Origin of the sequence: Bordetella genomosp. 8, assembly GCF_002119685.1 — a bacterium.
GTDB lineage: Bacteria > Pseudomonadota > Gammaproteobacteria > Burkholderiales > Burkholderiaceae_B > Bordetella_C.
On record NZ_CP021108.1, the window covers coordinates 2734326 to 2961554 of the forward strand.

200 protein-coding genes (2 of these 200 running past the window's edge) are annotated in these 227229 nt (G+C 67.2%); 101 read left to right on the forward strand and 99 right to left on the reverse strand.

Features of this window, described 5'->3' with window-relative positions:
* A protein-coding gene (locus tag CAL12_RS12500) for a metal-dependent hydrolase family protein (RefSeq protein ID WP_086064732.1) crosses the window boundary here: on the reverse strand, positions 1 to 699 show its 5' portion. Its footprint begins 582 nt before the window's first position; 699 of the gene's 1281 nt are visible here — the first part of the coding sequence; the start codon lies at positions 697 to 699; its stop codon lies beyond the left edge, outside the window.
* 47 nt (positions 700 to 746) lie between these two features.
* Positions 747 to 1535 (reverse strand): alpha/beta fold hydrolase, encoded by a 789-nt coding sequence (locus CAL12_RS12505; RefSeq protein WP_086064733.1) that lies wholly within the window; start codon positions 1533 to 1535, stop codon positions 747 to 749.
* 243 nt (positions 1536 to 1778) lie between these two features.
* Between CAL12_RS12505 and CAL12_RS12510 the strand changes: the two genes are divergently transcribed.
* Both CAL12_RS12510 and CAL12_RS12515 read left to right on the forward strand, forming a co-directional pair.
* The gene (locus tag CAL12_RS12510; RefSeq protein ID WP_086064734.1) at positions 1779 to 2495 is read left to right on the forward strand and encodes a TetR/AcrR family transcriptional regulator; all 717 of its coding nucleotides are present in this window, start codon (positions 1779 to 1781) and stop codon (positions 2493 to 2495) included.
* A 78-nt stretch (positions 2496 to 2573) separates the two neighbouring features.
* A complete protein-coding gene (locus tag CAL12_RS12515; RefSeq protein ID WP_086064735.1) occupies positions 2574 to 3362 on the forward strand; it encodes an SDR family NAD(P)-dependent oxidoreductase in 789 nt (262 codons plus the stop codon).
* Positions 3363 to 3390: 28 nt separating this feature from the next.
* Here the strand turns inward: CAL12_RS12515 and CAL12_RS12520 are convergent, their stop codons facing one another.
* Entirely contained in the window at positions 3391 to 3891 is a 501-nt protein-coding gene (locus tag CAL12_RS12520; protein ID WP_086064736.1) for a hypothetical protein, read from the reverse strand.
* Between the two features lie 138 nt (positions 3892 to 4029).
* Between CAL12_RS12520 and CAL12_RS12525 the strand changes: the two genes are divergently transcribed.
* On the forward strand, positions 4030 to 6867 hold the full coding sequence (locus CAL12_RS12525) for a hypothetical protein (protein WP_157792968.1): 2838 nt from the start codon (positions 4030 to 4032) through the stop codon (positions 6865 to 6867).
* On the opposite strand, the gene CAL12_RS12530 is transcribed toward CAL12_RS12525, so the two are convergent.
* Positions 6838 to 8490, reverse strand: coding sequence for an NEL-type E3 ubiquitin ligase domain-containing protein (locus CAL12_RS12530; protein WP_157792969.1), 1653 nt, complete (start codon positions 8488 to 8490; stop codon positions 6838 to 6840). The two genes, CAL12_RS12525 and CAL12_RS12530, sit on opposite strands and share 30 nt — an antisense overlap.
* Positions 8491 to 8724: 234 nt before the next feature.
* Here CAL12_RS12530 and CAL12_RS12535 point away from each other — a divergent pair, with 234 nt between their 5' ends.
* Positions 8725 to 11589, forward strand: coding sequence for a hypothetical protein (locus CAL12_RS12535; RefSeq protein WP_086064739.1), 2865 nt, complete (start codon positions 8725 to 8727; stop codon positions 11587 to 11589).
* A gap of 10 nt (positions 11590 to 11599) precedes the next feature.
* Here CAL12_RS12535 and CAL12_RS12540 read toward each other — a convergent pair whose 3' ends face one another.
* Positions 11600 to 13069, reverse strand: coding sequence for an NAD-dependent succinate-semialdehyde dehydrogenase (locus CAL12_RS12540; RefSeq protein WP_086064740.1), 1470 nt, complete (start codon positions 13067 to 13069; stop codon positions 11600 to 11602).
* A gap of 268 nt (positions 13070 to 13337) precedes the next feature.
* Here CAL12_RS12540 and CAL12_RS12545 point away from each other — a divergent pair, with 268 nt between their 5' ends.
* The 4 genes from CAL12_RS12545 (at position 13338) to CAL12_RS12560 (ending at position 18249) form a co-directional block, all read left to right on the forward strand.
* Complete coding sequence (locus CAL12_RS12545; RefSeq protein WP_086064741.1) at positions 13338 to 14291, forward strand: tripartite tricarboxylate transporter substrate binding protein; 954 nt, start codon at positions 13338 to 13340, stop codon at positions 14289 to 14291.
* Between the two features lie 77 nt (positions 14292 to 14368).
* Positions 14369 to 15424 (forward strand): isocitrate/isopropylmalate dehydrogenase family protein, encoded by a 1056-nt coding sequence (locus CAL12_RS12550; RefSeq protein WP_086064742.1) that lies wholly within the window; start codon positions 14369 to 14371, stop codon positions 15422 to 15424.
* A 179-nt stretch (positions 15425 to 15603) separates the two neighbouring features.
* The gene (locus CAL12_RS12555; RefSeq protein WP_086064743.1) at positions 15604 to 16476 is read left to right on the forward strand and encodes an isocitrate lyase/PEP mutase family protein; all 873 of its coding nucleotides are present in this window, start codon (positions 15604 to 15606) and stop codon (positions 16474 to 16476) included.
* Positions 16477 to 16677: 201 nt separating this feature from the next.
* Positions 16678 to 18249, forward strand: a complete 1572-nt coding sequence (locus CAL12_RS12560) for an FAD-dependent monooxygenase (protein WP_086064744.1) — start codon at positions 16678 to 16680, stop codon at positions 18247 to 18249.
* Here CAL12_RS12560 and CAL12_RS12565 read toward each other — a convergent pair.
* From CAL12_RS12565 to CAL12_RS12575, 3 genes are read right to left on the reverse strand one after another with little or no spacing between them, the layout of a single operon-like run.
* Complete coding sequence (locus tag CAL12_RS12565; RefSeq protein WP_086064745.1) at positions 18229 to 19758, reverse strand: efflux transporter outer membrane subunit; 1530 nt, start codon at positions 19756 to 19758, stop codon at positions 18229 to 18231. The two genes, CAL12_RS12560 and CAL12_RS12565, sit on opposite strands and share 21 nt — an antisense overlap.
* Positions 19755 to 21026, reverse strand: coding sequence for an efflux RND transporter periplasmic adaptor subunit (locus tag CAL12_RS12570; RefSeq protein WP_086064746.1), 1272 nt, complete (start codon positions 21024 to 21026; stop codon positions 19755 to 19757). The genes CAL12_RS12565 and CAL12_RS12570 overlap by 4 nt, the downstream gene beginning before the upstream one ends.
* A 2-nt stretch (positions 21027 to 21028) precedes the next feature.
* Positions 21029 to 24244: an efflux RND transporter permease subunit gene (locus tag CAL12_RS12575; RefSeq protein WP_086064747.1), complete on the reverse strand. Its 3216-nt coding sequence runs from the start codon at positions 24242 to 24244 to the stop codon at positions 21029 to 21031.
* 235 nt (positions 24245 to 24479) lie between these two features.
* Here CAL12_RS12575 and CAL12_RS12580 point away from each other — a divergent pair, with 235 nt between their 5' ends.
* Entirely contained in the window at positions 24480 to 25673 is a 1194-nt protein-coding gene (locus CAL12_RS12580; protein ID WP_086064748.1) for an alpha-hydroxy acid oxidase, read from the forward strand.
* Here CAL12_RS12580 and CAL12_RS12585 read toward each other — a convergent pair.
* Positions 25651 to 26538, reverse strand: coding sequence for a LysR family transcriptional regulator (locus tag CAL12_RS12585; RefSeq protein ID WP_086064749.1), 888 nt, complete (start codon positions 26536 to 26538; stop codon positions 25651 to 25653). The genes CAL12_RS12580 and CAL12_RS12585 overlap by 23 nt on opposite strands.
* 135 nt (positions 26539 to 26673) lie before the next feature.
* On the opposite strand from CAL12_RS12585, the gene CAL12_RS12590 reads away from it, so the two are divergent.
* Genes CAL12_RS12590 through CAL12_RS12600 form a run of 3 tightly spaced genes read left to right on the forward strand, consistent with a single transcriptional unit; the run spans position 26674 to position 30563 of the window.
* The gene (locus tag CAL12_RS12590) at positions 26674 to 28092 is read left to right on the forward strand and encodes an MmgE/PrpD family protein (RefSeq protein ID WP_086064750.1); all 1419 of its coding nucleotides are present in this window, start codon (positions 26674 to 26676) and stop codon (positions 28090 to 28092) included.
* A 27-nt stretch (positions 28093 to 28119) separates the two neighbouring features.
* Positions 28120 to 29148 (forward strand): tripartite tricarboxylate transporter substrate binding protein, encoded by a 1029-nt coding sequence (locus CAL12_RS12595; RefSeq protein ID WP_086064751.1) that lies wholly within the window; start codon positions 28120 to 28122, stop codon positions 29146 to 29148.
* Between the two features lie 44 nt (positions 29149 to 29192).
* Positions 29193 to 30563, forward strand: a complete 1371-nt coding sequence (locus tag CAL12_RS12600) for an MmgE/PrpD family protein (RefSeq protein WP_086064752.1) — start codon at positions 29193 to 29195, stop codon at positions 30561 to 30563.
* An 88-nt stretch (positions 30564 to 30651) separates the two neighbouring features.
* Here the strand turns inward: CAL12_RS12600 and CAL12_RS12605 are convergent, their stop codons facing one another.
* A complete protein-coding gene (locus CAL12_RS12605) occupies positions 30652 to 30951 on the reverse strand; it encodes a SelT/SelW/SelH family protein (protein ID WP_086064753.1) in 300 nt (99 codons plus the stop codon).
* Positions 30948 to 31847, reverse strand: coding sequence for a LysR substrate-binding domain-containing protein (locus CAL12_RS12610; RefSeq protein ID WP_086067848.1), 900 nt, complete (start codon positions 31845 to 31847; stop codon positions 30948 to 30950). The genes CAL12_RS12605 and CAL12_RS12610 overlap by 4 nt, the downstream gene beginning before the upstream one ends.
* Positions 31848 to 32038: 191 nt before the next feature.
* Between CAL12_RS12610 and CAL12_RS12615 the strand changes: the two genes are divergently transcribed.
* From CAL12_RS12615 to CAL12_RS12630, 4 genes are all read left to right on the forward strand, one after another.
* Positions 32039 to 32800 carry a sulfite exporter TauE/SafE family protein gene (locus CAL12_RS12615; protein WP_086067849.1) on the forward strand — a complete coding sequence of 254 codons (762 nt, stop codon included), beginning with the start codon at positions 32039 to 32041 and terminating at the stop codon, positions 32798 to 32800.
* 79 nt (positions 32801 to 32879) lie between these two features.
* A complete protein-coding gene (locus CAL12_RS12620) occupies positions 32880 to 34379 on the forward strand; it encodes an NAD(P)H-hydrate dehydratase (RefSeq protein WP_086064754.1) in 1500 nt (499 codons plus the stop codon).
* Between the two features lie 55 nt (positions 34380 to 34434).
* Positions 34435 to 35403, forward strand: coding sequence for an NAD(P)H-dependent flavin oxidoreductase (locus tag CAL12_RS12625; protein WP_086064755.1), 969 nt, complete (start codon positions 34435 to 34437; stop codon positions 35401 to 35403).
* Positions 35404 to 35477: 74 nt separating this feature from the next.
* Positions 35478 to 36308, forward strand: a complete 831-nt coding sequence (locus tag CAL12_RS12630) for an enoyl-CoA hydratase (protein WP_232464790.1) — start codon at positions 35478 to 35480, stop codon at positions 36306 to 36308.
* A gap of 13 nt (positions 36309 to 36321) precedes the next feature.
* On the opposite strand, the gene CAL12_RS12635 is transcribed toward CAL12_RS12630, so the two are convergent.
* Positions 36322 to 37449: an alpha/beta hydrolase gene (locus CAL12_RS12635; RefSeq protein WP_198298436.1), complete on the reverse strand. Its 1128-nt coding sequence runs from the start codon at positions 37447 to 37449 to the stop codon at positions 36322 to 36324.
* A 192-nt stretch (positions 37450 to 37641) separates the two neighbouring features.
* On the opposite strand from CAL12_RS12635, the gene modA reads away from it, so the two are divergent.
* The 5 genes from modA to CAL12_RS12660 all read left to right on the forward strand — a co-directional run bounded on the left by modA (position 37642) and on the right by CAL12_RS12660 (position 41785).
* Positions 37642 to 38397, forward strand: a complete 756-nt coding sequence (modA, locus tag CAL12_RS12640; RefSeq protein WP_086064756.1) for a molybdate ABC transporter substrate-binding protein — start codon at positions 37642 to 37644, stop codon at positions 38395 to 38397.
* 12 nt (positions 38398 to 38409) lie between these two features.
* Complete coding sequence (gene modB / locus CAL12_RS12645; RefSeq protein ID WP_086064757.1) at positions 38410 to 39087, forward strand: molybdate ABC transporter permease subunit; 678 nt, start codon at positions 38410 to 38412, stop codon at positions 39085 to 39087.
* Positions 39088 to 39155: 68 nt separating this feature from the next.
* On the forward strand, positions 39156 to 40259 hold the full coding sequence (modC, locus tag CAL12_RS12650; protein ID WP_086067852.1) for a molybdenum ABC transporter ATP-binding protein: 1104 nt from the start codon (positions 39156 to 39158) through the stop codon (positions 40257 to 40259).
* A 54-nt stretch (positions 40260 to 40313) separates the two neighbouring features.
* Positions 40314 to 41294 (forward strand): glycosyltransferase, encoded by a 981-nt coding sequence (locus tag CAL12_RS12655; protein WP_198298437.1) that lies wholly within the window; start codon positions 40314 to 40316, stop codon positions 41292 to 41294.
* Between the two features lie 38 nt (positions 41295 to 41332).
* Complete coding sequence (locus tag CAL12_RS12660; protein WP_086064758.1) at positions 41333 to 41785, forward strand: winged helix-turn-helix domain-containing protein; 453 nt, start codon at positions 41333 to 41335, stop codon at positions 41783 to 41785.
* Between the two features lie 45 nt (positions 41786 to 41830).
* Here CAL12_RS12660 and CAL12_RS12665 read toward each other — a convergent pair whose 3' ends face one another.
* A complete protein-coding gene (locus CAL12_RS12665; protein ID WP_086064759.1) occupies positions 41831 to 42766 on the reverse strand; it encodes a LysR family transcriptional regulator in 936 nt (311 codons plus the stop codon).
* A 95-nt stretch (positions 42767 to 42861) separates the two neighbouring features.
* On the opposite strand from CAL12_RS12665, the gene CAL12_RS12670 reads away from it, so the two are divergent.
* The 3 genes from CAL12_RS12670 (at position 42862) to CAL12_RS12680 (ending at position 45948) form a co-directional block, all read left to right on the forward strand.
* Positions 42862 to 44172 (forward strand): 3-isopropylmalate dehydratase large subunit, encoded by a 1311-nt coding sequence (locus tag CAL12_RS12670; protein WP_086064760.1) that lies wholly within the window; start codon positions 42862 to 42864, stop codon positions 44170 to 44172.
* On the forward strand, positions 44165 to 44713 hold the full coding sequence (locus tag CAL12_RS12675; protein WP_086064761.1) for a hypothetical protein: 549 nt from the start codon (positions 44165 to 44167) through the stop codon (positions 44711 to 44713). Before CAL12_RS12670 ends, CAL12_RS12675 begins: the two co-directional genes overlap by 8 nt.
* A gap of 251 nt (positions 44714 to 44964) precedes the next feature.
* On the forward strand, positions 44965 to 45948 hold the full coding sequence (locus tag CAL12_RS12680) for a Bug family tripartite tricarboxylate transporter substrate binding protein (RefSeq protein WP_086064762.1): 984 nt from the start codon (positions 44965 to 44967) through the stop codon (positions 45946 to 45948).
* A 54-nt stretch (positions 45949 to 46002) separates the two neighbouring features.
* On the opposite strand, the gene CAL12_RS12685 is transcribed toward CAL12_RS12680, so the two are convergent.
* The 3 genes from CAL12_RS12685 to CAL12_RS12695 all read right to left on the reverse strand — a co-directional run bounded on the left by CAL12_RS12685 (position 46003) and on the right by CAL12_RS12695 (position 48080).
* On the reverse strand, positions 46003 to 46287 hold the full coding sequence (locus CAL12_RS12685; RefSeq protein WP_086064763.1) for a hypothetical protein: 285 nt from the start codon (positions 46285 to 46287) through the stop codon (positions 46003 to 46005).
* 21 nt (positions 46288 to 46308) lie between these two features.
* Entirely contained in the window at positions 46309 to 46782 is a 474-nt protein-coding gene (locus CAL12_RS12690; RefSeq protein WP_157792970.1) for a Spy/CpxP family protein refolding chaperone, read from the reverse strand.
* A 284-nt stretch (positions 46783 to 47066) separates the two neighbouring features.
* Positions 47067 to 48080, reverse strand: coding sequence for a LysR substrate-binding domain-containing protein (locus tag CAL12_RS12695; RefSeq protein ID WP_232464791.1), 1014 nt, complete (start codon positions 48078 to 48080; stop codon positions 47067 to 47069).
* Positions 48081 to 48177: 97 nt separating this feature from the next.
* Between CAL12_RS12695 and CAL12_RS12700 the strand changes: the two genes are divergently transcribed.
* The 3 genes from CAL12_RS12700 (at position 48178) to CAL12_RS12710 (ending at position 51614) form a co-directional block, all read left to right on the forward strand.
* The gene (locus CAL12_RS12700; protein ID WP_086064765.1) at positions 48178 to 50016 is read left to right on the forward strand and encodes a gamma-glutamyltransferase family protein; all 1839 of its coding nucleotides are present in this window, start codon (positions 48178 to 48180) and stop codon (positions 50014 to 50016) included.
* Positions 50017 to 50118: 102 nt separating this feature from the next.
* Positions 50119 to 51090, forward strand: coding sequence for a Bug family tripartite tricarboxylate transporter substrate binding protein (locus tag CAL12_RS12705; protein ID WP_086064766.1), 972 nt, complete (start codon positions 50119 to 50121; stop codon positions 51088 to 51090).
* Positions 51090 to 51614, forward strand: coding sequence for a GAF domain-containing protein (locus CAL12_RS12710; protein ID WP_086064767.1), 525 nt, complete (start codon positions 51090 to 51092; stop codon positions 51612 to 51614). Before CAL12_RS12705 ends, CAL12_RS12710 begins: the two co-directional genes overlap by 1 nt.
* Before the next feature lie 4 nt (positions 51615 to 51618).
* On the opposite strand, the gene CAL12_RS12715 is transcribed toward CAL12_RS12710, so the two are convergent.
* On the reverse strand, positions 51619 to 52095 hold the full coding sequence (locus CAL12_RS12715) for a VOC family protein (protein ID WP_086064768.1): 477 nt from the start codon (positions 52093 to 52095) through the stop codon (positions 51619 to 51621).
* Positions 52096 to 52249: 154 nt separating this feature from the next.
* On the opposite strand from CAL12_RS12715, the gene CAL12_RS12720 reads away from it, so the two are divergent.
* The 4 genes from CAL12_RS12720 (at position 52250) to tcuB (ending at position 56388) form a co-directional block, all read left to right on the forward strand.
* A complete protein-coding gene (locus CAL12_RS12720) occupies positions 52250 to 52732 on the forward strand; it encodes a secondary thiamine-phosphate synthase enzyme YjbQ (protein WP_420042773.1) in 483 nt (160 codons plus the stop codon).
* A 7-nt stretch (positions 52733 to 52739) separates the two neighbouring features.
* Positions 52740 to 53660 carry a LysR family transcriptional regulator gene (locus CAL12_RS12725; RefSeq protein WP_086064770.1) on the forward strand — a complete coding sequence of 307 codons (921 nt, stop codon included), beginning with the start codon at positions 52740 to 52742 and terminating at the stop codon, positions 53658 to 53660.
* Between the two features lie 81 nt (positions 53661 to 53741).
* On the forward strand, positions 53742 to 55157 hold the full coding sequence (tcuA, locus tag CAL12_RS12730; protein ID WP_086064771.1) for an FAD-dependent tricarballylate dehydrogenase TcuA: 1416 nt from the start codon (positions 53742 to 53744) through the stop codon (positions 55155 to 55157).
* The gene (gene tcuB / locus CAL12_RS12735) at positions 55144 to 56388 is read left to right on the forward strand and encodes a tricarballylate utilization 4Fe-4S protein TcuB (protein ID WP_420042774.1); all 1245 of its coding nucleotides are present in this window, start codon (positions 55144 to 55146) and stop codon (positions 56386 to 56388) included. Before tcuA ends, tcuB begins: the two co-directional genes overlap by 14 nt.
* A gap of 50 nt (positions 56389 to 56438) precedes the next feature.
* Here tcuB and CAL12_RS12740 read toward each other — a convergent pair whose 3' ends face one another.
* Both CAL12_RS12740 and CAL12_RS12745 read right to left on the reverse strand, forming a co-directional pair.
* A complete protein-coding gene (locus tag CAL12_RS12740; RefSeq protein ID WP_086064773.1) occupies positions 56439 to 57749 on the reverse strand; it encodes a cation:proton antiporter in 1311 nt (436 codons plus the stop codon).
* A 104-nt stretch (positions 57750 to 57853) separates the two neighbouring features.
* Positions 57854 to 58462 carry a TetR/AcrR family transcriptional regulator gene (locus CAL12_RS12745; RefSeq protein WP_086064774.1) on the reverse strand — a complete coding sequence of 203 codons (609 nt, stop codon included), beginning with the start codon at positions 58460 to 58462 and terminating at the stop codon, positions 57854 to 57856.
* Positions 58463 to 58593: 131 nt separating this feature from the next.
* Between CAL12_RS12745 and CAL12_RS12750 the strand changes: the two genes are divergently transcribed.
* Complete coding sequence (locus CAL12_RS12750; protein WP_086064775.1) at positions 58594 to 59283, forward strand: SDR family oxidoreductase; 690 nt, start codon at positions 58594 to 58596, stop codon at positions 59281 to 59283.
* Between the two features lie 66 nt (positions 59284 to 59349).
* Here CAL12_RS12750 and CAL12_RS12755 read toward each other — a convergent pair whose 3' ends face one another.
* Positions 59350 to 60144, reverse strand: coding sequence for a hypothetical protein (locus CAL12_RS12755; RefSeq protein ID WP_086064776.1), 795 nt, complete (start codon positions 60142 to 60144; stop codon positions 59350 to 59352).
* 104 nt (positions 60145 to 60248) lie between these two features.
* Between CAL12_RS12755 and CAL12_RS12760 the strand changes: the two genes are divergently transcribed.
* Positions 60249 to 61004: an IclR family transcriptional regulator gene (locus CAL12_RS12760; RefSeq protein WP_086064777.1), complete on the forward strand. Its 756-nt coding sequence runs from the start codon at positions 60249 to 60251 to the stop codon at positions 61002 to 61004.
* A gap of 123 nt (positions 61005 to 61127) precedes the next feature.
* Here CAL12_RS12760 and CAL12_RS12765 read toward each other — a convergent pair whose 3' ends face one another.
* The gene (locus CAL12_RS12765; protein WP_086064778.1) at positions 61128 to 62138 is read right to left on the reverse strand and encodes a TauD/TfdA family dioxygenase; all 1011 of its coding nucleotides are present in this window, start codon (positions 62136 to 62138) and stop codon (positions 61128 to 61130) included.
* Positions 62139 to 62318: 180 nt separating this feature from the next.
* On the opposite strand from CAL12_RS12765, the gene CAL12_RS12770 reads away from it, so the two are divergent.
* Positions 62319 to 63272 (forward strand): LysR family transcriptional regulator, encoded by a 954-nt coding sequence (locus CAL12_RS12770; RefSeq protein WP_198298438.1) that lies wholly within the window; start codon positions 62319 to 62321, stop codon positions 63270 to 63272.
* On the opposite strand, the gene CAL12_RS12775 is transcribed toward CAL12_RS12770, so the two are convergent.
* From CAL12_RS12775 to CAL12_RS12800, 6 genes are all read right to left on the reverse strand, one after another.
* Positions 63214 to 64203: a tripartite tricarboxylate transporter substrate binding protein gene (locus tag CAL12_RS12775; RefSeq protein ID WP_086064780.1), complete on the reverse strand. Its 990-nt coding sequence runs from the start codon at positions 64201 to 64203 to the stop codon at positions 63214 to 63216. The two genes, CAL12_RS12770 and CAL12_RS12775, sit on opposite strands and share 59 nt — an antisense overlap.
* Positions 64204 to 64279: 76 nt before the next feature.
* A complete protein-coding gene (locus tag CAL12_RS12780; RefSeq protein WP_232464792.1) occupies positions 64280 to 65863 on the reverse strand; it encodes a class I adenylate-forming enzyme family protein in 1584 nt (527 codons plus the stop codon).
* A gap of 28 nt (positions 65864 to 65891) precedes the next feature.
* The gene (locus CAL12_RS12785; protein ID WP_086064781.1) at positions 65892 to 66626 is read right to left on the reverse strand and encodes a CoA-transferase subunit beta; all 735 of its coding nucleotides are present in this window, start codon (positions 66624 to 66626) and stop codon (positions 65892 to 65894) included.
* The gene (locus tag CAL12_RS12790) at positions 66619 to 67452 is read right to left on the reverse strand and encodes a CoA transferase subunit A (protein WP_086064782.1); all 834 of its coding nucleotides are present in this window, start codon (positions 67450 to 67452) and stop codon (positions 66619 to 66621) included. The genes CAL12_RS12785 and CAL12_RS12790 overlap by 8 nt, the downstream gene beginning before the upstream one ends.
* A gap of 69 nt (positions 67453 to 67521) precedes the next feature.
* Positions 67522 to 68265 (reverse strand): enoyl-CoA hydratase/isomerase family protein, encoded by a 744-nt coding sequence (locus CAL12_RS12795; RefSeq protein WP_086064783.1) that lies wholly within the window; start codon positions 68263 to 68265, stop codon positions 67522 to 67524.
* Positions 68262 to 69443, reverse strand: a complete 1182-nt coding sequence (locus tag CAL12_RS12800; protein WP_232464793.1) for a CaiB/BaiF CoA transferase family protein — start codon at positions 69441 to 69443, stop codon at positions 68262 to 68264. Before CAL12_RS12800 ends, CAL12_RS12795 begins: the two co-directional genes overlap by 4 nt.
* A 187-nt stretch (positions 69444 to 69630) precedes the next feature.
* On the opposite strand from CAL12_RS12800, the gene CAL12_RS12805 reads away from it, so the two are divergent.
* From CAL12_RS12805 to CAL12_RS12835, 7 genes are all read left to right on the forward strand, one after another.
* A complete protein-coding gene (locus CAL12_RS12805) occupies positions 69631 to 70932 on the forward strand; it encodes a M20/M25/M40 family metallo-hydrolase (protein WP_086064784.1) in 1302 nt (433 codons plus the stop codon).
* Positions 70933 to 71086: 154 nt separating this feature from the next.
* Positions 71087 to 71554: a MarR family winged helix-turn-helix transcriptional regulator gene (locus CAL12_RS12810; RefSeq protein WP_232464888.1), complete on the forward strand. Its 468-nt coding sequence runs from the start codon at positions 71087 to 71089 to the stop codon at positions 71552 to 71554.
* 154 nt (positions 71555 to 71708) lie between these two features.
* Entirely contained in the window at positions 71709 to 72671 is a 963-nt protein-coding gene (locus tag CAL12_RS12815) for an amidohydrolase family protein (RefSeq protein WP_086064786.1), read from the forward strand.
* 14 nt (positions 72672 to 72685) lie between these two features.
* Positions 72686 to 73438 carry a maleate cis-trans isomerase family protein gene (locus tag CAL12_RS12820; protein ID WP_086064787.1) on the forward strand — a complete coding sequence of 251 codons (753 nt, stop codon included), beginning with the start codon at positions 72686 to 72688 and terminating at the stop codon, positions 73436 to 73438.
* 27 nt (positions 73439 to 73465) lie between these two features.
* Positions 73466 to 74323 carry an alpha/beta fold hydrolase gene (locus CAL12_RS12825; protein WP_086064788.1) on the forward strand — a complete coding sequence of 286 codons (858 nt, stop codon included), beginning with the start codon at positions 73466 to 73468 and terminating at the stop codon, positions 74321 to 74323.
* Positions 74324 to 74388: 65 nt separating this feature from the next.
* On the forward strand, positions 74389 to 75426 hold the full coding sequence (locus CAL12_RS12830; protein ID WP_086064789.1) for a 2,5-dihydroxypyridine 5,6-dioxygenase: 1038 nt from the start codon (positions 74389 to 74391) through the stop codon (positions 75424 to 75426).
* A gap of 16 nt (positions 75427 to 75442) precedes the next feature.
* Positions 75443 to 76066, forward strand: coding sequence for an N-carbamoylsarcosine amidohydrolase (locus tag CAL12_RS12835; RefSeq protein WP_086064790.1), 624 nt, complete (start codon positions 75443 to 75445; stop codon positions 76064 to 76066).
* On the opposite strand, the gene CAL12_RS12840 is transcribed toward CAL12_RS12835, so the two are convergent.
* From CAL12_RS12840 to CAL12_RS12855, 4 genes are read right to left on the reverse strand one after another with little or no spacing between them, the layout of a single operon-like run.
* Positions 76063 to 76578 carry an aromatic-ring-hydroxylating dioxygenase subunit beta gene (locus tag CAL12_RS12840; RefSeq protein WP_086064791.1) on the reverse strand — a complete coding sequence of 172 codons (516 nt, stop codon included), beginning with the start codon at positions 76576 to 76578 and terminating at the stop codon, positions 76063 to 76065. The genes CAL12_RS12835 and CAL12_RS12840 overlap by 4 nt on opposite strands.
* Before the next feature lie 23 nt (positions 76579 to 76601).
* Positions 76602 to 77891, reverse strand: coding sequence for an aromatic ring-hydroxylating dioxygenase subunit alpha (locus tag CAL12_RS12845; RefSeq protein WP_086064792.1), 1290 nt, complete (start codon positions 77889 to 77891; stop codon positions 76602 to 76604).
* Between the two features lie 36 nt (positions 77892 to 77927).
* Positions 77928 to 79208: an NAD(P)/FAD-dependent oxidoreductase gene (locus tag CAL12_RS12850; RefSeq protein ID WP_086064793.1), complete on the reverse strand. Its 1281-nt coding sequence runs from the start codon at positions 79206 to 79208 to the stop codon at positions 77928 to 77930.
* A gap of 4 nt (positions 79209 to 79212) precedes the next feature.
* The gene (locus tag CAL12_RS12855; protein WP_086064794.1) at positions 79213 to 79524 is read right to left on the reverse strand and encodes a non-heme iron oxygenase ferredoxin subunit; all 312 of its coding nucleotides are present in this window, start codon (positions 79522 to 79524) and stop codon (positions 79213 to 79215) included.
* Positions 79525 to 79912: 388 nt separating this feature from the next.
* On the opposite strand from CAL12_RS12855, the gene CAL12_RS12860 reads away from it, so the two are divergent.
* From CAL12_RS12860 to CAL12_RS12935, 16 genes are all read left to right on the forward strand, one after another.
* The gene (locus CAL12_RS12860; protein WP_086064795.1) at positions 79913 to 81016 is read left to right on the forward strand and encodes a TRAP transporter substrate-binding protein; all 1104 of its coding nucleotides are present in this window, start codon (positions 79913 to 79915) and stop codon (positions 81014 to 81016) included.
* A 28-nt stretch (positions 81017 to 81044) separates the two neighbouring features.
* Positions 81045 to 83441: a xanthine dehydrogenase family protein molybdopterin-binding subunit gene (locus tag CAL12_RS12865; RefSeq protein WP_086064796.1), complete on the forward strand. Its 2397-nt coding sequence runs from the start codon at positions 81045 to 81047 to the stop codon at positions 83439 to 83441.
* Positions 83442 to 83448: 7 nt separating this feature from the next.
* Positions 83449 to 84291, forward strand: a complete 843-nt coding sequence (locus tag CAL12_RS12870; protein WP_086064797.1) for an FAD binding domain-containing protein — start codon at positions 83449 to 83451, stop codon at positions 84289 to 84291.
* Positions 84288 to 85469 carry a xanthine dehydrogenase family Fe-S subunit gene (locus tag CAL12_RS12875; protein WP_086064798.1) on the forward strand — a complete coding sequence of 394 codons (1182 nt, stop codon included), beginning with the start codon at positions 84288 to 84290 and terminating at the stop codon, positions 85467 to 85469. The genes CAL12_RS12870 and CAL12_RS12875 overlap by 4 nt, the downstream gene beginning before the upstream one ends.
* 115 nt (positions 85470 to 85584) lie before the next feature.
* Entirely contained in the window at positions 85585 to 86619 is a 1035-nt protein-coding gene (locus CAL12_RS12880) for an ABC transporter substrate-binding protein (RefSeq protein ID WP_086064799.1), read from the forward strand.
* Positions 86616 to 87401: an ABC transporter ATP-binding protein gene (locus CAL12_RS12885; protein WP_086064800.1), complete on the forward strand. Its 786-nt coding sequence runs from the start codon at positions 86616 to 86618 to the stop codon at positions 87399 to 87401. The genes CAL12_RS12880 and CAL12_RS12885 overlap by 4 nt, the downstream gene beginning before the upstream one ends.
* Positions 87398 to 88171, forward strand: a complete 774-nt coding sequence (locus tag CAL12_RS12890) for an ABC transporter permease (protein ID WP_086064801.1) — start codon at positions 87398 to 87400, stop codon at positions 88169 to 88171. The genes CAL12_RS12885 and CAL12_RS12890 overlap by 4 nt, the downstream gene beginning before the upstream one ends.
* Before the next feature lie 44 nt (positions 88172 to 88215).
* The gene (locus CAL12_RS12895; protein WP_086064802.1) at positions 88216 to 88851 is read left to right on the forward strand and encodes a TRAP transporter small permease subunit; all 636 of its coding nucleotides are present in this window, start codon (positions 88216 to 88218) and stop codon (positions 88849 to 88851) included.
* Between the two features lies 1 nt (position 88852).
* A complete protein-coding gene (locus CAL12_RS12900) occupies positions 88853 to 90520 on the forward strand; it encodes a TRAP transporter large permease (RefSeq protein WP_086063273.1) in 1668 nt (555 codons plus the stop codon).
* A gap of 195 nt (positions 90521 to 90715) precedes the next feature.
* Positions 90716 to 93640, forward strand: coding sequence for a molybdopterin oxidoreductase family protein (locus CAL12_RS12905; RefSeq protein WP_086064803.1), 2925 nt, complete (start codon positions 90716 to 90718; stop codon positions 93638 to 93640).
* Positions 93641 to 93653: 13 nt separating this feature from the next.
* Positions 93654 to 94400: a 4Fe-4S dicluster domain-containing protein gene (locus CAL12_RS12910; protein ID WP_086064804.1), complete on the forward strand. Its 747-nt coding sequence runs from the start codon at positions 93654 to 93656 to the stop codon at positions 94398 to 94400.
* Positions 94401 to 94447: 47 nt separating this feature from the next.
* Positions 94448 to 95389 carry a dimethyl sulfoxide reductase anchor subunit family protein gene (locus CAL12_RS12915; RefSeq protein ID WP_086064805.1) on the forward strand — a complete coding sequence of 314 codons (942 nt, stop codon included), beginning with the start codon at positions 94448 to 94450 and terminating at the stop codon, positions 95387 to 95389.
* 43 nt (positions 95390 to 95432) lie between these two features.
* Entirely contained in the window at positions 95433 to 96395 is a 963-nt protein-coding gene (locus CAL12_RS12920) for an NADP-dependent oxidoreductase (protein WP_086064806.1), read from the forward strand.
* A 137-nt stretch (positions 96396 to 96532) separates the two neighbouring features.
* Entirely contained in the window at positions 96533 to 97441 is a 909-nt protein-coding gene (locus CAL12_RS12925) for a helix-turn-helix transcriptional regulator (protein WP_086064807.1), read from the forward strand.
* A 42-nt stretch (positions 97442 to 97483) separates the two neighbouring features.
* Complete coding sequence (locus CAL12_RS12930) at positions 97484 to 98614, forward strand: aminotransferase class I/II-fold pyridoxal phosphate-dependent enzyme (protein ID WP_086064808.1); 1131 nt, start codon at positions 97484 to 97486, stop codon at positions 98612 to 98614.
* A 139-nt stretch (positions 98615 to 98753) separates the two neighbouring features.
* Positions 98754 to 100310, forward strand: coding sequence for an argininosuccinate lyase (locus tag CAL12_RS12935; RefSeq protein ID WP_086064809.1), 1557 nt, complete (start codon positions 98754 to 98756; stop codon positions 100308 to 100310).
* A 19-nt stretch (positions 100311 to 100329) separates the two neighbouring features.
* Here the strand turns inward: CAL12_RS12935 and CAL12_RS12940 are convergent, their stop codons facing one another.
* On the reverse strand, positions 100330 to 101226 hold the full coding sequence (locus CAL12_RS12940; RefSeq protein ID WP_086064810.1) for a LysR family transcriptional regulator: 897 nt from the start codon (positions 101224 to 101226) through the stop codon (positions 100330 to 100332).
* A 96-nt stretch (positions 101227 to 101322) separates the two neighbouring features.
* Between CAL12_RS12940 and CAL12_RS12945 the strand changes: the two genes are divergently transcribed.
* A complete protein-coding gene (locus CAL12_RS12945) occupies positions 101323 to 102144 on the forward strand; it encodes an NAD(P)H-dependent oxidoreductase (protein ID WP_086064811.1) in 822 nt (273 codons plus the stop codon).
* On the opposite strand, the gene CAL12_RS12950 is transcribed toward CAL12_RS12945, so the two are convergent.
* From CAL12_RS12950 to CAL12_RS13005, 12 genes are all read right to left on the reverse strand, one after another.
* A complete protein-coding gene (locus tag CAL12_RS12950; RefSeq protein ID WP_086064812.1) occupies positions 102096 to 102878 on the reverse strand; it encodes an ABC transporter permease in 783 nt (260 codons plus the stop codon). The two genes, CAL12_RS12945 and CAL12_RS12950, sit on opposite strands and share 49 nt — an antisense overlap.
* Positions 102879 to 102904: 26 nt before the next feature.
* Positions 102905 to 103696, reverse strand: a complete 792-nt coding sequence (locus tag CAL12_RS12955) for an ABC transporter ATP-binding protein (RefSeq protein WP_086064813.1) — start codon at positions 103694 to 103696, stop codon at positions 102905 to 102907.
* Positions 103693 to 105024, reverse strand: coding sequence for an acyl-CoA thioesterase/bile acid-CoA:amino acid N-acyltransferase family protein (locus tag CAL12_RS12960; RefSeq protein ID WP_086064814.1), 1332 nt, complete (start codon positions 105022 to 105024; stop codon positions 103693 to 103695). Before CAL12_RS12960 ends, CAL12_RS12955 begins: the two co-directional genes overlap by 4 nt.
* Positions 105021 to 106094, reverse strand: coding sequence for an ABC transporter substrate-binding protein (locus CAL12_RS12965; RefSeq protein ID WP_086064815.1), 1074 nt, complete (start codon positions 106092 to 106094; stop codon positions 105021 to 105023). Before CAL12_RS12965 ends, CAL12_RS12960 begins: the two co-directional genes overlap by 4 nt.
* Before the next feature lie 15 nt (positions 106095 to 106109).
* Positions 106110 to 107627: a class I adenylate-forming enzyme family protein gene (locus tag CAL12_RS12970; RefSeq protein WP_086064816.1), complete on the reverse strand. Its 1518-nt coding sequence runs from the start codon at positions 107625 to 107627 to the stop codon at positions 106110 to 106112.
* Positions 107628 to 107761: 134 nt separating this feature from the next.
* On the reverse strand, positions 107762 to 108181 hold the full coding sequence (locus tag CAL12_RS12975) for a PaaI family thioesterase (RefSeq protein WP_086064817.1): 420 nt from the start codon (positions 108179 to 108181) through the stop codon (positions 107762 to 107764).
* Between the two features lie 74 nt (positions 108182 to 108255).
* Positions 108256 to 109260 carry a zinc-binding dehydrogenase gene (locus tag CAL12_RS12980; protein WP_198298485.1) on the reverse strand — a complete coding sequence of 335 codons (1005 nt, stop codon included), beginning with the start codon at positions 109258 to 109260 and terminating at the stop codon, positions 108256 to 108258.
* A 57-nt stretch (positions 109261 to 109317) separates the two neighbouring features.
* Positions 109318 to 110307, reverse strand: a complete 990-nt coding sequence (locus tag CAL12_RS12985) for an ABC transporter substrate-binding protein (protein WP_086064819.1) — start codon at positions 110305 to 110307, stop codon at positions 109318 to 109320.
* Between the two features lie 56 nt (positions 110308 to 110363).
* Positions 110364 to 111257, reverse strand: a complete 894-nt coding sequence (locus CAL12_RS12990; RefSeq protein ID WP_086064820.1) for an ABC transporter permease — start codon at positions 111255 to 111257, stop codon at positions 110364 to 110366.
* Positions 111254 to 111997, reverse strand: a complete 744-nt coding sequence (locus CAL12_RS12995) for an ABC transporter ATP-binding protein (RefSeq protein ID WP_086064821.1) — start codon at positions 111995 to 111997, stop codon at positions 111254 to 111256. Before CAL12_RS12995 ends, CAL12_RS12990 begins: the two co-directional genes overlap by 4 nt.
* Positions 111994 to 112740 (reverse strand): GntR family transcriptional regulator, encoded by a 747-nt coding sequence (locus CAL12_RS13000; RefSeq protein ID WP_086064822.1) that lies wholly within the window; start codon positions 112738 to 112740, stop codon positions 111994 to 111996. The genes CAL12_RS12995 and CAL12_RS13000 overlap by 4 nt, the downstream gene beginning before the upstream one ends.
* Positions 112741 to 112999: 259 nt before the next feature.
* Entirely contained in the window at positions 113000 to 113758 is a 759-nt protein-coding gene (locus CAL12_RS13005) for an SDR family oxidoreductase (protein WP_086064823.1), read from the reverse strand.
* A gap of 118 nt (positions 113759 to 113876) precedes the next feature.
* Between CAL12_RS13005 and CAL12_RS13010 the strand changes: the two genes are divergently transcribed.
* Positions 113877 to 115460: a winged helix-turn-helix domain-containing tetratricopeptide repeat protein gene (locus tag CAL12_RS13010; protein WP_086064824.1), complete on the forward strand. Its 1584-nt coding sequence runs from the start codon at positions 113877 to 113879 to the stop codon at positions 115458 to 115460.
* Positions 115461 to 115543: 83 nt separating this feature from the next.
* Here the strand turns inward: CAL12_RS13010 and CAL12_RS13015 are convergent, their stop codons facing one another.
* The 4 genes from CAL12_RS13015 to CAL12_RS13030 form a co-directional block, all read right to left on the reverse strand.
* The gene (locus CAL12_RS13015; RefSeq protein ID WP_086064825.1) at positions 115544 to 116647 is read right to left on the reverse strand and encodes a DUF1615 domain-containing protein; all 1104 of its coding nucleotides are present in this window, start codon (positions 116645 to 116647) and stop codon (positions 115544 to 115546) included.
* Between the two features lie 186 nt (positions 116648 to 116833).
* Entirely contained in the window at positions 116834 to 118360 is a 1527-nt protein-coding gene (locus CAL12_RS13020; protein WP_232464794.1) for an efflux transporter outer membrane subunit, read from the reverse strand.
* 5 nt (positions 118361 to 118365) lie between these two features.
* Positions 118366 to 119946: an MDR family MFS transporter gene (locus CAL12_RS13025; RefSeq protein ID WP_086064826.1), complete on the reverse strand. Its 1581-nt coding sequence runs from the start codon at positions 119944 to 119946 to the stop codon at positions 118366 to 118368.
* Positions 119939 to 121171 (reverse strand): HlyD family secretion protein, encoded by a 1233-nt coding sequence (locus tag CAL12_RS13030; protein WP_086064827.1) that lies wholly within the window; start codon positions 121169 to 121171, stop codon positions 119939 to 119941. Before CAL12_RS13030 ends, CAL12_RS13025 begins: the two co-directional genes overlap by 8 nt.
* Positions 121172 to 121320: 149 nt before the next feature.
* On the opposite strand from CAL12_RS13030, the gene CAL12_RS13035 reads away from it, so the two are divergent.
* A complete protein-coding gene (locus CAL12_RS13035; protein WP_086064828.1) occupies positions 121321 to 122058 on the forward strand; it encodes a CerR family C-terminal domain-containing protein in 738 nt (245 codons plus the stop codon).
* A gap of 42 nt (positions 122059 to 122100) precedes the next feature.
* On the opposite strand, the gene phrB is transcribed toward CAL12_RS13035, so the two are convergent.
* Both phrB and CAL12_RS13045 read right to left on the reverse strand, forming a co-directional pair.
* Positions 122101 to 123537 (reverse strand): deoxyribodipyrimidine photo-lyase, encoded by a 1437-nt coding sequence (phrB, locus tag CAL12_RS13040; RefSeq protein ID WP_086064829.1) that lies wholly within the window; start codon positions 123535 to 123537, stop codon positions 122101 to 122103.
* A 30-nt stretch (positions 123538 to 123567) separates the two neighbouring features.
* A complete protein-coding gene (locus CAL12_RS13045; protein ID WP_086064830.1) occupies positions 123568 to 124518 on the reverse strand; it encodes a 2-dehydropantoate 2-reductase in 951 nt (316 codons plus the stop codon).
* 254 nt (positions 124519 to 124772) lie between these two features.
* Here CAL12_RS13045 and CAL12_RS13050 point away from each other — a divergent pair, with 254 nt between their 5' ends.
* The gene (locus CAL12_RS13050) at positions 124773 to 125357 is read left to right on the forward strand and encodes a biliverdin-producing heme oxygenase (protein ID WP_086064831.1); all 585 of its coding nucleotides are present in this window, start codon (positions 124773 to 124775) and stop codon (positions 125355 to 125357) included.
* Here the strand turns inward: CAL12_RS13050 and CAL12_RS13055 are convergent, their stop codons facing one another.
* The 3 genes from CAL12_RS13055 to CAL12_RS13065 are packed head-to-tail and all read right to left on the reverse strand — an operon-like array spanning position 125358 to position 130580.
* Positions 125358 to 127850: a response regulator gene (locus CAL12_RS13055; RefSeq protein ID WP_086064832.1), complete on the reverse strand. Its 2493-nt coding sequence runs from the start codon at positions 127848 to 127850 to the stop codon at positions 125358 to 125360. It abuts the gene before it with no gap.
* Positions 127847 to 128326 carry a response regulator gene (locus tag CAL12_RS13060; protein ID WP_086064833.1) on the reverse strand — a complete coding sequence of 160 codons (480 nt, stop codon included), beginning with the start codon at positions 128324 to 128326 and terminating at the stop codon, positions 127847 to 127849. Before CAL12_RS13060 ends, CAL12_RS13055 begins: the two co-directional genes overlap by 4 nt.
* A 25-nt stretch (positions 128327 to 128351) precedes the next feature.
* Positions 128352 to 130580: an ATP-binding protein gene (locus tag CAL12_RS13065; RefSeq protein WP_086064834.1), complete on the reverse strand. Its 2229-nt coding sequence runs from the start codon at positions 130578 to 130580 to the stop codon at positions 128352 to 128354.
* Between the two features lie 190 nt (positions 130581 to 130770).
* On the opposite strand from CAL12_RS13065, the gene CAL12_RS13070 reads away from it, so the two are divergent.
* The 3 genes from CAL12_RS13070 to CAL12_RS28070 all read left to right on the forward strand — a co-directional run bounded on the left by CAL12_RS13070 (position 130771) and on the right by CAL12_RS28070 (position 133228).
* Positions 130771 to 132084, forward strand: coding sequence for an MFS transporter (locus CAL12_RS13070; RefSeq protein WP_086064835.1), 1314 nt, complete (start codon positions 130771 to 130773; stop codon positions 132082 to 132084).
* A 76-nt stretch (positions 132085 to 132160) separates the two neighbouring features.
* Entirely contained in the window at positions 132161 to 132991 is an 831-nt protein-coding gene (locus tag CAL12_RS13075) for a metallophosphoesterase (protein WP_086064836.1), read from the forward strand.
* 72 nt (positions 132992 to 133063) lie between these two features.
* Positions 133064 to 133228 (forward strand): hypothetical protein, encoded by a 165-nt coding sequence (locus tag CAL12_RS28070; protein ID WP_157792972.1) that lies wholly within the window; start codon positions 133064 to 133066, stop codon positions 133226 to 133228.
* Here the strand turns inward: CAL12_RS28070 and CAL12_RS13080 are convergent, their stop codons facing one another.
* The gene (locus CAL12_RS13080; RefSeq protein ID WP_086064837.1) at positions 133229 to 134212 is read right to left on the reverse strand and encodes a tripartite tricarboxylate transporter substrate binding protein; all 984 of its coding nucleotides are present in this window, start codon (positions 134210 to 134212) and stop codon (positions 133229 to 133231) included. It lies immediately after the preceding gene.
* Positions 134213 to 134410: 198 nt separating this feature from the next.
* Positions 134411 to 134986 carry a hypothetical protein gene (locus CAL12_RS13085; protein WP_157792973.1) on the reverse strand — a complete coding sequence of 192 codons (576 nt, stop codon included), beginning with the start codon at positions 134984 to 134986 and terminating at the stop codon, positions 134411 to 134413.
* 311 nt (positions 134987 to 135297) lie between these two features.
* Between CAL12_RS13085 and CAL12_RS13090 the strand changes: the two genes are divergently transcribed.
* The 4 genes from CAL12_RS13090 (at position 135298) to CAL12_RS13105 (ending at position 139812) form a co-directional block, all read left to right on the forward strand.
* Positions 135298 to 136275 carry a Bug family tripartite tricarboxylate transporter substrate binding protein gene (locus tag CAL12_RS13090; protein ID WP_086064839.1) on the forward strand — a complete coding sequence of 326 codons (978 nt, stop codon included), beginning with the start codon at positions 135298 to 135300 and terminating at the stop codon, positions 136273 to 136275.
* Positions 136276 to 136359: 84 nt separating this feature from the next.
* Entirely contained in the window at positions 136360 to 137910 is a 1551-nt protein-coding gene (locus CAL12_RS13095; RefSeq protein ID WP_086064840.1) for a fumarate hydratase, read from the forward strand.
* Positions 137891 to 138634, forward strand: coding sequence for a GntR family transcriptional regulator (locus tag CAL12_RS13100; protein WP_086064841.1), 744 nt, complete (start codon positions 137891 to 137893; stop codon positions 138632 to 138634). The genes CAL12_RS13095 and CAL12_RS13100 overlap by 20 nt, the downstream gene beginning before the upstream one ends.
* 158 nt (positions 138635 to 138792) lie before the next feature.
* A complete protein-coding gene (locus CAL12_RS13105; RefSeq protein ID WP_086064842.1) occupies positions 138793 to 139812 on the forward strand; it encodes an alcohol dehydrogenase in 1020 nt (339 codons plus the stop codon).
* On the opposite strand, the gene CAL12_RS28280 is transcribed toward CAL12_RS13105, so the two are convergent.
* The 6 genes from CAL12_RS28280 to CAL12_RS13135 form a co-directional block, all read right to left on the reverse strand.
* Positions 139813 to 140295: a hypothetical protein gene (locus CAL12_RS28280; protein ID WP_086064843.1), complete on the reverse strand. Its 483-nt coding sequence runs from the start codon at positions 140293 to 140295 to the stop codon at positions 139813 to 139815.
* An 86-nt stretch (positions 140296 to 140381) separates the two neighbouring features.
* Positions 140382 to 140660 (reverse strand): peptidylprolyl isomerase, encoded by a 279-nt coding sequence (locus CAL12_RS13115; protein ID WP_066636060.1) that lies wholly within the window; start codon positions 140658 to 140660, stop codon positions 140382 to 140384.
* A 93-nt stretch (positions 140661 to 140753) separates the two neighbouring features.
* Complete coding sequence (locus CAL12_RS13120) at positions 140754 to 141779, reverse strand: amidohydrolase family protein (protein ID WP_086064844.1); 1026 nt, start codon at positions 141777 to 141779, stop codon at positions 140754 to 140756.
* 260 nt (positions 141780 to 142039) lie between these two features.
* Positions 142040 to 143017, reverse strand: coding sequence for a tripartite tricarboxylate transporter substrate binding protein (locus CAL12_RS13125; RefSeq protein ID WP_086064845.1), 978 nt, complete (start codon positions 143015 to 143017; stop codon positions 142040 to 142042).
* 189 nt (positions 143018 to 143206) lie between these two features.
* Positions 143207 to 144187: a Bug family tripartite tricarboxylate transporter substrate binding protein gene (locus CAL12_RS13130; RefSeq protein WP_086064846.1), complete on the reverse strand. Its 981-nt coding sequence runs from the start codon at positions 144185 to 144187 to the stop codon at positions 143207 to 143209.
* 209 nt (positions 144188 to 144396) lie between these two features.
* Positions 144397 to 146190, reverse strand: a complete 1794-nt coding sequence (locus CAL12_RS13135) for a chloride channel protein (protein ID WP_198298439.1) — start codon at positions 146188 to 146190, stop codon at positions 144397 to 144399.
* A 117-nt stretch (positions 146191 to 146307) separates the two neighbouring features.
* On the opposite strand from CAL12_RS13135, the gene CAL12_RS13140 reads away from it, so the two are divergent.
* The 5 genes from CAL12_RS13140 (at position 146308) to CAL12_RS13160 (ending at position 152340) form a co-directional block, all read left to right on the forward strand.
* Positions 146308 to 147081 carry a DUF3348 domain-containing protein gene (locus tag CAL12_RS13140; protein ID WP_086064848.1) on the forward strand — a complete coding sequence of 258 codons (774 nt, stop codon included), beginning with the start codon at positions 146308 to 146310 and terminating at the stop codon, positions 147079 to 147081.
* Positions 147078 to 149633 carry a DUF802 domain-containing protein gene (locus CAL12_RS13145; protein WP_086064849.1) on the forward strand — a complete coding sequence of 852 codons (2556 nt, stop codon included), beginning with the start codon at positions 147078 to 147080 and terminating at the stop codon, positions 149631 to 149633. Before CAL12_RS13140 ends, CAL12_RS13145 begins: the two co-directional genes overlap by 4 nt.
* Complete coding sequence (locus CAL12_RS13150) at positions 149630 to 150343, forward strand: OmpA family protein (protein ID WP_086064850.1); 714 nt, start codon at positions 149630 to 149632, stop codon at positions 150341 to 150343. The genes CAL12_RS13145 and CAL12_RS13150 overlap by 4 nt, the downstream gene beginning before the upstream one ends.
* Positions 150336 to 151055, forward strand: coding sequence for a DUF2894 domain-containing protein (locus CAL12_RS13155; RefSeq protein ID WP_232464795.1), 720 nt, complete (start codon positions 150336 to 150338; stop codon positions 151053 to 151055). The genes CAL12_RS13150 and CAL12_RS13155 overlap by 8 nt, the downstream gene beginning before the upstream one ends.
* Before the next feature lie 154 nt (positions 151056 to 151209).
* Positions 151210 to 152340 (forward strand): SMP-30/gluconolactonase/LRE family protein, encoded by a 1131-nt coding sequence (locus CAL12_RS13160; protein ID WP_086064852.1) that lies wholly within the window; start codon positions 151210 to 151212, stop codon positions 152338 to 152340.
* Positions 152341 to 152445: 105 nt separating this feature from the next.
* On the opposite strand, the gene CAL12_RS13165 is transcribed toward CAL12_RS13160, so the two are convergent.
* From CAL12_RS13165 to CAL12_RS13185, 5 genes are all read right to left on the reverse strand, one after another.
* Positions 152446 to 154074 carry a methyl-accepting chemotaxis protein gene (locus tag CAL12_RS13165; protein ID WP_086064853.1) on the reverse strand — a complete coding sequence of 543 codons (1629 nt, stop codon included), beginning with the start codon at positions 154072 to 154074 and terminating at the stop codon, positions 152446 to 152448.
* 74 nt (positions 154075 to 154148) lie between these two features.
* Positions 154149 to 155333, reverse strand: a complete 1185-nt coding sequence (chrA, locus tag CAL12_RS13170; RefSeq protein WP_086064854.1) for a chromate efflux transporter — start codon at positions 155331 to 155333, stop codon at positions 154149 to 154151.
* 59 nt (positions 155334 to 155392) lie between these two features.
* Positions 155393 to 155722 (reverse strand): hypothetical protein, encoded by a 330-nt coding sequence (locus tag CAL12_RS13175; RefSeq protein WP_086064855.1) that lies wholly within the window; start codon positions 155720 to 155722, stop codon positions 155393 to 155395.
* 384 nt (positions 155723 to 156106) lie between these two features.
* On the reverse strand, positions 156107 to 157051 hold the full coding sequence (locus CAL12_RS13180; RefSeq protein ID WP_086064856.1) for an ABC transporter substrate-binding protein: 945 nt from the start codon (positions 157049 to 157051) through the stop codon (positions 156107 to 156109).
* 14 nt (positions 157052 to 157065) lie between these two features.
* Positions 157066 to 158241, reverse strand: coding sequence for an esterase (locus CAL12_RS13185; RefSeq protein WP_198298440.1), 1176 nt, complete (start codon positions 158239 to 158241; stop codon positions 157066 to 157068).
* Positions 158242 to 158423: 182 nt separating this feature from the next.
* Here CAL12_RS13185 and CAL12_RS13190 point away from each other — a divergent pair, with 182 nt between their 5' ends.
* Complete coding sequence (locus tag CAL12_RS13190; RefSeq protein WP_086064857.1) at positions 158424 to 159470, forward strand: CorA family divalent cation transporter; 1047 nt, start codon at positions 158424 to 158426, stop codon at positions 159468 to 159470.
* 2 nt (positions 159471 to 159472) lie between these two features.
* On the opposite strand, the gene CAL12_RS13195 is transcribed toward CAL12_RS13190, so the two are convergent.
* The 5 genes from CAL12_RS13195 to CAL12_RS13215 form a co-directional block, all read right to left on the reverse strand.
* On the reverse strand, positions 159473 to 161104 hold the full coding sequence (locus CAL12_RS13195) for an inorganic phosphate transporter (protein WP_086064858.1): 1632 nt from the start codon (positions 161102 to 161104) through the stop codon (positions 159473 to 159475).
* Positions 161105 to 161125: 21 nt separating this feature from the next.
* On the reverse strand, positions 161126 to 162043 hold the full coding sequence (gene ppk2, locus CAL12_RS13200) for a polyphosphate kinase 2 (protein ID WP_086064859.1): 918 nt from the start codon (positions 162041 to 162043) through the stop codon (positions 161126 to 161128).
* Between the two features lie 54 nt (positions 162044 to 162097).
* Positions 162098 to 163174, reverse strand: coding sequence for a mandelate racemase/muconate lactonizing enzyme family protein (locus tag CAL12_RS13205; protein ID WP_086064860.1), 1077 nt, complete (start codon positions 163172 to 163174; stop codon positions 162098 to 162100).
* Between the two features lie 7 nt (positions 163175 to 163181).
* Entirely contained in the window at positions 163182 to 164225 is a 1044-nt protein-coding gene (locus CAL12_RS13210) for a Bug family tripartite tricarboxylate transporter substrate binding protein (RefSeq protein ID WP_157792974.1), read from the reverse strand.
* A 97-nt stretch (positions 164226 to 164322) separates the two neighbouring features.
* Entirely contained in the window at positions 164323 to 165213 is an 891-nt protein-coding gene (locus CAL12_RS13215; protein WP_086064862.1) for a TauD/TfdA dioxygenase family protein, read from the reverse strand.
* A gap of 92 nt (positions 165214 to 165305) precedes the next feature.
* Between CAL12_RS13215 and CAL12_RS13220 the strand changes: the two genes are divergently transcribed.
* The 3 genes from CAL12_RS13220 (at position 165306) to CAL12_RS13225 (ending at position 168843) form a co-directional block, all read left to right on the forward strand.
* Positions 165306 to 166229, forward strand: a complete 924-nt coding sequence (locus CAL12_RS13220; protein ID WP_086064863.1) for a LysR family transcriptional regulator — start codon at positions 165306 to 165308, stop codon at positions 166227 to 166229.
* Between the two features lie 155 nt (positions 166230 to 166384).
* Complete coding sequence (locus CAL12_RS28285; RefSeq protein WP_198298441.1) at positions 166385 to 167404, forward strand: hypothetical protein; 1020 nt, start codon at positions 166385 to 166387, stop codon at positions 167402 to 167404.
* Positions 167404 to 168843 carry an MBOAT family O-acyltransferase gene (locus tag CAL12_RS13225; RefSeq protein WP_198298442.1) on the forward strand — a complete coding sequence of 480 codons (1440 nt, stop codon included), beginning with the start codon at positions 167404 to 167406 and terminating at the stop codon, positions 168841 to 168843. The genes CAL12_RS28285 and CAL12_RS13225 overlap by 1 nt, the downstream gene beginning before the upstream one ends.
* 32 nt (positions 168844 to 168875) lie before the next feature.
* Here the strand turns inward: CAL12_RS13225 and CAL12_RS13230 are convergent, their stop codons facing one another.
* The 3 genes from CAL12_RS13230 to CAL12_RS13240 form a co-directional block, all read right to left on the reverse strand.
* Entirely contained in the window at positions 168876 to 169712 is an 837-nt protein-coding gene (locus CAL12_RS13230) for an anti-sigma factor family protein (protein ID WP_086064865.1), read from the reverse strand.
* Positions 169709 to 170266, reverse strand: a complete 558-nt coding sequence (locus tag CAL12_RS13235; RefSeq protein ID WP_198298486.1) for an RNA polymerase sigma factor — start codon at positions 170264 to 170266, stop codon at positions 169709 to 169711. The genes CAL12_RS13230 and CAL12_RS13235 overlap by 4 nt, the downstream gene beginning before the upstream one ends.
* 127 nt (positions 170267 to 170393) lie before the next feature.
* Positions 170394 to 170807, reverse strand: a complete 414-nt coding sequence (locus CAL12_RS13240) for a DUF305 domain-containing protein (RefSeq protein WP_086064867.1) — start codon at positions 170805 to 170807, stop codon at positions 170394 to 170396.
* A 315-nt stretch (positions 170808 to 171122) separates the two neighbouring features.
* Between CAL12_RS13240 and CAL12_RS13245 the strand changes: the two genes are divergently transcribed.
* Positions 171123 to 172082 carry a motility protein A gene (locus CAL12_RS13245; RefSeq protein ID WP_086064868.1) on the forward strand — a complete coding sequence of 320 codons (960 nt, stop codon included), beginning with the start codon at positions 171123 to 171125 and terminating at the stop codon, positions 172080 to 172082.
* Complete coding sequence (locus CAL12_RS13250) at positions 172079 to 172957, forward strand: OmpA/MotB family protein (RefSeq protein WP_086064869.1); 879 nt, start codon at positions 172079 to 172081, stop codon at positions 172955 to 172957. The genes CAL12_RS13245 and CAL12_RS13250 overlap by 4 nt, the downstream gene beginning before the upstream one ends.
* Positions 172958 to 172961: 4 nt before the next feature.
* Here the strand turns inward: CAL12_RS13250 and CAL12_RS13255 are convergent, their stop codons facing one another.
* On the reverse strand, positions 172962 to 173657 hold the full coding sequence (locus tag CAL12_RS13255; protein ID WP_086064870.1) for an MBL fold metallo-hydrolase: 696 nt from the start codon (positions 173655 to 173657) through the stop codon (positions 172962 to 172964).
* Between the two features lie 231 nt (positions 173658 to 173888).
* Between CAL12_RS13255 and CAL12_RS13260 the strand changes: the two genes are divergently transcribed.
* The gene (locus tag CAL12_RS13260) at positions 173889 to 174698 is read left to right on the forward strand and encodes an alpha/beta fold hydrolase (protein WP_157792975.1); all 810 of its coding nucleotides are present in this window, start codon (positions 173889 to 173891) and stop codon (positions 174696 to 174698) included.
* A 90-nt stretch (positions 174699 to 174788) separates the two neighbouring features.
* Here the strand turns inward: CAL12_RS13260 and CAL12_RS13265 are convergent, their stop codons facing one another.
* The 4 genes from CAL12_RS13265 to CAL12_RS13280 all read right to left on the reverse strand — a co-directional run bounded on the left by CAL12_RS13265 (position 174789) and on the right by CAL12_RS13280 (position 178946).
* A complete protein-coding gene (locus tag CAL12_RS13265; protein WP_198298443.1) occupies positions 174789 to 175706 on the reverse strand; it encodes a hypothetical protein in 918 nt (305 codons plus the stop codon).
* Between the two features lie 172 nt (positions 175707 to 175878).
* Positions 175879 to 176880, reverse strand: coding sequence for a Bug family tripartite tricarboxylate transporter substrate binding protein (locus tag CAL12_RS13270; protein ID WP_086064872.1), 1002 nt, complete (start codon positions 176878 to 176880; stop codon positions 175879 to 175881).
* A 90-nt stretch (positions 176881 to 176970) separates the two neighbouring features.
* On the reverse strand, positions 176971 to 177783 hold the full coding sequence (locus tag CAL12_RS13275; protein WP_086064873.1) for a citryl-CoA lyase: 813 nt from the start codon (positions 177781 to 177783) through the stop codon (positions 176971 to 176973).
* Entirely contained in the window at positions 177780 to 178946 is a 1167-nt protein-coding gene (locus CAL12_RS13280; protein ID WP_086064874.1) for a CaiB/BaiF CoA transferase family protein, read from the reverse strand. Before CAL12_RS13280 ends, CAL12_RS13275 begins: the two co-directional genes overlap by 4 nt.
* Positions 178947 to 179084: 138 nt before the next feature.
* On the opposite strand from CAL12_RS13280, the gene CAL12_RS13285 reads away from it, so the two are divergent.
* Positions 179085 to 180080 (forward strand): LysR substrate-binding domain-containing protein, encoded by a 996-nt coding sequence (locus tag CAL12_RS13285; protein WP_086064875.1) that lies wholly within the window; start codon positions 179085 to 179087, stop codon positions 180078 to 180080.
* 12 nt (positions 180081 to 180092) lie between these two features.
* On the opposite strand, the gene CAL12_RS13290 is transcribed toward CAL12_RS13285, so the two are convergent.
* From CAL12_RS13290 to CAL12_RS13300, 3 genes are all read right to left on the reverse strand, one after another.
* Positions 180093 to 181205 carry an amidohydrolase family protein gene (locus CAL12_RS13290; RefSeq protein ID WP_086064876.1) on the reverse strand — a complete coding sequence of 371 codons (1113 nt, stop codon included), beginning with the start codon at positions 181203 to 181205 and terminating at the stop codon, positions 180093 to 180095.
* A gap of 185 nt (positions 181206 to 181390) precedes the next feature.
* The gene (locus CAL12_RS13295; protein WP_086064877.1) at positions 181391 to 182590 is read right to left on the reverse strand and encodes an NADH:flavin oxidoreductase/NADH oxidase; all 1200 of its coding nucleotides are present in this window, start codon (positions 182588 to 182590) and stop codon (positions 181391 to 181393) included.
* Between the two features lie 100 nt (positions 182591 to 182690).
* Positions 182691 to 184166, reverse strand: coding sequence for an aldehyde dehydrogenase (locus tag CAL12_RS13300; RefSeq protein WP_086064878.1), 1476 nt, complete (start codon positions 184164 to 184166; stop codon positions 182691 to 182693).
* Positions 184167 to 184245: 79 nt separating this feature from the next.
* Between CAL12_RS13300 and gcvA the strand changes: the two genes are divergently transcribed.
* Complete coding sequence (gene gcvA / locus CAL12_RS13305) at positions 184246 to 185199, forward strand: transcriptional regulator GcvA (RefSeq protein WP_157792976.1); 954 nt, start codon at positions 184246 to 184248, stop codon at positions 185197 to 185199.
* Between the two features lie 16 nt (positions 185200 to 185215).
* On the opposite strand, the gene CAL12_RS13310 is transcribed toward gcvA, so the two are convergent.
* Positions 185216 to 186571, reverse strand: a complete 1356-nt coding sequence (locus CAL12_RS13310) for an MmgE/PrpD family protein (protein WP_157792977.1) — start codon at positions 186569 to 186571, stop codon at positions 185216 to 185218.
* 188 nt (positions 186572 to 186759) lie between these two features.
* On the opposite strand from CAL12_RS13310, the gene CAL12_RS13315 reads away from it, so the two are divergent.
* From CAL12_RS13315 to CAL12_RS13355, 9 genes are all read left to right on the forward strand, one after another.
* The gene (locus CAL12_RS13315) at positions 186760 to 188223 is read left to right on the forward strand and encodes an FAD-dependent oxidoreductase (RefSeq protein ID WP_086064881.1); all 1464 of its coding nucleotides are present in this window, start codon (positions 186760 to 186762) and stop codon (positions 188221 to 188223) included.
* Positions 188224 to 188273: 50 nt separating this feature from the next.
* Positions 188274 to 189287 carry a Bug family tripartite tricarboxylate transporter substrate binding protein gene (locus CAL12_RS13320; protein WP_086064882.1) on the forward strand — a complete coding sequence of 338 codons (1014 nt, stop codon included), beginning with the start codon at positions 188274 to 188276 and terminating at the stop codon, positions 189285 to 189287.
* A 6-nt stretch (positions 189288 to 189293) separates the two neighbouring features.
* Complete coding sequence (locus tag CAL12_RS13325) at positions 189294 to 190691, forward strand: MmgE/PrpD family protein (RefSeq protein ID WP_086064883.1); 1398 nt, start codon at positions 189294 to 189296, stop codon at positions 190689 to 190691.
* 118 nt (positions 190692 to 190809) lie between these two features.
* A complete protein-coding gene (locus CAL12_RS13330) occupies positions 190810 to 191583 on the forward strand; it encodes an ABC transporter ATP-binding protein (RefSeq protein ID WP_086064884.1) in 774 nt (257 codons plus the stop codon).
* Positions 191580 to 192335, forward strand: a complete 756-nt coding sequence (locus CAL12_RS13335) for an ABC transporter ATP-binding protein (protein WP_086064885.1) — start codon at positions 191580 to 191582, stop codon at positions 192333 to 192335. The genes CAL12_RS13330 and CAL12_RS13335 overlap by 4 nt, the downstream gene beginning before the upstream one ends.
* A gap of 25 nt (positions 192336 to 192360) precedes the next feature.
* On the forward strand, positions 192361 to 193572 hold the full coding sequence (locus tag CAL12_RS13340; RefSeq protein ID WP_086064886.1) for an ABC transporter substrate-binding protein: 1212 nt from the start codon (positions 192361 to 192363) through the stop codon (positions 193570 to 193572).
* Between the two features lie 10 nt (positions 193573 to 193582).
* Complete coding sequence (locus CAL12_RS13345; protein WP_086064887.1) at positions 193583 to 194452, forward strand: branched-chain amino acid ABC transporter permease; 870 nt, start codon at positions 193583 to 193585, stop codon at positions 194450 to 194452.
* 9 nt (positions 194453 to 194461) lie between these two features.
* Positions 194462 to 195379: a branched-chain amino acid ABC transporter permease gene (locus tag CAL12_RS13350; RefSeq protein ID WP_086064888.1), complete on the forward strand. Its 918-nt coding sequence runs from the start codon at positions 194462 to 194464 to the stop codon at positions 195377 to 195379.
* Between the two features lie 11 nt (positions 195380 to 195390).
* On the forward strand, positions 195391 to 195894 hold the full coding sequence (locus CAL12_RS13355) for a GAF domain-containing protein (protein WP_086064889.1): 504 nt from the start codon (positions 195391 to 195393) through the stop codon (positions 195892 to 195894).
* 55 nt (positions 195895 to 195949) lie between these two features.
* On the opposite strand, the gene CAL12_RS13360 is transcribed toward CAL12_RS13355, so the two are convergent.
* Genes CAL12_RS13360 through glf form a run of 3 tightly spaced genes read right to left on the reverse strand, consistent with a single transcriptional unit; the run spans position 195950 to position 201395 of the window.
* Positions 195950 to 197728: an ABC transporter ATP-binding protein gene (locus tag CAL12_RS13360; RefSeq protein WP_086064890.1), complete on the reverse strand. Its 1779-nt coding sequence runs from the start codon at positions 197726 to 197728 to the stop codon at positions 195950 to 195952.
* Positions 197729 to 197744: 16 nt separating this feature from the next.
* Positions 197745 to 198893: a beta-glucosidase gene (locus CAL12_RS13365; RefSeq protein ID WP_086064891.1), complete on the reverse strand. Its 1149-nt coding sequence runs from the start codon at positions 198891 to 198893 to the stop codon at positions 197745 to 197747.
* Positions 198894 to 198905: 12 nt separating this feature from the next.
* A complete protein-coding gene (gene glf / locus CAL12_RS28695; protein ID WP_086067860.1) occupies positions 198906 to 201395 on the reverse strand; it encodes a UDP-galactopyranose mutase in 2490 nt (829 codons plus the stop codon).
* 300 nt (positions 201396 to 201695) lie between these two features.
* Here glf and CAL12_RS13375 point away from each other — a divergent pair, with 300 nt between their 5' ends.
* A complete protein-coding gene (locus CAL12_RS13375) occupies positions 201696 to 202910 on the forward strand; it encodes a diguanylate phosphodiesterase (protein ID WP_086064892.1) in 1215 nt (404 codons plus the stop codon).
* 46 nt (positions 202911 to 202956) lie between these two features.
* On the opposite strand, the gene CAL12_RS13380 is transcribed toward CAL12_RS13375, so the two are convergent.
* The 8 genes from CAL12_RS13380 to CAL12_RS13415 all read right to left on the reverse strand — a co-directional run bounded on the left by CAL12_RS13380 (position 202957) and on the right by CAL12_RS13415 (position 210794).
* Positions 202957 to 203889: a Bug family tripartite tricarboxylate transporter substrate binding protein gene (locus tag CAL12_RS13380; protein ID WP_086067861.1), complete on the reverse strand. Its 933-nt coding sequence runs from the start codon at positions 203887 to 203889 to the stop codon at positions 202957 to 202959.
* 85 nt (positions 203890 to 203974) lie between these two features.
* The gene (locus CAL12_RS13385; RefSeq protein WP_086064893.1) at positions 203975 to 204907 is read right to left on the reverse strand and encodes an SMP-30/gluconolactonase/LRE family protein; all 933 of its coding nucleotides are present in this window, start codon (positions 204905 to 204907) and stop codon (positions 203975 to 203977) included.
* Positions 204908 to 204973: 66 nt separating this feature from the next.
* The gene (locus CAL12_RS13390) at positions 204974 to 205942 is read right to left on the reverse strand and encodes a Bug family tripartite tricarboxylate transporter substrate binding protein (RefSeq protein WP_086064894.1); all 969 of its coding nucleotides are present in this window, start codon (positions 205940 to 205942) and stop codon (positions 204974 to 204976) included.
* A 28-nt stretch (positions 205943 to 205970) separates the two neighbouring features.
* Entirely contained in the window at positions 205971 to 207041 is a 1071-nt protein-coding gene (locus CAL12_RS13395; RefSeq protein WP_086064895.1) for a cyclase family protein, read from the reverse strand.
* Positions 207042 to 207056: 15 nt separating this feature from the next.
* Positions 207057 to 207968, reverse strand: a complete 912-nt coding sequence (locus tag CAL12_RS13400) for a hydroxyacid dehydrogenase (RefSeq protein ID WP_086067862.1) — start codon at positions 207966 to 207968, stop codon at positions 207057 to 207059.
* A gap of 41 nt (positions 207969 to 208009) precedes the next feature.
* On the reverse strand, positions 208010 to 208693 hold the full coding sequence (locus CAL12_RS13405) for an RraA family protein (RefSeq protein WP_198298444.1): 684 nt from the start codon (positions 208691 to 208693) through the stop codon (positions 208010 to 208012).
* A 55-nt stretch (positions 208694 to 208748) separates the two neighbouring features.
* Entirely contained in the window at positions 208749 to 209759 is a 1011-nt protein-coding gene (locus CAL12_RS13410) for a Bug family tripartite tricarboxylate transporter substrate binding protein (RefSeq protein ID WP_420042775.1), read from the reverse strand.
* 63 nt (positions 209760 to 209822) lie between these two features.
* Entirely contained in the window at positions 209823 to 210794 is a 972-nt protein-coding gene (locus tag CAL12_RS13415; protein WP_086064898.1) for a Bug family tripartite tricarboxylate transporter substrate binding protein, read from the reverse strand.
* Positions 210795 to 210887: 93 nt separating this feature from the next.
* Between CAL12_RS13415 and CAL12_RS13420 the strand changes: the two genes are divergently transcribed.
* Positions 210888 to 211643, forward strand: coding sequence for an IclR family transcriptional regulator (locus tag CAL12_RS13420; protein ID WP_086064899.1), 756 nt, complete (start codon positions 210888 to 210890; stop codon positions 211641 to 211643).
* Positions 211644 to 211758: 115 nt separating this feature from the next.
* Here the strand turns inward: CAL12_RS13420 and CAL12_RS13425 are convergent, their stop codons facing one another.
* From CAL12_RS13425 to CAL12_RS13440, 4 genes are read right to left on the reverse strand one after another with little or no spacing between them, the layout of a single operon-like run.
* The gene (locus CAL12_RS13425) at positions 211759 to 212679 is read right to left on the reverse strand and encodes a 2-hydroxyacid dehydrogenase (RefSeq protein ID WP_157792978.1); all 921 of its coding nucleotides are present in this window, start codon (positions 212677 to 212679) and stop codon (positions 211759 to 211761) included.
* 37 nt (positions 212680 to 212716) lie between these two features.
* Positions 212717 to 214189, reverse strand: coding sequence for an FAD-dependent oxidoreductase (locus CAL12_RS13430; protein ID WP_086064901.1), 1473 nt, complete (start codon positions 214187 to 214189; stop codon positions 212717 to 212719).
* 18 nt (positions 214190 to 214207) lie between these two features.
* Positions 214208 to 215776, reverse strand: a complete 1569-nt coding sequence (locus tag CAL12_RS13435; RefSeq protein ID WP_086064902.1) for an ABC transporter substrate-binding protein — start codon at positions 215774 to 215776, stop codon at positions 214208 to 214210.
* Between the two features lie 39 nt (positions 215777 to 215815).
* Positions 215816 to 216451 carry a helix-turn-helix domain-containing protein gene (locus CAL12_RS13440; RefSeq protein ID WP_086064903.1) on the reverse strand — a complete coding sequence of 212 codons (636 nt, stop codon included), beginning with the start codon at positions 216449 to 216451 and terminating at the stop codon, positions 215816 to 215818.
* Between the two features lie 143 nt (positions 216452 to 216594).
* Between CAL12_RS13440 and CAL12_RS13445 the strand changes: the two genes are divergently transcribed.
* The 8 genes from CAL12_RS13445 (at position 216595) to ydiK (ending at position 226481) form a co-directional block, all read left to right on the forward strand.
* Positions 216595 to 217536: an ABC transporter permease gene (locus CAL12_RS13445; RefSeq protein WP_086064904.1), complete on the forward strand. Its 942-nt coding sequence runs from the start codon at positions 216595 to 216597 to the stop codon at positions 217534 to 217536.
* Positions 217533 to 218399, forward strand: coding sequence for an ABC transporter permease (locus tag CAL12_RS13450; RefSeq protein WP_086064905.1), 867 nt, complete (start codon positions 217533 to 217535; stop codon positions 218397 to 218399). Before CAL12_RS13445 ends, CAL12_RS13450 begins: the two co-directional genes overlap by 4 nt.
* Positions 218392 to 219426 (forward strand): ABC transporter ATP-binding protein, encoded by a 1035-nt coding sequence (locus CAL12_RS13455; RefSeq protein WP_086064906.1) that lies wholly within the window; start codon positions 218392 to 218394, stop codon positions 219424 to 219426. The genes CAL12_RS13450 and CAL12_RS13455 overlap by 8 nt, the downstream gene beginning before the upstream one ends.
* On the forward strand, positions 219423 to 220406 hold the full coding sequence (locus CAL12_RS13460) for an ABC transporter ATP-binding protein (protein WP_086064907.1): 984 nt from the start codon (positions 219423 to 219425) through the stop codon (positions 220404 to 220406). The genes CAL12_RS13455 and CAL12_RS13460 overlap by 4 nt, the downstream gene beginning before the upstream one ends.
* A gap of 87 nt (positions 220407 to 220493) precedes the next feature.
* Entirely contained in the window at positions 220494 to 221387 is an 894-nt protein-coding gene (locus CAL12_RS13465; protein ID WP_086064908.1) for a DODA-type extradiol aromatic ring-opening family dioxygenase, read from the forward strand.
* Between the two features lie 181 nt (positions 221388 to 221568).
* Positions 221569 to 223545: an alpha/beta fold hydrolase gene (locus tag CAL12_RS28465; RefSeq protein ID WP_232464797.1), complete on the forward strand. Its 1977-nt coding sequence runs from the start codon at positions 221569 to 221571 to the stop codon at positions 223543 to 223545.
* A gap of 179 nt (positions 223546 to 223724) precedes the next feature.
* Complete coding sequence (locus CAL12_RS13475; RefSeq protein WP_086064909.1) at positions 223725 to 225392, forward strand: PqiB family protein; 1668 nt, start codon at positions 223725 to 223727, stop codon at positions 225390 to 225392.
* Between the two features lie 12 nt (positions 225393 to 225404).
* A complete protein-coding gene (ydiK, locus tag CAL12_RS13480; RefSeq protein ID WP_086064910.1) occupies positions 225405 to 226481 on the forward strand; it encodes an AI-2E family transporter YdiK in 1077 nt (358 codons plus the stop codon).
* Here the strand turns inward: ydiK and CAL12_RS13485 are convergent.
* Positions 226478 to 227229, reverse strand: the 3' end of a protein-coding gene (locus CAL12_RS13485) for an ATP-binding protein (protein ID WP_086064911.1). The gene runs 937 nt beyond the window's last position; the window shows 752 of its 1689 coding nt (coding positions 938-1689); the start codon falls outside the window, past its right edge — the gene reads right to left on this strand; it ends in the stop codon at positions 226478 to 226480. The two genes, ydiK and CAL12_RS13485, sit on opposite strands and share 4 nt — an antisense overlap.

The window sequence follows — 227229 nt, forward strand, 5'->3', positions numbered from 1 at the left end:
GGACTCGCAGGATCGCGCGTGCGCGGCCACGCGCTTGCCGAAGCGCTTGGCCTCGGCCACGCACATGGCGACTTCCTCTTCGGAAAACTGCGTCATCTCGGCGGGCAGGCCGGCGATGTATTCGCCCGAAAGATTGATCTTCAACTGGTCGACGCCATACTTCACGAACAGCCGCACCATCTTGCGCATCTCTTCCGGGCCGTTGACGATGGCGCCGAAGCTCAGTTCCGGATAGGGCAGGTGCGGCGGCGTCGAGTCGCCCAGGCCGCCGGTAGTGGTGATCTCCTGGCTGGCCGCCAGGTAGCGCGGACCGATGACCTGGCCGTCGCGGATGGCGTTGCGCGTCACCACGTCCAGCCGCGGTTTCGCGGTGGCCGCGCCGACGCATGACGTCCAGCCCATATCCAGGTAGCGGCGCGCGACGTTGATGCACCACACCACGTGCTCTTCCACCGGCATGCGCTGGATGGCGTCCAGCGAAGGCTGGTCATTCCAGGAAAAATGCGTATGCGCCTCGGTCATGCCCGGCATCAGGAAGGCGCCGGCGCCGTCCACCACGGTCACGCCCCCGACGGGCAGGGATCGCGTGGAGCGCGACACGCGCGCGATGCGGTTGCCCTGCACCAGCACTTCCCCGGTATACGGAAGCGTGCCGGTTCCATCGAATACCCGTACGTTGGTGAATAGCACCTCGGCCATGGCGGTCTCCTGGCGATAGGGTGTGGCGACCAGCACGCGTGCGCTTGTCAGCGCGCGTGTGCCGAATAGAAGTCTTTCAATTCACGCAGGCATTCGCCCGGCCGTTCAAAGGTGGTCCAGTGCCCGCAACGTGGATAGACGACCACGCGGCTGTTGGCGATCCTGTCGCCGATGGCACGCACCGACTGCGGCGGCGCGACGCCGTCTTCATCGCCCGTTACCAGCAAGGCAGGGCAGGCGATGCGCTCGACGGGCGCGGCCTGCGCATCGGCCAGGGCTTCGCAACTGCGCGCATAGCCGTCCGGATCCTGGCGCATCACGCTCTCGCGCACCAGCGCGACCGCTGCGGGCTGGTGCTGCCGGGTGTCCGCGGAAGTCGCGCCCGCCACGATGGCGTCGGCGATCGCCTGCATGCCGGCGACGCCTTCGTCGCGTGCGCGCTGGGCGCGGGCCCGTATGTTGGGGCGGGCGGCATCGGGCGGGCAGAGCATGGGGCCGAACAGCGCCAGGCTGCGCACCAGCTCCGGCGATTCGGTCGCCAGCTTGAAGCAGACGATGGTGCCCAGCGAATGTCCAAGCAGGTGGGCGCGCGTCACCCCCAGGCGCGCGCAGACATCGCGCACCGCCTGCGCCAGGCTATCGATGGTGAGCGGCCCTTGTACGGCATGCGATCGCGCGCTGCCGGGCATGTCGATGCGCAGGACGCGGAAGCGGTTCAGCGCTTCCATGACGGGCGTCCAGTTGTTCGACGATCCCCCCAGACCGTGGACGCACACCGCCGCATCGCCCTGGCCGTCGACTTCCACCGCGATGCGGCTGACGAACTCGGTACTCATGGCGCGGCGCTCGCGGTGAGCACGATGACACAGGCGAACGCGGGCAACGCGTCAGCCGGACAGGAGCCGGCTGGCCGTTGGATAACGGTCGTCATGTTTGTCTCCTCTATGAGGATTTTTTCTTGGAATAGTCAGCGATACAGCTGGTGAGACTTTCGATCCGATTTAAGATACGTGTCTCATTTTTCAAATCATGCTAGAAGACGGTCTTTTAGCTGTCAATAAAAATCTGGACACCCGAGCATGGGATATACCCCTAACGCAATGACCGCCGTGCCGCAGGCCCCGACCCGGGGGCCGCGCGCGCGCACCTGGAAGCTGTTGATGGAAGCCGCCAGCAGCCTGATCGAGGAAGGGCATACCCCGACGGTCGCGGAAGTCGCCAAGCGCGCGCAGGTATCGCGCGCCACCGCCTACCGCTATTTCCCCACGCGCAGCCGCCTGATCACGGCCATGGTGGATACGGCGCTCGGTCCGGTGCGGTCATGGTCTTCGTCGCAGAGCGACGGACGCGCGCGCATCACCGAGCTGTTCGAATCGACCTTCATCCGTTTCAAGGAGTTCGAACCGCACATGCGCGCGGCGGCGCAACTGGCGCTGGAGCACCAGGCGCTGGAACGCGCGGGCATCCTCGAAGAAGAACCCTACCGGCGCGGGCACCGCATCCGTATCCTGGCGCACGCCGTCGAGCCGTTCCGTGCCCGCGTGCCTGCCAAGGCGATCGATCGCCTGCAGAAAGCCCTGTCCATCATCTATGGCATCGAACCCCACATCATCCTCAAGGACATCTGGGGCGCCAGGAACAAGGAGGTCGAAGCCATCGTTTTCTGGATGGTGGAAGCCTTGATCGAAGCCAGCCTGAAAGAGGCGCGCGATGCCGCGCCGTCCAAGGCCGGCGCATCCGCCGCGGCTGCGCGGCCGACGGCACGCCGCCGCGCCAATGGCAAGGACGCGGCCTAACCGCCTGCCGATTGGCCCCATGCCGGGATCGCAGTACGATCGACGCACGGCCTTGGGGCCGGCCAACGGAGCAGGCATATGGATCTGGGTTTGCATGGCAAGACGGCCGTCGTGACGGGCGGCAGCAAGGGTATAGGCCTGGCGGTCGCCAAGGCCCTGGTCGAGGAAGGCGTGCGCGTGGGCATCGTGGCGCGCAATGCCGAAGCGCTGGAAACCGCGCGCACCCAGCTGACGCGGCAGGGCGGGCATGTGTGCGCGGTGCCGGCGGATCTGATCGACCCTGCCCAGGCGGCACAGGCCATCGCCCGCATCGAAGCCGAACTCGGCCCCATCGACATCCTGGTCAACAGCGCGGGCGCCGCGCGTCGGCACGATCCCGAAACGCTGGATGCCACGAAGTGGCGTGCCGCCATGGACGCCAAGTTCTTCACCTATGTGCACACGCAGGACGAGGTCCTGCGCCGGCTGCGCGCGCGCGGCGCCAAGGGCGCCATCGTCAACATCATCGGTTCCGGCGGCAAGACGCCCACCGCGACCCATCTGGCGGGCGGCTCCGCGAACGCCGCGCTGATGCTGGCCACGGTGGGCTCGGCTTTCCACTATGCGCAGTACGGCATACGCATCAATGCCATCAATCCCGGCGCCACGGTGACCGAGCGCGTGCAGGAAGGCCTGGCTGTCGAAGCCAGGACCATGGGTGTCAGCGTGGACGAGGCGCGTCGCCAGGGGGAAGGGCGTATTCCGCTGGGACGCTATGCGGAGCCGGAAGAGATCGCCGACGTCGCGGTGTTCCTGGCCAGTGAACGGGCCAGCTACGTGATAGGGGCCGTGGTGCCGATGACCGGCGGCCTGGCGCCGGTCATCTGAATCTGAAGGCGGCCGCGACTGGCCGCTATCAGGCGGGTATCAGGTCGTCCGGGCTGGACGGCTTGTAGGCTTCCATGCAGCTTTCCTTGTCGGGCATGAAGGGCGCGAAGTCGCCCACGTATTTATCCGGACCGGCCTTCATGTGATCGGCAAGCTGGGTCAGCGCGGCTTTCAGGCCGTCCCGATGCTTCATCCGTTCTTCGTGGGGCTTGATCAGGAAGGTCTTGCTCAAGGCGCCCTGCATGTCCAGCTTGAGCTTGTTGAACTCCTGGTCCCACGCGGATTCCTTGAGCTGGGACGAGACGACGCGCTTGGCCTGCGCCAGCCTGTCGCAGATCTGCTCCGTGGTGCCGGCGTTCCAGCCGGGATTCAGCACTTCGTTGGCGACGGCGACGTGCAGAGGCCTGGAATGGCTGGCGAAGGCAATGCTCATGCCGTTCGTTCCGTCGTCTTGCGGCAAGGCGTCGTTGGCGGCGGGGCTGACCAGCACGGCGCCCAGGGACGAGACCAGAGGGAAGTTGATGGACATACGTCGATCTCCTGGTAAGTACGCCGCGAACGTGGCGACGCAGGTACGTTTCCGGGCTTATCGATAGGTTCCTGGCGGCGCGCCGCGGAACCGCCGCATGTCACGGTTACTCAGCGCGGTATTTCGCCGAGGTCCGCCATGCCATATCCACTTTTCACGCCAATGCCCACGGCGCCAGCGCAGGGTTTCCAGCCGGTTTTCTACACGCGGCACGCGGCTGCCCCCGGCAACGCGGACGACGGCGAACCCGCCGCCGGCGCCACGGGCCGTGGATCGGGCATCTGCTACGACGCCGACCGCGACGGCCCGCACCAGGCCTTTTGCGATGGCAGCCGGTTCATGGCGTATCGGCGTGAATTCCTGGGCAGGCTGGAGTTCATCATCGACCTGTGCCGGCAGCAGCGCATGCCGGACGCCGATGCGATCGAAGCGCGCTTCCGCAGTCTGTACAGGCATCGCTTCGAAGCCGGTTACTTCGACGTGGAGCACGAGCTTCCCTTGATGGACAGCGCGGGCAAGCGGGCGCTGGATGGCTTCTGCGACACGCTGGCGCGGGCGGCGTCGCGACCGGATCGGCAGATGACGGCCATACGCGAACTGTCGCTGGGTGTCGTGGTCTGCGCGTCGGGCATTGTCGCCAACCTGATCGCCGCGGACCGCGAGCTGGCGCAGTCGCTGGAAGGGCTGTGCGGCAAGCTTTGGATGGTCAAGGAGCAGATCGTGCGCGAAGTCCTGCGGCAGGAGGTCGACCGGATATACGGCAGCTTCGAACTGGCCGAGGAAAACGAGCTCTACTACGTCAACGAGCTGTGGAACGCGATCGCCGGCGACCTGGGCCTGCCATCCGTCGAAGGCAACCCCGAGGACGCCGACGAATGCGGCTACGACGCGGGTTACATCGCTGCCTGCCGCGCCAAGGCCATGGTGGCGCTGGCGCCGGACCGCATCGCCTGCAGGATGGCGGAGGAATGCCTGTCCATGTTTCGCGGCCGTGCCATGTCCGATGCGGACGCGACTTATGGTGCATGCACCGCGGAGCAATGGAGCCGCTTGTGCGACATCGTCGAGGATATCCGTCGCGACCTGGGCCTGACCGTCAGCCAGCTCGGGCTCGAGTCCTTCCTGCAGCTTCATGACGATGGCCGGCGCTACCGCGTGCGGGACGATCCCGCGCTGATTGCCCTGGCCTTGCTGAAGGCGATGAGCGCCGAGGGCCTGCTGGCCGACATGCCGGTGCGCCTTGCGGATTTCGTCGCCGGCGACGGACGCCATGGCGAGGTGTTCATGTACGGCTCCATGCTGGGATGGCGCTTGCAGCGCGAGACGCCGGCCGCGAACGAAGCGCCGGCGCGGACAGGGGCCGCGGCGATGGACACGCGCGACATGCCGGCCGCTTCTCTGCCATGGGATGCCCACGTCGCCGCCGAGCCCGTGAACCTGTCCGCGCTGCGCGCGTGGCTGGCGGATGACGGCCAGTTGGGGCCGCAGCTGTGGCCCGGCGCACCCGCGACCACCTTGCAGGTGACGAGCCTGGACGCACTGATGAAGATACCGGCGGAATGGCTGGGTTCGGCCCGGCCACTGGTGGGCTTGCTGAATCGCCTCTCGGCGCAGCAGGGTGTCGAATACCTGGGCCACAACCTGCCGTACCTGCTGACCGACTTTCCGGCCGGGGAGCGCGATGCGCTGCTGGACAAGGCCGTGCAACTGGGAGAGCCGGGATACGTGCTGGCGCGGGCCTGGCGGTCGGAACTCTGGCTGGTGCTGCAACTGGCGCACAACACGGCGATCCGGTATCTCAGGGACAACCTGCGACACCTGGCGGCCAATATCCCCGCGCCGAGTCGCGGGCGGTGGCTGGACGAGATCATGCATCTGGGAGAACCGGCGCGCGAGCTGGCGCGCGCCTGGTGCCCCGATGCCTGGACCTTGCTGACGCAATCGACGGACCCCTTGAACGGCACCCGGCTGGAGTACTGGGTGGGACGCGACAACGTGCGGGCGCTGGACGCCGTCTGCCAATTGGTGGCCGCAGGATGGGGCGCCGGCAGCGTGTCCAGGGCGTCCGGTCAGGCTGCCTCGGTATCCACGTCGCAGGGCCGCGCGTGCGCCTGGTGCCTGGACGAAGCAGGCAAGATCGCGGTTTCCAAGGATCCCGCCACCATCGATGCGGCTCGCCGCCTGCTGCGCCAGCTCTCGTTCGGTTCGCCGGCCAGCGAGCGCCATGGCCGCCGGCTGTCGGACCTGTTCCCCAGCAATGTGCTGTACGTGCTGGAAGCAGGGACCCCGGAAACATCCCGGGCCTTCCGGGGATTATTGCTGGATCCGCAGTTGCTTCCGCATATCGGGCCGGAGCTGCCGGCCATACTGTACGGCAGCGGCGCCTATCCTGGCTACCCGATGTCCTACGTCCTGGCCACGGGCAGGAAGGACTTCATCATCGCGTATGGGACCTTCCTGGCCGATATGGCGAACGCACCCGATGGCGCTCGCTGGATCGCGCGGTTGCTGATGCCCAAATGGATGCCGGAACCTGAACCGGAGCCGAGCCGCGGCCGGGCTGCGCCATCGCATGACCCTCGCTCGGGCTGCTATGCCTTGCTCGATGCTTGCGTCGCGGGTGCGGCGCAGGCCATCGAGGCCTATCATCAGGTCCTGGCGCACCCAGCCATTCTGCCGCATGTGCGGCACGTCCTGCCGGAACTCGTGCTGGGCGCGCCCACCGTCGATCCCAAGACAGGACATCGACGGTGGCCGGAGGCGAGATACGAAGTCCTGGACAGGATGTTCAACATGAGCGCGCCCGGTTATCCGGCCTATCGCGACCTGGTCAGGGATCCGGCTATCCTGCCGCATATCGTGGACGCCGTGCCGCTCACGGCGGTCATCATCCGTACCCGCCTGCAAGGGCGCGGCGTGGTCGTGGACGTGGACGCCCATATGCCCTCACGGGTTGTGCACGGCCCAAGGACGTAATTCGACGGACGACATGTTCATGGGCGGCAACGGGGCCAGACCTGCCCTGGCCAGCGCGGCATTCGCATGCGGCAGCCAGGTGTTGTAGCGCAGTTCCCGGCCCAGCCTGACACCCATGTTCAGGCGTGCCTGTTCGTTGCCGGATGCCCCGACCGCATCCAGGCGCTCGACCAGGCGCTCCTCCAGCCCATCGAGGCCGGCATGGAGTTCGGCTTCGGCTTCGGCGCATTGCCGCGGGTCCATCTGCCGCCGCACTTCCAGCAGGAAGGGCGCAAAATCCAGCATCAGGTATTCATGGAACCATTGCTGCTCGATGTTGCGGATGGCGTCGCGGGCCCTTGAGATATCTTCACGTGTGATGGGGCTCAGGCTGGGGAAGTTCATCTCCTGGACGCTGAGCGGCAGGTCCAGTTCCTTGAGCAGGCTGACGTGATAATCGAGCATGATCTCGATCGGATCGAATGGGATCTGCACGCTCGCGGCGTCTTGCGCTGGCTGTCCCGGTTGTCCTGGTTCAGGCGGTCGGACGGGTTGCAATGGCCAGGCCTGGCGCGGCATGAGCACGTGGCGCTGTTGCAGCCGTTCCCGGTTCAGCTTGTGCAGCGCGATGATCTTGTCCTGCGCGATCGCTTCGATCATGTCCATGCGGAGGGTGTCCAGGCCCAGTTTGCAGATGATGGGCAGCTCGCCGGCATACTTGCCGGCGAGGACGTCTTCCTTGAGCATCAGCATTTTCAGCCGGTTCCACGTCAGCAGGGCGTTGTCCCGGCACATGTTCGTGCCTTCGTCACAGATCCGGAAGGCCTCCGCACGCAGCTCCTCGCGGCCCGGCTGCGCGGCCTGTTCCAGCCAGCGGGCGACCTCGACGCGCGTGGCCGGCGCTGCATGGATGTGCGAGAACGTCAGGGTGTGCAGGAAGCTGTCGAAGGCCGCGACGGCCGACTGTTCGCCAGCGGCGGCGATGTCGCGCCAGCGCGCCGTCAATTCGGGATTGGCCAAGCCTATCCATTGCTCGACGATCGCACCCAGCGGTGGTGGCGGGGCGCCTCGCTGGCTGGCGGCATGGCCAGCCGGTCGCGGTGGTGCGAACCGTATCACCCGATTGCTGGCCTGGCGCGCGCGCAGGCGAGGCCGGCGTATCGGTCCGCCGGCATCGGTTGCCGCCGATGGCGCCGTGGGAGCGTTGCTCGCCGGCGTGCCGAAGAAGCTTGTGCATAGCAGGCGCAGTTGGGCGCGGGCGCCCTCGGCGACCGCCGCGCGCAATGCTTCATGCCCTGGCGAGCCTGCAGTGGGCTGCTGCATGGCGGGCGCTTCGGGCGGCATGGAAATGACGGGAACGGCCGCCACGCCGGCGCCGAAGTCCAGCATGGGATGGCAGCCCAGCCGTTCCGCCACAGCGCGCAGTTGCCGCAACGCGGCGGCGCCGTAGTCGGTGGCATGCAGGTCGCGCAGGTGCGCTTCCGCCGCCATCAACAGGGGCGCGCCGGGATCGCCTATCACCACCGCGTGCAACAGGTCCGCGAAACAGACTACACGCGCCTGGTCGCCGGCCCCCGGGGCTGGCTGGTCGCCAGGCGGCGGCGTAAAAGTGGGGGGTGCGTTTCCGCTCGGGGGGATGTTCAAGTCGGGCTCCTGCTGGGCCGTCGCCGCCGCCGCGACGGCGGCGACGTGACGTGACGGTGGGTATATCGGGTGGGTATGGCGGGTGGGTATGTAGAGAGGGCGTTGAGTAGCAGTCCCCCCTCGAAAGTTCTTGCCAGCCGTCCCTGGGCCGCGCGTGTCGCTGGATCGCGTCGCGGCGCGAATCGGAACCGGAAGCCGGCGGGGTTACTCAGCGCTCTTGGTCCAGGAGTACCCATGCCACATTCCTTCTCGCCAGCCGCCGCGACGCCCGCGTATGGCTTTCTGCCGGCCTTCTTCGAAATCGAGCAAAGGGCGGCACCGCCCGACGCTCCGCGCGAACCCGGCCGGGCCGCGTCGAGGATCAGTTATGAGCCGGCCCGCGACGGATCGCATCAGGCATTCTGCGATGGTCCGCGATTCGCGCAATACCGCGGGGAAGTGCGCCGGAACATGGAGTACATCGCCGCCACCTGCCGGAAGCTGAAAATGGACGACGCGGCCGTCATGGACATGCGCTTTCGCCAGTTCTATGAACGCCGCTTCGAACAGGCCTATTTCGCCGCCCATGCGGAGATCCTGGATGGCGCGGTCAAGCGCTCGTTCGACAATATCTGCGCGCTGCTCGCGGACCCGCGCATGCGCCCGGAGAACCTGGCGGCGGCCATACGCAATCTCGCGCTGGGGATCGGCGTGTGCGCGCCGGGTGTGGCCGGCAACGTGATCGAAGTCGAAGCGGATCTGTCGCTGACCCTGGGCGGCCTGCGCAGCCGCCTGTGGCAGGCCAAGAATCGCGTGGTCCGTGCGGTCCTGCAGGAAGCCGTCACGGAACGGTATGGGACAGAACCCAATTTTCGCGGCAACCAGGCGCATTACGTGAATCAGGCTTGGGACCACGTCGCCGACTCGGTGGGTCTGGCGCGGGTCCGCGACCCCCTCGCGCCGTGGATGGGCTCGGAATTCCTGGCGAGCTGTCGCGCCAGGGTCCTGGCGGTCCTGACGCCCGACCGTATCGCGTCGACGATCGCCCAGGACTTGCTGTCCGGCTTCCGCAGCGCGGTACTGGAGGATGCCGCGTCGTCTTCCGGTTCCTGCACGAGCGCGCGCACGGAGTCCTTCGGCGCGGTCGTCAGGGGGATCCGGCAGGAGCTTGGCCTGGTCGATGAACAGTTGAGCCTGCATGCCTTCGTGCGGCTCGATGCCGATGGCGAGCGCTATGACGTACTGGACGATCCTTCGCTCATCGCGGTGGATCTGCTGAAGGCCATGGCCGGCCTGGGGCTGTTGGCGGGCGTGCCGGTGCCCGTGCCGTCGAGCGAGCCCGTGGAGCAGGACGGCCGGTATCTGGAGCGTTATCACTACGGCGCGCTGGTGTCGTGGCGGCTGTGGCGGGCGTCGGCGGCCGCTGGCGCGATCTCATGGCGTGACCACGATGACGTCGAAGCCATCGACATCACCGACTTGAGGAACTGGCCCGGCCTGGAGGGGCCCGGCCTGGACTGGCCCAGCCTGGATGGGCCCGGCCTGGAGGGACCCGGCCCGGACCAGCCCGCGCTGGAGCGGCCCGGTCGTGGCAAGCCGGACCTGGTGCTGCCGCCCGCCGCGGCGGTGCGGCGGTTGCTGGCCAGCGACGATCCCGCCGACCTGATACGGGTGCAGGCCCGCTGGCTGGGGACAGCGCAGGACATCCTGGCCCTGCTGCGGCGCCTGGACCTGGAGCAGGCGAACCTATACCTGCTGCGGAACATCCACTATCTGCGGACCGAGCTGCCGCGATCCGAACGCGAACCTTTCGCCCGCGAGGCCTTGCAAAGCTGGGAACAGGGCAAGGCGATCGCCGCGGCCTGGTACTCCGAGACCGGCCTGCTCAACCTCTTGCCGCGCGAGCAGGCCGCGCAGGCCCTGCAAGAGCGCCTGCCCTACGCGATCGAACTGCCGGTCAACCAGCGCCGCCGCTGGATGGACGAAGTCATGCACCTGGGCGAGCCCGCGAAGGTCCTGGCGCGCGCGTGGTATCGCGATCCCTGGACCTTGCTGGGCGAGAAGAACCCCGACGCGGGACGTACCCGGCTGCAACAATGGCTGGAGACGAACAATGCCGCCGCCATCGACGCGGTGCGGGAGCTCATGACGGAAGACTGGGCCATCGACGCCGACCGGCTCGTGTTGGGCAATGCCATTTCGCAAGCCTTCAGGGGCTACGACGGCAGCCATCTCCTGAGGTCGGTGGCACGCGCGACGGGAAGCGCCGGGGCGGCCGCGCTGCATCGGCTGCTGCGTCACCTGCTGTCGATGCCCGGCTTGCGGGAGCTCGTCGCCCCCAGCCTGCCCGGCCTTTTCCACGATCCCGGGGGCTTCCGTTCAGACGTGACGGAAATCGTCCTCAGCCGCGATGCGTCGACGCTGGCGGCGCTGCATCGCATGCTGGTCGACGATGCGATCCTGCCGGCGATCCGGCATTGCATGCTGGCCATCCTGGCGGGCACGCATCCCGGCAGCGAAAAGCCGATGTGGCTTGCCTTGTGCGCCGGCAAGGCCGGGATCATCAAGGGCTATGGCGCCTTGCTGGCCGACGTCGTGGCCGGGGCGCCGAGGATCGCCGCTCAGCTGCCCAGGCTGCTCATGCCTAACGTGGACACGACAGCAACGCCCGGGCGCCACCACGGCCTGGTGCAGGCCTCCCGGATCGGCGCGGTCGCCGCCATCCGGGAATATGCGGCAGTGCTCACGCATCCCGCGATATTGCCGCATGTGATCGAGTCGATGCCGCGCTTCATCCTGGGTGCGCCGAGCACCGGTATATGGTCGGCGGAACGACGCGCGTCGCTGGCGCTGCTGTTCAATCCGCGGTTGCCAGGCTATGCGGCCTGTGTCGAGCTGGCCGCGCACCCGCAGGTTTTCGCGCGCGTATTCGAAGCGCTGCCGCGCGATGCCACGATCATCCGGGCGCGATTGCGGCAGCACGCGGCCGCCATGGCGGCGACCGCGGCGGCGGCCGGCGCGCCGGGAAACGGACCGGCCGCCCGCCAGGCCGTGCCGTCACGGCCCGATCCGGCGGGCTCGGTCCGATACTGGATCGACCGCGTCTTCCAGCGCTTTTGACGACAGGGCATCAGGCGCCAATGTCGACGCACAGGTACTTCAGCTCCACATACTCGTCGAGGCCGTGCCGCGAGCCTTCGCGGCCCAGCCCGGACTGCTTGACGCCGCCGAAGGGGCCGACTTCGTTGGAGATCAGGCCGGTATTGATCCCGACGATGCCATATTCGAGTCCTTCGGATACCCGCCACACGCGCGCATTGTCGCGGGTGTAGAAGTAGGCCGCCAGGCCGAAGATGGTGTCGTTGGCCAGCTTCAGCGCTTCTTCCTCGGTGTCGAACCTGAACAGGGGCGCGACGGGACCGAAGGTTTCCTCGCGCGCGAACAGCATGGATTGCGTCACGTCGCGCACCACGGTCGGTTCGAAGAACGTGCCGCCCAGCGCATGGGCCTTGCCACCGGTGACGACTTTCGCGCCGGCGCGGGTCGCGTCGTCGATATGCTCGCGGACTTTCTTCACCGCGTTTTCGTCGATCAACGGTCCTTGCGTGACGCCTTTTTCGAAGCCGTCGCCGACCTTCATCGCGGAAACCTTCTCGGCCAGCCGCTGGGCGACCTGATCGTAGATGCCCGATTGGACGTAGATGCGGTTCGCGCAGACGCAGGTCTGGCCGGCGTTGCGGAACTTGGAGGCAAGTATGCCTTCCACGGCCTTGTCCAGGTCGGCATCGTCGAACACGATGAAAGGCGCGTTGCCGCCCAGTTCCAGCGACAGTTTCTTGATGGTGGGCGCGCATTGCGCCATCAGCTTGCGGCCGACCTCGGTCGATCCCGTGAAGCTGAGCTTGCGCACGGTTTCGCTTTCGCAGAGCGCGGCGCCGATATCGCTGGAGCTGCCGGTGATGACGTGCATGACGCCCGCCGGCACGCCGGCTTCCTCGGCCAGCACGGCCAGCGCCAGCGCGGTCAGCGGCGTCTGCTGCGCGGGCTTGACGATCATGGTGCAGCCGGCCGCCAGGGCCGGACCGAGCTTGCGCGTAATCATGGCCGCCGGGAAATTCCACGGCGTGATGGCGGCGGTCACCCCGACCGGCTGCTTCAGCACCATCATGCGCTGGTCAGCCTTGGGGCTTTGCAGGACTTCGCCGTCCATGCGCTTGGCTTCTTCCGCGAACCATTCCAGGAAGGAGGCGGCGTAGCCGATTTCGCCGGCCGCTTCCGTGACCGGCTTGCCTTGTTCGGCGGTCATGATCGCCGCCAGGTCCTGCTGGTGCTGCATCATCAACTGTGCCCAGCGCTGCAGGATGATCGCGCGCTCCTTGGCCGGGCGGGCGGACCAGGCGGGCAGGGCGGCCGCCGCGCGTTCGATGGCGCGTTCGGTTTCCGCGCGGCCCAGCTTGGGGACCGCCACGATGATTTCGCCCGTGGAGGGATTGTTCACGGGAATCGTCGGGCCCTTGCCGGCCTCATGCCATTTGCCATCGATGTAGCAGGCGCTGCGAAGCAGGTCGGGGCGTGCGAGTCGTTGGGTCAATGCGTTCACGGATGGTCTCCTGGTATGGGCGCCGGCGGCGGGGCCGTCGGGCAGATTCGAGAGGGTCGCGCGCTGCGGAATGAGTCCTTATGGTAAGCCCTGCGGGCCCGGGTTCGGGGCAAGCTTGTCCCTGTTTTCGCCTTGATTTCAATATTTTTGTATGCAAAGATATGCATAACCATATCGACGGCGCGCCGCCTTCAGGTCAGCGCCGGATTCCAGACAGGAGACACAGCAAGTGTTCAGAACGCGGATTCTTTCCCGGCGCCGTTGCCTGATGGCGGCGATCCTTGCCATCGTTCCGGCCTTCGCCGCTGCCCAAGGCGCCGCCGATGGCTATCCCGACAAGCCGATACGATTGATCGTCCCGTTCGCGCCCGGCGGCGGCACGGACAGCATCGCGCGCGACATGGCGCGCACCCTGGGCGAAAAACTGGGCCAGGCGATCGTGGTGGAAAACCGCGGCGGCGGCGGCGGCGCGATCGGCGCCAACCTGGTGGCGCACGCGGCGCCGGACGGCTACACGTTGTTGTTCGCCACGTCGACCTTCGTGACCAACGCCGCGGCGGAAGGCACCACCTTGTACGACGTGGAGAAATCCTTCCAGCCCATCGCCATGATCGGCCGTGGCCCGCTGCTGGTCGTCACCAACAAGGACGTGCCGGTCGACAACGTCGCCCAACTGCGCGAGCTGGCGCTGAAGAAGCCCAACGAAATCAATTTCTGCTCGGCCGGCAACGGCAGCATCAACCATATGTCGGGCGAGCTCTTCAAGCAGCGCGCCGGCGTACAGATGATCCACGTGCCCTACAAGGGCAGCGGTCCCGCCACGCTGGACCTGCTGGCCGGGCGCGTGCAGGTGTTCTTCGCCACCGTGCCGACCATCCTGCCGCAGGTCAAGGACGGGCGCGTCAAGCTGCTGGCCGTGACGAGCAAGGCGCGTTCGCCGCTGTTCCCCGATACGCCCACGATGGCCGAGGCCGGTATTCCGGATTTCGACGTCAGCACGTGGTGGGGCGTGCTCGCGCCGGCCGGTACGCCGCCGGCGGTGATCGCCAAGCTGAACGCCGCTGTGAACGATGCCGCGGCGGCCAAGCTGGTCAGCCAGCGCCTGACCGACGAAGGCGCGCAATCGTTCAAGGGCTCCCCGGCGGATTTCGCCGGCGTCCTGCATAGCGAACTGGCCCTGTGGAAGGGCGTGGTCAAGCAGTCGGGTATGAAACTGGATTGAAACGCACGCCGCGCCGGCGCGGCGCGGCAGCGGGCTCGAACCCGCGGCCTTGCATCCATCCCTATCAAGGAAATCACATGAAAATCGTAGTGCTGCCCGGCGACGGGATCGGTCCGGAAACCATGGCGGTCGCCGTCGACGTGTTGCAAGCCGTCGACCGGCGGTTTGGTCTGGGCCTGCAACTGGATCACGACATTGCCGGCCATGACAGCCTGAAGCGCCATGGCGCGACGGTCACGCCTGCCCTGCTGGAGAAGGTGCGCGCCGCCGATGGCCTGATGCTCGGCCCGATGTCGACCTATGACTTCAAGGACGAGGCCAAGGGCGAAATCAATCCGTCGATGTACTTCCGCAAGAAACTGGACCTCTACGCCAATATCCGGCCGGCGCGCACCTACAAGGGCGTGCCAGTACGCCTGGGCGAATTCGACCTGGTCGTGGTGCGTGAGAACACCGAAGGGTTCTACGCCGATCGCAACATCGAGTCCGGCGGCAGCGAAATGCTGATCACGCCCGACGTGGTCGTGTCGCTGCGTCGCATCACCCGCCTGTGCTGCGAGCGCATCGCGCGTTCGGCCTTCGAACTGGCGATGACGCGCAAGAAGCACGTCACCATCGTTCACAAGGCCAATGTGCTGAAGATGGGCGACGGCATGTTCATCGGCGAATGCCACAAGGTCGCCAAGGAATTCCCGGAAGTGCGGGTCGACGACGTGATCGTCGACGCCATGATGGCGCACGTGGTGCGCGCGCCGGACCGCTACGACGTCGTGGTGACCACCAATATGTTCGGCGACATCCTGTCGGACCTGACCGCGGAAATGTCGGGCAGCCTGGGCCTGGGTGGGTCGCTCAATGCCGGCCGCGACCACGCCATGGGCCAGGCCGCGCACGGTTCGGCGCCGGACATCGCCGGCCAGGACATTGCCAACCCGGCGTCGCAGGTGCTGTCGGCCGCCATGCTGCTGAACTGGTACGGGCAGCGCAAGGGCAAGCAGGCCTTCGTGCAGGCCGCATCGGCCATCGAGCAAGCGCTGGCCGACGCGGTCGCGGCCCGCGAGTGCACCAAGGACGTGGGCGGCACCCTGGGCACCCGCGAAACGGGCGCCGCCTGGGTCAAGCGCCTGGGCTGAGGCGCGATCCGTATCATTGATGAATACCTTTCATTACTGAACGGACGCCATGCGCGTTTGACCTGCCGCGGCGGTCTGACTAGACTGCAACGGCCGCGGCCGCGCGGGACTTGTCCCGCCACGGCCCGCGTGCCGAGGGCCGCCCCGGCCCCGCCATCAACGCGTAAAGAGACATCATCATGAGCGAAACAACGAAACAGCGCCTGCGCCGCCGGGTGGAGCAGCGCAATGGGCTGCTCGTTCCCGGCGCCTTCAATGCCATGAGCGCCCGTGTCGTGCAGGACCAGGGCTTCGAGGCCGTCTACCTGACCGGCGCCGGCCTGACCAATATGCACTACGGCGTGCCGGACCTGGGCATCATCGGCCTGCGCGACGTCGCCGACGCCACGGCGCGCCTGCGCGAGGCGGTCGACGTGCCCATCATCGTCGACGGCGATACGGGTTTCGGCAACGCCGTGAACGTATGGCACACGGTGCGCGCGCTCGAGCACGCCGGCGCCGATGCCATCCAGCTGGAAGACCAGTTGTTTCCCAAGCGTTGCGGCCATTTCTCCGGCAAGGAAGTCGCGCCGCTGCCCGAGATGCTTTCCAAGATCCGCGCCGCCGCCGATGCCCGCCGTGACCAGGATTTCCTGATCATCGCCCGCACCGATTCGCGCGCCGTGCTGGGTTTCGAGGCTGCCGTGGAACGTGCCCAGGCCTTCGCCGACGCCGGCGCCGACATCCTGTTCGTCGAAGCCACCGAAAGCCTGGAAGAAGTCCGCGCGCTGCCCAAGCTGCTGAACAAGCCGCAATTGATCAACATCGTGATCGGCGGCAAGACGCCCGCCCTGACCGCGCAGGAACTGGGCGAGATGGGCTACGGCATCATCCTGTACGCCAACGCGGCGCTACAGAGCGCGGTTGCCGGCATGCAGCGGGCCCTGGGCCTGCTCAAGAAGGACGGCCTGCTGAAGGAAGACCCGACGCTGGTCGCGCCTTTCCTGGAGCGCCAACGCCTGGTGCAGAAGCCGCTGTACGACGAACTGGAAAAGAAGTACACGGACAAGTAAGCCGCGCCGAAACGCCCCTGCGGTAGCACGCCGTACCCCCAGGATTTCCGCAGGGGGGCGTCAGGCGGTCCATCAGCTCGTATACCGAAAAAGGCGCCGTTCCCATGGATGGACGGCGCCTTTTTTTGTTGCCTTTCGCGACGCCCGGCCGGGATACTAGGCCGTACCGCGCGGCGTGGCGGGTGCTCCCGGGAAGAGGCTATGACGATGACGGCGGCGGTCCTGATGGTTGGCGCGGGTCCCACCGGCCTGCTTATGACGGCCGAATTGCAGCGCCGCGGCGTGCAATGCCTGCTGATCGACGCGCATGACCGCCCGATGGAGTGGGATCGCGCGACGGTCGTCCATCCCCGTTCACTCGAAATATTCGAATCCCTGGGCATACTCGAGCCGCTGCTGACGGCCGGGGTCAAGCAGCGGCGCGCGCGCCTGCACGCCAACGGCGCGGTGCTGGGCGTCATCGACCTGCACCTGTGCGGCTCCCGCTATCCCTTCAACATCGGCGTTTCCGAGGAAGTTACCGAGGCCCTGCTGGCCGGCTATCTCGCTCGGCAGGGAGGTGGCGTCCAGCGTGGTACCCGGCTGGTTGCCCTGCGCCAGGAGGCCGGCGGCTTGCGCGCTACCATCGAACACGCGGGCGCGGCGAGCGAGGTGTTGGCGCAATGGGTGGTGGGATGCGATGGCCACCACAGCGCCGTGCGCACCCTGGCGGGCATCGAACAGGAGGGCCACGATATCGCCGAGCCATGGGCGGTTTTCGATGCCGGCATCAGCGACTGGCCGGACGCCTTCGAGAGCAACTACGCTTACCTGGACGACATTCCGGTCATCCTGACCGCGCTGCCGGACCGGCGCTGGCGCGTCTATCTGCGGCCCCGGACGGCCGATTCCGACCTGGTGGCCGATGCGCTGGCCACCTTGCGCGGCTATCTGCCGGACGCTCGTTTCCACGACGTATCGCACCCGACACGCTTCAACTGCCACGCCAAGGTGGCGAAACAGTTCCGCGCGGGCAGGATATTGCTGGCCGGCGATGCCGCGCACACCTGCAGTCCGGCACAGGGCCATGGCATGAATACAGGCTTGCAGGACGCCTATAACCTGGCCTGGAAGCTTGCCCTGGTGGCGCATGGCCATTGCGGCGAGGCCTTGCTGGACAGTTATCACGCCGAACGGCGTCCCGTCGCGGATATGGTGCTGGCGTCCGGCGACGCGGCCGAAAATGCGCAGATGGTCGCCCTCGGGGAGCGCGCCGCGCGCGATGCCGCCATCCGCCGCGCGTTCGAGGATGCCGAAACAAGGCACCACGAGGCCGTGGCCGAGGCGGAATTGAACATCGACTATGCGGGTTCTCCCATCGTGATGGGTGAGCCCGCGGACACGTTGGGCCCCGGACAGCGCCTCTCGGACCGGATAGAGATCCTGTTGCCGGAAGGCGGCACCGGCCTGTTGCATCGCTACGTCACCGGCCAGGGCCACACGGTATTCCTGATCGGCGGCCTGGAGACCGGCCCGCAGTCGCTGACGCGCATGCGACGCCAGTTACGGCCGCTGTTTGACGGCTTCGTCATCGAAAACATGGTGGTGCTGGCGGCCAATTCGGGGGTGTCCGACGTGGACGCCTATCTGGAGCCCGATGCGGCACGGCAAGTGGGCGTCGCCGACATGATGCTGCTGGCGGTGCGCGCGGACGGGCATATCGGCCTGCGCGCGACGAGCCGGCACGCCGAATCGTTGGCCGCCTATGTCGCGTTATTGAGCGGAAGTGCCTGAATCGCGCCGTGCGATGGTGCCAGGGTCGAGCGCACCGGCATCCGAGTCCTGGGCCGGGGCCTTGCTGGACGCCGCCGCCGCGGCTGGCTGCTGCCCCTTGTTCCAGTCGCCGCCCAGCGCCTTCACCAGGAAGACCGACACCAGCAGATGCTGGCCCTTCAGTTGCGCGGCCTGCCGCTCGGTATTCAGCACCGCCTGCTGGGCGGTGATGACATCCAGATAGGTCGTGGCGCCGCCGCTGTAGCGGTCGGCGGCCATGTCCAGCACCTTGCGTGCATCGGCCACGGCCCTTTGCGACTGCGCGGTCGCGCGATCCAGGGCGGCGAGCCCGGTGATGCCGTCTTCCACTTCCTGCATGGCGCCCAGCACCACGCGGCGGTAGTTCGCCACGGTGGCGTCGTACCCGGCACGGGCGAAGTTGACGTTGGCGCGGGTGCGTCCGGCGTCGAACAGGGTCTGCACGGCGGACACGCCCACGGACCACAACAGGCTGGGCGCATCCAGCAGCGCGCCGATCTCGCGGCTGTCCGCGCCTATGCTGGGGTTGAGCATGATGCTGGGATAGAAGGCCGCGGTCGCGACGCCGATCTGTGCATTGGACGCGGCCATGGCGCGCTCGGCGGCGGCGATGTCGGGCCGGCGCTCCAGCAGGTCGGAAGGCAGGCCCAGCGGAATGGCCGGCGGCATCATGGCCGCCGTCAGCGGCTGGGGCGGCAACTCGAAATTGGGCGCCGGCGTGCCGGTCAGCGATGCGATCGCATGTTCGAACTGCGCGCGCTGCCGCGCCAGGACTTCCACCTGGGTCAAGGTGTTGTCCAGCAGGGCCTGCTGCTGCGCGACTTCCAGTCCGGACGCGGCGCCGCCGTCGTAGCGCGCGGTGATCAGTTCCAGCGCCCGGCGCTGCAAGGCGACGGATCGGTTGACCACGTCGATTTCAGTATCGAGCGCCCGCAGGTTGACGTAGTTGGCGGCCAGCTCGGCGGTCAGCACCAGGCGCGCGTTCGCCAGGTCGGCTTCGGCCTGCTGCGCAGTGGCGGAGGTCGCTTCGACCGAGCGTGACACGCGGCCGAACAGATCCACTTCGTAGCTGGCGTTGAACGAGAAGTTGTAGTCGTTCTGCACCGTGGAGTACTGCGGCGACGCGTAGTTCGTCAGCGGACGATTGCCCGATATCTTGAAGCGCGACACGCGCGTGCCGGCGCTCAGCGCGGGAAACAGTCCGGAGCGGCTGACGTCGGCGTTGGCGCGGGCCTGGGCCAGGCGCGCCGCGGAAATCGCCAGCGTGGGATTGGCGTCCAGGGCCTGCGCCTGCAGGCGGTTCAGCGTGGGGTCGTTGTAGCGCAGCCACCATTCGCCCTTGTCCAGCGCATCGGCCGGCGTCGCCTGGCGCCAGGGCGATTCCAGCTTCCAGGTCACGGGAACATCGACCTTGGGCGTGGCGTAGTCCGGCCCGACGGCGCAGGCCGACAGCAGCAGCGGCGCCGCCAGCGTACCGATCCAGGCTCTCATTGCTCGCTTCCCGGAGCGCGGCCGCTGGTGTTGATGGCGGGCGTGGGGACCGGCGTGGGCGCCTTGGTCTGGGTCTGCGCCACCTGCACGATATCGCCCGTCGCCAGGGAATCGGCCGGGTTGAGCACGATGCGGTCGGTGGCCTGCAGGCCATCGGCCACCTCGATGGCCTGGCCGAAGTTGCGGCCCAGCGTGATGCGGCGCAGCTCGATGCGGCCATCGGCGCCGACCACGGCCACCATGGTGCCGTCGCGGCGGAACAGCAGCGTATTGGTCGGCACGGCGAGCGTATCGCCGGCGGGCAGGTCCAGCGCCACCGACACGTAGGCGCCCGGCAGCAGCTTGCTTTCCGGATTGCGCAGGCTGATTTCCACCTGCATGGTGCGCGTGGCCAGGTCGATGGACGCCGCGGTGCGCGCGATGGTGCCGGTGAATTTCTGGCCGCCCAGCTCCGCCTGGGTGACGGTCACGTGTTCGCCCGGCTTGACCAGCTGCGCGTAGCGCTGCGGCACGTTGATGTACACGCGCAGGGGATCCGTCTGCGACATCAGGAACAAGGGGCGGCCGCTGCCGGCGTCGATCAGGTCGCCGACGTCGACATTGCGGCGCGTGATGATGCCGGAGAAGGGCGCGACGATGCGCTTGAATCCTTCCAGTTGGCGCAGCCGCTGTTCGTTGGCCTGCGCCGCCGCCAGGTTGGCGGCCGCCTGCGCCGCGCTGCCGCGCTTTTCTTCCAGGTCCTGCTGCGAGACCACGTCCTTGCGGCGCAGGGCTTCCCACCGCGCCAGCGTGCTGTTGGCCAACGCCTGGGCGGCCTTGGCCTGTTCGCGCGCGGCGATGGCCTGCGACAGCTGCTGGTCGATTTCGGGCGTTTCGATCTCGGCCAGCAATTCGCCTTTTTCCACGCGGCTGCCGATGTCCTTGGTCCAGCGTTTCAGGTAGCCGCTGGCACGGGCCGACAGGGGCGCCTGCACGTAGCCCTGTAGGGTGCCGGGCAGGGCCAGCGACTGGCCGCTTTCCGGCGTGGTGGCCTGCGTGGTCTGCACATACTGTTTCGCGCGTTCCTGCGTGCCGCTTGCCAGTTCGTTGGAACTCTGGATGCGGCTGACCACCGTGCGCGCCGCGCCCAGGGCAAGCAGCAGCAGGACAATCAGCACCAGTAGCCGGGTGCGCCGCACGACCTGGTCGCGCTTGAGCAATTCCCCTGCGCCGGCCGCGCCCGGATCCAGGGGATGTATGCCCAATTCGTTGTGTCGTTGCTCCGACATGCTCAGATCTCCCGCCGCGCGGTATCGGGCGCCAGCGGCGGGATGTTGCCCGCGTCGGCGGCGCCGGCTTTGCGGCGTCCCAGTCGATGATGTACGCCGGCATAGACCACCGGCACGAAGAAAAGCGTGGATACCGTGGCGAACAGGAGTCCGCCGATCACGGCGCGGCCCAGCGGCGCATTCTGTTCGGCGCCTTCGCCCAGGCCCAGCGCCATGGGGATCATGCCGATGATCATGGCCAGCGCCGTCATCAGCACGGGGCGCAGGCGCGTCGCCCCCGCTTCCAGCGCGGCCGACAGCACGGGTGCGCCTTCCTCGCGCCGCTGGCGGGCGAAGGACACCAGCAGGATGCTGTTGGCGGTGGCCACGCCCATGGTCATGATGGCGCCGGTCAGCGCGGGCACGCTCAGCGTCGTGCCGGTGATGAACAGCATCCATGCGATGCCGGCCAGGGCCGCGGGCAGGGCGGTGATGATGATGAACGCATCGATCCACGACTGGAAGTTCACCACGATCAGCAGGTAGACCAGCACGATGGCCATCAGCAGGCCGACCCCCAGGCCCAGGAACGAGCTCTGCATGGTTTCCACCTGGCCCAGGATCTGCACCTGGCTGCCGCGCGGCAGCTTGTGGCGGATCTCATCGACCTGCCGCGACACCTGCGACGCGACGCTGGCCAGGTCCTTGCCCTGCACGCCGACGTAGACGTCGATGGCGTTCTGGATGTTGTAGCGCGACACCACCGCCGGCTGGCGCGACGGGCGGATGTCCACCAGGTTGCCCAGCAATTGCGTATTGCTGCCGCCGACGGCCCCGGGCGCGCCGACCGGCAGCGCCAGCAACTGGTCCATGCCGTCGATCTGGTACTGCGGCGCCTGCACCGCCACGTTGTAGACGATGCCGTTGCGCGGATTCAGCCAGAATGCCGGCGAGGTCTGGGTGCTGCCCGACAATGCGATCAGTACGCTCTGGCCGACGTTGGCCGCGCTCAGGCCGACCTGCTGCAGGCGGGTCCGGTCCATCACCATGTCCAGCGTGGGCAGGTCCAGGCGCTGGTGGATATGGGCATCGACCGCGCCCGGTATCTGCCGGATCCCGTTGACCAGTTCGCTCGCCAGGCGGGCATTGGCCTGCATGTCGGCGCCGGTGAACTTGACGTTGATGGCGGCCGGCAGGCCGAAGTTCAGGATCTGCGTGACGATATCGGCCGGCTGGAAGAAGAACTCCAGGCCGGGGAAGCGCTTGGGCAGTTCGGCGCGCAGCAGGGCGATGTAGTCGTCGGTCGGCGCATGGCCGTCGCGCAGCGACATCAGGATCTCGCCGTCCAGCGAGCCGAAGGTGCCGGCGTTGCTGTACGACAGGTTGATGCCGCTGTTGGGCACACCCAGGTTGTCCAGGATGGTCTCCAGGTCCTTGGGCGGTATCAGCTCGCGGATGTGGTTTTCGACCTCGTCGGCCAGGCGCGCGGTTTCCTCGATGCGCGTGCCGGTAGGCATGCGCACGTGCAGGCGGATCTGGCCGGCGTCGACGGTCGGAAAGAAATCGCGGCCCAGGAAGGGGTAGAGCAGGCAGGACAGCAGGCAGAAGCCCAGGAATACCGAGGCAAAGACCTTGCGCCGCGCCAATTGCGACGACAGCACCAGGGTATAGGCGCGACGCATGCGTTCGAAGCGCTGGTCGAAGGCGCGGTAGACGCGCTGCAGCGGGCTGGGCCGGGCGTCGGGATCTTCCTTGCCGTGGTTGCGCATCAGCAGCATCACCAGCGTGGGCACCAGCGTTCGCGACAGGATATAGGACGCCAGCATGGCGAACACGACCGCCTCGGCCAGGGGCACGAACAGGAAGCGCGCCACGCCGGACAGGAAGAACATCGGCACGAACACGATGCAGATGCACAGGGTCGAGACGAAGGCCGCGACGCCGATTTCGTTGGCCCCATCCAGGATCGCGGAATTCAGAGGTTTGCCGAGATGCATGTGGCGCTCGATGTTCTCGATCGTCACGATGGCCTGGTCCACCAGGATACCGACCGACAGGGCCAGTCCACCCAGCGTCATCAGGTTCAGGGTCTCGCCCAGCGCCTTGAGCACCAGGATCGAAGCCAGGATGGACAGCGGGATGGTCAGGGCGATGATTAGCGTGCTGCGCCAGTTACCCAGGAACAGCAGCACCATGGTGGCCGTCAGCAAGGCCGCGATCAGGGCTTCGATGACGACGCCCTTGACGGCGGCCTTCACGAACACCGACTGGTCGAACAGCGGCGTCAGCTTGATCTCCGGCGGCAGGGTCGCCACCACGCTGGGCAGCAGGTCGTACAGGTTGGACACGATGTCCAGCGTGGACGCGCCGCCGTTCTTCAGCACCGACAGCAGCACGCCCCGCACGCCGTCCTGGCGGACGATATTGGTCTGCGGGTTGTAGCCGTCGCGCACGTAGGCCACGTCGCGGACATAGGTCGTGGCGCCGCCGGGCACCGCGCGCACCGGCAGGTTGTTCAGCCCGGCGATGGTGTCCGGCGAGCTGTTCATCTTCACGTTGTATTCGGTTTCGCCGAACTTGGCGGTGCCCGACGGCAGGATCAGGTTCTGCGCGTTGATCGCGTTGACGACGTCGGACGGCGACAGCCCGCGAGCCTGCAAGGCTTGCAGGTCCAGGTCGACCGACACCACGCGGTTTTTGCCGCCATAGGGGAAGGGCACGGCCACGCCGGGGATGGTGATCAGGCGCGGCCGCAGGGTGTTGAGCGCCGCGTCGAACAGCGCCTGCTCCGGCATCGTCGGACTGGACAGCCCCAGCTGGATCACCGGGATGCTCGACGCCGAATACTTGATCACCAGCGGCGGCGTAATGCCGGGCGGGAGCTGCCGCACCTGGGTCTGCTCGGCCGCCACGACCTGCGCGATGGCGGTCTGGATATTGGCCGTGGGCTGAAAGAAGATCTTGATGACGCTGATGCCGGCCAGCGACGTGGATTCGATATGCTCGATGTCGCTGACGGTGGTCGTCAGGCTGCGTTCGTTCTGGGCGGCGATGCGCTGGCCCATTTCCTGGGCGGACAGGCCGTTGTAGTTCCAGATGATGCTGATGACCGGAATATTGATTTCCGGAAAGATATCCGTCGCCATACGCATGAGCGTGAATGGCGTGGCGAGCAGGATGAGCAGCGCCATCACGATGAACGTATAGGGGCGCCGCAAGGCCAATTGCACTACCGACACTGCGGGCCCCCAACGGATCGGACGATATGACTACGAAAAGTAACAGGTATTCTTAGGCATACCGGACCAAAGCGCAAGGCGGATAAACGCGGGGTTTGCCCTGATATCCGTCTTTTGAAGTAGCCGCGATGCCGGCCCGGCCTCGGCCGCGGCCAGTGGCCGAGGCGGCGGTGGGTTAAGCTCTCGCCTCGCTGGATACCCTGAACCGCTGCTTACCGCACCGCCCGACCCGACCATGCCCCTGCCGCCTCGATCCTTTATCGCCACAATTGAAGACCTGCGCAAGATCGCCGAAAGGCGCGTGCCGCGCATGTTCTACGACTACGCGGATTCCGGCTCCTGGACTGAATCGACCTATCGCGCCAACGAGGCCGATCTGCAGAAAATCCGCTTCCGCCAGCGCGTCGCGCGCAATATGGAAAACCGCAACATCGCCACGACGATGGCCGGCATCCCGGTCGCGATGCCGGTGGCCCTGGCGCCGACCGGGTTGACCGGCATGCAGCACGCGGACGGCGAGATCCTGGCCGCGCAGGCGGCGGAGGCCTTCGGCGTGCCGTTCACCCTGTCGACGATGAGCATCTGCTCCATCGAAGACGTGGCCGAGAACACCACCAAGCCGTTCTGGTTCCAGGTCTACATGTTGCGCGATCGCGACTTCATCGAACGCCTGATCGACCGCGCCAAGGCCGCCAACTGCTCGGCGCTCATGCTGACGCTGGACCTGCAGATCATGGGGCAGCGGCACAAGGACCTGCGCAACGGCCTCACCGCGCCGCCGCGCCTGACGCTGCGCAATATCCTGAACATGGCGGGCAAGCCAGCCTGGTGCTATCACATGCTGGGCACCAAGCGCCGCGCCTTCCGCAATATCGTCGGCCATGCCAAGGGCGTGGCCGATATGGCATCCCTGGCGTCATGGACTGCCGAACAGTTCGATCCGACCCTGAACTGGGACGACGTGGCCTGGATCAAGCGGCGCTGGGGCGGCAAGCTGATCCTGAAAGGCATCCTGGATGCCGAAGACGCGCGCCTGGCCATGGACAGCGGCGCCGATGCGCTGATCGTCAGCAACCACGGTGGCCGGCAGCTGGACGGCGCGATGTCGTCGATCAGCATGTTGCCGTCCATCGTCGATGCCGTGGGCGGCGCGATGGAAGTGTGGATGGACGGCGGCATACGTTCGGGCCAGGACATCCTGCGTGCCGTGGCGCTGGGCGCGCGCGGCACGCTGATCGGCCGCTCCTTCCTGTACGGCCTGGGCGCCGGCGGACGCGAAGGCGTGGCCAAGGCGCTGCAGATCCTGGCCAACGAACTGGATGTCACCATGGCCTTGTGCGGGCACCGCAACATCCACGACATCGATCGCGGGATCCTGATGCCCGGGACCTACCCGGGCAGCCAGTCTAGAGATGAGACTGCACGATAAAGTCGTACAGCCGCTGGGCGGCCGCCGAAAGCGCGCGCCCACGGCGCCGGATCAGGCCCAGCGTACGTGATATCGAAGGCTCAACCAGCGGCACGCTGACCAGCGTGGCGTGCCCCAGCTGCGGCATGCCCAGCTTGGGCACCACGCCCACGCCGACTCCGGCTTCCACCAGGCTGACCAGCGCGGGCACGTGCTGCACTTCGCAGAACCAGCGCGGCAGCGCCGCGGTATTGGCCAGCGCCTGATCGATCAGCATGCGGTTGCCGCTGCCCTGGGCGACGGTGACATAGTCGTGCGCGGCCAGCTCGGCCCAGCGTACCCTGCGCTTGCGCGCCAGCGGATGTTCGCGTGAACACGCCAGCACAAAGGGATCTTCGATCAGCGGTTCGAATTCGACGTCCGGCTCCTGCGTTCCGATATAGGTCAGGCCGAAGTCGGCTTCGCTGCGCGCCACCGTGGTCAGGATTTCGGCCGAGGTTTCGTCGCGTACGCGCAGGCGGATACGCGGGTACTCGTCGTGGTAGGCCTTGATGACGCGCGGCAGGAAGAACGCCACGGCGGACGGCACGCAGGCGATGGTGACTTCGCCCGACATGCGGTCGGCCAGGTCGCGCGTGCCCAGCAGCGCGCTTTCCAGTTCGTTCAGGACGTGGCGGGCCTTGTGGACGAAGCCGCGGCCGGCGGTGGTCAGCTCCAGCCGGCGCGTGGTGCGTTCGAACAGCCTGAGGCCCAGCGCGGTTTCCAGCTTTTCGATGCGCCGGCTCAGCGCGGATTGGGAAATGCACAGGACTTCCGCTGCGGCGCGGAAACTGCCGTGGTCGCTGGCGGCGACGAAGGCGCGCAGATCTGCCAGGTCGAAGTTCATAAATGCGTCAATCGCAATAATCCTAACAATCTTTGCACTTTACACGATTGTCCGGCTTCTTCATTCTTCGCGCATATTCAAAAATGCGCCGCCGCGCGATCCCGCGCGGACGGCCGGATAAGGAAGGAGCAGAGCATGACGACGACCGGCGCCGCCGGCGTGCCGCCATTGACCCGCCATGTGGCGGAATTCGTGGTCGGCACGCGCGAACAGGACATCCCCGACGAAGTCCGGCAACTGGGCAAGAAAGCCATCCTCGACGCCCTGGGCGTGGCGCTGCCGGGCGCGATATCGCAGCCCGGGCGAGTGCTGGCCGGGTATCTGCAGGATCTGGGATGCACGGGCCCGGCCACCATGCTGGGCACCGGCCTGAAGCTGTCGCCGCGCTTCGCGGCGCTGGCCAACGGCACCGCCATGCATGCCGACGACTACGACGACACCCTGCAGGCCGAAACCGGCCGCTTCCAGGGCGTGCACCCGACCGCGCCCGTGCTGTCCGCCGTGTTGGCCGCCGGCGAAGCGCGCGGCGCGACGGGCCGTGAGCTGTTGCTGGCCTACCAGATCGGCGTGGAGGTGGCCTGCCGCCTGTTCGACGCCACGCATGTCAACCACATCCTGCACGGCTTTCATGCCACCGCCACCTGCGGGATGCTGGGCGCGGCGGCGGCGGTCGGGCGTCTGTACGGCATGGACGCCGACGGCATCGCCACGACGCTGGGCATCGCGGCCAGCCAGGCGGGCGGCCTGCAGGAAAACTTCGGCCAGTCGGTCAAGCCCTTCCACGCGGGCCGCTCGGCGGAAGTCGGCATCTTCGCCGCCGATCTCCAGCAGCGCGGCTTTACGGCCTCGCCCATCATCCTGGAGGCCAAGCGCGGCTTTTTCCAGGCGCTGGGCGGCGGTTATGAGGCGCCTCGGCTGATGAACAAGCTGGGGCAGCCCTGGTCTTTCGTCGATCGCGGCATCTGGCTCAAGGCGTTTCCCACGGGCAGCCTGGGGCATCCGGCCATGACCAAGATGCTGGAGCTGGTCAAGCGCCATGACGTGCGCCCGGCGGATGTAAAGCGCGTCCGTGTCAAGACCAGCCAGAACATCCACCACACCTTGCTGCACCATCGTCCCACCACCGAACTGCAGGCCAAGTTCAGCCTGGAGTTCTGCCTGGCGGCGCTGTTGCTGGAGCGCAAGTGCGGCCTGAACCAGTTCCACGACGAATACGTCATGCGGCCGGATGTCCAGGCCGCCATCGCCAAGGTCGAATACACCACGTTCACGCCGGAGGAAGCCGCCCGCGAACATCACAACATCGTGACCTCGTATGTGGAGATCGAGCTGAACGACGGCACGCGCCACGGCGAACGCGTCGATGCGGGCAAGGGCAACAAGGCCAATCCCATGTCGGAGGACGAAGTGGCCGACAAATTCCGCGAATGCGCGGAATTCAGCCACTGGTCCGCGGCCCGGGCCGAACGGGCGATCGCGCTGGTGCGCGGCCTGGAAAACGTCAAGGACGTGCGGGAGATCACGCGCGAGCTGGCGGCGGGACCGAATTCATAACAACCCAACGGGTGCAAGGAGACAACCATGAATTTCGCAATTCGGGCGAAAGGCGCCCCTGTACGCGTCGTGCGGGTGCTGGCGTCCGCCATGGCCGCCATGGCCTTCGTCGGCGGCCTGGCCCATGCCGCGCCGGCCCATGCCGCGGATGAAGCCAAATGGCCCGCGCGGCCCATCCGCCTGGTGCTGCCATTCCCGCCGGGCGGCGGTACCGACACCCTGGCGCGCATCATGGCCCCCAAATTGAGCGACATCCTGGGCCAGCCCATCGTGGTCGACAACCGAGCCGGCGCATCGGGCAACATCGCCACCGACATCGTCGCCAAGGCCGATCCCGACGGCTATACGGTGTTGATGGGATTCAACACCGCGCTGACCATGAACCCGTCGCTGTACAAGAACCTGCCGTTCGACGTGCAGCGGGACTTCAAGCCGGTCACCATGCTGGCGGCCGCGCAATACGTGCTGGTGGTCAACCCGGCGCTGCCCGTGCATACGGTGCAGGAGCTGATCGCGCTGGCCAAGTCCAGGCCCGGGCAGCTGAATTATTCGTCCAGCGGCCCGGGCAGCCCCCTGCATCTGGCGGGGGAGCTGTTCAAGGCGCGCACGGGCACGGACATCGCCCACATCCCTTACAAGGGCGGCGGCCCGGCTACCATCGGCCTGCTGGGCGGCCAGGCCCAGCTGATGTTCGGCAGCGTTTCCGCCGTCATGCCGCACGTCAAGGAAGGCAAGCTGCGCGCGCTCGCGGTAACGGGCATGAAGCGTTCCGACGTCGCGCCGGACCTGCCGACCATGGACCAATCCGGATTGCCCGGCTTCAACGTGACGTCGTGGTACGGGCTGCTGGTGCCGGCGAAGACGCCGGATGCCATCGTGGCGAAGCTGGCCTCGGCGGCGCAGAAGGTCATCCAGCAACCCGACGTGCGCGACGCGATGGCCAAGCAGGGCCTGGAACTCAGCATCGATACGCCGCAGGAATTCGCGCAGACCATCAAGACCGAAACCGCGACCTGGGCGGACCTGATCCACAAGATGAATATCAAGGCGGAGTAGGGCGTGTGCCCGGCCTTCCATGCAATCCCACATAGGATAGTTCGATGAAGAACAACGAAGTCTCCGCTGTCATGCAGAAGCTCAGCCGGTACATCTCGGGCGCGGCATCGCGCAAGGTGCCGGCCAAGGTGGCGGACCGTGCCAAGCTGCACCTGGTCGACACCTTTGCCGCGATGATCTCCGGATCGCGGCTCCTGCCCGGCAAGAAGGCCATCGAGTACGTCAAGCCGCTGGGCGGTCGCGAAGAGGCCGGCGTGATTGGCACGCGCATCGTCACCACCGTGCAGAACGCCGCGCTGGCCAATGGCATGTTCGGCCACGCGGACGAAACCGACGACACGCATCCGCCATCGCTGACGCATCCCGGCACCAGCGTGGTTCCCGCCGCGCTTGCGGTCGCGGAGCGCGGCCGGCTGAGCGGCGAACAACTGCTGCGCGCCGTCGTGCTGGGTTACGACGTCTGCGCGCGCATGCTGCTGACCTTGAAGCCGATGCCCTACCTGCGTTCGGGCCACCACGCCGGCGCGACCGGGCAGCTTTTCGGCGCGGCCGCCGCGGCCGGCACGCTGCTGGCGCTGTCGCCGTTGCAGGCGCGGTACATGCTGTCGTACACGGGGCAGCAGACCGCGGGCCTGTACACCATGTTCCGCGATCCCGAACATATCGAAAAAGCCTATGCCATGGGCGGCATGCCGGCCCACAACGGCTTGCAGGCGGCGATGATGGCGGCGGCCGGGTGGACCGGGGTGGAGGACATCTTCTCCGGCGAACGGGATTTCTTCCACACGTTCGCGCCCGAGGCCTACGATCGCGAGGACCTGTCGCGCGACCTGGGCAAGAACTACGAGATGCTGCGCGCGTCGATCAAGCGCTGGCCGATCGGCGGGCCCATCCAGGGCCCCATGCACGTGCTGAACGATCTGATGGCGGAGCACGGCTTCGGCGCCGCCGACGTCGAGAAAGTGGTGGCCAACATGCCGGACAAGGAGCTGGAGATCGTCAACAACCGGCCCATGCCGGATATCTCGGTGCAGCATCTGCTGGCCGTCATGCTGCTGGATCGCAAGCTGACCTTCAAGTCGGCGCACGACTTCGACCGGATGAAGGATCCGCGGGTGCTGAAGATGCGTGACCGCGTGCACGCCGTCGGCGATCCGTCGCTGACCGACGTCCAACGCCGCTGGCGCTGCGTGATGGAGGTGCACCTGAAGGACGGCCGCGTGCTGCACGGCCAGACGATGGCGGCCAAGGGCAGTTTCGAGAATCCGCTGACCCCGGCGGAGGAAAACGAAAAAGCCATGGACCTGCTGGCGCCGGTGCTGGGCAAGGGCAGGGCGGTGGCGCTGCTGGACGCCTTGTGGAACATCGACAAGGTGAAGGACGCGCGGCAACTGCGCAAGCTGTACATGAAGTAGGCCTGGCCCAGGCCGGAAGCGGATTCCGGCCGACCAAGCGGGCCTGGCCGGAATCGGATTCCGGCCGTACGCAGGCCCTAGTCAGGCCCTAATCGCGACCGTGGACGCGGTCGATATGCCCCAGGTCGCGGGCGGGGTCGATCCGGTCGCGCACCAGCTGCTTGAGTACCTTGGCGTCCGGAAAGCCACCCTGTGCCTTCCGGTCCCATATCAGCGCGCCGTCGCAATGCACCTGGAAGATTCCCCCCGTGCCAGGGATCAGCGCGACTTCGCCCAGGTCCGTGCCGAAGGTGGATAAAAGCTCCTGCGCCATCCAGCCCGCGCGCAACAGCCAGTGGCATTGGGTGCAGTAGGTGATGGCCACACGGGCAGGGGCGGTCGCAGTCATACGGGATCTCCGGCTTGGGGCTGCAGCGCCTGGATCAGGGCGCGCGCGTAATTGGGCAGGGCCTCCAGCGTGCGGGCGCACAGCATCAAGCGCCTGTCGGCCCACGGTTCGTCCAGTATAAGCAGGCGCGTCTGGCCCCGGCGTGTCCACCTGCGGGCCGCCGATTCCGGCATGATCCCCAGGCCGGCGCCCTGGATCACCAGGCGCGCCACCGCGTCGAAGCCGTGCACGCGCACGCGCGCACGCAGCGACCGGCCGATGCGCGCGGCGTGATCGTCCAGGTAGATGCCCAGCGCGCTGGCGGCCGGCAGGCCGACGTGGTCGTGATCCAGCGTCTCATGGAAGCGGGCGCGTGCGCGGCGGCCCAGCGCGTGGCCGCGCGGTGCCAGCAGCACCAGCCGATCGCGCCGGAAAGGCGTGGCATACAGGCCGCCCAGGTCCAGGGCGTCGGAGACGATGCCCACGTCCGCCGTGCCCTCGCGCAGTTCGGGCAGGATGCGATGGCTGGGGTGTTCCTGCAGGTCCACGTCGATGCTCGGATGCCGCAGCAGGAAAACGCCCAGGGGCTCCGGCAGGTGTTCCGTCACCGCGGACGTATTGCAAAGCAGCCGCACGCGTCCCTTGAAACCGCTGGCGTAGTCGCCCAGGTCTTCCTGCATGCGGTCCACGTGCTGCAGCAGGCTGCGCGCATGGTAGGCCAGGGCCTGGCCCGCCGCCGTGGCCTGGACGCCGCGCCTGCCGCGTGTCAGCAAGGGTGTGCCGAGCGATGCTTCGAGCCCGCGCAGGCGTGCGCTTGCCGACGCGAGCGCCAGATGCGTGCGCGTCGCGCCGGCCGTGATGCTGCCGCTTTCGGTGGTGTTCAGGAATAGCCTGAGGTCGGTCAGGTCGAAGCGCATGGGTGGGCTCGGCAGGTCGGGCGCGCGGCCGATGTGGCTACGCGCGGGCATTACGCGCGATTTCTCGGGAGTCCGCGGGCCTCCGCGGGGCCGTTTTGTTCCGCTGGCGGATCCTGCCTACGGTACAGCCGAAGGCAGCCTCAGTGTAATACCGCTTTCCGCGCATCGCGCCGGCGGGCATCATGCCCGGCATGGCTACCTTGTTCGATTTTTACCGCGATGGCGGGACTGCGTTGATTCTGCTGGTGATGGCCAGCTTTGCCGTGGCCGGTCTGGTCAAGGGCGTGATCGGGCTGGGCCTGCCCACGGTGTCCATCGCGATGCTGAGCGTGGCTATGGCGCCGCCGCAGGCTGCGGCCCTGCTGATCATCCCGTCCATGGTGACCAATGTCTGGCAGCTGGCCGCCGGCGGACGGTTTCTTTATCTGCTGCGGCGTCTCTGGACCATGCTGGCGGGGGTGTTCGTGGGAACCTGGCTGGCGGGCGTCTGGCTGGCCGGCCGGGAAACCGCCTGGGCGGGCCACGCCCTGGGCGCGGCGCTGCTGGTGTATGCCGCCATCGGCTTGAGCGCCGTGCGCCTGCACGTGCCGCACGATGCGCAGCGCTGGGCCGGGCCGGTCGTGGGCGCAACCACCGGCGCGATCACGTCGGTGACCGGCGTCTTCGTGATCCCCGCCGTGCCTTACCTGCAGGCACTGGGACTGGACCGCGACGCGCTGGTGCAGGCCATGGGCCTGGCCTTCACCGCATCGACCATCGCGCTCGCCGGCGACCTGATCCATGGCGGGCAGCTCGGCGGGCGCGAAGCCTGGGCGTCGCTGCTGGCGCTGGTGCCGGCGCTGCTGGGCATGCTGGCCGGCCAGTGGCTGCGGCACCGCGTCAGCGCCACGGTGTTCCGCCGCTGCTTTTTCGCCGGCGTCGGTGCCTTGGGCCTGCATTTGCTGCTGGCCTAGGCGGGGGACTTCATCGGTAGGCTAAAGTCTGAGGATGTCGCGGCGCGGGCCGCGGCACCGCATCACGACGGAGGCCCGGATGAACGACGATTACGCGCTGCTGACTCCCCAGGAAATGGCAGCCGCCGACCAGGCGGCGATGCTGGCCGGGCATGCCGGGACCACGCTCATGGAAAACGCCGGCGCGGCGGTGGCGCGGGCGGTGCGCGCCCGCTGGGCACCTCGTCCGGTGGCCGTGCTGTGCGGGCCGGGCAACAACGGCGGCGACGGTTTCGTCGCCGCCCGCTATCTGGCGGCCGCCGGCTGGCCGGTCACCGTCGCCTTGCTAGGCACCGTGCAGGCCTTGAAGGGCGATGCCGCCCATCATGCCGCGTTGTGGCCCGGCGATGTGCTTCCCCTGTCGCCCTCGGTGCTGGAAGGCGCGGCACTCGTCATCGATGCGATATTCGGCGCCGGCCTGGCGCGGCCGGTCGACGGCCTGGCGGCGGCCACCTTGCAGGCGGCGCAGGAGCGCGGGCTGCCTGTCTGCGCGGTCGATACGCCCAGCGGCGTGGACGGGGGCACCGGCGCCGTGCGCGGCACGGCCGTGCCGGCGGCCTGCACCGTCACCTTCTTTCGCAAGAAGCCCGGCCACCTGCTGCTGCCGGGGCGCGCGCTGTGCGGAGAGCTGATCGTGGCCGACATCGGCATTCCGCCGTCGGTGCTGGAGACGATACAACCGCGGGTCCACGAAAACGCGCCCGCCGACTGGCTGCGGCGTTTTCCCTGGCCGCGCCTGGATGGCCACAAGTATGCGCGCGGCCATGCCGTCGTCATGGGTGGGGACGTGATGACCGGCGCGGCGCGGCTGTCCGCGCTGGCGGCGGCCCGCATCGGCGCGGGCCTGGTGACGGTGGCGGCGCCCACTCCCGCGTGGACGGTCTATGCGGCGGCGCTGACCAGCATCATGGTGCAGCCCGTGGCGGACGAGGCCGCCTTCCAGGAGCTCTTGACGGACAGCCGCAAGAACGCCATCGCCATCGGTCCCGGCGCGGGCATATCCGACCTCACGCGCGCGCACGTGCAGGCCGCGCTGGCCACGCGGCGCGCCGTGGTGCTGGACGCCGACGCGCTGACGGCCTTCACCGACAAGTCCGGCACGCTTTTCCACGCCATACGCGGACCCTGCGTGTTGACGCCGCACGAAGGCGAATTCGGCCGCCTGTTCGATCGCGCCGGCGACAAGCTGGCCAGTGCCCTGCGCGCCGCCCAGCGCAGCAGCGCCGTCGTATTGCTGAAGGGGGCCGACACCGTCATCGCGGCCCCGGACGGACGCGTCGCCATCAACGCCAATGCGCCGCCGGATCTGGCTACCGGCGGTAGCGGCGACGTACTCACAGGGATGATCACCGGCCTGCTCGCCCAGGGGATGGAAGCGTTCGACGCCGCATGCGCGGCCGCCTGGATACACGGCGCCGCGGCCACGGCGCATGGTCCTGGTCTGATTGCGGAAGACCTGCCCGCGCTGATTCCCGGCGTGCTGCGCGGACTCAAGGAAGCAGGGGACCCCGAGCGCAACGCGCGGGGGCGGCCCGTGTGACGGCGAAGCCCACAAGAAGAACCAGGCAAGTAAAACCCGACAAGGAAAACCTGACGTGCAGACTGCGATTACCCGCTTGCTCGGCATCGAGCATCCCATCGTGCAGGGCGGCATGCAGTGGGTCGGCCGCGCCGAACTCGTATCGGCCGTATCCAATGCCGGCGCGCTCGGCGTGCTGACTGCGCTGACCCAACCCACGCCCGAGGCCCTGCATGACGAAATACGCCGTACGCGGTCGATGACGGATCGCCCATTCGCGGTGAACCTGACCATCCTGCCCACGCTCAAGCCGGTACCCTACGAGGCCTACCGGGACGTCATCATCGAAAGCGGCATCAAGATCGTCGAGACCGCCGGCAACAACCCGGCGGCCCACATGCCGGCCTTCAAGGCCGCCGGCATCAAGGTCATCCACAAGTGCACGACGCCGCGCCATGCGGTCAAGGCCGAACAGATCGGCGCGGACGCGGTCAGCATCGATGGCTTCGAATGCGCGGGGCACGTGGGCGAGTCGGACCTGCCGGGGCTCATCCTCATTCCGGCGACGGTGGCGCGGCTGCGCATACCCGTCATCGCGTCGGGCGGCTTCGGCGATGCGCGCGGCCTGGTGGCCGCCCTGGCGCTGGGCGCCGAGGGCATCAATATGGGCACGCGGTTCATGTGCACGCAGGAGTCGCCGGTGCACGAGAATATCAAGCGGGCCATCGTGGAAAACAGCGAGACCGATACCTGCCTGATTCTGCGCAGCCTGCGCAACAGCAACCGCGTGGCGCGATCCGCCCTGGCGCAGAGCGTCATCGACATGGAAAGGGCCGGGGCGGGCATCGACCAGATCGGGCCCAGGATCGCGGGCGCCAAGGGCCGGCGTGTCTATGAAGAAGGCGATACCGAAGCCGGCATCTGGACCGTCGGCATGGTGCAGGGCCTGATCGACGACATTCCCACCTGCGCGGCGCTCATACAGCGCATCATGGCCGAAGCCGAAAGCCTGGTGCGAGACCGCTTGTGCGGGTTGGTCGGCTGACCGCCGCGATACATGCAACCGTGGCGCGCCGATGGCAACCCAAGCCCTCGCGAAACGCTAATCAAGGAGATGACGTGATTCCATCCGAAACCGCCGTGGCCAACCCGGCGCCCGCCGCCGACCCATGCCTGCGCCAAGTACGCCGCGGCGGCGTGCTGGTATTGACGCTGGACAGGCCTGAACGCCGCAACGCCTTGAGCCTGCCGCTGTACGAGAGCCTGCTGGTGGCCTTGCAGGCGGCCGCGCGCGACGACGAAATCGGCGCCGTCGTGCTGACGGGCGCGGGTCCGTCGTTCTGCGCCGGCGGCGACGTCGTGCGGATGGCCAGCAACGTGGGTGCGCCGCCCGCGCCGTTCGAAGTCCGCTTGCGCGATCTGCGCCGCCGCACCGGCATCAGCGAATTGCTTCACGCCATGCCCAAGCCGACCATCGCCATGATCCGCGGCCATGCGATAGGCGCGGGCCTGAGCCTGGCCCTGGCCTGCGACATGCGCTACGCGGACACGACCGCCCGCCTGCGGACCGGCTTCGTCGACGTCGGGCTGTCGGGCGACTTCGGCGCGCATTACTTCCTGCCGCGCCTCGTCGGCGCCGCCAAGGCTCGCGAACTTTTGCTGACCTCACCCATGCTGGACGCGCCAGCGGCTGCGGCGCTGGGGCTGCTCAATGGCGTCTTCGAACCGGACGGATTGGAAACCGCCGTCATGGACACCGCCACCCGACTCGCACAGGGCCCGCGCGCCGCGATCGCCCACATCAAGGACAACCTGAACGAAGCCGCCCATCTGCGCCTGGACGAAGTCCTGGACCGCGAATGCTGGCGGCAGCTTCGCTGCATGGAAACGCCCGATCACCACGAAGCCGCCCGCGCATTCGCCGAAAAGCGCCCACCGCGCTTCGCCTAGCAGATGCGTGGGCTCAAGGCCGGGTGCCGCCGGCGTAGGCCTGGGTGGCGCGTGGGGCGGGGGTAGGCGTTTGCGCGGTCGGATAGTGTTGTTCCGCGCCGCTGGGCAAGGCGGCCACCATGGGGGCGCGCATCCATGCCGCGATGTCGCGCCAGACGATCTCGGCCTGCAGGTCTCTCAGCAGCATGTGGTAGCCGTCGCTGTAAAGCGCGACGCGTGGACGCGCGTCGATGGGGGCGTTCTCGATGCGGTGGAGGGTTTCGGTGACTACTTTGTCCGGCAGCACCTGTTCGTGCCGCCCGAACAGCACCAGCAGCGGAACGTTCGGCGGGATCGCGGGCAGGGCGTCTTCGGCGTTGCTCATCAGGTCCACCAGCCCTTTCAACGCATCGATGCGCGTGCGCTTGATGACCAGCGGGTCATTGCCCAATGCGCGCAGCATCTCGATGTTGTCGGACGGCATGATCTTCAGGCCGCGCGGTGGCTCGACTTCCATGCCCGGCACGGTGTTGTAGCCCAGCCATAAGGTGAAGCGGTAGAACGGATTCATGACCTCCCGGCCCCACATGGCGGGGGCCGACAGGATGGCGCCGGCGATATGCGTGGACAGCGGCGCGCGCTGTCCCATGGCCGGCGGACCGCCCAGCGCGGACGCCACCACCGCGCCGCCCATGCTCTCGCCCAACACGTATACCGGCACGCCGGGATGCGCGGCGGACACCGCGGCGACGGCGGCGTTCAGGTCGGCGACCATGGTGGCGGTATCCGCCCAGATACCCGGCCTGGGACCGGCGCCGAAACCGCGCTGGTCATAGGCATAGGTCACGATGCCCTGTCCCGCCCAGTAGCGGGCGGCCTGGTCGAAGGCATTGGAATAGTCGTTCATCCCGTGCAGCGCCACGATGGCCGCCCATGGCGTCTGGGACGGCTGCCAGCTGCGCAAGGGCAGGTGCGCCCCATCGACGGACACCAGGGTGTCGCCGTCGATCGCCGGCGTGGCGCTGGCCGGGCCCATGGGCTGGAAGCTGGTGCTGCAGGCCGCCAGCGCCAGCGTGGCCAGCACGCAGGCGCCCCGCAGCCAGCGGCGCGCGCGCGGATGCGGGCGGCTGGGTGGCGAGGCTGGCGGGCGGGCAATCGGCATGGTGGATAACCTGATTCGGCGTGGGCGGGTGGCGGCGAGCGAGGGATACACGCACGCGACGCCACATCGGCAACGAAGTCGATTCTAAAAGACAGCAATGGCGCCGCGAGCGCCAACCCCCGGCCGGCGGCGTTGAATCTGGCGTACTATATCGCCCGTCGTATACCGCTGAACATAACGATGGGAGTTCCAATGAAGCTGCGTATGATCCCCTTGGCCCTTGGGCTGTGCGCCGCGCTGGCCGGTACGATGGCCCACGCCGCCGAAGTCCAGGTCGCCGTGGCGGCCAACTTCACCGCGCCGATGAAGGCGATCGCCGATGCATTCCAGAAAAAGACCGGCGATACGGTCGTCGCGGCCTATGGCGCCACCGGCCAGTTCTACGCCCAGATCAAGAACGGCGCTCCCTTCGAGGTATTCCTGGCGGCCGATGACAGCACGCCCGCCAGGCTGGACCAGGAAAAGAGTACCGTGCCCGGCACCCGCTTCACCTACGCCATAGGCGCGCTGGCGCTCTGGTCAGCCAGGGAAGGCTACGTCGACAAGGATGGCAAGGTCCTGAAACAGGGCGGTTTCGCGCACCTGTCCATCGCCAACCCCAAGGCGGCGCCCTATGGGCTGGCCGCCATCCAGACACTGGAAAAACTGGGGCTGCTGGAGACGCTGCGGCCCAGGATCGTCGAAGGCCAGAACATCAGCCAGGCGCAGCAGTTCGTCGCCAGCGGGAATGCCGAGCTGGGCTTCGTCGCCCTGTCCCAGGTCTACAAGGACGGCAAGCTGACGGGCGGATCCGCCTGGGTCGTCCCGGAATCCCTGCACGAGCCGATCCGCCAGGACGCGGTCATCCTGGCCAAGGGGAAGGACAATCCCGCGGCGCGGGCCTTCGTCGATTTCCTGAAAGGCCCGGAGGCTGAGAAAATCATCCTTTCCTTCGGCTACAAGCGCTAAGACGATACATCCATGCTGACGAGCGAGGACGCCGCCGCCATCTGGCTGACGCTGAAGCTGGCGGCGCTGACCACCTGCCTGCTGCTGGTCATCGGCACGCCCATCGCCTGGTGGCTGGCGCGCACTTCGTCGCGCTGGCGCGGCCCGGTCAGCGCGGTGGTCGCGCTGCCGCTGGTGCTGCCGCCCACGGTGATCGGCTTTTACCTGCTGCTCGCGATGGGACCGAACGGCTATGTCGGCAAGCTGACCCAGGCCCTGGGCATCGGCACCCTGCCTTTCAGCTTTGCCGGCCTGGTGGTGGGATCGCTGGTGTATTCGCTGCCCTTCGTGGTCCAACCCCTGCACAATGCCTTCGGCGCGGTCGGCCGTTGGCCCCTGGAAGCCGCCGCCACGTTGCGTGCGGGTGCCTGGGACCGTTTCGTGACCGTGGCGCTGCCCCTGGCGCGTCCAGGCTACCTGACCGCCGCCGTGCTGGGCTTCGCCCACACCGTGGGCGAATTCGGCGTGGTGCTGATGATAGGCGGCAATATTCCCGGCCGCACCCGCGTGGTCTCGGTACAGATCTACGACCACGTCGAAGCCCTGGAATACGGCCGCGCGCACATCCTGGCGGCCGGGATGGTGGTGCTTTCCTTCCTGATCCTGCTGTTGCTTTACGCACGGCGCCGCGATCCCTGGAGCAGGGCGTGAGCGCGTCGACAGAACTGGACTCGCGGCCGGCAGGGCAGGGCGTGCGGCCGGCGGACGCCGGGCCGGCCATCACCCACGCGGGCGCCGGGCGGACGATCGAAGCACGATTCCGCCTGCGTCATGGCGATTTCGACCTGGACGTGGCCCTGAGCCTGCCAGGCAGCGGCGTGACGGCGCTGTTCGGTCCCTCGGGCTCGGGCAAGACCACGCTGCTGCGATGCATCGCCGGATTGGAAAACGCCGATCCCGGCTTTCTGAGCGTCAACGGCGACGTATGGCTGGACTCTTCGCGCCGGCACGCGCTGCCGCCGCATCGGCGGCCGTTGGGCTACGTATTCCAGGACGCGTATCTATTCCCGCACCTGGATGTGCGGGCCAATCTGTACTACGGCTACAAGCGCGTGGCGCCGGCGGACCGCCGCATACAGCCCGACGACGCAATCGCGCTGCTGGGTATCGGGCATCTGTTGTCTCGCATGCCTGGCGGGCTGTCGGGCGGCGAACGCCAGCGGGTGGGCATGGCCCGCGCGCTGTTGACCAGCCCCCGGCTGCTGCTGATGGACGAACCCCTGGCCGCGCTGGACGACCGTCGCAAGCAGGAGATCCTGCCCTACCTGGAACGCCTGCACGATGAGCTGGACATTCCGGTGATCTACGTCAGCCACGCCGCGCAGGAGGTCGCCCGCCTGGCGGACCACGTGGTCCTGATGGACAACGGCCGTGTCGTGTCCAGCGGGCCGATCGGGGAAACGCTGGCCGACCTGGGCCTGCCGCCGGCGCGCGGCGAGGATGCGTCGGTCGTGGTGCAGGGCGTCGTCGCGGATTACGACGAAAGCTACCGGCTGCTGTCGGTTGCCTTGCCCGGCAGCCGCTCCACCTTGCGGGCCGTGCACGCCGCCGCGCCAGCGGGGCGGCGCATGCGCCTGGTGGTCAAGGCGCGCGACGTCAGCCTGGCGCTGACCCGGCAGGACGACGGCAGCATGCTCAACATCCTGCCGGTCACCGTACAGGGCAGCACCCCAGCCGACAACCCGGCCCACGTGATGGTGCGCCTGGACGCGGATGGCACGCCATTGCTGGCGCGTGTCACCCGCTATTCGCACGACCGTCTGCAGGTCACCCCCGGCCTGCGCCTGTGGGCGCAGATCAAGGCCGTTTCGCTGCTGGTTTGAGGAGACGTTAAAATCCGCCCGGATTAATACTTTCGGCGTCATGCCCCCGGATTCGTGGATCCCATCCAGGTCAGCATCGTTATGCCGGTGTACAACTGCGCCGCCTTCCTGCCGGCATCGCTGGATTCCTTGCTGAGCCAGCGCGGGTTGTCATTGGAAATCATCGCAGTCAATGACGGTTCTTCCGACGACAGTCTTGCCGTGCTGCGCGAACGGGCGCGGGCGGATGCGCGCCTGCGCGTCATCGACCAGGCGAACCAGGGGCCGTCGGTGGCCCGCAATGCCGGATTGCAGGCGGCGCGCGGCGAGTGGATCGTCTTCGCCGACGCCGACGACTGGGTCACCCCGGATACCTTGCGGGAATGGCACGACCTGGCGCGGTCCGGCGACGTCGACGTTCTGATCGGCAACGGCTACCGTTTCGCCACCGAGCCCTTGGTGCCCACCAAGGGCCCACTGCTGCAGCGCCAGCGCTGGGACGAAGTCATGTCCGGCCCGGACTGGATCGTCCATTGCACCAGCCAGGGGGAATGGCCTCACTATGTCTGGTTGCAACTGATCCGGCGTTCATTGATCGAACAGCATGGATTGCGTTTCACGCCGGCCCTGCTGCACGAGGACATACTCTGGACGCTGCATCTGGCGCTGGCGGCCCGGCGCGTGGGCTTCGCGCGCAGGCCCGCGTATGCCTATCGCCTCAATCCGGATTCCATCGTTCGTTCCCCATCCCAGACGTCGCTGGCGCGTCGGGCGCAGAGCTACGTCCACATACTGAAGGCGCTGGTCGACTGCGCGGGCGCCGTGCGTGGCAACGCGGCGCTGCGGCGTGCGCTGTTGCGGCACGCCAATGTGGAATGCACGCATCTGGAAAGCATCCTGCGCAAGGAAATGCATGGCGGGCCCTTGCGCCGCGACGTGGCCCGCCGCCTGCATGAAATGAAGATCTGGCGCGCGCTGTGGCGGGGCGCCAGCGGTGTCAGGCAGCATCGGCGCCTGGTCCGCTGCTACCTGACCGTCGCGCGCTATCGCCGATGAAGTATCCTGCGGCGATGGCGACTTCATCGACCCCCAAGATGCCGAACTCCACCGCGTCCGCCGACCGGGTCCCCGAACGGGTCCCCGAACGGGTCCCCGAACGGGTCCCCGAATGGGTCCCCGAACGGGTAGATGTACGGTTTCGCCTGCGCGTCCGCAAGGGCGAGCTGCTGGCGATCGGGCCGGGCAAGGTTGCGCTGCTGGAGGCCATCGCCGAGCATGGATCGATATCCGCCGCGGCGCGCAGCCTGGGGATGTCGTATCGCCGGGCGTGGCTGCTGATCGATGAATTGAATCGTGCCCTGGCCGAGCCAGCGACGGAATCCGGCCCCGGCGGCGCCAGTGGCGGCGGCAGCACCCTGACGCCGGTGGGCCAGCGCATCATCGCCTTGTACCGGGGCATAGAGACGCGTGCCCGGGACGCCTGCCAGGACCAGATCCGGGAACTGACGTCGCTGTTGAGCCTGGACCCGGCATCGGACTCCGCCTGAAACACATGGACAGGGCGGGGCGGGATGCGCGCGGTGCCGTCGCGTTCACTTCCTGCGTGACCTTCGTCCGGTCGCGCCGGCATGGGTGTCGATCTGCGCCACCGCGGCGCTGAACAGGTCGATGAAGCGCTGGCCCGGATCCGACAGCACCGATCCCCGCCGCGTGACCAGGTTCAGCGAACGCCGCACCACGGGATCGCGCAGCGGCGTGAGCAGCATGTCATGCGCGGCGGCGGCCGGCCGTATGCTGGTCGGCACGATGGCCACGCCCAGGTCCTTGCCTGCCAACGCCAGCGCGGTAATGGTATTGGTCGCCTCGTACGCCGGCCGCAGCGCCTGGCCCGCCCCCATGAATACGTTCTCGGTCAGCGTGCGCACCGTGCTGCCCACGGTCAAGGTGATGATGGGTTCGGACAGGATGTCCTTCCAGCGCACGATGCGTTTACGCGCCAGCGCGTGTCCCGGCGGGAAGGCCACCGCCAGCGTGTCCTCGGTCAAGGCCTGGCTGTCCAGCTCGCTGTTCTTTTGTATGCCGAACCCCAGGCCGAAGTCGATTTCGCGCGCGTAGATGCGGCCGATGATCTCCTCATTCACGCACTCGCGGAATACCACCGACACACGCGGGAAATCGTCGCGGAAGGCCTTCAGTACTTCCGGCAGCACCGTTCCCGCCAGTTGCGGCGCCAGGCCCAGTGAAATGCGCCCCGCCTGGTCCGCGGCCAGGCCGCGCCCGCAGGCCAGCACGGCCTGCGCATCCGCCAGCATGCGTTCGGCGATGGGCAGCACCTGGCTGCCCGCCGGCGTCAGGGCCACGCTGCGCGTGGTGCGCTCGACCAGCCGCGTATCCAGCCGTTCTTCCAGCCGCCTGATCAGGATGCTCAATCCGGCCTGCGTCAGATGCAGCTGATCCGCGGCCCGGGAAAACCCGCCCAGGCGCGCGAGCAGCACGAAGGCTTCCAATTGGCGCAGGTTCAGATTCATAAAATTCTGCAATGAGTGGATAGTTGACTGTTATTTTACTTATCAACCACGGCGCATGACACTGTCGCATCGCTTCCACGTGCAGGGCCAAGGACATGGGTTACACCGCTATCGAGAAGGTACTGGCACGGACCTCGGGTAAACCCGGCGTTCGTGCGGGCGATCTGGTTTACCCGGAGCCCGACATGGTGATGATCCACGACGGCCTGGTGAAGGAAGCCAAGGTCGAACTGGACCGCATCGGCATCGGCCGCGTCATGCAGCCGCAGAAGGTCATGATGGTCAGCGACCACGACGTGGTCTACGGCAGCGACCGGGCCGCCGAGCGCGGCGCCTTCAATCGCAAGGCGGCGGCGCAGTGGGGCGTGGGCAACTTCTATGACGCCGGGCGCGGCGGCCACGGCCATATCTTCCCGATGGAAGACGGCAAGGTCCTGCCCGGCATGTTCTATTTCGACAACGACACCCACGCCACCAATGCCGGCGCCGTCGGCGCCTTCGGCATGCGGGTGGGCAACGAAATCTCGCGCGTGCTGGCCACCGGCACGACCTGGGTGGAAGTCCCGCGCACGGTGCTGCTGGAATTGCGCGGCCGGCTGGCCGATGGCGTCATGGCGCGCGATATCGGTTTCTTCCTGGCGCGCCAGGTCAAGCGCAAGGTGCTGGATATCGACCTGGACTACCGTGTCGTCGAATACGCCGGCGACCTCGATGCCTTCGGCTTCGGCGCGCGCGTGGCCCTGTGCAGCACGCCCACGGAAATGCGCGCGGCCGGCGTTTTCGTGCCGCCGTCGGAGGCCATGCTGGCCTACTGCCGCCGGCACGCGCAGCGCGACTTCGAGCCCGTGTACAGCGATCCCGACGCGGAATACGAATCGCGGCACCTGATCGAGCTGGCGCATATCGCGCCCCAGGTCTCCTTGCCGGGCAACGTCGGCAATGCGGTCGACGTGGGCGAAGCCGCGGGCACGCGCATCGACCATGCCTTCATCGGATCCTGTGGTTCCGGCACCTACGAAGACATGCTGCGCGCGGCCAGCATGCTCAAGGGCCGGCGTATCGCCGATCACGTCAGGCTGTTCATCGTGCCCGGCACCGAGAAGTCCACCCGCCGGCTGGCGGAAGAGGGCGTCATGCAGGTCTTGCTGGACGCCGGCGCGATGCTGCTGCCGGCCGGCTGCGGCCCCTGCAACGATGCGGTGGTCGGGCCGCTGGCGGCGGGCGAAGCCTCCATATCGACCGCCACGAACAACAACGCGGGACGCTTCGGGCCTGCCGACGCGCGCCTGTACCTGGGCAATCCGGCCACGGTGGCGGCGTCGGCGGTGGCCGGCTGTATCGCCGATCCGCGCGGCCTGGATGCCGATGCCGACCTGTGTCGCCGTAGCGAGGCCGCCTATGAATGACTATCAATGGGTCCTGCGTGGCCGCTGCTACAAGCTGGGCGACGATGTGCCGCATCCCGGCGGAGTCATTCCCGCGCGCTTCATCACGGCGCGCGAGATGGATCCGGCGGTATTGACGCCGCATCTGTTCGCGGAGACGGATCCGGGTTTCGTGCAACGATGCCGTCCGGGCGACATCATCGTCACCGGCCGCAATTTCGGCATGGGGCCCAAGGGCAATGGCTATGTCGCGATGCAGGCCCTGGGCCTGGGCCTGGTGTGCGCATCGATGTCCGTGCAGGCGTACCGCGCGGCGATCAGCACCGGCCTCCGCGTGCTGAACCATTGCCCCGACATCACGGCGTACTGCGAGACGGGCGACGAGCTGGAAGTGGATTTCCTGAATGGGACGTTCACCAACCACACGCAGTCGCTGACCCGCCAGTTGCCGCCGGTGCCCGAAGCGCTGCGCGAACTGCTGGCCTACGGGGGCAACGAAGGCTGGCTCAAGCATTGGTGGACGACGCGTCAGGACGCGCCCGCCGCCGCGGGGCGGCGCTAGCGGCAGTATCGGATCGGTGATCCACGCCAGCCGGCGGATGGGTCACCCGCGAGAACAAGGATCCGCGCCCATGGGCGCGGACAGTCCACCGGGAAGAGGGTGGAGACGACATAAGCATAGGTACCGGCGGACAAGTATGCACGGACCGATGCGGGGAACCGCCACGCGCTCAGGCAGGTAGCGTGGGGGTACTGTGTTCAATCGTCACAGGAGTGGCGTCGTGCCTTGCCGGTGCGCGCCTTGTTGCCATCATGTCCATATCTCGATCGCGTTTCCTGCGCGGAGCGCTGGCTTGTGCCGTCCTCTGCGCGTCGTCCACCATGGTGCGGGCGGCGGATACCTATCCCAATGGTCCCATCCGGTTCGTGGTGCCGGCCACGGCCGGCGGCACCACCGATGTGCTGGCGCGCGTCGTCGCGCAGCACATGACGCAATCGTGGGGCGTTCCCGTGATCGTGGAGAACCGCGCCGGGGCGGGCGGCGTCATCGGCGCCTCATACGTCATTTCCAGCAAGCCCGACGGCCAGACCGTGCTGGTCGCGCCCAGCGCCTTCGGCGTGCGGTCCGCGCTGGACAGGCGGTTGCCCTACGATCCCTTGAAGGATCTTGCCGGCGTGGGTCTGATGGCGCGCTCGCCCAGCTTCCTGGTGGTATCGCCCAGCCTGGGCGTGAAGTCGCTGGCGGAGCTGGCGGCCTATGCGAAGGCGCGCCCCGATGGCGTTGCCTATGGTTCCGCGGGGGCCGGCAGCACCGGGCACCTGCATGCGGCGCAATTCGCGGCGGTGTATGGATTTTCGGGCGTGCACGTGCCGTATCGCGGCACCCCGGAAGCCGTGACGGACGTCATGCAGAACCGAGTGCAGTATGCCTTCGCGCCCGGCCCCAATGCCTTGCCGCTGGCGCGCGACGGCCGCCTGCTGGTCCTGGGCGCGACGTCCGCCGAAGGCCAGAAGTTCCTGCCGGGCGTGGCCGTGGTCAACAAGCCCGGCATGGACGGCGTCAACGCCGACGATTGGTTCGGCGCCCTGGTGCCCGGCAAGACGCCGATGGATGTGCGGCAGAAGCTCAGCGCCGAAATCGCGCGGATCCTGGCCTTGCCGGACGTGCGCAAGCGTCTGAACGATCTGGGGGCCGAACCGGTGTCCAGCACGCCCGAGCAATTCGACGCGCTGCTCAAGGGCTACGTCGTGTCGATACGCAAGCTCGGCGAAGAGATGAATATCTCGCTGGAGTAGTCGTCTGCCGGCGGCAGCGGCAGGGCCGCCGCTGCCGGGAACCCGCGACACCGGTCAGTGGTGATGGTCGTCGTGGTGCCAGTGGTTGTCATGATGATCGTGATGATCGTCATGGTGCACCACCACCACCGGGCGGCGGTCATGCCCCCATTCGTTGTGGCCGCGATAGACCACGGGCGGCGGGGCGACGTATACGGGGCGCGGGGCAACCACGACCGGCGGCGGCGCGGTATAGACAGGCGTGCCGATGCCCAGGTTGATGCTGAGCTGGGCCTGGGCCGCGGGCACCGCGGCCGCCGCGGCAAGGCCGGCCAGCGTGGCCAGGATGGCGCGTTTCATGGGACGGTCCTCCGGCAACGGTCAGCCCTGGCTGGGGGCGGGGGCAGCCTTGTGCTGCTGTTTGCGCGCCGCGTGGCGCTCATGCGATTCGGCGAACACCTTGTCGGCGTTCTTCTTCTGGTCGTCCGGCATGGCGTTGTACAGCGGAGCGAAGACGGCAGCCAGTTTCTTCACGCCATCGGAATTGGCCTGCGTGATTTGGGCATAGGAGTCCAGGTCCTCGAGCGCGGACATGGTGTCGCGGTCCTCGCGCTTGGAAATCAACTGGTCGATCTGGGCGGCGTTATCGCGCATGGTCTGCGCGACGACCGACCATTGCTGTTCTTCGGCCGAGGTGATCTTCAGTTGGTCGTGCAGCTGCTTGATGTGCTGTTCGACGCGCGCGTTGGCCTGCGTCGTCGCGGCGGCGCCGGTGGCGGTCACGGCGGAGTTTTGCGCCAGGGCCGCGCTGCCGAATAGCAGCGATGCGGCCAGCATGGTGATGCGCAGTTTCATCCTGTTCTCCTGAGGAAATGCGATTGAACACCGCGCCATGGCCCGGGTTCGGGACGCATGGCGGAAGCGGTGCCCAGCATACGCATTTGCCCAAGCGCGAATTTGTGCCGTCCCCCTTAATTGGTGATGAATCGTACTGTCAGCTTCGCGGGCTCGACGCGCCCGGGCCCCTGGAGTGACGGCTTTTGCGCGCCCCCGCCGTATCGCCGGCGGCGGCGCGACGTTTTGCCATTGCTTACGACTCCGCCAGATTGTGGGCGCCTGCCGCGTGTCCGGAGGGGCGTTCAGGAAGCCAGCGGTCCCGGACGCGCGTCGCTGGCGGACGGATCGCCGACGGTTTCGCGACAGGCATCGCGCAGGATCTCGACAAAGCGTTCTTCCGCTTCCAGGGCGACATCGCGCCGGCGGCGTATCAGGCTGATCGGCGGCAGCGACCAGTCGAAATCCCAGGCCACGCGGATCACGTCGCCGCTGCGCGCGAGATCGTCCGCGATGTCCTCCGGGACGATGGATACCAGGCTGTCGTCATGGCGCATCAGCAGGGCGATGACGTCCATGGAATAGGTCTGTATGCGTGGCGATGGCGGCCGCACGCCCGCACGGGTGAAAAGCTCGCTGATCATATTGCCGATCGGCGTGGCCGGTGCGGGAAGTATCCAGTTCATCTCGGCCAGCTCGCGCCAGTCGGGCTTGCGCCGCGCGATGCGCCGGGCCAGTTGGGGGTTGGCGACCAGCGCCGGCCGCTGGGGGTAGAGGACTTCGTGATGCAGCTCGTCCATGCCTATCATCACCGACGCCCGGCCGATGACGCAGTCCAGTTCGTGCGCCCGCAGGCCTTGCAGCAGTTGGTCGGTGGTGGCGCGTTCCAGCCGCACGGTGATGCGATGGCCTTCGTACAGCCGCTCTATGGTGGGTACGAGTACGCGGGCGGAGATGAAGGGTATCGCGCCGACGTGCAGGTGCGCCGAATGCCCGCCGCGTAGCGCGTCCATTTCCAGGGCCCAATGGTCGATGTCCTGCAGCATGTGGCGCGCGCGCACGACGGCCAGTTCGCCCAGGGGCGTGGGGTGCAGGCCGCGCGCGGTGCGCAGGAAGAGCGGCCCGCCGAACAGATCCTCGATTTCGGCCAGCGACTTGGTCGCCGCCGGCTGGCTCACGCCCAGGGACTCCGCGACGCGGGTCAGCGAATCGCCAGGCGATATGCGGGTGAGCAAGGTCAGGTGGCGCAGCTTCAGGCGCGAGAGCAGGCGGGCGGAGACAGGTTGCACGGTGATCCCGGGGCAATTTTTGTGAAGCACGATAATAACCATATGGTTATGGATCCATCATAAAAAACATCGCTTCCGTTATTGGCTGCTACATATACTTTCAACTTTCAGGGATAAGGCGTCGGTCATGGCCACTTCCGCGTTCACTACCCGCCCGGAGATCCGCGGCACCTTCGGCGTCGTGTCGTCGACGCACTGGCTCGCCTCGCAGGTCGCGATGAGCGTGCTGGAACGCGGCGGCAATGGCTTCGACGCGGCCGCCGCCGGCGGCTTCATGCTGCAGATCCTGGAGCCGCACCTGAACGGCCCGGGCGGCGAAGTCCCCATGCTGTTCTGGAGCGAGAAGGAACGCCGCATGCAAGCCTTGTGCGGCCAGGGCAATGCGCCCGCGCTCGCCACGCCGGCCTATTTCAAGGGGCTGGGCGTGGACATGGTGCCCGGGATCGGCCTGCTGCCGGCCACGGTGCCGGCCGCCTTCGGCGCCTGGCTGACGCTGCTGCGCGATCATGGCACCTGGGAATTGGCCGACGTCCTGCGCCCGACCATCGAGTACGCACGCAACGGCTTCCCCCTGGTGCCGCGTATCGTGCAGGCCATCTATGCGGTCCAGTCGCTGTTCCGTGACGAGTGGACGTCCTCGGCGGCGGTATGGATGCCGGACGGCCGCGTCCCGCACCCCGAAAAGCTGTTCCGCACGCCCGGCATCGCCGATACCTATGCGCGCATCCTGGAAGAATCCAGCGGCAAGGGCGATCGCCGCGCGCGCATCGATGCGGCCATCGACGTCTGGTACCGCGGCTTCGTCGCGCAGGCCATCGACAAGTTCTACCGTACCCAGGCCATCCGCGACACCACCGGCGAGCGCAACACCGGCCTGCTGCGGCTGGACGACATGGCCGCGTGGAAGCCGCGCTACGAAGACCCCGTGACGACCCAGCTGGGCCGTTACACCGTCGCCAAGTGCGGTCCCTGGTCGCAGGGCCCGATCTTCCTGCAGCAGCTGTCGATACTGCGGCACCTGGGCCTCGAAAACACCTCGCCGGATTCGCCCGAGTTCGTGCACAAGGTCGCGGAAGCCGCCAAGCTGGCCTTCGCCGACAAGCTGGCCTGGTACGGCGACCCCGATGCGGTGGACGTGCCCATGCAGGCGCTGCTGTCGGACGACTACGCCCGTGCCCGCGCGGCGCTGATCGGCGATCGCGCTTCCGGGGAGCTGCGCCCGGGCAATCCCGACGGCCGCACGCCGCGCCTGCCCGACCTGGAAGCGGCGGTACGCACGCTGGCGGCGTCGGACACGCGCTTCGGCGTGGGCGAGCCGACGTTCGCGCAATTGCCGCCCGTGCAGGAATGGCTGGAGCGCGAAATCTTCGTCGGCGACACCTGCCATATCGACGTGATCGATCGCGACGGGAATATGGTGGCGGCCACGCCGTCGGGCGGTTGGCTGTCCTCCAGTCCCGCCGTACCGGAACTGGGCTTCTCCATCACGACCCGCCTGCAGATGACCTGGCTGGACGAAGGGCTGCCCGGCACCTTGCGTCCCGGCATGCGTCCCTGCACCACGCTGTCGCCCGGCATGGCGCTGCGCGACGGCGAACCCTATATGGCTTTCGGTACGCCCGGCGGCGACCAGCAGGACCAGTGGGCCGTGGCCTTCTTCCTGCGCCACGCCTTGTTCGGCATGAACCTGCAGGAAGCCATCGAGTATCCGTCCTGGCACATCGACCACTTTCCCGGCTCGTTCTGGCCCCGTACGACCACGCTCAACCGTATCACCGCCGAATCGCGTTTTCCCATTGCCACGCTGGAAGCGCTGCGCGCGGCCGGGCATGAGGTCAAGGTGGGCGGCGACTGGTCGGAAGGCCGCATCAGCGCCTGCACCCGCGAGCCCGAGGCGGGCGGGGGCCGGCTGCTGCGCGCCGGCGCCAACCCGCGCGGCATGCAGGGGTATGCGCTGGGCCGCTAGCACACCGTTTTTTTTCGCAAGCCTGGGCACGCGGGCCACGGCTTGTCGTTGCAACCCGCCGCGCGACAACCGGATCGCGCGGCATATTCTGGGGATTCCCTTATGAACTCGATACGACGTTTCCTGCGCGCGGCGGCTGTCGCGCTGGCGGTCCTGCCAGGCCTGGCCCTGGCGGCCTATCCCGAGAAGCCCATCACGCTGATTGTGCCGTGGGCCGCCGGCGGCTCCACCGACATCCTGGCCCGCCTGCTGGCGCAGCACATGAGCACCAGCTTCGGCCAGTCCGTGGTCGTCGAAAACCGTTCCGGCGCGTCCGGCAACATCGGTTCGGCCTTCGTGGCGCGTTCCAAGCCGGACGGCTACACGCTGCTGATCGGCTCGATGAGCACCCACACGATGAACCAGGCGCTGTACGCCACCATGCCGTTCGACGGCGTGAAGGATTTCAGCCCCATCGCCGAATTGGCCCTGGTGACCAACACCATGGTGATCAATCCGGAAGTGCCCGCCAAGAACGTGGCGGAGTTCATCGCCTATGCCAAGGCCCATCCGGGCGCGGTGGCCTATGCCTCCGCCGGCGCCGGTTCGACTAACCACCTGAGCGCCGCGCTGTTCCAGAAAGCGACGGGCGTGCAGATGGTCCATATCCCGTACCGTGGCGGCGCGCCCGCCGTGCTGGACACGGTCGCCGGCCGTACGCAGCTGTTGTTCAGTGCCGGCACGCAGACGCTGCCGCACGTCAAGACCGGCAAGCTGCGCCTGCTGGCCGTGACGGAAGACAAGCGCTCGCCGCTGCTGCCCGACGTGCCCACGGTCGCCGAGACCGTGCCCGGCTACGAGCTGGCGGTGTGGTACGGCGCCTTCGGCCCGGCCGGCATGGACCCGGCGCTGGTGCAGAAGCTGAACACCGAGATCAATCGCATCCTGGCGCTGCCGGACGTCCAGAAGCAAATGGGCGATATCGGCGTGCAGGTCCTGCAGACCACGCCCGCGCAGTTTCAGAAGACCCTGGAGCAGGACGCCGACAAGTACGGCAAGCTGGTCCGCGAACTGGGCATCAAGGCTGACGAGTAATGACCGACACCGCTTTTTCCATCAATGGCGTCCCGCTCCATCGAGCGGTGCTGGACGGCGTGGAGGCGCTCGCCGCGGCTTGCGCCGGCACCGACCCGGTGGCCTTGTTCGCCGCCATCGACGCCTACGCCAAGCCTGTCCTGCGCCAGACCTTGTGCACCGTGAACCGCTTCGATGCCAAGCGCATCGCCGTGGTCCGCCTGTACAGTTCCGACCCGGTGGCGTATCCGCTGGGCGGGTCCAAGGAAAAGGCGGGGACGCGCTGGGGCCAGCATGTCCTGCTGGACCGGCGCGTCTATGTGGGAGAAGGCGTCGACGCGATCCGTGAATCGTTCGACGACCACCAGGCCATCCTTGCGCTGGGCTTGAAGTCGGTGATCAATGTGCCGGTGGTGGCGAACGACGTCTGCCTGGGCACCCTGAACCTGCTGATGCCGACCGAACGCATCGATGGCGGCCAGGTCGCCTTCGCGCGCCTGGCCGGCCTGCTGGCCGTGCCGGGCTTCGTGGCGATGGCACGCTGAGGCCTCACTGTCCCGGCGGCATCTTCGCCAGCGCTTCCTTTATTTCCTCGGGCGTCAGGTCGACCTTGTGCGTGGCGATCGACCAGCGATGGCCATGCGGATCGTCGATCTGGCCGTAGCGGTCGCCCCAGAACATGTCGGTGGCCGGCATGACCAGCGTGGCGCCGGCGGCCACCGCGCGTTCGATGAAGCCGTCGGCGTCTTCGACGTACAGGTGCAGCACCATGGACTTGGGCTGGCCGGCCTGCGGTCCCAGCGAGCCCCATTGAGGGCATTCCTCGGCCATCATCATGGCCGAGTCGCCGATGCGCAGCATGGCGTGCATCAGCATCTTCCCATCCGGCGACATGAGCTTGGTTTCCAGCGTCGCACCGAACGCCTTTTCATAGAATTCGATGGCCGCCAGCGCGTTGGCGCAGATCAGGTGCGGCGTCAGGGTATGCATGCCGGGCGGGATGGGGCGGGACGATGGCGTGGGCATGGTAAGGTTCCTCTCAGCTTGGGCGGCGGGCCGGGCCGCGGATACGGGCCTGTCCTACGACGAACGGGACCCCGGTGTTTCGACATCGGCCGCGCGAGGCGCGGGCTAAACTTTTATCACGCCAGCCATACCGCCCCAAGACACCGGAGTCACGATGAAAAAATCCAGGCCCAGGGTCCTGCCCATGCGCACCATGCTGCAGGACGAAATGGAGATCGCCACTTCCGGACGCGGATTCTTCGAATTGACGCAGGACGTCCGCTCGATGGTGGCCGGCAGCGGCGTGCAATACGGCCTGGTCCATGTATACACCCAGCACACCAGCTGTTCGCTGCTGATCACCGAAAACGCCGATCCCCAGGTCCGGGCCGACCTGGAACGCTATTTTGCCCGCCTCGTGCCTGATGGGGACCCGCTGTTCCTGCATGACGAAGAAGGGGCGGACGACATGCCGGCCCATGTGCGCGCCGCCCTGACCGGCGTGAGCCTGACCGTACCGGTTACCCGGTCGGATCTGGCGCTGGGAACCTGGCAGGGCATCTATCTCTGGGAGCACCGCCTGCGGCCGCATCGCCGCCTGGTGACGGTCACCGTCACCGGCTATAGCGAGCTGGCCAACGATAACGGCAACGGGTAGCGTCGAGATGGAATTGCGGCAGCTGCGCGCCTTCGCGCGCATCGTCGAACTGGGCAGCATGGGCCGCGCGGCGGCGGAACTGGGTGTGGTGACATCCGCGCTCAGCCAGCAGATCAGCCGCCTGGAAAGCGAGCTGGCGACCCGGCTGTTGCAGCGCACCGCCACGGGCGTGATACCCACCGACGCCGGCCGCGCCTTCCTGCGCCAGGCGCAGCTGGCCATCCGCCATGCCGACGCCGCCGCCATGGCCGCGCGCGAGGCACGGCTGGCCGGGCAGGTCAGCGTCGGCCTGGCGTCGACCACGGCCACCGTGCTCGCGCCGCGTTTCATCCACGCGATGCAGCAGCGCTATCCCGACGTGCGGCTGCGCATGACGGAAAGCCTGTCCGGTCACCTGGCCGCCATGCTGAATGCCCGCCAGCTGGACCTGGCCATCGTTTTCAATACGGATGCCGCCCAGCGCTGGACGGTACTGCCCCTGCTGGACGAGCAATTGGCGCTGATCGGCCAGCCCACCACGCCCCATTGGCCTGCCGCCGACACCGTCAGCCTGGGCGAACTGGCTGGCGTGCCGCTGGTGCTGCCCAGCGCCGCGCACGGCCTGCGCAACCTGGTGGACGCGGCTTTCGCCCGCCTGGGCGCCGAACCCAATATCGCGGCCGAGGTCGACGGCCTGGCCACGCTGATGGCGATGGTCCGGGTCGGCCACGTGGCGACCATCCAGCCTGGCGCCGCCCTGGCGGCGGATCCCATCCTGGGCCGCATCTGGCTGACAGGCCCCGACCTGCACCGCAAGAACCTGCTCGTCAGTTTGCCTGAAGACGAGTTATCGCCTGCGGGCCTGGCCGCCCGTGTCGTCCTTGGGGACGTCGCCCGCGAGCTGGTCAGGGAAGGGGGCTGGCCCGGCGCGAGTCTTCAGAATTTGTGAAGACCTATTGAAGACTTGCCCCTTACGGCGAAGGGGCTTCTGGTCTACAGTCCGCACCTGTCCAAGGAGGGCTAGAAGGCCATGTGGGATGTATTGGTTATCGGCGGCGGCAATGCCGCCCTGTGCGCTGCGTTGATGGCGCGGGAGGCCGGCGCCAGCGTGCTGATGCTGGAGTCCGCTCCCAAGGAATGGCGCGGCGGCAACTCGCAGCACACGCGCAACCTGCGCTGCATGCATGACGCGCCGCAGGATGTGCTGGTGGAAGCCTACCCGGAAGAAGAGTTCTGGCAGGATCTGCTGAAGGTCACCGGCGGCATTACGAACGAACACCTGGCGCGCCTGGCGATACGCGCGTCTTCCACCTGTCGCCCGTGGATGCGCAAGCACGGCGTGAATTTCCAGCCGCCGCTGTCCGGTGCCTTGCACGTGGCGCGCACCAACGCCTTCTTCATGGGCGGCGGCAAGGCGCTGGTCAATGCCTATTACCGCAGTGCCGAGTCGCTGGGCGTGCAGGTGCGCTACAACGCGCCGGTCGACCGCCTGGAGCTGCGCGACGGCCGCTTCGTGGCGGCCTTCGTCGGCCAGGAGCGCATCGAGGCCAAGGCCTGCGTGCTGGCGGCGGGCGGTTTCGAATCCAATCGCGAGTGGCTGCGCGAGGCCTGGGGCCAGAACGAGCGCGGCGAGTGGCCGGCCGACAATTTCCTGATCCGCGGCACCCGCTTCAACAAGGGCGTGCTGCTGAAGTTCATGATGGAGGCCGGCGCCGACATCATCGGCGATCCGGCGCAGTCGCACTGCGTGGCCATCGACGCGCGCGCGCCGCTGTATGACGGCGGCATCTGCACCCGCATCGACTGTGTCTCGCTGGGCGTGGTGGTCAACCGCGACGCCGAGCGCTTCTACGACGAAGGCGAGGATTTCTGGCCCAAGCGCTATGCGATCTGGGGTCGCCTGGTAGCCGGGCAACCTGGCCAGATCGGCTATTCCATCATCGACGCCAAGGCCGTCGGCCGCTTCATGCCGCCGGTGTTCCCGGGGACGCAGGCGGACACGCTGGAAGAGCTGGCGCGCAAGCTCGGACTGGACGAAGCACGCTTCATGCAGACCATGCGCGAGTACAACGCCGCCTGCCGCGTGGGCACCTTCGACCACACCAAGCTGGACGATTGCCACACCGAAGGCATCGCTCCGGCCAAGACTCACTGGGCCCGCCCCATCGACCGCGCGCCTTTCTTCGGCTATCCGCTGCGCCCCGGCATCACCTTCACCTATCTGGGCCTGAAGGTGAACGACCAGTCCGCCGTGCATTTCAACGGCGTACCCAGCGACAACCTGTTCGTCGCCGGTGAAATGATGGCCGGCAACGTGCTGGGCAAGGGGTATACCGCCGGCGTCGGCATGTCGATCGGGACCGCATTCGGCCGCATCGCCGGCACGCAGGCCGCGCAGGCCGCCGGCAAGAAATCATCCATGGGAGCCGCTCTTGAAACAGCTTGAAGCCCTCGTCAAACAGGCGAGCGCCATGCACGTCGTTACGCCCGACGCTTCCATCACCCCGGCCCGTACGGCCGAGGGCCACAGCGCCATGAAGGAAACCACGGTCAAGTTCGTGTCCAAGCACGCGCCGACCACCGAGAACGAAGCCGAAGTCGCGCGCGTCATGCAGATCTGCAATGCCTGCCGCTACTGCGAAGGCTTCTGCGCGGTTTTCCCCGCCATGACCCGGCGCCTGGAATTCGGCAAGGCCGACGTCAATTACCTGGCCAACCTGTGCCACAACTGCGGCGCCTGTCTGTACGCCTGCCAGTACGCGCCGCCGCATGAATTCGGCGTCAACGTGCCGCAGGCCATGGCCAAGGTGCGCGTGCAGACGTACACCGATTACGCCTGGCCGGCCGCGCTGGGCTCGCTGTACAAGCGCAATGGCCTGACGGTGTCGCTGGCGACCGCCGCCATGCTGGCCCTGTTCCTGGTCCTGGCCATGATGTCCGCCGGTTCGCTGATCCACGCGCCGCTGGCCGGCAACTTCTACGCCATCTTCCCGCACAACACGCTGGCGCTGACGTTCGGCGTGGTGTTCCTGTTCGCCATCCTGGCGCTGGGCATAGGCGTGACGCGTTTCTGGCGCAATGTGTCGCCCGGCAAGGCCAGCGGTCCCGCGGTCGCCGAAGCCGCGCATGATGCCTTGCGGCTGCGTTACCTGGATGGCGGGCACGGCAAGGGGTGCAACGAAAACGACGACGCCTTCACGCTGGCGCGCCGCCGTTTCCATCACTTCACCTTCTACGGCTTCATGCTGTGCTTCGCCGCCACCTGCGTGGCCACGCTGTACCACTATCTGCTGGACTACCATGCGCCGTATCCCTTCTTCAGCGCGCCGGTCCTGCTGGGAACGGTGGGCGGCATCGGCCTGCTGATCGGACCGGCCGGGTTGCTGTGGCTGAACCTGCGGCGCCTTCCGGAGCAGGGCGACGTCAACCAGCGCCCCATGGATCGCGGCTTCATCGCGCTGCTGCTGCTGATCTCGGCCACCGGCCTGGCGCTGCTGGCGGGGCGCGACACCGGCGCGATGGGCCTGTTGCTGGCCATCCACCTGGGTACGGTGATGGCGCTGTTCCTGACGCTGCCGTATGGCAAGTTCGCCCACGGCATCTATCGCAGCGCCGCCTTGTTGAAGTGGAACATCGAAAAGCGGCAGCCCAACTCGTTGCAACTGGGCTCTGACTGAAGAAAAAAAACCGCGCCATGCGCGGTTTTTTTTAACGGGCCGTCCAGGCTTCATTCCTCGACCGGTTTCCTGCGGTAGTACCAGGTCAGCGTCGGCAAGGCGGAGCAGCCATGGATGAAGACCGACAGCGTGATGGTGCCCAGCAGGTAAGGCATCAGCGGCTTGACCTGCTGCGGCACGTGTTCCAGCGCGAACAGCAGGTAGAAGAAAGTCCCCACGCCACGGAAACCCAGCCATGACGCCACCAGGCGTTCGCGCCAGGCCGCGGCGGTGCCCGCCATGGCGGCCTGCACGGCCACCGGCCGCGCCACGAAGAAGAGCAGGGCGACCATGGCAAGCAGCGGCCACGACATCAGGTCATGCCAATGCGCGGAAATGACACTGCCGATGATCAGCATCAGGGCCAGCTCCACGATGCGCTCCATCTCGATGGAGAAGGCCATCATGGATTCCGCCAGATAGGCATGGGCGAGTTCCGGATCCTTGGCGGCCTCCTTGCGCTCGCCGTGCGTGACGTCATGCAAGGCGGCGCGTGGCGTCGACTCGCCGGTCTCGCGCATCTCGCGCCGACGCAGGGCCACGCCCGCACAGAACACCGCCAGAAATCCGTAGCCGTGCGCCATCAGCGTCAGCCCGTAGCAGGTCGTCATCAGCCCCAGGGCGAGGAAACCTTCGAAACCCAGCGCCTTGGCGTAGCGTATGCGCAGGCGCGCCACGAGCGCTTCCGTCAGGGTGCCCATGGCCAGGCCGATGGCCACCGCCGAGACGATGCCCCAGGCCAGTTCGCCGGCCAGGAGCCACGGTTCGTCCAGCTTGCTGCCTGGCATGCCGCAGAGCATCATGCCCAGCAGGGCGAAAGGATAGGCGGCGCCGTCGTTGGCCCCGCCTTCGCCCGACAGCGAAAAGCGCAGGGAATCGTCGTCGCCCGCTTCACGGGGGCGCAGCTCGCTGGCCAGCACCGGATCCGTCGGCGCCATCGCCGCGCCCAGGACCAGCGCGGGGCCGATCTCCATATGCAGGCCAAAGTATGCCGCCGCGGTCATGATGGCGATCGTGATGGCCATGGCGGGCAGCGCCAGGCGAAAGGGCGGCGACCAGAGCCGATTGCCCAATGGGGCCCGCAGGTGCAGGCCGATGGCGAACAGCGAAACGATCAGGCCGGTCTCGGTGATGACGCGCAGGACATGCGTGTCCTGGAAAATATCCAACTTGAGCAGGCCGACTCCCGCCGGGCCTATGGCGAAACCGACCAGCAGATACACCAAAGCGCCGGTCATCGGAAGCCGCGCGATCAGATTGCGGGCCAGGGCCATGGCGATCAGCAGGGCTCCGACCAGCACGTACCAGACAGCTTCGATCATGGATGGATGTTCCCGTTTTCTTATCGGGCCATCCCGGCGGCCATGGGTGTCTGTGGCGGGCCGGGGGCGGCATCAGCGCCCCACAGCACGCGCCATGCCCATCTTTATCGGTCCGTGCCGGCGCCAGCGGCGGCCGCCGCCGCCATATCGGCCAGCGACTTGCGGGCATCCTCCAACAGGCGATCCGACAGCGCCGGGTCATCCATGGCGCGCGCCATGGCCACCGTGCCGATCAAGGCGGCCATGATCGTCCGCGCGCGGGCCCGCGCGTCGGGCGACTGCGGGTCGGGCAGGTAGCCGGCGATGATGTCCGCCATGCGCTCGAAGGCGCGTGTGGTCGCGGCCCGCGTGGCGTCGCCGGCCCGGCCCAGCTCGCTGCCCAGCGCCGCCAGGCCGCAGCCGTTTTCCGGCGCGTCGCGATGGGCGACCGATAGATAGGATTGCAGGAAAGCGGCCAGGCGCCGGTCGGGCGGCTCCTGCGCAACGCGTTCCACCAAGTCGTCGAGCACGCCGTTGATGGACTTGCCGCACGCTTCGGCCACCAGTTCGTCTTTCGACGCGAAGTGCTTGTAGAAGCCGCCGTGCGTCAGGCCGGCGGCGCTCATCAGGCCGGCGAGCCCGGTGGCCGCGATGCCGTTGCGGCGGAACTCCTGGCCCGCCGCTGCGATGATGCGCTCGCGGGTACGGGCGGCTTCTTCGCGGGATTTCCGCATGGCAGGACTCCCTGAAAAAATGTGGTTGACATTTAGATGATACCTGACATCTAATTAGATGTCGATCAACATCTAATCATACGGCAAGACGGCACCCCTGTCGTCGGACCGCAACCTGACGGAGTGAAATCATGGAAATCAAAGGAAGCGTTGCATTGGTGACGGGCGCCAACCGGGGCCTGGGCAAGGCCATCGCGCAGGCGCTGCTGGAAGCCGGCGCCAAGGTGTATGCGGGCGCGCGCAATCCCGACAGCGTGGATCTGCCGGGCGTCATTCCCGTCGCGCTGGACGTGACGGACCCGCAAAGCGTACGTGCCGCGGCCGAGCGCTGCGCGGACGTCCAGATCGTCGTCAACAACGCCGGGATCAGCGTCCCCGGTCCGGCTTTGAGCGCCGATGCGCCGGAACGCGCCCGCCAGCTGCTGGACGCCAATTTCTTCGGCATCCTGAATGTCGGCAGCGCATTCGCGCCGGTGGTGGCGCGCAACGGCGGCGGCGCTTTCGCCAATGTGCTGTCGGTACTCAGCTGGCTGGTGATTCCCAATTCCACGATGTACAGCGCCTCCAAGGCCGCCGCGTGGGCCTTGACCAATGGCATGCGTGCCGAGCTGAAGGAACAGCGCATCCAGGTGACCGGGGTGCACGTGGGCTACATGGACACCGACATGGTTCGGGGGCTCGATGCGCCGAAGACCGCGCCTGCCGTCGCCGCGGAGAAAATCGTGGCGGCGATCCGCGACGGCCAGTCGGAACTGCTGATCGACGACACCAGCCGGCAGGTCAAGGCATCCTTGAGCCTGGACCAGGCCGCGTATCTATAAGCACAGCCTCGCAGGCGTCGCGCTCGCGTCGGGCGCCGACGAGCCGCCCGCGCCCCGCGGGACGGGCTACGCCCGAAGAGGCGCGATGCGCGCCATCCGCGCATCGAAGTTCGCTTCGCATCGCGTGTTGTCCAGGTTCTTGCGCGCGCGGGCGGCCGATACGCCGGGCCCGCCCATCGCCACGTCGTAGACCCGGCGCGCTGATTCCGTGGCAAGGCGCTGGCGTGCCGCCTTTTTCAGCTTGCCGGGATTGTCGGCGACGTTGAGTATCCGCAGGTCGCGAGGCAGGCGGGCAGGCAGTTCCCACAGCGCATTGTTCTGCGCATCCAGGCGCGCGAGCCGTTCGGGCAGGTTGTCCGGCAGTTGCGTCAGGCCGTTGTGCGATATATCCAGCACGACCAGCTGCGAGGGCAGCGGGTGGGTGAATTCCTTGATCGCGTTGCGTGCCAGCAGCAGGAACTGGATGTCGCAGGGAAGCATGGGCAGCTTCGATAACTGGTTATCGGAAAGGTCCAGGCTGAAAACGGCGGGGATGATGGGCGGCGGCTCCAGCAGGCCGAGCCCTTTCAGCGACAGCTTGGCGTTGTGGCCCTGCGCGATCGCGGCTTCGATGCGCTGGCGCGCGGTGATCCGGTCTTCGCCCGGTCGTGCATCGGCGACATACAGATCCAGCGCCTTGGCGACGCGCGGATCCACCTTGACGCCGCTGGCCAGCAGCACGGTATCGCCGGCCTTGGGGACCGAGTCCATGTCCGCCGTGGCCCGGGCAAGAGCGCTGTGCGTGATATTGACGTGGGTTTCCTGTCGCTGCGTGTCGACCGGAGGCGCCTTGCCTGTGTGTATCGGGCTGATCACGATCATCTTCGCTTCCTCTCCATTGATTCGGAAATGCGCTTTCGTAGCGCCGCCCCCCGCCAGGTTCCGTGGACGTGCCGTGGTATCTTTGCGGCGACACAGGATCCCTTATGGACAAGACGTTATTGAAGGGGCTGATGGTGCTGGAGGCCGTCACCGAGGTCGGCCATCGGCCTCGCACGATAGAGGAGCTGGCCAGCCGGGTCGGCCTGACGCGCAGCAACACCCATCGAACCTTGCAGACCCTGGCGCACGCCGGCTATATCGTGAAGGATGAAGCCAGCGGCGAATACCGCGCGACCGTGCGGCTCTTCGAGCTCGGGGCGCGGCAGTTGGCGCAACTGGATGTCCGCAAGCTGGCGCAGCCAGCCATGCATCGGCTGGCCGAGCGCTCCGGCGAAACCGTGCACCTGTCGGTGCTGGACGGTATCGAAGTCGTCTACGTCGACAAGATCGACAGCCCGCAACCGGTGCGCGCGTACTCGTACATCGGCGGCCGCGCGCCGGCCTATGCCGTCGCCACCGGCAAGGTCTTGCTGGCGCATCAGCCCGACGGTTATGTCGCGCGCTGCGCGGACGCCTTGCAGGCGCACACCCCCAGGACCATCGCGACCATGGCGGCCCTGGAAGAGGAAATCCGCAAGATCAGGCGGCAGGGCTACGCGATGAACCGCGGCGAATGGCGCGCCACGGTGGGCGGGGTGGCGGTCGCCATCTTCAACGGCCTGGGCCAGGCCGTCGCGGCCTTGGGCATATCGGGGCCGCTGGAGCGGCTGACGGCCGCCCGCATGAAGGAGCTGGCGCCGGCCGTCGCCGAGTGCGCCGGCGAGGTCTCCGAGCTGTTGGGATATCGCGGCGACGCCTGAAGCCGATGGCGGGTTCGCGGCCGTGCCCGCACCATCAGCCCGGACCTGTCAGTCCGCACCGTCAGTCCGCACCATCAGTCCGCGCCATCAGCCCGGACTGTCGTCTTCCGGACATGGAGACACTCAACCGTTGTAGAACCGGCGTCCATGGTTGCGCAGCCACAGGCGCACCAGATGGCGTTTGCGGTGCTCCTCCGGAAAGTCGACGAAGCCGGTCCTGCGGTGTCCCAGCCTGGTGTTGTCGACGATCTGTATCTGGCCTGCCTCGAAGAAGAATTCACGCGCGAAGCGCGGCTCCATCATGATGGATTCCAGGGTGTACAGCGCGGTCCGGGTCAACTCGTCCATTTCCTGTCCGGCCATGGCATAGCCCGTCACCACGTGCCGGTGCGAGAGCCGGCACAGGGTGCCGCCGTCGCGCTCCTGGAACAGCGGGTGGCTGATCAGCCGGGCATCGTCCGGCGCGTGTTCGCGCTGGCGGTCGAACAGATAGGGCTGGTACAGGCGTTCGACCAGGTCGGGATGCGAAGCCAGCATCTCGTTGTACACCGAGTAGAAGCTGACGATGCTGCTGACGCCGCCTTCCATGGCGGGACGCAGGCATAGCAAGGCGACGTAGTCGGGCGGGTACAGGTTGTAGCTGTTGTCGGTGTGGAAATTCTGTTCGGCGTTGGTGATGTCCGGGCGCACGCCGTTGCCGGGCGGCTTGCCCAGGTCGCGTACGTCGTAGATCACCTTGCCGTCCCAGCTTTGCGCCACCGGCCGGGACACCATCTGGGACAGCAGCCAGTACACGGCACGCGCCTCGTCCACGCTGTAGTCGTCCATGGGCAGCTTGTCGATGATGACGAAGCCCACGCCATGCGCCAGCACCTGTGCGGCCCGCGCCATCATCGCGCGGCAGGCGGGCAGGTCGAAGTCCTCCAGCTGCAGCAGCGGCGTGGGCAGGGGATTGCGCCTGAGGGTTTCGACCAGTGTGTCCAGTTCTTCGCGGCTGGCGGCGTCCAGGGCGATGATGCCGTCGTCCGGCTCCAGCGTTTCTCGGCTCCAGACCACGGGGCCTTCGAAGGGCGTTTCGCGAAAGCGCGCGGATTCGTCGTGGTGTTCTGCAAGGATGCGTTCGATGGCGCCCATGTCTTCCTCCGTTGTGCCCCGTGGTCGCGCGGATGTCGCCGCAGGGTTCGAAGACAGTCTAGGCGCGCGTGTTTATCGAAGAAAGCGATTTATTTTTTACTTGATTCATCGGATACTTCGATAGAGTTCCGGCGTGTATCGTTGCCGCCGGCGACCAACATGGCCATGCATCGGAGTGGCATGCACATACGCCAGCTGGAAACCTTCATCCGCATCGTCGACACCGGCAGTTTCGCGGCGGCCGCGCAGGCGCTGCATGCCACGCAGTCCACCATTTCCGCCCGCATGCGCGAGCTGGAAGCGACCTTGGGCGTGGCCCTGTTCGACCGCAGCGGACATCGCGCGGTCCTGACGCCGCGCGGGCGGGCGCTGTTGCCGCGCGCCCGCCAGATGGTCGGACTGGCCGCCGACGTCGCCCGCGATATCGGCGACGCGCGCTCGGCCAGCGGCATCGTTCGCCTGGGGGTGGCGGGGCTGGTGGCGATGACCTGGTTGCCACGCCTGATGGCCGCGTTGCGCGAGCGTTTTCCCGCCGTCACGGTGCAACTGGAGATCGCGCTCACCACGCCGCTGGTGGACCGCCTGGCCAGCGGCGAACTCGACCTGGCGATCGCCACCGGGCCGGTCCAGGAGGCCCGGCTGCATTGCCTGTCGCTGGGCTACGACGAGTTCGTGTGGATGGCCCCACCGGCCATGCGCCTGCCGCGCCGTGCGTTGACGCCGGCCGAGTTGGCCGCCTGGCCGGTGCTGGGATTGTCCGAGGCTTCGCATCACTACCCGGTGATCGAGCAGTGGTTCAGCGCGGGCAGGGCCTCCTACCAGCCCGTGGTGTCCTGCAGCAACGTGCGCGTGCTGGCGGACCTGACCATGGCGGGACTGGGCGTGAGCCTGCTGCCGCTGCGTTCCTGCGGCAAGGAGCTGGAAAGCGGGCAGCTGCGCCGGATCGATACGCGTCCGGCCTTGCCGCCCGTGGAGTTCGTCGCCGTCTACAAGCGCGACGTACTCGATCCGCTGGTCGGTGCCATCGCCGAACTGGCGCGCGAAACCAGCGAATTCCCGATCGCGGGATCTCCGCCTACTTCTTCGCGATCTCCTTCCCGCCCGCGGCGTGCACCACGGCGGTCCACTTCTTGAGTTCCGCCTGCAGCATGTGCGTGGTCTCGTCGGGCGTGGACGTCACGGCCTGCGCGCCTTGCTGGCGGAACTTCTGCTGCACGTCCGGCATGGCGCCGACGTCCTTCATCGCCAGGGCCAGCTTGTCGATCACGGCGCGCGGCGTACGCGCCGGCGCCAGCACGGCATAGGCATTGGTGACGTCGTAGCCGCGCACGCCCGCTTCCTGCAGCGTGGGCAGGTCCGGCATGCTCGGCGAGCGCTGCGCGCTGGTGACCGCCAGGACGCGGATGCGACCCGTGTTGACGTTGCCCTGCAAGGCGGGCAACGTTTCGAACACCAGGTCGACCTGTCCGCCGAGCAGCGCCGCCACTGACGGTCCGCTGCCTTTGTAGGGCACGTGCATCAGGTTGGTGTGGGTGTCGGCCTTGAACAGTTCGACCGCCATCTGCTGCGGCGTGCCCGGGCCCGCGGACCCGAAGGTCAGTTGGCCGGGCTTCTGCTTCGCCAGTGCGATCAGTTCGGCGATGGAATTCGCGGGGACCTTGCTGTTCACGGCCACGACCATGGGCACGGTGGCGGCCATGGATACGCCGACGAAGGCCTTGCCCAGGTCGTAGGGGCTTTCGCCCAGCGCGGCGTGGATGGAGTGGCTGCCCAGCGCGCCCAGCAGCAGGGTGTAGCCATCGGGGTCGGATTTGGCGACGTGGTCCGCGCCGATTTCGCCGCCGGCGCCCGCGCGGTTTTCCACGACGACGGTCTGGCCGAGCTTCTCCGTCAGGTACTGCGCGTAGATGCGGCCGGCGGCATCGCTGGCGCCGCCGGGCGGGAAGGGAACGACCAGCTTGATGGGCCGCGCGGGCCAATCGCCGGACTGCGCCTGCGCGGGCGCGGCGGCCGCGCACAGGGCAAGCGTGAAAGCGCTCGCAAGGGTACGCCAGTGGTGATGCATGATGTGTCTCCTCTTATACCCCTTGGGGGTTTGTGTATGCGCCGCATTCTTCGATGCGGCATGACGACTGCCTGTTTCAAGCCATGCGCAGGCGCGCGGCGAGCGCGTTGCGGTCCACCTTGCCGATCGCGTTTTCCGGCAGGCGATCGATGGCGATGATGCGTTCGGGGACGTAGATGCGGCCCAGCGCCCGCAGCATCTCGCCGCGCAACGCCGTTTCGTCGATGCCCTGGCCGTCGCGGCCGACCACGAAGGCCACCGGGACTTCGCCCAGGTCCTCGTGCGGCCCGCCGACCACCGCGCAGGCGGCAACCGTCGGCAAGGCCGCCAGGGCCCGTTCGATCAACGAAGGCGATATGTTTTCGCCGCCGCGGATGATCACGTCCTTGATGCGGCCCGTGATGCTCAGGTAGCCGTCGGCATCGAAGCGGCCCAGGTCGCCCGTGCGCAGCACGCCTTCGCCGACGCCGGGATCCGGGGCGCCGATATAGCCGGTCATCAGGCTGTCGCCGGCGATGCAGATTTCGCCTTCGCCGCCCTGCGGCGCGACGCTTCCGTCGGCGCGGCGCAGGAACACGCGCTGGCCGGGCAGCACCGTGCCCACGGTCCCGATGCGACGGTCGTGCGGCGGGTTTATCGTCGACGTGCAGGTCGCTTCCGACAGGCCGTAGGAAACGATCAGCGGGCAGCCGAGGAAATCCTCGATGCGTCGGTGCAGCGCCTCGGTGATGGGCGCCGAGCCGCAGCGCGCGAATCGCAGGCGGGCCAGGTCGGCCGGGTCGAACGGCAGGTCCAGCATGCGCGCGTACATGGTGGGCACGCCGGTAATGATGGTGGGCTTGTGGCGGGTCATCAGCGCCGGCATGTCCTCGGCGCGGAAGCGGCCGCCCAGGGCCACCGCCGCACCGGCGTAGAAGGGCGCCAGCAACTGGTTGTTGATCGCATTGGTGTGATGCAGCGGCATGACATGCAGCAGCCGGTCGTCCGGCCGCAAGCCGGTGTGGGCCGCGACGCCGCGCGCATTGCAGGACAGGCCGCGGTGGTTCAGCAGCACGCCCTTGGGCTTGCCGGTGCTGCCGGAAGTGAAGAGCAGCAGGGCGGGATCGTCGGGGGCGAGCCAGTCGGGCGGCGCCATGTCGATGGGCCCGGATCCGCCGGGGCGGCCGGCGCTCTGGGCGGCATGCTTGGCGGCAATCCGACCGCCATCCAGGCTGGCATCGCAGGCGGCGAAGCCCGCCTGCGCGCCATCCCAATCCAGTTGCCGCGCGGCGGGCAAGCCGCAATCCGCCGCCAATGCGCCATGCGCGCCGTCGGCGATCATCCATGCCAGTCCGACCGTGGCCACGCGGCGCCGGGTTTCGTCGGCCGAGATGCGCGGTTCCAGCGGGCAAGGGCAGGCGCCCGCCATCAAGGCGCCGAGCAGCGCCATCACCTGGGCCGGGGAGCGCTCCATCGCCAGCCCGACGAAGTCGCCGCGTCCCACGCCGCGTTCGCGCAGCCAGGCCGCCACCGCCTGGACGCGCGCCGCCAGCTCGCCATAGGACAGCGTAAGGTCATCGTGGATGAGCGCGGGGCGGCCTGCCCGGGCCGGGTCCCGCCAGCGCCGCCACAGGGCCGCGGGCAGGTTATGTTCCGTCGCCTGCTGGATATCGTCGCGCACGTGGGCCTCCTGTGGCTGCCGCGGGCCGTCAGCGCAGGCTGACGGCGGCGTCGCGTTCGAACTGTCCGTCGGGGTCCAGCGTGCGCAGGGCACGCAGTTCGCCGGCGGAAGGGGGCTCGGTGGGCCCGGCGCCGCTGGCGTCGAACTCGAAGCCCGTGCGTGCCCGGACCTCGTCCAGGCTGGCCTGGGGATGCCAGGACTGCAGTGCCAGGCGGCCGTCGCGTTTGACGAACACCGCGATGGGCGTCACCACGCCATGGAAGCCGCCCCAGGACGTCGTGAAGTCCAGTTTGCGCACGAAAGTGCGGGTCGAATGCTCCGTGCGCCAGGTGCAGGCGCGGCGCGCGGTCGGCAGCATGACGGCGCCGCCGCCTCCGCCCGGCAGCCGTACCTTGGGCCGGTGCCAGTCGCCGATGCTGGAATTGTTGGCGCAGCCTTCGCCGTCGATCTGCGCCGCGCCCAGGAAGGTCAGGTCCATGCGGCCACGCGTGCACAGGTCGTAGAAATCCTCGTTGGCGAAGATGGAGGCGGAATGCTCCGCCAGCACGGGATCCGAACTGGACAGCGGCACGTGCGACGGCCGTGGGTCCACGCCGCCGGCCACGTTGATATAGACGAAGTCCCAATCGTAGGCCTGCTTGGCCAGCAGGCAGGCCAGCATGGGAAACGTGGAATTCACGCCGCTGAAGGTGATCTCGTCTGGCCGGATGAAGCGCGCCAGGTTGATCACCATGTAGGAGAAGGGCGACCAGGATTCACGCATGGGCGGTCTCCCGGGTTTCGGGCGCTTCGGCCATGTGGGCATCCAGCGGCCGCGTGGCGTCCATGTAGCGTTCCACCGCCGGGTAATCGATGGCGTAGTCGGGCCAGCATGATCCCGGCCACGCGCCATGCGGCACCACCGCCAGTGCCTGCACCATGAAATACGGCACCACGGTCGCTTCCGGCTCGCGTTCGAACACCGCGCTGTCCACCATGCGTTCGGCCACCACCAGCACGCTGCCGGCGGCGCGGCTCATGATGCGGTCCCAGTGATAGGTGCCGCGCACGCGCACATTGCCCTTGGCGTCGACCTCGCTGGCATGGATGACCGCGAAGTCCGGGCGTATCGCCGGGATCACCCAGGTCTTGCCGCCGCTGCCGTACGGATCGTCCAGACAGGCCCAGCGATTCAGCGCTGGCAGTTCGCTGCCGTGCAGTCCGCCGCAGGGCATGAACGGTACGCCGTAGGCGGCTGCCCGCAGGCCTGCCGTCAGGCTGGCGCAGGCATGTTCTTCCAGTTCCACCTTGCCCTGCTCGATGGCCTTGCGGTATCCCGGCGCCAGGCCGAAGTTGCCTTCCATGGCGACGATGCCGGCGCGCACGCGCCGCAGCGTGCCGGCGCGGCACAGGATATCGACGTCGTAACCCGGCGACTGCTTGATCAGTTCCAGGTCGCGGCGGCCCTGGCGGATCAGCTCGCGCACCAGCGCGAAGGGGCCGCGGTGCAGGAAGCTGCCGCCCAGCGCGACGGAGGCGCCGTCGGGTATCAGGCCGGCCAGTTCGGCCAGCGTGCGTTGCTTGTTCGGTTCGTTGAAGCCGGATCCCATGATGCTGAGTCTCCCTGGATCTGCGTCCGTGTAAGTGGTGGCCTGCCGTGGTGGTGGTGGCCGGTCGTTCTACGCCGCGCGCGCGGCTTGCAGGTAAGCCGAGATGCGCTGTTTCAACCCGGGCGTGGCGGCCGACCGCACCAGCCGCGCCAGGTCCTCGTCGTCCGAGCGGTCGGCCAATGTGTCGTAGAGCGCGCGGCGGCTGGCGTCCGGCAGTTCCGCCGCGCGGGCGGCGGCGGCCTCGCGCAGCGCCGGCCATTCGTCCCGCGCGGCAATCGCGGTGGCGAAGCCGATGTCACGGGCATGTCCCGCGTCGAAGGTCGCCGCGGTTTCCAGCAGCGCGCGAGCCGTCCGCATGCCGACCAGGGACGCGAAACGCCGCGTGCCCAGCACCAGCCCGAACTTCAGGCCCGGCATGCGAAAGCTTGCGTCCCCGGTGGCGTAACGCTGGCGGCACACGGCGATCAGGTCGACGCCGGCCCCGAAGTTGCGGCCATGCGCGAGCGCCACGGTCAGGCAGGGCGAGGCATGCAGCAGCTGCAACAGCGTCTCGATGCGCACGAAACGCAGCAGCAGGTCGCCTTCCGATTGCGTTTCCACATCGGAAAAGTCGAAGCCCGCGCTGAAGTTGCGGCCTTCGCCTTCCAGTACGATGACGCTGGTCTCTGCCCGGCGGGCTTCTTCGTGGGATTGCTCGACCGCGTCGATCAGGGCTTCCACCATGTCCGCCGACAAGGCGTTCATCTTTTCGGGGCGATTCAACAGGATGCGGACCGTCCCGCCTTCGCGCCGGCGCCGCACCAGGCCGCTCATTTGGCCCCCTCGGCGGCAAGCTGCCGCGCGCGCAGGGGGCCCAGGATTTCGTCGTTGTGCTCGCCCAGGCCCGGCGGGCGCTGGCGGATGGCGCCGCCCTGGCCATCGAAGCGCACCGGCATGCCGAAGGTGCGCGTGCTCACGCCATTGGGCAATTCCACCGCTTGCACCCAGCCCATGTGCGCCACTTGCGGGTCGTCGAGAACCTGGGAGTACGAATTGATCGGCGCGCAGGGCACGCCGGCCTCGCGGAACCGCGCCAGCCAGTGCGCGGCGTCCTCGCGCGCGAAAATCGCTTCCAGCATGTCGCGCAGGACGTCCTGGTTGCGGGCGCGCAGGCTGGTGTCCGCGAAGCGCGGATCGGCGTACCAGTCCGCCTGGTCCACGACCGCGCAGACGCTCTTCCACAGCGCATTGTTGCCCGCCGCCATGCCGAAATATCCATCGCGGCAGCGGAAAGCCTGATATGGCGCATTGCGCGGATGGGCCGATCCCAGCTTGGCAGGATCGCGCCCGCTGCCGAAGAATTCCGACGTTTGCAGCGCGGCGATGCCCAGCGTCGCGCCGAGCATGGACACGTCGATATGCGCGCCCTGGCCGCTGGCCTGCACCTGGCGCAACGCGCTCGCGATGCTGAAGGCCGCGTACAGCCCCGCGGAAAAATCCGCGACCGGCACACCGCACTTCACCGGCGCGCCGCCCTGTTCGCCGGTAACGCTCATGATGCCGCTCATCGCCTGGATGGTCAGGTCGAAGCCGCCTTCCTGGGCGCGCGGCCCGGACTGGCCGTAGGCCGATATCGAGCAGTACAGCAGGCGCGGATTGCGTTCGCGCAGGGCGGCATAGCCCAGCCCGAGACGTTCCATGACGCCCGGACGGTTGTTCTCCAGCAGCACGTCGGCGCCGGCGATCAGGTCGCGCGCCACTTCGATGTCGCGGGCATCCTTCAGGTTCAGCGTGACCGAACGCTTGTTCCGATTCAGCGAAGCGAAGTTCTCGCTATAGCCCTGGGTGATCGGCGGCCAGCTGCGCAGCGTATCGCCGCCTTCGGGATGTTCGATCTTGATCAGATCCGCGCCCATGTCGGCCAGCAGCATGCCGCAGAAGGGACCCGCGGCAACGTTGCAGATCTCGATGACGGTAATCCCGGACAGCGGCGCAACCATCGAATCAGGCATATGCTTATTTCCTAATATTTAGGATTGAACAAACGATATTTAGAATTTCCACCAGCGTAGCACCAGCGCGGGCCATGCGTCCACTGTCGGTGGCAGGCCTTGCCGCGAGCGAGCGGCGGCAGCGGTTTTCCGGGCGGGGGCGCTCGGACTATCATCGTCGGACCATCAAAAGGGAAGGAGAGTCGACATGCAGTTCAAATCGCCGCAGTTCCGCCGTGCCGTCGCCGGTGGAGTGCTCATCCTTGCCGCCCTGGGCGGCGGCGCCGCCGGGGCCGAGCCTGTCGCCAACGTCATGGACGCGGCCAAGGCGCAGCAGCAGCCCATGCTGGACACGCTGCGCGACCTGGTCGGCATCGAATCCGGCAGCCGCGACGTCGAAGGCGTGGAACAGATCGCGGCGCTGGTTGCCGACAAGCTGAAGGCCATGGGAGGCTCGGTGCAGATCATCAAGCCGACCGACGTCTTTCGCATGGGCGATACGCCGGAAAGCATCGGGCCGATGGTGCATGCCGAGTTCAAGGGCAAGGGCAGCAAGAAGATCATGCTGATCGCCCATATGGACACGGTCTATCGCAACGGCATGCTGAAGGACCAGCCTTTCCGCGTCGATGGCGATCGTGCCTACGGCCTGGGCATCGCCGACGACAAGCAGGGCGTGGCACTGGTGATCCATACCGTCGCGCTGTTGCAGAAGCTGAACTTCGACGACTTCGGCACCCTGACGGTGCTGTTCAACGGCGATGAAGAGATCAGTTCGCCCGGCGCGCGCAGCACGATCACGCGCCTGGGTTCGGATCAGGATGCCGTGTTCTCGTTCGAAGGCGGCGGCACGCACGGCGACCTGCGGCTCGCCACCAGCGGCATCGGCGCCGCCTACCTGACGGTGGAAGGGCGCACGTCGCACGCCGGTTCGCGGCCGGAAGGCGGGGTGAATGCGCTGTACGAGCTGTCGCATCAGATCCTGCAACTGGATGATCTGTCCAAGCCGGAGGACGGACTGAAACTGAACTGGACAGTGGCGCAGGCCGGCACCAACCGCAACGTGATCCCTGGACACGCAAGCGCGCAGGCCGATGCGCGCGCGCTGCGCGTGGGCGACTTCGATGCGCTGGAGAAGGCCTTGCAGGAGCGCATCAAGAACAAGCTGCTGCCGGAGTCCAAGGTCGCCATGAAGTTCGAAGTGCGCCGCCCGCCACTGGAAGCCACCCCGGCCTCGCGCGCGCTGGCCAACTACGGCAAGGACATCTACCAGCGCGAACTGGGCATGTCGATCAACGTGCTGGACCGCGCGACCGGCGGCGGCACCGATGCGGCATTCGCCGCGCTGAAGGCGCGTGGGCCCGTCATCGAAGGCTTCGGCGTCAACGGCTTCGGCGCGCACTCCAATGCCGCCGAGTACATCGAAGTGAAAACCATCGTGCCGCGCATGTACCTGGCGTCGCGAATGATCATGGACATCTGCGGCGGCAAGGCGCCGATGGGGCAGTGACCGGCAGGGGCGATGGTGTAATATTCAGTACACTAACAACTTTGCGGCTACTCGCAGTCCTCTCATGGCAGACGCGGATATTCGACCGAAGGCGGCAGCACGGCGGCGGGGGCGATCGACCGCCTCGCAGGCGCTGGATGGGCCCGACGACACGATATTCGCGCCTGCCAAGCAGGTGCTCTGGGCGCGGCCGGGCTATCTGGTCCGGCGGCTGAACCAGATCCACTACGCCATGTTCTTCGAGGAATGCAGGACGCAGAACATCACGCCGGTGCAATATGGCGTGCTGACCGCGCTTTCGCTCAGCCCGTGGATGGACCAGACCGCCCTCGGCATGGAACTGGGGCTGGATCGCACGACCACCGCGGACGTCATCAAGCGTTTGCAGGAGCGCGGCCTGGTGCAGCGGCGCATCAATCCCAACGACAAGCGTTCCCGCCAGGCGGTGATCACCGAAGAAGGCCTGCGCATCATGGGCCTGCTCCAGGCCGGCATGGCGCGGGCGCAGCAGCGCCTGCTGGAGCCGCTATCGCCGCGCAACCAGCAGCTCTTCATGAAGCTGCTGTCCACCCTGGTCGAAGCCAACAACCAGTACGGGCGCGCCCAGCTGCGCGCCTTCTGACCCTTCCTGTTTTCAAGGGCGCCGCGACGGCTTGCCGGGACGCGGCGCTTTCCTTTGGCGTCGCCGCCACCCGTATCCTGGATTTCCCTAATTTGTCAGTACGCTGACTATAAAGTCAGTATACTGACCACATCGACCACAGGGGAGCACATGCATGGCCAGGGTGCGCAAGATCGCCTTTGAAGAGCACTACACCGCGGTGGGCTTCAAGGACTACACGAAGAGTTTTTCCCAGCACATCGATCCGGCGGTTTTCGCCGACATCGGCGCCAGGCTGGAAGACTTCGACGACATGCGGCTGCGCGAGATGGACGAGGCCGGCATCGACTACGTCATCCTGTCGCAGACCGGCCCCGGTGTTCAGGCCGAGCCGGACGCCGCGCTGGCCCTGAGCCGGGCCAGGCAGAACAACGACTTCCTGGCCGAGCAGGTGGCGCGCCATCCGGATCGCTACGGCGGCTTCGCGGTGCTGCCCATGCACGATCCGGCGACGGCCGCGCGCGAGCTGGAACGCTGCGTGGGCCAATACGGTTTCAAGGGTTCGCTGGTCAACGGCCACACCAACGGGCGTTACTACGACGATCCTGCCTATGACACCTTCTGGGAATGCATGCAGGCGCTGGACGTGCCCCTGTATCTGCACCCCGTCGACCCTTACGTGACGCCGCAGGCCTACCAGGGCCATCCCGAGCTGGTGGGCGCGACCTGGGGCTGGGGCGTGGAAACGGCCACGCATGCGCTGCGGCTGCTGTTCGGCGGCGTGTTCGACCGTTTCCCCCGCCTGAAGCTGATCCTGGGGCACATGGGCGAAGGCCTGCCGTTCCAGCGCTGGCGCTTCGACAGCCGCTTCTCCGTGTATTCGCATGGCATCACGCTGCAGCGCGCGCCGTCCGAATACATAGGCAGCAATATCGTCATCACCACGTCCGGGGTGTGCTCGCCGCATGCCCTGAACGCGGCGGTCGCCGAAATGGGCGAGGACGCCGTCATGTTCTCGGTGGACTATCCCTACGAATCGACACGCATCGCCGCCCGGTTCATCGAAGAGGCGCCGATGGACGAGACCGTGCGCGAAAAAATCTGCAGCGGCAACGCCCGCCGGCTGTTCAAGCTCTGATACAGGAGACCGCCATGCAGCGAAGCTATAGAATCGGCCAGATCGTTCCCAGTTCCAACACGACGATGGAAACCGAGATTCCCGCCATGCTGCTGGCGCGCCAGCAGATCCGGCCGGAGCGTTTCACCTTCCACTCCAGCCGCATGCGCATGAAAAAGGTGGTGAAGGAAGAATTGGCAGCCATGGATGCCGAATCCGACCGCTGCGCCGTGGAGCTCAGCGACGCCCGCGTGGACGTGCTGGGCTACGCCTGCCTGGTCGCCATCATGGCGATGGGACCGGGCTATCACCGCCAATCGGAGAGCCGGTTGAAGGCGCATACCGCTGCCAACGGCGCCGATGCGCCTGTGATCACCAGCGCCGGCGCGCTGATCGACGCGCTGGACGTGATCGGCGCGCGCCGCATCGCCGTGGTGGCGCCGTACATGAAGCCGCTGACGCAGCTGGTCATCGACTACATCGCCAACGAGGGCTACGAAGTGGTCGACCATCGCGCGCTGGAAATTCCGGACAACCTGGAAGTCGGGCGCCACGATCCGTCGCGGCTGCCGGGCATCGTCGCCGGCATGGACCTGTCGCGCGCCGACGCGGTCGTGCTGTCGGCCTGCGTGCAGATGCCGTCCCTGCCGGTCGTCGCCCAGGTGGAAGCCATGACCGGCAAGCCGGTCATCACCGCGGCCATCGCCACCACCTACGCCATGCTGAAGTCCCTGGACCTGGAGCGCATCGTGCCGGGCGCCGGCGCCTTGCTGTCGGGCGCATACTGACCGCCGTCACTACGGGAGCCCCGCGATATGTCCAGCACTTTTCGATATGGCGCCAACATCCACGCCAACGGCATCCGCCAGCATTACCTGCGCTACGCGCCCCGCGCGGACGCCTCCGCCGGCACCGCCGACGCGAAGTCTGCCAGCGGGCCAGATCCCGTCATCATCATTCCCGGCATCACCAGCCCGGCCATCACCTGGGGTTTCGTCGGCGAACGATTCGGGCAGGTCTTCGACACCTATGTGCTGGACGTGCGCGGCCGCGGCATGTCGCAGGCGGGCGATGACCTGGACTATGGCCTGGACGCGCAGGCGGATGACGTGAACGCCTTCGCCCAGGCGCTGGGCCTGTCGCGCTACAGCCTGGTCGGCCATTCGATGGGCGGACGCATCGCCATCCGCGCGGCCAGCCGGTCCCCGGCCGGCCTGGCGCGCATCGTCGCCGTCGATCCGCCCGTGTCCGGACCGGGACGGCGTGCCTATCCGGCGCAGCTGCCCTGGTACGTGGATTCCATCGCCCAGGCGCGCGCCGGCATGGGGGTGGAAGAGATGCGCAAGTTCTGCCCCACCTGGACGGAAGAACAGCTGCGCCTGCGCGCCGAATGGCTGCATACCTGCGACGAGCGGGCGATACGCCAGAGCTTCGATGAATTCCATACGCAGGACGTGCACGGCAATCTGCCGGCGGTCGGCGTGCCGCTGATGCTGGTCACGGCCGCGCGCGGCGACGTCGTCAAGGACGAAGACGTCGCGGAGATCCAGCAGTTGAAGCCCGGCACCTTGCACGTACGCGTGCCGGACGCCGGCCACATGATTCCCTGGGACAACGAGCCGGGCTTCTACGCCGCGTTCGGCGATTTCCTGGGGGCGCGCCTGCCTGGGTAGGCCGCGCGGCGGTGTCCGCGCCGCCGGCCCTATCAGCAACGTGGCAGTGGATCGAGGAGCGAACGATGCCAGTAGCCGACTATGAAATGATCCGCGCCTGGAAACAGGTGCTGACGCTGTCGAACCTGCGCGCCGGCCAGGCCGTCACGATACTGACGGGCGCGGCCACGCACCCGCAGACCCTGGCCACGGCCTTGATCGCCTGCCAGGACATGGGGGCGGTGGTCAATCGCCTGGACCTGCCGCCGGTCAACGGTGAAAAGGCCCTGAGCCGCGATGCCTTGGCCTACCTGGGCACCACCCCCTTGACCGGCAACAAGGCGGCAATGGCGGCGCTGAAGGCCAGCGATCTGGTGCTGGACCTGATGACGCTGCTGTTTTCCCCCGAGCAGCATGAGATCCTGCAGGGCGGCACCAAGATCCTGCTGGCGGTCGAGCCGCCGGAGGTCCTGGCGCGCCTGGTGCCCACCGAAGGCGACCGCGGGCGGGTGCAGGCGGCCGCGCGCCGCGTACAGGCCGCCAAACGAATGACGGTGACCTCGGCCGCCGGCACCTCGCTGGTATGCCCGCTGGGCGAATTTCCGACGATCTGCGAATACGGCTTCGTCGACGAGCCCGGCCGTTGGGACCATTGGCCCAGCGGTTTCGTGCTGACTTTTCCGGACGAGGGTGGGGCCAACGGCACCATCGTCATCGATCGCGGCGACATCGTGCTGCCGCAGAAATCCTATGTGGCCGATCCCATCGTGCTCACGGTGGAAAACGGCTACGCCACCCGCATCGAAGGGGGTGTCGACGCCGAACTGCTGCGCACCTATATGGCGACCTTCAACGATCCCGAAGCCTATGCGATTTCGCATATAGGCTGGGGACTGCAGCCGCGCGCGCACTGGAGCACCCTGGCGATGTACGACCGCGAGGCCACGCTGGGCATGGACGCGCGCGCCTACGAGGGCAATTTCCTGTTCTCGCTGGGACCCAACAACGAGGCCGGCGGTTCGCGCACTACGGCATGCCACATCGATATTCCCTTGCGCCGCTGCACGGTAAGCCTGGATGGCCAGGAAGTGGTGCGGGATGGCAAGGTTGTGAACGAGGCCTGAGGCGGGGGAACGAAGCATGGAAAGCAAAGAGCAGACATACCAAAGGCAAGGCTTCGGCGCGGCGCTGCAACCCCGTCCACCCTATGGCCTGCTGATCGTCGACCTGGTGAACGGATTCGCCGATCCTGCCGTATTCGGCGGCGGCAATATCCCGCAGGCCATCGCCAACACCGTGCCCTTGCTGGACCACGCGCGCCGGCAGGGCTGGGCCATCGCCCACACCCGTATCGTCTACGCCGACGACGGCGCGGATTCGAACATCTTCAGCATCAAGGTGCCGGGCATGCTGACGCTGAAGGAACACGATCCGCGCAGCGCCATCGTGCCGGAACTCGCGCCGCGCAACGGCGAGCTGGTGGTGCGCAAGACCGTGCCCTCGGCATTCTTCGGCACCGGCCTGTCCGCCTGGCTGGCCCAGCGGGGCGTACAGACCTTGCTGGTCGCGGGTGCGGTGACCAGCGGCTGCGTGCGTGCCAGCGTGGTCGATGCCATGCAATACGGCTTCCGCCCCCTGGTCGTATCGGATTGCGTAGGCGACCGCGCCCTGGGGCCCCACGATGCCAATCTGTTCGACATGGAACAGAAATACGCGACCGTGATGACCCGCGACCAGGCGCTGGCCGCGATCGCCGCCGCCTAGACCGGATACACCAGATCGTTGGCCAGGATCTCGTTGTCGTAGATCACCTGGCGTTCCTTCAGCTTCAGCACGCCGTCCACGTAGGTGAAGACGTCGTGATAGAAGCCGGCCAGGTGCAGCGTGGTGGGGCCTTCGACCAGGGTCTGCATCAGCAGGAAGGACGATTGTGCCTCTATCCCCGCTTCGGACTCTTCCAGTACCCGCGTGTTGGTCACCAGATGGCGCATATAGCGCGGGGCGAACATCTGCGTGCGCGATATGGCGACGGCGCGGTCCTGCATCATGTCGCGGCCTTCCGCATATACCAGGCCGACCAGCAGCCCGCGGTCGGCGTTCTCGCGCGAGGTCACGCGGTACAAGCCGTCTTCGGTGAAGAACTCCGGCCAGCTTTCGATCTGATTGGCATCCAGCGCGGCGCAGTAGTCGGCGTGGAACTCCTCGATGTGCTGGCGCAGCTCGACGGAGCGGGCCAGGTCGATGCGGCGGGCGGCATGGGCAAAACTCGTTTTCATTCTGCTGATTCCTGCTTGATTGATCAAAGTCCCATGACCGAGCGGTAGTAGGCATACATGGACCGGATCGCCGCTTCCGATATCAAGGTATTCGACGTGCCGAGCTTGTTGGATTCGAGTTTCAGCACGTTCATATCGGTGGTCGAGCGGCGCACGCCTTCCTGCACGAACTTCATCGCCTCGTTGTCCTCCAGTCCCAGGAAGCCGGCCGGTCCCATCAGGTTGCCCTGGCGCAGGCGATGGCGGGTCATCTCCGGCGTGTCGTCCTCATAGCCGAACATGGTCCATTGCATGATCATGCTGTCCGGCCCGTTCGGAACGATGTGGCGCACGCCCAGCGTATTCATTTCACGCTGCACGATCAGGTTGGGCCAGATGGTCTGCATGGTGACCGACCAGGGCGAATCGAATTCTTTGACGAACTCCAGGAAGCGGTCGTCGCGCAAGCGCAGGCCGTCATGGAAGGACCGCATTTCCTTCTTGTTCTCTTCGCTGACGCTGGCGTACTTGTCCTCGCTCTTGGCCGACGCCATGGTGCCGTGCCGGCCGTGCACGCCGTCCACCAGCATGGCGGACTTGTTGCCGGCGACCAGCAGGCCAAAGACCACCAGGAAGGAATGCAGCAGCGTGGCGTGGTAGGGATCCTTCAGGTTTTCGTGATACATCTTCCAGTTGCAGGGCAACTCGTTGCGGTAGTAGCCCAGTATTTTCAGCGGCTTGCCCGGGAAGACGGTATCGAAGTCGGCCAGGATCTCCGGCGTCAGGTATTCGTCGATCGGCTCGACGTCGGCCACGTACGACGCGAAGACCACGCCGTGGCGCGTGGTCACGTGCAGCCGCCGCAGCCCGTGGTCGTCATTGCGGAAGTCCTTGGGCATGCCGCCTTCCTTGTTGACGCCGCGCTTGAAGGGGATGCCTTGCAGATTGCCCTTCAGGTCATATGACCATTGATGGTAGGGACATACGAACTCCTTGGTATTGCCCTGCGAATTGCGGCAGAACTCGGCGCCGCGGTGGGCGCAGCGGTTCTCGAAGACGTGGATGGAGCCGTCGTCCGCGCGCGAGACCACCACGGGCGTGGGCCCCACGTAGGATCGCTTGTAGTCGCCGGGATTGGGGATTTCCGCTTCCAGCGCGACATAGTTCCAGCTGCGCCCGCGAAAGATCCGCTCCATCTCGCGTTCGTAGATCGCGTTGCTGGTGTAGATCCAGTCAGGGATGGCATGCAGGGCATCTTCGGGCCAGCTGCATTGCGCCAGCTCGGCGTCCTTGGCGGCGTCCGTGCGGCCGATCACGGTTTGGGATTGGTACATATAAGCTCCTTGCGCGATGCATGACGCCGGCTTGGTTCAAGCCGGCGTGGCGGCCTGCTGGCAGGCCTTGATCCAGGGTTTCAGGGTGACGTTCACGTCAGCGAAGCTGCCGGGGTCGATACGGATACCGCGTTCGAACAGGACGCGCAGCTGGCGCAGATCCGCCGCCGCGTTGATGGCGACGCCGTGCACCGGTACGCCGTCGCGATGGCCCAGCCAGACAAGTTTGGGCGCGCTGTCTTCGGGCATGGCCGATCCGCGACACACGTAGGCGAGTCCCGCTACCGGCATGCCCAGCATCTGGATGTTGCAGCCGAACTGGTCGGTCCAGAACCAGGGGTAGGGCGCGGGCGGAGGATCCGCGTCCAGCATCGCGGCGGCGGCGACGCGGGCCTGTTCGTTGGCGTTCTGCCAGGATTCCAGCCGCGCGTGGCGGCCCAGCAGATCGCGATGCTGGCTGGCGCAATCGCCGATGGCCAGAACGTGTGGATCGGCGGTGCGGCAATGGGCGTCGACGCGTATGCCGCCGTTGTCGGCATCGATCTCCAGTCCGGCCGCGCGTGCCAGCGCGACGTCGGGTTGCAGGCCGACCGCGACGACGATGGCGTCGGCCGGCAAGGCGACGCCGCTGTCCAGCGATAGGCCGCCCGCGGGCGCATCGGGCGTGGGAGGCAGTATCGCCGCGATACGCGCGCTCAGGTGCAGCCTGGCGCCCAATGCGGCGGCGCGCGCGGCCAGCCAGGCGGCGAGCGGGGCGGGCAGGGCGTTGGGCAGCAGCCGGTCGGCGCTTTCGACTACTGCCACGTCGGCGCCGCTCTCCAGCGCGGTGGACGCGATTTCCAGGCCGAGAAAGCCGCCGCCGACCACGGCCACGCGGGCGCCCGCGCGCAGGCAGGCGCGCAGGCCGCGCGCGTCGTCCAGCGTGCGCACGTAGTGCACGCCGGGCATGCCGGGCGGCAGGGAAGGCAGCGTCCGCGCCTGGCCGCCGGTCGCCAGCAGGCAACGGTCGTAGGGCAACCGGGCCCCGTTCGACAGGCTGATCCGGCGCTCGGTACGGTCCAGCGCAAGCACTTCGACACCGCGCAGCAGGGTGATGTCCTGCTCCGCGTAATAGGCCTCCGCATGGATAGCCGCGGCGGCTTCCGCCGCCGCGTCGCGCAGCACGGCCTTGGACAAGGGCGGGCGTTCATACGGCGGATGGAATTCGCGGCCGACCAGCGTCAGCTTTCCCGCATAGCCCTGCGTGCGCAGGGCTGCCGCGGCCATGGCGCCACCCTGGCCGGCGCCGATGATCACGATGGAGTCGGGGGCAGCCATGCGTTCACTCGGAAACGTCGGCAAGCACGTCGTTGCCTTCCACCTTGACGGGGTAGATCTGGATATCGCGCGTGGCGGGCGCGCACATCGCCTTGCCGGTGCGGATGTCGAAGCGCGCCTGGTGCAGCGGGCATTCGATACAGCCATCTTCCAGATAGCCATCCGACAGCAGCGCGTAGGCATGCGTGCATACGTTGTCGGATACGAAGAATTCGCCCTCGCTGCGATAGAGCGCCAATTGCTTGCCGCCGGCTTCGACCGCCATCACCTCATCGTCTTCCAGCGCGTCCGTCGATGCGATTTTCATCCAGTTCATATCATTCTCGTCAGTATGCTGAGTAATTGTTGTCAGTGTACTGCTCATAAAAAGCCGCGCATTCCTAGGGATTTCCCTGGCTCTCGCGCAAACGTCGGGCAGGCGTCGGACGGCGCGCCGCGAACAGGCGCGCGATGAAGGGAAAACCCTGTATTTACGTGGTCTGGCGTGGTGCGCTGATGTGCCGCCACGGCGCATCGATGAGCCATTCTGGCGCATACATGGCGGGCCTCGCGGCGTCGTCGGCATACTCGGGTAATCATCGTTGACACTCCAAAATTCTCTCAGTATGCTGACTAACAAGTCAGTGTACTTACGTTTTTTTCAACGTAGTCGCGCACGTCCGGATGCGATGTGCCCACGGTCAATGAGTCCAGGAGCCAGAGTTATGCAACGACGCCGTTTTCTTACGCAGGCTGCAGGGGCCGCGGGCGCGGGTTTGGCGGCGGTCGCCGCGCCCGCGGTGGCGCAGGCCAATCCTTCCGTGCGCTGGCGCATGTCCACCAGCTGGCCCAAGAGCCTCGACACCATCTACGGTTCGGCCGATGAGATGTGCAAGCGCGTCGCGCAACTGACCGACAACAAATTCGAGATCCGCGCGTTTCCTGGCGGCGAGCTGGTGCCGCCCGCGCAGAACATGGACGCCGTCAGCAACGGAACGGTGGAGTGCAATCATGTGCTGAGCACGGCGTACATAGGCAAGAACACCGCATTGACCTTCGACACCGGCCTGTCCTTCGGCCTGAACGCGCGCCAGCACAATGCGTGGATCCACTATGGCGGTGGGCTGGAACAGTTGCGGACGCTGTACAAGAAGTACAACATCGTCAACCACGTCTGCGGCAACGTCGGCGTGCAGATGGGGGGCTGGTACCGCAAGGAAATCAAGTCGGTCGCCGACCTGAAGGGCCTGAACATGCGTATCGGCGGGATCGGCGGCATGGTGCTGTCCAAGCTGGGCGCGGTGCCGCAGCAGATTCCGCCGGGCGACATCTATCCGGCCCTGGAAAAGGGCACCATCGACGCCGCGGAATGGATAGGCCCGTACGACGACGCCAAGCTGGGCTTCAACAAGGTCGCGCCTTTCTATTACTCGCCGGGGTGGTTCGAAGGCAGCGCATCCATTACCAGCATGGTGCACGACAAAGCCTGGGAAGCGCTGCCGGCTTCCTACAAGGCGGCGTTCGAATGCGCGGCGGGCGAGCAGACCATGCGCATGCTGGCCAACTACGACGCCCGCAATCCGCAGGCGCTGCGCGGCCTGATCGCCAACGGCGCCAAGGTGCGTTATTTTCCCAAGGAAGTGATGGATGCCGTCTACAAGGCATCGCAGGAATTGTGGGAAGAGCTGTCCGCGAACAATCCCGACTTCAAGGCCTTGTACCCCGGCTGGAAGAAATTCCAGCAGGACGAGGCGGGTTGGTTCCGTGTGGCGGAAAGCGCCCTGGACAACTACACCTTCGCCGAGGTGGCAAGGACGCAGTCCAAGTAAGCGGAAGCATGCGGCATAGGGGAACAGAATGACGGTGGAACACGGCAGGTCCGTCAAGCCCGAAGGCGTGGGCGCGCGCGTGCCTCGCAAGGAGGACGCGCGCCACCTGCACGGCAAGGGCAACTTCGTCGCCGATATGGCGATGCCCGGACTGTGCGAGGTGGCGTTCCTGCGCAGCCCGCTGGCGCATGCGCGCATCGCCGCCGCGCGGGTGGACGACAGCGTGGCGGCCTGCGTGGTGCTGCGGCCGGACATGGCCGACTGCAAGGACATCGTCGCGGACTCGACGCTGCCTACCTACCAGCCCTCGGCCCAGCCGCCGCTTGCCAGCGGCAAGGTCAGGTTCGTCGGTGAACCGGTCGCCATGGCGTTCGCGCCGACGCGTGCCGAGGCCGAGGATCATATCGAGCTGGTCGATATCGACTATGACGACCTGCCCGTCTATGCGGACGTGTACTCGGCGCAAGCGGCCACCGGCGAACTGGTGCATGAAGACTGGAAGGACAACGTCTTCGTCACGCTGAGCGCGGACCGCGAATTCGACACGCTGGCCGCCCAGGCCGACGTCGTGGTGAACCGGCGCATGCGCCTGGCGCGGCAGTGCATGGTGCCGATGGAAGGCAAGGCCGTCCTGGCCTATTGGGATCACCAGGCCGACCAGCTGGTGGTCTACAGTGCCACCCAGGTGCCGCACATGATACGTACGGTGCTGGCTGAATGCCTGGGGCTGGAGCAGGGGCGCGTGCGGGTGATCTCGCCGGACGTGGGCGGCGCCTTCGGCTACAAATGCGTGCTGCAGCAGGAAGAACTCTGTATCGCCTGGCTGGCCAAGACCTACAAGCGTCCCTTCCGCTTCATCGAGGACAGGCGCGAGCACCTGACCGCCGGCGCGAATTCGCGCGAGCATCATTATGAAATGACCGCCTACACCGACCGGCGCGGCAAGCTGCTGGCCCTGGATGCGCGGATCACTATCGACGGCGGCGCGTATTCGGTATGGCCTTTCACGATAGGGCTGGAGCCTGGGCAGGCGGTGGGCAATCTGCCGGGGCCCTATGCCTTTCGTGGCTACCGCTGCGTGACCCGCGCCGTTGCCACCAACAAGCCCGGCTTCGTGCCGTATCGCGGCGTGGCGCGCACGGGCGTCTGCTTCGCCATCGAATTGATGATGGACGCGATCGCCCGCGAGGTCGGCCGCGAGCCTTGGGAAGTGCGCCTGGACAATCTCGTGCAGGCAGAGCAGATGCCCTATGTGAACGTCGCCAACAAGCACCTGGACAGCGGCGACTATCCGGCCAGCCTGCGCAAGGCGCTGGAGATGATCGATGCGCCGGGCGTGCGTGCGCGGCAGGAACGTGGCGAGTCCGACGGCCGCCTGATCGGCCTGGGTGTGGCGACCTATACGGAACAGGCCGCGCACGGCACGTCCGTATTCGCCACCTGGGGTACGCCCGTGATACCCGGCTTCGACCAGGCCACCGCCCGCATTACGCCGGACGGCGGGCTGGAAGTCAGGGTGGGGGTGCATTCCCATGGGCAGGGCATGGAAACCACCTTCGCCCAGATCGCCAATGAAATCCTGGGCATTCCAGTGGCGCGCATCAAGGTGCTGCATGGGGATACCGGCCAGACGCCTTATTCCACGGGCACCTATGCGTCGCGGTCGCTGGTGATGTCGGGCGGGGCGGTGTCGCAGGCGTGCAAGCGGCTGTTGCCGCGCGTCATGCACATCGCGGCGCACCTGCTGCAGACGCCGGAAGAGCAGTTGAGCGTGGGCGATGGCCGCTTCGTGGTGGGCAGTGCCCCCGACCGGGCCGTGTCCATGGGCGACATCGCCGATGCCTGGTACCTGAAGCCGCATCTGCTGCCGCCGGACGTCGATCCGCTGGGCCTGGAAGTCACCGTTGGGTACAAGCCCAAGGTGGATACTGGCTGCTTCACCTATGCCAGCCAGGCCGCCACGGTGGCGGTGGATCCGGCCACCGGGGGCGTCGAGATCCTGGACTATGTCGTGGTGGAAGACTGCGGCACGATGATCAATCCCATGGTGGTCGAAGGCCAGACCATGGGCGGCATCGCCCAGGGCATAGGCACGGCGTTCTACGAAGAGACGCCGTACGACGCCAATGGCCAGCCGCTGGCATCGACGCTGGCCGACTACATGCTGCCCGGGCCGACAGAGATCCCGCATATGCGCATGCACCACTTCGAGACGCCTTCGCCCCACACGGAATTCGGTGCGAAGGGCATGGGCGAAGGCGGCGCCATCGCGCCGCCGGCGGTGCTGTTCAACGCGGTCAATGACGCGCTGCGCGCGCTGGGTGCCGCCGAGCTGGCACAGACGCCCCTGACGCCATACCGCGTGCTGCAGGCCATCGCGCAGGGCAGCGAGCGCGAAAAGAACAGCCAGCCCAAGGCGGCCTGAGACATCGATGAAAGCGGCGAAATTCGAATACATACGCGCCACCTCGGTGGCGCAGGCGCTGGATGCGCTCGGCGCACATGGCGGCGCGGCCAAGCTGATGGCCGGCGGCCAATCGCTGGGACCCATGTTGAATCTGCGGCTGGCCCGGCCCGCCGTGGTCGTCGATATTTCCGGACTGCGGGATCTGCGCGGCGTCAGCCGTGACGGCGATACGGTGCGCGTAGGCGCCGGCGTGACGCACGCGGAGATCGAGGACGGCGTGCATCCGGCGCTGCGCGACTCACCGATGCGCGCCGTGGCTGCCGGCATTGCCTACCGTGCGGTGCGCAACCGCGGCACGCTGGGCGGCAGCCTGGCGCACGCGGATCCGGCCGCGGACTGGGTGGTGGCAATGGCCGCGCTGGGCGCGCGCATCGAACTGGCTGGCCCGCGCGGCGTGCGCCATATCGAGGTGGACGGCCTGATGCAGGGCGCCTACACGACCGCGGTAGGGGAAGACGAACTGATACAGGCCGTCCACGTTCCCGCCGGAGGACCGCGGGCGCGCTGGGGCTACTACAAGTTCTGCCGCAAGACGGGCGAGTTCGCCGAAGCCAGCTGTGCCGCCTGGTTCGACCCCGCCACCGGCCAGGCGCGTATCGCGCTGGGCGCGTTGGACGGGCCGCCGCGCCTGCTGCTGTCCTTGGCCGCGCGCGTTGCGCAGGCCGGCGCCGCGGCGCTGGACCCGGTGGAAATCGCGCGGGAAGTGGCCGACGCCATGCCCGGCAAGGATGAGGCGCATCGCCAGTTGCATGCGGCGGCGGTCGGCCGCTGCCTGGCGCAGGCGACCGGTAAAGGATTGCAGACATGACGCAGATCACGATGGAAGTGAACGGCCGCCAGGTGGCCGACGAAGCGCCGCCGCGCATGCACCTGGGTGATTTCCTGCGCGACAAGCTGCGCCTGACGGGTACGCACCTGGGCTGCGAACATGGCGTGTGCGGCGCGTGTACGGTGCTGGTGGACGGCGAACCGATCCGGTCCTGCATCTCGTACGCGGTGGCCTGCGAAGGACGCCGGGTGACGACGATCGAAGGCTACGACGCCGATCCGGTCATGCAGCGTCTGCGCGAGGCCTTTACGCGCCACCACGCGCTGCAATGCGGTTATTGCACGCCTGGCATGCTGGCGACGGCGCGCGACATCGTGATGCGCCTGCCGGAGGCGGACGAAGCGCGCGTGCGCGTGGAGCTGTCGGGGAATCTTTGCCGCTGCACCGGGTATATGGGGATCGTGGCCGCTGTGATGTCCGTGCTGGCCGGCCTGCGTGATTCGCCCGATGCGGAAGTGGAGCGCATGCGGGCCGCCTTGCGTGGCGGACAGGGCGCGGCGCCCGCGCCGGCGCAGCCGGTGGTGTTCGAGGCTTTCGCGGCGAAGGCCGTCGCGACCGCGGCCGGCCTGTCCGGTTCGGCCGGTGCCGACGCCGCGCCGGCCACCGGCAAGACCAATCAGATCGACGGCGGCTTCGACGTGCCGTTTCCGCCGGACCAGGTGTGGGCATTCATGACCGACTTGCCGGCCGTCGCGGCCTGCCTGCCGGGGGCATCCATCCAGGAACAGCAGGGCGAACGGGTCAAGGGCACGATATCAGTGAAGTTCGGCCCCATGCGTGCCGCCTTCAACGGCGCCGCGCGCCTGGACCGCCACGACGCCGCCATGCGCGCGGTCTTCCGCGGCGCGGGCCAGGATACGGTCAGCCGGTCACGCGCCAATGGCGACATCACCTACCAGGTGCGCGACGCCGGCAATGGCGGCGCGCGCGTCGACGTCAATCTGGCCTATTCGCTGCAAGGCCCGCTGGCTCAGTTCTCGCGCTCGGGTCTGGTGCAGGACTTCGTGCGCAGGATGATCGCCGACTTCGGCGCCAACGTCGCGGCACGGCTGGGCGGCACGGCATCGGCGGAGCCCGTGCAGGCTTCCTTCAACGCATCTGGCATGTTCTGGCATGTCGTCTGGACGCGCATCAAGCGCTGGTTCGGCCAGGGCTGACGCCGCGCCGGACGTGAGGGGTTCGCCGGGGCGCTCGCCGCGCCGGCGTCATATCGAAGGCCTTCCGCGCACCGTCGCTTGCGGTTGCGCCCATAGGACATACAAGGGGAAGCTCATGCGAGCGAGCTTGGCAGTCGCACGTCGCCACGTTTTGAAGGGCCTGGCCGGCCTGGCCTTGGGCGCCGCCGCCATGGCCGCGGCCGCGCAGGGTACCGAGCCGCTGAAGGTACGCCTGGACTGGACGCCTTGGGGCGTGCAGGCGCCTTTCCACCTGGCGCAGCAGAAGGGCTGGTACAAGCAGGCGGGCCTGGACGTCACGCTGGAAGACGGCAACGGTTCCGTCACCACCGTGCAGATCGTCGGATCCAGCGGCACCTTCGACGTGGGGCATGCCGCGTTGGCGTCCATGATGATCGCGCGCGATAAAGGCCTGCCGGTCAAGGCTGTGGCGGTTTTCGCGCGGCAGAGCGATATCGGCCTGCTGGTGCCCGCGGACTCGGGCATCACCGGGCCCGCCGCATTGAAGGGCCGCAAGATCGCCTACACCGCGGGCTCGCTGGAAGCACCGTTCATCGACGCATTCCTGGCGGCGGGCAATCTCAAGCGCGGCGACGTCGAACTGGTGAACGTGGACGCCGCCAGCAAGGCGTCCACCTACGCGGTCGGCCGCGCGGATGCGGCGTTTTCCACCATCCCGTTCTTTCTTCCCGTGGTGTCGCAGACGCGTCCGTCCACGGCGGTGCGCTTCGCCGACTATGGCCTGAACATGCCCAGCTTCGGCTTGTTCGCCACCGAGGAAAAACTGCAATCGCGCGGCGAGGCCATCGGGCGCTTCGCCAGCGTGACCGCGCGGGCCTGGGAATACATCTACGCCGGTCATGAGGAAGAAGCGGTGGACGCCGTGCTGGCGCAGCGGCCGCAGGCGCGGCTGGACCGCAAGGTGCTGCGCGGCCAGATCGACGCGCTCAAGCCTTATTTCGGCAGCATGTCCGCCGGCGTCCGGATCGGCGCGCCCGTGCCGGACGATTGGGTGCAGGCGGTGAAGACCTTGTCGTCGGTGGGTCTGATAAGTGCCCAGGCGGACCCGGCCGGCTTCTACGCCACGGGCCTGGTGCATCCGGAACGCTATGACGCCATGGTGGGCAAATGAGCAACGCCGCCGTGTCGGCGCGCGGCGTCGCCAAGCGATATCCCGGCGAGCGCGGCGTGCGCGCGCTGGACTCGGTGTCGGTGGAACTGCCGCCGGGCCGTTTCGTCAGCATCCTGGGGCCCAGCGGTTGCGGCAAAAGTACTTTCCTGCGCTGCGTGGCCGGCCTGGAAACCATCAGCGAAGGCGAATTGCGTGTGGAAGGCTGGCCGGTGAAGGGGCCTCCCGACGGCATCGGCATGGTGTTCCAGCGCGATGCCTTGCTGGACTGGCGCAGTATCCGCCGCAATGTGCTGCTGCCCATCGAGTTCGCCCATAAACCCCTGGCGGCCTATGCCGCCAAGGCGCGGCAACTGCTGGAGCTGACCGGGCTGCAGGATTTCGCCGATAGCTATCCGCATGAATTGTCGGGCGGCATGCGGCAGCGCGCCGCCATCTGCCGCGCCTTGATCGACGACCCGAAACTGCTGCTGATGGACGAACCGTTCGGCGCGCTGGACGCGCTCACGCGTGACCAGATGAACGTGGAGCTGCAGCGCATCTGGCTGGAAACGCGCAATACCGTGTTGTTCGTCACCCATGGCATCGCCGAAGCGGTATTCCTGGGAGATACGGTGATCGTGTTCTCGCCGCGTCCCGGGCGCATCGTCGAAACGCTGGAGATCGACCTGCCGCGCCCGCGGCCGCTGTCGGTGCGGGAGTCGCCGGAGTTCGGCGCCTATGTGCGGCATATCCGTGGCCTGTTCGAGGACATGGGCCTGATCGACGAGAGGAACCACGCATGAAGGCGTCGTCCCGCAAACTGGCGCACGGCGCCGCCGGCGCCGGCTCGCTGGTCCTGTTCCTGCTGATATGGGAGGCAGCCGTACGGCTGCTGCACGTCAAGCCCATTATGCTGCCGCTGCCGTCGAAGATAGGCGTGGAGCTGTTCAACGACGCCGGCTGGTACGCCGGCCAGGCCGGCTATACCTTGATGACCACGCTGGCCGGCTTCGCGCTGTCGGTGCTGGGCGGCGTGGGCGTCGCGGTGTTGCTGGTGGGATCCCGCTGGTTCGAGAGCGTGCTGCAGCCCCTGATCGTCGCGCTGAACAGCGTGCCCAAGGTCGCCGTCGCGCCCTTGTTCGTGATCTGGCTGGGCACGGGCGCGGAGCCCAAGATCGCCATCGCCTTCCTGATCGCCGTCTTTGCCATCATCGTGGACACGGTGCACGGCCTGCGTTCGGTGCCCAAGGACATCCTGGACCTGGGCCGCGTATTGAAAGGATCGCGGCGCGACTTTTTCTTCAAGGTAAGCCTGCCGTGCGCGCTGCCGTCCATCCTTGCCGGGATGAAGGTGGCGATTTCGCTGGCGCTGGTGGGTGCCATCGTCGGCGAATTCGTGTCGTCGCAGAGCGGCCTGGGCTATGTGATCATGACCGCGCAGGGCACCTTCGATACCGTACGCGTGTTCGCCGCGCTGTTCGTGCTGGCCTTCATCGGCCTGGCCCTGTTCGGCGCGCTGGCGTGGCTGGAACGCAAGGCGACGCCTTGGCGCCATCATCAGGACGACCGCTGACGGGTCGCCGGCGCCGGAAAAAACATCATGAGAAGGGGAACACAATGCAATCGTTGATGGCCCTGTCGCGTCTGATCGACGCGATAAACCTGCGCGTGGGCCGCGCGGTCACCTGGGTGACGCTGCTGGTGGTGCTGGTCAGCGCCGGCAACGCGGTGGTGCGCAAGGTATTGCACACCAGTTCGAATGCCTGGCTGGAGCTGCAGTGGTATATGTTCGGGGCCATGTTCCTGCTGGCCTCGGGCTATACGCTGCTGAAGAACGAGCACGTGCGCGTGGACATCCTGTCCTCGCGCCTGCCGCGGCGCCAGCAGATCTGGATCGAGATCTTCGGCGTGGTGTTCTTCCTGCTGCCGGCCTGCGTGCTGATCCTGGTGCTGTCCTGGCCGGTGTTCGTCGATTCCTTCGTCACCAACGAACAGTCGTCGAATTCGGGCGGGCTGGTGCGTTGGCCGGTCAAGCTGCTGATACCGGCGGGTTTCGCGCTGCTGGTATTGGCGGGGGTGTCGCACCTGATCAAGTGCGTGGGGTTCCTGCTGGGCCGCTGCGACGATCCTGGCAGGCGCGAGGGCGCGCGGTCTGCCGAAGAGGAGCTGGCCGAGGAGATCGCCCGCGAGGCACAGGCGCGTGAAGCCGCGGCCTTGGCCGAGACGGGCGCCACGCGGAAGGGGGAGCGCTGAAATGGAATTCCTGATCGCCAACCTCGCCCCCATCATGTTCGCCACCCTGGTGGTGTTCCTGCTGCTGGGCTTTCCCGTCGCCTTCGCGCTGGCGGCCAACGGCATCCTGTACGGCCTGATCGGCATCGAGCTGGGGCTGCTCACGCCCGCGCTGTTCCAGGCCCTGCCGCAGCGCATCTTCGGCATCATCTCCAACGACACGCTGCTGGCGGTGCCGTTCTTCACCCTGATGGGCCTGGTGCTGGAGCGATCCGGCATGGCCGAGGACCTGCTGGAGACCATCGGCCAGCTGTTCGGCACCGTGCGCGGCGGCCTGGCCTTTGCCGTGGTGTTCGTCGGCGCCATGCTGGCGGCGACCACCGGCGTGGTGTCGGCCTCCGTCATCTCGATGGGCCTGATCTCGCTGCCCATCATGCTGCGCTACGGCTACGACCGGCGCCTGGCCAGCGGCGTGATCGCCGCCTCGGGCACGCTGTCGCAGATCATCCCGCCGTCGCTGGTGCTGATCATCCTGGCCGACCAGCTGGGCCGCTCCATCGGCGACATGTACCGCGCGGCCATGGTGCCGGGCTTCGTGCTGGCGGGCCTGTACATCGTGTACATCGCCATCATGTGCGTGATCAAGCCCGCGTCCGCGCCGGCGCTGCCGGAAGAGGCGCGGCGCTTTCGCGAAGACAACGGCACGCGCGGCGGCCGGTCGCTGCTGGTGCTGATGATCATCTCGGTGACGGTGGCCTGGGCGCTGGGCCAGTGGATGGAGAACGACACGGCGCCGGCCGACGAGCGCATCGTGCTCAGCCTGCTGCTGTGGGGCCTGACCGCCTTTGTCATCGCCATCGTCAACAAGGCGCTCAGGCTGGGCCTGCTGTCGGCGCTGGCCGAACGCGTCACCTTCGTGATGATCCCGCCGCTGTTCCTGATCTTCCTGGTGCTGGGCACCATCTTCATCGGCGTGGCCACGCCGACCGAGGGCGGCGCGATGGGCGCGGTCGGCGCCATCGCCATGGCCCTGGCGCGCAAGCGCCTGACCCTGGACCTGATGAAGCAGGCCATGGACACCACCACCAAGCTGTCCTGCTTCGTGGTGTTCATCCTGGTGGGGTCGACGGTGTTCGGGCTGACCTTCCGCGGCGTGAACGGCGACCTGTGGGTGGAGCATCTGCTGACCGGCCTGCCGGGCGGGCAGTGGGGCTTCCTGATCGTGGTCAGCGTGCTGACCTTCGTGCTGGCGTTCTTCCTGGATTTCTTCGAGCTGGCCTTCATCATCGTGCCGCTGCTGGGGCCGGTGGCCGAGAAGATGGGCATAGACCTGATCTGGTTCGGCGTGATCCTGGCGGTGAACATGCAGACGTCCTTCATGCATCCGCCTTTCGGCTTCGCGCTGTTCTACCTGCGCTCGGTCGCGCCCAAGGATCCGTACAAGGACAAGGTCACGGGCCGCACGATCGCGCCGGTGACCACCGGGCAGATCTACTGGGGGTCGGTGCCCTTCATCGTGATCCAGCTGCTGATGGTGGCGATGGTCATGCTGATGCCCGCGATGGTCATGCACTACAAGGGCGACCAGTCGCAGGTCGACCCGTCGTCGGTGAAGATAGACGTGCAGGGCGGCTACGGCGGCAGCGTCTACGGCAACGATAGCGGCGACGCCGGCGCCCTCTTCAAATAAGCCATCGAAAAAGCGTGGAAAGGCGAGGCGGATCAGGGTTTTCCCTGGTTTTGCCTCGCTTCTTAATTACTTTATCGGATTTGCTTATAACCAGAATACGAAACGGCAATTTTTGTTCCGCGCACCCCCTGCGTATCATCGGTCCCCGAAAGGCGACCCGCCCCGGCCGCCGTCGGAAAGGGAAGGAACCGCCGCATGGAACATGGACATCGCACACAGCGCGAGAACCTGGAGGTCAAGAACACGACCTGTTATATGTGCGCCTGCCGTTGCGGCATCCGCGTGCATTTGCGCGATGGCGAGGTGCGCTATATCGACGGCAACCCCGACCATCCGCTGAACCAGGGGGTCATCTGCGCCAAGGGCTCCTCCGGCATCATGAAGCAGTATTCGCCGGCGCGCCTGACCCAGCCGCTGCGGCGCAAGCCGGACGCTGAGCGCGGCACGGCGCAGTTCGAGCCCATATCCTGGGAAGAGGCGCTGTCCTTGCTGGAAACGCGGCTGGCCCATCTGCGCGCCACCGATCCGCGCCGCTTCGCGCTGTTCACCGGCCGCGACCAGATGCAGGCGCTGACCGGCCTGTTCGCCAAGCAGTTCGGCACGCCCAACTACGCGGCGCACGGCGGCTTCTGTTCGGTCAATATGGCGGCCGGCATGATCTATACGATGGGCGGATCGTTCTGGGAATTCGGCGGCCCGGACCTGGACAACGCCCGTCTTTTCCTGATGATAGGCACGGCGGAAGACCACCATTCCAATCCGCTCAAGATCGCCATTTCCAAGTTCAAGCGCGCGGGCGGGCGTTTCATCGCCATCAACCCGGTGCGCACCGGCTACGCCGCCGTGGCCGACGAATGGATACCCATACGACCCGGCACCGACGGCGCGCTGTTCATGGCCCTGATCCACGAGCTGATCGAAAGAAACGCCTACGACCATGACTTCGTTTCGCGCTATACCAATGCCGGCGAGCTGATCGACCTGCGCGAGGACAGCGACACTCATGGCCTGTTCGTGCGGGACCCGTCCAGCCCGGAGGTCAATGCGCTGTTCCCGCAGAACCGCATGTGGTGGGACAAGCATACCGATCGCGCCGTCGTGAACCACGCGCCGGGCGCCGAACCCATGCTGGACGGCCAGTACACGCTGGACGACGGCACGCCGGTGACGCCGTCCTTCACCCGCCTGCGCAAGCGCGTGGCGTCCTGTACGCCCGAGTGGGCGGCCGGCATCACCGGCATCGACGCCGGGACGATACGCCGGCTGGCCGACGAATTGATCCAGGTGGCGCGCGACCAGAAGATCGAGTTGCCCATACGCTGGACCGACGCCTGGGGCGTCGAGCATGAATCCGTGCGCGGCGCGCCGATTGCCTTTCACGCGATGCGGGGACTGGCCGCCCATTCGAACGGCTTCCAGAGCATTCGCGCCTTGTCCATCCTGATGTCGCTGCTGGGCACCATAGACACCCCGGGCGGCTTTCGTCACAAAGCCCCGTATCCCCGCGCCGTGCCGCCTTCGGCCAAGCCGCCCAACAAAGCCAGCGACGTGCAGCCCAATACGCCGCTGCCCAACGGCCCGCTGGGCTGGCCGGCGACGCCGGAAGACCTGTTCATCGACGAGCAGGGCGGTCCCGTGCGCATCGACAAGGCGTTTTCCTGGGAATATCCGCTGGCCGTGCACGGCATCATGCACAGCGTGATCACGAATGCCTGGCGCGGCGATCCCTATCCCATCGATACGCTGCTGATTTTCATGGCCAATATGGCGTGGAATTCGTCGATGAACACCGTGGAAACGCGCCGCATGCTCACCGACCGGCGCGAGGACGGCGAATACAAGATTCCCTTCCTGGTCGTGTGCGACGCTTTCCAGTCGGAGATGACGGCCTTCGCCGACCTGATCCTGCCGGACACGACCTATCTGGAACGGCACGACGCCATGTCGATGCTGGACCGCCCCATTTCGGAGTTCGATGGGCCGGTGGATTCGGTGCGCATCCCCGTGGTGCCGCCGACCGGCGAGTGCCGGCCTTTCCAGGACGTGCTGGTCGAGCTGGCCGGCCGCCTGAAGTTTCCCGCCTTCACCCGGCCGGACGGCGGGCGCAAATTCAGCGACTACAAGGACTTCGTCGTCAACTTCCAGACCGCTCCCGATTCGGGCGTGGGCTTCCTGATGGGCTGGCGCGGCAAGGACGGCGACAAGGCGCTGGTGGGCGAGCCGAACCCGCGCCAGTGGGAGCAGTACGCCGAGAACAATTGCCACTACCACTACGTGCTGCCCGAAGGCATGCAGTACATGCGCAACTGCAACGGCCCCTACCTGAAGTGGTCGGTCGAGAACGGCATGCGCAAGTTCGGCACGCCCATCGTGATCCAGCTGTATTCGGACGTGATGCAGAAATTCCGCCTGGCGGCGCAGGGCAAGACCAGCGGTCGCCAGCCGCCCGACCATCTGCGCGCGCGCATCGAACGCTATTTCGACCCCGTGCCGTTCTGGTACGAACCGATCGAGCGAGAAGTCACCGATACCGAGGCCTTTCCGTTGGCCGCGGTGACCCAGCGTCCCATGGCCATGTATCACTCCTGGGACTCGCAGAACGCCTGGCTGCGGCAGATCCACGGCGAGAACTATCTGATGGTGAATCCGCGCACCGCGGGCGCCCAGGGCATCGAGGACGGCGCCTGGATCTACGTCGAGTCGCCCTGGGGCAAGGTGCGCTGCATGGCACGCTACAGCGAAGCCGTCGAACCCGGCACCGTGTGGACTTGGAACGCCATCGGCAAGGCCGCCGGCGCATGGAACCTGGGGCCGGACGCCAACGAGTCGCGCCGCGGTTTCCTGCTGAACCACCTGATCACCGACGAGCTTCCGGCCGGCCGGGATGGCGTGCCGGGCAGGATATCGAACTCCGATCCCATCACCGGGCAGGCAGGCTGGTATGACCTGCGGGTGCGCATCTATCCCGCCGAGGCGGATGCCGACTTCACGCTGCCGCAATTCGCGCCCATGCAACCCCTGCCGGGTTCGCTGAATGTCGTCACGCGGGTGGTGCAGACCTATTTCGCCGGCAAGGGCGAATTCCTGGCCCGCCTGCGCCGCGCCGCCTCGAACAAGTAAGCAAGGACACGACATGACCCAGATGGCTTTGGTGATAGACCTGAATGTATGCGTGGGGTGCCATGCCTGCGTGACCAGTTGCAAGGAGTGGAATACCTCCGGCGAAGCGGGCAGCCTGGCCGACGAGCGCGCCTACGATGCGGATCCCAGCGGCAATTTCTTCAACCGCGTGCAGACCTACGAGGCGGGGGAATTCCCGCTGACCGATACGATCCATTTCCCCAAGTCCTGCCTGCATTGCGAGGACCCGCCCTGTGTGCCGGTGTGCCCGACGGGCGCGAGCTACAAGCGGGAAGCGGACGGCCTGGTGCTGGTCGACTACGACAAGTGCATCGGCTGCAATTACTGCGCATGGGCCTGTCCCTACGGCGCCCGCGAACTGGATCCGCAGCGCAAGGAAATGACCAAGTGCACGCTGTGCTCGGATCGGATCGGCAATACCGCGCTGCCGGAACGGGACCGCAAGCCCGCCTGCGTGCTGGCCTGTCCGACCTCGGCGCGCCTGTTCGGCGACATCCATGACCCGGACTCGGAAGTGTCGCAGGCGATACGCGAACGCGGCGGCTACCAGTTGATGCCGGAGTGGGGCACCCAGCCGGCCAATCACTATCTGCCGCGGCGCAAGACGGAGTCGGCCACGAGCGCGGGGCAGGGTTGCGGTTCGGGCGCCTGCTCATGCGCGACGAAGCCCGCAACGGACATCCAGGGGCAACTGGACAGCGGCCGCCTGGACTTGGCCGCCGTCGCGTCGTCCCACTGACATCGGTTTGCCGGCATCGCGGCAAGCGCAAGAAACAAGGAGTATCCATGCGGCCACCATTCTCGGTCGTTTTTCTGACTACGTTGTGCGGCGCCGCGCAAGGCTTGCTGATCGCGCTGGTCGCGATGGAGCTGGCGGCGGCCGCGGGCTCGCTCGCCATGCCGTCGCAGGGATTTTTCGTGGCGGGCGCCGGAGCGGCCTGCGTGCTGGGGGCGCTGGGCCTGTTCGCGTCCTTTTTCCATCTGGGACATCCGGAACGGGCATGGCGCGCCATCGCCATGTGGCGGACGTCGTGGTTGTCGCGTGAATGCCTGGCCGTGCCGGCTTTCCTGCTGCTGGCCTTTCTTTACGGCCTGGCCCATGCGCTGGCGTTTCCCTATACCCTGGCCGTCGGCATCGTCGGCGTGGCCGCCGCCGCGGTGCTGTTCGTGTGCACGGCCATGATCTACGCCTGCCTGCGCTTCCTGCAGGAATGGGCCAGCCCCTTCACCTTGGTGAACTTCGTGCTCCTGGGTTGCGCGTCGGGTTTCACCCTGGCCACGCTGATCGCGGCGGTCTGGGCGGCGCCGCTGGTGGTCGTGCTGGGACCGTGCGCCTGCGTCCTGATCGCCGGGAGCTGCATGTCGCGCATGGCATCACTGGCGCGCAACGCCCGCCTGCACCCGAAGTCGACCTTGCAGAGCGCCACCGGTATCCGGTCGGACAAGCTGACCCAGAAGTCGCAGGGGTTTACCTCCAGCTCCTTCAATATGCGTGAGTTCTTCCATGGGAAGAGCACGGCCATGTTGGCGACGGTGAAGACGGCCTTCGTGCTGGGGGCCTTCGTCATCCCCTTCATCCTGGTCATGCTGGGCTCGACGGCGGCGGCGTCCATCGCCGTGCTGGCGGTGGCCTTCGTGGTCCAGTACCTGGGGCTGCTGGCCGAGCGCTGGTTCTTCTTCGCCGAGGCCAGGCACCCGCAGAACCTGTATTACCAGCGGGCGGCATAGCAATTGCGGCCGGGCAGTGTCGCACTGCCGTAAGGAGGCCGAAATGAGCCGGATGCAAGCCTATCGTATTCACCGCTTCGGGGGCCCGGAGGTCCTGCAGGAGGAATGGGTGGATATACCGGAGCCCGCCACGGGCGAAGGCCTGATACGCGTCCTGGCGGCCAGCCTGAACCCCGTGGATTTCAAGACGCGGGAAGGAAAGTATCCCCTGGTGCGCGCCGATCGGTTGCCTTACATCCTGGGGCGCGACTGCGCGGGCGTCCTGGAGGAAACTCGGCAACGGGTGCCGGGCATCGAGCCGGGCGACGCCGTCTACGCCTTCGTGGGCCAGGGGCAGGGGGCATACGCGCAGTTCGTGACCGTGCCGCTGGAAGGTATCGCCCGCAAACCCTTGTCGCTGGACTTCGCCACCGCGGCGGCCGTGCCGCTGGCCGGGCTGACCGCCTGGCAGGGCATCTTCGACCACGGCGGGTTGAAGGGTGGCCAGCGCCTGCTCATCCACGGCGCGGCGGGCGGCGTCGGGCATTTTGCCCTGCAGTTCGCCAAGGCCAGGGGCGCTGAGGTTTTCGTGACGGCTTCCGGCGACAGCGCGGAATTCCTGCGCGGCCTGGGCGCGGATCGCGTCATCGACTACAAGACCGAGGATTTCCAGCGGGAGGTCGGCGACATCGACGTAGTGTTCGACCTGATCGGCGGCGAAACCCAGGAGCGCTCCTGGACCGTGCTGAAGGACGGCGGCGCGCTGATCTCGACGCTCAACGAGCCGTCACAGGAGCGCGCGCGCCAGAAAAACGCCCGCGCCGCCCGCTACACCGCGCGCCCCGACGGCCGTCAACTGGCCCAGATCGCCGACCTGATCGACCGCGACAAGGTCCGCGTGCATGTGACGGGCGTCTTCGACTTCGCCCAGATGGAGCGCGCCCAGCGGCAACTCGAGCAAGGCCACAACCGCGGCAAGCTGGTCGTGACCCTGGCGCCTCGGCCCGACTCGGCGGACGGGCAGTAGTCGCGACCTGTGCCGGCCCGCAGCTGGTAGAGGCGGCCGGACGCATTCCTTTCTGTGCTGAAATCACGATATCCCATGTCAGCCTAGGCGACACGCCGCGTGATGCGGCATGGGAGTTCAGCAAATAGGGGAGGTGAATGCGTACAGCCGGCGCGGATTCTGATCCTGGCCTGTCGATGGATGTTGTCGGTCAATTGATCGAAGAGGCCGGGACCCGGCGGTCGCTGGACGTCCTGTTCGATGCGTTGGCGGACATGGTGCCGTTCGAGATGGTGTCGGTGCTGGTGTATCGGGGCCGGGGGCGGCCGATTCTTCTGTATGACAACTTCGACGGGGCCGCGTATCGGCAGGGCCTGGACAACTATCTGCGGTTTTCCTACGTGTTGAATCCCTGCTACCAGGCCTATCTGGGTGGGCTGCGCAGCGGAGTGATGCGGATCCGCGACCTGCTTGCCAGCGGCGGGAATGCGGCCGCCTCCGGGTCGACGGGCGGGCCGGCTCCGGAGGCCGTGGAAGCCGCGCCGGTCGCGATTTCCGACGAGGAGGAAATCGGCTACGTCACGGTGGGCTGGCCGCCGAATCGGGCGGAGGTCCTGGCCCTGGTCCCGCTGCCCGGCGACGCCGCCGCCGAGGTCGGATTGCTGCGTCCGCATGCGGCGGGCGGATTCGGCGAACGGGACCTGCGCTGCCTGCGCCAGTCGCATCCCGTCATGGCCGCGGTCATCGCCAGGTACTGGCGCGAGCATAGCGATGCCGCGGCGGACGCCGGCACCGGCGCGCCGCCGGACACCCGCATCGACACCGCCTTCGACGATTTCGGCAAGCCGAGGTTGAGCAACCGGGAAGCCCAGGTTGTCCGCATGGTGCTGCAAGGCCATTCTTCGGAATCGATAGGCTTGCACCTGGGCATCTCCATCACCACGGTCAAGACGCACCGCAAGAACGCCTATGCCAAGCTCGGCATTTCCACCCAGTCGGAGCTGCTCTCGCTGTTCCTGAAGACGGCCCGCCTCCTCCCCGGGGAGGATGTCGCAAGCAGCGGCTAGGGCACATCATTAGCCCCTTTTCCAGCACTACAAGGGGCTGTCTTGAAATACACACGTATGCCGATCGAGGCGCAGGCGCCGGAAGAAGTCGGCTATGGCCGCATCCAGAACAATCTGTCGGAAAGCTCCATCGCCGACCGCAAGCTGGGCGAACTGGGTGTGGACCTGTCCGACCTGACCCTGTTGTACGGCGAGCACCGCGGCGACCTGGCGCTGCGCGAGCAGATCGCGCGGCAGGCCGGCAGCCCGGCGATACATACCGACGACGTGCTGGTGTGCGCCGGCGCCGCCGGTGCCTTGTTCATCGTCTCCAGCGCCTTGCTGAAGCCGGATTCGCATCTGGTCGTGGTGCGGCCGAACTACGCCACCAACATTGAAACGCCGAAAGCGATCGGCTGCGAGATCAGCTACGTCGATCTGTCCTTCGAGTCCGGCTACAAGACGGATATCGACGCCATCGAGCGCGCCGTGCGGCCCGACACCGCCATCATCAGCGTGACCTGCCCGCACAACCCGACCGGCTCGATGATGTCCTGGGACGACCTGCTGCGCCTGGACGACATCGCCCGGCGCAACGACTGCGTGGTGCTGGTGGACGAGACTTACCGCGACCTCAGCCACGGCGAGCCCTACCCGACGGCGGCCAGCATCAGCGATCGTTTCATCGCCGTATCGTCCTTGTCCAAGGCCTATGGCACGCCGGGGATACGCGTCGGCTGGCTGATCACCCGCAACCGGCCGCTCTACGACCTGTTCCTGGCGGCCAAGGAGCAGATCGGCATCTGCGGCTCGGTCCTGGACGAGGCGGTGGGCACGGCGGTGCTGGCGCAGCGCGAGGCCTGGCTGAAGACCAGCAATCAGCGCAACCTGCGCCACCGCGACATCCTGCGGGCGTGGATGCGGGATGAGCCCTATATGGAGTGGGTGGAGCCGACCGGTGGCGTGGTGTGCTTTCCCCGGCTGAAGGTGCCGGCGTCGTTCGACCTGGACCGCTTCTACCGCAGCCTGCTGGAGCGTCACGGCACCTATGTCGGCCCCGGCCACTGGTTCGACATGCCGCGCCATTACATGCGCATCGGCTACGCCTGGGTGACCGAGCAGCAGCTGCGCGACGGCCTGGCGGGGATATCGGCGGCAATCCGCGAACAATTGGACGAACATCGCGGGGGATGACCTCCGGACGACGGCAAGGGGAGCCATGCGTAAGCCGGTCATGCGGCCAGCCGGGTGATCGCCGGGCGCGGCAACGGTATCATCGTGGTTTTCCGGGCGCGCACGCTCCGGACCGATGGATGCCAAGCAAGGAGACCCCATGACCGTTGCCACACACCGGGCCCGCCGAGCGAGCCGCGGCTCGCGCCGTTTCGCCGCCGCCGGCCTGCTCGCGCTTGGCCTGGCGTGCGTCCGCGCCGACGCCGCGAGCGGCGGCGCCAGCGGCCTGCATGACAATTTCTTCTGGCTCGGCCAGTTCAACAAGGCGTCGATCGTCATGACGACGGAGCAGGGCATCCTGCCGCCGGACATCGCGCAGAAAACGGCGCGCGCCGTCGCCCAGGTGATCGCGGAAGGCGACAAGCCCGGCGGCAAGCGGCCCGGCGACTACCTGCAGCTGGAACCGCTGATCACCAAGATCGCGGGCGCCGACGCCACCCGCATGCATTCCGGCCGCAGCCGCCAGGACATCCTGGCCACCACCCGGCGCGTCATGCTGCGCGATCGCCTGCTGGATCTTTACGAAGCGCTGAACCAGGCGCACGCGTCGGTCAACGCGCTGGCCGAGAAGTACGCCGACGCCATCGTGCCGGCCTATACCAATGGCGTACAAGCGCAACCCACCACCTACGGCCATTATCTGCTGGCGTTTTCCGACGTGCTGGACCGCGACGCCGCGCGCCTGCGCCAGGTCTATGCCCGCGTGAACCTGAGCCCCATGGGCGCGGCGGCGCTGGGCACGTCCAGTTTCCCGATCGACCGCAAGCGCCTGGCCGACCTGCTGGGCTTCGACGGCGTGGTGGACAATTCCTACGACGCCGCCCAGTTTTCGCAGATCGATATCGGCGCGGAAGCCGCCAGCCTGGCCAGCACCATGGCGCTCAGCGTGGGCGCCTTCGTGCAGGATATCCATACGCAGTACCACCAGCCCAAGCCCTGGCTGATGCTCACGGAAGGCAAGCTGACGGGCACCAGCAGCATCATGCCGCAGAAGCGCAATCCGTATGCGTTGAACGACGTGCGGCTGGCCGCCAGCGAAACCGTCGGCGACGCGATGGCGGCGCTGGTTGTGGCGCACAACGTGGAGCCTGGCATGCCCGACTACAAGCGTGGCCAGGCGCAGGACGCGGTGGACTCCGCCACGGATATGTACCTGAAGCTGGACGACATGCTGGGCGGCCTGGTGCTGAACCGCGAACGCGCGCTGGCCGAGGTGGACGCCGATTATTCGACCACCACCGAACTTGCCGACGTCCTGCAGCGCGACGCCAACGTGCCGTTCCGCATCGGCCATCATTTTGCTTCCGAACTGGTCAGCTACGGCCGCCAGAACAACCTGAAGCCGGCCGATATCCCGTACACGGAAGCGCAGCGCATCTATACGGCCTCCGGCAAGGCGAACGGCGTGGATAACGCCAAGCTGCCGCTGGACGAAGCGCGCTTTCGCCAGGTGCTGACCGCGCAGAACATGATCGCCTCCAGCAAGGGCCAGGGCGGTCCGCAGCCCGCCGAAGTCGCGCGCATGCTCGCCGACGCCAAGCAGCGCCTGTCGGTGGACATGACCTGGGTGCAGAGCACGCGCGATCGCCTGACCACCGCGCAGGACAACCTGGACCGGGCCTTCGACGCGGTCGCCAATCCCCCGGCCAAGAAGTAATCCCCCCGGCGCGCGGCGATCAGACCGACCGTGCGATAAGGTCGCGCAGCCACTGGTGCGCGGGATCGCGGTGCAGCCTTTCATGCCACAGCATGAGCATCTCGAAGCCCGCCACTTCCAGCGGCGGCTCGACCACTTGCAGCGCACGGTTGCCGAGCACCAGCCGGGACGGCACCAGGGCCACCAGGTCGGTGCTGGCCAATACGGCCGCCAGGAACAGGAAATGGGGCACCGATAGCGCCACCCGGCGCGTCATGCCCAGCCGCGCCAGCGCCGCGTCCGTCACGCCCTGGAAGCCGCCGCCGTCCGCCGATACGATGGCGTGGTCGAGCGTGCAGAACTGCGCCAGGGTCGGCCGGCGCTTCAACCGAGGATGCCCCTTGCGACCGGCCAGCACGTAGCGCTCGACGAACAGCGAGCGCTGCCGCAGCCCGGGCGACGCTTCGGCGGCGATGTGGAAGGCGAGATCCACGTCGCCCTGGTCCGCCTGGCGCGCCAGCATCGGCGGATTCAGTTCGAGTATGGCCAGGCGCGAGCGAGGCGCCGCCGCACGCAGGGCCGCCAGGGCCGGCAGCAATATGGTCGATTCGCCATAGTCGGACGCCGCCGCCCGCCAGGTCTGTGCGGCCCGCGCGGGATCGAACGGACGGCTGGGCGCGACGGCCCGTTCCAGCGCCTCCAGGGCCAGGCGGAGCGGCTCGCGCAATTCGTCCGCGCGCGCCGTGGGCCGCATGCCGCGCGGGCCGGGCAGCAGCAGCGGGTCGCCGAGCACTTCTCTCAACCGTGCCAGCTGCACGCTTACCGTGGGTTGCGACAGATGCAGCCGCCGCGCCGCGCGGGTCACATTGTGTTCCGCCAGCAAGGCGTCCAGCGTGACCAGCAGGTTCAGGTCGAGGCGGCGCAAGGAATTGTTCATGGCAATACCTGGCATTACGGAAATTCATTTTGACTATACCCGAGGCATGCCTATCGTATGTCCATACGCACTTGCGAGCCTATGGAGCACCGCCTCATGAATGTCCTGATCGTTTATGCCCACCCCGAGCCTCGTTCCCTGAACGGGGCCATCAAGGAATTTACCGTCGAACGGCTGCGCCAGGCGGGACACGCCGTGCAGGTATCGGACCTGTACGCCATGCGCTGGAATGCGGTGGTGGATCGTGCCGACAATACCGCGGCGCGGACCGATGCACATTACGACGTATCCACGGATTCGGAGCAGGCTTATGCGAACGGCACGCAGAGCGCCGACATCGCCGGCGAACAGGAAAAATTGAATTGGGCCGATGCCGTGATCCTGCAGTTCCCGCTCTGGTGGTTTTCGATGCCGGCCATACTCAAGGGCTGGGTCGATCGCGTGTATGCCTGCGGATACGCCTATGGCGTGGGGGAACACTCGGACACGCATTGGGGCGACCGCTATGGCGAAGGCACCCTGGCCGGCAAGCGGGCCATGCTGGTGGTGACGGCGGGTGGCTGGGCGTCGCACTACGCCGCGCGCGGCATCAATGGGTCGATTGACGACATCCTGTTTCCCATCCAGCACGGCATCCTGTTCTTCCCGGGCTTCGACGTGCTGCCGCCTTATGTGGTCTACCGCACGAGCCACCTGGATGCCGCCGGCTTCGCCGGGATCCGTGACACGCTGGGCCGGCGACTGGATGCGTTGGCGACCACGGAACCCATCCCGTTCCGCAAGCAGAACGGCGGCGATTACCTGATACCCGAGCTGACCCTAAGGCCGGACATCGCCCCAGGTCAGGCGGGAACGGCCATCCATCGGCGTCAGGCGGCGTCGCGGTCGCCGCGCGATTCCCAGAACACCACGCGCTGATGGATCTGGCGCATCAGCATGGATCCGGCCAGGCCGATGACGGCCAGCAGCAGCACGCCGGCGAACATGGTGGCCAGGCTCATGCTGACCGAGGCCGACGCGATCAGGTAGCCCAGGCCCTTTTGCGCGGACAGGAATTCGCCCACGACCGCGCCGATCAGCGCCATCGCGACGCCTATCTGAAGCCCGGAGAAGATATCGCCCGCCGCGGCGGGCAGCTTCACGTGCAGCAGCAGATAGGCCCGGCTGGCGGAAAACGCACGGCAGGCATCCAACAGCTCGGTGTCCGTGCGCTTGATGCCGTTGATGGTGTTGACGAACAAGGGGAAGAAGCACACCAGCGCGACCAGCACCACCTTGGACGACATGCCGAAGCCGAACCACACCAGGATGATGGGTCCGAGGGCCACCTTGGGCATCGCCTGTAGCCCGACCAGCAGCGGATACAGGAATCGCTCGAAGGTGCGGGATTCGGCCAGCAAGGCGCCCAGCAGCACGGCCAGGCCGCAACCGATGGCATAGCCGGCCAGCGATTCCGCCAGGGTGGCCCAGATATGCGGCCACAGCGTCCCATCGGCGAAGCCGCCGTATAGCGCGCCGAACACGGCGCCGGGCGGCGGCAGCAGGTAGTCGGGGATGGCGAAGGCCTGGATGGACCAGTGCCAGATCGCGATGAGCACGGCGACGCTGATCAGCGGGTACAGGAAAGAGGTGATGTCTAGGCGTTTCAGCATGGAGGGAAAGGCGGAAGACCTCGCGGTCAGGCGGCCTGGGTTGCCGCCCCGGTCTCGGCCTGGGCGTGGGTGAAATGGCGACGCAGATGCTGGCAGGCGGCATTGAAGGCCGCGTCACCCAGCGTTTCCAGGGTGCGCGGACGCGGCAGGTCGGGGCGATAGTCTTCGATGATGCGTCCGGGCCGGGGCGACATGACCAGCACCCGGTCGGCCAGGAAAACCGCTTCCGGAATGCTGTGGGTGATGAACAGCACCGATTTGCGCTGCGTGCTCCAGATGCGCTGCAGTTCCAGCGTCAGGGCTTCGCGGGTCAGGGCGTCCAGGGCCGCGAAGGGCTCGTCCATCAGCAGCAGGTCGGGATCGGCCAGCAACATGCGGGCGATGCCCACGCGTTGCTGCATGCCGCCGGACAATTCGCCCGGATAGTTGCCGGCGAACCCGCCCAGCGATACCAGGTCCAGCAACGATCGCGCGCGTTCGCGCGCCGGTTCCGCCGGCAGATTCATGGTGCGCGCCGGCAGCAATACATTGTCCAGCACCGTCTTCCAAGGCAGCAGATTGGGTTTCTGGAACACCACGCCGGCGCGGCGGCTCGGCCGCGTCACGGTTTCGCCACCCAGGCTGACGTCGCCTTCGGTGGGATGCAGCAATCCTGCCGCCAGTTTCAGCAGCGTGGACTTGCCGCAGCCGGAAGGACCCAGCACCGCCACGAACTCGCCCGGCGCGATGTCAAGGTCGATGTCCGCCAGCGCCTGTATCCTGCCGCGCCGCGTCGGATAGGTCAGCCCGACGCGCTTGAAGCTCAGTGCCGCGCTCATGCACCCGCTCCATGCGCGGCGGCGGCGGTGGCCAGGAAGCGCTGCACGGCTTCCCATGACTGCCGGTTGGCGCGGGCATTGGCATGCGGCGTGCCGCCGCCGGTCAGCACCACGCCCGCCACGGGGTGGGGCTTGGCGATCAGCGTGGCGGGCACGTTGGGCACGCCGATGGCATGGCCGGCGCCCTGGCCGCAGACGTGTTCGACCGGCCAGCGGTGGCCGTGCTCCTCGAGCGTGGTGGCGATCTGTTCGCTGAACAGGGTGGAAGGCCAGAAGCCGTCGTCGGTGCCGGAGATCAGCATGACGGGGCCTTGTATCTTCTCCACGGCGATGCGGGCGGCGGCGACGGAGGCGGGGTCGCGCAGCGGGGTATGGAAGGCCGGCGCCTGCCGCACCGGCTGGCCGTCCGCGGGCACCTGGTTGAAGGCCGCCCAATCGACCTGGGGGTTGTCCTGCCACACATTGCGCAGTGCCTGTCCCTGCCAGGTCCAGGTCGGCGAATCCGGCGCTTCGCCCGGCGCGCCGGCGCGCAGCGTGCCATGCACGACCGCGCTGGGCACATAGGCGATGGCGGCGTTGACCAGGCCCGGGAAGCGCGAGGCCAGCAACAGGGTGAGTTCGCCGCCACGCGACTGGCCCGTCACGGCAACGAAGCCGTGGGCGGGGTCCAGGTTGGCGCGGGTCCAGCGCAGCGCTTTTTCGAAGTACTCCAACGGCGTGCGGGAGATATGCGCCGGCAGGCCGGGCGCCTTGAAATAGCCCAAGGCAAACGCGGTGTAGCCGTGGGCTGCGTACAGCGCGGCCCGCTGGCGCGGAATGCCGCCGCCGGAGCCGTTCAGCACGATGATGACGGGCCGGGGTTCGGTGCCCGCGGGACGGAATACGGTACCTACCAACCCGTCTTCCTGGATCTCACGGCGCGTGACGCCTTCCACGACATAGCGCTGCACCAGCGTGGCATGGGCGCTGGCCTGCCCGTCGGCGCTCTCGGCGTCGATGGCGATGGCCAGCGTGTCCACCTCGTCGCTGCGCTCGGGGTCGGTCGGGGGCTGGATGCGCTTCATGGCCCAGACCACGGCCATGGCGTCGGCGTCGTCCCAGTCGCCGCTGGCGGGCGCCTGCTTATCCAGGTCGACCATGCCGTCGGCGCCGACCGTGAACGTCGCCTCGCTGCGCCAGACGCTGCCGTCCGGATGGCGCAATTCGGCGCGCAGCCGCGCCGGCCCTGGCGGAAAGCCGGCCAGGACGATGCGGCGCGCGACGTCGACGGCCGCGTCCGCCGGCTCGACCCACAGCGTGGCGCCGGCTTTACCCTGGTTGCCGCTCATTTGGCCGCCTTCGCCTGCGCACGCACGGCATCGACATCGAAATCGTTGATCTGCTTGATGAACTCGTTGGAGAAGATATTGTCCACCGGCACGTTCGCCGACGGATACTCGCCCGCGGCCGCCATGGCCTGGATGCCGGCGGTGATGGCCTTCAGATCGTAGTAGCCGGGCACGCGCGGCTGGCCGGACGGGGTATAGAGCACCCGTTGCAGGCGCCGGCTGAGCAGCGTGGCCTGGTCCTTCAGCGCCTGGGCTTCATCGCCGGCCGGCTTGGATTGCGGATTGGCGCGCCAGAAGGCCCGCACGCAGAATTCCGGATTGGCGACGCAGGCCACCTGCGCCTTGGTATAGGCGCGGCCGAAGCGCACCATCAGGTCGGGATGGTCGCGGAAGGTGTCCACATGGGCGATGAAGCCGTTGCCCGCGGTTTCGGCGAAGACGGACGGGTAGGCGATGCGGCGGATGGGCGTGCCGGACATCTCCAGCATGTCGTTCCAGCTGCTGTTGAAGTTCAGCGCTTCCACCTTGCCGGTCTTCAAGGCCTGGAAGCCGGCGGCGAGCGCGCCCACGGCCACGTAGTCCACGTCCTTGCCGGGCGTCAGGCCGGCGGTGCGCAGCGCGGCGCGGCCGCCGGGAATGGTGCCCCAGGTCAGCGCGCCGACGCCGATCTGCTTGCCCTTGAAGTCGGCCAGCGTCTTGACCGGCGAATTGGCCAGCACGGCGAATTCCATGGTGTTGCCCGGCACGCCGTTATAGAAGTAGCGCAGGGGCAGGATGTCCTTGCCGCTGAAATAGCTGGAGATCACCGGTTCGGAGGTCGGATAGCCGAAGGTGACGCGCTTGCTCGCGACCTGTGGCAACAGGGCGCCCGCGCCCTGGAACACGATGGTCTTGACCGACAGGTTTTCCTGCTTGAAATAGCCGAGTTCATCGGCGGCGGCGTAGGGCGCGCCGTCATGCACGGCGGGCGGGATGGCCAGCGCGACGGTGACTTCGTCCACGGCATAAGCGGGCGCCGCGGCCAGGGCGGCGAACAGCCCGCCCATCGCGATTACGGAGGGGAAACGCATGGAAAGTCCTTTTTTTCAGTGGTCGCCCTGGCCCAGGCGGGATGCCGCGTCGCGCAGCAGTTGATTGCGGTCGATCTTGTTGGTGGACGCCAGCGGCAGGTGGTCGACGAACCAGACCTGCCTGGGATGTTGGTAGGCCGGCGCGTGTTCCAGCGCATAGCGCTTGATTTCTTCGGCGTCGGCATGATGGCCGGCGCGCAGGACGATGTAGGCCACGGGTTTCTGGCCCTTGATGTCGTCTTCCACGGGGACGACGGCGGCTTGCTGCACGGCGGGATGCTGTTCCAGCATCTTTTCCACTTCGCCCGGGTAGATGTTTTCGCCGCCGCTGACGAACATGTCGTCGCGCCGGCCGACGAAGGTGTAGAAGCCGTCGGCGTCGCGGCGGAAGACGTCGCCGGTCGAATAATAGCCGTCGGGCGTGAACGGCTTGGCCAGGTCGGGGCGCTGGTGATAGCCCAGCATCAGGCCGGGGCTTTTCATTTCCAGGATGCCCTGGTCGGGGCCGTCGCCCGGTCCCGGCGCCAGGCGCAGCGAGACTTCCGGATGCGCGTGGCCCACCGAGGTGGTCGGCGTCGGCAGGCCTTGCGGATGCGGGCCGAAGACGACCGGACCGCCTTCGGTGGTGCCGAAGGCGTTGATGACGCGCGCGTTGGGCAGCATGGCGTGGATCTGCGCTAGCAGGCTGGCGCTGACCGGGGCCGATCCCATGCGGATGACCTTGACCGACGACAGGTCGGTGCGGGACAGCAGGTCGCGCTCGCGCAGCATCATGGCGATCATCGGCGGCACGGCGGTCAGCCAGGTGCAGCGGTAGCGTTCGATGCAGCGGATATAGGCCTGCGCCGAAAACTGCGGCAGCAGCACCGTGGTCGCATGGCTGCCCACCGACAGGAAGGCCAGGGCCAGCGCGTTCATGTGGTACAGCGGGGCGGCGATCAGCGCACGTTCGTCGTTCAGCGGGGTGGCCTTGCGGCGCGTTTGCACCGTCCACAGATGGCTGGCGTGCGACAGCAGCACGCCCTTGGGCCGTCCGGTGGAGCCGGAGGTGTACAGCATCAGCGCGACGTCGTCCGGCTTGGGGCGGTAGGGCGGCTGCTTGCCGGGCCGCAGGAAATCCTGGAAGGGATCGGCGTGCGCCGAGGCTTCCATGGGTATCGCTTCAAGGCCGGCGGGAAGGCTGGGACGGCGGGCTTCGTCGAACAGGACGAGGCGGGCGCCGCTGTCCTGCAGGACGAAGGCGATGGTGGCGGCCGGGAACTTGAAGTTCACCGGCACGGCCACCAGGCCCGCGCGCATGATGCCCATCACCGCCGCCACGTAGCGGACCGAGTTGGCGGACAGCAGCGCGATGCGGTCGCCCGTGGCATAGCCGCGCTCGCGCAGCGCCTGCGCCACGCCTTCCGCCAATGCATCGAGCTCGGCGTAGGTGTACCGCGTCTCATGCAGTTCGGCGTCGACGCCTATCATGGCGATGCGCGCCTGGTCGGCCGACGGATCGATCAGGTCGCCAAGGTTGTACGGTGTATGCATATCTGTCGCCAAATACTAATCGCCACATAGCCAAGACGGCGTAACCAAGCGGGGACGCCGCGGATCCGGGTCCCCCGGTCCGCCGGCGTCGCCCCCTTGAGGGGGAAGCGCGTCAGCGCTTTCGGGGGTGGGCTTTACTGCACAGCTGTGGAATAAACGCCGCGGCCGCTGGCCACGAGCTTGCCGTCCTTGTCGAACACCTGCGCTTCGGCGACCGACACCTGCGATCCGAACTTGATGACCTTGCCCTTGGCGGTCAGGTCGCCCTGGAAAGCGGCGCGGTGATAATCCACGCGCAGGTCGATGGTCGGCACGCCCCGGCCGGTGCTGGAAACCAGCGCCCAGTCGGCCGTCAGGTCCACCAGCGCGGCCAGGATCCCGCCGTGGGTGTAGCCCTTTTCGGCATTGACCACCCATTCCTCGCGCCACTTGGCCTTGAGTTCGATTTCGCCGGTCCCGACGGACAGGACCTCGATGCCCAGCCACTGGTGGTAAGGCCCGCGCAGCAGTTTCGCCTGGATGTCTTCCTTGGTGGGGAGCGCTTTTTCGGTCATGGTAGTTTCCGTATTCCTGGTATTCGGTTATCTGCGATACCGGGGGCATGCGCCCCGGACGTGGCCACGAGGCGTCAGGGATTGACGATCACCTTGCCCAGCACTTCGCGGTCGCGGATCAGGGCCAGGCCCTCGGCGGCCTGTTCCAGCGGCACGGCGCGGTCGATCAGCGGATCGACGCTGCCTTCGGACACCATGTCCAGCAAGGCCTTCAGGTTCTCGTCGTAGAAGCTGTTCGAGCCCTTGATGTTCAGTTCGAAGCTCCACACGTAGCGCAGGTCTTCCTTGGGATCATGGCCGGCCGTCGCGCCGCACACCAGCAGCGTGCCGCCGCGCTTCAGGCACTTCAGCGAAGGCAGCCAGGTATCCCCGCCGGTGAAGTTGATGACCACGTCCACGCCGCCTTCGTAGTTGCGGCGCTGGGGCTTGCCGTACTGGCCGATGGCCCACTTGCTGAAATCCGTTTCGCGATAGTTGATCAGGTGGTCGGCGCCCAGCGACTTCAAGCCTTGCAGCTTGGAATCGCTGCCGGCGCAGGCGATGACTTCCGCACCCAGCTGCTTGGCCAGGATGACGCAGGCGGTGCCCACGCCGCCGCTGGCGCCCAGCACCACGACCTTGTCGCCAGCCTTGACCGTGTTGTGCGTGATCAGCATCCGGTGCGCGGTGCCGTAGGCGACCGGTAGCGCCGCCGCATCGTCGAAGCTGACGTTGTCCGGCATGGCGATCAGCTGGCCGGCCGATACCAGGCAGTATTCGGCCATGCCGCCGTCCAGCATTTCGCCCATCAGGCCCTTGGCCTTGTTCAGCGGGTTGACCAGCACGCGGTCGCCAACCTTCCAGCCTTCCACGCCTTCGCCGACTTCGGCGATTTCACCGGCCATGTCCAGGCCGATCACCACCGGCAGCGGCACCTTGATGCCGGGCATGCCCTGTACCGTGAACACGTCGTGGTAATTGAACGACGACGCACGCACGCGAATGACGACGTGGCCCGGCGTGACGGCGGGAACCGGCTTGTCCGTCACGACGTGGAGCTGGTCGAGTCCGCCGTGCTGGTCCAGGACCAGGGCTTTCATGGTTTTGTTCATGGATGCTTTCCTTTGGTGCCGGCAAGATGGCCGGGATAACTTGGATTACTTGATGGATTTCGATTGCTGCCAAGGGCCCGTGACGAACAGGTCGTCCTTCAGGGCGCCCTTGATGACACCGGTCTCGGTAAAGACCTGGTGTTCGCGCTTGAGCGTGTCGATGTCGGATTGCTCGAACGAAATGCGGTACATGTCGTTCCACAGTCCGGCGTAGACCTTGGCGTCGTTTTCCGGCAGGTTGGCCGATTTCTGCAGGATGGCGATGACTTCGGGCTGGTGGGTCTGCGCCCAGGCCAGGGCGTTGCGCATGCCGGCAAGCACGCGGGCGACGACTTCCGGATGGGCCTGCACGTATTCGCTGCGCACGGTGCCGATCCCGATGTAGGGCACCGAATCGCTCTTGGTCAGCTTGCGCCATTCGTCGGCGAAGCTGCCCAGCTTGGTCACCTTCAGATCGGTGAGCTGCGCCACCGTCACGGAACGCAGCGCCGACGCATCGACCTGTTTCTGCACCAGGAATTGCGCCAGCCTGGATTCGTTGCCGCCGACCAGCGAGAAATCATTGGGCTTGATGCCGTAATTGCCGGCCAGGATGGCCCCTGCGATTACCGCCACCGAGCTGCCGGCGGGCGACATGCCCACCTTCTTGCCGCGCAACTGGTCCAGAGACTTGATCGGCGAGCCTTCGGGCACCACGAATTGCACGTCGGCCGGCTGGGTCGCGGCAAATACCTTCAAGGGCACGCCTTCGGCCGCGCTGCTGAACACGCCGGCGGCCGGCGCACCGTAGGCCAGGTCGATGGAGTTGGACGCCAGCGCGCGCAGCGGCGCGTTGACGTCGGGAAAACGCAGGAACTCGACGTCCAGGTTCTGCTGCTTGAGGAAAGGCGTGGCTTCCAGCACCGCGCCGAAACCCAGGCTGACGCCGCTGCTCCAGTAACCGATACGTACCTTGTCGGCAGCCTGTGCGCCAGTCGCGCCGGTCGCCGCGGCAAGCGCGAGCAGCGCGGCGAAGAGGGGTTTTCTCCATTGCATGATGTGGCTCCAGTGTGTCGGCGGGTTGGGTCGGTGGGAGGGTCGTGGGGAATTCGTCAGAGCGGCTTCCAGCGGAAGAGCCGGCGTTCCAGCGGCTTCAGCAATCCGCCTTCGAAGATCAGCATCAGCACCACCAGCAGCAGCGTCCAGGCAAACACCTGGTCGGTCTGCACCAGATCGGCCGCCTGGCGCAGGCGGTAACCGATGCCGTCGGAGGAGCCCAGCGTTTCGGCCACCAGCGAGACCCGCCAGCCGAAACCGAACGCCAGCCTGGCACCCGAAAAGAAGTAGGGCAGGATGGTGGGAAGGTAGATTTTGCGCAGGATCTGTGCCCGCGACATGCGGAAGCTGCGCGCCAGGTCCACGTGCAGCTTATCGACGTTCTGCGAGCCTTGCCAGACATTGGTGAGGATCAGCGGCATGGCCGTCATGAACACCACGAAGATGGTGGTGGCGTTGGAGATGCCGAACCAGATGATGGCGAAGACCGCCCAGATCGCCGACGACACGGTATTCATTACGGCCAGCAGCGGATCGAAGAAGGTCGCCAGCACGCGGCTGGAGCCCAACGCCAGCCCCAGCGGCGTGCCCACCACGGTGGCCAGCGCGAAGCCGATGACGATGCGGGTGAGCGTGGTCAGCACGTCGTGCGCGAACGTGGCGGATTGCGCCAGGTTGACCAGCGCCTGCAGGACTTTTTCCGGGCCGGGCAGCACGAAAGCGGGAACGTGCGACGCGGCCATCGTCCACAGCAGCAGGAATACGATGGCCAGCGCGGCGCGCTGCGCGAACAGCCACCCCAGGCGCCGCCAGGGCCTGTCCGCGCCATTGGTACGCGACAGGCTGATCGTGGATGCGCCGATGTCCGTCGCGCTCGCGCTCAGGCCGTTGCCGGCCGCGACGCCGCGCACGGCGGTGCTGTCGGTACTGCCCTTGCTTCCGTCGCTCATTCCTGTACCTTCATGCGCAATTGGCGCGTCTGTTCGGCGACGTCGCGATCCGTGGGGTGGCGCGGCCGCGCCAGCGCGACGGGATCGATCTCGCGGATGCGGCCCGGCCGAGGCGCCATCAGCACGATGCGGTCCGCCAGGATCACGGCCTCTTCGACGTCATGCGTGACGAACAGCACGGTCATATTCTTGATGCCATGGATGCGCAGCACTTCGTGGTGCATCTGCGTGCGCGTCTGCGGATCCAGCTTGGAAAACGGTTCGTCCATCAGCAGGACGTTGGGCTCCACCACCAGGCTGCGCGCCAGCGCGACGCGGCTGCGCATGCCGCCGGACAACTGGTGCGGCCAGGCATCGGCGAAGCCCGCCAGGCCGACCAGGTCCAGCACGGCATCGGCACGACGATGCCGCTCGGCCTTGGCCACATGCGTGGCTTCCAGCCCGAAGCCGACGTTGTCGCGCACGCTGCGCCAGGGCAGCAGGCGGTCTTCCTGGAACAGGTAGGCCATGCGCCGCCATTCGCCGTAGGACGCCTGCGGCTGGCCGCCCAGCAGGATGTCGCCGCCATCGTAGGACTCCAGGCCGGCAACCATGTTCAGGAGAGTGCTTTTGCCGCAGCCCGAAGGACCGAGCAGGGCGACGATCTCGCCCTGGCCGACGCTGAAGGAGATGTCGCGCAGTACTTCCAGCGCGCCGAAGTGCTTGGACAGGTGCCGTACATCCAAGGCGTTGCCGCTCATCGCGCGCTCCCGTTCAGCGCCGCCGGAACGGGGATGATCGCCCCGGTCTGCGTGAGGCTGGCATAGAGTTTTTCCAGGGTCATGACCTGGAAGGTTTCGATATGGCGTCGCGCGATGGTCTCGGCCCGCTTGCCGTCGCCTTCGGCCAGCGCATCGATCATGGCGTTGTGGTCGTGCTTGATTTCCGGCTTGGTGCGCTGCACGCCGAAGCCCAGCGCCACCAGACGCGACATCTCGTCCATCAACTGGCTGAGCAGCTTGTACAGCCGATCGTTGCCGCAGGCGGCCGCGATGGCCAGGTGGAAAGCCTTGTTGGCGTCCATGAAGGCATCGATCTGGTCGCTCAACTGCAGGACCGGGTGCTGGACGCGGCATGCGGCTTCCAGGCGGCGCAGCTGCTCGACGTCGACGCGTCCCGCGGCCAGGCGCGCCGCCAGCGGTTCGACCTGCACGCGCAGCGTGAACACTTCTTCGACGTCGCGCAGCGTGATGGGGGAAATCTGATAGCCCTTGCGAGGCTTGGAGCGGACGAAGCCTTCCTGCGCCAGGCGGACCAGCGCGATGCGGCAACTCGTCTTGCGGATGTCGTAGGCCTGCATCAGTTCAGGCTCGGTCACGAAGGCGCCCGGCGCCAGCCGGCACGACAAGACGTCGCGCCGGATGCGCGCATAGGCGTCGTCGCCGGAACTCACTTCTGAGCTGGCGGCGGCGGGGCGAGCGGCCTGCAAGGCTGAAACGGGCATGGTGGCGTGGCTTCATCCAGGCTGTGAGCAGCTCACAGCGCAAGTGAAATAGGTCTACAACGCCACCATTCTATGGATGACCAGTCCAAACGCTAACTAAGAAATTACCCTAAGCATATGCCTGAAGCTTTGGTTGTTCGCGCGAAAATACCCCTTCCAGGAATAAGGAGAAAGGGGTTTTCCCTGCCGTGCTGGCTATCGGGGCCCAGCAGCGAAGCGAGGAGTCTGGCATGTGTCATGGTGTGCTCCATCTGTACGATCATGCCCGGCCCGCCACGCTGGCCAGCCAATCCTGGTAGCGGGTGGCGCCGATGTACGCTCCCTTGCCGGCGGTCAGCGAGCGGTCGTCCAGCACGGAGCCGAAATAGCGGGCGCGCGCGTCGGCGACGATCCGGCGCGTGGCGTCCTGGCGCGCCGCGAGGTACAGGCGGGCCAGTTCGTCCAGCGGGATCAGGTCGGGGCCGGCCACTTCCAGCATGCCGTTGGCCGGCGGCATCGCGGCGACTTCGGCGAGTCGCGCCGAGGTGTCGTCGGAAGCCACCGGCTGCAGCAGGGCAGGCGACAGGTGCACGGTGTCGTCGCCGCCGCTGGACTTGATGATGCCGTCGACGAATTCGAAGAACTGGGTGGAACGCAGGATGGTGTAGGGGATGCCCGAGTCCTTGATCAAGGCTTCCTGCGCCACCTTGGCGCGCATGTAGCCGTTATCCGGCAGGCGATCCGCGCCCACCACCGACAGGGCGACGTGGTGCCGGACGCCGGCGGCGGCTTCCGCGGCGAGCAGGTTGCGGCCCGCCGTCTGGAAGAAATCCATGACGGCCTGGTCCTCGAAGGAGGGCGAATTGGAGACGTCCACCACGGTATCCGCGCCCTGGATCGCGGCAGCGAGGCCCGCGCCGGTCAGCAGGTTTACCCCGGTACTGAGCGACGCGGCCACCACCTCGTGGCCTTGCAGCCGCAGGCGCTTGACGACATTGGACCCAATCAGCCCGCTGGCCCCGATTACGACGATCTTCATGGTGTGGCGACTCCGTGGTTGTTCGGCCGTCGATATGGCGGCCGTTGCATGAACTATGCGCGGGGCCGCTGTGGAATACTTTGCCGAAACCTTGGATTTCCCTTGGAAAGGAGACTGGATGCCGCTGGAGTTCGGGGATTGCACGCTGGACATCGACAGGCGGGAGCTCCATCGCGCATCCCGGGTGGTCGCGACCACGCCGCAGGTTTTCGATCTGCTGGTCTACCTGGCGCGGAACTGCCAGCGCGTGGTCACGCGCGATGACCTGCTCGACGTGGTCTGGGGCGGTCGCGTCGTTTCGGAATCGACCTTGGCCAGCCACATCAACGCGGCGCGCAAGGCGGTGGGCGACAGCGGCCAGCAGCAAAGGGTGATCAGGACCGTCCCGCGCAAGGGGTTCCGCTTCGTCGCCGACGTGCGCGAGACCGTGATGCCGCCCGCCGCGCAAACGGCGGATACCGCCGCCGTCGGGGTGGCGCATGCCGCGCCGGTCATGCCCGCCTTGCCCGACAGGCCGTCCATCGCGGTGCTGCCCTTCGTGAACCTGAGCGGCCTGGCCGACCAGGAATACCTGGCCGACGGTGTCGTGGAGGACATCATCGCCGCCTTGTCGCGGCATCGATGGCTGTTCGTGGTCTCGCGCAACTCCAGCTTCACCTACAAGGCCCGCGCGGTGGACGTCAAACAGGTCGGCCGCGAACTGGGCGTGCGCTATGTACTGGAAGGCAGCTTCCGACGCGCCGGTCCCCGCGTGCGCATCACCGGGCAATTGGTGGATGCCGCCACCGGCGCCCACCATTGGGCCGGACGCTTCGAGGGTGTGCTGGACGATATCTTCGCTTTGTACGACGACATCAGTGCCAGCGTGGTAGGCGCGGTGGCGCCGCAACTGGAGCAGGTCGAGATCGAGCGGGCCGCGCACAAGCCCACCGACAGCCTGGATGCCTACGACTATTACCTGCGCGGCATGGCCATGCTGCATCGGGGAACGCGCGCAACCATCGCCCAGGCATTGGACCTGTTCCAGCAGGCCCTGGAAGCGGACGCCGGCTTTGCCTCGGCGCACGCCATGGCGGCCTGGTGCCATTGTTGGCGCAAGGTCAACGGCTGGATGACGGACCCCGAGCGAGACCTGGCCGACGGCGTGCGGCTGGCCCGCCGCGCCATCGAACTGGGCAAGGGAGACGCGGTGGCCTTGACGCGAGCCGGGCATGCGCTGGCGCACCTGGCCGACGACCTGGACGGCGGCATCGCCCTGATCGACCGGGCCTTGGTCCTGAATCCCAATCTGGCGTCGGCCTGGTTCCTGGGTGCGTACCTGCGCCTTTGGCGCGGCCATACCGACGACGCCGTCGCCGCCTTTACGCGCGCCATGCGGCTGAGTCCGCTGGACCCCGAGATGTATCGCATGCAGGCCGGCACGGCCATCGCGCACCTGTTTGCCGGCCGCCACGAGGAAGCGATAGCGTGGGCGGAAAAAGCGGTGCGCGACCTGCCGGGCTTCATGCTGGCGCTGGCCGTGATGGCCGCCGGCCGCGCATGGCTGGGCCAGGATGCCGCGGCGCGGCGCGATCTGGAGCAACTGCGGGTGGCCGGTCCGGAGCTGCGCATTTCCAACCTGATCGGCTGGCTGCCGATACATCGCGCGGACGATCTGCGGATCCTTGCCGACGGCCTGCGCAAGGCGGGCTTGCCGGAGTGATGCGGAGTGATCCGCCGATACCACCGATACGGCCGATACCGGGGACGGCCGCGGGCGCGCGCGCGGCCCGGGCGGGGTTCGGCTCAGGTATCCCGCGCCATGCAATCCTTCCAGCGCGTGTTGACGCGCTCGGCGAACCAGGCGGTGGTGAGCTGGCGCGTGATCTTCGGGCTCTGCAGGGTGATGCGCGGCAGCACCGCGCGGGGCAGCGGGGCGCCGGCGGACTTGTCGGCGATGTCGAAGACGCGCCGATACAGCAGGGTTCTTTCGAAGTCCTGGCGGTCGCCCGCGCGCAGGTCGCGGCGGATCGCGTCTTCGCTCATATCCAGGCGGCCGCGCAGCGCGCGCAAGGCGCGTTCGGTCTCGCCGGGTTCGACGGAGTTCTCGCGCAGCACGTCGCCGTCCAGCGCCAGCGCGATGCCGGTGGCGCGGCTGACCGCGTTCTGGAAGGCCGCGTTGCGGCTGGCGTACCAGCCGGCGTTGTAGTCGGCGAAGCGGTAGATCACGGCGTCGTAGTTCGCCGGGTAGCCCAGCAGATGCAAGGTGCCGAAGTAGACGCCGCCACGGCGGGTGAAGACTTCCTTGCGCACGCCCTGGTCCAGCGGATAGGGATAGCCCCGCGCATGGGCGTGGGCGAAGTCCACGCTGACCTGCATGGGGCCCGCCGTGTGCACCGGGTTCAGCCCGCCGAACAGCTGGCGGCCCATCGGCACCATGCCGATGAAGTCCTCGTACATCTCGCTCAGGTCGCGTTCGGTGCGCACCGTGTCCAGGCGCTGGCTGTAGGTCTTGCCGTTGGGCGAGGTCAGGCCCAGGGCGGCGTTCAGCAGCATGTCCGGGATATGCATGCCGGAGGCGCGCCGGTCGATCTCCGCGCGCGCGATCTTCGGTAAGCCCGGTACGGCGGGATCGGCGCGGAAGCTGGATTCCTGGCCGATGACGGCGATGACGGCGCACTGGTTGGCGGGGGTGGCCGGAATATCCTGCGCGGTCAGCGCCACCTGGATGTCGCGCGCCCAGCCCGCGGCGTCGTTGACGCCGGCGGGCAAGCGCCGGGTCACTTCCGCGCGGATCTCGTCGGGGTTGGTGGGCGCCGTCCCGGTCGGCTTGGTGGCGCAGCCGGCCAGCCATAGCAGCGAGGCGGCAATGCAGACACGGCGCAGTGCGCGGTCGAAAGAAAGCTTCATTGTCGGTCCGTGGCAACGCGGTGCCTTTCAGGCTCCGCCCGCGTGGCGGAGGTGGGCACCGAGCCCTGCGATACTACGCGAGCCGCGAATCGTGCGCTATTGCGGCGACGTGCGACGCGGTGGGCGGTGGCGCTGTGTGGCGGCGCCGTTGCAGCGCCGAGTAGCGGCGCCATGCACCGGCATGCGTCAACCCGCCGCCTGCCATCCCAGTCCCAGGCTCTTCTGCAGGGACACGTAGTCCTGCAGCAGTTCGGCCTGGCCGGCAACCACATCCTGCTGCGCGGCGAACTCGGTGCGCTCGGTATCCAGCAGATCGATCAACGTGGCCACGCCGGCGCCGTAGCGCTGCCGCGTCAAGTCGGCCGAGCGTTGTGCGTAGTCCTGTACCTGGCGCAGCCGCACCAGGTGTTCGCGCTGGTGGCCATAGCGCGACAGCGCGGTGTTGGCGTCCTGCAGCGCGGCCAGCACCGTATGGGCGTAGCGCGCTTCGGCTTCGTCGCGCGACGCTTCCGCGGCCTGGATGGCGCCTTGCGTGCGGCCGAAGTCCAGGACGTTCCATTGCAGATAGGGCACGCCGACCCAGCTGAAGTTCTCCTTGCGCGCCAGATGGCCCAGGGTCGTCGCACTGAAGCTGATGTCGCCGAACAGGGTCACCTTGGGGAACAGGTCGGCCACGTGTTCGCCGATCTGGGCATAGGCGGAAGCCAGTCGCCGTTCGGCGCCGCGGATGTCGGGGCGCTGCCGCAGCATCGCGGCGGGATCGCTGACCGTCACGCGATCGGGCAGGGCGGGCAGCGGCGCGCTGGCGGTCAGTTCCCGGTCGAGGGCGCCGGGCTCGCGGCCGGTCAGCACCGCCAGGCGGTCCAGCGATTCGTCGATCTGGGCTTCCAGCGGCACCAGCGTCGCACGGGTCGTCGACACCTGAGTGGACAGGCGCTGGACGTCGACATCGGCCGCCGTGCCGCGCGCGCGTCGCTGTTCCGTCAGGTCCAGCATCCGCTGTTGCAGGTCGGCGGAGTCGCGTGCCAGCGTCAACCTTTGCTGCTGGTCGCGCAGGCTGACGTAGGCTTGGGCGACCTCGGCCGCCAGCGACACCTGGGTGTCGGCAAGATCCGCCTGGACGGCGTCGGCCTCCGCGGACGCGGCCTCGACGGCGCGCCGGGTGCCGCCGAACAGGTCCAGTTCCCATGATGCGTCGAAGCCCGCCGTGTAGAACTGGACCGGGCCTCGGCCGGACGAACCGCCGGAGCCGTTGTCCGAACCGCTGCCGTTGCCGCCGTGCGATCCCTGCGTCAAGGCCGACGTATCGGGCGCGCGGGTGCGGACCGCCGCGCCCAATGCGCTGACCGTGGGCATGCCATCGGCGCTTGCCTGCCGCAGCTGGGCGCGCGACGCCCTGAGCCGTGCTTGCGCGGCATGCACGTCGGGGTTGTGCGCCAGGGCCAGCTCGACCAGGGCATTCAATTGCGGATCGTTCAGCGCCAGCCACCATTTGCTGACGGCGGGACCGGTCGTCACCGCGTCGCGCGGCGCGCGTACGAAAGCCGCTTGTGCGAGGGCGTTTGGCGCGGCGTCGGGCGCGCCGTGGTAGTCTGGACCGACGGTGCAGCCGGCCAGCGTCAGCCCGGTCAGCCCGGCCAGCCCGGTCAGGACGGCGCTGGCGAGTGCCCGGATCGGGCGCGTATTTGATCGCATGGTGTCGTGCTTCGACATGGGGTTCAATGGCCGGCGCTGGGCGTAGTGGCGCCGCGCGGCGTGCGCAGCAGCAGGGCCAGCGGCACGCAGGCCAACAGGGCCAGCGCCAGCAGGTAGAAAGTCTCGGAATAGGTCATGACGGCGGCCTGCTGCTGTATCTGCGCGGCAAGCTGGCCCAGGGCCCGCATATGCGAGTACGCCATGTCGCCGGTCTGCGTGAACCAGTTGGCGGTGTTGGCGGCGATACGGTCTTGGCCAAGCACCGAATTGGCGGTCAGCGATTCACGCAGCATATGGTCGTGAAAGGTGTTGCGGCGATCGATGACGATGCCGATCAAGGCCAGTCCCACCGAGCCGCCCAGATTGCGGGCCATGTTGTACAGACCGGCGGCTTCGCCGGATTCCTCGCGGGAAACCGCCGCCATCGACGCCTGGTTCAGCGGGAACATCGCCAGCACCTGTCCGATGCCGCGCAGCAGCTGGGACGCATAGAAATCGTGGCCCACGCTCTGCGCCGTCAGGTCGATGTCCAGCAGGCAACTGCCGGTAAACATGAGCAGGCCCGCGATGACCAGGATGCGGAAGTCCACCTTGGCCAGCAACCGTGGCAACAGCGGCAACATCAGGAAGGAAGGCAACCCCGCCAGCAGCATGACCGAGCCGGACTGCTGCGCGTTGTAGCCCGCGATCAGGCTCAGGAACTGCGGCACCAGATAGGCGACGCCATACAGCCCGGCGCCGATCGCCACCACGATGATGATCACGCTGGCGTAGTGCGGATTGCGCAGCAGGCTCAGGCGCAGGATGGGCTTGGCGGCCGTCAGCTGCGACATGCCGATCAGCACGAAGCCCACCAGGGTCACGATGGTCAGCATGACGATCATGTGGGAATCGAACCAACGCTCGCGCTGGCCTTCTTCCAGCACCACCGTCAGGCTGCTCAGGCCGATCGCCAGCCCGACGATCCCCAGCCAGTCGGCCTTGAAGAATTCCGGCCAGCGCGGGCGTTCGGCGGGCAGGCCGCCCAGCAGCAGCGCCACCAGGGCGACGCATACCGGCAGGTTCACCAGGAAGCACCAGGACCAGCTGATGTTCTCGGCGAGCCAGCCGCCCACCACGGGCCCGAGCAGCGGGCCCAGCAGCACGATCAGGCCGAACAGCGTCATGCCCGCCGGCATCTGCGAACGCGGCAGCCGGGTGCGGATGATGGTCTGCGCGGTGGGGATCATCGCGCCGCCCGTGAAGCCCTGGCCCAGCCGCCCGGCGACCATCTGTGGCAGGCTGTGCGACAGGCCGCACATGACCGAGAACAGGGCGAACAGCACGGCATTGCCCAGCAGGAAATTGCGCAGGCCGAACACGCGCGTCAGCCAGGCCGCCAGCGGGATCATGACGATTTCCGACATCAGGTAGCCGGTGGATATCCAGGTGCCTTCGGTGCCGGTGGCGCCGATGGACCCCTGTATCTGCGGCAGGGCCGAATTGGTGATGGAGATGTCCAGCGTCGCCATCAATGCACCCAGCGCGCCGCCAGCCACGGCCACCCAGTCCGCCGCCGTGGCGCGCGGTTCGGCGGCGCCGGACGGTTGCGCGGCGTCAGCCATGCTGCTTCACCTGACCGGCGTCGTTCGCGCCCGCGCTGTTCGCGTTGCCGGCGGTATTCGCGGCGCCGGCGGCACCCGCGCGGCCCGCATTCCCGGAGGTCCGGGTATCGACGTCGGCCGTCACCGACAGGCCGGGCAGCAGCAGCCTGCGCGTATCCGCGTCCGTGTCCACGCGGATACGCACGGGTACGCGCTGGACGATCTTGGTGAAGTTGCCGGTCGCGTTCTCCGGTGGCAGCAAGGCGAACTGCGCGCCGGTCCCGGGGGCGAAGCTCTCGACCACGCCGCGCAGTTCCTGGTCGGGCAGGGCGTCGACATGCAGCGCCACCGCCTGGCCCGCCCGCATGCGGCCGATCTGCGTTTCCTTGAAATTCGCTTCCAGGTAGACGTCCTGCACGGGTACCACGGTCATCATGCGCGTGCCGGGCTGCACATACTGGCCCACGCGCACGCTGCGGTCGCCGACATTCCCGGACAGGGTCGCGCGCACCAGGGTGTCCTGCAGATCCAGGTTGGCCTGGCGGGCGCTGGCCTGCGCGGCCTCCAACTGCGCGCGCGCCTGGGATATCTGCGCGGTGCTGACGGCGATCTGCGCCTGGGCGGCCTGCACGGCTGCCTGGTTGGCCGCCAGCGTGGCCGCCGCCTGGTCGCGTTCGTTGGCCAGGTTGGACAGCCGCTCGGTGGTTTCCGCGCCGGTGGCGGCCAGGGGGCGATAGCGCCGCACCTCGTCATCCGCATGCCTGGCGTTCAGGCGCGCCACGCGTTCCTGCGCCTCGGCCTGCGCGACATTGGCGTTCTGCTGGCGGATTTCCGCCTGCGCGCGGTCGATGTCGGCTTGCCGGGCGTCGATGGTGGCCTGGGCCTGGTCCAGCGCGGCGCGGTATTGGCGGTCGTCCAGGCGGACCAGGGGGTCGCCGGCCTGAACGGCCTGGTTGTCGCCGACATAGACCTGTGTGACGTAGCCGCTGACCTTGGGCGCGATGGTGACGCTGTCGGCCTGCAGATAGGCATCGTCGGTACTTTCGATGAAGCGTCCCACCAGCCACCAGTGCGCGCCCCAGGCAAGGGCGGCGACGAGCGCCACGGCGCCCACGCCCAGCAGGACGCCGCGACGGCGGCGCGGCCGTGGCCTGGCGGGATCCGCGCCCGGGGCGGACTGAGCGGGTAATGTTGGCGATCCAGGCGTGGGCGATCCAGGTGCGGGCGATCCGGCGGTGGCAGACATGGGGTGCGTGGGTGTGGAGGCACGTTGAATTTTGAACGGATGGAATATTTTTATCGTTTGGTAGAAATTTATCAAGTGCTATATTTTGTCCGTGACAGATCCATGCAGGCGGCGGCCCACGCACCGCGGATGACACTGCGGAGACAAACATGAACGACAGCAAGCGCAGCCGGCGCGCGGCAGGCAGCGGGTATGCGCGTGGCGACGAGACTCGCCTGCGCATCATCGAAGCGGCCATCGAACGGTTCGGCGAACTGGGCTTCGACGGGGCGTCCACGCGCGACATCGCGGCGCACGCGGGCGTCAACGCGCCGGCGCTGCAGTACTACTTCGAAAGCAAGGAAGGGCTGTACCGGGCCTGCGCCGAGCACATTGCCGACAACCTGCGCGTCGGCTTCGACCCGGCCATCAATGAGGCGTGGGCGGCGCTGGATGCCGATGCCGACGCGGAGGTCCTGATCGACGCATTCATACGCATCCAGGACCAGATGGCCGACCGCGCGCTGCAGGCATCGTGCGGCCCGGACCAGCGGATGTTCTTCGCCCGCGAGCACGCGGGGCATGAACCGCCCATCGCGTCGGACATTCTGCGCGAGCGGGTGCGCAAGCCCTTGGGTGACGTCTGCGTGGCCTTGATCGCGCGCCTCAGCGGCACGGACGTGGACGACACCAAGACCATGGTGCGCGTGTTCACGCTGCATGGGCAGCTGGCGATCTTCCACACATCCAAGCGCGGCGCGCTGTCGCTATTGGGATGGCAGGAGATCAATGCCGAGCGGGCGGCGCTGGTGAAAGAGACGGTGCGCGAGCAGACGCGCACCCTGTTGCGGCTCTGGAACAAGGAAGCGCAGGGCCGACGCGGCCATCGTGCCGCGGGCCGCGCCTGATTCGCTACCGGGCGGCTTTTTCGCTGCCGGGCCGCCTTCTCGCTACCGCGCGGCCTTCTTCGACGCGCCGGCGTACGTCTCGATGGCGCGCATCCGGCTTTCCCGCAGGTCCACGATGCGTGCCGGATAGCCGCAAGCTGCCCGCTGGGCGTCCGAAGGCGCGTGGATGTCGCGATCGTCCAGCCCGGCCAGCTCGGGCAGCCAATGGCGCAGGAAGCGCCCGTTCGGATCGAACTTCTTCGATTGCGTTTCGGGATTGAAGACGCGGAAGTAGGGCACCGCGTCGGTACCCGTGGACGCGCTCCATTGCCAGCCGCCATTATTGGACGCCAGCTCGCCGTCGATCAGGTGGGCCATGAACCAGGCTTCGCCCTTGCGCCAGTCCAGCAGCAGGTTCTTGCTCAGAAACATGGCGGTCATCATGCGCAGGCGATTGTGCATCCACCCCATGGCGGCGAGCTGTCGCATGGCCGCATCGATGACGGGGAAGCCGGTGCGGCCATCGCGCCAGGCGCGCATATCGTCATCCGAGTCGCGCCAGGGAATCGCGTCCGTTTCCGGGCGCATGGGGCGATGCATGGACAGCGAAGGATGCGCGGCAAGCAGGTGCTGGTAGAACTCGCGCCAGAGTAGTTCGGTGATCCAGGTGCGTATGCCGGCGCGGCCGCTGTCCATCTCGCCATGATTGGCGGCCAGCGCGGCGCGCAGGCAGGCGCCCGGCGAAATGACGCCGGCGGCCAGGTAGGGCGAAAGGCGGCTGGTGCCGTCCACGCCGGGAAGATCGCGGTTCTCCACGTATCGATCGATGGACACATCGACGAAATCGTCGAGCCGGCGCAGGGCGGCCTCTTCGCCGGCTGGCCACAGGCGGCGCAAGGCGTCGTCGGGCTCCGCGCCGTCGCCCAGCCAGTCCCGCAGCGGCGGGATGGCGTCGGGCTGCGCCGGCATGCGCGCCTGAGCCTTGGGTGTCGGTGCGGGACGGGGCGGGGCGGCCGTGAGCCGTTCCCGGCAGACCCTCGCATACGGCGTGAAGACCTTGTAGCACTCGCCCTTGCCGGTCGTAATGGTGCCGGGCCGCAGCAGCGTGCCGCCGTGGTGCAGGTTCCACTGCACGCCATCGCGGTCCAGGCGCTCGGCGACGCCGGCGTCGCGCCGCCGCTCGTTCACGCCCCATTCGGCATTGGCGTGCACGGCGCGTATATCGTGCCGTTGGCAGAAGGAGGCCAGGGCGGCTGGCGCCTGGGACCAGTCATCGACGGCGCAGAACTTCAGCGGGATGTCCAATGCGGCCAGTTGCCGGCCCAGGTCCTGGAGATTGCGGTGCCAGAAGTCGACCTTGGCGGGCGCATCGCCATGCATGCGCCATTGCCCGGGAGCCGGCATGAAGAGCGCGAGCGCGGGGCCCGCTTCCAGTGCCGCCGCCAAGGCGGGATTGTCCTGTGCGCGAAGATCGGTGCGAAACCAGATGAGAGCAGCCATGCCGCCATTGTCGCATCGACGGCGAACTTCTCAACGCGCCAGGCTTGCCGCCACGTCGCCGGTGTCGCGCTGCCCGGCGTAGACCTGCAGCGCGCAATACGCCGTGCGCACGAGCGGCACCGCGATGCCATGGCGTTCGGCGCGCACGATCATGTCGCCAACGATGGCGTCCGCTTCCAGTCTGGGCGCTTGCTGGGCGATGTCGCGCATCATCGACGCCGCCCAGGTCGACTTGTCGTCAAGCAAGCGGGCGCCCAGGCGCTGCGTTTCGTCGTCGGACAGTGCGTGGCCTTCCGCCGCGGCGACCGCGCTGCATTCCCGCATCGCCTGCACCATCAGGTCGCGGCCATCCTGGGTCGCGAGTATGTCGGCGATGGTCCCGCGCATCAGGCAATTCATCAAGGCGCCCGAGGCCAGCATCACCCATTTGTTCCACAAGGCCTGATCGATCTCGCCAGCCAGCGCGCGGTTGCCGGGCGAACGGGCGAACAAGGCGTACGCCGCCTCCGCCACGCCGCGCGCGCCCGGCGCGCGGGCCCCGATCTGCACCACGTCGTTGGCGCCGAAATGACGGATCGCGCCATCCGCTTCCAGCATGGTGGCGATGTAGGCCACGCCGCCCAGTACCCGTGCGCGTCCGTAGCGTTGGTCCAGCGAGTCGTATACCGACATGCCGTTCAAAAAAGGCAGGATGGCGGCGGACCCGCTCATGGCGGGCGCGATATCGGCGACGGCATCGTCCAGGTCATAGGCCTTGCAGCTGAGCAGGACCAGATCGTAGGCCGCGGTCAGGGCGTCGCGGGTCACGGCGCGCACAGAGCCGGTGTAATCGCCCAACGCGCTGTACACGCGCAGCCCACGTTCGCGCAGCAATGCCGCGCGCCGCGGCCGCACCAGGAAGGTCACGTCCGCGCCTGCTTCCAGCAGACGCGCGCCGTAGTAGCCGCCGATGGCGCCCGCGCCGACAACCAGTATCTTCATGCTGTTCTCCAACTCATACGCCGGCCATCCATGCGATGCGCGGCTCGCGCCGCCGGTGCGGCGATGCATGGCCGCAATTTAGTTGCATATGCCAATATTCGTCAAGCTGCGCAGGGCACAGATCGCATGCCGCATGGTGGGGTGGGCAGTGGGCGGCGGAGGGCGGGCCCACCGTCCCGGCGGCGGGACACCATAGGCATCGTCGCCGGTCCGCTATCATGGCCGCTGTCGATACTGCGGTCAGGAATTGCTACATGGATGTGCACGCCACCCTCAAGGACGCCACGCGCGAGCGCCACGAACGCCTGGACGGTTCGCTGCGCATCGGCGCGGCCGATGCCGGTTATGCGGACTACGTGGCCTATATCGCCGCGCTGGGCGGCTGGCTGAGACCGGTGGAAGACGCGCTATGGGCCAGGGACTGGCCCGCATCGCTGCACCCTCAGGCGCGCCGCGACAAGTCGGCGCGCATCGACCGGGACCTGGCGGCGGCGCGCGCCCTGGGGGAACAAGTGCCCGTGGCTCCCGCCTGCGACCGCTTGCCGTCGGTCGGCCGCTCGCGCGCCTACGACGCGGGCGTCATGTACGTCATCGAAGGTTCGCAACTGGGTGGCCGCATGATGGCCAAGCGGCTGCGCCAGGCGTGGCCGGATCGCGAGTTCCACTACATGGACGGCTACGGCGCGGATCTGGGTGCCTTGTGGAAGGATTTCACCGCCTTCCTGGGCGAGGCGCTGCGCAGCCAGGCGGACCTGGACGAGGCCGTTGCCGGCGCCCGCGACGCCTTCGACAGCCTGGCGGACTGGCTGCGACGCCAGGGCCAGGCCGGAAGGCATTGATCAGGCAGGCGTGACGCCCAGGTTCTTCAGCGCCTTGTACAGCCCGTCCAGTTCGTAAGGCTTCTGCACGAAGGCCACGCGAGTCGCGGCGGGCATGGCTGCGTCCAGTTCGACCTGGCCGTAGCCGCTGGCCACGATGATGGGCAGCCCGGGATGCCGTTCGGCCAGGCGGCGTATGAGCTCCTTGCCCGGCATATCGGGCAGGCCCAGGTCCACGATGGCGGCGCCCACGTCGGCGGCGCTTTCCATGGTCGACAGGGCCTGCGCCGCCGTGCCGGCCTCGGCGACCTCATAGCCGAATTCCGTCAGCGCTTCCGTTGCCAGTTCGCGCACCAGTTCGTCGTCTTCCACGATCAACACCCGGGCAGGGCGCGCGCCGATCGCCGTGCCCGATGGGGATATGTCTCCCGGCGCGGCATTGGCGGGAGCCGGCTGCGGCGCCTGCGGCAGGGGCTGGTCGAGAATCTCACGCACACGCTGCGCCAGGGAGTTGAAGGTGAAAGGTTTGGGTATGAGCGCGACGCCGGGCGGCAGCTTGCCGTCGTGGGTCAGCGTGCCTTCCGCGTAGGCGGACGTATACAGCACCCGCAGGCCCGGACGGATGGCGCGCGCGGCCTCGGCCAGGTCGCGGCCGTTCATGCCCCGGGGCAGGCCGACGTCCGTGAACAGCAGCGCGATATCGTCGCGTGCGCCCAGGCGCTCCAAGGCGGCCATGGCATCGCCGGCCTGGTGCACTTCGTACCCGAGCTCGGTCAAGGCCGCGGCCGAATGCGCGCGCACCGCGTCGTCGTCTTCCACGACCAGGATGGCCTCGCCGTGCGTCGACAGGGGCAGGGCGTCGTCGTGGGCCCGTTCGCCGGCGCTGACCTGCGCGCCGACCTGGCGCGGCAGGTAGATATGGACGGTGGTGCCGACGCCGACGGCGCTGTCGATCGCGACATAGCCGCCCGATTGCTTGACGAAGCCGTAGACCTGGCTCAGTCCCAGGCCGGTGCCGACGCCGATATCCTTGGTGGTGAAGAAGGGTTCGAACACCTTTTCGATCAGGTCTTCGGGTATGCCCATGCCGGTATCCGACACGCTGATACGCACGTAGTCGCCGGGCTCGGCGTCCAGGCCGGGCGTGCTTTGGTCCAGCTCGGTATTGCGGGTTCGAATGACGATCTGGCCGCCGTCCGGCATGGCGTCGCGCGCATTCACCGCCAGGTTCAGCAGCGCGCTTTCCAGCATGTGCGGATCGATGTGCGCGGGCCAGATATCGCCTTGCAGGTCGTTGCGCAGGTCGACTTCTTCGCCCAGCATGCGGGTCAGCATTTCCGCCGTCGCGGCGATCAGCTCGTTGACGTTGACGCTGCTGGGCTGCAGCGGTTGGCGCCGGGCGAATGCCAGCAGGCGCTGCGTCAGCACGGCCGCGCGTTGCGCGCCCTGCTTGGCGTGGCTGAGCGCGGTTTCGACGCGCGGAAGGTCCACTTTGCCCGCGGTTCCCAGCAACTGCCGCTCGAGCGTTTCCAGATTGCCCAGGATGACCGTCAGGAAGTTGTTGAAGTCGTGCGCGACGCCGCCCGTCAACTGGCCGAAGGCTTCCATTTTCTGGGCCTGGCGCAACTGTTCCTCGGCCTGGGCCCGCGCCGCATCCGCATCGGCCCGCTGGCGCATTTCCAGCAGCAGGCGTTCGTTGGTGCGCAGCAGTTCGGCCGTGCGGGTCTGCACGATCTGTTCCAGTTCGTCCCGCGCCAGCTTGGCGTCCGTCACGTCGACGTTGGTGCCGGTGAGGCCCAGGAAGCGTCCCATGCCATCGAAGCGCGGAACCCCGCGGCAATCGAGCCAGCGCAGCCGCCGCTGCGCATCGATCACGCGCAGCTCCAGCTGCAGGGGCTTCTGTTCGCGCACGGCTTCGTCGAAAGCCTTGGTCAGCGCGGGCATGTCCGGCTCGTACACGACGCGGTACCAGCCCTGGCCCAGCAGTTCGCTGGAAGGCAGGCCGAACATGACTTCGTAGTGCCGGTTGACAAAGACCACCTTGCCGGTGGCGTTCGATTCCCAGATGAGGGCGGGCGCGGAGTCCGACAGCGCGCGGAAGCGCACTTCGCTATCGCGCAGCGCGACTTCGACACGACGCCGTTCGCGCCGGTCCTCGGCTTCGGACAGGGCACGGCGCGCGGCGCCGCCCAGCCTGTCCAGCCGCTGCTTGAGCACGTAGTCCGTTGCGCCGGTCTTCAGCGCCTTGACCGCCAGGTCCTCGCCGATGACGCCGGACACGAAAATGAAGGGCACTTCCGGCAGCTTGCGCGCCGCCATGGACAAGGCTTCCCAGCCGTCGATGTCCGGCAGCGAGAAATCGGAGATGACCAGCGAGATTCCGCCTTCTTCCAGGGCCTGGGCGTATGTCCGCCTGTCGTGCACCCGCCGCAGGGGCATGTCGCGCAACGAGTCCGCCAGATGATGCATCATCAACTCGGCGTCCAGGTCGTTGTCCTCAAGCAGCAGGATCAAGGCAGTTCCCGGCCGTCGGCGCGCGATCTGCCGCTGCTGCGCGGCGGAGGCGGTTGATTCAGGATGGCCCAGAACATGCCGAGATTGCGGATCGCCTCGAAGAACTCCGAGAATTCGACCGGCTTGACGACGAAGGAATTGACGCCTGACTGGTAGCTGTGCACCAGGTCTTTTTCTTCCCTGGACGAGGTCAGCATCACGATGGGAATCTGCTTGTGGTCGTTGTCCGACTTGATGCGTTCCAGTACTTCCAGTCCATCCACCTTGGGCAGCTTCAGGTCGAGCAGGATGACCGAGGGGTCGCCCAAGGGGCGGCTGGCATGGGTGCCCCGGCGATATACGTAATCGAGGGCCTCGGCGCCGTCGCGCAGCACGACCACCTCATTGGCGATGTTGCACTGCCTGAGCGCGGTCAGCGTCAGCTCGATATCGTTGGGATTGTCTTCTACCAGCAGGATAGGCCGCAGATCGTTCATTTCTATTTTCTAAAGCCCTACACGTTCACGGATTGGGCAACGCGAAGGAAAATTTTGCGCCCTGGTCGACGACGCCTTCACCCTTGATCCAACCGCCATGCTTTTCGATGATGCGTTTGCACAGGGCCAACCCGATGCCGGTGCCGTCGAAGTCTTCCAACCTGTGCAAACGCTGAAAGACTCCGAAGAGCTTGCCGGCGTATGCCATGTCGAAACCTACCCCGTTGTCGGCAACGGTGAATAGGGTGAATGTACCGCAATTCTGTCCACCGACCGTGACGATGGATTCGGGCTGGTGGCCCGAGTATTTGACCGCGTTTTCCAGCAGGTTGTACCAGACCTGGCGGATGTATTGCGGGTCGCCCCAGGACTTGGGCAGGTCGGCGATGCGCCACTGTACTTTCCTGTCCGGCAGCGTCAATTCAACCGCTTGGCGGACTTCCGCCACCAGCTTATTCATGTTCAGCTCGGAGCTGTTCAAGGCCGCCCGGCCCAGGTGCGAGAAGCGCAACAGGTCGTCCACCAGCCTGCCGGCCATGACGGCGGCGCGCATGATGTTTTCGATGTAGCGGCTGGAGGTGGCGTCCAGGCCGGTCTCGCGCTGTTTCAGCAGTTCGGCGAAGCCGGCGATATGGCGGAAGGGCGCCCGCAGGTCATGCGACACCGAATAGGAAAAGGATTCCAGTTCGACGTTGCTGCGTTCCAGTTGTTCGCTGAGTTCGGCGCGTTCTTCCGCCCGCTTCAGGATGAGGTTGACCACCACGGTCCGGAAATCCGACAGCGCGTCGATTTCGGACTGTCGCCAGGGCGTCGCGCGTCCGCGCAATTCTTCCTGCCACAGCTCGAAGGACTTGCGTGGATGCAGCCGCCCCGAGGCCGGGTCCACCGGTTTGTGGGGATCGCCGCGCCACTGCACGGTGCGTATGACTTCCGGGCGGAACCACATCAGGTAGCCGGCGCGCAGGCTGGAGATCGAGGCGGCCGCCAGGCCGCTGGCGACTTCCGCGAACTCGGCGGCCTCCGGCCAGACCAGCGGCAGGCGGTCCGTGTGATAGAACTGCTCGACATCGTTGGCGTGCAGCCAGTCGGCGATTTTCAGGATCTGCGCCCTGGATGGCGTATTGCCCATGGTGTGGACCTCGTCCTGCCACACCAGGGCCGCGCCATGAGCGCCCAGCAATCGGGTCCAGGCCGGCGAACGTTCGAGATAGCCGTCCAGCAGGGTGTCCGTGCGGGACAGGAGCTCGACCAGCTCGATCTCGATTTTCTTGAGTTCGATGCGGTGCGCGTGTTCGGCGATGCGTTCATGCGAACTGATGTGATGCGCCACGATGCGGCCCAGGAATTCGCAGGCCGCGCGGATCTGCGGCCCCACCAGGCGGGCTTGCTCGCTGTGGCAGGAGATCAGGCCCCACAGGTCGCCGTCGATGACCACCGACACGGACATCGACGAACCGGTGCCCATGTTGCGCATGTATTCCAGGTGGACGGGCGAGACGCTGCGCCAATTGGCCGCGGTCAGGTCGATCGGCTCCCGCGCGGGCCCCAGCAGGGCCGGTTCCAGCGCGACGGGCTGGTAGTTGGCGTCGGGAATCAGGCGCACGCGGTTCTGGCAATAAAGCGCGCGGGCTTGCGGAGGAATATCCGAGGCCGGGAAGCGATGGCCCAGATAGGAGGGCAGGGTGCCGTTGCCGTCTTCCGCCACCACGGTGCCGTGGCCGTCGCTATCGAAACGGTAGGCCAGGGCGCGGTCGAAGCCGGTCAGCCGCCGCACTTCCTCGACGGCGCGCTGCAGGATCAGTTCGGGCCGCCCGGCCGGCTGGATTTCGTCCAGCAGCGTGCGCAGGCGCGGATACAGTGCGTCCAGGGTAACGCCCTGTTCGATCCTGTCGGGCTCCAATTCCACCAGCAGGCCTTGCGGCGTGCGTGCCCCGGAAACGTGGATGCAGCGATCGCCGAGGTACATCGCGGCCGACAGGGTGGCATCTTCATCGCCTTTCCACGTCTGCAAGGCCTGCATGAGTTCGTTCAGGGCAGTTTTATTGATGACCTGGTGCAAGGGTTGCCCAGGCGGCACGTCCGTGCCGAGGATGTCCACGACATTGGTGCTGCGGGTGAGTACTTCCAGGGTGTCGGCCGACAGGAGCAGGAGGGCAGCGTAAGGCTGCACGGCGCCGGGAATACGTATGGGTTCCTGGGCGCAGCGGTCCAGATCCGTCTGCGTGGAGGGGGCTTGCGATTCTTCTTGCGACACCAGATCGCTCCGTTGCGGTGGGTGACTCGGTGCCGGGATGGCAGGGCGCTAGGATAGCATTCACGACGCGTCGTTTTTGTCGTCATGGCGGCCCTGTCGCGGACGATACGCGGTGTCCGCGGGAGCGGCGGAATGAAGGGTTCGTCGTCAGCAAGTTTCGGACCCGAGGGCTTGCTTTATAGTCGCGTCCATGGAGACACAAGACCAGGGGCGGCAACAGCCCCAGACCGGCCGGTCGAAGACCGCGCCGGAAGCAGTCATGGCCAGTGGCGGCTCGCAGTCCGACGGACTGCTGGACTCGCGCCGATCGTGGATCGTGGCCACCATGGCGCTGATCTGCCTGGGCATGTCCTTCGGCGGGCCCTTGATTTCCGTGGTGGGCCTGAAGGCCATCGCGGCCGATATGGGCGGCGCGCGGTCGGTGCCTGCGTTGGGCAGTTCGCTCGCGTGGCTGGGGTCCGCGGTGGGTGGCATCGTCATGGGTCGGGTGGCGCATCGATTCGGTGTGCGCTGGACGGTGATAGGCGGCTCGCTGTCGGTCTTCACCGGGCTGGCGATCTCGACCATCGGCGAATCCTGGGCCTTGTACCTGGGCCACGGCCTGTTCATCGGCCTGCTGGGCCTGGCCGGCCTGAATGCGCCGCTCTACGTGTACGTAAGCCATTGGTTCGAGCGGCGGCGCGGCTCCGCGCTTGCCCTGCTGTCCAGCGGCAATTACGTCGCCGGCATCGTATGGCCGGTGATCTTCGAATCCGTCATCGATCGCTACGGCTGGCGTGCCGCCATGATCGGCTACGGGCTGGTCCAGGTGGCGCTGGTGACGACGCTGGCGTTGATCTTCCTGCGGCCGCCGCCGGCGCCTGGCGCCGCGGCCGGACCGGCCTCGGTGGGGCACGCCGGCCGGATCGCCGGCATGCGGCCCAACACGGTGTTCGTGCTGCTGGGCGCCGCGGGCTTCCTGTGCTGCGTGCCCATGGCCATGCCACAGGGCCATCTGGTTGCACTGTGCACCGATCGCGGCCTGCCGGCCACGGTGGGCGCGGCCATGCTGTCGATGTTGCTGGCGGTGGCTTTCCTGAGCCGCCAGGCCTGGGGACTGATCTCCGACAGGATAGGCGGCGTGCGCACGGCCCTGATCAGTTCCGTGATGCAGATGGTGTCCGTGTCGGGCTATCTGTACGTGACCCAGCAATTCGGGCTGTTTACCGTTTCGCTCGTCTACGGCCTGGGATTCAGCGCCTTGATCCCGGCCTACGTGCTGTCCGTCCGCGCGATATTCCCGCCGCGGGAAGCGTATTGGCGCGTGCCTACGATGCTGCTGATGACCGGATCCGGCATGGCCACCGGGGGCTGGGTGGCGGGGTTCCTGTACGACCGCTACGGCAGCTACGACCCCGCCTTTACGCTGGGCCTGGCGGCGAACGTGCTGAACCTGCTGTTGCTGCTGACGTTGACGCAGCGCCTGCACGGCGGCTTCCGCTTGCCGGTCATGCGGCGCGCCTAGGCGGGGCAGACCGTCCGCGTGCCGGCTGCGCGGCGCCGGCGGATGGTGTTCGCGCACCATGCGGTACGCTAGTCGCATGAAGATCCAACTGCTCTCCGACCTGCACCTGGAAACGAACGCGGACTTTACGCCGACGCCGGCGCCCGGGGCCGATCTGCTGATCCTGGCGGGCGACATCGGCTCCTACCAGGCGGGTTCCAAGCTGACCGGCGACGATTTCGGGTTGGAACGGTTTTCACCACGCGACCGTTGGCCCGTGCCGGTCGTCTACCTGCCGGGCAACCACGAGTACGACGCGCATGATTTCGACGCTGCCCACGATCGCCTGCGCGCGGTCTGCGACCGGCTGGGCATCGCCTGGCTGGAGCGTGAAACACGGGTGATCGATGGTGTGCGTCTGGTGGGTACGACGCTGTGGACGGATTTCGACGCCATGGCCAAGCCGGGCGATACGCTCACCCAGGTCCTGAACAAGCGCGGCAAGGCGTTCCGCGCGGCGAACTTCTACCTGGAAAAGGCGCGGACGACACGGGACGGCCAGCCTTTCATGGCGGAAGAACTGCGCGAACATGCGCTGGCCTGCCAAACCTGGCTAAGGGCCGCGCTGGCCGAACCCTTCGATGGCCCGACGGTGGCGGTGACCCACTTTGCCCCGACCCTGGCCAGCGCCGATCCCCGCTATGGGCTGACGCCGGGAACGGCGGGCTTCTGCAATAGCCTGGACGAACTGATTCCGCGGGCGCGGATGTGGCTGCATGGCCATCTGCACCACGCTGTCGACTACGTGCGGGATGGCTGCCGGATCGTATCCAACCCGCTCGGTTATGCATCCAAGGGCGAACAGGAAGGCTTCCGGCCCACGCTGGTCCTGGATATCGATGCGGCCCCGCCTTCCAGGCAACTGTAAGCGCGCGGCATATACCTTGCAGGTCGAGGGGGACGCCGCCCGCGGGCGGTTTTCTGCAAGGAGACTTCGACCATGAAAACCACGATTGCAGCCTTGATGATGGCGGTCGCCCTGACCGCCTGCAACAAATCCTCGGATACGCCGCCGCCGTCATCCAGCAGCGGCGCCAGTTCGCAATCCGGCGCCGCCGCCGCGCCACCGGGATTGGGCGCCTTGGGCGGCAATACCAAGAAGTAGTCAGTTCACCGTGGCGTGGGATTGCTGCACGATCACGCGCCAGCGATCGATCTCGTCAGCCAGGAATTTCTTGAAGAATTCCGGCGACTCCGTCATGGGGGCGGTGCCCAGGTCTTCCAGTTGCTTCCGGAATTCCGGCTTGGAGACGGCCTGGTTCACCGCCTTGTTCAGCTTGTCGATAATGGGCCGGGGCGTGCGAGCCGGCGCCAGGATCGAATACCAGGTGGCGACTTCCATGCCCTGGACGCCTGCTTCCGCCATGGTGGGGATGTTGGGCACGGCGGGGAAGCGATGGGCGCTGGTGATCGCGAGCGCCTTGACCTGGCCGCTTTCGATCAGCTGCTTGCTGCTGGGGATGTTCACGAACGTGAAGTCCGCCTCGCCGCTGATGACCGCCGTCAGGGATGGCGCGGATCCCTTGTAAGGCACATGCGTGGCGGTGATGCCTGCCTTCGTCTTGAACAGCTCCCCGGCCAGGTGCTGGGTGCTGCCGCTGCCCGCCGACGAGAAGTTCAGCTTGCCAGGATGCTTCTTGCCATAGGCGATCAGCTCGGCCACCGAGTTGACCGGCAGCTTGGGATTGACGAGCAGCAGGTTGGGCGCTTCCGCGAATATCGCGATGGGCTCGAAGTCCTTGACCGCGTCGTAGTCGAGCTTGGGATACAGCGTTACGTTCACCGCGAGGGCGGTCGACGACAAGGTCAGCGTATAGCCGTCCGGCGCCGAGCGCGCCACGTATGACGCGCCGATATTGGTGCCCGCGCCAGGCCGGTTTTCCACCACGATGGTCTGGCCCAGGATGGGACTGAGCTCCTTGGCGATCAGCCGCGCCGCGACGTCGTTGCCGCCTCCGGGCGCATAGCCCACGACCAGTTTGATCGGATGGTCCGGATAGTTGGCCGTGCCGGAACCTTGCGCCCGCGCGCAACCGGCGGCCAATGTCAGGCCCGATAAGACCACCGCGATGGAAGTGAGGAACTTCATGGTGCTGTCTCCGTGTCGTTTATGTACTGGCCGCGGAGACGCGCCCGATCCCGGGCAATGTCCACGATCAGATGTTTATGTGCGTGCCTCGCCTCTGCCTGTATGTGTGGACCTTGCGGCAGGTGTGGAGCAAGCGCGTTTCTTATAACACCGAAGAGGTCGCAAATCGTCGCAATCGGGACGCCGGGCGTACTGCGGTTATCCCTGAGTCCGGGTCGTATGGGCGCGACGCAGCCGCTCGCCGACGCGCTGCAGCCATCCGGTCCACATGGCGGGGTCGCGGTGCCGGGGCTGATACGGCATGGCCGGCGCAGCCGTGCGCGGGGACGCGCCATGCGTGACGCGCAGCGCGTGGCGCAGGCGATCCGCCGGCGGGAATATGAACGACGCGCACATCCGGTCGACCGCCGCGGCGACGTCCTGCCAGTCGTCGCTATGGCTGATCGTGTAGTCGTGGCCTTCATGGCTGATCGACAGCCAGCGCTGCTGGCTGCCGGCGATGAAAAACCGCAGCGCCACGATATCGCGCGACCTGCCGAATTGCGGCGCGGGGCAGGGGCCGATGTAGGCCGCGCGCGCGGCTTCCAGCTGCTGCTGCATGGCGGCCAGTCGCACCGGCGCGCTGCCCTGCGATGGTTGTATCTGGAGCATCAGGCGCGTTTCGCCCAGGCGCATGGCAAGCATGAAACCCGCGCGCGACATGTCTGCGTCATCCAGTTCCCATTCGTCCGGCATGTCGAAGGCAAGGCCGATATGCGGATGGCGATAGTGCATCTGGAACACCTAGGAAATCGAACACGGCGGCTGGGAGATCCGCCATGTGCCCGAGAAACGGACTAGCCCGAAGGATTTTGTTTTTTAGCGGAAAGTGCACCGTCAGCGCCAGGGGAAATGGGCGGCCTAGGGAAAGCGGTGCTGGGGGGACGTACAGCGGATGTGGCCGCATGGGTTAACAGCGCGGGCGCTCCCGTCGTTGTCGAGCTGCGCTACTCGCACGGCAGTGCAACGTTGACAGTCGAATCCCGGCATGGATAATATGTATATACATTAATATTTATACAGACATATAAAACCAGGAGGAGACAATGAAATCAAAGGCTATCGCCTTGGCCTGCGCCCTGTTTGCCGGCATGAGCGGCAGCGTCGCCGCGGCCGACTATCCATCGCATGCCATTACCTGGATCGTGCCGTTCGCCGCCGGCGGTCCGACCGACGCGATGGCGCGCAACATCGCCAACCGGGTAGGGCAGGAGCTCAAGCAGACCATCCTGATCGAGAACGTCGCCGGCGCGGGCGGCACTATAGGCGCGGCCAAGGCGGCCAAGTCGACGCCCGACGGCTACACCTTCCTGGTCGGGCACGTCGGCTATATGGCCGCGGCGCCTTCGCTCTACCAGCGCCTGCAGTACGATCCCGTCAAGGATTTCGAGGCGGTGTTCCGCTTCCCCGACACGCCGCTGGTGCTGCTGGTGGGCGCCGGATCGCCCCAGAAGGACGTGAAGTCGCTGGTGGACTACGCCCGCGCGAATCCCGGCAAGCTGAACTTCGGCAATGCCGGGGTCGGGTCGACCTCGCATCTGGTGGCGGCCATGTTCGCCGCGCAGGCGCATATCCAGATCACGCCCATCGCGTACAAGGGGGCGGGCCCGGCGATGAACGACCTGATGGGCGGCCAAGTGGACGCCATGTTCGACCAGACCAACACGGCGCTGCCGCAGACCCGCGGCGGCAAGATACGCGCGCTGGCCTTGACGTCCACCGCGCAGATGCCGCAGTTTCCCGGTGTGCCTACCCTGGCGGCCAGCGCGGTGCCGGGCTTCGAGGCGTCGACCTGGTATGGCCTGTACGCGCCCCGGGGCACGCCGCGCCAGGCCATCGATACGCTGTACGCCGCCTGGCAGCAGGCCTTGAAGGACAAGGACTTCACCGGCAAGATGACGGACCAGGGTATCCAGTTGCTCGATGCGGGCCAGTATGCGCCGGCGGCGTTCCAGGCCTACACCGCCGATGAGGTCAAGCGCTGGACCGGTGTCATCGAACAGGCCGGGATACCGAAGCAGTAGCCCGGCTTTCCGGGCGCGGCCACGCGTCCCGGAATCGCCATCGCGGCGGCCGCCGCCTTGCCACGTTCCGCCTCTCCAGCACCCATGCGCGACATCCACGCCGAAGACATCGTCACCAGCATCGCTGATGCGCTGCAGTTCGTCAGCTATTACCATCCGGCGGATTTCGTCGTGGCCCTGCGTCGTGCGTATGAGGCCGAAACCCGGCCGGCCGCGCGCAACGCCATGCTGCAGATCCTGATCAACAGCCGTCTGAGCGCGCGTGCGCATCGGCCGATCTGCCAGGATACGGGCGTGGTCCATGTCTATGCGCGCCTGGGCATGGACGCCCGTATCCGTGGCGAGCAGGGCATGCCGACGCCCACGCTGCAGGCGCTGGCCGATCGTGCCGTCGCGCGCGCCTATGGCTGGCCGGACAATCCCTTGCGTGCCTCGGTCATACGCGAACCCCTGGGCAAACGCATCAACACCCGCGACAACACGCCGGCCGTCCTGCACGTGGAGCTGGTCGAAGGCGATGGCCTGCAACTGACGGTCGCGGCCAAGGGCGGCGGCGGCGACGTCAAGGCGCGCTACACGATGCTGAATCCCAGCGATTCGGTGGCCGACTGGGTGGTCGGGCAACTGCCTGGAATGGGAGCGGGATGGTGCCCGCCCGGTAGTCTGGGCATAGGCGTGGGCGGCACGCCGGAGCAGGCCATGTTCATCGCCAAGCGCGCGCTGTTCGAACCCATCGATATCGACGTGCTGCGCGCGCGTGGCGCCTGTACCCCGGCCGAATCGCTGCGCCTGGCGCTGTACGAGCGCATCAATGCGCTCGGCATAGGCGCGCAGGGACTGGGCGGCGACCTGACCGTGCTGGACGTGAAGGTGGCGGAGGCGCCCACGCATGCGGCGCTGCAGGCAGTGGCCATGGTGCCCAACTGCGCGGCCACGCGCTTCGTCTCGTTCGAACTGGATGGATCGGGACCGGCGCGGCTGGAGCCACCCGATCCCGCGCTCTGGGACCGCCTGCCCGACGCGTTGCCGCTGGACGAGGGCCGCCGGGTCGACCTCGACAGCCTGACGCGCGATGAGGTGGCGCAATGGCGGGCGGGCGAAACGCTGCTGCTGTCCGGCACGTTGCTGACCGGACGCGATGCCGCCCACAAGCGCCTGGCCGACATGCTGGAGCGCGGCGAGCCCTTGCCGGTGGATCTGCGCAACCGCGCCATCTACTATGTCGGGCCGGTGGATCCGGTGGCTGGCGAAGCGGTGGGGCCGGCCGGGCCCACCACATCGAACCGCATGGACAAGTTCATGCCTGCCCTGATGTCGCGCACCGGGTTGCTGGTGTCGATAGGCAAGGCGGAACGGGGAAGCCAGGCGGCCACGGCTATCGCGCGGGCCGGCGGCGCCTACCTGATCGCGGTCGGCGGCGCCGCCTATCTGGTGTCGCAGGCGGTCCGCGCGGCGCGTGTGGTGGCCTTCGCCGACCTGGGCATGGAGGCCATCTACGAATTCCAGGTGCGCGACATGCCGGTGACCGTCGCGCTGGACGCGCACGGGGGGTCGGTGCACAGGTTCGCGATATACAATGCCGGGTCCGAAACGCATGAAAGGGTCGCGACGTCCGATGGAGCCGCGTTACGCTGAACTGACCAGGACGCTGATCAAGGACATCGCCGACGGGGTCTATCCCGTCGGGGGCAGCCTGCCTTCGGAGATCGATCTGGCGGGCAAGTACGGCGTCAGCCGCGGGACCGTGCGGGTGGCGCTGGAGCGCATACAGACCCTGGGCCTGATCACGCGGCGCAAGCGCGCCGGCACCCGCGTGGAAGCCTCCGCGCCGCGTGCCACGGAATACGGCCCCACCATTTCCACCGTCGAAGAGCTGGTGCAGTACGGCGCCGATACCGAGCGCGTCGTGCATAGCGTGCGCAATATCGTGGTCGACATGGCGCTGGCGGACCGGCTCGGCCTGGCGCCGGGCAGCCGCTGGGCGCATATCCAGACATCGCGGACCAATCCGCTGTCGCCCGATTATCCATTGGCCTGGTCGCACCTGTATGTGCCGCAGGACCTCGGGCCGCGCATACGCCGCGCGATGGAAGACAATCACCAGGCGCTGGTGTGCGACCTGATCTGCCAGGCCACCGGCCGCGTGGTCAAGGAGATCCGCCAGACGGTACGCGCGGTGGGGGTGCCCGCCGCGGTCGCGCAGTCCCTGGGCACGGCCCCCGACGCCCATGCGCTGGAATTCGTGCGCCAGTATTACGACCAGTCCAACAAGCTCTTCGAAGTCGCGGTCAGCCTGCACCCGGCCGACCGCTTCAGCTATACCACCGTGCTCCAAAGGCAGGGGCCGGCCGCGCGCTGAGGCTCCGCCGGCCGCCGGATCGGGCGGGGAATTCCCTCGTCGGTGTTTTTCACACGTGGCGAAGTCACGGAATGACGCTATCGTTCGGGACGTAGTTGGGTGCTTACTCCCCGGTTCTTCCCAGTTCTTTGCCAGTTCTTCAGGTCCAGGAGAAAACGATGCGCAAGATGAAGGCGGTGCAGGTAGCGAAAGCCCATGGTCCTCTGGAAGTCGTCGAGCGCGACGTGCCGGAACCGCCCGCGGGCCATGTGCTGATCAAGGTGCAGGCATGCGGGATATGCCACAGCGATTCGTTCACGAAAGAGGGGTTGTGGCCGGGCTTGCAGTTTCCGCGCGTGCCGGGACACGAAATCGCGGGTGTGATCGATACGCTGGGCAGTGGCGTCCAGGATTGGCGGGTCGGCCAGCGTGTGGGCGTGGGTTGGCATGGCGGTCATTGCGGCCACTGCGACAGCTGCCGGCATGGCGATTTCGTGCTTTGCCAGACCGCGCTGGTGCCGGGCATCAGCTACGACGGCGGCTATGCGGACTACATGGTGGCGCCGCAGGAGGCCCTGGCGCGCATGCCCGACGATCTGTCGGACGTCGACGCCGCGCCGCTGCTCTGCGCTGGCATCACCACCTTCAATGCCTTGCGCAACAGCGGCGCGCGCGCCGGCGACGTCGCGGCGATCCTGGGCATCGGCGGGCTGGGCCATCTGGGCGTGCAGTTCGCGCGGCAGATGGGCTTCGTGACGGTCGCGATCGCGCGCGGCCAGGACAAGGCGCCCCTGGCGCTGCAGCTCGGGGCGCACCACTACATCGATAGCGAGGCCCAGGACGTCGGCGAAACGCTGCGCGGCCTGGGCGGGGCCAAGGTCGTCCTGGCGACGGTCACCAGCGGCAAGGCCATGAGCGCCGTGATGGGCGGCCTGGGGCGCAATGGCAAGCTGATCATGGTGGGCATTTCCCAGGAACCCGTGGAAGTGCCGGTGACGCAGTTCATCTCGGGCCGCAATTCGGTCCAGGGATGGCCGTCGGGCACGGCGGCGGATTCGCAGGAAACGCTGGCCTTCAGCGCCATGTCCGGCGTCAAGCCGATGATCGAGGAGTATCCCCTGTCGCGCGCCGCCGAAGCCTACGATCGGATGATGAGCGGCAAGGCGCGCTTCAGGGTGGTGCTGACGCCCGGCAGCTGATCAGGCGGGTGTAGGCCGGGCCTTGCCGCGCATGTCGGCGGCGGGCCGCGGGAAGCCGCTGCGATCGGTGTAGTCCGGGTAATCGACGCCGCGGCGGCCGGGCGGCCGACGATACGCGTTGGCGGCGTACACATCGACGGCGGTGACCGTGGCCAGGTTGGCCAGCGTCGCGCCGGTGCGCAACATCGTCGCGCGGCGGCTCCTGTCGCCGGTGACGGTGGCCATATCCAACAGGTCGCCGCCGACCCGCGCCCAGAGCCAGGGCGCGGCGTCCTGCGATTTCAGGATACCGGCGCCGGTGGCGATTTCGCGCAAGCCGTAAAGCCGTACCAGCGTGGGATGTTGCCTGACGCCGCAGAGCCGGGCGATGGTCCTGGGCATGGCCAGTTCGGCGATGCCCAATGCGATGCTGAACCATCCGAGGCCATTGGCCAATCGGCCATGCGCGGAGGCGGTGGGTCTGGAATGCGTGGTGTGGTCCATGGATGCTCCCTGTCGGTAGGTCGCATCAACCAGCAAAGACCGTTCCGCCGGCCGTCGTGACGCGGCGGCCGGCGGTCGTGCGGCGCTTAGCGGCGGTCGGTGACTTCGACCAGGTGGTAGCCGAACTGGGTCTTGACAGGGCCTTGCACGACATTGACGGGCGCGCTGAACACGACCTCGTCGAATTCGCGCACCATCTGGCCAGGACCGAAGGTGCCCAGGTTGCCGCCGTCGCGGCCAGAGGGGCACTGGGAATGTTCACGCGCGACTTGCGCGAAATCGGCGCCGCCTTCGATGGCGGTCTTCAGTTCATTGCATTGCTGTTCCGTGGGAACCAGAATGTGGCGGGCAGTGGCTTGGGCCATGTGATCGATCTCCTGTGGTCAAGGTGAACTCGACAGCGTAACCCAATCGGCCGCGCCATGCCGTGACGCGTTGAAATCCACTGCCACCCGCGCTCAATGTCCGCGCGCCTTCAACTGCGCATCGAGTCGCGTGTAGACGCGGCGGGCATTGCCTTCGAAGATCTTGAAGCGCGCTTCGGGCGTGATGTCGGCCGCCGACACATAGCGGCGCGTGTCGTCGAAATAGTGCCCCGTTTCCGGATCGATACCGCGTACCGCGCCGATCATCTCGCTGGCGAAGAGGATGTTGTCGATGGGAATGACCCGCGTCAGCAGGTCGATGCCGGGCTGATGGTAGACGCAGGTATCGAAGAAGATATTGTTCAGCAGATGATCCTGCAGCAGGGGCTTCTTCAGCGCCTGCGCCAGGCCGCGGAAGCGTCCCCAGTGATAGGGCACCGCGCCGCCGCCGTGGGGAATGACCAGCTTCAGTGTGGGGAAGTCGCTGAACAGATCGGAGTCCAGGCATTGCATGAATGCCGTCGTGTCCGCGTTCAGGTAGTGCGCCCCCGTGGTATGGAAGCAGGCGTTGCAGCTCTGGCTGACGTGCACCATGGCCGGCACGTCGTACTCGACCAGCTTTTCGTACAGCGGATACCAGTAGCGGTCGCTCAGCGGCGGGCTGGTCCAATGGCCGCCCGAGGGGTCCGGGTTCAGGTTGACCGCGACGTTGCCGTACTCCTCCACGCAGCGCTTCAGTTCAGGCAGGCAGGTCGCGACGTCCACACCCGGGCTCTGCGGCAGCATGGCGGCCGGCACGAAATGCTCGGGGAACAGCGAGGCAACGCGGAAGCACATTTCGTTGCAGATCGCCGCCCACGTCGAGGACACCTGGAAATCGCCGATGTGATGCGCCATGAAGCTGGCGCGCGGGCTGAACACGGTGATGTCGTGGCCGCGTTCCTTCATGATGCGCAACTGGTTGGACTCGATCGCCTCGCGCAATTCGTCATCGCCGATATGCAGCTCCGACGCCTTGGGCGCCGGCGTGCCGTCGTTGATCGAAGCGATCTGGCGCTTGCGCCATGCTTCCAGGGCGGGCGGGGCGGTGGTGAAGTGTCCGTGGCAATCGATGATCATGGCGCATCCGGTGTAACGCCCGCGCTGCGGCGGGCTCGTGAAATCGTGCGGGGCTGTCTCACCCGCGAGCGTCGCGACCGTGGGCGATCGATCGTGGGCGAGCTATGGTGCGACTCGCGCGGCGCGTGCGTCAAATATATATTTCTGAGCGATTCCATATCGAAATCGAATAAATACCCAGCTGCGGCGCAACAAAAAGCCCAGGCCGGAGCCTGGGCTTGATGTACCTGGATGCGCGGCCGCGCGGGTGTTGCGCCGCGTCAGTCTTCCTGGCGCATGCCGGTGGCCTTGACCACGGCGCCTAGGCGCGCGCGCTCCTCGTCGCAGAACTTGACGAAGTCGGCGCGCGTGCCGCCGACGGGCTCGATGCCCAGTTCGGTCAGGCGCTTGACGTTGGCCGGATCCTTCATCGCGGCGTCCACCGCGCTGGCGACCTTGTCCAGGATGGCGTCAGGCGTGCCCTTGGGCGCGTGCACGCCGGCCCAGTGCGCGATCTTGATCTCGGGGAAGCCCTGTTCGGCGGCGGTGCTCAGTTCCGGATAGGCCTTGATGCGTTCGGACCAGGTGCAGGCCAGCGCTTTCAGCTTGCCGGAGCGGATCATGGGCAGAACGACGATGCTGGCTTCGGACGTGGCGTCGACCTGGTTGCCGATCACGGCGGTCACCGATTCGGAGCCGCTCTTGTACGGGATCAGGTCCAGCTTGGCGCCGTAGGTGGTGGCCAGGATGCCTTCCACGAAGTGCGGCGTGCTGCCGGTGCCGGCGGTGGCGAAATGCAGGCCATGGCCTTGCTTGGACGCTTCGACGAATTCCTTCAGGGTCGAATAGGGTGAGTTGGCGGGCGCCACCACGACGGACGGCGCCAGGCCCACCATGGCGACCGGTACCAGATCGCTGTCCTTGTAGTGGACCTTGCGAATCATGCTGTTCGAGATCACGCCGGCGGCGCTGATCAGGAAGGTATAGCCGTCGTTGTCGGCGCGCGCGACGTAATCGGTGCCGATGACCGCGCCGGCGCCCGGCTTGTTCTCGACCACGACCTGGGCGTTCAGGTTCTTGGCGATGCCTTCGGCCGCGGCGCGGCCCAGCAGGTCGTTGGCGCCGCCAGGCGCGAACGGCACGATGACGCGGATGGGCTTGGACGGCCACTTGTCGTCGGCGAATGCGATCTTGGGGGCCGCGGCGACGGCGGCCATGCCAAAGGCGGCCGTATTGAAACGGCGGCGAGAGATGTTCATTGATGTGCTCCTGGGGTAAAGCTTTTTAGTAGTTATGGTTTGTGGACGTGGTTCTTGGGACTTGGTGGGGACGTGTAATTTAACCGATTCAACGGCGCTTACGCGCCGCGCCGCAGCTGCGAAGCCGCGGCGCGATGCATGATCGAAGATGCTGTCGTGAACCTGTCAGCAAGCGCTCAGGCGAATGGATCAGGAGTCCTGCCGCATGCCTGTCGCCTTGACCACGGCGCCCAATCGCGCGCGCTCTTCGTCGCAGAACTTGACGAAGTCGGCGCGCGTGCCGCCCACCGGCTCGATGCCCAGTTCGGTCAGGCGCTTGACGTTGGCCGGGTCCTTCATGGCGTGGTCGACGCCGGCGGCGATCTTGTCGAGGATGGCATCGGGCGTGCCCTTGGGCGCGTGCACGCCGGCCCAGTGCGCGATCTTGATCTTGGGAAAGCCCTGTTCGGCCGCGGTGGACAGCTCCGGATAGGCCTGGATGCGTTCGGACCAGGTGCAGGCCAGGGCCTTGAGCTTGCCGGCGCGGATCATGGGCAGCACGACAATGCTGGCTTCCGACGTGGCGTCCACCTGGCCGCCTATCACCGCCGACACGGATTCCGATCCGCTCTTGTACGGCACCAGATCGAGCTTGGCGCCGTAGTCGGTGGTCAGGATGCCTTCGACGAAGTGCGGCGTGCTGCCGGTGCCCGCCGTCGAAAAATGCAGGCCGCCGTGGCTTTTCTTCGATGCTTCGACGAAGTCCTTCAGATTGGCGTACGGCGAGCTGGCCGGCGTGATGATGACCGAAGGCGCCAGCCCGACCATGGCGACGGGCACCAGGTCGCTGTCCTGGTATTGCACCTTGCGGATCATGCTGTTGGAGATCACGCCGGCGCCGCTGATCAGGAAGGTGTAGCCGTCGTTGTCGGCGCGCGCGACGTAGTCGGTGCCGATGACGGCGCCGGCGCCGGGCTTGTTCTCCACGACGACGCTGGTCTTCAGGTATTGCGCGATGCCTTCCGCCGCGGCTCGCCCGAGCAGGTCATTGGCGCCGCCCGCGGCGAAGGGCACGATGATGCGGATCGGCTTGGACGGCCATTTGTCCTGCGCGAAAGCGATCCTGGGCGCAACGGCGATGCTGGCAAGGCCAAGCGCGGCCGCGTTCAGGCGGCGTCGCACGATATCCATGTTTTGTCTCCGGTCGGTCGTTGTTATGCGTGGCGCCGTGCGGATGTGCCGCCTTCGTGGCCCGCGCTGTGGATGCAGCGTGGCTATTATCCGCGCGATGCGAGCGCGCGGGAATCCCCGCGCCGGCCCACGGGCCGCCGCCAGCGGTCGCCTCGAACGACGATCGCCGTCCCGATGGTGTTCCGCCCGATGTTGCGGCACAGCACCGGTCAATGCGCGGGAGGCCGCGTCGGCCTCTGGCGCCACAGCGTATGCAGGGGCGTGCGGCGCAAGGTCTCGAAGCGCTCTTCCTCTTCGGAAAACGCCAGCGATGGCTTGACCAGATCGCTGCGGCTGATCAGGCCGACCAGGCGTCGCGATGCGGCGTCGGCGACGACCGGCACCCGTTCCAGGCCATGGACGGCCAGTCGGTTGGCCACGGTGCGGCAGGTTTCGCCGGGCAGCGCCATGATGGGCACGTTGGCGCCGAACAGGTCGGCCATCCTGTGCGCCGTCGGATCGGCCAGGCCTTGCAGCAGCGCGCCGCGGTCGATCATGCCGAGCAGGGCGCCCGCGCGCACCACGGGATAGGCACGGTGCGTCTGCCCTGCGCCGAAATAGCCGTCCAGCGCGACGCGCGGGGATACGTCGGCATCGATGGTGCGCACGTCGGCCGTCATCACTTCCTGGACGAAGTGGCGCTCCAGCGGATCGATGCCGTATTCCCGGTAGATGTGGTATCCACGCCGGGCAATTTTTTCCGTCAGAATCGAACGGCGCATGACCAGCACCGTGAAACCGTAGGCGCAGGCGGATGCGGTCAGCAGTGGGAGCAGGGCATTGATGTCGTGTGTCAGCTCGAAGGCGAACAGTACGGCCATGATAGGCGCGCGCATCATGCCGCCCAGCGTCGCCGCCATGAATATCATGGGCCAGAGCCCGGGCTGGCCGCCCGGCATGTACGGGCCGAGTATCGCGCCGGCCGCCGCGCCCATCATGAGCAGGGGTGCCAGGACGCCGCCCGAGGTGCCCGACGCCAGCGAGATGACCCAGATGACGGCCTTGACCAGGATCAAGCCGGCCACGGCGCCCACGGCCAGGTGGTTGTGCAGCAGGTCCCCGATGACGTCATAGCCCACGCCCAGGGCGCGCGGTTGGAAATACCCGCCGATGCCGATCGCCAGGCCGCCCAGCGCCGGCCACCACATCCAATGCAGCGGCAGCTTCATGAACAGGTCTTCCATCCTGTAGAGCGACGTGGACAGGCCCCAGGACAAAGCGCCCGCGACCACGCCCGCGATGGCGCAGGCAACCAGGCCACTCGGCCCGAGCACGTCGGTCTGCAGGGGGAACAGCGCGCCGCCTTCCAGGACCAGCGGCCGCAAGAAGCCGGCCACCGTGCACGCGACCGCGACCGGCAGGAAGCTGCGTGGCCGCAGTTCGAACAGCAGAAGCTCCACCGCCAGCATCACCGCCGCGATCGGCGTGCCGAAGACGGCCGTCATGCCCGCCGTCGCGCCGGCCACCAGCAGGGTCTTGCGTTCGGCGCTGCTCAGGTGGAAATGCTGGGCGATGAGCGAGCCGATGGCGCCGCCCGTCATGATGATGGGCCCTTCCGCGCCGAACGGGCCGCCGCTGCCGATCGCGATCGCCGAGGACAGGGGCTTGAGCACGGCCACCTTGGGCGACATGCGGCTCTTGCCGAAAAGGATGGCTTCGATCGCTTCCGGAATACCGTGGCCGCGGATCTTCTCCGTGCCATAGCGGGCGATCAGCCCGATGATCAGGCCGCCGAGGGCGGGGACGACGATGACCCACAGGCCCAGGGTGCTGTCCGCGGGGGAGCGCGCGTCGAAGGACAGCCTCTGGAAGAAGAACAGGTTGGTGAAGAAGCCGATCAGCCGCAGCAGGGCATAGGCCGTCAGGGTACTGAGTATGCCGATGACGGCGGCGACCGCCGCGATGCCCAGCAAGCGCGCGCTGGCGGCGAAATCGCCCTTGTTCGTGTCGGGGGGCAGGTTCATACGAACGTCATTCCGGAAAGCCATGCTGAAGGATGGCGAAAGTATATCGTAGCACGATGTATTTACAGGGCTGGCGTGTAGGCGCCGTGTAAACTGCCGGATTTTTGATTCGGCGGTATGGATCCAGCACACCGGCGCGCAGGCCTGAGCGGCCCGACCCTGGTTCGCCTGCTTGCCCGCCTGACGGACATCGATGTTACGGAACCCAGGCAGTCCCTGGCCGACCGGCTCAGCCTCTGGCTGGGCTGGACGGACGCGATCGCCCTGTCCGCGGTGCTGAACAGCAATCCGCCGGCGGCGGATCGCCAGCCCGACAGCGCGGAAGAAGAGGAGTGTGCCCGGGTGCGCAACGCGTTGACCAACGCCATCACGGAAAAGAACCGCGCACCCAGGGCGGCGGACAGCCATTCCAGGACTCGCGCCGCCGCGGCCGAGCGTGGACGGGCGCCCGCGGCGCCGGTCGACTACGGCCTTTACCGGCAGCGCTATCTTTCCCTGCAACAGGCCATGGAAACCGGCATCGGCAACCTGCGCACGCGCCTGCGCGGCATGATGGCCGGCCGCACGCCGGCCATGACCCAATTGGCGGCCGTCGACGCCATCATGGAAAAAGCCCTGGGCGCGCGTGAACACAATGCCCTGGCGGCGGTGCCGGGCCTGCTGGAAGGCTATTTCCACCGCTTGCGCCGCGCCGAAGCCGCCGCCCTGGCCGAGGCGGAGGATGCCGGCAATCCGCCGCCGGCCGCCGCCGGCGCGTGGCTGGATGTATTTCGCCAGGACATGCGCGCGATCCTGCTCGCCGAACTGGATATTCGTTTCAAGCCTGTCGAAGGCCTGCTGGCGGCGCTGCGCGATCCGCGCGGCGGCCGCGCTGAACCCGGGATGTCATGACCAGAATTCTCTCTATCGCTGCTTTCGTCTTGGGCCTGGCCGTCGTGGGCTGGGTGGGCGCCGGCTACATCGGTTCGAATCCCCTGGCGCTGGCGGTGACCGCCACGATTGCGGTGGTGTTCCTGGGCGCTTGCTTGGAGCTGCGCCGCTATCACGTGGCGACGGGCACGCTGTCACGCGCGCTGGCCGGCCTGTCGGCGCCGCCGGCCACGCTGGCGGGCTGGCTGGACACGCTGCACCCGGCCTTGCGCGGGCCGGTACGCCTGCGGGTCGAAGGCGACCGCGTGGCGCTGCCTGGACCGGCGCTCACGCCTTACCTGGTGGGCCTGCTCGTATTGCTGGGCATGCTGGGCACGTTCCTGGGCATGGTGGCCACGCTGCGCGGCACCGGCATCGCGCTGGAAAGCGCGACCGACCTGCAGGCCATCCGGGCGTCGCTGGCGGCGCCGGTGAAGGGGCTGGGCTTCGCCTTCGGCACCTCCGTCGCCGGCGTGGCGGCCTCGGCCGCGCTGGGCTTGCTGTCGGCGTTGTGCCGGCGCGAGCGCATCCTGGCCGGACAGCGGCTGGACATGGGCATCGCTACGGTGCTGCGCGAACACACGGCCGCCCATCGGCGCGACGAGACCTTCCGACTGCTGCAACGCCAGGCCGAGGCGATGCCCGTGCTGGTGGACCGACTGCAGACCATGATGGCGGGCATGGAACAGCGCAATCAGTCGTTGAACGAGCAACTGGCCAACGGCATGTCGGCCATGGAGCGGCAGCATGCCGCCATGGGCGAACGCCTGGCCACCGGGCAGGCGGCGCTCGACCAGCGGCTGGCCTCGGGGCAGGATGCGCTGAATGCAAGGCTGGGTGCCGGGCAGGAGGCCTTCCACGAGAAGACGGAAGCCGCCTACGCGCGACTGGCCGCGTCCGTGGAACACACATTGAAGGAAAGCGCCGCCGAAGGCGCCCGCCTGGCGGGCGCGGCCCTGCAGCCGGTCGTGGAAGCGACCATGGCCGGCCTGGCCCGCGAAACGGCGGCCCTGCGCGATTCCGTCGCGCAGGCTGTCAGGCAGCAGCACGAATCGATCGAACAGGCCGTGCAGCGGCAGCACGCATCCTTCACCCAGGCCGTTGAGCGGCAGCATGCATCCATCACCGAGGCGGTGGAACGGCAGCACGCGTCCATCAGCGAGGCGGTGGAACGGCAGCATGCATCCATTACCCAGGCGGTCGAACGCCAGCACGACGCCATTACCGAGGCCGCCCGGCAACAGCACGACACCGTGGCCCAGGCCACGCTGGCGCAGCGGGAGACCATCGCCGAGGCCCTGCAGCGTCAGCAAGACACGGTTGCCGATGCCGTGCGGCAGCAGCTGGACGGAGTGTCCACCCGTTTCGAGACCACCGCGGCCGCACTGGAGCAGCTGTGGAACCAGGCGTTGAGCCAGCACAGGCAAACCAATGCCGCGCTGGCCGAAGACCTGCGCGGGACGCTGGACCGCTACGCCGGCACGTTCGAGCAGCGCTCGGCAAGCCTGGTGGCGGCCGTCTCCGGCCGTCTGGACGCCGTCACCGCGGACATGTCGCGCGCCTGGACGGACGCGCTGGCCTTGCAGCAGGAAGCCGGCGGCGAACTGGCGACGCGCAACCAGCAGGCGCTGACCGCGGCCGCCGCGGCCTTCGAGCAGCATTCCGCGGCGCTGCTGGCGCAATTGCTGGGGAGCTTCGAACAGCAATCCGTGGCCTTGTTGCAGGCGGTCGAGCAGACCCACGACAAGCAGCGGCTGGCGCTGGAAGCGCGCGACCGCGAAAGGCTGGATGCCTGGACCGGCACGCTTTCGTCGATCGCGGGCGACATGCGCACGCAATGGCGCGAGACCGGCGACCAGACCACGGCACGCCAGCAGGAAATCTGCGACACGCTGTCGCGCACCGCGCGCGAGATCACCGAGCATACGCAATCGCATGCCCGTGACACCATCGCCGAGATCGAGCGCCTGGTGCAGGCCGCCGCGGAGGCGCCGCGCGCGGCCGCCGACGTGGTCGCCGAGCTGCGCCAGAAGCTGTCCGACAGCATGGTCCGCGACAACGCCATGCTGGAAGAACGCAGCCGCCTGCTGGAAACGCTGGGCACCTTGCTGGACGCCGTCAACCGCGCGTCCACCGAACAGCGCGAGGCCGTGGAAGCCCTGGTGGGCACGTCCGCCGACCTGCTGGCGCGCGTCGGCGGCCAGTTCACCGATACGCTGGAAGCGGAAACCGCCAAGTTGGCGGAAGCCGCAAGCCTGGTTTCCGGCAGCGTGGTCGAAGTGGCCAGCATGGGCGACGCCTTTGGCGCGGCCGTACAGGCCTATGGGCAGTCCAACGAAAAGCTGATGGAACATCTGCAGCGCATCGAAGGGGCCCTGGAAAAATCCATCGCCCGCAGCGACGAGCAGCTCGCGTATTACGTGGCGCAGGCACGCGAGGCGATCGACCTGAGCGTGATGTCGCAGAAGCAGATCATCGAGGAGCTGCAGCAGTTCGCCGAGCAGCGCACATCGGCTGGTAGCGAAGCGGCATGAACCACGACATCGACGGCGGCATGGAGGTGACGGTCCCGACCTGGGCCGTGTTTGGCGATTTGATGTCGGCCGCCCTGGGCGCCTTCGTTCTCATCCTGGTCGGCGTGGTCGGCCTGCAATTGCAGCTTTCGGCCAAACTCGACGAGGAGGTCAAGCAGCGGCAGGCCGAGACGCAGCGGCGCCAGACGCTGGAGCAGGCGCTGGCCGTGCCGCTGGCGACCGGACGCATCACGCTGGTCAACGGCCGCATCGGCATCAGCGGGAATGTGCTGTTCGCCTTGAATTCGGACCAGTTGCAGCCCGAGGGGCGCGAGGTGCTGAAGAGCCTGGCCCAGCCCTTGACCGATTACCTGCGCACGCGCGATGAGGTGCTGATGGTGAGCGGGTTCACCGACAACCAGCAGGTGCGCGGCAACAATCGCGGATTTGCCGACAATTGGGAGCTTTCCGCGCAACGGGCGCTGACCGTGACGCGGGCCCTGATCGACGCCGGGGTGGCGCCGGAGTCCGTCTTCGCGGCGGCCTTCGGGGCGGAGCACCCGGTGGCGTCGAACGCCGACGCCGATGGCCGCGCCAAGAACCGCCGCGTGGAAATCGCGCCAGTGCCACGGCAGGCGGGGCAGGAGCGCGCGCCGCAAACCGCACCGCAAACCGCACCGCAAACGGCGCCGCCGGCCGCGACGGGCGCCCAGGGGCCGGGCGGTGAATAAGGAGGCGCAAAGCGGCGCCGCGATGGCTGGCGCGCTCGATGCGCTGGCGGCGTGGCGCGAGCAGGGCGCCGACCGGCTGGACCCGACGCGGTTTCGCATCATCGAAGCCCTGGCGCGTCGCGCCGCTGCCCAGGGCGGGGCCGCGCGCGCCGTGCTGGAAGAAAGGCTGGCGCAACGGGTGCAGGCGTATCAACGGGACATCGACGCGGCTCGCGTGCGTTCCGCCGAAAGCCAGCCGGACGGCGCGCAGCCGACGGCGACGCAGGAACCTGCAAATCCGCTCTCGGCCTTCATCCGCGATTTGCAGGCGGCCGCCGCCAGGCCGGCTCCCTCGGCCGCGCCGGTTGCCTCGGCTCACGAGGCGGCGCCGGCGGACGCCGCCGCGCCGTTCGCGGCCGCAACCAGCTATCCCGAACTCGCATTGCTGGATTTCTTCCGCGACACCTGGGGCCGCTACAAGACCCGCCGGCAACTGAAGCAGTCCGAAGAGCGCGTGCCGGAGAACGCCGGCCCGCTGAACTCCAGCCTGCTGGTGCACCGCACCCTGTCGCTGATGCGCGAGGTTTCTCCCGAATACCTGCATCAATTCCTTTCCTACGTCGACGCGCTCGCATGGGTCGAGCAGGCCACCAGCGTCGATCTCCTGACCGACAAGGACCGGCCCAGAGGCGGTGCCAGGAAATCCACCCGCGCCCCTCGATCCTCGAGCTAGTCCTTCAGGCTAGTCATAAGTAGTTACGACATTCGGTTATCGCGGTCCGCCGTTTGCTAGAGCAGCCATCGGCAAGGCCAACGCGCCCGTCGCGCGGCCACCGTCATCTTTCAAGCCGGCGCGTTGCCAGCGCGTCGATTCAAGGAGAATCCGAATGCCATTGGCCAAATCCCTGACCGCCATGGGCCGCCTCGCCACGGCCTGCCTTGCGCTCGCCATCATCCAGGGTTGCGCGAGCCGTCCCGAAAGCAATGAGCCGCTGGTGCCTACCTTCCAGAGCCAGCGTGTGCTGAACGGCGTCACCACCACGCCGGAAGGCAGGGTGTTCGTCAGCTACCCGCAAGCCGACGGCAAGGGCATGCAGGTCGCCGAACTGGACGCGCAAGGCCAGCCTTATCCTTTCCCGGACGCCAGCTGGAACACCCCGCAGAATTGGGCGCCCGGTACGGTGGGATCGGGTTATGTACAGGTGAACTCGCTGCGTACCGGTCCCGATGGCAAGCTCTGGATCCTGGACGCCGGCGCGCCGGGAATGGGCCAGCAGGCGGTCAAGGGCGGCGCGCGGCTGTTCCGCTTCGATCCGCAGACCCGCCAACTGCTGCAGACCTACGACCTGGCGGCCGCCGTCTATCCGTACAGCTACATCGACGACGTCCGCTTCAACGGACGCTACGCCTATCTGACCGATGCCGGCGCGCCCGGATTGATCGTGCTCGATCTGCAAACCGGGGCAGTGCGCCGCGTGCTGGACAACAACAATGCCACCACCGCCATGCGGCAACTGCGCGCCGATGGCCATGCCGTGCTGGATACCAAGGGACAGCCGGTGCGCGTCCATGCCGACCAGTTGGAAGTGTCGCCGGACGGGCAGTGGCTGTACTTCCAGCCGGCTTCCGGCCCCATGGCGCGGATCGCCACGCGCTGGCTGAACGATCCGGCGGTGTCGGAAAAGGAAATCGAGTCGCGGGTCGAGCTGGGGTGGGCTGACACGCCCAGCACCGGCGGCACGGCAATCGATGCCCAGGGCAATCTGTACACCACGGACACCGACAAGCATCGCATCCTGCGGATCAGCCCCGAGGGCAAGATTTCCACCGTGATCCAGGACGACCGCCTGGTCTGGGGCGATGCGCTGTGGATCGATCGCCAGGGCTACCTGTGGATTCCAGCGTCGCAACTGAGCCGTACGCCGGGGTTCAATGGCGGTCGCATGGAGGTGCAGTACCCGGTGTGGATCTATCGGCTGCAGATCCATGCGGCGCCGAGCCCCCTGGACCATCCGTGAACCTAAAGCAGCTTATTTAAAGTAGTTTATTTAAAGTGAGTTGTTAAATTCGATATTAAATTCGAGTTTAATCAATCACTTATAAGATAAACTTAAGCTGGATTGTCAGGTCGGCTGGGACAGCAAACCCAGCCGTTCGGGGAAAGGCGGAGCGGCGGCCGGCATCGCCACGGCGATCGCCGTCGCTTCCTCCGGCAGCCGGAACACCGCCACGGCGCGCCGCAACGTTTCCGCCTGATCCAGCAGGGCCGCCGCCGCGGCGGCGGCCTCTTCGACCAGCGCCGCGTTCTGCTGTGTGACCTCGTCCATCTGTCCCACCGCCTGGGTAACCTGCCCGATACCCTGGCTCTGCTCGGCAGAAGCGCCGGCGATCTCGCCCACCATGGCGGCCACGCGCTGGATGGCTGCTTGCGCCTCGTCCATCGCATGGCCCACTTCGCCGGCTTGCGCCGCGCCGTCGCGGACACTGGATGCGGATGCCTCGATCAAGACCTTGATCTCCTTGGCGGCGGCCGCCGCGCGCTGGGCCAATGCCCGCACCTCGGTGGCCACCACCGCGAAGCCACGGCCTTGTTCGCCCGCGCGGGCGGCTTCCACCGCGGCGTTCAAGGCCAGGATATTGGTCTGGAAGGCGATGCCTTCTATCAGGGTCGTGATGTCCGCGATCTTTCCTGAGCGGGCGGTGATGTCGGCCATGGTCACGGCCATGCGCTGGACCGCCGCGTGCCCGGTATCGACGACCTGCGTGGCGGAGACGGTCAGGCCGTCGGCCTCGCGTGCGTTGTCGGCATTCTGGCGGACGGTTTCCGCCAACTGCGTCATGCTGGCCGCGGTCTGTTCCAGCGCGGCGGCCTGTTTTTCGGTGCGCGCCGACAGGTCGGCGTTGCCGGCGGAAATCTGACGGGTGGCGACGCTGACGGCCTCGCTGCCACGATCCACCGCCCGCAGCACCGCGCCCAGGCGGGCCATCAGTTCATTGAACGCCGATGCCGCCGCGCCGATTTCATCCATGCGCCGCACGGGCACGCGGCGGGTCAGGTCCAGCGCCTGGTTGACGTATTGCATCGTGCCGCGCATGTCCCGCAGGCCGCGCCGTATGCCGATGAAGGTGCGGGTGCCCATCAACAGGAGCGCCAGCGCCGCCAGCGTCATGACCCCGATGAATATGCGTACCGTGCGCTGGTAGGTGGCGAAATTGGCGGCATGCACGTCGGCGCTGGCGCGCTTGACGTAGTCCACGTGGTGGTCCAGGTCGTCGGTCTGCTTCGCCACGACGGTGAAGAAATTGCCGCCGGGGGCCAGTACCGCCAGCGCGCCCGGGACGTCGTGGGCGCGGGATCTCTCCACCACGGCGGTGCGCGCCTGGCGGAACGCGGCCAGGTTCTGCCGGTCGCGCTGGACCAGGCTGGCGTCCTGGGCGTCGTCGTTGACGTAGGTGGAGGCGTAGCGATCCAGCAGCGTGTCGTACTGGCGATCCTCGTCGTCCAGCACCTTGGCGACTTCCGCCTGCCGCTTGTCGTCCTGGAACAGGATGGTCTGCGCCAGGGTCAGGCGTTCGGCGGTGATCAGTCCACGCAGTGTCGTCAGCGTTTCCAGCGAGGGCAGGATGTCCATCTGGAAGGCGTCGGATCGTCGCTCGTCCAGCTGCAGGGCGTGGATCCCGTAGAGGCCGACGAACAACAGGGAAACGAAGGCCAGCAGGAGGGTGGCGGCGATGCGCTGCGAGATGTTCATGCTTCAACCGATGCTTAGTGTGCGGCGGGCGGGTTGTAGCATGGGAGAACTTACGAATTCATGTCTGGTGCGGCTCACCCGATGGCTGCCATAAACCAGCCGCCGGCCGCGGCGATGGCAACGATCAACAGCGGCGGCCAGCGCATGACCGTCAGCAGCGCGAAGCATAGCAAGGCCAGGCCGAAATCCGCTGGCGATCCGATGGCGCTGGTCCAGACCGGGTTGTAGAGCGCGGACAGCAATATCCCCACCACGCCGGCATTGATGCCCGCGACCGTGTTCTGTATGCCCGGCCGCGTGCGCAGCAAATGCCAGAAGGGCAATGCCGCCACCACCAGCAGCGCGGCGGGCAGGAAAATCGCCAGCAGCATGGTGAACCCGCCGGCCCAGCCCGACAACGGGCCGTTGGATACCGTACCGAGGAAGGCCGCGAACGTGAACAGCGGTCCCGGCACCGCCTGCGCCGCGCCATATCCGGCCAGGAAGTCGGCGTTCGACACCATGCCGCCACCGACCGCGGTGGACTGCAGCAGCGGAAGCACCACGTGGCCGCCACCGAACACCAGCGCGCCGGAACGATAGAAGCCGGCGAACTGCGCCAGCCCTGCCTGTCCCGTCAGCTCCGCCACCAAGGGCAGGCCGGCCAGCAGCAAGAAGAACAGCACGATGGCGACGGCCCCGGTGCGCGTGCCGATGTTCAAGGTCATGGCCGCGGGCAAGGGCCGTGGCGGGACGCGCAGGAGCACGGCGCCCACGAGGCCGCAGGCCACGATGGCGCCCACCTGGCTCCACGCGGTAGGCAGCAGCAGCGTCAGCAAGGTCGCGGCGATGGCCAGCATGGCGCGGGGCCGGTCTGGGCACAGCGAGCGCGCCATGCCCCATACCGCCTGGGCCACGATCGCCACGGCGACGATCTTCAAGCCATGGACCGCGCCTGAACCGGCGAGCCCGCCGTAACGGGACAGGCCCAGGCCGAACACGATCAGCAGCAGCGCCGAGGGCAGGGTGAACGCCACCCAGGCGGCCAGCATGCCAGCCCAGCCGGCCCGCATCAGGCCTATCGTCATGCCGACCTTGCTGCTGGCCGGCCCTGGCAGGAACTGGCTCAACGCGACGATGTCGGAATACGCGTGTTCGTCCAGCCATTTGCGGCGTTCGACGAATTCGCCGCGAAAGTACCCCAGATGGGCGACCGGACCGCCGAAGGACGTCAAACCCAGGCGGAGAAACAGCAGGAAAACTTCGATCCAGGCGGGCATCTTTGCAGGGATACGTTGGCGGTGCGTTTATATAGCACAGCCCCATGACCCTGCGGCGGCTAAGGCCGGGTGCCCGGCCCCGATCCTGCTGCGGCGGTGGCGGCACCCGCCGACGAGGCCCCCGCTTGCATCTCGATGTTCAGCCACCTGTCTCCGGGCTCGCCGCTGAGCGTTCGCGCCGTGCCGGGGAGCAGGTGATATTCGGTGCGCTGCGTGTTCTCCGACTCGACATACAGCACGATCTCCTGGTCCGTCGTATTGGCAAGGTATATCTGTTCGGACGTCACGGAGAAGCTCGGCAGGACCGCCGGGGCGGTCTGCGCGTTCGCCGCGCAAGGAATGGACAAGGCGAAGGCAAGCGCCACGGGGCGGTGCAAATGGCTGCGCATGATGTGGACCTCGATGTATCCGGCGATGAACGTGCGTGATGCGGCAGTGGCGCACGGCGCGCCACTGGCCGCGCTCTGTGGCGGCGTTGGCGCATAAGCCGCGATGGCACGCCAGGCCGGCGGCGATTACACAGCGAGCCCGGCCAAGGAACAATTGCGACTTCGCTCAGTGAGCGCGGGCGCCCGCGCGGGGCCACACTTTGGGGCACATCGATGCTGCATGGCATCAGCCAGGAATCGGGGCTGATGCCATTCCTTAATCACACTTAGGTAGCCGACCGGGTCGGCTCGAAACCTGCGTCGGGATCGTGGCCGTACGGAGGCGGGCGCACAAGGCGTGCACAGGCTGCCCGGATGGCACATGATGCACGAGTATCCCCGCCGTCATCGCCCGGCGTCGCGAGCCACGCTGGTGTCCATCATCCGCGCCAGTTCCTCCCGCGTGCGCGGCGCACGCCGCTGTACGCCCGCCGCCCAGGGCTCCATGTCGGTCAGCACCGTCATCAGCGACTCGGTATCCAGCCGGGCCGGAAAGCGGAATTGCGGCCATGCTTTTTCGATGACGGACACGGGCGCGTTGACGGCCTTGGACAAGGCCGGCCAATACTTGCGCGGATGGGCGCTCAATTCCCCGGACACCTCGGCGATCGTCTTCACCGAGCGCACCAGCGCATCGCGCCGCCGCGGATCATTCAACACCGCGGTGGTGGTGTTCAGATTGAACCGCTCGAAGTAGGCGTGTGGCGGCTTGCGCGGATCTGTCATCACGATAGCGTCCTTGCCGATCTGGTCGATGGCATTCTGCGGGTGAGGCTCCCACATCGCCATCGCGTCGGCCTGGCCCTGTACCAGGGCGGGCGGCATGGCCTCGGGTTCGAGCTTGACCGGCGTGACGTCGGCCAGCGTCAAGCCGGCCGATTGCAGCATGACAAGCAGGAAGTACTCGGAAGACGTCGCCGGCGTATAGGCGACACGCTTGCCGCGCAAATCGGCGATGCGGTGTATGCCGGCGCTGCGGCGGCCCACCATCCGGTAATGGCATTCGGCCAAGGTCAGGATGATGCGCAACTGCGGCTGCAACACCGCGCTGAGCGTGGCCTGGGTTTCGCTGCCGGTGGCGGCGTCGGCCTGGCCACCGACCAGCTGCGCCGACGCCGCGCGCCCGTTGGGCAGGCGCACCACGCGGATACCCGGGGGATTGCCGATCAGCAAGGGGCCGCTTTCGATCGTGGTCTGGTTGACCGCGACCGGCATCAGGCCATCGTCCGCGCGCGCCACCGACCACAGCGGGGCCGTTGCCAGCAAACCGAGCAATTGACGTCTTTGCATCGTTGTCTCCTCTTTCAACCGGCGGAAGCCGCGGCGCGCGGCCTCGGCTTTTCTTCGACATTGCGGTCGATCCAGTCCAGCAGCCAGTCGGCCACCTTCAGGCTGTTGCGGTCCTGCATCAACATGTGGGAATTGCCCTGGAAGCCGACCTGCGGCAATTCCACCAGCCGTGCGTTGCCGCCAGCCTTGGCGACGGCATCGATGAATTCGCGGCATTTCTGCAAGCGGGGCGCCCAGCGCGGGGCGATCTCGACGTTGTCGCCGTATACCACCAGGATAGGCAGCCGTGTGTAGGGTTTGAGATCGCCGGTCGCCGCGGGGCATACCGTCGGCTCTATCGCGACGATGCCGGCGATTCCCTCGGTGCTGAGCGCGGCCGTCTGGAAGGGGTATACGCCGCCTTGCGAATGGCTCATCAGGATCGTGCCGCGCAGTTGCCGGGCCAGGGTCGACAGATTGGGCACGGTGGGGTTGGGAGACGGCAGGGCCGCGAACCAGTCGGGCACCAGCTGCTTCCACAGTTCGGCCTGGGCTTCCAGTGGAAAGGCCAGGTTGGGGTAGGGCTTGGGATACTCGGGACCGAAGCGGAACACCGTCCAGGCTTCCTCATGCCCCGCCGCGAACAGGGCGGGCAGGGTGTCGGGCGCCGTCTTGCCCATCTTCACGCTATTGATGGCCGAGGGATCGAAGGCCGAGCGCCCGCGCGCGACCTGGTCGATGGTGTACGTCGCATAGCCTTTGCGGACGAAGTATTCCTGCCATCCCATGCGGCCGTCCGGCGTGGTTTCCCAGGTCTTGCCGGTCAGGCAACAGCCGTGGATCAGCGTGATGGAATAGCGCCTGGCGCGCGGCGGTATCTGGTAGCTGACGTACATCTGGTCGACGGTGATGGTGCCTTCGGCGCCGCGTCCGGGGGCCGTCGACAAGGTATCCGAACGCACTTCGCGGCCGCCGACGAAAAAGCTGCCCTGGGCCTGCAGGGTCAGCGGCTTGGCCGCATTGTGCGGCGGCACGGGCGGCACGGCGGCAGCGGGGGGCGTCGGCGATGCGGCGGGCGTGGGTGGGGCGGCCATGGCCCCGGCCATGGTCGCCATGGCCAGCGCCGCCATGGCGAGCCCGCCCAGGACGCCGCGCGCGGCGGTTTTCCATCGAATAGCGACCGTTTCCAGGAACGTGTCTACGAACGTCATTGTCATGTCTCCGTTGTTGTTTTCGTTGTACGCGGCACCAGCGATACCGCCGGCGCCGTCGCTACCCGGAAGGGTACAGTCGCCGGCTGACAACACACTTAGGGCGGACACGTTGTCATACTGGCGTCATGGGGCAACGGTATTGATGGCGCCTGTTCGACCGACTCCCGTTTCGCCGCCTCATGGATACTACCGTTCGCACGGATCCGCTTGCCAGCCAACAAAGCCATACACGCGGCCTGCTTACCCTGACGGCCGGACCTGGCGGCCTGATCTGCGCCTTTCGTTTCGGTGGCGGGCAGCCCGTGCGGCTGAACTGGGCCGACATCCAGGACGGCGCGCCCGCCGGGCCCGGCGAATTCACCTGGATACACCTGAAGATCGCCGACAGCCGCATCCATGACTGGCTGGAGCATGCGCAGGATATCCCGGAGGCGGCGCGTCACTTCCTGGCGGGCCGCGACAGCCGTCCGCGCCTGCACGTCACCGACAGCGGCGTCCACGGCCTGCTCGTGGACCTGAAGATGGACACCGAAGCCCAGGACGATGAAAAAGGCGTGCTGCATTTCTTCATGGACGGCACGCGGCTGATCACCGTGCGTACCCGCGCGCTGCGGTCCACCGACAAGCTGCGTCGCCTGGTCGAGGAGGGTGCCGACTACGATTGCACGCTGAACCTGCTCGCCGGCCTGCTGCAATGCCTGCACGAAGGCTTCCAGGAAAGGCTGGAAGCCTTGACCGACGAGGTCGACGATATCGAGGCGTCCGTGCTGTCGGACCGGCGCGAGGCCGACCGTAGCGCGCTCAGCGCCGTGCGACGGCAACTGGCGGAATTCCGCCGCTACATCAATCCCGAGCGGAACATACTGGGCCGCCTGTGCACCCTGCGCCACGAGTGGGCCGACAGCGATGCGCGCGACCACCTGGCCCAGGTCATCGACGGGCTGCACGGTCTGGCCGGCACCATCGACGCCCTGTACGAACGCGCCAAGCTGCTGCAGGAAGAGATCGCCTCGCAGATGGCCGAAGAGATGAACCGCAACCTGATGGTGCTGTCCATCCTGACCGCCTTGCTGATGCCCGGCACCCTGCTGTCCGGCATCTTCGGCATGAACATGGCCGACGTGCCGGGGCTGCAGACCCCGGGCGCGTTCTGGTGGGTGCTGGGCCTGATGGGCGCGCTGGGCGCCGGGATGCTGCTGCTCCTGAAAAAGCTGCGCCTGTTCTGATTTCAGAACAGGTGCCGCAGCGCCCAGTACAGCAGTCCCGACAGCAGCATCGCGGCCGGCAACGTCAGCACCCAGGCCAGCGCCAGGTTGCGTAGCGTCGCCAGCTGCAGCCCCGACCGGTTGGCGGCCATGGTGCCGGCCACGCCCGAGGACAGTACGTGCGTGGTGGACACCGGCAGGCCGTACATGTCCGCCGCGCCGATGGTCAGCATGGCCACGACCTCGGCGGACGCGCCCTGCGCATAGGTGAGATGGGTTTTGCCTATCTTTTCGCCCACCGTGACCACGATGCGCTTCCAGCCGACCATGGTGCCCAGGCCCAGGGCGATGGCCACGGCCACCTTGACCCAGAGGGGGATGAATTTGGTGGAAGCGTCCAGCTCCTGCTTGAAGGCGTCGACGTTGGCCTGAGTGTCGTGGTCGAAACCCGCGCCGCCCTTTTTCTTGATATGGCTGATGGTTTCCGAGGCCAGATACATGTCGTTGCGGACGTTGCCGACGGCATCGGCGGGCACCGCAGCCAGCGTGCCGTAGTGGCCGACCTGCGAGCCGATGGAGCCGGTCAGCGCGGCCAGCGCGGGCACCACGTCGGCATTCATTTCGTTGGTGCGGATGTACGTCGTCAGGGTCTTGCGCGGATCGGCCGGCGCGGCGCCGGGCGCCGCCTTCGCCAGCGATTGCTGGGTAGCCTGCGCCACCGCGGCGAAGCGGTTCATATCGTTGGCCGGCATCGCGCGGTTCAGGCCGTAGGTCAGCGGCACCGTGCCGACCAGGATAAGCATGATCAGGCCCATGCCTTTCTGTCCGTCGTTGGAGCCGTGCGCGAACGAAACGCCCGTGCAGGTCAGGATCAGCAGGCCGCGGATCCACCAGGGCGGCGGGCTGTCGACCTTGGGCTCCTGGTACAGCTCCTGGTTCTTGACGAAGGCCCGCAACACGATCAGCAGCAGCGCCGCGCAGACGAAACCCACCACGGGCGACAGCAGCAAGGTGTAGCCGACGCTGGTGGCTTGCGCCCAGTCCACGCCGGCCGTACCGTCGCGGCCGTTCATCAGCGCGTTGGCCACGCCCACGCCGATGATGGAGCCGATTAGCGTATGCGACGATGACGCCGGCAGGCCCAGCCACCAGGTGGCCAGGTTCCACAGGATGGCGGCGATCAGCAGGGCGAACACCATGGCGAAGCCCGCGCCCGACCCCACCTGCAGGATCAATTCCACCGGCAGCAGCGAAATAATGCCGAAGGCGACCGCGCCGCTGGACACCAGCACGCCGATGAAATTGAACATGCCCGACCACATCACCGCGAAGTTCGGCGGCAGCGAATGCGTGTAGATCACCGTCGCGACCGCGTTCGCCGTGTCATGGAAGCCGTTGACGAACTCGAAGCCCAGGGCGATCAGCAGCGCCACGCCCAGCAGCGCGAAAGGCAGCCAGGACGTGGTCGGCGCGTTCGAGGAATCGACGTCGTGGAACAGGCTGTAGCCGCTGTACAGGATGCCGATGACAAGCAGGCCGACGAACACGGCCACGGTGGCCGGGCCGGTCCGCTGGTCGAAGCGCGGACGGGCGACCTGGCGATGCGCGGCGCCGTGGGAAGACGGCAGCGCCGCGGTGTCGGATGCGGTATTCATGGATGTACCTCTTCAGGCAGGTCAATAGCGTTCGGGGACCATCATCTCGGCCGGAACCGGATGGCGCACATAGTCGGCGTGGCGTTCGCGCGGCGGCAGGACGATGCCGGGACGCTCGACCTCGTGGTACTGCATCTGCGTCAACAGGTGCGCGATGCAATTCAGGCGGGCGCGCTTCTTGTCGACCGCCTGCACCACCCACCAGGGGGCTTCCTCGATGTGCGTGCGTTCCAGCATGGTTTCCTTGGCGCGCGTGTAGGCTTCCCAACGGCGCCGCGATTCCAGGTCCATGGGGCTGAGCTTCCACTGTTTCAGCGGATCGTTGATGCGTCCCAGGAAGCGCAGGTGCTGCTCTTCGTCGGTGATCGAGAACCAGTACTTGATCAACTGGATGCCGGAGCGGACCAGCATCTTCTCGAACTCGGGCACGTCGCGGAAGAAGGCTTCGTATTGTTCGTCGTTGCAGAAGCCCATGACGTGCTCGACGCCCGCGCGGTTGTACCAGCTGCGATCGAACAGGACGACTTCGCCGGCGGCCGGCAGGTGCGACACGTAGCGCTGGAAATACCATTGCGTGCGCTCGCGGTCGTTGGGCGCGGGCAGGGCGGCCACGCGGCAGACGCGGGGATTCAGCCGCTGTGTGATGCGCTTGATCACGCCGCCCTTGCCGGCCGCGTCGCGGCCTTCGAAAAGAATGACCACCTTATGGCCGGTGGCGACGACCCAGTTCTGCAGCTTGACCAGTTCGCCCTGCAAGCGGAACAGCTCGCGGAAGTAGGTGCGCCGCCAGGCTTTTTCCTCGTCCGTGGGCATGTGGGCCGCTTCGCCCTGCAGTTCCTCGAGCGTGCGGTCTTCCAGCTCCAGCTCGAGTTCTTCGTCGTAATGGTCCGCCAGGTCACGGTGTATGCGCCGTACCAGTTCCTCGTCTATCCCGTTCACGTCCTGCTCCCTGTGTGCTGCAAGGGATGCTATGACGCTTGAATGACAACGAAGTTACCGGGGCGCGTGCCAGGCCTGCTCCTGCACCAGATGGCCGCGCAGCGCGGCACGGTCCACGATCGGATGGTATCCGGCCGGCAGCAGGATGCCGCCGTCCTGGAAGCGCAGGGGATTTTCCAGCAGCCGTTCGCGGGCTTTCAGGAAGCCGTTCATTTCGCCGGCGTTATCGATGGCGGCGACCGCGACGCAGGCCTCCATCCAGCAGGCAATTTCCAGCGACACCCCGTCGCCCAGCACCGGCACCATGCCCAGGGCGCGGATGCGGTCCAGCGCGGCGCGCAGATCGTCCAGGCGGCCGATCTTCTTCAGCTTGAGCTTGACGTAGCCCACATTGGGAATGGCGCCGGCCCGGTCGATATCGTCGACGCCGTAGATGGACTCGTCCAGCATGACCGGGACGGTCGAACGTTCGGCCACCGCCGCATTGCCGGCCCAGTCGTCCGATGCGCACGGCTGTTCGAACAGTTCTATGCCGGCCGGATCGATCCGGGCGGCGAAGCGGATGCCGTCCGCGCTGTCGTAGCCGCGATTGGCGTCCAGCCGCAGGGTCGCGCGACCCGCGGCGACGCGCTGGATGCGTTGCACCCGTTCCAGGTCCCTGCGCCAGTCGAAGCCGACCTTCACCTTCAAGGTGCGGAAGCCTTGCTCGACCAATTGCGCGATTTCGTCGCGCAAGGCATGTTCGTCGTCCTGCTGGCAGGGGGCGAGCAGGGGCACGTGCTCATCCTGGCGCACCCGCAGCAGGGCATGTCCGGCCAGCATGTCCAGCGCGCCATGCATGGCGCTGCACACCCCGGGCAGGCGCGCGGCATGACCGTCGACCACCGCGCGCGCCTGCTCCAGCGTCATGCCCGGTATGCGGCGTCCCATGTCCTGCAGGGCCTGCCAGGAGTCGGCGCGCGACTCGGTGGTGTACCCGACGGACACCATGCATTCGCCCCAGCCCACGCCGCCGCCCGCCTGGATCTCGACGATGTACGGGTCGAACACCACCTTGTCGCCCGTCGAAAGCTTGTAGGGGACGGTCAGGGGAAAAGCGACCTGCCGCACCGCGGCGTATTCCACTTTCATGCGGATGCTACTCCATCGTCTTGATGCCGGACGTGCGTACGATGCCGGCCCAGCGGTCGATCTCGCTCTTCAGGTAAGCGGCGGAAGACGCGGGGGTGGAGTCCGCCGTGACCTCGATGACCAGGCTTTTCAGCTTGTCGGCGGTGGCCGGGTCGGACAGTGCAGCGTTGATGGCCTTGTTCAACCTGTCCACGATGGGCATGGGCGTGTTGGCCGGCACGAACACCATGTTCCACGTCGATGCGTCGACGCCGTGAATGCCTGCTTCCGCGATGGTGGGAACGTCGGGCAGTTCCGGCGACCGGTGACTGGCCGCGATGCCGATGGCCTTCAGCGAACCATTGCGCACCAGCGACATCGCCGAGCTGGCCGTTTCGAAGGTGTAGAGATGGCGCTTGGCGATCATGTTCTGGTGCGCGGGACCGGAGCCGGTGTACGGCACCACAAAAGCGTCCACGCCCGCCTGGCGGTTGAAGAATTCCGTCACCAGGTGGGTGGCGCTGGCGTAGCCCGACGTCGCGTAGCTGTACTTGCCCGGCGCCGCCTTCAAGGTCGAGACCAGTTGCTGGATGGTGGCGGGGCCATCGGGCGCCACCAGCACGAGCGCGGGACAGGACCCCACCAGCGCGACCGGCTGCAAATCCTTGTTGGCGTCATATGCCAGCTTCCTGTACACGGATGGGGCAACCGCGATGGAAGCGGTGCTGAACAGGATGGTGTATCCGTCCGGCGTCTCACGCGCGGCTTGCGCCACGCCGATATTGCCCGCCGCACCGCCTCGGTTCAGGACGATCACCGACTGGCCGAGCTGGCGGCCGAGCTTGTCGGCCAGCACGCGGGCGAAGACGTCCGTCGGACCGCCCGGCGCGAAAGGCACGATCTTGTTGATCGTATGCTGCGGGTAGGCGTCGGCCCGGGCCGACGCGGCCGCGACGCTCAGGCCCAAGGCCAGGACGGCGTGCGCCAGAAGGCGTGTGGCCAGGCGCGCGATCAGGGGCGCTGGCGGGTGTGCGCACGGCCCGCCGCCGGGCAATGCCGCTTGCTTGTCCATGCTGCTGTCTCCTCTCGTTTCCCGCCGCGAGGGCGGGGATGTCATCGCGGGCGCCCTCTGCGGGGCGCGCCAGCCGGCGGCCTGGCCGCGCGGCGTATCACGCCGCCAGGCGTTCGCCGATCTGCGTGCGGTACATCAAGCGCCTGCTGGACGCGTCGAAGGCGTCGCGCTGGTGCATGGTGCAGCGGTTGTCCCACAGGATGGCGTCGCCGACCTGCCAGATCTGCGTCCATCGGGCTTCCGGCCGGGTGGAGCGCGCCCACAGTTCATCGAGCAGCGCTTCGCTTTCTTCCAGCGGCAGGCCCACCAGATAGGCGTTGCGGCGGCGCCCCAGGAACAGGCATTTGCGGCCCGTGACCGGGTGCACCTTGACCACGGGATGAATGGCGCCCACCGTGTCGCGGGGATCGGTTACGCGCGCATAGCCTTCGCGCAGCTCCCCGGTGCTGTTGATGCTGGCGTCGTGCACGCACTTCAGGTTTTCGACGCGCTGCTTCAGCGCGGGCGGCAGGTCCTCGTAGGCCTTGTACATGTTGACGAAGCTGGTGCCGCCGCCGGCCGGCGGGATTTCCAGGGAATACAGGCAACTGGCCTTGGGCGGCACGTCCTTGTAGGTCATGTCGGAATGCCACTCCGCCTCGCCCGCGCCCAGGCCGCCTATGGGCTTGCCGTCGACGATGATGTTGGAGATCACGTTGATTTCCAGCGGCAGGTCGTTGGTGCCGCCGCGTATCGAACCCTTGACCGGCCGCTTGTCCAGCGGCCCCAGGGCGCTGGAGAAGGCGATCAGATGGTCGGCGGCCAGGCCGGGATTGCCGCGAAAGCGCAACACCAGATGGTCGGCCCAGGCCTGCTCGATCACCGCGAGCGCTTCGGCGGTGGGCGCGCGGCGCATGTCGTAGCCGACGATGTCGGCGCCCAGCGCCGCGCCGGTGGGAACCACGGATATCTTGTTTCCTTGCGGTAAGGCGTTTGCTTGCGCGCTCATGGTATGCCTCCTTGCGTATGCATGGAGTCACTGTAGTAAAGTCGGTTTGATTCGTGAATTTTCATTTTTCTATATATCTATTCATTCAAATTATGAGTATCACGATCAAGCAGCTCGAGGCTTTCCTGGCGGTGACCAATACGCTGAGCTTCAGCAAGGCGGCCGCCATCGTGCATCTCTCGCAGCCGGCGCTGAGCGCGAACATACGGCGGCTTGAGGAAACGATAGGCGCCCGACTGTTCGATCGCGATACGCGTACCGTGGCATTGACCGAGGTGGGGGCCGAATTCGCCGCCATCGCGCGCGGCCTGCTGGACAACGTCGCGCACGGGCTGGCCCACATCCGCCGCCACGCCGCCGGCGAACGCGGCAGCCTGTCGCTGGCGATGGCGCCTTCGCTGGCCGCCAGCTTCCTGCCCGGCATCATCGGCGCCTATGCGGCCGCCTATCCCCAGGTCGACCTGCGGCTGTACGACGTGCTGTCGGACGAGGCCATCGAACTCGTGCGCACGCGCGCGGTGGACCTGGCGCTGACGCCGCGACGGGACGACGCCGGCGACCTGTTGCAGCGCGATGTGCTCATGGACGACCTGGTCGTGCTGTGCGCCGATCGCCATGCCCTGGCGGCGCGCCGCAGCATCACCTGGGAAGACCTGGTCGGCCATCCGCAGATCGCCAAGAAGGGCGGCAGCGGCGTGCGGCACATCATCGACAGGGAATACCTGAAGCGGGGCGAGTCTTTCGTGCCCGCCTACGAAGTCGAACACGTGGCCACCATGATCGGCCTGATCGTCGCCGGCCTGGGCTATGGCGTGTTTCCGCGGTCGACCACCGCGTCCTTCAACATGGACGGACTGATGCTGCTGCCATTCGCGGCGCGCATGCGGCCGCGCAGGCGCATATCGGCGACGACGCTGAAGTCCCGGTCCCCCAATGTCGCGGTGGAAACCTTCGTGCGCCTGTGCCGCGAGAAGGCCAGGCACGCGGCTCATGCGAATAGCGGATGGAAAGGATGAGGCGCGGCATGCCAGGATGCAGCCAAATCGCTGTACCTGACAAAATGTAAAGCGACCGGCTTGGGCAGCGCTCGATACGACTTGGCCTTTTTTCCGTGGCGGCCAGGGCTGGACGGCGGGCTTCCGGGTTCAGGTCGAAAGGAAGCGCGTTCATCATGCAAGACGAAAACGTGGAGTCCCTGAGCGCCATGAGCATGGCGCTGGAGGGACAGGCGGGCGCTGCGCGCGCCGCCACGCCGGCCAGGGCGCTGACGCGCTTCCTGCTGATGGCGGCGGCCGTGTGGGTGCTGCTGGACGCCTGCTACCAGGCACTGCCCTTGATCCGTCCCGGCGCCGACGTCGTGTTGGAAGCCAAGTTCGAGTCGCTGGTCAAGGCGCGCATGTTTTCTTCCGAAGACCGTGCGCGGATCCTGGTATTCGGCAACAGCAAGACCCTGGCCGGCTTCCGGCCGGAGCAGTTCGATGCCGCGTTCAAGCCGGGCGTGCACTCGTACAACCTGGGCTTGCCTGGCGACGGCCGCATCCTGCCGATACTGAATGCGGCGATCGCGGCGGGCAATATCCCCACGCACGTGTTCCTGACCATACCCTGGGACAACAAGCCGCGGCCGACCCTGCTGGACAAGTTGCGCGACGACGAAACCATCCTGTACACGCTGATCCCGTTCCGCGACCTGCCTCGCGACCTGGTGGCCTTCGTCGCCACCAGCCATTTCGAATTCCGCCAGCGCTACGAGGAAGGGCGCCATGAGCGGGATCGCATGCTGTCGCAGCGCGGATGGTATTTCATCAAGGGGCAGAGCTTCTTCCCCAGCGGCGAGCTGCCGGACGACTATGCGATTCCGACCGATCATCCTGCCGAGTTCCTGCCGCGCGACATCCCTGGCGCTTCGTTCGTGCTGGACGAACTGGACCGCCTGTCGCGCCAACACGGCTTCAAGGTGATCCTGGTGCCCGGCAATATGCGCATGCATGCGCAGGCCGCGCCGCCGGCGGCCGATGCCGGCCGCGACCTGGCCGTCGCCGGTCACCCCGGCATGCGCATCGTCGGACCCGACTACTGGATCTACCCGCCCAAGGATTACTCGGATGCCGTGCACCTGAATCCCCTGGGCGCGACGGCATATACGAGCGATCTGGCGCGCCTGGTCGCCGACACCGGGCTGTTGAACTGATGCTATTCAACTCATTCGAATTCTTCGCCTTCTTCGCCGTTTTCCTGGCCGTTTTCTTCGCGGTCCCGGCGAAGCGTCAGCCGCTCGTGTTGCTGGTGGCCAGCTACCTGTTCTACATGGGTTGGCGTCCGTCGTTCGCCATCCTGCTGGCCTTCACCACGGTGGTGGACTACACCACCGCGCTGGCCATGGAAAGGTCGCGCACGCAGGCGGCACGGCGCCTGGCGATGATTGCCGCCCTGGGCATCAACCTGGGCATCCTGGGCACGGTCAAGTACCTGGACTTCGTGATCTCCAACATCGTCGGGATCACGGGATTCTTCGGCATCGAGATCCCGGCCTATGCCCTGGGCCTGATATTGCCGGTCGGGATATCGTTCTATACCTTCCAGTCGGTGGGCTACACGCTGGACGTCTACAACCGACGCATCCCGGCGGAGCGCAATTTCGTGACCTACGCGCAGTACGTTTCCTTCTTTCCCCAACTGGTGGCGGGACCCATCGAGCGGGGCGGCCACATGCTGCCGCAGTTCCGCCGTCGCCACGTGTTCCGCTACGACAACCTGGTCAGCGGCGGCTGGCTGATCGGCTATGGGCTGTTCAAGAAGATGTGCATCGCCGACGCGATATCGCCCTTCGTCGCCGGGATCTACGCCACCCCCGACGCATATTCCAGCGGCTATCACATGTTGGCGGCCGTCCTGTTCGCGGTGCAGATCTATTGCGACTTCTCCGGCTATTCGGACATCGCCCGCGGTGCGGCGCGCATCATGGACTACGAGCTGATGATCAACTTCAGGCAGCCGTATTTCTCGGCCAGCCTGACCGAGTTCTGGCGGCGCTGGCATATCTCCCTGTCGTCATGGTTCCGCGATTACCTCTATATGCCGCTGGGCGGCAACCGGAACGGCGAAGGCGCGGCGGTGCGCAATATCATCATCGTCTTCGTGGTGAGCGGCATATGGCACGGCGCCGCGTGGACGTTCGTGGCGTGGGGCGCGCTGCATGGCCTGGGCCTGGTCGTGGAGCGCTGGTTCCGCGATACCCCGTTGAAGCGGTGGCTGGCCGATGCGCTGCCGGGCCTTTCGTCGATGGCGGGACGTGTGTGGATGCTGCTGCTAGTGCTGGCGGGCTGGGTCTTCTTCCGCGCCGGCTCGCTGTCGGATGCCGTCAACGTCTTCCACCATCTGGGCGCGCCTGGGACGATGTCCTACGGCGTCTTCAATACACTGGGCCTGTCGGCGTTCCAGAGCGCCGTGCTGGCGCTGTCGCTCGCCTTGCTGTTCGTCGTCGACTACCAGCTGGTCCATCGCCCGGAGCGCCTGCGGCGGCTGGCGGCGATCGCACCCCTGAACACCGTGGCGGGCGTCGGCCTGGCCTACTACGTGCTGCTGTTCGGCGTCTTCGGCAGGACCGAGTTCATCTATTTCCAGTTCTGAGGCGCGCCGCGCATTCGCTGCTTATTCGCCGCCTATCCCCGCCGGGGTGCGCCGTCCACCTGGCGCCGCACTTCGTCGGCCACCGGATGGATGTCCGGCAGGGAGGCGGGCGCCATCAGGCTGTAGCCCAATCCCTGGTCGGACCACGCATAGCCTGACACGTCGCCCTGTTTGTGCGCCGACATCGGCGTGTCGCCTTCCACCGCCATGGGGCGAACCATCATGGCGATGCGCGTGCCGTGGGTGTCGTTGTACAGGAATAGCCCCGCGGGGCCGTGTTCGGTCGCGACGAGCCTGCCGCCCATGAAGCGGTAGCCGGCGGCGCCCAGGTCGGGCAGGGCGATGCGGCGATCCAGCCGTTGCGATATCCACGCCACCAGCTGGGCGCTGTCGGTGGCGGGCATTTCGACGGGCCGCGTGGGGTCCGCGGCATACACCTGGTAGCTGGCGGCGGCCTCACGGGCCAGGGCGGCGATGCCGCCCGCCGCGGCGACGGCCTGCGTGGCCGCCGGCGCGCCGATGCCCGTATCCGGGCCCGCCATGCCGCCGCGCAGGTTCCAGCCGCCCAGGCCGCCGACGCCCAGCGCCAGCACGATGGACGCGGCGATGCGCCAGGGGATGCGGCGGCGCTGCCGGTGCGCTTCCACCATGCGCGCCAGGTCAAGTTCCGGCGGGATGGGTTCCTCCATCACGGGCGCCAGCTCGTCCCGCAGGCGGCGGCGCAGTTCGGCGTGCCGGCGCATGCGGTCGGCGACCTCGGGGTGGCCGGCCAGGTAGGCCTCGACCTGGGCGCGGCGGGCGCCATGCAGCACGCCGTCCACATGGGCGTGCAGGTCTTCTTCGCGAATGGGCGATTCGTCCCGGTTCATTTCACTCTCCGCAGCAGCGGGCGCCGGCGGTCGCGCGCGTCGTCTTCATTGTCCAGGCCATTTCGCGCGCCGACGCCGTCGGCCACGCGCATGATGCGCAGCAGTTTCTCGCGCGCCCGCGCCAGCCGCGATGTGACCGTACCAGTCGGGATGTCCAGCACCCGGGCCGCTTCTTCATATGACATGTCTTCCACCGACACCAGCAGCAACACGCTGCGCTGTTCGTCCGGCAACTGTTCCAGCGCGCGCACGACGTCCTTGTAATGCAGGGCATCGTCCTGCGCGGGACGCACGGCCAGCATGGCTTCGTCCACGTCGTGCAGCGGCACATCGGCCGCGCGCGGACGGACCCGCCGCAGATGATCCATCGCCATGTTGTGCAGGATGGCGAACACCCATTTCCGGGTGTCGCCGTCCTCGCGCCGCTGGTGCCAGCGCGCGATGACGCGTTCCAGGCAGTCCTGCACCACGTCGTCGGCGAGCGCCGGATCGTGCAGCAGGGCCCTGGCGTAGCGGCGCAGCGAAGGTATGAGCGGCTCGACGAGCCGCATCATATCGTCCAACTTCGACTCCTCGTCGTGTCGAGCATTCGGGCACGGGAACGGCGTGACCCGGCCCTGGACCGTTTCATGACCGTTGACGATAGCCGATCCGGCGGGGCGTGCCGCCCGGCCAGGCACGTCATTGCCCGGGCGCCGCGGTGGTCCCCGCGCCGCGCGGCTGGGTCGGCGACGGCACGGAGGGCGGCAGCGGCTGGCCCAGCGCCAGGCGCATCGCGGCAATCTCCTGCTGCTGGTCGACGATGATTTCCTGGGCGATGCGCCGCAGCTGCTCGTTGCGGCCGTGGCGCAGTTCCGCCTGCGCCATCTCGATGGCTCCCTGGTGGTGCGGGATCATCATGGCGACGAAATCCTGGTCGACGTCGCCGCTGGGATTCGCTTCCATGCCGGCCATCATGCGGTCCATGGCGGCATTGTTTTCGGCCAGGAAGGCGGCTTCATCGCCGCCGGCGGCGCTGGCGGCGCCCCCCAGCGCCAGGCCAGCCGCCAGGGCCAGGGCGGCCATGCGGCGGTTGCGGGCTATGCGTAAGGTCATCGCGTCCTCGTATCGAAAGTATGGGTCGATACGGGGGTAGACGGATGGCGGGGCGGAATCCTTCCATAGCCGGCGTTTTTTTGTATCAGGGGCCCGCAGAGCCCGCCGGAATCGCCGCTGGCGTTATCGGGGACGCCACGGGAGTTATCGGGGACGCTACCCGTGTCGGCGGCGATCGGCCGGTTTCGGGGGGTTTTAGGTCGTTTTTGCGGCCGTTGAGTCCGGGGCGGGCTTACTAGAATTCCCCTGTCTCGCCCCTCGCGCGGGACCCTGGCCGGCCGGATGCCCGGGCCGGCTGCCTTCATGGGCCCCACAATGAATGCTTCAACCCTGATCGGTATCGCGGTCGCCGTCGTGACCCTGGCGGCCGCCATATTCACGTCGTCGCCCGACGCGATCGCCTTCGTCAACCTGCCCGGCCTGGGCATCGTGCTGGGCGGCACGGCCGCCGCGCTGTTCATCGGCTATCCGATGACGGAAGTGCGCCGGATCGCCCCGTTGCTGCGGCTGGTGTTCCGCAATGAAAAGCTGGACATGCAGCGGGACATCGATGAACTGGTCGCCCTGGCGCACAGCTGGGCCAGTTCGGACGTCCACAACGTCGAACGCGAACTGCAGAAGGTCACCAATCCCTTCCTGCGCACCGGCGTGCAACTGATCATCGACAACACGCCCGAAGAGCAGATCATCGAACTCCTGCAGTGGCGCATCGCCCGCATGCGCGCGCGCGAGCAGGCCGAAGCGCAGATGTTCCGCACCATGGCAAGCTTCGCGCCGGCCTTCGGCATGCTGGCTACCCTGATCGGCCTGGTCAACCTGATGACGGTGCTGGGCTCGCAAGGGATGGACGTCATCGGCAAGCAGATGGGCATCGCCCTGATCGCGACCTTCTACGGCATCCTGCTGGCCAACCTGATCTGCAAGCCCATCGCCATCAAGCTGGAGCGACGCACCGAACAGCGGCTGGTGCTGATGAACATGATCCTGCAGGGCATATCCATGATGTCCGAACGGCGCGGCCCGGCGGTGGTGCGCGAAACCCTCAATTCCTTCATGCAGAACCTGGAGGACGAGATCCGCGAACAGCCGCCCAGGAAGAAAACCCCGCCCAAGGCCACCGCAACCGCCGCCAGCGGCGCCGGTGCCGCAACCGCCGCGGGCAGCAGTCGCGGGGCGACGCGCCAGGCGCCGGCGCGCACCGCGCCGACCATGGGTGGTACTCCCATGGTGGATGCCGCTACGCTGCGCAGCCGTGCAGGCTCGCAACGGCCATGAGCTCGAATCCGTCCCGCGCGTCGTGGATAGACATCGCCATACGGCGCAAGGCTGAAGAAGAAGAACGCCAGCGTCGCGAGCGCACCAAGACCGTACGGCGCAACCGCTACGAGCGCTGGCACGTGCCGGAGACCCTGGATCGGGAACCCGACAACTGGCTGATGACCTATCTCGACCTGATCACGCTGCTGCTGGCGCTGTTCGTGGTGATGCTCGCCTTGACGCGCATCGGCCCAGGCCCGGGCGCCAAGCCGCCGCAGGTCGCCGCCGGCGTCAGCCTGGCCAAGCTGCCGCCCGGTCCCGTCGAGCCTTGGGCGGCGGACCTGCCGCGGATACCGGAAGCGTGGTCCCGGCTGCCTGACCCGCCGCCCGAACCGGTGGCCACCGCGCCGGCCGAGCCGCTGGAGCCGCCCGCCCCCCCGATCAAGATGCCGACCGCCGCGGAACTGGGCCTGGCCGACCTGGGTAAATCGGTGGACGTGCGGATCAACCGCCAGACGGTCAGCTTTCGCATCAGCAACGAACTGCTGTTCACCTCGGGACAGGCGACGTTGAGCAAGGAAGGCGGGCCGCTGATCAAGAAACTGGCCGATGTGATCAATCGCAGCAAGTACCCGGTGTCGGTGGAAGGCCATAGCGACAATGTGCCCATCCTGACGCGGCAGTTTGCGTCGAACTGGGACCTGTCGACCAGCCGCGCGACGTCGGTGCTGCGCGAACTGGTGCACGATGGCGTCGATGGGCAGCGCCTGCGCGCCGTGGGCTACGCCGATACCAAGCCGCTGGAAAGCAATGACACGCAGGCAGGCCGCGCCGCCAACCGGCGGGTGGAGCTGATCATGCGCATCATGCCGGACAAGAACGCGCCGGATTGAGCGCTCAGACGCGGCCGCAGGCCAGGTTGGCGGGCACCGCGATATCCATCAGCTGGGGACGGGGCAGGTTCAGCCCGTTCATGATGGCCACGTATTCCGCTTCGGTCTTGCCGGCCAGTCGCGGGTTGTGATGCTTTTCCTCGCCTATCGTCGACGCCGTGCAGCCGCGGTAGTCGTGGGCGGGGTAGACGATGGTGTCGTCGGGCAGCCGGAACAGCCTGTTGACGATGGAATCCCACGAACGTCGCGGGTCGCCGCCCTGGAAGTCGGTGCGCCCCGTGCCGCGTATCAGCAGGACGTCCCCGGTGAAGACCGCCATCGGCCGGGCGGGATTCAGCACGAAGCTGAAGGATTCCTCGGTATGGCCGGGCGTATAGATGCCTTGCAGCTCGATGTCGCCGACCCGAAGGATTTCACCATCCACCACGCGCCGCGCCACGCAGTCGGCCTTGGTGTATTCGCCCATCACCGTGGCACAGCCCGTCGCGTCGGATAGATCCGCGAGCGCCGTGATGTGGTCGGCATGCGTATGCGTGTCGATGGCATGCAGCAAACGCACGTCGAGCTGGCGCAGCAGGCTTGCGTAGTCCGGCAGGCGCTCCTTGACCGGATCGATGATCAGCGCCTCGCCACCCGTGCCGGTGGCGATCAGGTAGGTATAGGTGGACGAAGCGGCGTCGAAGAATTGGCGCAGGAGCATGGCGGGCCTCCGGAGAATGAATATTGGCTAATTTCTATTGGAAATAAGCAAATTTCTAAAAATTATAAGCCCGGCGCGAGGGGCATCGTCAATGCCCCCGATGCCCGGCGCTCTCATGCCCCCATGCCCCATGGCGCGATACTCCCATGCGGCAGGTCTTTTATCATCTGGTCCGGCACGCACCGCCGCGGTTCGACATGCGGCGGCCTCGATCACACAGGATTTCACCCTATGACCCAGCCTGATACCCGTATCGTCCAGGCCGGCGGCGCCGGCTTCGCCATCGTGGAAGACGGTCCGCCCGATGCGCCGTGCGTGCTGTTCAGCCATTCCATCATGACCACGCATGCGATGTGGCAAGGACAGTTCGGCCTGCTGCGCCAGGCCGGCTATCGCATCATCGCCTACGATGCGCGCGGGCATGGCGCCAGTACGGTGACCCCGGCGCCATACACCATGCGCCAGTTGGGCGACGACGTGATCGCGCTGATGGACGCGATGGAGATCGATGCGGTGCACCTGGTCGGGCTGTCGCTGGGCGGCATGATCGCCTTCGACCTTGCCGTGCGCCATCCGCGACGACTGTCCAGCGCCGTCATCTGCGACGCGCGCGCCGACTCGCCGCCGTCGTTCGCCGGCCCCTGGGACGAACGTATCGCGCTGGCGCGCGCGGAAGGCATGCAGTCGCTGGCGTCGTCCACCATCGCGCGATGGTTCGGGGCAGCGGGGCGGGAAACGGACGCGGTGCGCGTCGTGCATCGCTTGATCTGCGATACGCCGGTGGAAGGCTTTGCGGGTACCGCGGCCGCATTGAAGGATTTCGATTTTCGCGATGGCCTGGACGGCGTCGATCTGCCGGTGACCTTGATCTGCGGCGAGGACGATGGCGTGCTGCCGGCGGAGATGGCCAGCCTCGCGCGGCGCATTCCGCGATCCGTGCTGGAGATGATTCCCAGCGCGGGCCATCTGCCCAATATCGAAAACCGCGCCGCCTTCGATGCCGCCCTGATGCGCCACTTCGCCCGCGTCGCGGGCAGGTGACCGGACCCGTTTGCCCGCGTTACGGACAGGGGACGGGCAGGCGGGGAAGCAGGGAAACGAGGCGCGGCGGCGTCCCGTTTCCCATGCCGGTCACAACACCGAATCGCGCGTGCGGCCGCCGCGCGTGGCGGCATAGCTGGACGAGAACGCGCCGATCAGCATCGAGAGGAAGGCCCACAGCGCGAATCCCACCGCGGCCTTGCGTGCCTGGTCGGCCGCCTCGCGGGCCTTCTGTGCCGCCTCGTCGGCCGTCTGCTTCGCGCGGTTCATCGCATCGTCGATGCGCTTTTCCGCGGTGGGCTGGTCGACGCCGGTCTGCGTGGCGATCACGCGCGCGACGTAGGTCTTGTCTTCCGGCGTGATGGAGCCTCGCGCGATGCTCACGGCCACGATGCGGCCGACTTCGGCCTTCGCGGCGTCACCCTGCGACGCATCGGGGCGATCGGAACGGAACAGGCTATCGACGAAGTACTGCATCGACTGGCCCTGCATGCCGCCCGCGCCGCTGCCGTTGCCCCCCGCCGAGGCCGCCGTCGATACCGCGGCAGCGCCGACGCCGGACACCGCGCCCGCGCCGACCTTGGCCGCGCCGCTTACCGCCGACGATATGCCGGATCCCAGCAGGAAGGCGCTGACCACCGCCGCGACCGCCCACACCAGGAAGCCGTGCGCGGTATCGCGGAAATAGACCTCATCGGTATGGACGTCGACCCACTTGGTGCGCATGCGGCCGGCAATATAGCCGCCCAGCCCGGCCGAGATGATCTGGATGATGACGAGCCATATGATGACGCCGATGCCCAGTGTCTTGGCGGAAGCGCCTTCGCCGCCCCAGGGCGACATGGACGCGAAGCCGAAGCCGGCGCCGGCCAGCAGCAGCATCAGGTAGGTGGCGGCCGTGACGAACGCGCCCGCCAGGACCGCGCCCCACGATACTGCCGAGCCATATGACTCGCGCTTGCCCAGGGATGCCGGCGTTACACCGGTATGAAGATTGGTGCCTTCCATGGTGAACCTCGCTCGCAACGTTGAAAAACGCGCCGCGATGAGCAATCGGCATACCCGCGGTCATGGATGAGGTGGGCCGGGACGACATCGACGGCGCGCAGGGCACGAATGGTACGAAGGGTACGAAGGGCACAAAGGGAAGGGCACGAACGGCACGGCGGCCGGCCGAACCTTAATCCACCTGCGCGCCGGACTGCTTGACCAGGGTCGACCATTTCGCGAGTTCGTCGCGGCCGAAGGCGTCCAGCCCCGAGGCCGGGATGTTGCCTTGTTCGACGCCCTGGCCCTGCAGCTTGGCGGCCACGCCGGGGTCGGCCAGTACGCCGGCGGTCGCGTCGCGCAGTTTCTGCAGCACCGCCGGGGGCGTGGCGGCCGGGGCATAGACCATGAACCATGCCACCAGGTTGAAATCGCTGCCGGTTTGCTCGGCGATGGTGGGAACATCAGGCGCGGCGGCGCTGCGTTGCGCGCCGGACGTGCCCAGCGCGCGCAGCTTGCCGGCCTTGATCTGCGGCAGCACGGCGATCGGATGGTAGAACATGAATTGCACCTGGCCCGACATCACGTCGGTCAAGGCCTGGCTGCCTTCCTTGTAGGGCACGTGCACCATGGTGCCGCCCAGGCGCGATTTCAGCAATTCGCCCGCCAGATGGCCTGACGTGCCGGTGCCCGCCGATGCGAAGCTGATGCCGGCGGGCTGCGCCGCGGCCGTGGCCAAGTCCTTCAGCGATCTATAGGGCGATGACGCGCTGACCACCAGCAGGGTCGGCGTCGATCCCGGCATGGCGATGGGCGCGAAATCGCGGATCGGGTCGTAGCCCAGGCGGTGGTACAGCGCCTTGTTGATGGCGTGCGTGCCCACGGTGCCCATCACCAGCGTGTATCCGTCGGGCGCGGCTCGCGCGACGAATTCGGTGCCGATGGAGCCGCCGGCGCCCGCGCGGTTCTCGACGATGACCGGCTGGCCCAGCGATTTCGACATGGCGTCGCTGATGATGCGCGCGACACTGTCGGTGGTGGTGCCCGCGCCAAAGGGAACGATCATCTTGATCGGATGATCCGGGTAGTCGGCCGCCTGGGCGCGTGGCGGCATGGACAGCAGCAGGGCGCCCATTGCCAGCGCCAGCGCCGCGAAGGCGCGCCGGCCGGCGGGATGTACCGATGCTTTCTTCATGCTTGTCTCCGTTCTTGTGGTTGTTGGTTTGGTCGTTCCTGCGAACGTGCTCGATCGCATTTGATTGCGTCGATCGCCGCCGTAATGCGTTCAGTGTTCCGACTTGCCGAACCCGGCCGGGACCTCGCCTTCATACCGCAGTTCGCGCGTCGCCTGATACGACAGGGCGAAGCCCGCCGGTTGCTGGAATTCTTCGTTCAGGTGGGCGATCAGGCCGGCGGCGCGCGCCAGCAGCGGCACGCCACGCAGCGCCTGCAAGGGGAAGCCCACGCCCAGCAGCACCGCCGGGATGGCCGCAGAGACATTCAGCTTCAGGGCCTTGTTGATGACGCCCGGGATCTGGCGTTCCACCGCCTCGGCGATATCGATGTATTCCATGCTGGCGCCGCAGCCCCGTGCGACTTCGAACAGGCGAGCCACGCGCGGATCGCGTTCCTTGTGCAGCGGATGGCCGTAGCCGGGGATGGCCTTGCCTTCGGCGGCATAGTGTTTCAGGACGACCTGCGCGGCGGCGTCGATGTCCACGCCCTGGGCCGCCGCCGTCTCGCGGATTTCCGTGAACAGGCGCCCGGCGGTCTCCGAAGCGCCCAGGATGACCGAGCCGCAGCCCAACAGGCCCGCCGCCACCGCGCCCTGCAGGGCGTCGGGCGCGGCGGCCAGCGTCATGCGCGCCGCCTGCACGCTGGGCACGAAGCCGTGTTCGGCGATGGCGACCAGCGTTGCGTTCAGCACCGTGGTCGCGGCGGCGTCGGGACGCCGTCCCGTGACCAGCAGATGGAAGTAGTCCGTGAACGAGATCTGGCCGATCAGGTCCTTGCACAGGTCTTCGCCGCGCACGACGATGGTGTGCTCGTCGGACGTGCAGATGGCGGTACTGGGAATGGTGGCCTTGCCGATTTTCATGATGCGTCCTTCTCGGAAGTCGTGGCCCGCGCCCGTTCGAGTTCGGCGCGGATCTGCGTATTGTGTTCGCCCAGCAGCGGCGGCGGCGTCACGTCGGTGGGACGCTCGCCGTCGAAGCTGACGGGCGATCGCACGGTGCGCCAGGGCCCCAGGGTGGGGTGCGTGGCTTGCACCTCAAGCTGCATGTGCAGGGCCTGCGGGTCGTGCAGGGCTTCGGCGGTGTCGTACATGGGCGCGTGCGGCACGTCGTGCGCCGCCAGGCGGCGGCACCATTCGTCGCGCGTGCGGCCGGCGAACACGCCGCCCAGTATCTCGATCAGCGCTTCCTGGTTGGCAATGCGGCCTTCGCGCGTGGCGAAGCGCGCATCGGCCAGGATGTCGGGCCGTTCCATGGCTTCGGCCAACCCGCGCCAGAACTTCTCCGGCGAAGACATGTGCAGGGCGATCCTCTTGCCGTCGGCGCAGGCAAGCGCGTAGGACTGCGACACCCGCGGCCGGCTGTAGGGATCCATGATCTCGCCCTGCGCGAAGAAATGCGTGAAGGCGTCCAGGTTGAAGTGGCACATGGCCTCCAGCATCGACACCTCGACGACACGGCCGACGCCGGTGCGCGCGCGTTCGACCAGGGCGCCCAGGATGCCGTATGCGGCGTAGAAGCCCGTCAACGCATCGGCGATGGCCGGGCCCACCACGCGCGGGTTGGCCGGATTCACCAGCAGGTTCAGGAAGCCGCTGGCGGCCTGCGCGACCGTGTCGTAGGCGGGACGGCCTGCGGCCGGCCCGGTCTGGCCGAAACCGCTGATCGCGCAGTACACCAGGCGGGGATTCAGTTCGCGCAGGCGTTCCGGGCCGGCACCCATGCGTTCGGCCGCGCCCGGACGGAAATTCTGGATATAGACGTCGGCGCCGCGGATCAGCTCGTCGAACAGCGCGGCGTCGTCGGCATCCTTGACGTTCAGCTCGATGCTGCGCTTGTTGCGGTTGTATGTCTGGTAGTGCGGGCTGTAGAGCCCGCCCTTGAAGGCGCGGAAGGGGTCGCCGGTTTCCGGTTGCTCGACCTTGATCACGTCGGCGCCCAGGTCGCCCAGCAGCATGCCTGCCGCCGGGCCGGTGATGAACGTCCCTTGTTCTATGACGGTAATGCCGTCCAGTACCTTGGCCATGTGCGTGTTTGCCTCCAATCCTGACAGGTCGGCAGACTATCCGGCACCGGTGAAAGATGGAAATGATTAATTTGACGATTTATTATTGACGTCATCGATCATTTGGACAGACAACCAGCGGAGCCTGGGGAGACAGCGGTGGAACTGCGGCACCTTCGGTATTTCATCGCCCTGGCGGGCTCCCTGAACTTCACGCGGGCGGCGGAGCGTGTGCACGTCACGCAGTCCACGCTGTCGCACCAGATCCGGCAGCTGGAAGAGGAAGTCGGCCAGCGCCTGTTCGAGCGCATCGGCAAGCGCGTCGTGATGACGCCCGCCGGCGAGTCCTTCGTGGCCTACGCGGCGCGCGCCCTGAAGGAAGTGGACATGGGCCTGGGCGAACTCAAGCGCGATACGGCTTCGATGATGGGCGAAGTGCGGGTCGGTACCACCCATACCTTCAATCTGGAGTTCATTCCGGATTGCGTGGCACGCTTCCTCTTGCAGAGTCCGGCCGTCAGGATCGTGATCGAGGAGCTGCCCGCCGATGCCATCGCGGCGCAGCTGGAAGGCGGAAAACTGGATTTCGGGGTGGCCTACCGGCCGGCGGCGTCCAGCGCGCTGCAGTTCGAACCCTGGTTCAACGAAGAGCTCGTGCTCGTCGTGGGCGAGCAGCATCCGCTGGCCGATCGCCGGCGCATACGCATGATCGAATTGCATCGGGAGCCGCTGGTGCTGCTGCCGCCCGGGTTCTCCACCCGGCGCATGCTGGACGAATGCTTCGCCGCCGCGGGTGCCGAGCCCGTCGTGATCGCGGAAATGAATTCGATCGCCGCGATGGTCGGCCTGGCCGGGCGCATGCAGGTCGGCACCATCGTCGTGGCGGGTGCCGCCGCGCTGAACCCGGCGCTGCGGGTGATCCCGCTGGAAAACCCCACGCCCATGCGCACGCCCGGCCTGCTGTTCAACAACGCGGTGCCGCAATCGCGCGCCAGCCTGGCCTTCGCGGCCTTGCTGCGCCGCGAGGCCATGTCGCGCGGCACTCGGCCGGCCCAGCGTCCGGCGGCGCGCAAGCGCAGGAGCATCGCAGTCGCTGCTCCGACCGCTCCAACCACTCCCACGCCGCGCGGCCGCGCCCGCCCGGCCGCGCGCTGAACCTTCCGCCGCTCAGGTGAGCCGCAATCCCAGAAGGCGCTGGGCATTGCCGCCCAGGATCGCCACGCGCTGCGCGTCGCTCAGCGTCTTGGTGGCGAACACCTGGTCCACCGGATGATCTTCCCAGGGGATGGGATGGTCGGTGCCCAGCACGACCTGGCTGGCGCCGACCTGCGCCACGAGGTGGCGCAAGGCTTCCGGCGTGAACACCAGGTTGTCGAAGTACAGCTGGTTCAGGTATTCCGTCGGCTTTTTCTTCAAGACGATGTCGGGATTGCAGTTCTGCGGCGAGACGAAGCACGAGTGATCCATGCGGGGCGCATACGATCCCAGGTAGCCGCCGCCGTGCGCGGCCAGGATCTTCAGGCGCGGGTACTTGTCCAGCACGCCTTCGAAGATCAGGTGTTGCAGCGCGATAGTGGTGTCCAGGGGATTGCCGATCACATTCGACATCCAGCCGTTGCCCTTGAACCGCTTGGCTAGTTCGGGCGTGCTCTGCGGATGGATGAAGAGCACGGCGCCCAGTTCCTCGGCCTTGGCCCAGACGGTATGGAATTTCGGATCCGCGAATTCCTCGCCGTTGACGCTGCCGCCGATGGCTGCGCCGCGCAGGCCTTGCGTCTTGATGGCCGTTTCCAGTTCCTGTACCGCCAGGTCGGGATATTGCAGCGATAGCGAGGCGAAGGCCGCGAAGCGCTGGGGATAGGCCGCGCACAGTTCCGCGAACCGCGCGTTGTGGATCTTGACGATGGCGGCCGAGGTATCGCGGTCCTTGCGATACCAGTAGGGATTGACGGACAGCACTTCCATATCGATGCCCATGGCGTCCATGGCGGCCAGGCGCTTGCGGACGGCGTCCTTGTCGGACGCCGCGATGAAGTGCTCCGGCACGCCCTTCACCGGCGGGAGCACGCCCTTGGCGTCTGCGCCCATCAGGTCGATGGCGTCCTGGAAGTAGCAATGCGCATGCGTATCGACGGTGCGTACGCGTTTGCCGTTGACGGTGACGGGAAGGTGCCTGGGCGCGGCTGGCGTCTGCGCGCGGGCTGCATCCAGCAGCCCGCACGAGCAGAAGCCCATGCCCAGGCCGGTGGCGGTTTTCAGGAATGCTCGACGGGATTTCATGCTCTGTCTCCGATGTGTTTTTCGTTATGCGGTGCGTCTGGACGCCCGCGTCGGAGATGCGAGGATACGAATAAACGCCGCGCTTGCCGCGTGATCCGTTGCGTGATGAGACCGCCATCTGCGCGGAATACAACAGCGGCGGCCGCCGACAGGTCATTGAAAGGCAGCCCGGCGCCAGGACCGCTTCAGATGCGTTCGCTCAAGGCCTCGTCGCTGGGCGACGCCGGCGCGCCCGTGCGGTTCAGCGGCATGGCGGCGATGACTTCCCGCCGGATCAACCGCATCGATTGTTCTGGCGGCAACAGCCGGTAGGCGTCCTGGCCCATCATGCGCACCGCCGCATGCACGGGCCAGTTCGGGTTCCATATCAGTTCGCGCGCCAGCGCGATCAGGTCGGCCTGGCCAGCCCGCAGGATGGCTTCGGCCTGTTCGGCTTCCGTGATCAGGCCCACCGCCATCGTGGGACAGCCGGTCTGGCTGCGCACCGCTTCGGCGAAAGGCACCTGGTAGCCCGGCACCCGCCGCACCACGGGCATGGCGGTATTGCCGGACAGGCCCCCCGACGAGCAGTCGATGACATCGACGCCGCGATCGCGCAGCGCGGCGGCGAGGGCCACGGTATCGTCGATATCCCATATGCCGCCACGGCCGTCCACCGCCGAGACGCGGAAGAACAAGGGCAGGTGATCCGGCCAGGCGGCGCGTACCGTCTCCGCGACTTCCAGCGCGAAGCGCATGCGGTTTTCGCGCGAGCCGCCGTAGCCATCCTGCCTGCGGTTGGTCAGCGGCGACAGGAACTGGTGGATGATGTAGCCGTGCGCGCCATGGATTTCCAGGATCTGGTAGCCGGCGTCCAGCGCGCGCGCGGCCGCTTCTTTCCAGTCCTGCAGGTGCCGGCGTATGTCGGAGGCGTCCATTTCGCGCATCCGGGGCCACACGGGCGGCGGTTCGCGCAGGCTCGGCACCATGCAGGTCCAGGGTGGCGTGCCCGCCTCCGCGCTGGCGTCGGTCAGCGGCGCGAAGTCCTGCAGCGCGCCATGGCAGGACCCCTTGCCACCGGAATGGCCCAGTTGCACCGCGGGCACCGCGCCCTGTTCCAGGATGAATTCATTGATGCGGCGATACGCAAGCACGTGCTCGTCGTTCCACAGGCCCGCGCACTGATAGGTCTTGCGGCCGTGGGGTTCGATCGCGGTTTCCTCGCCGAACACCAGCGCCGCGCCACCCACGGCGAACTTGCCGAAGTTGATCGTCTGCCATGCGCCCGGCCCGCCATCCACGGAATGGTATTGGCACATGGGCGACGCCACGATGCGATTGCGCAGCGTGACGGAGCGCAGCGTCAGCGGCGTGAAGAGCAGGGGAACATCCGGTTTTTCTTCCATATGCCTTCCAGGCGGGGGTCGCGGCTACCAGTCCAGCGCCGGCGCGCTTTCCTGCGCGCACAGGCGCCCCGGCAGCGGGCGGGCTTCGTCAGCCCTTATCTTATTCGCCCGCGAAGATATTCGGCATCTTGAGGTCGGTGGAGATCCAGACGCTTTTCGCTTCCATGAATTCCTTGACCGAGTCGATGCCGCCTTCGCGGCCGATACCGCTGTGCTTCACGCCGCCGAAGGGCGTGGTGTAGCTGCTGGACCGGTAATTGTTGATCCACACCGTGCCGGCCTTCAGGCGTTCGGACATCAGCATGGCGCGATGCAGGCTGGTGGTCCAGACGCCGGCCGCCAGGCCGAAGCGGATGTCGTTGCCGATGCGGATGGCGTCTTCCTCGTCCTTGAATTTCAGCACCGACAGTACCGGGCCGAACACCTCTTCCTGGGCGATGCGCATGTCGTTGGTGACGTCGACGAAGATGGTCGGCTCGATGAACTGTCCGGCGCCATAGCCCGGCCCGGACAAGGTGCGCCCGCCGGCCACGCAGCGTGCGCCTTCCTGCTTCGCGACCTCGATATAGTCGCGGATCTTGTCGAACTGCGGCTTGGTGGTGATGGGCCCGATTTCGCTGGCGGGATCGGCGGGGTCGCCGATTTTCGCCGTCCGGGTGATCCGGGCCAGGCGTTCGACGAAGGCGTCGTGGATGGATTCCTGCAGCAGCACGCGCGAGCCGGCCACGCAGGTCTGGCCCGTGGCGGAGAATATCCCGGCGATCACGCCCTTGACGGCCTCGTCCAGGTCGGCGTCGTCGAACACGATGTTGGGCGATTTGCCGCCCAGCTCCAGCGAGACGCGCTTGAGGCTTTGCGCGGCGGTGGCGTAGATTTTGCGTCCGGCTTCGTCGCCGCCCGTGAAGGCGATGCGGTGCACGTCGGGGTGGCGGACCAGGGGATCGCCGACTTCGGCGCCGAACCCCGTCACGGTGTTGAAGACGCCCGGCGGAAAGCCGGCCTCTTCGAACAGCCTGGCCAGCTCGAACAGCGACGCCGACGTGTATTCGGACGGCTTGCAGACCACGGTGTTGCCGGCGCACAGCGCGGGAGCCATCTTCCAGGTGGTCAGCGGCAGCGACGAATTCCATGGCGTGATGCAGGCCACCACGCCCATGGGCTCGTAGCGGATGAAGTTGTAGACCTTGGGCCGGTCGATGGGGACCACCGCGCCCTGGATCTTGTCGGCCAGGCCGCCGAAATAGTAGTAGTACTTGGCCATGTACTTCATCTGGCCCAGCACGTCGCGCGTCAGCTTGCCGTTGTCGCGGCATTCGACGGCCGCCAGGTGCTCGGCATCGCGTTCGATCAGCGCGCCCAGCCGGTGCAGCAGCATGCCGCGATCGCTGGCGGACATGGTGGACCAGGGCCCTTCGAAGGCGCGCGCCGCGGCGCTTACCGCCAGGTCGACGTCGTCCGCGTTGCAGCGCGGAATCTCCGCCCATGCCGCTCCGGAGTAGGGGTCATGCGTTTCGAACCACGCATTGGACCGCGGGTCGCGCCACTCGTTATCGATGAAGAGCTGGTAGCGTTTCATAGGGGTGTCTCCGGATGTGCAGCCGTCCATTCTCTGGGTTGACACCGATAAGCTCAAACGACTTCTTATGCTACGCTGCATGACTCTGACTCATGGAAGCCCAGGCATCGTGGAACATCCGTCCATGTCGCGGCTGCCGCCGCTGACCGCGTTGCGGGCCTTCGAATCGGCGGCGCGCAACCGTAGTTTCACCAAGGCGGCGCAGGAGCTTTTCCTGACCCAGTCGGCCATCAGCCGGCACGTGCGCAACCTGGAAGAACTGTTCGGCATCCCCCTGTTCTATCGCAACCATCGCGCGGTGACGCTGACCCCGGATGGCGAGGCCTATATGCGCGACGTCGTCGACGCCTTCGCGCGCATCGACCTGGCGACGCGGCGGCTGAAATTCTCCGGCCGGCAGAACGTGTTGAACCTGCAGGCCTTTTCCACCTTCGCCATGTATTGGCTGATCCCTAGGCTGGGGCGCTTCCAGGAAATCAATCCGGAAATCGAGGTGCGGCTGACGGCGTCGGTGGCGCCGCTGGACTTCGAGCACAGCGACATCCATGCGTCGATACGCGCGGTGGCCGGGCGCGTGGATGATGGCATCCGCAGCGACAGGCTGTTCGATTACCGCCTGATCGCCGTGGGCGCGCCGTCGATGGCGGCGGCCTGGCCCTTGCGCGTGCCGGGCGACCTGAAAAACGCGACGCTGCTGCACTCGCTGGCCCGCCCGGAAGATTGGGGCGTATGGCTGCGCGCGGTCGGCGCGCAGGACGTGCCGCTGGAAGGCGGCATGAAGTTCGAGTCCTCGGCCATGGCCTACCGGGCGGCGGAGCAGGGCCTGGGCGTGGCGTTGGCGCAGAGCTTCCTGGTGCAGGGCGAGCTTGCCAATGGGACGCTGCGGCGGATATTCCTCCACGAGGTCGCGTCGGAGCGCACCTACTACCTGATGAGCTCGCCACGGCACTGCGGCGATCCGGCGCTGGAGCTTTTCCGCGGCTGGCTGCTGGACGAAATCGCCACGGCCACCGCGCAGCCGGCGGCCGCCTAGGGCCGTAGACCGGGCATCAGGCGGGCGCGATGCTCGCCAGCCGCGCCTGCACGTGCGCATAGGCGCCGACATACGACCCCTGGTAGAGCGCGGTCACGCCGCCATGCGGATCGTCGGGCCCCATCAGCCGGCGCGCATGTTCGATACCCCAGCCGCGCAGGTCCTGCATCGAGCGCCTGGCTTCATGGATCATCGCGCCGCCGCGCCAGATGCGCGCGCCGATCACGGCGTTCTTGAGTCCGGTGGGCGCGTCGCGATCCATGCGTAGCTCGATCCGCGGCAACAGCGCCGCCGCCGCCGGTGCCGGCATCCACGGGCCCGCGGGCCCGGAAAAGGCCGCATAGGAAATATCTCCGGCGCCGGCGATCGCGGCCACCGCCTGAGCGCTGTTGCGCGCCTGCCGCAAGTCCCTGGGCGCCGGGCAATCCAGGTGGGGCACCCAGGGCATGTCGATCTCGATGCGCTCGACCGGTCCGCCGTCGACGACTTCTTCCAGGATCGCCACCAGCAGGTTCAGGTAGATGTTGCAGGGATAGCGCTTGAAAACCAGCGCTTCCGCCGCCTTGGGGCCGGCGACGGACAGGCGTGCGGCATCGACGTGGTCCTGCCCGAACAGCGTGCCCAGGCCGCGCTGGAAATCGCGCGACGCTTCCCAGCCGCGCGCAGCCAGCAGCGCCGCTTCCAGCCCATGCAGCGCGCCCCAGCCGAAGTGTGTCATGCCTATCATGGACGCCGCGCTGTTGACCGCGAGTCCGGAGGCGCGCGTCAAGGCGATGGCCAGCGCGTTGACGCAAGCCTGGGGCGGCAGGCGCAGCATGCGCGCCGCGCTGGCCGCCGCGGCGAGCGTGCCGAAGACGCCGGGGCTGTGGAAGCCCACGCCCGGCCGCGTTCCCGTAATCGCGCCGCGGAAACGCCATGCGGCGTCGATGCCCGCCAGGACGGCGGAGGCCGTCCGGGCGTCGGCATCGTCCGCGGCAAGCCCGCCGGTCCGCGCGCCGATCAGCTTGTGCGCCGCGCAGGATGCCAGCGTGGCGGGCAACACTGTGTGCGAAGGACCCGGATCCATGGGGTCCAGGTCGGACGCGCCCGCCAGTGTCCCGAGATGGCCGATGCGATCGAGCGGTTCGAGCAGGCCCCCCAGCATGCCGTCGATGCGGCGGGCCGCATCGTCCTGGTCGTCGTTTCCGCCCGCATCTTCCGCATCGTCACGTGCGCGGAAAGGCCAGACCCAGTTCTCCCGTTCGATGCCGAACAGCGTGCACAGCAGGGAAGCCCGTATGCCCTGGTCGATCGCGGTCCTGGCCGCCGGCGTTTCATTGTCGATGTCGGCGTGCGCCACCAGCGCGCCCAGCTCCGGAAACTCATGCTGCATCGCTGTCTCCCGTCTTCTGTGTGATGCGATCCAGCGCTGACTATACACAGCAAGTACGCCTATCCCAGCACGATATCTATGCACGCTTCGCATGACTCCAGATCATGCAAGCCAGCAAAAATATCGATTGAGACCCCCACCGAAATCACCAACACTGGGCGCATATTTTCATGACCAGGAAAACGCATATGGTTGCGCAAGAAGAATCCCGCTTCGACGTCGTGGTGGTGGGTTGCGGGGTGGCGGGCCTGAGCGCGGCGGTGGCCGCCGCCGAAGCCGGGGCCAAGGTCGCCCTGCTGGAAAGGTCGACCTATGAAGAACGCGGCGGCAACACCCGATATACGGAGGCCTACCTGCGCATGAAGAGCGAAACGGAGCTCGCGCACGACTTCGAATCGCTCCTGATCGACAACAGCGGCTACTACATCCAGCCGGACTTCGCCGAATCCACCGTGCGCGACTACGAGAACTGGTCGCCTGTCGTGAAGGCGCTGCCGTTCACGGATCCCGAGCTGATCTCCACCTTCACCGAGTCCGTGCCCCATGCCATCGCGTGGCTGAAGGCGCATGGCATCAGCTTCGGCGAAGCCGGCTTCTATGGCCTGACGCCGCGTCCTTCGCCGCGTATCGCCGTCAACGGCGGTGGCCTGCAGCTGGTGGAAACCATGACGGCCTGCGCCGAAAAGGCGGGGGTGCGCTTCTTCTACGAGATGACCGCCTGCGAGCTGCTGCAGTCGGAGGACGGCAAGGTCTGCGGCCTGAAGGCCACGGACACGGCCAACGTGCCGCACCGCTTCCATTGCAATGCCGTCATCCTGGCCTGCGGCGGTTTCCAGGGCAATTCGGAAATGGTCATCCGCTACATAGGCGCGAAGGGACGCTACCTGCGTCCCGTCGCCCCCGGCGGCTACTACAACAAAGGCGAAGGCATCAAGATGGCGCTGCGTATCGGCGCGGCGCCGTCGGGCGACTTCGCCGAATACCACGGCCAACCCATCGATCCGCGATCGAGCGCGTCCGAAGCGCTGGTCATGGTGTATCCCTATGGCGTGCTGATCAATCGCGACGGCAAGCGCTTCATCGATGAAGCGCCCGGCACCATCGATGCCCACTACGAAGAAACCATACGTTTGATCGCCGAGCAGAAGAAGGGCATCGCCTACTGCATCCTGGACGACAAGATCAACCGCATTCCGAACTGGAAGCGTTGCGTGCGCAGCGACCAGCCGCCGGAAACGGCGCCGGACATCGCGTCGCTGGGCAGGAAGCTGGGCTTCGACGGCGAGGCCGCGCAACGCACCATCGACGAATACAACCGCGCCTGCGGCGCGGGCACCTTCAATCCGGAGATCCTGGACGGCCTGGCCACCCGCGGGCTGTCGCCGCGCAAGTCCAACTATGCCGTGCCGCTGGATACTCCGCCTTTCCACGTCTATCCGATCATTTCGGCCAACACCTTCACGCTGGGAGGATTGAAGGTGAATGCCAACGCGCAGGTGGTCAAGAACGAAGGGTGCATACTGCCGGGCCTGTACGCCGCCGGCGAAACGATGGGCCTGTACTACGGGCGTTATCCGGGGGCCACGTCCGTGCTGCGGGGCGCGGTATTCGGCCGGCGGGCAGGGGAGCACGCCGCCGCGCATGCCACATAGCGGCAGCGCGGCGCGCGACAAAAATCAATTCAAAAACAACGGAGACAAGCATGTTGAACCGACAATACAACCGCCGGGCCGCACTGGGCCTGGGCGGCGTACTCGCCATGGCCGCCATCGCCGTATCGACGGGCGCCCACGCGCAGCCCCAGGGCAATTATCCCGACCGGCCCATACAGCTGATCGTGCCGTATTCGGCAGGCGGTCCCACCGACGTGGCGGCGCGCGTCATGGCGCAGGCGCTGTCGCAGCGCATCGGACAGAACATCGTCGTCATGTCGATGCCGGGGGCCGGCGGCGTGATCGGCACGGATGCCGTCAACCGCGCCAAGCCGGATGGCTACACCTTGCTGTTCGCCGTGAATTCGATGGCTATCTTCCCGTATACGCGCTCGGCTAAAAATCCCTTGCCGTTCGATCCCAACGGCTTCGCGCCCATAGGCAGCGTTGCCGAGTCGGCGCACGTCATCGTCGCCAACAAGAACCTGGGCATCAAGACCATCGCCGACCTGGTCGCGGCCGCCAAGAAGAAACCCGACGTCTACAGCTTCGGCTCGGCCGGCATAGGTGGCACCACGCACCTGCCCATCGCCTTGTTCGCGCACCGCGCCGGCATCAGGCTCCTGCACGTGCCGTACAAGGGCGCCGCCCCGGCGATGGCCGACACCATGGCGGGCGTGGTCTCCATTTCCGGCCCGGGATATACGGACGCGGTGAAGGCCGCGATCGACAACGGCACGCTGGTGGCGCTGGCGACGACGTCCGCCAAGCGCCTGCCTTTCCTGCCCAATGTGCCGACCCTGGCGGAGCAGGGCTATCCCGACATGGTCTTTCCGATCTGGTACGCGATGTTCGCCCCCAAGGGGACGCCCGACAATGTGGTCGAAAAATTGAATACGGCGTTGAAGGCGATGGCAAGCGATGCGGCGTACCAGAAGCAGCAGGCCGCGCAGGGCAACGTCGTCACCTATATGACGCCGCCCCAGGTGGCCGACATGCTCAAGACCGACATCGCGAAGCTGGGCACGCGGCTGAAGGACGCCGGCATCAACCTGGAGGACTGAGGTCTCATGGACGCCAATAGCGGCAAGGCCCCGGAGCCCGTGACTACCACCCGCGGCGCCGATGCGTCGCTGACGCGCCTGCTCGTGGCGCGCGCACTGGCGATTCGGCACGACGCGCTGCCCGCCGACGTGCGTACCGTCGCCCGGGATTGCCTAGTGGACTGGCTGGGCTGCACGTTCGCCGCGTTGGACGAACCGGTCAGCGGCATCGTCGACGCCTTGGCGCGGGAAGAGGGCGGCCATGCCCAGGCCACCGTCCTGGGCCGCGCCTGGCGCGGCACGATGGCGCAGGCGGCGCTGGTCAACGGCACGATGTCGCATGCGCTGGACTATGACGACGTCAACCTGACGGTGCCCGGCCACATGTCGGCCGCCATCCTGCCGGCGTTGCTGGCCCTGGCGGAACAGCGCGGCCGCGCGCCCGCGGATGTGATCGCCGCCTTCGTGGCGGGCTATGAGTTCGCCTGCGCCATCGGCGCGCTGGTCGAACCCGCGCACTATGCGAACGGCTTCCATGCGACCGGCACCATCGGCTGCCTGGGCGCCGCCGTGGCATGCGCCCACCTGGCCGGCTTGTCGCCCGTCCAGGCGTGCCACGCGGTCGGCGTGGCCGCCACGCAGGCTGCCGGCCTGAAGGCCATGTTCGGCAGCATGGCCAAGCCCCTGCACGCCGGCCTGGCGTCGCAGGCCGGATTGCGCGCGGTGCTGCTGGCCGAAAAAGGCTTCATCGGCAGGACCGACATCCTGGAATGCCGCCAGGGTTACGCCGCCGTGCACGGCCAGGATTTCCACGTCGACCTGGCGACGTCGCCGCCCGCCAGCGGCTTCCATATCCTGAACAACCTGTTCAAGTTCCACGCGGCCTGCTACAGCACGCACTCGACCATAGAGGCCATCGTCGCGCTGCGCGCCGCGCATGGCATAACCGCGGACCAGGTTTCCCGCATCGACGTGGTTGCGGGAGAAGGCTGCTCCATCTGCAATATCCAGGAGCCGGCCACCGCGCTGGAGGCCAAGTTCAGCCTGCGCGCGACGGCGGCCTTCGCCATATTGGGCATCGATACGGGCAGCCTGCGGACCTGGGGGCGCGTCAGCGATCCCTCCGTCGCCGCCATGTTGGCGAAGGTCGGCGTCAGGCTGGTGCCGGGGATGAGCCTGAGCGATTCCACGGTCACCATCGTGCATGGCGGCGCGTCTTCCACCTTGACCTACGACTGCGGCGTGCCGATCGAAGACAAGGCGGCGCAGTCGGAGAAAGTCTTCGCCAAGTTCCGCGCCATCGCGCAGCCCGCCCTGGGAGAGGCCGGCGTCGCCGACGTCCTGGCGCTGATGGCGTCCTTCGATGGCCAGCCGGATCTCCAGGGACTGATGCGGCGATGCGCCGCGCCAGGGGGAAATCCCTAATGACCGCCTGATTGCGGCGCCGCCCGGAACGCGACTAGTATATCCAGGATATTGGATCCAATCCTTGGTGGGCGCGACGGTACTTCCGCCGCGGCCCGCTCGTCGCGGGAACCGGCCGGTGTTGAATATCAGGCAGTTGAATGTCCGCTTCGGCGGTCTGCGGGTGCTGAATGACGCGACCTTCACGGTGCGCGAAAACGCCATCACGGGCTTGATCGGCCCCAATGGCGCCGGCAAGACCACCTTGTTCAATTGCATCACCGGCCTGCTGCCCGCCGCGCGCGGATCGGTGGAATTCCATGGCGACCCCATCCTGGGCTGGCGCCCCGACCGCATCGCACGCGCCGGGCTGGTCCGCACCTTCCAGCTGGCGCGCGGCTTCCCGCGCATGTCCGTGTTCGAGCACCTGATGCTCTATGGCAAGCACCAGCCGGGCGAAAGCCTGCTGGCCGCCTGCCTGGGCAGCGCCGACGCCCGCAGCCGCGAGGCCGCGCTGCGCGAACAGGCCTTCCAGGTCGCCCGGCGGCTGAAGCTCGATCACGTGCTGGACCACCTGGTGGTCGACATATCCGGCGGCCAGAAGAAACTGCTGGAGATCGGCCGCGCCCTGATGGCCGAGCCGCGCATGCTGCTGCTGGACGAACCCATGGCCGGGGTCAATCCCACGCTGGCCCGCGAAATCGCCGAGCAGCTTGCCCGCCTGCGCGAGGACGGCCTGACGGTGCTGCTGATCGAGCACGACCTGGAGCTGGTGCGGCTGCTGTGCGACGACGTCGTGGTCATGGCCGAAGGCGCTTTCCTGACGCGCGGCGGCTATGACGACGTCATCGCCAATCCCGCCGTGCAGGACGCCTACCTGGGCCGCCGGCATGCGGCGAGGGCGGCGCAATGACGGCGGCGGCGAACGCGGCTCCGCTGTTGAGCGTGCGCGGCCTGGCCGGCGGCTATACGCCCACCGATCGCGTCGTCAAGGGCGTGGACCTGGATATCGCGCCGGGCGAACTGGTCGTCGTCGTGGGGCCCAACGGCGCCGGCAAATCGACCTTGCTGAAACTGATCGCCGGCCTGCACCACATGGCCGAAGGCAGCATCGAACTGGAAGGCCGGCGCCTGTCGGTGCAGACGCCGCTGGCCCGCGCACGCGCCGGCATCGGCTTCGTGCCGCAGGAAAACAACGTCTTCGGCGGCTTGACCGTGCGCGAGAACCTGGAAATGGGCGCCTATCTGCACGGCCGGGGAGAAGAAGCCCGCATCGACGCCATGTACCAGCGCTTTCCCGTGCTGCGCGACAAGCGGCGCGCGGCGGCCGGCACGCTGTCCGGTGGCCAGCGGCAGGTCGTCGCCATGGCCATGGCGCTGATGGGCGAACCGCGCATGCTCTTGCTGGACGAGCCGTCCGCGGGCCTGTCGCCCGCCGCCTGCGAAGTGTTGTTCGATACCGTGCGCGAACTGGCCGACGGCGGGCTGACCATCCTGATGATCGAACAGAACGCGCTGGCCGCGCTGGATATCGCCGATCGCGGCATCGTCATGGTCACCGGCGCCAAGCGCGCCGACCGCGCCGCGCGCGACCTGGCCGCGGATCCGGATACCCGCCGCATGTTCCTGGGCGGCGCCGACCACCATCACCCGTCAGATCGCTGACATTCAGAGCTTCGAGGATTACGCCATGTCCAACCTTCCGTACCGCCGCCGTTTCCTGAAGCTGGCCGCCGCCGGCGCCGCGCTGGGGGCGCAGCCCTATATCCTGCGCGGCGCCTACGCGCAGGCCACCGACCCGATCATGCTGGGCGCGCTTTCGCCCCTGTCCGGCTCGGGCGCGCAGTACGGCCCGCCCATGCAGCAGGCCATCGCCGCCGTGGTCGACGAAGTGAATGCCGCCAGCGGCGTGCTGGGGAGGCAGATCAAGCTGGTGCGCGAGGACTGCCAGACCAATCCCGAGGCCGCGGTGCGCGCGGCGCGCAAGCTGATCGACGTCGACAAGGTCGTGGCCATCATCGGCGTCTGGTCGTCGCCGGTCACGCAGGCGGTGGCGCCCTTGTGCTGGGAGAGCAAGACGGTGATCGCCTGCGCGTCGGGCGCCGACAACTTGACGCACCTGCCGCACCAGGGCTATCTGTTCCGCACCCAGCCGACGACCACGCTGCAAGGCCGCAAGTTCGGCGAGTTCGCGCTGTCGCAGGGCGCCCGCAAGGTGGTCTACCTGACGCCGCAGACGCCCTTCGTGCAGTCGATGACGGAAAACATGGCCAAGGCGATGGCCGCCGCGGGCGGCACGGTCACGACCGTCGTGTACGAGGACAAGAAGGCCAGCTACCGGACCGAAGTGGACAAGGCGCTGGCCAGCAAGCCCGACATGCTGGTGCTGGGCGGCTACGTGGCCGATACCTCGGTGCTGGTGAAGGACCTGTACCGCGCCGGCTACCAGGGCAAGATGCTGTCGTATGCCTATACCGTCAACAAACAGCTGATCGAGTCCGTGCCCAAGGATACGGTGGAAGGCATCTTCACCATCGCGCCGTCGCCCGCGGCGGACGGCACCGCCTACGCGCGCCTGAAGAAGATCGTCAATTCCGACAGCCCCGATCCCTACACGGCGCAGTCCTATGACCATGCGAACCTGGTCATCATGGCGATGGCGCAGGCCAAGGCGGCGTCCGGGGCGGCCATCAAGGACGCGATACGCAAGCTGGCGGCGGACGGCGGCCAGCGGGTCGACAACGCGGCGGCCGGCATCAAGATCCTGGCCGGCGGCGGCAGCGTCGATTACGTCGGCGCCAGCGGCCCTTGCCGTTTCACCGATATCGGCGATGTCGCGGAGGCCAGCTTCCGCTACGAGCAGGTCAAGGACGGCAAGCCCGTGCTGCTGAAGATCGCTTGAAGGACCACCCGTGACGGAGCTGTTGCAAGCGTTGGCGAACGGGATCATCGCCGGCGCCACCATCGCCTTGCCCGCGGTAGGCCTGTCCATGATGTACGCGGTGCTGCGCTTTCCCAATTTCGCGGTGGCCGGGGTGGCCAGCGTCGGCGCCTACCTGGCCTACCTGGCCAATGTGCGGGCCGGGCTGCCGCCGGTCGCCACCATCCCGGTGGCCTTCGCCGGCGCCGGCCTGGTGGGCCTGGCGTGCGACTGGATAGGCATGCGGCGCTTACGGCGCGTGCCATCGTCCGACGGCGGCCTGACCGTGGCCATCGTATCGATCGCCATCATGCTGGCGCTCGAGGCCATCCTGCGCTTCGCGTTCGGCAATGACCTGCGCAGCTTCGACGTGCCCATCATGCGCGACGTGAGCGTCGGCGGCATACGGGTCAGTCCGCAGCAGTTCGCCAACCTGGGCATAGCCGTGGCCGTGACGGCCTGCCTGTTCCTGTACTTCCGCTATACGCGCATGGGCAAGGCGATGCGCGCGGTGGCCGACAATCCGACGCTGGCGCGCCTGAAGGGAATCGACCCGGACATCATCGCCTCGCTGACCATCTTCCTGGGCATGGGACTGGCTGGCGTGGGGGGCGCCTTGCTGGGCATCGACACCAGCATCGACCCGTTGACCGGCAGCCGCTTCCTGTTGACCTTCTTCGCGGCCAGCGTGCTGGGTGGCCTGGCGAGTCCGGCGGGCGCGGTGATCGGCGCGGTGGCGATAGGCGTGGCCGAGGAGGTCGCGCTGATCTGGCTGCCACCCACCTATCGCAGCGCGGTAGGCTTCGTGGCCATCTTCGTCTTCCTGACTTTTCGACCGCAGGGCCTGATGGGCCGGCGCTGAGGCACAGCCATGCTTTCCTATCTGGCGTTCTCCCTTACATTGGCGGCCGTGTACTGCCTGCTGGCCCTGGGCCTGACCGTGATCTGGGGCTACACCGGTATGGTCAACCTGGGCATCGTCGGCTTTTTCGCCGTGGGTGCGTATGCCTCGGCCATCGTCACCACGCAGCTGGGCTGGCCCATCCTGGCGGGCTGGATCCTGGGCGCGCTGGCCGCGGGCGCGGCGGGCGTGGTGATGACGTATGCGACGCGAGGACTGCGTGGCGACTACCTGGCCATCGTGACGCTGGGCTTCGCCGAAACGGTGCGCCTGGTGGCGCTGAACGAGAACTGGCTGACCAAGGGTGCCGAAGGTATTTCCGGCATACCGGGCCCCATGAAGGCTGAGCTGGGCCCATGGTTCAACACCGCGTACCTGCTGGTGGCCTGGCTGATCGCCGCGCTGGCCGCCTGGCTGCTGGCGCGGATCGCCGCGAGTCCCTACGGCCGCGTGCTGCGCGCCATACGCGACGATGACGTGGTCGCGCTCGTGGCCGGCAAGAATGTGCCGCGCTACAAGGTGGCCGCGTTCGCCATCGGCACCGCGCTGGCCGGCCTGGCCGGGGCGCTGTACGCGCATTTCACTTCCTACATCGCGCCCGACCTGGTCGCGCCCTTGCTGACCATCTACGTGTTCCTGGCCGCGACGGCCGGCGGAAACGCACGGCCCATGGGCGCGGTGGTCGGCGCGTTGCTGGTCATGGCCCTGCTTGAAGGCACGCGCATGCTGGCGGAATTCACATCGGCATTGTCGGCGGTGCAGGCCGCGGCCCTGCGCGATTTCATCATCGCGGCCGCGCTGGTCGCCATCCTGCAGGTGCGTTCGCAGGGCATCCTGCCGGAACGCATACGCCCGGCGGGAGCCGACAGCCATCGTCCCAACCACTGATAGGTAGCCATATGGAATCGAGAGCACTGGAATTACTGAATCAATCCTGCGCCGCGGCCGCGGTGCGGGGCGGGCGCGAAGCGCTGTTTCGCGGCATCGACCAGGCGCTGGGCGAACTGGTGGGGCACAAGCTGTTCACCATCCTGTATACCTCGCCGGACGCGCAGCAGGTGATACGCCTGTACAGCAATCAACCGGACGCATATCCGGTCAGCGGCGCCAAGAAGATGGGGCCCACGCCATGGGGCGACCTGGTCATCACGCGCGGCCAACCGTATATCGGCAATACCGAGGAAGACATCAAGTGGGCGTTCTTCGACCACGAGCTGATCAAGTCGCTGGGCTGCGACTCGGTGCTGAACGTGCCCGTGGTGATCGAGGGCCGGACACTGGGGACCTTGAATCTGCTGCATCAGGCCGGCTGGTACGAGGACCGTCACGTGCCCATCGCCACGCCGTTCGCGTATCTGCTGGCGCCGCTGTTCGAGGCGGTGCGGCGCGAAGCCGGCGCATGACCGGGCGGTAGCGGCGGCGGTGTGCCCTAGCACGCCGTCACGCCGTCACGCGGTCCTATCGCATCGACAGGTTTTCCTCCAGCGGCTCCTGGCGGCTCTGCATGTGCCAGAGCGTGGCGAAGAGCCCGCCACGTTCGCGCAGTACGTCGGGCGGGCCGTCTTCCACCAGGCGGCCTTCGTCCAGCACGATGATCCGATCGAAGGACGACAGCGTCGACAGGCGGTGCGCGACGGCCAGCACGGTGCGATTGCGCATCAGGTCGTTCAAGGCCTGCTGCACGCGCACCTCCGACCGGCTGTCCAGCGCGGACGTGGCTTCGTCCAGCAGCAGGATGGGTGCGTTTTTCAGGAAAGCCCGCGCCATGGACAGGCGCTGACGCTGTCCGCCCGATAGCGAGGCGCCGCGTTCGACCAGCAGCGTCTGGTAGCCGTCCGGCAGCCGGTCGATGAACTCGTCGCAGTGCGCCAGCCGGGCCGCCTCGTAGACTTCTTCGTCGGTCGCTTCCGGCCGGCCATAGCGGATATTCTCCATGATGGTGCGGCGAAACAAGGGCACGTCCTGCGGCACCACTGCGATCGCCCCGCGCAGGCTGTCGCGCGTGATCGCCGCCACGGGCTGACCGTCCAGCAGGATGCTGCCGCGGCTGACGTCGTCCAGCCGCTGCAACAGGTTCAGCAGCGTGGACTTGCCCGCGCCGGATGCGCCCACCACGCCGACCTTCTGTCCGGCGGGGACGCGCAGCTCCAGTCCCCGGAAGACCTGGTGGCCATCGGGGTAGGCGTAGTGGACATCGTGCAGCTCGATCCGACCGCCGCGCGGTTCGTAGACGCGCGCATCGGGAAGGTCCTTCATGCCATGCGGTTGCGCCACCACGCCCAGCATCTCGCCTATCACGCCGAACTGCTGCGCGGTGCCCACCAGTGCCAGGGCCAGGTCGCGCGAGCCGTGCAGGATGCGAAACGCCAGGGCGCTGACGACCACGACATCGCCCGTCGTCATGACGTCGCGGCGCCAGGCGTACAAGGCCCAGAACAGCATCGACCCGGCCATGATCCACAGGCAGATATCGTGCAGCACGCGGGCCTTTTCCAGGTACATCCAGCTGCGCCGCTGGGCGCGGGCCTCCTGTTCGACCTGCCATTTCAGCCGGTCATGTTCCTGTTGGTGCGCGGTGAATGCCTGCACCGTCCAGATGTTCGACACTGTATCGATGATCTCGCCGCCCACGCGCGATGCGTGCATGCCGTAGGTCTCGTGGAGCTTGCGGCCGCGTATGCCGAACAGCACGATGACCAGGGCCACGGTCGCCACGAACAGCGTCAGCGCCATGGCGAGTTTCCAGTCTATGGTCAGCAGGACCACCGTCGCGCCGATGAATTCCACGCAGGGCGGCGTCACGTTCCAGGTCATCGTTCCATAGATCGAGGCGCTGGCGGTGGCCGTGGCCGATATGCGATTGCCGAGCGCGCCCGTCAGGTGGCGCCTGAAGAAAGGCAGGGAGTGTCCGGTCAGGTGATCGAACAGATCGATGCGCATGTCCGCGCAGGACGCCACGATGGTGCGGCATCCCAGCCATCCGGCCGACCGCCACAAGGCGCTTTCCAAGCCAATCAGCACCAGGAAGAAAGCCAGCGGATGCCAGATATCGGCGCGGGCACGGTCGGGTTCGGCCATCGCGTCGACGATCAGCTTCATGCCGTATTGAACGGCGACGGCGCAGCTCGCCGCGCCGACGATCAGCAAGGCCAGGCAGGTGAAGCTGCCCGGCCTGGCCTTGACGTAATGGAACAAGAAGGGAAGCGGACGGGCGGGGATGGACTGGTGGGCGGACATGGCGAGGTGGCATCGATCAACGCGCGCCCATGGAGGCCGCGACATGGACGGGCGCTTCGGACAGATCCCGGAAGCGGCGCTGTTGCCGGAACAGTTCGGTCGCCGTCGCCATGTCGACGGGACGGCGTCCGTCGGCGTCGGCGTAGCCCAGCAGCCCGGTCGGACAGTGCCTGTCGTCCTCCCAGCCGGGATAGTCGGTGACGGGATACAGGCAGATGCCGAGGATGGGCAGGCCCTGTGCCATCGCCGCCGCCGTTTCATCGCAGACATAGCGCAGCCAGGCCGCGCGCTGTTCGCCTTCCGCGCCGGTTTCGGCGATCAGGATCGGCCTTGCGTAGCGCGCGTGAACCCGCGCCAGCAATTCGCGCAAGGGCAGGTAGCCCGGGGCGCCACGCTGCAGGGTCGGCCCGTTCAGGTACCACTGGTTGTGGGGATAGAAGTTCACGCCGATGATGTCCAGGTACTCGGTCGCGCCGCCGAGTTCCGGCGCCATGCTGCCGCGCACCATGTCCCAGCCCTGGTACTGGGCCAGCGTGCAGTGGTGGGCGGCGACGCGATCCTCCGGCGTGGCGGGCGCGACGCGGATCACGGGGTCCGCCAGGACGAAGCGGGCGCGCGCGTCGATCTGCCGTATCGCTTCGATCGCCGCCACGGTGCAGGCCGCGAGCTGGCGCTTCAGCTCCTCGCCGCGGCCCGTGCCGCAAGGTCCGAAGTGGTTCATTTCGCCGCCCGCCCAGGCCCAATACGACTGTTCGTTGACCGGGCAGTAGAAGGGCACGCCGGGGCAGCGTTCGCGTATCAGCGCGGCGGCCCGGGCGGCGTAGCGGGCGAAGCGCTGCGGAAACCCGGGGCTCCAGATATCGAGGTGTTCGGGCCAGCCGTAGTGGCACAGGTCCCAGATGACCTGCGTGCCGCTGCGCACGGCGGCATCGATCTGGCCGAGGGCGCTGCTCCAGTCGAAGCTGCCGTCCTCGCGCTCGATGCGGTGCCAGCGCAGGCCGTCGCGCACGGTCCGGATGCCGCAGGCGGACAGGGCCCGGAAGTCGGCCAGCGCGTGGCGCGCATGGCCGGTGCTCTCCAGCAGGTCCAGGCGCCTGCCGTCCGGAAACTTCAGCGTCGAGCACTCGAATCCGCCTTGCAGGAAACTGCGGAAGACAGACGTCATCGTCCGCCTCCGTCAGGCCACCGCCTGGGCCGCCACTGCCGGCCCGGGGCGATGTCCGGCCTCGATGCGCCCGTAGGCCGCCAAGGCCTGCGCGACGACCTGGTCCATGTTGTAGTAGCGGTAGGTGGCAAGCCTGCCGACGAACAGCACGTGCGGGCGCTCGTCGGCCAGGGCTTGATAACGGCGGTATAGCTCGGCATTCTCCGGCCGCGGGACCGGGTAGTAGGGATCGCCGTCGGCACTCGGGTATTCGTAGGTGACGCTGGTGCGGGGATGGTGTTGCCCGGTCAGATGCTTGTATTCGGTGATACGCGTATACGGAACGTCTTCCGCCGGGTAGTTGACCACGCCGACCGGTTGGAATTGCGCCTGGTCATAGGTTTCGTGACGGAAGACCAGCGAACGATAGGGCAACGCGCCGTAGCAGTAGTCGAAGTACTCGTCGACGGGCCCGGTGTAGACCAGCCGCCGCGCAGGCACGGCGCCGCACAGTTCGCGATAGTCCGTTCCCAGGCATATGTCGATGTTCGGATGGTCCAGCATCTGCTCGAACATCCAGGTATACCCCTGGTCTGGCATGGCCTGGAAGCGATCCGTGAAATAGCGGTCGTCATGCGACGTACGGGTGGGCACGCGCGCGGTCACGCTCCTGTCCAGCTGCGACGGGTCCAGACCCCATTGCTTGCGGGTGTAGCCGCGAAAGAAGCGCTCGTACAGATCCCTGCCGACCTGCGACACCACCATGTCTTCCGCGGTGCGGATCTGCACATGGGTCTCGGCGCGCTCGGCCAGGAAGGCCTGGGCGGTCTCGCTGGTGAACGGTTGTCCGTACAGCGTGGACAGCGTCGTCAGATTGATGGGCATGGGCACGAGCATGCCGTCGACGCTGGCAAGCACGCGATGTTCGTAGGGACGCCAGCCGGTGAATCGCGACAGATACTTCACGACCTGGTCGGCATTGGTGTGGAAGATGTGCGGTCCGTAGCGATGGACGAGCACGCCGGCGTCGTTGACGAAGTCGTAGGCGTTGCCGCCTATGTGCGGCCGACGATCGATCACCAGCACGCGTTGGCCCAGGCCGGCGGCCAGCCGTTCAGCCAGCACGCAGCCGGCGAATCCGGCGCCGACGACCAGATAGTCGTAGCGCGCGGTGGGCGAGCGTGAGGCGGGCGGCGTCCGGGCCGGGCGCGTCGGGCCTTCCCTGGCTGCGTTCCTGCCGTGCATCGGCACCACCGGCGCCGCCGGCGGGCGGGATGCCTCGTCCTGCCGGCTGAGCCCATCGGCAAGCCTTTCGGCAAGCCTGTCGGCGAGCCCTTCGGCGAGCCTTTCGGCGAGCCGTTCCGACATGTCCTGCCAGGTGCGGTCCCACGACATGCCCGCCAGCGCGCGGTCCGCCTGGGCGGCCACGGTGGCGGGCGTTTGGGCATCGCGCAGGGCCGCTTCGGCGGCCTGTACGAAGCTCCCGGCGTCATCGGCGATGCGCACCAGCGGGCAAGCGCCATAGCTGCGCTCGACATCGACGATGCGTGTGCTGACCACCGGCCGTCCGGCGGCGATGTACTCGGGCGTCTTCGTCGGGCTGATGTATCGCGTCGACTCGTTCAGGGCGAATGGCATCAATGCCACGTTCCATCCCGACAGGTATGCGGGCAGATCGTTGTAGCCCTTGGGTCCCAGGTAATGGATGTTGGCGGCGCGCGGCAGCGTCGCCGGATCGATCTTGACGACCGGACCGATGAAGACCAGTTGCCAGCCGGGACGGGCGGCCGCGACGCGCGCCACCAGTTCGCAGTCGAAGCGCTCATCCAGCACGCCGTAGAAGCCCAGCCGAGGGTGCGGTATCGCGGCCTGGTCGGCGGGCTCGGCGGCGCCCGTGCGGGCCTGGCGGAAATGCGCCACGTCCACGCTGCTGGGAAAGGAGTGGACGTTGGGGTGTTTCCGGCGCTTGGCCTCATACAGGCTATGGCCGCCCGTGAACACGATGTCGGCGCGATTCAACAGCTCCGCCTCGCGCGCGGTGAGCTCCGGCGGCGCGCCTCGGAATGCCGACAGCTCATCCATGCAGTCGTACACCACCGTGTCGGCCGCGAGATGGTCGGAGTATCCCAGCGCGATGGGCGTGTAGTACCAGAGCAGTGCGGGCCTGATGGCGTCGTCCGCGATGGCCGTATCTAGCAGGCGACGCAGCGTCGCCTCGGTCCGCTGCGCGTCCATCCCGGCGGGCAACCGCGGCACCAGCACCGTAATGCCGCCATCGACGATGCGACGTTCGAGCCATGCCTCGCCATCACCGGCGGCCAGGGGCTCCTCGAAGTAATACACCCGATGCGATCGCGCGAAGCGCGACAGCAGATGCTGCGGACGCTGGTAGACGAAATGCCAACGCAAATGCGAGAAGCCGATCAGATCGGGACGCGCCGGCCGTTGCGATGCGTGGCCGGCGGCGCGCGTCAAGGGCCGTGCGGTGTCGTCGTCGACACGCTGGGGAGCTTGGGGATTCATGATCGCCTCGGGATGATGGCGCGTGGAAGATGCCGCGCGAATGAGAAGCAGGACGCTGGCCAGGGCCCGTCGAGGCCGCGGAAGCGTGCGGATGTGGCCGCATCGGATGTGGCCAGACCTCAACGCAGCCGGCATGCCCAGCGTGTAGCCGCCGCCCATGTCGAATGTTGCGGGATATCCTCACTACAACGCGAAGTAAGTCATACTCAAGCTCGTCAAGGTAATATGAGTGACACTCACAAGACCTGCTTGAGCAGGTGCGCTGCTGGAGCAATGTCCGCGTATGCGGGACGGGATCACATGCTATCGACGCTCATCTATCGCAGCCGCATGCGCGGAAGCTTGTCCGCGGAAGAGTTGCATCAATTGGCCGATGCGGCGGGTCGTCGCAACCAGGCCATACAGGTGACCGGTATCCTGCTGTTCGATGGCGTGCACTTCTTCCAGGTGCTGGAAGGCCCGGACGAACATGTCGACGCACTTTATCGATCCATCCTGCGCGATGCGCGCCACACCCAGATTGTCCGCCTGCTGCGTGACCACGCGCCGTCGCGCCGTTTCGGTGGAAACGGCATGGAGCTCTTCGACCTGCGCCGCTATACCGCCGGCACTGTCCTGGACGCGCTGCTCGCCCGCGTGACCGCGCGCAACAGGCAAACCTACGACGACAGGGTGCTGAAGATCATCAAGGCCTGTGCGGCCGGCGAATGGAAAGACCATTTCGTCGAAGGCAGCGATGCGTCGGAATGGTCTTTCGCGCCCGGCAGCGACATTTTCGCCGCGGCGGGCGGCGTGCCGCTCACTGGCCAGCCTTGCCAATTCGCGCTGCAGCCCATCGTCGACCCGCTGCGCCGCGAGGTCAGCTCGCTGGAAGCCCTGATCCGCAGCGCATCCGGCGGTTCCCCCGAAGCCTATTTCGCGTCCATCCCCCAGGGCAAGCTTCATCAGGCGGACCTGGAGGCGAAGGCCTACGCCTTCGCCCTGGTGAACAGGATAGGCATCGGCGACTGCAAGATATCCGTGAACCTGCTGCCCATGTCGCTGGTGGCGGTGCCTGGCGCGGTCGATATCCTGCTGGAACAGCTCGCACGCAACAACCTGGCGCCCGAACAGCTCGTCGTCGAGGTCACGGAACAGGAGTTCATCTCGCGCCTGGACGGTTTCACCACCGCCATCACGCAATTGCGCCGCGCCGGGATCGGCCTGGCCATCGACGATTTCGGCGCGGGGTTCGCCGGCCTGTCCCTGCTGGTCGAATTCCAGCCAGAGAAACTGAAGATCGATCGCAAGCTCATCCACGGCGTGCATGCCGATGGACCGCGCCAGGCCATCGTGCGCTCGATCGTCCAGTTCTGTGCTTCGCTCGGTATCACGATCGTGGCCGAAGGGGTGGAAACCGCGGAGGACTGGTGCTGGCTGCAGGCAGCCGGCATAGAGCGCTTCCAGGGCTACCTGTTCGCCAGGCCGGCGCTGAACGGCGTCGCGCCCATCTGGTGGCCCAGCAGGAAATGCTAGGGCCCGCGGGCACGGACGGCCGCACCCGCTAGCCGTTCAGAACCGCTCAGTCCTGACGGATGTTGCCCTTGCGGATGACGTCCGCCCATTTGGCGTCTTCTTTCTTCAGATATTCGGCGAATTCAGCCGGCGTCGAGCCTACCGGCTGCACGCCCAGGTCGCTGAAGCGCTTGCGCACGTCATCTTCCTTCAAGACCTGCACCAGGGTGTCGTGCAGCTTCGCCGCCACATCGTCCGGCACGCCGGCGGGCACGAACACGCCGTTCCACTCGTAGACCTCGTAGCCCGGGATGACCGTTTCCGCCACGGTCGGCACGTTGGGCAGCCGCGGCGAGCGCTGTGGCGAGGAGATCACCAGCGCGCGCACGCGACCGGCTTCGACCAGGGGATACGATGCCGCCACCGTGCTGAACATGAAGTCCACCTGGCCGGTCATCACGTCCGTGATCGCCGGGCCGCCGCTCTTGTACGGCACGTGCACCATGTCCAGGCCCAGCTTCTGCCGGAACAGTTCCGCGGCCAGACGTTGCACCGTACCGCTGCCGCCGGACGCGAAGTTGATCTTGCCCGGGTGCGCCTTGGCCTGCGCGACCAGGTCGTTGACGTCCTTGTACTTGGAATCCGCCTTGACGATCAGGATGTTGGGCGCCAGCGAGACCAGCGACACCGGCTTCAACGCACTGTTGCTGTATGGCATCTGCGGAAACAGATGCGGGTTGATGGAGAAGGGCGTGGCGTCGTACAGCACCGTATAGCCATCCGCGGCGGCCTTGGCCACGTAGGCCGCGCCTATGGTGCCGCTGGCGCCAGGACGGTTTTCCACCACGACGCTGGTATTCAGCTTGGCCCCCATGCGCTGGGCGAGCAGGCGCGCGAGCGCGTCCGCCGAACCGCCGGGTGCGTAGGAAACCACCATCGTGATGGGACGCTCGGGGTATGCCGCATGCGCGGTCGCGGCGCCGCCCAGCGCGGCGACCATGGCAACGGCCCGGGCCGCGTGCAGGATGGACGATGACAGTTTGGTTCGGATGGCTGACATGTGTGTCTCCTTTTGATATTGGGGCTTACCTGCCGGGCAAGCCTTGCAGCCGCGACAGCGGCAACCCCGCATTGGGCGCCGACGCGGTAAGAATGGAACCGGATACGGATTCGGTGCAGAAGAGCGTGCGGCGGTCCGGTCCGCCGAACGCGATATTGGTGGTCGACATGCCCTTGGGACTGCGCCAGACGGTGATCGGCTCGGCGCGATGATTCAGCAGCCAGACATAGCCCAGCCCCGGATTGCAGACCAGCAGGTTGCCCGCGCTGTCGACGGCGAGGCCGTCCGGCCCGCTGGGACCATAGGACGTGAAAAACTGGCTGACCTTGCTGACGCTGCCATCGGCCATCAGCGGCACCCGCCACACGCAATTGCCGCGCGTCACCGCCAGGTACAGCACGCGGCCGTCCGGCGACAGGGCCACGCCGTTGGGGCTAGGCACATTGTCCAGCAGCAAGTCGAGCTGGCCGTTCGGGCGCAGGCGATACAGGCGTCCGCTGGGATCATGCAGCCCGCTCTGGCCCTGGTCGGTGAAGTACAGGTTGCCGTGCTCGTCGAAAACCAGGTCGTTCACGCCGCGAAAGCGTTCGCTGTTGCGGCGTTCCAGGTAGGGCTCGACCTTGCCTGCCGCGATGTCCAGCAGCATCAAACCGTTCTTGTAATCGGTGATCAGCAGGCGGCCGGCGTCCAGGAACTTCATGCCGTTGGGCTCGCCGTCATACTCGACGACGAGGCTCCAGCTGCCCGCCGGGTCTATCCTGAAGACGCGCCCCCAGGGAATGTCGGTCACATAGAGATTGCCCGCATCGTCGAAGACGGGACCTTCGAGAAAGGAGTCCGTCACGGCGCCGCCGCGATTGGCGTCGGCCCAGGCGCTGCGCCGCGGCTTGCGGTGCGCATCGTGCATGGCGGACCACACGTCGAAGTCGACGACGTCGGGTGGGTTGATCAAGAACATTGCGTTCCTCCGTTGCGCCGGGCGCGCCGGTCCGGCCGGCGCCCGCGGCGTTATGGCGATATGGCGTTATTCAGCCTTGAGCCCCAGCTCCTTCGCCAGGGTGGTGTACTCGTCGATTTCGCGGGCCATCTGCGCCTGGAAGGCGTCGCCGCAGGTGCTGCGTGGCTGCACGCCCAGCGCTTCCAGGCTCTTTGCGGTGCCCGGCGCGGAGACATACGCGGCCGCGACCTGCTCGAGTTTCCGTCGCGCGTCGGCGGGAATGCCCGCGGGCGCGAGCACGCCGTACCAGGCGTCGGCGGCATAGCCTTGCACGCCAGCCTGGGCGAAGGTGGGCACATCGGGCAATTGAGGCAGCCGTTGCGGGGCGGCGATGGCCAGCGCGGTCAGCTTGCCGGCCTGCACCTGTGGCAGGACCGATCCCAAGGTCGCGAATGAGCTATCGACCTGTCCGCCCATCAGGTCCGACACCGCCTGAGCCGCACCCTTGTACGGAATGTGGCTCATCGACGTGCCGGTCAGCCGCAGGAATTGCTCGGTGTAGAAATGGCCGGAGCTGCCTGTGCCGGGCGTGGCGAACGTGTGCTTGCCGGGTTCGGCCTTGAGACGGGACACGAAGCCGTCCAGCGTCTTCACGGGCATCGACGGCCCGACGACCAATACGGTCGGGCTGACGGCCACGGCGCAGACCGGCGTGAACGAACGCAGCGCGTCGAACTTCACGCGGTCGCTGTAGAGCGCCGGAATCATGGTGTGATTGGTCGCGCCGAACAGCAGCGTATAACCGTCGGCAGGCGCCTTGGCCACGGCTTCCGCCGCCAGGATGGTATTGGCGCCGGGCCGGTTTTCCACGACGAAGGTCTGGCCCAGGGCCTGGCCGGCGTAGGACGCGAAGGATCGTGCCACCACGTCCGTGGGACCGCCGGGAGAGAAACCGACGATGATGCGGACGGGCTTGTCCGGATAAGCAGCGTGTGCGGTCGCGCCACCAGCGATGAGCAGCAGCGCCGCGGCCAGGAAAGGGCGGGCGAGTTTCATGTTGTCTCCTCGACGGTTTGCCGTTCGGCTATACCGTGGCTATGGGTGTCGCCGGCGATCCCACGGCGCCGGGCAGCCGTAATGGCGGCGCGGTCAGCAGGAAGCGGTAGCGGCCATGCGCGCGCAGCCAGCGCGCGAGCGGCGTCAGCCACCACAGTTCGCCAAGGTGGATCCCGTGCTTGAACAGGCAGTGTTCGTGCAGCGGCAGGCGCGGACCGCGCATGGGCTGTCCCTGCTGGCCGAACTTGACCGGCTGCACCAGTTCGACCGCCGGGTTGTCGGAAATCAGGCAGGCGAGCCGGCTGTCGACGATCCACCGCAGCAGCTTCGCGTCGTTGCCGTCCAGGCCGCTGCCCGTCGCGTGCAGATGCGCGACGTCCGGCTTGCCGCGCATCGACATCAGCATGTCGCCGAAGCCGGTATGCAGGCAGACCATGTCGCCGGGCTCGATCGCGATGCCGTCCGCGTCCAGCATGCGCATCAGCGCGTCGTAGCCGACCGCCTCCCGCTTGCGCCCCACGTGGTGCTCCAGATCGATCAGTACGCCGCGCCCCTGCGCGCCATGTTCCGCGAGCTGCTCGATGCCCAGCGCGTTCGCGGTCGGGCCGGGAAATCTCGCCCAGTCCGCGACCGCCTTGGAATCCTCCGGCGCCGCGTGCAGGTCCACGCCCGCGCGAAAGCCGTTGTAGAACACCGCCTCGTCGACGCCGTCGCCATCCGCGTCGAAGCGGCTGCCCATGTGCGCCAGGCTGTCCCATTGCGTGGAGTACTGCGTGTTCATGAGCAGCACGTCGTCGCAGACCACGTCGGTCAGCGCGGGATCTTCGCTGGCATAGGACCAGCAGAAGCCCTGCACGCCGGCGCTCTTGCCGTCGCGTAGCGTGGCGTAGCGTCGCGGGGGAAGGCGCCGCGGGTTCAGCGCCATGCCGCCGGGCAGGTCCAGCGGCAGCGAGAGGCAGAAGGTGAGTCCTTCGCGCACTTCCGCGATGCCTTGCAGTACCTTGGCGCGGTCGACCAGATTCATGCGACCACGCTGGTCGTCATCGCCGAATTCGCCCCAGGAACTGCCCGGCGGCGCCTGTTTCCATCGTTTGGCCATGGCTTGCTTTCCCGGTCAGGCGTGCGCGGCCTGCTGCCGCAGGACGGCCAGCGCGTTTTCCACCGCACCCACGCCCATCTTGACGTAGGCTTCCCGCGTCACGCCGCCGATATGCGGGCTCAGGATGATCCGCGGTTCGGCCTGGAAGGGGTGGCCGGCCCGCATGGGCTCGGTGGCGAAGCTGTCCAGCCCGGCGGTACGCACCTGGCCGTCGCGCACGGCCTGCAACAGGGCCTGCTCGTCGACCAGGCCGCCGCGCGCGGTGTTGACGATGATCACGCCTTTCTTGCATTGCGACAGCGTGTCGGCGTTCACCATGCCGCGGTTTTCCTCCGTCAGCGGGCAGTGCAGCGAGATGGCGTCCGATTCGCGCCAGATCGTCGGCAGGTCCACGCTGGCGATGTCGGCGGGCAGGTCCTTGGAGTAAGGATCGAAGCCGATCACGCGCATGTCCATGCTGGCCGCGATGCGGGCGACACGGCGGCCGATGGCGCCCAGGCCGATCAGGCCCAGCGTCTTGCCGGCCAGTTCCACGCTCTTGTGCGTGGACTTGTCCCAATGGCCCTCGCGCATGCGGCCGTCGAGCAAGACGACCGACTTCGCGCAGGCCAGCAGCAGGGCCGCGCTCTGCTCGGCCACCGCCGCCGCGTTGGCGCCCGCCGCGGCCAGGACCGCGATGCCGCGCGCCTGGGCCGCTGCCTTGTCGATGGTGTCGGTGCCACTGCCATGCTTGGAGATCACCTTCAGCGACGGCGCGGCGTCCATGGCAGCCGCGCCGACCTTGCTGTAGCGCACGATGATGGCGACGGGATCGTGTTGCCGGCACAGGGCCACGATGTCGTCTTCAGTCGGCGTCTTGCCGGCATAGACGACCTCGTAGCCATCCAGCAGCGCCACCGCCTGTGGCGCCAGGTCGGCCGCGGTCACGAGGACCGCCGGGCGCCCCTTATGCGTTTGCGCGGCGCTGCTCAAAGCGTTTCTCCTTCCTTCAGCACGCCGGCCGTGCGCAGCGCGGAGGCCAGCCACTTGGCAGCCGTATCGCCGCCCTTGATCGCGGCGATGCGCGCGGCTTCGTCCTTCACCTTCTTGTCGGCCGCCGGCAGCAGGCCTTCGATCTCGTCGCGTTCGATCACCACCACGCCGTCGTTGTCGCCGATCACGAAATCGCCAGGGTGCACAGTGACGCCGCCCACCGTGACGGGATGGCCGATGCGGCCGCCGATGTTCTTGGTGGGACCATTCGGATTCGTGCCGGCGGCGAACACCGGGTAATCCATCTCGACGATTTCCAGGCTGTCGCGCGCCGCGCCGTCGATCACCACGCCTGCCAGGCCCAGTTGCTTGCAGGCGGTCATCATGATGGTGCCCATCAAGGCGGAAGTCAGGTCGGCCTTGCCGTCGATGACCAGCACGTCGCCCGGCTTGGCCAGCGACATCGCCGCGTGGATCATCAGGTTGTCCCCTGGACGCACTTCGACCGTAAAGGCCGGGCCGGCCAGCTTCATGGACGGATGCAACGGCCGGATGCGGCCATGCATGGCGCCGCGGCGTCCGTTCACGTCGGCCAGGATGGCGGGTTGGAAGCGCGCGGCCTGCTCGACGATGGTGGCGGAAACGCGGGGAAATTCCTTGATGATGTCGGGAGAGCTCATGGTGATACCTCGTGGCTTGAATACGGGTCGGCGCCCGTGGATGGCGAATAGGGGTTCAGGTCTTGATGTGCGCGGCGCGGATCAGGCGACCCCACTTTTCGAAGTCGGCGCGGCGCAGCGCGTCCAGGTCGGAGGGCGAGCCTCCGGCCAGCGTGATGCCGAGTTGGCCGGCCAGTTCCACGACCGCGGGGCGGCGCAAGGCCTCTCCTATCGAGGCGTTCAGGCGCGTGACGATCGCCGCCGGGGTGCCGGCGGGCGCGAACACCGCCTGCCACTGCTCGACGACGAAGTCCTTGTAGCCTTGCTCGGTCATGGTGGGCGTATCGGGCAGGGCGGCCAGGCGCTTGGCGGACGTCACCGCCAGTGCGCGGAGCGCGCCGCTCTTGACATGCGGCAAGGCGGCGGCGGCCGGCGCGAACATGAACTGCACCTGTCCGCCCAGCGTGTCCTGCAGCGCGGGCGTGTCGCCTTTGTAGGGAACGTGCAGGAACTTCGCGCCGGTCTGTTGTTGCAGCAGTTCGCCCTGCATCTGCAGGATGGTGCCGGTGCCGCCCGAGGCGAACGCGAGCTTGCCCGGCGACGCCAGGGCCGCCTTTACCAGATCCTTGAGCGTCGTATAGGGTTGCGCGGCTCCCACCACCAGGATGTGCGGAATGGTGCCGATCGTGATGACGGGCGCGAACGACGCGATCGGGTCGTAGGGAAGCTTGTCCATCATGTGCGGCGCGATGGCCTGCGGTCCGATCGAGGTGCCCAGCAAGGTCAGGCCGTCCGGCGCCGCGCGGGCGACCAGCGCCGCCCCGATGGTGCCGGTGGCGCCGGGCTTGTTCTCGACGATGACCGTGGTCGCCAGCAAGCCATTCAGTTGCTGCGCGATGCTGCGGCCCAATACGTCGGTGCTGCCGCCGGGGGGGTAGGGCACGACCCAGGTGATGGGCTTGCCCGCCGGCCATGCGTCCGGCGCGGCGGACGCGGCGCGGGCGCCCGCCGCGCCAACGGCCAGCATCGCCGCGGACGCCAGGAAGCGCCTGCGGCCGTTATGTGGGGAAGTCGTCGATGTCGTCATGTTGTCTCTCTGTTCTATTTGTTTTGCATGTCGGGCCAGGCCCCGGCGGGCCGGGACAAATCCTCAGTCGATACGCGCGCCGGATTCCTTGACGATCTGGCCCCAGCGGACGCGGTCGTCATGGATCAGCTTGCCGAAAGCCTCCGGCGTGCTGCTGCGCACCGCGGCACCCTGCGCCTGGAACAACTTGCGCGTCGCCGGCGCCTCCAGCGCGGCGTTGAGCGCCTTGTTGAGCGTGGCGACCACGTCGGCGGGCATCCCCTTGGGGCCGGCGAGACCGAACCAGGTCACCGCGTCGAAGTCCTTGAAACCGGATTCGGCGAAGGTGGGCACATCGGGCAGGTCGTCCGTGCGCTGCAGGGACGTCACGGCCAGCGCGCGCATCGCGCCACTGCGGATGTGGCCGATCAGGGTCGGCACCGACGACATGTACATGGCGATCTGGCCACCGATCAGGTCGGTGGAGCCCTGCGCCGCGCCCTTGTAGGGCACGTGCGTCAAGCTGATGCCCGCGTCCTTCTGGAACATGACGGTCGCCAGATGGGCCACCGTGCCATTGCCGGAAGTCGCCACATCCAGCGAGCCCGGCTTGGCCTTGGACGCCGCGACCACGTCGGCCAGCGTCTTGTAGGGCGAGTTGCTGGCCACCACGAGGACCAGCGGTGCGTCGGCGACCAGGCCCACGGGCGTCAGGTCGCGCTCCGGGTCGTAAGGCAGCTTCGCATAGAGCGTCGGGTTGATCGCCAGGTTGCTGGTCTGGCCGATGACCAGGGTGTAGCCGTCGGGCGCCGACTTGGCGACCAGGTCAACACCCAGGTTGCCGCCCGCGCCGGGCCGGTTTTCGATGACGAAGGTCCAACCCTTTATGGTTCCCATCTCGTTGGCGACCTGGCGCGCGAGCGCGTCGGTGCCGCCGCCCGGAGGGAAGGGCACGATCAGGCGGATGGGTTTGTCGGGATAGGCCAGGGCGGCCGTGGCGTGCAGGGCGCAGGCGCCCACGATAAAGGCCGCGCAAATACGACGGATGGATAGCATCGTTGTCTCCTGTGTTTTATCTATTGCGCGCATTGTGGTGCGTTGTTCCACGTACTACAATGCCATTTCATAGAACGCGACATGTATCACGGTATGAAGCAATCGGAACTGGCTGACCATGAAACCGGCGGCCTGGAAGAAGGCGCTGGCCCGGAAGAAGGCGTCATCGCCGTACGGCGCGCGATGCGCATCCTGGAAGCCTTCGGCGTGGAAGACGCCTACCTGTCCCTGGCGGAATTGAGCCGGCGCACCGGCTGCCACCGATCGACGGTGCTGCGTCTGGCGCGCACCCTGGCGATGGACGACTATCTGGCGCAGCGGCCCGACGGCAACTGGCGCCTGGCAAAGGGAGCCGGCTGGTTGGGGGCCTGCTACCAGGCCACTTTCAATGTGCTCGAAGTGGTGCAGCCGGTCCTGCGCGAGCTATCCGATGCCACCGGCGAAAGCGCCACGTTCTACGTGCGCGAAGGCAAGCAGCGGATCTGCCTGGCCCGTGTGGACGGCCCCAGGTCGATACGCCATCACGTACGCGTGGGGGCCGCCTTGCCCCTGAACCTGGGCAGTCCGGGGCGCGTGCTGCTGGCGTTCTCGGGCGAGCCCGACGAGCCTTATGAATCGATACGGCGCGCGGGCTACATGATGTCGTTGGGCGAACGCGATGCGGAAGTGTCCAGCATCTCCGCGCCGGTCTATGGCATCAACTGGAGCCTGGTCGGCGCGATCTGCATCTCGGGGCCGTTATCGCGGTTGACCGAGCAGGTACTGCTGGACAACAAGGACCATATCCTGTCCGCGGCCAGCAAGCTGTCCCGCGCGATGATGGGCGTTCGGCAAGGCCAGCCGCGCTAGGCTGCGGGGGCATTGCGGGCACTGATGGCGTGGCGGCGCCGGGTGCCTGCGTGAGGCGCCCCCGCCAGGTGCCCTGTGCCCTGCGCCAGGTGCCCTGCGCCAGGTGCCCTGCGCATCAATATCCGCGTTGCCGGTCCACCTGCCCGAGCAGCGCCTGTCCCGCGCGCGCCCGGGCGATATTGGCGGCCACGTGCGCGGCGGCCGTGCCGGGGTGCGTCATGCTGGCGTTGTGCGGCGTGATGGCGATATCTGCGCGCGTCCAGAACGGATGATCGGCCGGCAGCGGCTCGACGCGGAATACATCGAGCGTGGCACCGGACAACTGTCCCGCGTCCAGCGCAGCCAGCAGGTCGGCTTCGACCAGATGCTCGCCACGGCCCACGTTGATCAGGTAGGCGCCGCGCGGCAGGCGCGCGAACGTGTCGGCGTCGAGTATGTTTTCCAGCTCCGCGGTCAAGGGCAGCAGATTGACCAGGATATCCGTGCGCGCCAGGAATGCATGCAGCCCGTCCTCGCCCGCGTAGGCGTGCACGCCCGCCAGCGTCTTGGCCCGCCGGCTCCAGCCGGCGACCTCGAAGCCCAGGCCCTGCAAGGCAGGCGCGCAGGCGCTGCCCAGCTCGCCCAGCCCCATGATGCCGACGCGGCTTACGCGCGCTTCCGGCCGTCGCCATGCATGTTCGCGCTGGAATGCCCGCATGGCATCCCAGCCGCGATGCCGTTGCAGCACCGCCATGCAGACGTACTGCACCATGCCGGTGGTCAGCGTAGGGTCGACCATGCGCGCTACCGGCAGGTGCGCGGGCACGGTGGGATCCTTCAGGATGTGGTCCACGCCGGCGCCCAGCGAAAAGACGGCACGCAGGTTCGGAAAGCCGGCGATGACGCCGGGATCGGCGGCCCAGCTCAGCACGAACTCCACGTCCTCGGCGGGTCCGGTGTCCGGCCAGACGCGCACCTCCAGGTGGGGACAGGCGTGCCGCAGGGCTTCGACCCATTGCGCGGTGGGAGCGGTCTTGCGTATCAGTACCAGGCTCATATCGATAGCTCGCTGGGTAGGCCAGGCAGTTGACTGCTCATCGGACACCGTACAGCCGCTGTGCCAGCCGCTGGTACTCGACGATTTCGGTTTCGACGCGCGCCGGCGGCCAGCCCAGCGCCCGGCCGAGTTCGGCGGCATCGGTGCCGATATCCGCGAGGCCCAGGTCGGCATCCCAGACACGGCCCCGGCGGCGCGCCAGATGATCTTCCAACGTCACCACGTGTTCGTCGGCCGGCGTGCGGGACCAGTCCTCCGGCACGGCCGTGGCCGCCGCGCCCGCCGGCGGACCGAGGCGCGCCTGCAAAGCCTGCAGCACATCCGCCCCCGTGCGGCGATGCGCGCCCAGCGAACCGTTGCTCAAGGCGTAGGCGCCGGGCAGGCCATCGTCGGCCAGATCGTAGATGCGGCGCGAGCGGTGTCCCATGGGCAGCGCGGGGTCGAAGGTCAGCGGCCGGATGCCGGCCCACGTCGAGACGATATTCCGCCTTCCCAGCTTCAATGCCGGGAACAGGTGGTTCACTTCGCTTAGGATGAAGTCGACGTCGTCACGGTCGCAATGGACATCGTCCAGGTCGCCTTCGTACAGGGTCTCGGTCGGCCCGAAGAAATGCAGGTCGCGCCACGGCATGCAATAGAAAGGCCGGTTGCGCGTGGACATCGCCGCGAAGCCCTGGCCGCGGCAGGACTCGGGCAGGCGGAACACCAGATGCGCGCCCTTGGTGCCGGTGATCTTGCGCGATACGGGCTTGCCAGCGAGCGCATTGACCTGGTCCACCCATACGCCGCCCAGGTTCATCACGGCGCGCGCGCCGATGGTCGCCTCGTTGCCTTCGACGGTGTCACGCAGCCCGATGATCCAGTGGCCGTCCTGCTGCCGCAGGGAAGTCGCCGCGGTGTAGTTGCGGATGACCGCGCCCATGGCCTGGGCCTGCATCGCCAGGTCCACCACGGCGCGTTCGGGCCAGTCGAACTGGTACTCGGTGTAGGACGCGATGCTGGCGATGCGCTCGGGTTGGGCGATGAAGGCCAGGAAGGGATTCTCGGCACGGGCACGCGCGGCGGACGTGCGGCGATAGTCCAGCGGCACCTTGCCGTCGGATACCGCGCCCAGGATGCCAAAGGCCACATCCACCATCCACGGCGCATAGGGCCCATCCTTGAACAGGGGATAGTGCATGCGCAAGGGCTTCAGGCCGGCCTTCCCGGATCGCACCAGCTCGCTGCGCACGGCCATCGACCGCTTGATGGTGCGCACCGCGTCCAGGAAGCGGCCCGGATGGCGCAGGAAGGTGGTCACCGGGCCGCCCGGCATCAGGTAGCGCAGCCCGCAATGCAGCAGGCGGCTGGACCGGGCGCTGGACCCGGAGCCGTAGTCCGCCTTGTCGACGAGCAGGACGCGGTAGCCGGCCTGCGCGGCGGCATGGGCGGTCGCCGCGCCGTTGATGCCCGCGCCGATGATCGCGATGTCGAAATCCCGGCCCTCCAGGGCCTGCAATGCTGGACGCATGATGTGGAGACGCGGCGGTTATTTGTTCAGGGAGGTCTTCTCGGTGATCAGCGGACCGTAGGACAAGGACCCCTGCAGGTCATAGCCATAGTCCAGCGACTTGCGGCTGGCCCAGACGATCTTCTGTTCGAACAGCGGAATGGCGCAGACCGCGTCGACGATCTTCTGCTGCGCCTGTTTCCACAGCGCCTTGCGCTTTTCCAGGTCCAGCTCCTTGCTGGCCGCGGTGATCTCGGCATCGGCGGCGTTGCAATGCGAGAAGTTGGCGGCGGCGGTGGGCTGCCCGATGGCGCTGCTGGAGAGATAGAACTCCTTCAGGTAGTTGTCCGCGATGGGAAAGCGCGACGATGCGTAGATCACCAGGTCGCTGAGATCCTTGCGGATCTGCTGGTGGTAGGTCGCGTGCTCGACGACGTCCATGTCCATCAGCACGTTCACTTTCTTCAGCTGCGCCTGGATGATCTGCGCCGGGCCGAGTGTGGCGGCGTTCTGCGTCTGGATGACCTTGAAGCTCAGGCCGTTGGCGTGGCCGGCTTCCTTGAGCAGGGCGGTCGCCTTGGCGGGATCGTAGCCGGGCAGATGCACGCTCGGATCCGCGCCCAGCGTGGCCGTCGGGATGACGGTGGGCGAGTCGGCGGCCACCAGTTTCCCCTTGAAGAGCACAATCCGGCTGGGATCGATCGCATAGGCGATCGCTTGCCGCACGCGCAGGTCGTCGAAAGGCTTGCGCGAGGTGTTCAGGAAAGCCAGCCCCTGGTAGGCCGGTTCGATGATGTCCAGCTTGGTGTCGGCGCGGTCCTTCATGCGTTCGGCCCAGCGCTGGTCCTGCCGGCCGTAGACCAGGTCGAGTTCGCCGGACTCATAGGCCAGGTCGCGGCTGGCGTCCGAACGGATGTAGCGATAGACGATCTGGTCGATGCGGGGCGCGCCCCGGAAATACTGCTTGTTGGCCTTGAAGGTCACCGACTGGCTGGCCTGGTAGGCCTCGAACTCGAAGGGCCCGGTGCCCACCGGTTGCAGGCGGAAGTTGTCGCCACGCTGCTCCACTGCCTTCTTGCTGACGATGAATCCGCCCTGGTAGCCGACCAGCGTGTAGAGCAGGTCCGCGGACGGCGACTTCAGCGTGATGCGCACGGTGCGCGGGTCCACGGCTTCGACCTTCTCGACGTTGGCGAAGTCCGCCGCGAACGAGGACGTCTTGGGATCGCGCGCCCGGTCCAGGGAAAACACCACGTCCTCGGCGGTCATCTTGCCGAAGCCCGCGTGGAACTGGACGTCCTGGCGCAGGGTGAAGGTCCAGACCTTCTTGTCGGCCGAGACGTCCCACTTTTCCGCCAGGTCGGGCTCGATGCTTTCCAGCGAAACCGAACCCGGCTTGAAGCGGGTCAGGCCGTTGTACAGCCAGGGCATCAGGATTTTTTCCTGCGTGGCGGACGCCCGGTGAGGGTCCAGCGTGGCGAGGTCGGACGCCGCCATGCCGACGTTCAGGACCTGGGCGGCGAGCGCCGGCGCGGGCGCCAGCGTGGCCATACCCGCGCCCAGCAGAGCGGCGAACAGCGCGGCGTTCTTGATGCGTGCAATCGACATAACGGCTTCCCCTTGGTTTATGCGTAGTGATGACGATGGTTATTCGGCGGGCGCCGCGGGCGGCGCGGACTCCTGCAAGGGCACCGCGGCGACGACCCACAGCACCTCGGCCTTTTCCTGGCCCGGATTGCGCCAGCGATGCGGCGCCTTGCTGTGATAGCGAAAGCTGTCGCCGGGATGCAGCGTGAAGCTCTTGTCCTCGATCCAGAGCTCCAGCGTGCCGGCCAGCACCAGGCCGACCTGTTCGCCGCGCTCGATGGTGAACAACTCCTCTCCGGTCGAGCCGCCCGGCTCGATATACGCCCGGTACACATTGATGCCGGCCGAAGGCTGGGGCGTGAGGATGACTTTCTCGATGCCTTTTTCCGGCGCCTTCAGCGCGGGATGGCTGCCGGCGCGCGCCACCACGCCTTTTTCGTCGGCGGCGGGCGAGTTGCCGAATTCCAACAGGGTGGTGCTGGGGATGTTCAGGGCGTCGGAGATGACCCTGAGCATGCGCACCGACGGCGAGCTGATGCCGCGTTCCACCTGGCTGAGCAGGCCCACCGAGATCTGGCACATCTCCGACAGCTTGGAGATGGACAGGCCTTGTTGCTTGCGCGCCCGGCGGATCTGCTGGCCCAGCCACAGGTCGGCGACGCTACGGGCTTCATAGGAAGCGGAAGTGGGAGGCATGAGGCTCGAAGGGTATTGGGACAGGCGAATTCTTCCATTCGTGATGGAATCACGCAAGTGAAAATTTCATATTGACGATGACTTCATGTGGATGGCAGTATTCACGCATTCCCGGTTCCGGCTCCCGCGTTAGGAAAAAACCCGTGTTGCTGTACGTGCTGAAACGGCTGTTGATGGCGGTGCCCACGCTGCTGGGCGTGCTGACCATCGTCTTCGTCATCGTCCGCATCGCGCCCGGCGATCCGGCGATCGTCATCCTGGGCGAGAACGCGACGCGCGAGGCGATCGAGCAGTTGCACCGGCAACTGGGGCTGGACCTGCCGCTGTGGCGGCAATACCTGGATTTCATGGGATCGGTGCTCACCGGCGACCTGGGCCGCTCCATGATCACCAACCGGCCGGTGCTGTCGGAAGTGGCGCGGGTCCTGCCTTACACCATCGAATTGACGCTGGCGGCCATCGTCATCGGCATCGTGGTGGGCCTGCCCCTGGGCGTGATCGCCGCCCGCTACCGCAACCGCGCGCTGGATTTCGTCATCCGCTGCGTCTCGTTGCTGGGGCTTTCCTTTCCCGCATTCATCTCCGCCATCCTCCTGCTGCTGCTGTTTTCCATCCAGCTCAAATGGCTGCCGGTGATCGGCGAGGCCAGTTATGCCGATCCCGGCAAGCGCGCCGCCGCGCTGGTGCTGCCCGCCCTGAACCTGGGCCTGATCATGGTGGCCTACATCACGCGGGTGACGCGCTCCAGCATGCTGAACGTCATTGGCGAGGACTACATCCGCACCGCGCGCGCCAAGGGCGTGCCGGCGCGCTTCGTGGTGTGGCGCCACACGCTGCGCAACGCGCTGATTCCCATCGTCACCGTCATCGGCCTGTACCTGGGCGTGCTGATCGGCAATTCCGTGCTGACGGAAATCGTCTTCAACCGGCCCGGCCTGGGCAAGCTCATCGTCATCGCGCTGAACTCGCGTGACTATCCCACCCTGCAGGCCATGCTGGTCATCTACGCCTTCGTCATCGTGCTGGCCAACCTGCTGACCGATCTGATGTACGGGGTCATCGATCCCAAGGTGCGCAACCAATGAGCGCTATCGCCGTTTCCTCGCCATCGCGCGCCGCGCGGCTCCTGCGCCTGTGCTGGCGCCGTAAGGCGGCCAGCGCTGGCGCCATCGTCACGCTGCTGGTCGTCCTTGCGGCCATCTTCGCGCCCTGGCTCGCCCACCTGGATCCCAACGAGCAGGACATCGCCGCGCAGCTGATGGGTCCATCCGCCGAACACATGCTGGGCACGGATACCTACGGACGCGACGTCTGGGCGCGCATCCTGTACGGCGCGCGGGTGTCGCTGTTCATCGGCGTGGCGTCGATCGCCGTGGCCATGCTGGTCGGCGGCCTGCTCGGCCTGGTCGCGGGCTACAAGGGCGGGCGCACCGATCGCGTCATCATGGCGGTCATGGACATGCTGCTGTCCTTTCCCAGCCTGGTCATGGGCCTGTTGGTGGTGGCGGTGCTGGGGCCGTCGATGGTCAACCTGATCATCGCGATTTCGTTCACGGCGATCGCGCCCTTCGCCCGCATCGCCCGCGCTCCGACCCTGGCCGTGCGGCAGCGCGATTTCGTGGAAGCGGGCAGGGCGCTGGGGTATTCGGACCTGCGCCTGATGCTGCGGCACATCCTGCCCAACATCCTGGACGAGATCCTGGTGCTGGGATCCCTGTGGCTGGCGACCGCCATCCGTACCGAAGCGTCGCTCAGCTTCATCGGGCTGGGCGTGCGGCCTCCCACGGCGACCTGGGGCGGGATGATACGCGACGGCTTCGAGAACATGCTGGACGCGCCGTGGCTGGTGATATTCCCCAGCATCGCCATCCTGATCATCATGATTTCGCTGAACCTGCTGGGCGATGGGTTGCGCGATGCCACCGATCCGAAACTGCGCAATGAATAATTCCCCGCACGAGACCGACGCGCCAGTACTGTCCGTCAGCCGCCTGACGACCGAATTCCGCATCAAGGGGCAGTGGCATCCCGCGATCCGCGACCTCAGCCTGCATGTGGGCCGCAACGAAACGCTGGCCATCGTCGGCGAGTCCGGTTGCGGCAAGAGCATCACCGCGCTGTCGGTCATGCGCCTGATCAATCCGGCGCAGGGCAGGATCGCCGGCGGCCAGATCCGCCTGGACGGGCAGGACCTGCTCGCGCTGTCGGAGCCGCAGATGGAGAAGGTACGCGGCAACGCGATGGCGATGATTTTCCAGGAGCCGATGACCTCGCTGAATCCGGTCATGACCATAGGCAGCCAGATCGCCGAGTCCGTGCGCTTTCATCGCCGCGCCACGCGCGAACAGGCGCGCGCGCGGGCGCTGGAACTGCTGGAGTGGGTGCGCATCCCGGCGGCGGCGCGGCGCTACGACGATTATCCGCACCAGTTCAGCGGTGGCATGCGCCAGCGCGTCATGATCGCCATGGCCCTGGCCTGTGAGCCCAGGCTGCTGCTGGCCGACGAGCCGACGACCGCGCTGGACGTGACGATACAGGTGCAGATCCTGGCGCTGCTGGCCGAGCTGAAGGCGACGCGCGACATGGGCATGGTGTTCATCACGCACAACCTGGGCGTGGTCGCGTCCATCGCCGACCGCGTGGCGGTGATGTACGGCGGCCGCGTCATCGAGCAGACCGACGTGCAGTCCCTGTTCGATCGGCCGACGCACCCCTATACCGAGGCCCTGCTGCGTTCCATGCCGCGCGTGGATCGTCCGCGCGCCGACCTGCAGCCCATTCCTGGCCAGGTGCCGCCCATCACGGTGGAAACGCCCGGTTGCCGCTACGCCGATCGCTGTCCCCTGGTCCAGCCGCGCTGCCGGCAGGCGGTTCCGCCGCTGGCCCCGGTCGGCGGCAACCTCCATCACCTGGCGCGCTGTTGGGTGCGCGCCGACGCCGTCGACGCGGACGTCAACACGGAGGCCTCGGCATGAGCGCGCACGCATTGCTGGAAGTACGCAAGCTGTCCAAGCAGTTCGTCGTCAAGCAGGGCTTCCTGGGCGGCAGCAAAGCGGTCCTGCACGCCGTGCACGACGTGTCGTTCGAAGTGCGTGAAGGCGAGGCCTTCGGCATCGTCGGCGAATCCGGCTGCGGCAAATCGACCGCCGGCCGTAGCCTGCTGCGCCTGATCGAGCCGACGTCCGGCGAAGTCCGCTACAAGGGCGAGAACATCGTCGACTTCGACCGCGCGCGCCTGCAGGCCTTGCGCCGAGAAATACAGATCATCTTCCAGGATCCCTATGCGTCGCTGAATCCGCGCATGACCATAGGCGCGACGCTGGAAGAACCCATGCTGCTGCATGGCGTGGCCACGCGCGCGAACGTCCGCGCCAAGGTGGAAGCCGCCTTGCTGGAAGTGGGGCTGCCGGCGCAGGCCATGAGCAAATATCCGCACGAGTTCTCAGGCGGCCAGCGCCAGCGGGTGGGCATCGCGCGCGCCCTCGCGCTGAATCCCCGCCTGATCGTGGCGGACGAACCGGTATCCGCGCTGGACGTCTCGATCCAGGCGCAGGTGCTGCTGCTGATGGAAGCCCTGCAGCGCAGCCGCGGACTGAGCTTCGTATTCATCTCCCACGACCTGGGCGTCGTGCGCCACTTCTGCAATAACGTCGCGGTGATGTACCTGGGCCGGGTGGTAGAAAAAGGCCCCGTGGATCCGCTGTTCGAAGAACCGCTGCATCCCTACACGCAGGCGCTGCGGGCCGCTTCGCCGGTGCCCGACCCACGGCAGAAAATCACCATCGCCAAGATAGACGGCGACATCGCCTCGCCCCTGGCGCCGCCCAGCGGCTGCCATTTCCATCCGCGCTGTCCCAAGGCCATGCCCGTCTGCAAGGCGGAATATCCGGCCCTGCGGACGGTTGCGCCGGGGCGCCAGGTGGCATGCCATCTGTACCCGGTGGCGAGCACCTGACTTGCGCGGCCGGGCCGGGCCGTTACACAATGGCCCGGTTCGCCCGAGGGGCGACAATATCGCCGTCCTATCGTTCGGGTCCAAGACATGACTACCATCGCCGCCACGGCGTCAGCCACCACTGCTTCCGCCGATCCGGCGGCCGCCCGCATGCCCGTCTATTTCCTGTCGCATGGCGGCGGGCCCTGGCCCTACATGCAAGGCCAGATGCGCGAGCGCTATGCGGTGCTGGAACAATCGCTGCGGGACATTCCGGCGCAATTGCCCGCGCCGCCCAAGGCGATCCTGGTTGTGTCGGGCCATTGGGAGGAGCCGGAGCTGACCGTGTCGTCCTCGCCCCGGCCAGGGATGATCTACGACTACTACGGTTTCCCGGATTACCTGTATCACATCAGCTATCCCGCCCCCGGTTCGCCCGAGCTGGCCGAACGGGTGCGCAGACTGTTGACGGACGCGGGTTGGCCGGCGCATAGCGATCCGGAGCGGGGCTACGACCACGGCACCTTCAGCATGCTGGCGCCCATGTATCCGCGGGCGGATGTTCCCGTCGTGCAGTTGTCCATGATGGCGGACATGGACCCCGCGCGCCACATCGCGGTGGGCCAGGCCCTGGCGCCGCTGCGCGACGAAGGCGTGCTGATCCTGGGCAGCGGCCTGAGCTATCACAACCTGCGCAACTGGGGCCCGGGCGCCGCCGCGCCATCGGCCGCCTTCGACGCGTGGTTGCGCGATGTGCTGCTGGACACGACGCCGCGGGAGCGTCGCCAGGCTCTCACGCAATGGGAGCAGGCGCCCAGTGCGCGTGTGGCCCATCCGCGCGAGGACCACCTGATTCCGCTCATGGTGGTGCTGGGCGCCGCCGGCGACGATCCGGCGACGCGTATCTACAGCGAGGACTTCATGGGCGCCATCGCGGCATCCAGCTACCGCTTCGGCGCGGACCGCACGCCCAGCCGCAGCGACCTCCTGGCCGCCGCATAGCGCGGCTTTACGCCGCGAGGGCACTTGCGGCGAATCGCGGGAACCATTAAGGTCATCGGGAGTATCCGTCCGCGGGGGCGGTGCGCGACTAGCAGCGGCCGACAGAAGCCAGCCCGATTCCTTATCCCGTCATCCCGTCCTTGCGCGGTCGTCCTTGACGGATCTTCGTGGAGCCCCCGCCATGTCCTTGCGTGGATTGCTAGCCAGGCCGCTCGCCGGCCTGTTCGTCCTGTCGGTTCTTTCCGCTGTTGTCGTGTCGCCGGCCATGGCGGCTCCCGATGCCGCGCCCAGTGTCGCCCCCAGCGCCGCGCCCAGTGTCGCCCCCAGCGCCGCGCCCGCAGTCAAGCCCCCGCTGGTCCTGGAAGACGAAGGCAGCTTCTTCGTCGGCGGCCGCGAACAGGCTTCGGAAACCCTGTCCTTGACGCAGAAATACGATCCGCGCGGCACCGTCACGGTGGACCAGATGTACGTGCAGTACCAGGTCCCCGTGAACGCCAAACCCTATTCGATCACGCTGATCCATGGTTGCTGCCTGACCGGCAAGACCTGGGAAACCACGCCCGACGGCAGGATGGGCTGGAACCAGTATTTCGTGCGCAAGGGCTACGCCACGTACACCATCGACCAGGCTGGCCGCGGCCGGTCGGCGACGGACATATCGGGCATCAACGCCGTGCACCTGGGCAAGGCCGCGCCGGACAGCCTGCCCGCGGTCTTCGCGGCCGGGCACGAAGCGGCCTGGACCATCTTCCGTTTCGGTCCCAAGTACCCCGAGGCCTACGCGGACACGCAGTTCCCGGTGCAGGCGCAGGCCGAGCTCTGGCAGCAGATGGTGCCGGACTGGCTGACCGCCTTGCCGACGCCCAATCCAACGGTCGCCGATCTATCCAAACTTGCGATCAAGCTGAAGGGCACGGTACTGATGAGCCATTCCCAATCCGGCATCTATCCTTTCCAGACCGCGGCCTTGAACAAGGAGGGCGTGGCCGGCATCGTCGCCGTCGAGCCCGGCGAGTGCCCCAAGGTCGAAGAAGCCCGGGCGTTGGTGGGCATACCCATCCTGGTCGTCTTCGGCGACCATGTGCAGCAGTCCAGCCGCTGGGCGCCGCGCTTCAAGGCCTGCCAGGACTTCATCGCCGCCTTCAAGTCCGCGGGCGGCACGGGTGAGTTCATGAGCCTTCCGGCCATGGGCATACACGGCAACTCGCACATGATGATGCAGGACAGGAACAACCTGCAGGTCGCCGACCTGATCCTGGGATGGATAGACCGTAATGTGGAAGGGGCAGGGCGCGCGGCTTCCGTGGCCGCTGCCTCCACGACGCTGGCCGATGCAGCGTATGGCACCGCCGGCGGCAGCAAGGCCGGCGCCGCGCGTCATCATGTCCTGGTGCAGGCCGCGCCCGACGTCCGCATCGACGTCATCGAGGAAGGCGCCGGCCGGCCGCTGGTGCTGCTGCCATCGCGCGGGCGCGGCGCGGAGGACTTCGACGACGTCGCGCGCCGGCTCGCCGACGATGGCTACCGCGTCCTGCGCCCGCAGCCGCGCGGCATCGGGCAGAGCACGGGCCCGATGGACAACATCACGCTGCACGACCTGGCCAACGACATCGCGGCGGTCATCGGGGACCGGGCGCGGGAGCCCGTGGTGATCGTCGGCCACGCCTTCGGCAACTGGGTCGCGCGCACCACCAGCGTCGACCATCCGGAACTGGTGCGCGGGGTCGTCATCCTGGCAGCCGCGGCAAAGCAGTATCCGCCCGGCTTGAGCGAACACGTCGACCGCAGCGGCGACCTGTCGCTGCCCGACGCCGAACGCCTGAAATCCCTGCAGTACGCCTTCTTCGCGCCGGGCCATGACGCCAGCGTCTGGCTGACCGGATGGTATCCACGCGTCAATGAAAGCGAACGCCTGGCCGGCAAGGCGACCCGGCAATCGGACTGGTGGTCAGGCGGCAGCGCGCCGATGCTGGACCTGCAAGCCGGCGACGATCCCTTCAAGCCCGCGGCGACACGCAATGAAGTCAAGGACGAATTCGGCGACCGCGTGACGATGGTCGTCATCCCGGGCGCAGGCCACGCACTCGTACCCGAGAATCCGGACGCGGTCGTGGCCGCGATCGCCAGGTGGGAAAAGACGCTGCCGTCCCCGCAATGACAACGGAATTGGTGCACCGCAGATTGTCCTGAAGCTTATATTCTGGCAAAACACCGATGAGCTCACGCTGTTCATAGGTTGTCCACGTCCGCCGCGGGATCCCAGCCGACAGGCTCCGGAGACCCCGGGGCGCATGCAGTACATGCACTGGTCGCGGGCCAGCCCGCAAGGGGACACGCATGGCGCAGGACAACGATTCCGGCGATGGCCCGCCCGTCGGCGCAGCCACGATCACGCGGAAAAAGCGTCATCTATCGTGGATATGGGCGGTCCCCCTGGTGGCATTGCTCGCCGGCGCGGCGCTCGTGTTGCGGACCTGGTACGAATCGGGACCGGCCATCACCATTACGTTCGCAACGGCCGAAGGGATCGAGGCCGGCAAGACGCAGATCCGCTACAAAGAGGTGAACGTCGGCCAGATAGAAGGTGTCCGTTTGGCCGAGGATCGCTCGCACGTGATCGCCACGGCCAGGCTGGCGAAAGAGGCGGCGTCGCTGGCGCAGCAGGGCACGAACTTCTGGGTAGTTCGTCCGCGCCTGGGATTCAGCGGCGTCTCGGGGCTGGGCACGCTGTTTTCCGGCGCTTATATCGGTGTGGACGCACCCGGCAAACCCGTGGCCGGGCATCCAAAGACCGACTTCATCGGCCTGGAGGCGCCTCCCGAAGTGCTGCAGGACAGGCCCGGCCGTAGATTCAACCTGCAAACGGCCACCCTGGGTTCGCTGGATATCGGATCGCCCGTGTACTACCGGCGCATCGCGGTCGGCCAGGTCATCGGATACCAGCTGGATGGCGAGGGCCGGCACGTCAACGTGCAGGTATTCGTCGATGCGCCCAACGACCGCTACGTCAACGACGCCACACGCTTCTGGAACGCCAGCGGCGTGGATGTTTCCATCAATGCCCAGGGACTTCAAGTGCGCACGCAGTCGATCCTCGCCGTCGCGCTGGGCGGCCTGGCGTTCGAAGACTTCGGCCGGAGCAGCGACATGGCGGCAAGCGATGCCAGCGCGCGCGACCGGCCCTTTCCCATTTTCGACAGCGAACAGGCCGCCCGTGCAAGACCCGACGGCGCGCCCCTGAAGGTGCGGATGCGCTTCAGCCAATCGGTCCGCGGATTGAGCGTCGGCGCGCCCATCGATTTCCATGGGATCGCGCTGGGGCAGGTGGACGCGATCGACATGCGGTTCGATCGCGCCGGCGCGCAGTTCTATCCGGTGATCAGCGGAACGATATATCCGGACAGGCTGGGTTCGGTCGCGAAGGTGGTGCACGAATACGCCGGCCCGGACTTCCAGAATCCCAGCGGCAGGCTGCTGGCACAGCTGATCGAACGGGGCATGCGGGGGCAGCTGCGCACCGGCAATCTGCTCACCGGACAGCTGTATGTGGCCTTGGATGAGTTTCCACAGGCGCCGCCGGTGGCGTTTACCATGTCCATGCCGGCCGAGATCCCGACGGTGCCCAACAACCTGGACCAGCTTCAGCAGCAGCTTGCCAGCATCGCGGCGAAGATCGAGAAGATTCCGTTCGATCGCATCGCCGACGACCTGCATACGACCTTGGCGAGCGCGAGCCGCCTGGTTACCAGGCTGGACCGCCAGGTCGCGCCCGAGGCACAGGCCGCCTTGCGGCAGGCGACGCGCGCCATGGGGCAGATTGCGACGATCATGGGCACCGAAACCGGACCGGTCGCCGACCTGCAACGTACCTTGACCGAGTTGGGCCGCACGGCACGTTCACTGCGCGCCTTGGCGGATTATCTGCAAAGCAACCCGGAAGCCCTGTTGCGTGGACGTTCTCCGGACCCCGCGCCCAGAAGCCGGCGCGCGGCCGAAGTACCTTGAGAAGGTGGCGTGATGGCCAGGCAGCCCCGCAACGACGTCGCGCGCATGTTCTTCCTGATCGTGGTGCTGTCCGCGCTGCTGGCCGGCAGCCTGTACATTCTTCGTCCCTTCCTGCCTGGCCTGATCTGGGCCGGCACCATCGTGGTGGCGACCTGGCCCTTGTTGCTGCGCCTGCAGCGCCGCCTGGGCGGGCGGCGTTGGCTTGCCACCACAGTGATGATGCTTGTTCTCGTCGTCGTGATGGTACTGCCGCTATACCAGACCATTTCGACGTTGGCCGGCCACGCCGACGAGATCGTTGGCACCATACGGCGCCTGCCTTCATACACGCTGCTGCCGCCGCCCGACTGGATCGCCGACGTGCCCTTGATAGGGCGGCGCACCGCGGCCGAATGGCAGCGGCTGTCCGACGCGGGCCCCGGCGGCCTGCTCGCGCGTGTCGAGCCTTACCTGACACTGGCGGCGCGCTGGATCCTGGGCCAGGCCGCGGTCCTGGGCACCTTCATGATCCACATGCTGGTGACCCTGGTCATCGCGGGCATCCTCTACGTACACGGCGCATCGACCGCCGCGTTCATCAGCCGCGCCGCGGTGCGGCTCGCGGGCCCGGCCGGCTCGGTGGCGATCACGCTCGCGGGGCAGGCAATACGCGCGGTGGCGCTGGGCATCGTGTTGACCGCCGTGGTGCAGACCAGCCTGGGTGCCATGGGCCTATGGCTGGCCGACGTGCCCGCCGCCGGCGTCCTGGCAGCCGCCATGCTGCTGCTTTGCATCGCGCAGATCGGCCCGCTGATCCCCATGCTGGCCGGCGTGATCTGGCTGTACCGGATCGACGCGACCCTGGCTGCCACGCTGCTGCTGCTGTGGTCCATCGTCATCGGCACGTTGGACAACGTCATGCGTCCGTGGTTGATCAGCAGGGGAGTGCGGCTGCCGCTGTTGCTGATCCTGTGCGGCGTGATCGGCGGCATGCTGGCCTTCGGACTGGTGGGCCTGTTCATCGGCCCAGTCGTCCTGGCGGTCACGCTGGTGATGCTGCGAACGTGGGTGGATGGCGTGGCACTGCCTGAAGAAGGGCAAGGAAATTAAGCTCCGGATGCGGAATCGCACCCGCCCAGTACGGTGCGCAGCACGTTGCCCAGGTCTTCGAGCCGATACGGCTTGGGCAGCAGCGGTATGCCGTCGCTTTCCGCCGCGCGCGCCTCCTGGCCCATGAAACCGGTGGTCAGCACGATGGGCAGGGCGAAGCGCCGGGCGCGTATCTCGCGCACGAGTTCCAGGCCGCTCATGCCGCCGGGCATCATGATGTCGGAGAACACCACGTCGATATGCCGGCCATCCGCCAGCGCGCCCAGCGCCGCGGCGGGGCTGGCGACGCGTGTGGCTTCGAATCCCAGCTGCGCCATCATCTCGCCCACCAGCGCCGCGACTTCGTCGTCGTCCTCGACGACGAGCACGTGCGCGCACGATGCCGCCGTGTCGATCGCCGCGCCGGCCTCGGGCACCGGCTCGGACGGCGGCTTGAGGCAGCGGGGCAGCATCAGCCGGACGGTGGTGCCGCGGCCCAGTTGCGTGTATATCCGCACGTCGCCGCCCGATTGGCGCGCGAAGCCGTAGGCCTGCGCCAAGCCCAGGCCGGAGCCCTTGCCGACGTCCTTGGTCGTGAAGAAGGGCTCGAAGACACGCGCCTTCACTTCCTCGGTCATCCCGGTTCCCGTGTCGACCACGGACAGGCCGACGAAATCGCCCTTGAGGACGCCGTCGTCCACACCGGGCATATTCTCCGCGCGGATTTCGATGGTGCCGCCCGAGGGCATGGCGTCGCGGGCGTTGACCG

What these genes read in the sequence shown, in the direction of transcription:
- CAL12_RS13225 (WP_198298442.1), top strand. Translation starts at nt 167,404, where the DNA reads ATGCTATTCAACTCATTCGAATTCTTCGCCTTCTTCGCCGTTTTCCTG.
- CAL12_RS13380 (WP_086067861.1), bottom strand. Translation starts at nt 203,889, where the DNA reads ATGGTCGCCGCGCTGGGCGGCGCCGCGACCGCGCATGCGGCATACCCC.
- CAL12_RS12880 (WP_086064799.1), top strand. Translation starts at nt 85,585, where the DNA reads ATGCGAGCGAGCTTGGCAGTCGCACGTCGCCACGTTTTGAAGGGCCTG.
- CAL12_RS12895 (WP_086064802.1), top strand. Translation starts at nt 88,216, where the DNA reads ATGCAATCGTTGATGGCCCTGTCGCGTCTGATCGACGCGATAAACCTG.
- CAL12_RS12505 (WP_086064733.1), bottom strand. Translation starts at nt 1,535, where the DNA reads ATGAGTACCGAGTTCGTCAGCCGCATCGCGGTGGAAGTCGACGGCCAG.
- CAL12_RS13105 (WP_086064842.1), top strand. Translation starts at nt 138,793, where the DNA reads ATGCGCAAGATGAAGGCGGTGCAGGTAGCGAAAGCCCATGGTCCTCTG.
- CAL12_RS12885 (WP_086064800.1), top strand. Translation starts at nt 86,616, where the DNA reads ATGAGCAACGCCGCCGTGTCGGCGCGCGGCGTCGCCAAGCGATATCCC.
- CAL12_RS12750 (WP_086064775.1), top strand. Translation starts at nt 58,594, where the DNA reads ATGGAAATCAAAGGAAGCGTTGCATTGGTGACGGGCGCCAACCGGGGC.
- CAL12_RS13355 (WP_086064889.1), top strand. Translation starts at nt 195,391, where the DNA reads ATGGAATCGAGAGCACTGGAATTACTGAATCAATCCTGCGCCGCGGCC.
- CAL12_RS12610 (WP_086067848.1), bottom strand. Translation starts at nt 31,847, where the DNA reads ATGCGCTTCGACCTGACCGACCTCAGGCTATTCCTGAACACCACCGAA.
- CAL12_RS12835 (WP_086064790.1), top strand. Translation starts at nt 75,443, where the DNA reads ATGGAAAGCAAAGAGCAGACATACCAAAGGCAAGGCTTCGGCGCGGCG.
- CAL12_RS13410 (WP_420042775.1), bottom strand. Translation starts at nt 209,759, where the DNA reads ATGACGACATCGACGACTTCCCCACATAACGGCCGCAGGCGCTTCCTG.
- CAL12_RS13145 (WP_086064849.1), top strand. Translation starts at nt 147,078, where the DNA reads ATGACCAGAATTCTCTCTATCGCTGCTTTCGTCTTGGGCCTGGCCGTC.
- CAL12_RS12580 (WP_086064748.1), top strand. Translation starts at nt 24,480, where the DNA reads ATGCCCCTGCCGCCTCGATCCTTTATCGCCACAATTGAAGACCTGCGC.
- CAL12_RS12615 (WP_086067849.1), top strand. Translation starts at nt 32,039, where the DNA reads ATGGCTACCTTGTTCGATTTTTACCGCGATGGCGGGACTGCGTTGATT.
- CAL12_RS12550 (WP_086064742.1), top strand. Translation starts at nt 14,369, where the DNA reads ATGAAAATCGTAGTGCTGCCCGGCGACGGGATCGGTCCGGAAACCATG.
- CAL12_RS13360 (WP_086064890.1), bottom strand. Translation starts at nt 197,728, where the DNA reads ATGTCCGCCCACCAGTCCATCCCCGCCCGTCCGCTTCCCTTCTTGTTC.
- CAL12_RS12745 (WP_086064774.1), bottom strand. Translation starts at nt 58,462, where the DNA reads ATGCGGAAATCCCGCGAAGAAGCCGCCCGTACCCGCGAGCGCATCATC.
- CAL12_RS13260 (WP_157792975.1), top strand. Translation starts at nt 173,889, where the DNA reads ATGACCCAGCCTGATACCCGTATCGTCCAGGCCGGCGGCGCCGGCTTC.
- CAL12_RS13135 (WP_198298439.1), bottom strand. Translation starts at nt 146,190, where the DNA reads ATGAACCTGCCCCCCGACACGAACAAGGGCGATTTCGCCGCCAGCGCG.
- CAL12_RS12715 (WP_086064768.1), bottom strand. Translation starts at nt 52,095, where the DNA reads ATGCCCACGCCATCGTCCCGCCCCATCCCGCCCGGCATGCATACCCTG.
- CAL12_RS12915 (WP_086064805.1), top strand. Translation starts at nt 94,448, where the DNA reads ATGCGGCCACCATTCTCGGTCGTTTTTCTGACTACGTTGTGCGGCGCC.
- CAL12_RS28465 (WP_232464797.1), top strand. Translation starts at nt 221,569, where the DNA reads ATGTCCTTGCGTGGATTGCTAGCCAGGCCGCTCGCCGGCCTGTTCGTC.
- CAL12_RS13115 (WP_066636060.1), bottom strand. Translation starts at nt 140,660, where the DNA reads ATGGCCCAAGCCACTGCCCGCCACATTCTGGTTCCCACGGAACAGCAA.
- CAL12_RS13045 (WP_086064830.1), bottom strand. Translation starts at nt 124,518, where the DNA reads ATGAAGATACTGGTTGTCGGCGCGGGCGCCATCGGCGGCTACTACGGC.
- CAL12_RS13015 (WP_086064825.1), bottom strand. Translation starts at nt 116,647, where the DNA reads ATGAAGCTTTCTTTCGACCGCGCACTGCGCCGTGTCTGCATTGCCGCC.
- CAL12_RS12785 (WP_086064781.1), bottom strand. Translation starts at nt 66,626, where the DNA reads ATGCGTGAATCCTGGTCGCCCTTCTCCTACATGGTGATCAACCTGGCG.
- CAL12_RS13245 (WP_086064868.1), top strand. Translation starts at nt 171,123, where the DNA reads ATGAATGCTTCAACCCTGATCGGTATCGCGGTCGCCGTCGTGACCCTG.
- gcvA (WP_157792976.1), top strand. Translation starts at nt 184,246, where the DNA reads ATGACTCTGACTCATGGAAGCCCAGGCATCGTGGAACATCCGTCCATG.
- CAL12_RS13405 (WP_198298444.1), bottom strand. Translation starts at nt 208,693, where the DNA reads ATGAGCTCTCCCGACATCATCAAGGAATTTCCCCGCGTTTCCGCCACC.
- CAL12_RS13265 (WP_198298443.1), bottom strand. Translation starts at nt 175,706, where the DNA reads ATGGAAGGCACCAATCTTCATACCGGTGTAACGCCGGCATCCCTGGGC.
- CAL12_RS13390 (WP_086064894.1), bottom strand. Translation starts at nt 205,942, where the DNA reads ATGAAACTCGCCCGCCCTTTCCTGGCCGCGGCGCTGCTGCTCATCGCT.
- CAL12_RS12605 (WP_086064753.1), bottom strand. Translation starts at nt 30,951, where the DNA reads ATGACTGCGACCGCCCCTGCCCGTGTGGCCATCACCTACTGCACCCAA.
- CAL12_RS12820 (WP_086064787.1), top strand. Translation starts at nt 72,686, where the DNA reads ATGCAGCGAAGCTATAGAATCGGCCAGATCGTTCCCAGTTCCAACACG.
- CAL12_RS13320 (WP_086064882.1), top strand. Translation starts at nt 188,274, where the DNA reads ATGTTGAACCGACAATACAACCGCCGGGCCGCACTGGGCCTGGGCGGC.
- CAL12_RS13420 (WP_086064899.1), top strand. Translation starts at nt 210,888, where the DNA reads ATGAAGCAATCGGAACTGGCTGACCATGAAACCGGCGGCCTGGAAGAA.
- CAL12_RS12585 (WP_086064749.1), bottom strand. Translation starts at nt 26,538, where the DNA reads ATGAACTTCGACCTGGCAGATCTGCGCGCCTTCGTCGCCGCCAGCGAC.
- CAL12_RS12600 (WP_086064752.1), top strand. Translation starts at nt 29,193, where the DNA reads ATGAAGAACAACGAAGTCTCCGCTGTCATGCAGAAGCTCAGCCGGTAC.
- CAL12_RS12830 (WP_086064789.1), top strand. Translation starts at nt 74,389, where the DNA reads ATGCCAGTAGCCGACTATGAAATGATCCGCGCCTGGAAACAGGTGCTG.
- CAL12_RS13180 (WP_086064856.1), bottom strand. Translation starts at nt 157,051, where the DNA reads ATGCAAAGACGTCAATTGCTCGGTTTGCTGGCAACGGCCCCGCTGTGG.
- CAL12_RS13335 (WP_086064885.1), top strand. Translation starts at nt 191,580, where the DNA reads ATGACGGCGGCGGCGAACGCGGCTCCGCTGTTGAGCGTGCGCGGCCTG.
- CAL12_RS13060 (WP_086064833.1), bottom strand. Translation starts at nt 128,326, where the DNA reads ATGAACGATCTGCGGCCTATCCTGCTGGTAGAAGACAATCCCAACGAT.
- CAL12_RS13275 (WP_086064873.1), bottom strand. Translation starts at nt 177,783, where the DNA reads ATGAAAATCGGCAAGGCCACCATTCCCAGTACCGCCATCTGCACGTCC.
- CAL12_RS13080 (WP_086064837.1), bottom strand. Translation starts at nt 134,212, where the DNA reads ATGAAGTTCCTCACTTCCATCGCGGTGGTCTTATCGGGCCTGACATTG.
- CAL12_RS12910 (WP_086064804.1), top strand. Translation starts at nt 93,654, where the DNA reads ATGACCCAGATGGCTTTGGTGATAGACCTGAATGTATGCGTGGGGTGC.
- CAL12_RS12900 (WP_086063273.1), top strand. Translation starts at nt 88,853, where the DNA reads ATGGAATTCCTGATCGCCAACCTCGCCCCCATCATGTTCGCCACCCTG.
- CAL12_RS13365 (WP_086064891.1), bottom strand. Translation starts at nt 198,893, where the DNA reads ATGACGTCTGTCTTCCGCAGTTTCCTGCAAGGCGGATTCGAGTGCTCG.
- modB (WP_086064757.1), top strand. Translation starts at nt 38,410, where the DNA reads ATGCTGACGAGCGAGGACGCCGCCGCCATCTGGCTGACGCTGAAGCTG.
- CAL12_RS12765 (WP_086064778.1), bottom strand. Translation starts at nt 62,138, where the DNA reads ATGGGCGCCATCGAACGCATCCTTGCAGAACACCACGACGAATCCGCG.
- CAL12_RS12865 (WP_086064796.1), top strand. Translation starts at nt 81,045, where the DNA reads ATGACGGTGGAACACGGCAGGTCCGTCAAGCCCGAAGGCGTGGGCGCG.
- CAL12_RS13430 (WP_086064901.1), bottom strand. Translation starts at nt 214,189, where the DNA reads ATGCGTCCAGCATTGCAGGCCCTGGAGGGCCGGGATTTCGACATCGCG.
- CAL12_RS28285 (WP_198298441.1), top strand. Translation starts at nt 166,385, where the DNA reads ATGCAAGACGAAAACGTGGAGTCCCTGAGCGCCATGAGCATGGCGCTG.
- CAL12_RS12775 (WP_086064780.1), bottom strand. Translation starts at nt 64,203, where the DNA reads ATGCATCACCACTGGCGTACCCTTGCGAGCGCTTTCACGCTTGCCCTG.
- CAL12_RS13030 (WP_086064827.1), bottom strand. Translation starts at nt 121,171, where the DNA reads ATGTCTGCCACCGCCGGATCGCCCGCACCTGGATCGCCCACGCCTGGA.
- CAL12_RS12850 (WP_086064793.1), bottom strand. Translation starts at nt 79,208, where the DNA reads ATGGCTGCCCCCGACTCCATCGTGATCATCGGCGCCGGCCAGGGTGGC.
- CAL12_RS12990 (WP_086064820.1), bottom strand. Translation starts at nt 111,257, where the DNA reads ATGAGCGACGGAAGCAAGGGCAGTACCGACAGCACCGCCGTGCGCGGC.
- CAL12_RS12545 (WP_086064741.1), top strand. Translation starts at nt 13,338, where the DNA reads ATGGCGGCGATCCTTGCCATCGTTCCGGCCTTCGCCGCTGCCCAAGGC.
- CAL12_RS12800 (WP_232464793.1), bottom strand. Translation starts at nt 69,443, where the DNA reads ATGCCTGATTCGATGGTTGCGCCGCTGTCCGGGATTACCGTCATCGAG.
- CAL12_RS12975 (WP_086064817.1), bottom strand. Translation starts at nt 108,181, where the DNA reads ATGACCGAAAAAGCGCTCCCCACCAAGGAAGACATCCAGGCGAAACTG.
- CAL12_RS13310 (WP_157792977.1), bottom strand. Translation starts at nt 186,571, where the DNA reads ATGCAGCATGAGTTTCCGGAGCTGGGCGCGCTGGTGGCGCACGCCGAC.
- CAL12_RS12995 (WP_086064821.1), bottom strand. Translation starts at nt 111,997, where the DNA reads ATGAGCGGCAACGCCTTGGATGTACGGCACCTGTCCAAGCACTTCGGC.
- CAL12_RS13340 (WP_086064886.1), top strand. Translation starts at nt 192,361, where the DNA reads ATGTCCAACCTTCCGTACCGCCGCCGTTTCCTGAAGCTGGCCGCCGCC.
- CAL12_RS12670 (WP_086064760.1), top strand. Translation starts at nt 42,862, where the DNA reads ATGGGTTACACCGCTATCGAGAAGGTACTGGCACGGACCTCGGGTAAA.
- CAL12_RS13190 (WP_086064857.1), top strand. Translation starts at nt 158,424, where the DNA reads ATGGATACTACCGTTCGCACGGATCCGCTTGCCAGCCAACAAAGCCAT.
- CAL12_RS13450 (WP_086064905.1), top strand. Translation starts at nt 217,533, where the DNA reads ATGAGCGCTATCGCCGTTTCCTCGCCATCGCGCGCCGCGCGGCTCCTG.
- CAL12_RS13230 (WP_086064865.1), bottom strand. Translation starts at nt 169,712, where the DNA reads ATGAACCGGGACGAATCGCCCATTCGCGAAGAAGACCTGCACGCCCAT.
- CAL12_RS12675 (WP_086064761.1), top strand. Translation starts at nt 44,165, where the DNA reads ATGAATGACTATCAATGGGTCCTGCGTGGCCGCTGCTACAAGCTGGGC.
- CAL12_RS13160 (WP_086064852.1), top strand. Translation starts at nt 151,210, where the DNA reads ATGCCATTGGCCAAATCCCTGACCGCCATGGGCCGCCTCGCCACGGCC.
- CAL12_RS12700 (WP_086064765.1), top strand. Translation starts at nt 48,178, where the DNA reads ATGGCCACTTCCGCGTTCACTACCCGCCCGGAGATCCGCGGCACCTTC.
- CAL12_RS12980 (WP_198298485.1), bottom strand. Translation starts at nt 109,260, where the DNA reads ATGAAAGCCCTGGTCCTGGACCAGCACGGCGGACTCGACCAGCTCCAC.
- CAL12_RS13210 (WP_157792974.1), bottom strand. Translation starts at nt 164,225, where the DNA reads ATGGACAAGCAAGCGGCATTGCCCGGCGGCGGGCCGTGCGCACACCCG.
- CAL12_RS13250 (WP_086064869.1), top strand. Translation starts at nt 172,079, where the DNA reads ATGAGCTCGAATCCGTCCCGCGCGTCGTGGATAGACATCGCCATACGG.
- CAL12_RS13475 (WP_086064909.1), top strand. Translation starts at nt 223,725, where the DNA reads ATGGCGCAGGACAACGATTCCGGCGATGGCCCGCCCGTCGGCGCAGCC.
- CAL12_RS13455 (WP_086064906.1), top strand. Translation starts at nt 218,392, where the DNA reads ATGAATAATTCCCCGCACGAGACCGACGCGCCAGTACTGTCCGTCAGC.
- CAL12_RS13050 (WP_086064831.1), top strand. Translation starts at nt 124,773, where the DNA reads ATGGATGTGCACGCCACCCTCAAGGACGCCACGCGCGAGCGCCACGAA.
- CAL12_RS12565 (WP_086064745.1), bottom strand. Translation starts at nt 19,758, where the DNA reads ATGAGAGCCTGGATCGGTACGCTGGCGGCGCCGCTGCTGCTGTCGGCC.
- CAL12_RS13100 (WP_086064841.1), top strand. Translation starts at nt 137,891, where the DNA reads ATGGAGCCGCGTTACGCTGAACTGACCAGGACGCTGATCAAGGACATC.
- CAL12_RS12770 (WP_198298438.1), top strand. Translation starts at nt 62,319, where the DNA reads ATGCACATACGCCAGCTGGAAACCTTCATCCGCATCGTCGACACCGGC.
- CAL12_RS13195 (WP_086064858.1), bottom strand. Translation starts at nt 161,104, where the DNA reads ATGAATACCGCATCCGACACCGCGGCGCTGCCGTCTTCCCACGGCGCC.
- CAL12_RS28280 (WP_086064843.1), bottom strand. Translation starts at nt 140,295, where the DNA reads ATGGACCACACCACGCATTCCAGACCCACCGCCTCCGCGCATGGCCGA.
- CAL12_RS13255 (WP_086064870.1), bottom strand. Translation starts at nt 173,657, where the DNA reads ATGCTCCTGCGCCAATTCTTCGACGCCGCTTCGTCCACCTATACCTAC.
- CAL12_RS13290 (WP_086064876.1), bottom strand. Translation starts at nt 181,205, where the DNA reads ATGAAATCCCGTCGAGCATTCCTGAAAACCGCCACCGGCCTGGGCATG.
- CAL12_RS13270 (WP_086064872.1), bottom strand. Translation starts at nt 176,880, where the DNA reads ATGAAGAAAGCATCGGTACATCCCGCCGGCCGGCGCGCCTTCGCGGCG.
- CAL12_RS13465 (WP_086064908.1), top strand. Translation starts at nt 220,494, where the DNA reads ATGACTACCATCGCCGCCACGGCGTCAGCCACCACTGCTTCCGCCGAT.
- CAL12_RS13460 (WP_086064907.1), top strand. Translation starts at nt 219,423, where the DNA reads ATGAGCGCGCACGCATTGCTGGAAGTACGCAAGCTGTCCAAGCAGTTC.
- CAL12_RS13325 (WP_086064883.1), top strand. Translation starts at nt 189,294, where the DNA reads ATGGACGCCAATAGCGGCAAGGCCCCGGAGCCCGTGACTACCACCCGC.
- CAL12_RS12920 (WP_086064806.1), top strand. Translation starts at nt 95,433, where the DNA reads ATGAGCCGGATGCAAGCCTATCGTATTCACCGCTTCGGGGGCCCGGAG.
- glf (WP_086067860.1), bottom strand. Translation starts at nt 201,395, where the DNA reads ATGAATCCCCAAGCTCCCCAGCGTGTCGACGACGACACCGCACGGCCC.
- CAL12_RS13175 (WP_086064855.1), bottom strand. Translation starts at nt 155,722, where the DNA reads ATGCGCAGCCATTTGCACCGCCCCGTGGCGCTTGCCTTCGCCTTGTCC.
- CAL12_RS28070 (WP_157792972.1), top strand. Translation starts at nt 133,064, where the DNA reads ATGAAAACCACGATTGCAGCCTTGATGATGGCGGTCGCCCTGACCGCC.
- CAL12_RS12955 (WP_086064813.1), bottom strand. Translation starts at nt 103,696, where the DNA reads ATGAGCGCGGCACTGAGCTTCAAGCGCGTCGGGCTGACCTATCCGACG.
- CAL12_RS12805 (WP_086064784.1), top strand. Translation starts at nt 69,631, where the DNA reads ATGCAGTTCAAATCGCCGCAGTTCCGCCGTGCCGTCGCCGGTGGAGTG.
- CAL12_RS12665 (WP_086064759.1), bottom strand. Translation starts at nt 42,766, where the DNA reads ATGAATCTGAACCTGCGCCAATTGGAAGCCTTCGTGCTGCTCGCGCGC.
- CAL12_RS12520 (WP_086064736.1), bottom strand. Translation starts at nt 3,891, where the DNA reads ATGTCCATCAACTTCCCTCTGGTCTCGTCCCTGGGCGCCGTGCTGGTC.
- CAL12_RS12985 (WP_086064819.1), bottom strand. Translation starts at nt 110,307, where the DNA reads ATGCAATGGAGAAAACCCCTCTTCGCCGCGCTGCTCGCGCTTGCCGCG.
- CAL12_RS12875 (WP_086064798.1), top strand. Translation starts at nt 84,288, where the DNA reads ATGACGCAGATCACGATGGAAGTGAACGGCCGCCAGGTGGCCGACGAA.
- CAL12_RS12635 (WP_198298436.1), bottom strand. Translation starts at nt 37,449, where the DNA reads ATGCCGATTGCCCGCCCGCCAGCCTCGCCACCCAGCCGCCCGCATCCG.
- CAL12_RS12870 (WP_086064797.1), top strand. Translation starts at nt 83,449, where the DNA reads ATGAAAGCGGCGAAATTCGAATACATACGCGCCACCTCGGTGGCGCAG.
- CAL12_RS13235 (WP_198298486.1), bottom strand. Translation starts at nt 170,266, where the DNA reads ATGATGCGGCTCGTCGAGCCGCTCATACCTTCGCTGCGCCGCTACGCC.
- CAL12_RS12590 (WP_086064750.1), top strand. Translation starts at nt 26,674, where the DNA reads ATGACGACGACCGGCGCCGCCGGCGTGCCGCCATTGACCCGCCATGTG.
- CAL12_RS13140 (WP_086064848.1), top strand. Translation starts at nt 146,308, where the DNA reads ATGGATCCAGCACACCGGCGCGCAGGCCTGAGCGGCCCGACCCTGGTT.
- CAL12_RS12570 (WP_086064746.1), bottom strand. Translation starts at nt 21,026, where the DNA reads ATGTCGGAGCAACGACACAACGAATTGGGCATACATCCCCTGGATCCG.
- CAL12_RS12755 (WP_086064776.1), bottom strand. Translation starts at nt 60,144, where the DNA reads ATGATCGTGATCAGCCCGATACACACAGGCAAGGCGCCTCCGGTCGAC.
- CAL12_RS12685 (WP_086064763.1), bottom strand. Translation starts at nt 46,287, where the DNA reads ATGAAACGCGCCATCCTGGCCACGCTGGCCGGCCTTGCCGCGGCGGCC.
- CAL12_RS12945 (WP_086064811.1), top strand. Translation starts at nt 101,323, where the DNA reads ATGAATGTCCTGATCGTTTATGCCCACCCCGAGCCTCGTTCCCTGAAC.
- CAL12_RS12935 (WP_086064809.1), top strand. Translation starts at nt 98,754, where the DNA reads ATGACCGTTGCCACACACCGGGCCCGCCGAGCGAGCCGCGGCTCGCGC.
- CAL12_RS13205 (WP_086064860.1), bottom strand. Translation starts at nt 163,174, where the DNA reads ATGAAAGTGGAATACGCCGCGGTGCGGCAGGTCGCTTTTCCCCTGACC.
- CAL12_RS12535 (WP_086064739.1), top strand. Translation starts at nt 8,725, where the DNA reads ATGCCACATTCCTTCTCGCCAGCCGCCGCGACGCCCGCGTATGGCTTT.
- CAL12_RS12595 (WP_086064751.1), top strand. Translation starts at nt 28,120, where the DNA reads ATGAATTTCGCAATTCGGGCGAAAGGCGCCCCTGTACGCGTCGTGCGG.
- chrA (WP_086064854.1), bottom strand. Translation starts at nt 155,333, where the DNA reads ATGCCCGCCTGGATCGAAGTTTTCCTGCTGTTTCTCCGCCTGGGTTTG.
- CAL12_RS13125 (WP_086064845.1), bottom strand. Translation starts at nt 143,017, where the DNA reads ATGAACATCTCTCGCCGCCGTTTCAATACGGCCGCCTTTGGCATGGCC.
- CAL12_RS13315 (WP_086064881.1), top strand. Translation starts at nt 186,760, where the DNA reads ATGGTTGCGCAAGAAGAATCCCGCTTCGACGTCGTGGTGGTGGGTTGC.
- CAL12_RS12965 (WP_086064815.1), bottom strand. Translation starts at nt 106,094, where the DNA reads ATGCGTTTCCCCTCCGTAATCGCGATGGGCGGGCTGTTCGCCGCCCTG.
- CAL12_RS12855 (WP_086064794.1), bottom strand. Translation starts at nt 79,524, where the DNA reads ATGAACTGGATGAAAATCGCATCGACGGACGCGCTGGAAGACGATGAG.
- CAL12_RS12725 (WP_086064770.1), top strand. Translation starts at nt 52,740, where the DNA reads ATGGAATTGCGGCAGCTGCGCGCCTTCGCGCGCATCGTCGAACTGGGC.
- CAL12_RS12860 (WP_086064795.1), top strand. Translation starts at nt 79,913, where the DNA reads ATGCAACGACGCCGTTTTCTTACGCAGGCTGCAGGGGCCGCGGGCGCG.
- CAL12_RS13120 (WP_086064844.1), bottom strand. Translation starts at nt 141,779, where the DNA reads ATGATCATCGATTGCCACGGACACTTCACCACCGCCCCGCCCGCCCTG.
- CAL12_RS12815 (WP_086064786.1), top strand. Translation starts at nt 71,709, where the DNA reads ATGGCCAGGGTGCGCAAGATCGCCTTTGAAGAGCACTACACCGCGGTG.
- phrB (WP_086064829.1), bottom strand. Translation starts at nt 123,537, where the DNA reads ATGGCTGCTCTCATCTGGTTTCGCACCGATCTTCGCGCACAGGACAAT.
- CAL12_RS13025 (WP_086064826.1), bottom strand. Translation starts at nt 119,946, where the DNA reads ATGGCTGACGCCGCGCAACCGTCCGGCGCCGCCGAACCGCGCGCCACG.
- CAL12_RS13005 (WP_086064823.1), bottom strand. Translation starts at nt 113,758, where the DNA reads ATGAAGATCGTCGTAATCGGGGCCAGCGGGCTGATTGGGTCCAATGTC.
- CAL12_RS12680 (WP_086064762.1), top strand. Translation starts at nt 44,965, where the DNA reads ATGTCCATATCTCGATCGCGTTTCCTGCGCGGAGCGCTGGCTTGTGCC.
- CAL12_RS13130 (WP_086064846.1), bottom strand. Translation starts at nt 144,187, where the DNA reads ATGGATATCGTGCGACGCCGCCTGAACGCGGCCGCGCTTGGCCTTGCC.
- CAL12_RS12515 (WP_086064735.1), top strand. Translation starts at nt 2,574, where the DNA reads ATGGATCTGGGTTTGCATGGCAAGACGGCCGTCGTGACGGGCGGCAGC.
- CAL12_RS13350 (WP_086064888.1), top strand. Translation starts at nt 194,462, where the DNA reads ATGCTTTCCTATCTGGCGTTCTCCCTTACATTGGCGGCCGTGTACTGC.
- CAL12_RS13000 (WP_086064822.1), bottom strand. Translation starts at nt 112,740, where the DNA reads ATGCCCGTTTCAGCCTTGCAGGCCGCTCGCCCCGCCGCCGCCAGCTCA.
- modA (WP_086064756.1), top strand. Translation starts at nt 37,642, where the DNA reads ATGAAGCTGCGTATGATCCCCTTGGCCCTTGGGCTGTGCGCCGCGCTG.
- CAL12_RS13165 (WP_086064853.1), bottom strand. Translation starts at nt 154,074, where the DNA reads ATGAACATCTCGCAGCGCATCGCCGCCACCCTCCTGCTGGCCTTCGTT.
- CAL12_RS12960 (WP_086064814.1), bottom strand. Translation starts at nt 105,024, where the DNA reads ATGAGCGGCAACCAGGGTAAAGCCGGCGCCACGCTGTGGGTCGAGCCG.
- CAL12_RS12760 (WP_086064777.1), top strand. Translation starts at nt 60,249, where the DNA reads ATGGACAAGACGTTATTGAAGGGGCTGATGGTGCTGGAGGCCGTCACC.
- CAL12_RS13215 (WP_086064862.1), bottom strand. Translation starts at nt 165,213, where the DNA reads ATGAGCGCGCAAGCAAACGCCTTACCGCAAGGAAACAAGATATCCGTG.
- CAL12_RS13300 (WP_086064878.1), bottom strand. Translation starts at nt 184,166, where the DNA reads ATGAAACGCTACCAGCTCTTCATCGATAACGAGTGGCGCGACCCGCGG.
- CAL12_RS12510 (WP_086064734.1), top strand. Translation starts at nt 1,779, where the DNA reads ATGGGATATACCCCTAACGCAATGACCGCCGTGCCGCAGGCCCCGACC.
- CAL12_RS13150 (WP_086064850.1), top strand. Translation starts at nt 149,630, where the DNA reads ATGAACCACGACATCGACGGCGGCATGGAGGTGACGGTCCCGACCTGG.
- CAL12_RS13035 (WP_086064828.1), top strand. Translation starts at nt 121,321, where the DNA reads ATGAACGACAGCAAGCGCAGCCGGCGCGCGGCAGGCAGCGGGTATGCG.
- CAL12_RS12720 (WP_420042773.1), top strand. Translation starts at nt 52,250, where the DNA reads ATGAAAAAATCCAGGCCCAGGGTCCTGCCCATGCGCACCATGCTGCAG.
- CAL12_RS12690 (WP_157792970.1), bottom strand. Translation starts at nt 46,782, where the DNA reads ATGAAACTGCGCATCACCATGCTGGCCGCATCGCTGCTATTCGGCAGC.
- CAL12_RS13435 (WP_086064902.1), bottom strand. Translation starts at nt 215,776, where the DNA reads ATGTCGATTGCACGCATCAAGAACGCCGCGCTGTTCGCCGCTCTGCTG.
- CAL12_RS12560 (WP_086064744.1), top strand. Translation starts at nt 16,678, where the DNA reads ATGACGATGACGGCGGCGGTCCTGATGGTTGGCGCGGGTCCCACCGGC.
- CAL12_RS13095 (WP_086064840.1), top strand. Translation starts at nt 136,360, where the DNA reads ATGCGCGACATCCACGCCGAAGACATCGTCACCAGCATCGCTGATGCG.
- CAL12_RS12940 (WP_086064810.1), bottom strand. Translation starts at nt 101,226, where the DNA reads ATGAACAATTCCTTGCGCCGCCTCGACCTGAACCTGCTGGTCACGCTG.
- CAL12_RS13385 (WP_086064893.1), bottom strand. Translation starts at nt 204,907, where the DNA reads ATGTTCTTGATCAACCCACCCGACGTCGTCGACTTCGACGTGTGGTCC.
- CAL12_RS12950 (WP_086064812.1), bottom strand. Translation starts at nt 102,878, where the DNA reads ATGCTGAAACGCCTAGACATCACCTCTTTCCTGTACCCGCTGATCAGC.
- CAL12_RS12705 (WP_086064766.1), top strand. Translation starts at nt 50,119, where the DNA reads ATGAACTCGATACGACGTTTCCTGCGCGCGGCGGCTGTCGCGCTGGCG.
- CAL12_RS13440 (WP_086064903.1), bottom strand. Translation starts at nt 216,451, where the DNA reads ATGCCTCCCACTTCCGCTTCCTATGAAGCCCGTAGCGTCGCCGACCTG.
- CAL12_RS12925 (WP_086064807.1), top strand. Translation starts at nt 96,533, where the DNA reads ATGCGTACAGCCGGCGCGGATTCTGATCCTGGCCTGTCGATGGATGTT.
- CAL12_RS13220 (WP_086064863.1), top strand. Translation starts at nt 165,306, where the DNA reads ATGAGTATCACGATCAAGCAGCTCGAGGCTTTCCTGGCGGTGACCAAT.
- CAL12_RS13070 (WP_086064835.1), top strand. Translation starts at nt 130,771, where the DNA reads ATGGAGACACAAGACCAGGGGCGGCAACAGCCCCAGACCGGCCGGTCG.
- CAL12_RS12840 (WP_086064791.1), bottom strand. Translation starts at nt 76,578, where the DNA reads ATGAAAACGAGTTTTGCCCATGCCGCCCGCCGCATCGACCTGGCCCGC.
- CAL12_RS13280 (WP_086064874.1), bottom strand. Translation starts at nt 178,946, where the DNA reads ATGGCCAAGGTACTGGACGGCATTACCGTCATAGAACAAGGGACGTTC.
- CAL12_RS12525 (WP_157792968.1), top strand. Translation starts at nt 4,030, where the DNA reads ATGCCATATCCACTTTTCACGCCAATGCCCACGGCGCCAGCGCAGGGT.
- CAL12_RS12845 (WP_086064792.1), bottom strand. Translation starts at nt 77,891, where the DNA reads ATGTACCAATCCCAAACCGTGATCGGCCGCACGGACGCCGCCAAGGAC.
- CAL12_RS13415 (WP_086064898.1), bottom strand. Translation starts at nt 210,794, where the DNA reads ATGCTATCCATCCGTCGTATTTGCGCGGCCTTTATCGTGGGCGCCTGC.
- CAL12_RS12620 (WP_086064754.1), top strand. Translation starts at nt 32,880, where the DNA reads ATGAACGACGATTACGCGCTGCTGACTCCCCAGGAAATGGCAGCCGCC.
- CAL12_RS12555 (WP_086064743.1), top strand. Translation starts at nt 15,604, where the DNA reads ATGAGCGAAACAACGAAACAGCGCCTGCGCCGCCGGGTGGAGCAGCGC.
- CAL12_RS13085 (WP_157792973.1), bottom strand. Translation starts at nt 134,986, where the DNA reads ATGCACTATCGCCATCCGCATATCGGCCTTGCCTTCGACATGCCGGAC.
- CAL12_RS13090 (WP_086064839.1), top strand. Translation starts at nt 135,298, where the DNA reads ATGAAATCAAAGGCTATCGCCTTGGCCTGCGCCCTGTTTGCCGGCATG.
- CAL12_RS13185 (WP_198298440.1), bottom strand. Translation starts at nt 158,241, where the DNA reads ATGACGTTCGTAGACACGTTCCTGGAAACGGTCGCTATTCGATGGAAA.
- CAL12_RS12710 (WP_086064767.1), top strand. Translation starts at nt 51,090, where the DNA reads ATGACCGACACCGCTTTTTCCATCAATGGCGTCCCGCTCCATCGAGCG.
- CAL12_RS13295 (WP_086064877.1), bottom strand. Translation starts at nt 182,590, where the DNA reads ATGGAAGAAAAACCGGATGTTCCCCTGCTCTTCACGCCGCTGACGCTG.
- CAL12_RS12890 (WP_086064801.1), top strand. Translation starts at nt 87,398, where the DNA reads ATGAAGGCGTCGTCCCGCAAACTGGCGCACGGCGCCGCCGGCGCCGGC.
- CAL12_RS13395 (WP_086064895.1), bottom strand. Translation starts at nt 207,041, where the DNA reads ATGGCCAAACGATGGAAACAGGCGCCGCCGGGCAGTTCCTGGGGCGAA.
- tcuA (WP_086064771.1), top strand. Translation starts at nt 53,742, where the DNA reads ATGTGGGATGTATTGGTTATCGGCGGCGGCAATGCCGCCCTGTGCGCT.
- CAL12_RS12970 (WP_086064816.1), bottom strand. Translation starts at nt 107,627, where the DNA reads ATGCATACACCGTACAACCTTGGCGACCTGATCGATCCGTCGGCCGAC.
- CAL12_RS13075 (WP_086064836.1), top strand. Translation starts at nt 132,161, where the DNA reads ATGAAGATCCAACTGCTCTCCGACCTGCACCTGGAAACGAACGCGGAC.
- CAL12_RS13425 (WP_157792978.1), bottom strand. Translation starts at nt 212,679, where the DNA reads ATGAGCCTGGTACTGATACGCAAGACCGCTCCCACCGCGCAATGGGTC.
- CAL12_RS12660 (WP_086064758.1), top strand. Translation starts at nt 41,333, where the DNA reads ATGCCGAACTCCACCGCGTCCGCCGACCGGGTCCCCGAACGGGTCCCC.
- CAL12_RS12795 (WP_086064783.1), bottom strand. Translation starts at nt 68,265, where the DNA reads ATGAGCGGCCTGGTGCGGCGCCGGCGCGAAGGCGGGACGGTCCGCATC.
- CAL12_RS12905 (WP_086064803.1), top strand. Translation starts at nt 90,716, where the DNA reads ATGGAACATGGACATCGCACACAGCGCGAGAACCTGGAGGTCAAGAAC.
- CAL12_RS13010 (WP_086064824.1), top strand. Translation starts at nt 113,877, where the DNA reads ATGCCGCTGGAGTTCGGGGATTGCACGCTGGACATCGACAGGCGGGAG.
- CAL12_RS12740 (WP_086064773.1), bottom strand. Translation starts at nt 57,749, where the DNA reads ATGATCGAAGCTGTCTGGTACGTGCTGGTCGGAGCCCTGCTGATCGCC.
- CAL12_RS12790 (WP_086064782.1), bottom strand. Translation starts at nt 67,452, where the DNA reads ATGGGATCCGGCTTCAACGAACCGAACAAGCAACGCACGCTGGCCGAA.
- CAL12_RS13020 (WP_232464794.1), bottom strand. Translation starts at nt 118,360, where the DNA reads ATGTCGAAGCACGACACCATGCGATCAAATACGCGCCCGATCCGGGCA.
- CAL12_RS13375 (WP_086064892.1), top strand. Translation starts at nt 201,696, where the DNA reads ATGCTATCGACGCTCATCTATCGCAGCCGCATGCGCGGAAGCTTGTCC.
- CAL12_RS13240 (WP_086064867.1), bottom strand. Translation starts at nt 170,807, where the DNA reads ATGACCTTACGCATAGCCCGCAACCGCCGCATGGCCGCCCTGGCCCTG.
- ydiK (WP_086064910.1), top strand. Translation starts at nt 225,405, where the DNA reads ATGGCCAGGCAGCCCCGCAACGACGTCGCGCGCATGTTCTTCCTGATC.
- CAL12_RS12825 (WP_086064788.1), top strand. Translation starts at nt 73,466, where the DNA reads ATGTCCAGCACTTTTCGATATGGCGCCAACATCCACGCCAACGGCATC.